209 protein-coding genes and 2 pseudogenes (1 of these 211 only partly in view) are annotated in these 227324 nt (G+C 70.8%); 98 read left to right on the top strand and 113 right to left on the bottom strand.

Annotated elements, in window-relative coordinates; all coding sequences use genetic code 11:
• Nucleotides 1–125 precede the first annotated feature (125 nt).
• Genes NW895_RS10915 through NW895_RS10895 form a run of 5 tightly spaced genes read left to right on the top strand, consistent with a single transcriptional unit; the run spans nt 126 to nt 6028 of the window.
• Nucleotides 126–1937, top strand: coding sequence for an ABC transporter substrate-binding protein (locus NW895_RS10915; RefSeq protein ID WP_289935209.1), 1812 nt, complete (start codon nt 126–128; stop codon nt 1935–1937).
• Nucleotides 1938–1975: 38 nt separating this feature from the next.
• Nucleotides 1976–3013, top strand: coding sequence for an ABC transporter permease (locus NW895_RS10910; protein WP_289935208.1), 1038 nt, complete (start codon nt 1976–1978; stop codon nt 3011–3013).
• Entirely contained in the window at nt 3010–3921 is a 912-nt protein-coding gene (locus NW895_RS10905) for an ABC transporter permease (protein WP_289935207.1), read from the top strand. The genes NW895_RS10910 and NW895_RS10905 overlap by 4 nt, the downstream gene beginning before the upstream one ends.
• A complete protein-coding gene (locus NW895_RS10900; RefSeq protein WP_289935206.1) occupies nt 3918–5042 on the top strand; it encodes an ABC transporter ATP-binding protein in 1125 nt (374 codons plus the stop codon). The genes NW895_RS10905 and NW895_RS10900 overlap by 4 nt, the downstream gene beginning before the upstream one ends.
• Nucleotides 5039–6028: an ABC transporter ATP-binding protein gene (locus NW895_RS10895; RefSeq protein ID WP_289935205.1), complete on the top strand. Its 990-nt coding sequence runs from the start codon at nt 5039–5041 to the stop codon at nt 6026–6028. The genes NW895_RS10900 and NW895_RS10895 overlap by 4 nt, the downstream gene beginning before the upstream one ends.
• 103 nt (nt 6029–6131) lie before the next feature.
• Here the strand turns inward: NW895_RS10895 and NW895_RS10890 are convergent, their stop codons facing one another.
• The 7 genes from NW895_RS10890 to NW895_RS10860 form a co-directional block, all read right to left on the bottom strand.
• Complete coding sequence (locus tag NW895_RS10890; RefSeq protein ID WP_289935204.1) at nt 6132–7280, bottom strand: dipeptide ABC transporter ATP-binding protein; 1149 nt, start codon at nt 7278–7280, stop codon at nt 6132–6134.
• The gene (locus NW895_RS10885) at nt 7273–8331 is read right to left on the bottom strand and encodes an ABC transporter ATP-binding protein (protein WP_289935203.1); all 1059 of its coding nucleotides are present in this window, start codon (nt 8329–8331) and stop codon (nt 7273–7275) included. The genes NW895_RS10890 and NW895_RS10885 overlap by 8 nt, the downstream gene beginning before the upstream one ends.
• 11 nt (nt 8332–8342) lie before the next feature.
• A complete protein-coding gene (locus tag NW895_RS10880; protein WP_289935202.1) occupies nt 8343–9275 on the bottom strand; it encodes an ABC transporter permease in 933 nt (310 codons plus the stop codon).
• Nucleotides 9268–10200 (bottom strand): ABC transporter permease, encoded by a 933-nt coding sequence (locus tag NW895_RS10875; RefSeq protein WP_289935201.1) that lies wholly within the window; start codon nt 10198–10200, stop codon nt 9268–9270. The genes NW895_RS10880 and NW895_RS10875 overlap by 8 nt, the downstream gene beginning before the upstream one ends.
• Nucleotides 10201–10350: 150 nt before the next feature.
• The gene (locus NW895_RS10870) at nt 10351–11973 is read right to left on the bottom strand and encodes an ABC transporter substrate-binding protein (protein WP_289935200.1); all 1623 of its coding nucleotides are present in this window, start codon (nt 11971–11973) and stop codon (nt 10351–10353) included.
• A 620-nt stretch (nt 11974–12593) separates the two neighbouring features.
• Nucleotides 12594–14510, bottom strand: a complete 1917-nt coding sequence (gene typA, locus NW895_RS10865) for a translational GTPase TypA (RefSeq protein WP_289935199.1) — start codon at nt 14508–14510, stop codon at nt 12594–12596.
• A 463-nt stretch (nt 14511–14973) separates the two neighbouring features.
• Nucleotides 14974–17181: an ABC transporter family substrate-binding protein gene (locus NW895_RS10860; RefSeq protein ID WP_289935198.1), complete on the bottom strand. Its 2208-nt coding sequence runs from the start codon at nt 17179–17181 to the stop codon at nt 14974–14976.
• 288 nt (nt 17182–17469) lie between these two features.
• Here NW895_RS10860 and NW895_RS10855 point away from each other — a divergent pair, with 288 nt between their 5' ends.
• From NW895_RS10855 to NW895_RS10840, 4 genes are read left to right on the top strand one after another with little or no spacing between them, the layout of a single operon-like run.
• The gene (locus tag NW895_RS10855) at nt 17470–17760 is read left to right on the top strand and encodes a hypothetical protein (RefSeq protein ID WP_289935197.1); all 291 of its coding nucleotides are present in this window, start codon (nt 17470–17472) and stop codon (nt 17758–17760) included.
• A gap of 46 nt (nt 17761–17806) precedes the next feature.
• Nucleotides 17807–18643 (top strand): hypothetical protein, encoded by an 837-nt coding sequence (locus NW895_RS10850; protein WP_289935196.1) that lies wholly within the window; start codon nt 17807–17809, stop codon nt 18641–18643.
• Nucleotides 18643–20583 (top strand): fumarate reductase/succinate dehydrogenase flavoprotein subunit, encoded by a 1941-nt coding sequence (locus NW895_RS10845; RefSeq protein WP_289935195.1) that lies wholly within the window; start codon nt 18643–18645, stop codon nt 20581–20583. The genes NW895_RS10850 and NW895_RS10845 overlap by 1 nt, the downstream gene beginning before the upstream one ends.
• Entirely contained in the window at nt 20580–21350 is a 771-nt protein-coding gene (locus NW895_RS10840; RefSeq protein ID WP_289935194.1) for a succinate dehydrogenase/fumarate reductase iron-sulfur subunit, read from the top strand. The genes NW895_RS10845 and NW895_RS10840 overlap by 4 nt, the downstream gene beginning before the upstream one ends.
• 4 nt (nt 21351–21354) lie before the next feature.
• Here NW895_RS10840 and NW895_RS10835 read toward each other — a convergent pair whose 3' ends face one another.
• The 3 genes from NW895_RS10835 to NW895_RS10825 all read right to left on the bottom strand — a co-directional run bounded on the left by NW895_RS10835 (nt 21355) and on the right by NW895_RS10825 (nt 23869).
• The gene (locus NW895_RS10835; protein WP_289935193.1) at nt 21355–21546 is read right to left on the bottom strand and encodes a hypothetical protein; all 192 of its coding nucleotides are present in this window, start codon (nt 21544–21546) and stop codon (nt 21355–21357) included.
• A 63-nt stretch (nt 21547–21609) separates the two neighbouring features.
• Nucleotides 21610–22515 carry a phosphotransferase gene (locus NW895_RS10830; protein ID WP_354670083.1) on the bottom strand — a complete coding sequence of 302 codons (906 nt, stop codon included), beginning with the start codon at nt 22513–22515 and terminating at the stop codon, nt 21610–21612.
• A gap of 193 nt (nt 22516–22708) precedes the next feature.
• The gene (locus NW895_RS10825) at nt 22709–23869 is read right to left on the bottom strand and encodes a hypothetical protein (RefSeq protein WP_289935192.1); all 1161 of its coding nucleotides are present in this window, start codon (nt 23867–23869) and stop codon (nt 22709–22711) included.
• Between the two features lie 87 nt (nt 23870–23956).
• Between NW895_RS10825 and NW895_RS10820 the strand changes: the two genes are divergently transcribed.
• On the top strand, nt 23957–25498 hold the full coding sequence (locus NW895_RS10820; protein WP_354670082.1) for a hypothetical protein: 1542 nt from the start codon (nt 23957–23959) through the stop codon (nt 25496–25498).
• 7 nt (nt 25499–25505) lie between these two features.
• Here the strand turns inward: NW895_RS10820 and NW895_RS10815 are convergent, their stop codons facing one another.
• The 8 genes and pseudogenes from NW895_RS10815 to NW895_RS10780 all read right to left on the bottom strand — a co-directional run bounded on the left by NW895_RS10815 (nt 25506) and on the right by NW895_RS10780 (nt 33791).
• Entirely contained in the window at nt 25506–28136 is a 2631-nt protein-coding gene (locus tag NW895_RS10815; RefSeq protein WP_289935191.1) for a SpoIIE family protein phosphatase, read from the bottom strand.
• A gap of 253 nt (nt 28137–28389) precedes the next feature.
• The gene (locus NW895_RS10810; protein WP_289935190.1) at nt 28390–28818 is read right to left on the bottom strand and encodes an ATP-binding protein; all 429 of its coding nucleotides are present in this window, start codon (nt 28816–28818) and stop codon (nt 28390–28392) included.
• 336 nt (nt 28819–29154) lie between these two features.
• Nucleotides 29155–29571 (bottom strand): (deoxy)nucleoside triphosphate pyrophosphohydrolase, encoded by a 417-nt coding sequence (locus tag NW895_RS10805; RefSeq protein WP_289935189.1) that lies wholly within the window; start codon nt 29569–29571, stop codon nt 29155–29157.
• 61 nt (nt 29572–29632) lie between these two features.
• Nucleotides 29633–29824, bottom strand: a complete 192-nt coding sequence (locus NW895_RS10800; protein WP_289935188.1) for an SPOR domain-containing protein — start codon at nt 29822–29824, stop codon at nt 29633–29635.
• A 425-nt stretch (nt 29825–30249) separates the two neighbouring features.
• On the bottom strand, nt 30250–31002 hold the full coding sequence (locus NW895_RS10795) for a GntR family transcriptional regulator (protein WP_289935187.1): 753 nt from the start codon (nt 31000–31002) through the stop codon (nt 30250–30252).
• Nucleotides 31003–31149: 147 nt separating this feature from the next.
• Nucleotides 31150–32313, bottom strand: coding sequence for a DUF4190 domain-containing protein (locus NW895_RS10790; protein ID WP_289935186.1), 1164 nt, complete (start codon nt 32311–32313; stop codon nt 31150–31152).
• Between the two features lie 183 nt (nt 32314–32496).
• A pseudogene (locus NW895_RS10785) lies at nt 32497–32607 on the bottom strand (proprotein convertase P-domain-containing protein); the annotation flags it as partial.
• A gap of 353 nt (nt 32608–32960) precedes the next feature.
• Nucleotides 32961–33791, bottom strand: a complete 831-nt coding sequence (locus NW895_RS10780; protein WP_289935185.1) for an oxidoreductase — start codon at nt 33789–33791, stop codon at nt 32961–32963.
• Between the two features lie 104 nt (nt 33792–33895).
• Here NW895_RS10780 and NW895_RS10775 point away from each other — a divergent pair, with 104 nt between their 5' ends.
• Entirely contained in the window at nt 33896–34816 is a 921-nt protein-coding gene (locus tag NW895_RS10775; RefSeq protein WP_289935184.1) for a LysR substrate-binding domain-containing protein, read from the top strand.
• A gap of 36 nt (nt 34817–34852) precedes the next feature.
• On the opposite strand, the gene NW895_RS10770 is transcribed toward NW895_RS10775, so the two are convergent.
• The 4 genes from NW895_RS10770 to NW895_RS10755 form a co-directional block, all read right to left on the bottom strand.
• Nucleotides 34853–35524, bottom strand: coding sequence for a ScbR family autoregulator-binding transcription factor (locus NW895_RS10770; protein ID WP_289935183.1), 672 nt, complete (start codon nt 35522–35524; stop codon nt 34853–34855).
• A gap of 171 nt (nt 35525–35695) precedes the next feature.
• The gene (locus NW895_RS10765; protein ID WP_289935182.1) at nt 35696–36466 is read right to left on the bottom strand and encodes a glucose 1-dehydrogenase; all 771 of its coding nucleotides are present in this window, start codon (nt 36464–36466) and stop codon (nt 35696–35698) included.
• Nucleotides 36456–37181 (bottom strand): HAD family phosphatase, encoded by a 726-nt coding sequence (locus NW895_RS10760; RefSeq protein ID WP_289935181.1) that lies wholly within the window; start codon nt 37179–37181, stop codon nt 36456–36458. Before NW895_RS10760 ends, NW895_RS10765 begins: the two co-directional genes overlap by 11 nt.
• Nucleotides 37182–37190: 9 nt before the next feature.
• Entirely contained in the window at nt 37191–38405 is a 1215-nt protein-coding gene (locus NW895_RS10755; RefSeq protein ID WP_354670081.1) for a cytochrome P450, read from the bottom strand.
• Nucleotides 38406–38620: 215 nt separating this feature from the next.
• Between NW895_RS10755 and NW895_RS10750 the strand changes: the two genes are divergently transcribed.
• On the top strand, nt 38621–39601 hold the full coding sequence (locus tag NW895_RS10750; protein ID WP_289935179.1) for a ScbA/BarX family gamma-butyrolactone biosynthesis protein: 981 nt from the start codon (nt 38621–38623) through the stop codon (nt 39599–39601).
• Between the two features lie 8 nt (nt 39602–39609).
• Here NW895_RS10750 and NW895_RS10745 read toward each other — a convergent pair whose 3' ends face one another.
• Together NW895_RS10745 and NW895_RS10740 are read right to left on the bottom strand one after the other, a co-directional pair.
• Nucleotides 39610–41010 carry an FAD-dependent oxidoreductase gene (locus NW895_RS10745; RefSeq protein ID WP_289935178.1) on the bottom strand — a complete coding sequence of 467 codons (1401 nt, stop codon included), beginning with the start codon at nt 41008–41010 and terminating at the stop codon, nt 39610–39612.
• Nucleotides 41011–41173: 163 nt separating this feature from the next.
• The gene (locus NW895_RS10740; protein ID WP_289935177.1) at nt 41174–42607 is read right to left on the bottom strand and encodes a glycoside hydrolase family 43 protein; all 1434 of its coding nucleotides are present in this window, start codon (nt 42605–42607) and stop codon (nt 41174–41176) included.
• 567 nt (nt 42608–43174) lie between these two features.
• On the opposite strand from NW895_RS10740, the pseudogene NW895_RS10735 reads away from it, so the two are divergent.
• Nucleotides 43175–43426: pseudogene (locus NW895_RS10735) on the top strand (RICIN domain-containing protein); the annotation flags it as partial.
• Between the two features lie 111 nt (nt 43427–43537).
• Here NW895_RS10735 and NW895_RS10730 read toward each other — a convergent pair.
• From NW895_RS10730 to ychF, 3 genes are all read right to left on the bottom strand, one after another.
• Complete coding sequence (locus NW895_RS10730) at nt 43538–48013, bottom strand: AAA family ATPase (RefSeq protein WP_289935176.1); 4476 nt, start codon at nt 48011–48013, stop codon at nt 43538–43540.
• Nucleotides 48014–48021: 8 nt separating this feature from the next.
• Complete coding sequence (locus tag NW895_RS10725; protein ID WP_289935175.1) at nt 48022–49416, bottom strand: hypothetical protein; 1395 nt, start codon at nt 49414–49416, stop codon at nt 48022–48024.
• A 285-nt stretch (nt 49417–49701) separates the two neighbouring features.
• Nucleotides 49702–50790: a redox-regulated ATPase YchF gene (gene ychF, locus NW895_RS10720; protein ID WP_289935174.1), complete on the bottom strand. Its 1089-nt coding sequence runs from the start codon at nt 50788–50790 to the stop codon at nt 49702–49704.
• A 166-nt stretch (nt 50791–50956) separates the two neighbouring features.
• On the opposite strand from ychF, the gene NW895_RS10715 reads away from it, so the two are divergent.
• Complete coding sequence (locus NW895_RS10715) at nt 50957–51586, top strand: DUF6542 domain-containing protein (protein ID WP_289935173.1); 630 nt, start codon at nt 50957–50959, stop codon at nt 51584–51586.
• 50 nt (nt 51587–51636) lie between these two features.
• On the opposite strand, the gene ppgK is transcribed toward NW895_RS10715, so the two are convergent.
• Nucleotides 51637–52386 (bottom strand): polyphosphate--glucose phosphotransferase, encoded by a 750-nt coding sequence (gene ppgK, locus NW895_RS10710; RefSeq protein WP_289935172.1) that lies wholly within the window; start codon nt 52384–52386, stop codon nt 51637–51639.
• Between the two features lie 29 nt (nt 52387–52415).
• The gene (locus tag NW895_RS10705) at nt 52416–53462 is read right to left on the bottom strand and encodes a 4-hydroxy-3-methylbut-2-enyl diphosphate reductase (RefSeq protein ID WP_289935171.1); all 1047 of its coding nucleotides are present in this window, start codon (nt 53460–53462) and stop codon (nt 52416–52418) included.
• A 131-nt stretch (nt 53463–53593) separates the two neighbouring features.
• Between NW895_RS10705 and xseA the strand changes: the two genes are divergently transcribed.
• The 3 genes from xseA to NW895_RS10690 all read left to right on the top strand — a co-directional run bounded on the left by xseA (nt 53594) and on the right by NW895_RS10690 (nt 55783).
• Nucleotides 53594–54802 (top strand): exodeoxyribonuclease VII large subunit, encoded by a 1209-nt coding sequence (gene xseA, locus NW895_RS10700; protein ID WP_289935170.1) that lies wholly within the window; start codon nt 53594–53596, stop codon nt 54800–54802.
• Nucleotides 54803–54811: 9 nt separating this feature from the next.
• On the top strand, nt 54812–55072 hold the full coding sequence (locus NW895_RS10695; RefSeq protein ID WP_289935169.1) for an exodeoxyribonuclease VII small subunit: 261 nt from the start codon (nt 54812–54814) through the stop codon (nt 55070–55072).
• 120 nt (nt 55073–55192) lie between these two features.
• Nucleotides 55193–55783: a malonic semialdehyde reductase gene (locus tag NW895_RS10690; RefSeq protein WP_289935168.1), complete on the top strand. Its 591-nt coding sequence runs from the start codon at nt 55193–55195 to the stop codon at nt 55781–55783.
• Nucleotides 55784–55846: 63 nt separating this feature from the next.
• On the opposite strand, the gene NW895_RS10685 is transcribed toward NW895_RS10690, so the two are convergent.
• The gene (locus tag NW895_RS10685; protein WP_289935167.1) at nt 55847–56371 is read right to left on the bottom strand and encodes a DUF4245 domain-containing protein; all 525 of its coding nucleotides are present in this window, start codon (nt 56369–56371) and stop codon (nt 55847–55849) included.
• 126 nt (nt 56372–56497) lie between these two features.
• On the opposite strand from NW895_RS10685, the gene glpX reads away from it, so the two are divergent.
• Nucleotides 56498–57532: a class II fructose-bisphosphatase gene (gene glpX / locus NW895_RS10680; protein ID WP_289935166.1), complete on the top strand. Its 1035-nt coding sequence runs from the start codon at nt 56498–56500 to the stop codon at nt 57530–57532.
• 144 nt (nt 57533–57676) lie between these two features.
• Here the strand turns inward: glpX and NW895_RS10675 are convergent, their stop codons facing one another.
• Together NW895_RS10675 and NW895_RS10670 are read right to left on the bottom strand one after the other, a co-directional pair.
• Nucleotides 57677–58054, bottom strand: coding sequence for a WhiB family transcriptional regulator (locus NW895_RS10675; protein ID WP_289935165.1), 378 nt, complete (start codon nt 58052–58054; stop codon nt 57677–57679).
• Nucleotides 58055–58217: 163 nt separating this feature from the next.
• Nucleotides 58218–58922 carry a DUF1707 domain-containing protein gene (locus NW895_RS10670; RefSeq protein ID WP_289935164.1) on the bottom strand — a complete coding sequence of 235 codons (705 nt, stop codon included), beginning with the start codon at nt 58920–58922 and terminating at the stop codon, nt 58218–58220.
• A gap of 209 nt (nt 58923–59131) precedes the next feature.
• On the opposite strand from NW895_RS10670, the gene NW895_RS10665 reads away from it, so the two are divergent.
• On the top strand, nt 59132–60820 hold the full coding sequence (locus tag NW895_RS10665) for a fumarate hydratase (protein WP_289935163.1): 1689 nt from the start codon (nt 59132–59134) through the stop codon (nt 60818–60820).
• Nucleotides 60821–60885: 65 nt separating this feature from the next.
• On the opposite strand, the gene NW895_RS10660 is transcribed toward NW895_RS10665, so the two are convergent.
• Nucleotides 60886–61266, bottom strand: a complete 381-nt coding sequence (locus NW895_RS10660) for a VOC family protein (protein ID WP_289935162.1) — start codon at nt 61264–61266, stop codon at nt 60886–60888.
• Between the two features lie 140 nt (nt 61267–61406).
• On the bottom strand, nt 61407–62438 hold the full coding sequence (locus tag NW895_RS10655; protein WP_289935161.1) for a LacI family DNA-binding transcriptional regulator: 1032 nt from the start codon (nt 62436–62438) through the stop codon (nt 61407–61409).
• A gap of 485 nt (nt 62439–62923) precedes the next feature.
• On the opposite strand from NW895_RS10655, the gene NW895_RS10650 reads away from it, so the two are divergent.
• The 14 genes from NW895_RS10650 to NW895_RS10585 all read left to right on the top strand — a co-directional run bounded on the left by NW895_RS10650 (nt 62924) and on the right by NW895_RS10585 (nt 80583).
• A complete protein-coding gene (locus tag NW895_RS10650) occupies nt 62924–64285 on the top strand; it encodes an extracellular solute-binding protein (protein WP_289935160.1) in 1362 nt (453 codons plus the stop codon).
• Nucleotides 64286–64384: 99 nt separating this feature from the next.
• A complete protein-coding gene (locus tag NW895_RS10645; protein WP_289935159.1) occupies nt 64385–65380 on the top strand; it encodes a sugar ABC transporter permease in 996 nt (331 codons plus the stop codon).
• The gene (locus tag NW895_RS10640; RefSeq protein ID WP_289935158.1) at nt 65377–66282 is read left to right on the top strand and encodes a carbohydrate ABC transporter permease; all 906 of its coding nucleotides are present in this window, start codon (nt 65377–65379) and stop codon (nt 66280–66282) included. The genes NW895_RS10645 and NW895_RS10640 overlap by 4 nt, the downstream gene beginning before the upstream one ends.
• Before the next feature lie 47 nt (nt 66283–66329).
• The gene (locus tag NW895_RS10635) at nt 66330–67850 is read left to right on the top strand and encodes an alpha-N-arabinofuranosidase (RefSeq protein ID WP_289935157.1); all 1521 of its coding nucleotides are present in this window, start codon (nt 66330–66332) and stop codon (nt 67848–67850) included.
• A gap of 102 nt (nt 67851–67952) precedes the next feature.
• Nucleotides 67953–69998 (top strand): RICIN domain-containing protein, encoded by a 2046-nt coding sequence (locus NW895_RS10630; protein WP_289935156.1) that lies wholly within the window; start codon nt 67953–67955, stop codon nt 69996–69998.
• Between the two features lie 155 nt (nt 69999–70153).
• Entirely contained in the window at nt 70154–71809 is a 1656-nt protein-coding gene (gene araB, locus NW895_RS10625) for a ribulokinase (protein WP_289935155.1), read from the top strand.
• A gap of 29 nt (nt 71810–71838) precedes the next feature.
• Nucleotides 71839–73356 (top strand): L-arabinose isomerase, encoded by a 1518-nt coding sequence (araA, locus tag NW895_RS10620; RefSeq protein ID WP_289935154.1) that lies wholly within the window; start codon nt 71839–71841, stop codon nt 73354–73356.
• A 14-nt stretch (nt 73357–73370) separates the two neighbouring features.
• Nucleotides 73371–74096 (top strand): L-ribulose-5-phosphate 4-epimerase AraD, encoded by a 726-nt coding sequence (araD, locus tag NW895_RS10615; protein ID WP_289935153.1) that lies wholly within the window; start codon nt 73371–73373, stop codon nt 74094–74096.
• The gene (locus tag NW895_RS10610; RefSeq protein ID WP_289935152.1) at nt 74093–74509 is read left to right on the top strand and encodes a signal peptidase I; all 417 of its coding nucleotides are present in this window, start codon (nt 74093–74095) and stop codon (nt 74507–74509) included. Before araD ends, NW895_RS10610 begins: the two co-directional genes overlap by 4 nt.
• 59 nt (nt 74510–74568) lie before the next feature.
• Nucleotides 74569–75957, top strand: a complete 1389-nt coding sequence (locus tag NW895_RS10605) for a class II fumarate hydratase (protein WP_289935151.1) — start codon at nt 74569–74571, stop codon at nt 75955–75957.
• Nucleotides 75958–76028: 71 nt separating this feature from the next.
• Entirely contained in the window at nt 76029–76724 is a 696-nt protein-coding gene (locus NW895_RS10600; RefSeq protein WP_289935150.1) for a DUF402 domain-containing protein, read from the top strand.
• Nucleotides 76725–77136: 412 nt separating this feature from the next.
• The gene (locus NW895_RS10595; protein ID WP_289935149.1) at nt 77137–79218 is read left to right on the top strand and encodes a SpoIIE family protein phosphatase; all 2082 of its coding nucleotides are present in this window, start codon (nt 77137–77139) and stop codon (nt 79216–79218) included.
• 231 nt (nt 79219–79449) lie between these two features.
• A complete protein-coding gene (locus tag NW895_RS10590) occupies nt 79450–79923 on the top strand; it encodes a hypothetical protein (RefSeq protein ID WP_289935148.1) in 474 nt (157 codons plus the stop codon).
• 159 nt (nt 79924–80082) lie between these two features.
• Nucleotides 80083–80583: a hypothetical protein gene (locus NW895_RS10585; protein WP_289935147.1), complete on the top strand. Its 501-nt coding sequence runs from the start codon at nt 80083–80085 to the stop codon at nt 80581–80583.
• Between the two features lie 69 nt (nt 80584–80652).
• On the opposite strand, the gene NW895_RS10580 is transcribed toward NW895_RS10585, so the two are convergent.
• From NW895_RS10580 to NW895_RS10570, 3 genes are all read right to left on the bottom strand, one after another.
• The gene (locus tag NW895_RS10580) at nt 80653–81216 is read right to left on the bottom strand and encodes a hypothetical protein (RefSeq protein WP_289935145.1); all 564 of its coding nucleotides are present in this window, start codon (nt 81214–81216) and stop codon (nt 80653–80655) included.
• Nucleotides 81217–81243: 27 nt separating this feature from the next.
• A complete protein-coding gene (locus NW895_RS10575) occupies nt 81244–81486 on the bottom strand; it encodes a hypothetical protein (RefSeq protein WP_289935144.1) in 243 nt (80 codons plus the stop codon).
• A gap of 194 nt (nt 81487–81680) precedes the next feature.
• Nucleotides 81681–84026 (bottom strand): transglycosylase domain-containing protein, encoded by a 2346-nt coding sequence (locus NW895_RS10570; RefSeq protein WP_289935513.1) that lies wholly within the window; start codon nt 84024–84026, stop codon nt 81681–81683.
• 271 nt (nt 84027–84297) lie between these two features.
• Between NW895_RS10570 and NW895_RS10565 the strand changes: the two genes are divergently transcribed.
• The 5 genes from NW895_RS10565 to NW895_RS10545 all read left to right on the top strand — a co-directional run bounded on the left by NW895_RS10565 (nt 84298) and on the right by NW895_RS10545 (nt 89129).
• On the top strand, nt 84298–85236 hold the full coding sequence (locus tag NW895_RS10565) for an SPFH domain-containing protein (protein ID WP_289935143.1): 939 nt from the start codon (nt 84298–84300) through the stop codon (nt 85234–85236).
• The gene (locus NW895_RS10560; RefSeq protein WP_289935142.1) at nt 85233–85481 is read left to right on the top strand and encodes a hypothetical protein; all 249 of its coding nucleotides are present in this window, start codon (nt 85233–85235) and stop codon (nt 85479–85481) included. The genes NW895_RS10565 and NW895_RS10560 overlap by 4 nt, the downstream gene beginning before the upstream one ends.
• 104 nt (nt 85482–85585) lie before the next feature.
• A complete protein-coding gene (locus NW895_RS10555) occupies nt 85586–86110 on the top strand; it encodes a PadR family transcriptional regulator (protein ID WP_289935141.1) in 525 nt (174 codons plus the stop codon).
• Complete coding sequence (locus tag NW895_RS10550; RefSeq protein ID WP_289935140.1) at nt 86107–86796, top strand: ABC transporter ATP-binding protein; 690 nt, start codon at nt 86107–86109, stop codon at nt 86794–86796. Before NW895_RS10555 ends, NW895_RS10550 begins: the two co-directional genes overlap by 4 nt.
• The gene (locus NW895_RS10545) at nt 86793–89129 is read left to right on the top strand and encodes an FtsX-like permease family protein (protein ID WP_289935139.1); all 2337 of its coding nucleotides are present in this window, start codon (nt 86793–86795) and stop codon (nt 89127–89129) included. Before NW895_RS10550 ends, NW895_RS10545 begins: the two co-directional genes overlap by 4 nt.
• Before the next feature lie 2 nt (nt 89130–89131).
• On the opposite strand, the gene NW895_RS10540 is transcribed toward NW895_RS10545, so the two are convergent.
• The gene (locus NW895_RS10540; RefSeq protein ID WP_289935138.1) at nt 89132–90073 is read right to left on the bottom strand and encodes a LysR substrate-binding domain-containing protein; all 942 of its coding nucleotides are present in this window, start codon (nt 90071–90073) and stop codon (nt 89132–89134) included.
• A gap of 150 nt (nt 90074–90223) precedes the next feature.
• On the opposite strand from NW895_RS10540, the gene NW895_RS10535 reads away from it, so the two are divergent.
• Together NW895_RS10535 and NW895_RS10530 are read left to right on the top strand one after the other, a co-directional pair.
• Nucleotides 90224–90778: a peroxiredoxin gene (locus NW895_RS10535; protein WP_289935137.1), complete on the top strand. Its 555-nt coding sequence runs from the start codon at nt 90224–90226 to the stop codon at nt 90776–90778.
• 6 nt (nt 90779–90784) lie between these two features.
• Nucleotides 90785–91318, top strand: coding sequence for an alkyl hydroperoxide reductase (locus NW895_RS10530; protein ID WP_289935136.1), 534 nt, complete (start codon nt 90785–90787; stop codon nt 91316–91318).
• A gap of 154 nt (nt 91319–91472) precedes the next feature.
• On the opposite strand, the gene NW895_RS10525 is transcribed toward NW895_RS10530, so the two are convergent.
• The 4 genes from NW895_RS10525 to NW895_RS10510 form a co-directional block, all read right to left on the bottom strand.
• Nucleotides 91473–92795, bottom strand: coding sequence for an AI-2E family transporter (locus tag NW895_RS10525; protein ID WP_289935135.1), 1323 nt, complete (start codon nt 92793–92795; stop codon nt 91473–91475).
• 148 nt (nt 92796–92943) lie between these two features.
• Nucleotides 92944–93645, bottom strand: a complete 702-nt coding sequence (locus tag NW895_RS10520) for a transglycosylase SLT domain-containing protein (protein WP_289935134.1) — start codon at nt 93643–93645, stop codon at nt 92944–92946.
• Nucleotides 93646–94047: 402 nt separating this feature from the next.
• Nucleotides 94048–95373 (bottom strand): PhoH family protein, encoded by a 1326-nt coding sequence (locus NW895_RS10515; RefSeq protein WP_289935133.1) that lies wholly within the window; start codon nt 95371–95373, stop codon nt 94048–94050.
• A gap of 350 nt (nt 95374–95723) precedes the next feature.
• Nucleotides 95724–96497 (bottom strand): isoprenyl transferase, encoded by a 774-nt coding sequence (locus NW895_RS10510; protein WP_289935132.1) that lies wholly within the window; start codon nt 96495–96497, stop codon nt 95724–95726.
• 720 nt (nt 96498–97217) lie between these two features.
• On the opposite strand from NW895_RS10510, the gene NW895_RS10505 reads away from it, so the two are divergent.
• Nucleotides 97218–98375, top strand: a complete 1158-nt coding sequence (locus NW895_RS10505; RefSeq protein ID WP_289935131.1) for a winged helix DNA-binding domain-containing protein — start codon at nt 97218–97220, stop codon at nt 98373–98375.
• A 3-nt stretch (nt 98376–98378) separates the two neighbouring features.
• Here NW895_RS10505 and NW895_RS10500 read toward each other — a convergent pair whose 3' ends face one another.
• The 6 genes from NW895_RS10500 to NW895_RS10475 form a co-directional block, all read right to left on the bottom strand.
• The gene (locus NW895_RS10500; protein ID WP_289935130.1) at nt 98379–99254 is read right to left on the bottom strand and encodes a class I SAM-dependent methyltransferase; all 876 of its coding nucleotides are present in this window, start codon (nt 99252–99254) and stop codon (nt 98379–98381) included.
• 95 nt (nt 99255–99349) lie between these two features.
• The gene (locus NW895_RS10495; protein ID WP_289935129.1) at nt 99350–100225 is read right to left on the bottom strand and encodes an LLM class flavin-dependent oxidoreductase; all 876 of its coding nucleotides are present in this window, start codon (nt 100223–100225) and stop codon (nt 99350–99352) included.
• Between the two features lie 41 nt (nt 100226–100266).
• Complete coding sequence (locus NW895_RS10490) at nt 100267–100842, bottom strand: dihydrofolate reductase family protein (RefSeq protein WP_289935128.1); 576 nt, start codon at nt 100840–100842, stop codon at nt 100267–100269.
• Between the two features lie 203 nt (nt 100843–101045).
• Nucleotides 101046–102038 (bottom strand): hypothetical protein, encoded by a 993-nt coding sequence (locus tag NW895_RS10485; RefSeq protein ID WP_289935127.1) that lies wholly within the window; start codon nt 102036–102038, stop codon nt 101046–101048.
• A 26-nt stretch (nt 102039–102064) separates the two neighbouring features.
• Complete coding sequence (locus NW895_RS10480; RefSeq protein WP_289935126.1) at nt 102065–102730, bottom strand: hypothetical protein; 666 nt, start codon at nt 102728–102730, stop codon at nt 102065–102067.
• Between the two features lie 234 nt (nt 102731–102964).
• A complete protein-coding gene (locus NW895_RS10475; protein WP_289935125.1) occupies nt 102965–103714 on the bottom strand; it encodes a prepilin peptidase in 750 nt (249 codons plus the stop codon).
• Nucleotides 103715–103842: 128 nt separating this feature from the next.
• Between NW895_RS10475 and NW895_RS10470 the strand changes: the two genes are divergently transcribed.
• Nucleotides 103843–104256 carry a DUF192 domain-containing protein gene (locus NW895_RS10470; RefSeq protein WP_289935124.1) on the top strand — a complete coding sequence of 138 codons (414 nt, stop codon included), beginning with the start codon at nt 103843–103845 and terminating at the stop codon, nt 104254–104256.
• A 346-nt stretch (nt 104257–104602) separates the two neighbouring features.
• Complete coding sequence (locus NW895_RS10465; protein ID WP_289935123.1) at nt 104603–104953, top strand: hypothetical protein; 351 nt, start codon at nt 104603–104605, stop codon at nt 104951–104953.
• Between the two features lie 42 nt (nt 104954–104995).
• Here NW895_RS10465 and NW895_RS10460 read toward each other — a convergent pair whose 3' ends face one another.
• From NW895_RS10460 to NW895_RS10390, 15 genes are all read right to left on the bottom strand, one after another.
• Complete coding sequence (locus tag NW895_RS10460; protein WP_289935122.1) at nt 104996–107398, bottom strand: hypothetical protein; 2403 nt, start codon at nt 107396–107398, stop codon at nt 104996–104998.
• 281 nt (nt 107399–107679) lie between these two features.
• The gene (locus NW895_RS10455) at nt 107680–108327 is read right to left on the bottom strand and encodes an OmpA family protein (protein ID WP_289935121.1); all 648 of its coding nucleotides are present in this window, start codon (nt 108325–108327) and stop codon (nt 107680–107682) included.
• An 8-nt stretch (nt 108328–108335) separates the two neighbouring features.
• A complete protein-coding gene (locus NW895_RS10450; RefSeq protein WP_289935120.1) occupies nt 108336–108917 on the bottom strand; it encodes a hypothetical protein in 582 nt (193 codons plus the stop codon).
• A gap of 34 nt (nt 108918–108951) precedes the next feature.
• Entirely contained in the window at nt 108952–109548 is a 597-nt protein-coding gene (locus tag NW895_RS10445) for a pilus assembly protein TadG-related protein (RefSeq protein WP_289935119.1), read from the bottom strand.
• Entirely contained in the window at nt 109548–109781 is a 234-nt protein-coding gene (locus tag NW895_RS10440; protein ID WP_289935118.1) for a hypothetical protein, read from the bottom strand. The genes NW895_RS10445 and NW895_RS10440 overlap by 1 nt, the downstream gene beginning before the upstream one ends.
• A 154-nt stretch (nt 109782–109935) precedes the next feature.
• Nucleotides 109936–110835: a response regulator transcription factor gene (locus NW895_RS10435; protein WP_289935117.1), complete on the bottom strand. Its 900-nt coding sequence runs from the start codon at nt 110833–110835 to the stop codon at nt 109936–109938.
• Nucleotides 110836–110867: 32 nt separating this feature from the next.
• Nucleotides 110868–112466, bottom strand: a complete 1599-nt coding sequence (locus tag NW895_RS10430) for a histidine kinase (protein WP_289935116.1) — start codon at nt 112464–112466, stop codon at nt 110868–110870.
• Nucleotides 112467–112476: 10 nt separating this feature from the next.
• Nucleotides 112477–113364: a DUF5936 domain-containing protein gene (locus tag NW895_RS10425; RefSeq protein ID WP_289935115.1), complete on the bottom strand. Its 888-nt coding sequence runs from the start codon at nt 113362–113364 to the stop codon at nt 112477–112479.
• Between the two features lie 22 nt (nt 113365–113386).
• Nucleotides 113387–114328: a type II secretion system F family protein gene (locus NW895_RS10420; RefSeq protein WP_289935114.1), complete on the bottom strand. Its 942-nt coding sequence runs from the start codon at nt 114326–114328 to the stop codon at nt 113387–113389.
• Nucleotides 114329–114342: 14 nt separating this feature from the next.
• Nucleotides 114343–115680: a CpaF family protein gene (locus NW895_RS10415; RefSeq protein ID WP_289935113.1), complete on the bottom strand. Its 1338-nt coding sequence runs from the start codon at nt 115678–115680 to the stop codon at nt 114343–114345.
• A gap of 25 nt (nt 115681–115705) precedes the next feature.
• Complete coding sequence (locus NW895_RS10410; protein ID WP_289935112.1) at nt 115706–116065, bottom strand: TadE/TadG family type IV pilus assembly protein; 360 nt, start codon at nt 116063–116065, stop codon at nt 115706–115708.
• 1 nt (nt 116066) lies between these two features.
• Nucleotides 116067–116459: a pilus assembly protein gene (locus tag NW895_RS10405; protein ID WP_289935111.1), complete on the bottom strand. Its 393-nt coding sequence runs from the start codon at nt 116457–116459 to the stop codon at nt 116067–116069.
• The gene (locus NW895_RS10400; protein WP_289935110.1) at nt 116456–117709 is read right to left on the bottom strand and encodes an AAA family ATPase; all 1254 of its coding nucleotides are present in this window, start codon (nt 117707–117709) and stop codon (nt 116456–116458) included. The genes NW895_RS10405 and NW895_RS10400 overlap by 4 nt, the downstream gene beginning before the upstream one ends.
• A gap of 9 nt (nt 117710–117718) precedes the next feature.
• Nucleotides 117719–118426, bottom strand: a complete 708-nt coding sequence (cpaB, locus tag NW895_RS10395) for a Flp pilus assembly protein CpaB (protein WP_289935109.1) — start codon at nt 118424–118426, stop codon at nt 117719–117721.
• A 124-nt stretch (nt 118427–118550) separates the two neighbouring features.
• Complete coding sequence (locus NW895_RS10390) at nt 118551–119417, bottom strand: hypothetical protein (protein WP_289935108.1); 867 nt, start codon at nt 119415–119417, stop codon at nt 118551–118553.
• A gap of 329 nt (nt 119418–119746) precedes the next feature.
• Here NW895_RS10390 and NW895_RS10385 point away from each other — a divergent pair, with 329 nt between their 5' ends.
• From NW895_RS10385 to NW895_RS10360, 6 genes are all read left to right on the top strand, one after another.
• On the top strand, nt 119747–121312 hold the full coding sequence (locus NW895_RS10385; protein ID WP_289935107.1) for a hypothetical protein: 1566 nt from the start codon (nt 119747–119749) through the stop codon (nt 121310–121312).
• Nucleotides 121312–121890, top strand: coding sequence for a hypothetical protein (locus NW895_RS10380; protein WP_289935106.1), 579 nt, complete (start codon nt 121312–121314; stop codon nt 121888–121890). Before NW895_RS10385 ends, NW895_RS10380 begins: the two co-directional genes overlap by 1 nt.
• A 2-nt stretch (nt 121891–121892) precedes the next feature.
• Nucleotides 121893–122324 carry a DUF3592 domain-containing protein gene (locus NW895_RS10375; RefSeq protein ID WP_289935105.1) on the top strand — a complete coding sequence of 144 codons (432 nt, stop codon included), beginning with the start codon at nt 121893–121895 and terminating at the stop codon, nt 122322–122324.
• Nucleotides 122324–122713, top strand: coding sequence for a hypothetical protein (locus NW895_RS10370; protein ID WP_289935104.1), 390 nt, complete (start codon nt 122324–122326; stop codon nt 122711–122713). Before NW895_RS10375 ends, NW895_RS10370 begins: the two co-directional genes overlap by 1 nt.
• Before the next feature lie 100 nt (nt 122714–122813).
• Nucleotides 122814–123323, top strand: coding sequence for a SigE family RNA polymerase sigma factor (locus NW895_RS10365; protein WP_289935103.1), 510 nt, complete (start codon nt 122814–122816; stop codon nt 123321–123323).
• Between the two features lie 45 nt (nt 123324–123368).
• Nucleotides 123369–124613, top strand: a complete 1245-nt coding sequence (locus NW895_RS10360) for a hypothetical protein (RefSeq protein ID WP_289935102.1) — start codon at nt 123369–123371, stop codon at nt 124611–124613.
• A 16-nt stretch (nt 124614–124629) separates the two neighbouring features.
• Here NW895_RS10360 and NW895_RS10355 read toward each other — a convergent pair whose 3' ends face one another.
• The 4 genes from NW895_RS10355 to NW895_RS10340 form a co-directional block, all read right to left on the bottom strand.
• The gene (locus tag NW895_RS10355) at nt 124630–125946 is read right to left on the bottom strand and encodes an Nramp family divalent metal transporter (RefSeq protein ID WP_289935101.1); all 1317 of its coding nucleotides are present in this window, start codon (nt 125944–125946) and stop codon (nt 124630–124632) included.
• A 123-nt stretch (nt 125947–126069) separates the two neighbouring features.
• Complete coding sequence (locus NW895_RS10350; RefSeq protein ID WP_289935100.1) at nt 126070–126552, bottom strand: ATP-binding protein; 483 nt, start codon at nt 126550–126552, stop codon at nt 126070–126072.
• 98 nt (nt 126553–126650) lie between these two features.
• A complete protein-coding gene (locus NW895_RS10345) occupies nt 126651–127547 on the bottom strand; it encodes an MEDS domain-containing protein (RefSeq protein ID WP_289935099.1) in 897 nt (298 codons plus the stop codon).
• A gap of 45 nt (nt 127548–127592) precedes the next feature.
• Complete coding sequence (locus tag NW895_RS10340) at nt 127593–130328, bottom strand: LuxR C-terminal-related transcriptional regulator (RefSeq protein ID WP_289935098.1); 2736 nt, start codon at nt 130326–130328, stop codon at nt 127593–127595.
• Between the two features lie 348 nt (nt 130329–130676).
• Between NW895_RS10340 and NW895_RS10335 the strand changes: the two genes are divergently transcribed.
• On the top strand, nt 130677–132032 hold the full coding sequence (locus tag NW895_RS10335; protein WP_289935097.1) for a M14 family metallopeptidase: 1356 nt from the start codon (nt 130677–130679) through the stop codon (nt 132030–132032).
• Here NW895_RS10335 and NW895_RS10330 read toward each other — a convergent pair.
• The 4 genes from NW895_RS10330 to NW895_RS10315 all read right to left on the bottom strand — a co-directional run bounded on the left by NW895_RS10330 (nt 132029) and on the right by NW895_RS10315 (nt 134881).
• Entirely contained in the window at nt 132029–132565 is a 537-nt protein-coding gene (locus tag NW895_RS10330; RefSeq protein WP_289935096.1) for a hypothetical protein, read from the bottom strand. The two genes, NW895_RS10335 and NW895_RS10330, sit on opposite strands and share 4 nt — an antisense overlap.
• Before the next feature lie 107 nt (nt 132566–132672).
• Complete coding sequence (locus tag NW895_RS10325) at nt 132673–133083, bottom strand: RidA family protein (protein WP_289935095.1); 411 nt, start codon at nt 133081–133083, stop codon at nt 132673–132675.
• Nucleotides 133080–133841 carry an IclR family transcriptional regulator gene (locus NW895_RS10320; RefSeq protein WP_289935094.1) on the bottom strand — a complete coding sequence of 254 codons (762 nt, stop codon included), beginning with the start codon at nt 133839–133841 and terminating at the stop codon, nt 133080–133082. The genes NW895_RS10325 and NW895_RS10320 overlap by 4 nt, the downstream gene beginning before the upstream one ends.
• A complete protein-coding gene (locus NW895_RS10315) occupies nt 133838–134881 on the bottom strand; it encodes a sugar kinase (RefSeq protein WP_289935093.1) in 1044 nt (347 codons plus the stop codon). The genes NW895_RS10320 and NW895_RS10315 overlap by 4 nt, the downstream gene beginning before the upstream one ends.
• Nucleotides 134882–135017: 136 nt before the next feature.
• Between NW895_RS10315 and NW895_RS10310 the strand changes: the two genes are divergently transcribed.
• Both NW895_RS10310 and NW895_RS10305 read left to right on the top strand, forming a co-directional pair.
• Nucleotides 135018–136298 (top strand): amino acid deaminase, encoded by a 1281-nt coding sequence (locus NW895_RS10310; RefSeq protein WP_289935092.1) that lies wholly within the window; start codon nt 135018–135020, stop codon nt 136296–136298.
• Between the two features lie 28 nt (nt 136299–136326).
• Nucleotides 136327–137937: a D-aminoacylase gene (locus tag NW895_RS10305; protein WP_289935091.1), complete on the top strand. Its 1611-nt coding sequence runs from the start codon at nt 136327–136329 to the stop codon at nt 137935–137937.
• Between the two features lie 19 nt (nt 137938–137956).
• Here NW895_RS10305 and NW895_RS10300 read toward each other — a convergent pair whose 3' ends face one another.
• The 3 genes from NW895_RS10300 to NW895_RS10290 form a co-directional block, all read right to left on the bottom strand.
• Complete coding sequence (locus NW895_RS10300; RefSeq protein ID WP_289935090.1) at nt 137957–138790, bottom strand: serine protease; 834 nt, start codon at nt 138788–138790, stop codon at nt 137957–137959.
• Between the two features lie 103 nt (nt 138791–138893).
• Nucleotides 138894–140666 carry a P-loop NTPase fold protein gene (locus NW895_RS10295; protein ID WP_289935089.1) on the bottom strand — a complete coding sequence of 591 codons (1773 nt, stop codon included), beginning with the start codon at nt 140664–140666 and terminating at the stop codon, nt 138894–138896.
• Between the two features lie 318 nt (nt 140667–140984).
• On the bottom strand, nt 140985–141668 hold the full coding sequence (locus NW895_RS10290; protein ID WP_289935088.1) for a hypothetical protein: 684 nt from the start codon (nt 141666–141668) through the stop codon (nt 140985–140987).
• Between the two features lie 125 nt (nt 141669–141793).
• On the opposite strand from NW895_RS10290, the gene NW895_RS10285 reads away from it, so the two are divergent.
• Nucleotides 141794–143005, top strand: a complete 1212-nt coding sequence (locus NW895_RS10285) for a pyridoxal phosphate-dependent aminotransferase (RefSeq protein ID WP_289935087.1) — start codon at nt 141794–141796, stop codon at nt 143003–143005.
• Between the two features lie 122 nt (nt 143006–143127).
• The gene (locus NW895_RS10280) at nt 143128–143556 is read left to right on the top strand and encodes a hypothetical protein (RefSeq protein ID WP_289935086.1); all 429 of its coding nucleotides are present in this window, start codon (nt 143128–143130) and stop codon (nt 143554–143556) included.
• Between the two features lie 141 nt (nt 143557–143697).
• Here the strand turns inward: NW895_RS10280 and NW895_RS10275 are convergent, their stop codons facing one another.
• Both NW895_RS10275 and NW895_RS10270 read right to left on the bottom strand, forming a co-directional pair.
• The gene (locus NW895_RS10275) at nt 143698–145428 is read right to left on the bottom strand and encodes an Ig-like domain repeat protein (protein WP_289935085.1); all 1731 of its coding nucleotides are present in this window, start codon (nt 145426–145428) and stop codon (nt 143698–143700) included.
• 225 nt (nt 145429–145653) lie between these two features.
• Entirely contained in the window at nt 145654–147477 is a 1824-nt protein-coding gene (locus NW895_RS10270; RefSeq protein ID WP_289935084.1) for a phosphoenolpyruvate carboxykinase (GTP), read from the bottom strand.
• 406 nt (nt 147478–147883) lie between these two features.
• Here NW895_RS10270 and NW895_RS10265 point away from each other — a divergent pair, with 406 nt between their 5' ends.
• The 4 genes from NW895_RS10265 to NW895_RS10250 all read left to right on the top strand — a co-directional run bounded on the left by NW895_RS10265 (nt 147884) and on the right by NW895_RS10250 (nt 151713).
• Nucleotides 147884–148597: a hemolysin III family protein gene (locus NW895_RS10265; RefSeq protein WP_289935083.1), complete on the top strand. Its 714-nt coding sequence runs from the start codon at nt 147884–147886 to the stop codon at nt 148595–148597.
• 147 nt (nt 148598–148744) lie between these two features.
• Nucleotides 148745–150319, top strand: a complete 1575-nt coding sequence (locus tag NW895_RS10260) for a DHA2 family efflux MFS transporter permease subunit (RefSeq protein WP_289935082.1) — start codon at nt 148745–148747, stop codon at nt 150317–150319.
• A gap of 5 nt (nt 150320–150324) precedes the next feature.
• Nucleotides 150325–150954: a TetR family transcriptional regulator gene (locus NW895_RS10255; protein ID WP_289935081.1), complete on the top strand. Its 630-nt coding sequence runs from the start codon at nt 150325–150327 to the stop codon at nt 150952–150954.
• Nucleotides 150955–150987: 33 nt separating this feature from the next.
• Nucleotides 150988–151713 carry a Mut7-C RNAse domain-containing protein gene (locus tag NW895_RS10250; RefSeq protein ID WP_289935080.1) on the top strand — a complete coding sequence of 242 codons (726 nt, stop codon included), beginning with the start codon at nt 150988–150990 and terminating at the stop codon, nt 151711–151713.
• A gap of 13 nt (nt 151714–151726) precedes the next feature.
• Here the strand turns inward: NW895_RS10250 and NW895_RS10245 are convergent, their stop codons facing one another.
• A complete protein-coding gene (locus NW895_RS10245) occupies nt 151727–153757 on the bottom strand; it encodes a thioredoxin domain-containing protein (protein ID WP_289935079.1) in 2031 nt (676 codons plus the stop codon).
• A gap of 160 nt (nt 153758–153917) precedes the next feature.
• On the opposite strand from NW895_RS10245, the gene NW895_RS10240 reads away from it, so the two are divergent.
• On the top strand, nt 153918–157121 hold the full coding sequence (locus tag NW895_RS10240) for a tetratricopeptide repeat protein (protein WP_289935078.1): 3204 nt from the start codon (nt 153918–153920) through the stop codon (nt 157119–157121).
• 273 nt (nt 157122–157394) lie between these two features.
• Here the strand turns inward: NW895_RS10240 and NW895_RS10235 are convergent, their stop codons facing one another.
• A complete protein-coding gene (locus NW895_RS10235; RefSeq protein WP_289935077.1) occupies nt 157395–157655 on the bottom strand; it encodes a hypothetical protein in 261 nt (86 codons plus the stop codon).
• Nucleotides 157648–158532, bottom strand: coding sequence for a mycothiol conjugate amidase Mca (mca, locus tag NW895_RS10230; protein ID WP_289935076.1), 885 nt, complete (start codon nt 158530–158532; stop codon nt 157648–157650). Before mca ends, NW895_RS10235 begins: the two co-directional genes overlap by 8 nt.
• A gap of 149 nt (nt 158533–158681) precedes the next feature.
• On the opposite strand from mca, the gene NW895_RS10225 reads away from it, so the two are divergent.
• Together NW895_RS10225 and greA are read left to right on the top strand one after the other, a co-directional pair.
• The gene (locus NW895_RS10225; RefSeq protein WP_289935075.1) at nt 158682–159080 is read left to right on the top strand and encodes a DUF4307 domain-containing protein; all 399 of its coding nucleotides are present in this window, start codon (nt 158682–158684) and stop codon (nt 159078–159080) included.
• A gap of 193 nt (nt 159081–159273) precedes the next feature.
• Nucleotides 159274–159771: a transcription elongation factor GreA gene (gene greA / locus NW895_RS10220; protein ID WP_289935074.1), complete on the top strand. Its 498-nt coding sequence runs from the start codon at nt 159274–159276 to the stop codon at nt 159769–159771.
• A gap of 77 nt (nt 159772–159848) precedes the next feature.
• Here the strand turns inward: greA and ilvA are convergent, their stop codons facing one another.
• Entirely contained in the window at nt 159849–161078 is a 1230-nt protein-coding gene (gene ilvA / locus NW895_RS10215; protein WP_289935073.1) for a threonine ammonia-lyase, read from the bottom strand.
• A 162-nt stretch (nt 161079–161240) separates the two neighbouring features.
• Between ilvA and NW895_RS10210 the strand changes: the two genes are divergently transcribed.
• The 3 genes from NW895_RS10210 (at nt 161241) to NW895_RS10200 (ending at nt 162620) form a co-directional block, all read left to right on the top strand.
• Nucleotides 161241–161747 (top strand): MarR family transcriptional regulator, encoded by a 507-nt coding sequence (locus NW895_RS10210; RefSeq protein ID WP_289935512.1) that lies wholly within the window; start codon nt 161241–161243, stop codon nt 161745–161747.
• An 83-nt stretch (nt 161748–161830) separates the two neighbouring features.
• Complete coding sequence (locus NW895_RS10205) at nt 161831–162334, top strand: sigma factor-like helix-turn-helix DNA-binding protein (RefSeq protein WP_289935072.1); 504 nt, start codon at nt 161831–161833, stop codon at nt 162332–162334.
• Nucleotides 162335–162371: 37 nt separating this feature from the next.
• The gene (locus NW895_RS10200) at nt 162372–162620 is read left to right on the top strand and encodes a hypothetical protein (RefSeq protein WP_289935071.1); all 249 of its coding nucleotides are present in this window, start codon (nt 162372–162374) and stop codon (nt 162618–162620) included.
• 83 nt (nt 162621–162703) lie between these two features.
• Here NW895_RS10200 and NW895_RS10195 read toward each other — a convergent pair whose 3' ends face one another.
• A complete protein-coding gene (locus NW895_RS10195; RefSeq protein WP_289935070.1) occupies nt 162704–163858 on the bottom strand; it encodes a cystathionine gamma-synthase in 1155 nt (384 codons plus the stop codon).
• A 141-nt stretch (nt 163859–163999) separates the two neighbouring features.
• Between NW895_RS10195 and NW895_RS10190 the strand changes: the two genes are divergently transcribed.
• The 6 genes from NW895_RS10190 (at nt 164000) to NW895_RS10165 (ending at nt 169687) form a co-directional block, all read left to right on the top strand.
• Nucleotides 164000–165118 carry a hypothetical protein gene (locus NW895_RS10190; RefSeq protein ID WP_289935069.1) on the top strand — a complete coding sequence of 373 codons (1119 nt, stop codon included), beginning with the start codon at nt 164000–164002 and terminating at the stop codon, nt 165116–165118.
• A 77-nt stretch (nt 165119–165195) separates the two neighbouring features.
• Nucleotides 165196–165864 carry a peptide-methionine (S)-S-oxide reductase MsrA gene (gene msrA, locus NW895_RS10185; RefSeq protein ID WP_289935068.1) on the top strand — a complete coding sequence of 223 codons (669 nt, stop codon included), beginning with the start codon at nt 165196–165198 and terminating at the stop codon, nt 165862–165864.
• 158 nt (nt 165865–166022) lie between these two features.
• The gene (locus NW895_RS10180; RefSeq protein ID WP_289935067.1) at nt 166023–167135 is read left to right on the top strand and encodes an AI-2E family transporter; all 1113 of its coding nucleotides are present in this window, start codon (nt 166023–166025) and stop codon (nt 167133–167135) included.
• Nucleotides 167136–167188: 53 nt separating this feature from the next.
• The gene (locus NW895_RS10175) at nt 167189–167863 is read left to right on the top strand and encodes a DUF4389 domain-containing protein (protein ID WP_289935066.1); all 675 of its coding nucleotides are present in this window, start codon (nt 167189–167191) and stop codon (nt 167861–167863) included.
• A 114-nt stretch (nt 167864–167977) separates the two neighbouring features.
• Nucleotides 167978–168649 carry a HEAT repeat domain-containing protein gene (locus NW895_RS10170; RefSeq protein ID WP_289935065.1) on the top strand — a complete coding sequence of 224 codons (672 nt, stop codon included), beginning with the start codon at nt 167978–167980 and terminating at the stop codon, nt 168647–168649.
• 3 nt (nt 168650–168652) lie between these two features.
• A complete protein-coding gene (locus tag NW895_RS10165) occupies nt 168653–169687 on the top strand; it encodes a MerR family transcriptional regulator (protein ID WP_289935064.1) in 1035 nt (344 codons plus the stop codon).
• On the opposite strand, the gene NW895_RS10160 is transcribed toward NW895_RS10165, so the two are convergent.
• On the bottom strand, nt 169673–169801 hold the full coding sequence (locus tag NW895_RS10160; protein WP_289935063.1) for a hypothetical protein: 129 nt from the start codon (nt 169799–169801) through the stop codon (nt 169673–169675). The two genes, NW895_RS10165 and NW895_RS10160, sit on opposite strands and share 15 nt — an antisense overlap.
• A gap of 171 nt (nt 169802–169972) precedes the next feature.
• On the opposite strand from NW895_RS10160, the gene NW895_RS10155 reads away from it, so the two are divergent.
• The gene (locus NW895_RS10155; RefSeq protein ID WP_289935062.1) at nt 169973–170743 is read left to right on the top strand and encodes an antibiotic biosynthesis monooxygenase; all 771 of its coding nucleotides are present in this window, start codon (nt 169973–169975) and stop codon (nt 170741–170743) included.
• A gap of 15 nt (nt 170744–170758) precedes the next feature.
• On the opposite strand, the gene NW895_RS10150 is transcribed toward NW895_RS10155, so the two are convergent.
• A complete protein-coding gene (locus tag NW895_RS10150) occupies nt 170759–171133 on the bottom strand; it encodes a VOC family protein (protein ID WP_289935061.1) in 375 nt (124 codons plus the stop codon).
• Complete coding sequence (locus NW895_RS10145) at nt 171130–171810, bottom strand: TetR/AcrR family transcriptional regulator (RefSeq protein ID WP_289935060.1); 681 nt, start codon at nt 171808–171810, stop codon at nt 171130–171132. Before NW895_RS10145 ends, NW895_RS10150 begins: the two co-directional genes overlap by 4 nt.
• A 90-nt stretch (nt 171811–171900) precedes the next feature.
• Here NW895_RS10145 and NW895_RS10140 point away from each other — a divergent pair, with 90 nt between their 5' ends.
• Nucleotides 171901–172173 carry a hypothetical protein gene (locus tag NW895_RS10140; RefSeq protein WP_289935059.1) on the top strand — a complete coding sequence of 91 codons (273 nt, stop codon included), beginning with the start codon at nt 171901–171903 and terminating at the stop codon, nt 172171–172173.
• Between the two features lie 16 nt (nt 172174–172189).
• On the opposite strand, the gene NW895_RS10135 is transcribed toward NW895_RS10140, so the two are convergent.
• Both NW895_RS10135 and NW895_RS10130 read right to left on the bottom strand, forming a co-directional pair.
• The gene (locus NW895_RS10135; RefSeq protein WP_289935511.1) at nt 172190–172573 is read right to left on the bottom strand and encodes a VOC family protein; all 384 of its coding nucleotides are present in this window, start codon (nt 172571–172573) and stop codon (nt 172190–172192) included.
• 82 nt (nt 172574–172655) lie between these two features.
• Complete coding sequence (locus NW895_RS10130) at nt 172656–173696, bottom strand: NAD(P)-dependent alcohol dehydrogenase (RefSeq protein WP_289935058.1); 1041 nt, start codon at nt 173694–173696, stop codon at nt 172656–172658.
• A gap of 189 nt (nt 173697–173885) precedes the next feature.
• On the opposite strand from NW895_RS10130, the gene NW895_RS10125 reads away from it, so the two are divergent.
• The gene (locus tag NW895_RS10125) at nt 173886–174803 is read left to right on the top strand and encodes a helix-turn-helix transcriptional regulator (protein ID WP_289935057.1); all 918 of its coding nucleotides are present in this window, start codon (nt 173886–173888) and stop codon (nt 174801–174803) included.
• Nucleotides 174804–174819: 16 nt separating this feature from the next.
• On the opposite strand, the gene NW895_RS10120 is transcribed toward NW895_RS10125, so the two are convergent.
• The 6 genes from NW895_RS10120 to NW895_RS10095 all read right to left on the bottom strand — a co-directional run bounded on the left by NW895_RS10120 (nt 174820) and on the right by NW895_RS10095 (nt 183232).
• The gene (locus NW895_RS10120; RefSeq protein ID WP_289935056.1) at nt 174820–175347 is read right to left on the bottom strand and encodes an SRPBCC family protein; all 528 of its coding nucleotides are present in this window, start codon (nt 175345–175347) and stop codon (nt 174820–174822) included.
• Nucleotides 175348–175540: 193 nt separating this feature from the next.
• Complete coding sequence (locus NW895_RS10115; RefSeq protein ID WP_289935055.1) at nt 175541–178852, bottom strand: S8 family peptidase; 3312 nt, start codon at nt 178850–178852, stop codon at nt 175541–175543.
• Between the two features lie 215 nt (nt 178853–179067).
• Entirely contained in the window at nt 179068–179763 is a 696-nt protein-coding gene (locus NW895_RS10110; protein ID WP_289935054.1) for an ABC transporter ATP-binding protein, read from the bottom strand.
• A gap of 41 nt (nt 179764–179804) precedes the next feature.
• Nucleotides 179805–181262, bottom strand: coding sequence for an ABC transporter permease (locus tag NW895_RS10105; protein WP_289935053.1), 1458 nt, complete (start codon nt 181260–181262; stop codon nt 179805–179807).
• A 125-nt stretch (nt 181263–181387) separates the two neighbouring features.
• Nucleotides 181388–182632 (bottom strand): Ig-like domain-containing protein, encoded by a 1245-nt coding sequence (locus NW895_RS10100; protein WP_289935052.1) that lies wholly within the window; start codon nt 182630–182632, stop codon nt 181388–181390.
• 246 nt (nt 182633–182878) lie between these two features.
• Nucleotides 182879–183232, bottom strand: coding sequence for a hypothetical protein (locus tag NW895_RS10095; protein WP_289935051.1), 354 nt, complete (start codon nt 183230–183232; stop codon nt 182879–182881).
• A gap of 109 nt (nt 183233–183341) precedes the next feature.
• Between NW895_RS10095 and NW895_RS10090 the strand changes: the two genes are divergently transcribed.
• Both NW895_RS10090 and NW895_RS10085 read left to right on the top strand, forming a co-directional pair.
• On the top strand, nt 183342–183656 hold the full coding sequence (locus tag NW895_RS10090) for an LPXTG cell wall anchor domain-containing protein (RefSeq protein ID WP_289935050.1): 315 nt from the start codon (nt 183342–183344) through the stop codon (nt 183654–183656).
• A 42-nt stretch (nt 183657–183698) separates the two neighbouring features.
• Complete coding sequence (locus NW895_RS10085; protein WP_289935049.1) at nt 183699–184493, top strand: hypothetical protein; 795 nt, start codon at nt 183699–183701, stop codon at nt 184491–184493.
• 138 nt (nt 184494–184631) lie between these two features.
• Here NW895_RS10085 and hutH read toward each other — a convergent pair whose 3' ends face one another.
• The 3 genes from hutH to NW895_RS10070 form a co-directional block, all read right to left on the bottom strand.
• Nucleotides 184632–186170 carry a histidine ammonia-lyase gene (gene hutH / locus NW895_RS10080; protein ID WP_289935510.1) on the bottom strand — a complete coding sequence of 513 codons (1539 nt, stop codon included), beginning with the start codon at nt 186168–186170 and terminating at the stop codon, nt 184632–184634.
• Between the two features lie 76 nt (nt 186171–186246).
• Nucleotides 186247–187398 carry a sensor domain-containing diguanylate cyclase gene (locus tag NW895_RS10075; RefSeq protein ID WP_289935048.1) on the bottom strand — a complete coding sequence of 384 codons (1152 nt, stop codon included), beginning with the start codon at nt 187396–187398 and terminating at the stop codon, nt 186247–186249.
• 166 nt (nt 187399–187564) lie between these two features.
• On the bottom strand, nt 187565–188365 hold the full coding sequence (locus NW895_RS10070; protein ID WP_289935047.1) for an enoyl-CoA hydratase-related protein: 801 nt from the start codon (nt 188363–188365) through the stop codon (nt 187565–187567).
• A 215-nt stretch (nt 188366–188580) separates the two neighbouring features.
• Here NW895_RS10070 and NW895_RS10065 point away from each other — a divergent pair, with 215 nt between their 5' ends.
• On the top strand, nt 188581–189198 hold the full coding sequence (locus NW895_RS10065) for a hypothetical protein (RefSeq protein WP_289935046.1): 618 nt from the start codon (nt 188581–188583) through the stop codon (nt 189196–189198).
• A gap of 158 nt (nt 189199–189356) precedes the next feature.
• Here the strand turns inward: NW895_RS10065 and NW895_RS10060 are convergent, their stop codons facing one another.
• Both NW895_RS10060 and NW895_RS10055 read right to left on the bottom strand, forming a co-directional pair.
• The gene (locus NW895_RS10060; protein WP_289935045.1) at nt 189357–190520 is read right to left on the bottom strand and encodes an adenylate/guanylate cyclase domain-containing protein; all 1164 of its coding nucleotides are present in this window, start codon (nt 190518–190520) and stop codon (nt 189357–189359) included.
• Nucleotides 190521–190647: 127 nt separating this feature from the next.
• On the bottom strand, nt 190648–191511 hold the full coding sequence (locus NW895_RS10055; protein WP_289935044.1) for a biotin--[acetyl-CoA-carboxylase] ligase: 864 nt from the start codon (nt 191509–191511) through the stop codon (nt 190648–190650).
• Nucleotides 191512–191621: 110 nt separating this feature from the next.
• Between NW895_RS10055 and NW895_RS10050 the strand changes: the two genes are divergently transcribed.
• From NW895_RS10050 to NW895_RS10030, 5 genes are all read left to right on the top strand, one after another.
• Nucleotides 191622–193226 (top strand): acyl-CoA carboxylase subunit beta, encoded by a 1605-nt coding sequence (locus tag NW895_RS10050; RefSeq protein WP_289935043.1) that lies wholly within the window; start codon nt 191622–191624, stop codon nt 193224–193226.
• 17 nt (nt 193227–193243) lie between these two features.
• A complete protein-coding gene (locus tag NW895_RS10045) occupies nt 193244–193453 on the top strand; it encodes an acyl-CoA carboxylase epsilon subunit (RefSeq protein WP_289935042.1) in 210 nt (69 codons plus the stop codon).
• Nucleotides 193454–193471: 18 nt separating this feature from the next.
• Complete coding sequence (locus NW895_RS10040; protein WP_289935041.1) at nt 193472–194038, top strand: hypothetical protein; 567 nt, start codon at nt 193472–193474, stop codon at nt 194036–194038.
• Between the two features lie 125 nt (nt 194039–194163).
• Entirely contained in the window at nt 194164–194292 is a 129-nt protein-coding gene (locus NW895_RS10035) for a hypothetical protein (RefSeq protein WP_289935040.1), read from the top strand.
• Between the two features lie 31 nt (nt 194293–194323).
• Nucleotides 194324–194944 carry a nucleoside triphosphate pyrophosphatase gene (locus NW895_RS10030; RefSeq protein ID WP_289935039.1) on the top strand — a complete coding sequence of 207 codons (621 nt, stop codon included), beginning with the start codon at nt 194324–194326 and terminating at the stop codon, nt 194942–194944.
• Here the strand turns inward: NW895_RS10030 and NW895_RS10025 are convergent.
• Nucleotides 194913–195371 (bottom strand): hypothetical protein, encoded by a 459-nt coding sequence (locus NW895_RS10025; RefSeq protein ID WP_289935038.1) that lies wholly within the window; start codon nt 195369–195371, stop codon nt 194913–194915. The genes NW895_RS10030 and NW895_RS10025 overlap by 32 nt on opposite strands.
• A 433-nt stretch (nt 195372–195804) precedes the next feature.
• On the opposite strand from NW895_RS10025, the gene NW895_RS10020 reads away from it, so the two are divergent.
• Nucleotides 195805–197577: a biotin carboxylase N-terminal domain-containing protein gene (locus NW895_RS10020; protein ID WP_289935037.1), complete on the top strand. Its 1773-nt coding sequence runs from the start codon at nt 195805–195807 to the stop codon at nt 197575–197577.
• A gap of 417 nt (nt 197578–197994) precedes the next feature.
• On the opposite strand, the gene NW895_RS10015 is transcribed toward NW895_RS10020, so the two are convergent.
• Both NW895_RS10015 and NW895_RS10010 read right to left on the bottom strand, forming a co-directional pair.
• On the bottom strand, nt 197995–198960 hold the full coding sequence (locus tag NW895_RS10015) for a DeoR/GlpR family DNA-binding transcription regulator (RefSeq protein WP_289935036.1): 966 nt from the start codon (nt 198958–198960) through the stop codon (nt 197995–197997).
• A 165-nt stretch (nt 198961–199125) separates the two neighbouring features.
• On the bottom strand, nt 199126–200574 hold the full coding sequence (locus tag NW895_RS10010; protein ID WP_289935035.1) for an NAD(P)H-quinone dehydrogenase: 1449 nt from the start codon (nt 200572–200574) through the stop codon (nt 199126–199128).
• 96 nt (nt 200575–200670) lie between these two features.
• On the opposite strand from NW895_RS10010, the gene NW895_RS10005 reads away from it, so the two are divergent.
• The 3 genes from NW895_RS10005 (at nt 200671) to NW895_RS09995 (ending at nt 204089) form a co-directional block, all read left to right on the top strand.
• Entirely contained in the window at nt 200671–201108 is a 438-nt protein-coding gene (locus NW895_RS10005) for a gamma-glutamylcyclotransferase (RefSeq protein ID WP_289935034.1), read from the top strand.
• Between the two features lie 101 nt (nt 201109–201209).
• Nucleotides 201210–202034 (top strand): purine-nucleoside phosphorylase, encoded by an 825-nt coding sequence (locus NW895_RS10000; RefSeq protein ID WP_289935033.1) that lies wholly within the window; start codon nt 201210–201212, stop codon nt 202032–202034.
• Nucleotides 202035–202457: 423 nt separating this feature from the next.
• Nucleotides 202458–204089 carry a phospho-sugar mutase gene (locus tag NW895_RS09995; protein ID WP_289935032.1) on the top strand — a complete coding sequence of 544 codons (1632 nt, stop codon included), beginning with the start codon at nt 202458–202460 and terminating at the stop codon, nt 204087–204089.
• A gap of 177 nt (nt 204090–204266) precedes the next feature.
• Here the strand turns inward: NW895_RS09995 and NW895_RS09990 are convergent, their stop codons facing one another.
• Nucleotides 204267–204971 (bottom strand): PH domain-containing protein, encoded by a 705-nt coding sequence (locus tag NW895_RS09990; protein ID WP_289935031.1) that lies wholly within the window; start codon nt 204969–204971, stop codon nt 204267–204269.
• Nucleotides 204972–205083: 112 nt separating this feature from the next.
• Here NW895_RS09990 and deoC point away from each other — a divergent pair, with 112 nt between their 5' ends.
• The 4 genes from deoC (at nt 205084) to NW895_RS09970 (ending at nt 209242) form a co-directional block, all read left to right on the top strand.
• Entirely contained in the window at nt 205084–206046 is a 963-nt protein-coding gene (gene deoC / locus NW895_RS09985; RefSeq protein ID WP_289935030.1) for a deoxyribose-phosphate aldolase, read from the top strand.
• A gap of 20 nt (nt 206047–206066) precedes the next feature.
• Complete coding sequence (locus NW895_RS09980) at nt 206067–207512, top strand: aldehyde dehydrogenase family protein (protein WP_289935509.1); 1446 nt, start codon at nt 206067–206069, stop codon at nt 207510–207512.
• Nucleotides 207505–208404: an aldehyde dehydrogenase family protein gene (locus NW895_RS09975; protein ID WP_289935029.1), complete on the top strand. Its 900-nt coding sequence runs from the start codon at nt 207505–207507 to the stop codon at nt 208402–208404. The genes NW895_RS09980 and NW895_RS09975 overlap by 8 nt, the downstream gene beginning before the upstream one ends.
• A 193-nt stretch (nt 208405–208597) precedes the next feature.
• A complete protein-coding gene (locus tag NW895_RS09970) occupies nt 208598–209242 on the top strand; it encodes a dihydrofolate reductase family protein (protein WP_289935028.1) in 645 nt (214 codons plus the stop codon).
• 112 nt (nt 209243–209354) lie between these two features.
• On the opposite strand, the gene NW895_RS09965 is transcribed toward NW895_RS09970, so the two are convergent.
• Complete coding sequence (locus tag NW895_RS09965) at nt 209355–209762, bottom strand: hypothetical protein (RefSeq protein ID WP_289935027.1); 408 nt, start codon at nt 209760–209762, stop codon at nt 209355–209357.
• Between the two features lie 58 nt (nt 209763–209820).
• Between NW895_RS09965 and NW895_RS09960 the strand changes: the two genes are divergently transcribed.
• Nucleotides 209821–210525 (top strand): uridine kinase, encoded by a 705-nt coding sequence (locus NW895_RS09960; protein ID WP_289935026.1) that lies wholly within the window; start codon nt 209821–209823, stop codon nt 210523–210525.
• Nucleotides 210526–210765: 240 nt separating this feature from the next.
• Here NW895_RS09960 and NW895_RS09955 read toward each other — a convergent pair whose 3' ends face one another.
• Nucleotides 210766–211545, bottom strand: coding sequence for a SigE family RNA polymerase sigma factor (locus NW895_RS09955; RefSeq protein ID WP_289935025.1), 780 nt, complete (start codon nt 211543–211545; stop codon nt 210766–210768).
• 256 nt (nt 211546–211801) lie between these two features.
• Between NW895_RS09955 and afsQ1 the strand changes: the two genes are divergently transcribed.
• The 5 genes from afsQ1 (at nt 211802) to NW895_RS09930 (ending at nt 216008) form a co-directional block, all read left to right on the top strand.
• Nucleotides 211802–212479 (top strand): two-component system response regulator AfsQ1, encoded by a 678-nt coding sequence (afsQ1, locus tag NW895_RS09950; protein ID WP_187827957.1) that lies wholly within the window; start codon nt 211802–211804, stop codon nt 212477–212479.
• Nucleotides 212476–214056 (top strand): HAMP domain-containing sensor histidine kinase, encoded by a 1581-nt coding sequence (locus NW895_RS09945; RefSeq protein ID WP_289935024.1) that lies wholly within the window; start codon nt 212476–212478, stop codon nt 214054–214056. The genes afsQ1 and NW895_RS09945 overlap by 4 nt, the downstream gene beginning before the upstream one ends.
• Complete coding sequence (locus NW895_RS09940; protein WP_289935023.1) at nt 214056–214703, top strand: hypothetical protein; 648 nt, start codon at nt 214056–214058, stop codon at nt 214701–214703. The genes NW895_RS09945 and NW895_RS09940 overlap by 1 nt, the downstream gene beginning before the upstream one ends.
• A 458-nt stretch (nt 214704–215161) precedes the next feature.
• Nucleotides 215162–215713, top strand: a complete 552-nt coding sequence (locus NW895_RS09935; protein WP_289935022.1) for a VanZ family protein — start codon at nt 215162–215164, stop codon at nt 215711–215713.
• A 94-nt stretch (nt 215714–215807) separates the two neighbouring features.
• Nucleotides 215808–216008, top strand: coding sequence for a PspC domain-containing protein (locus tag NW895_RS09930; RefSeq protein WP_289935021.1), 201 nt, complete (start codon nt 215808–215810; stop codon nt 216006–216008).
• A gap of 79 nt (nt 216009–216087) precedes the next feature.
• Here NW895_RS09930 and NW895_RS09925 read toward each other — a convergent pair whose 3' ends face one another.
• Together NW895_RS09925 and NW895_RS09920 are read right to left on the bottom strand one after the other, a co-directional pair.
• Nucleotides 216088–216366 (bottom strand): ATP-binding protein, encoded by a 279-nt coding sequence (locus NW895_RS09925; protein ID WP_289935020.1) that lies wholly within the window; start codon nt 216364–216366, stop codon nt 216088–216090.
• 176 nt (nt 216367–216542) lie between these two features.
• Nucleotides 216543–217661 carry an adenosine deaminase gene (locus tag NW895_RS09920; protein WP_289935019.1) on the bottom strand — a complete coding sequence of 373 codons (1119 nt, stop codon included), beginning with the start codon at nt 217659–217661 and terminating at the stop codon, nt 216543–216545.
• A gap of 124 nt (nt 217662–217785) precedes the next feature.
• Between NW895_RS09920 and NW895_RS09915 the strand changes: the two genes are divergently transcribed.
• A complete protein-coding gene (locus NW895_RS09915; protein WP_289935018.1) occupies nt 217786–218544 on the top strand; it encodes an alpha/beta hydrolase in 759 nt (252 codons plus the stop codon).
• 87 nt (nt 218545–218631) lie between these two features.
• Here the strand turns inward: NW895_RS09915 and NW895_RS09910 are convergent, their stop codons facing one another.
• Nucleotides 218632–219603: a LysR family transcriptional regulator gene (locus NW895_RS09910; protein WP_289935017.1), complete on the bottom strand. Its 972-nt coding sequence runs from the start codon at nt 219601–219603 to the stop codon at nt 218632–218634.
• Between the two features lie 63 nt (nt 219604–219666).
• Here NW895_RS09910 and NW895_RS09905 point away from each other — a divergent pair, with 63 nt between their 5' ends.
• A complete protein-coding gene (locus NW895_RS09905) occupies nt 219667–220938 on the top strand; it encodes an MFS transporter (RefSeq protein ID WP_289935016.1) in 1272 nt (423 codons plus the stop codon).
• A gap of 141 nt (nt 220939–221079) precedes the next feature.
• Nucleotides 221080–222093, top strand: coding sequence for a sigma-70 family RNA polymerase sigma factor (locus NW895_RS09900; RefSeq protein WP_289935015.1), 1014 nt, complete (start codon nt 221080–221082; stop codon nt 222091–222093).
• Here NW895_RS09900 and NW895_RS09895 read toward each other — a convergent pair.
• From NW895_RS09895 to NW895_RS09865, 7 genes are all read right to left on the bottom strand, one after another.
• Nucleotides 221977–222363 carry an STAS domain-containing protein gene (locus NW895_RS09895; protein WP_289935014.1) on the bottom strand — a complete coding sequence of 129 codons (387 nt, stop codon included), beginning with the start codon at nt 222361–222363 and terminating at the stop codon, nt 221977–221979. The two genes, NW895_RS09900 and NW895_RS09895, sit on opposite strands and share 117 nt — an antisense overlap.
• A gap of 22 nt (nt 222364–222385) precedes the next feature.
• Complete coding sequence (locus tag NW895_RS09890) at nt 222386–222970, bottom strand: Uma2 family endonuclease (protein ID WP_289935013.1); 585 nt, start codon at nt 222968–222970, stop codon at nt 222386–222388.
• Between the two features lie 96 nt (nt 222971–223066).
• Nucleotides 223067–224350, bottom strand: a complete 1284-nt coding sequence (locus NW895_RS09885; RefSeq protein ID WP_289935012.1) for a thymidine phosphorylase — start codon at nt 224348–224350, stop codon at nt 223067–223069.
• A gap of 78 nt (nt 224351–224428) precedes the next feature.
• Nucleotides 224429–224821 (bottom strand): cytidine deaminase, encoded by a 393-nt coding sequence (locus NW895_RS09880; protein WP_289935011.1) that lies wholly within the window; start codon nt 224819–224821, stop codon nt 224429–224431.
• A complete protein-coding gene (locus NW895_RS09875) occupies nt 224818–226080 on the bottom strand; it encodes an ABC transporter permease (RefSeq protein WP_289935010.1) in 1263 nt (420 codons plus the stop codon). The genes NW895_RS09880 and NW895_RS09875 overlap by 4 nt, the downstream gene beginning before the upstream one ends.
• Nucleotides 226077–227204 carry an ABC transporter permease gene (locus NW895_RS09870; protein WP_289935009.1) on the bottom strand — a complete coding sequence of 376 codons (1128 nt, stop codon included), beginning with the start codon at nt 227202–227204 and terminating at the stop codon, nt 226077–226079. The genes NW895_RS09875 and NW895_RS09870 overlap by 4 nt, the downstream gene beginning before the upstream one ends.
• Nucleotides 227201–227324, bottom strand: the 3' end of a protein-coding gene (locus NW895_RS09865) for an ABC transporter ATP-binding protein (RefSeq protein WP_289935508.1). 1502 nt of this gene lie beyond the right edge of the window; 124 of the gene's 1626 nt are visible here — the last part of the coding sequence; its start codon lies beyond the right edge, outside the window; the stop codon is at nt 227201–227203. Before NW895_RS09865 ends, NW895_RS09870 begins: the two co-directional genes overlap by 4 nt.

The raw sequence follows: 227324 nt of genomic DNA, 5'->3' as shown, positions 1-227324 counted from the left end.
GTTGACGCACGCTGAGCGGCGCTGATAAACACACTCTTCTACCGCTGAGGCGACACCCTGGCCGACCCCGATCGAGCAGCGCAACCAGCCGTTACTGTGCGAGCTATGACGCGAGGTCACGACCCATGAGCAGATCCCGGACACCCCGGCTCGCCGCCGCCGCTGGCGTCGCCGCCCTGACCCTCACCACCGGCCTGGCACCCCAGCAGGCCGCGGCGGAGGACGGCAGGAAGGTCCTCACCGTCGCGGTCGCGCAGAGCGTCGACTCGCTGAGCCCGTTCCTGGCGACCCGTCTGGTCAGCACCAGCATCAACCGGCTGATGTACGAGTACCTGACCGGCTACGACGTCAAGGACGCCCACTCGATCCCGGGCCTGGCCACCAAGTGGTCGCCGTCCGCCGACAAGCTCACCTGGACCTACACCATCCGCTCCGACGCCACCTGGTCGGACGGCCACAGGATCACCGCCGAGGACGCGGCCTGGACGTTCAACACGATGATGACGGACGAGAAGGCCGGCACCGCGAACGGCAGCTTCGTCACCAACTTCAGGAAGGTGACCGCCCCGAGCCCCACCCAGCTCGTCATCGAACTGGACAAACCGCAGGCCACGATGACCGCCCTCGACGTGCCGATCGTGCCGAAGCACGTCTGGGAGAAGGTCGGGGACTTCTCGACGTTCCACAACGACAAGAGCTTCCCCGTCGTCGGCAGCGGCCCCTTCGTCCTCACCGGCTACAAGCCCGACAGCTACGTACGGCTGGAGGCCAACAAGAAGTTCTGGCGCGGGGCGCCGAAGTTCGACGAGCTGGTCTTCCGGTACTACAAGGACCAGGACGCCGCGGTGGCCGCGCTGCGCAAGGGCGAGGTCTCCTTCGTCGCCGGATCGCCCTCCCTGACGCCCGCCCAGGCGGCCTCCCTCAAGGGTGAGGAGAACATCAAGGTCAACGACGCGCCCGGCCGCCGCTTCTACGCCCTCGCGACCAATCCGGGCGCCCGTGCGAGGGACGGCAGGCGCTTCGGTGACGGACACGAGTCCCTGCTCGACCAGCGGGTGCGGCAGGCGCTGTTCATGGCGGTCGACCGGAAAGCCCTCATCGACAAGGTGTTCCAGGGCCACGCGGTCGAGGGCGCCGGCTACATCCCGCCACGCTTCTCGTCGTACTACTGGGAACCCTCCCCGGACCAGGAGCTCGCCTACGACCCGGCACAGGCGGCCCGGCTCCTCGACCAGGCGGGCTACCAGAAGAACGGCGCGGGCAAACGGGTCGGCAAGGACGGCAGGCCGATCACGTACCGCGTCCTGTGCCACGCCACCGACCCCAACGACAAGGCGGTCGGCCAGTACCTCAAGGAGTGGTGGGGCGAGCTCGGCATAGGCGTGAGACTCGACTGCCTGGACAACGTCAGCGATCCCTGGCTGGCGGGCACCTACGACCTCGCCTTCGACGGCTGGTCCGTCAACCCCGACCCGGACTTCGTCCTGTCGATCCACACCTGCGCGGCCCTGCCCGCCACGCCCAAGGACACGGGCGCCACCGACAACTTCATCTGCGACAAGAAGTACGACGACCTGTACGCCCGCCAGCTCGCCGAGTACGACCCCGCCAAGCGGGCGAACCTCGTCAAGCAGATGGAGTCGCGGCTGTACGACCTGGGATACATGAACGTCATGGCGTACCCGAACGCCGTCGAGGCCTACCGCACCGACCGGATCGCCTCGATCGAGACCATGCCGAAGGACGCGGGCAACATCTACGGCCAGGACGGTTACTGGAGCTGGTGGTCGGCGGTCCCGGCGGCCTCCGACAGCTCCTCCGACGGGGCCGGGTCGGCGGGCGTCATCACCGGCGTCGTCGTCGGCGTGGTGATCCTCGCGGGCGCCGGCGGATTCCTGGCGATGCGGCGGCGGGCCACGGCCGAGGACCGCGAGTAGCCGATGGACAGACCGGTTCCGCACCCGGGCAGCCGCCCATGACCGCCGACGCGGCGCCCGCCCCGGCCGGCGAAGCCACCGGGCCGAAGGGGCGCACCTCCACCACGTATCTGCGGTACGGCGCCGGCAAGGTGGGCGGCGCCGCCGTCTCCCTGCTCGCCGTCCTCGTCACCGGCTTCTTCCTCTTCCGGCTGATCCCCGGCGACCCGGTGAAGACCATGACCGGCGGGCGGCCGGTGTCGGCGGAACAGCTGGCCGCCTACCGGCGGGAGTTCGGACTCGACCTGCCGCTGTGGGAGCAGTTCACCGACTACTGCCGCAAGGCCCTCACCGGCGACCTCGGCACCTCGTACCAGTTCCGGGCGCCGGTCACCGACAAGATCGTCGAGGCGCTGCCGAACACCCTGCTGCTCACCGGCACCGCTTTCGTCCTGTACACCGCCCTGGGCATCGTCCTCGGCACACGCTCCGCCTGGCGGCACGGCCGGCTCGGGGACCGGCTGAACACCGGTCTGGCGCTGACCCTGTACTCGGTGCCGTCGTTCTGGCTGGGCCTGCTGCTCATCATCGTGTTCTCGGTCGGGGTCGGTCCCGTTCCCGGGCTGTTCCCGACCGGCGGCATGGAGTCGGGCGGCGAGGAGGGCCTCGGTCACGTCCTCGACGTCGCCCACCATCTGATCCTGCCGGTGATCACACTGGTCGCCGTCGAGTACGGGCAGACGCTGCTGGTCACCCGTTCGGCGCTGCTGGACGAGATGGGCAGCGACTATCTGACGACCGCGCGCGCCAAGGGCCTCAGGGACGACCTGGTGCGCCGCCGGCACGCCGTGCCGAACGCGCTGCTGCCGACGGTGACGCTGATCTTCGTCAACCTCGGCCGGACGGTCGCGGGCGTGATCCTCGTGGAGACCGTCTTCTCGTGGCCGGGCCTCGGCGGCCTGTTCTACCAGGCCCTGAGCGTGCCCGACCTTCCCCTGGTGCAGGGTCTGTTCCTCTTCTTCGCCTCGGCGGTGATCGTCATGAACACGCTGGCCGACCTGGTCTATCCGCTGCTCGACCCGCGGGTGGGCCGATGACGACCGACCTGGCCCGGGTGACTCCGGGCCGGCTCGCCCGGCAGCGGCGCCGCCGGGCCGCCGTACGGTTCTGGCGGCAGTACCGCACCCACCGCGCCGGGCTGGTCGGCCTGGCCGCGCTCGCCCTGTTCGGGTTCGTCGCCCTGACCGCGCCGCTGACAGTCGGCTCCGAGGTGGCCGGCGTGACCGGGGCGCCGGGGAGCCCGATGGAGAGCCCGAGCGGGGAGTTCCCGCTGGGGACGGACCGGTTCGGGCGGGATCTGCTGGGGCTGGTGGTGTGGGGTTCGCGGGTGTCGCTGCTGGTGGGACTGCTCGCGGCGGTGCTGTCGGTGGCGATCGGGGCGGTGGTGGGAATCACCGCCGGGCACTTCAAGGGCGCGTACGCGACCGTGATGATGCGGGTCACCGACTGGTTCCTGGTGATGCCGACGCTGGTGCTGGCCATCGCGCTCGCGACCGTCCTGTCCCGCTCGCTCGGTACGGTCGTCCTGGCGATCGGCGTCACGTCGTGGCCGACGACGGCCCGGCTGGTGCGGGCGCAGACGCTGGCGGTGGAGTCCCGGCCGTACATCGAGCGCGCCAGGGCGCTGGGCGGGGGGCACTGGCACATCATGTCCCGGCATGTGCTGCCCAACGTGATGCCGCTGGTGCTGGCGCAGACGACGCTGATGGTCTCCTCCTCCATCCTGGCCGAGGCGACGCTGGCCTTCCTCGGGCTCGGCGACCCGACGGTGGTGTCCTGGGGCGGGCTGCTGCAGGACGCGCGGGAGGCGGGGGCGGTCAGCGCCGGCGACTGGTGGTACCTGGTGCCGCCGGGCATCGCCATCGCCGCAGTGGCGCTGGCGTTCACGCTGTGCGGGCGCGCGGTGGAATCGGTCCTCAACCCCAGGCTGGAGGTGGCGCGATGACGCTGCTTCAGGTGCGGAACCTCGACGTGACGTATCCGGGCGGGGCGGCCGCGGTGCGGGGCGTGGACCTGTCGCTGGCGGCCGGTCAGAAGCTCGGTGTCGCGGGCGAGTCGGGCTGCGGCAAGTCCACGCTGGCGCTCGCGCTGCTGCGGCTGCTGCCGGCCGGTACGCGGGTCGGCGGGGAGGTCCTGCTGGACGGGGAGGACGTGCTCACGATGCGGTGGGGGCGGGTGCGGGCGGTCCGCTGGGCGGGCGCCTCCATCGTCTTCCAGGGGGCGATGCACTCCCTGAACCCCGTGCACCGCGTCGGCGACCAGATCGCCGAGCCGATCCTGCTGCACCGCAAGGAGACGGCTGCGGGGGCGCGGCGCAGGACGGGCTCGCTGCTGGAGCAGGTGGGCCTGCCCGCGGCGCGGGCGTCGGCGTACCCGCACGAGCTGTCCGGCGGTCAGCGCCAGCGCGTCATGATCGCCATGGCGCTGGCCTGCGACCCCCGGCTGATCGTGGCCGACGAGCCGACCACCGCGCTCGACGTGATGATCCAGGCGCAGATCCTCCGGCTGATCGAGCAGCTGGTCACCGACCAGGACCTGGGCCTGATCATGATCAGCCACGATCTCGCGGTGCTCGCCGACACCTGCGACCGGCTCGCGGTGATGTACGCGGGCCGGGTCGTCGAGGAGGGCCCCGCCCGGGACGTCCACGAGGGCGCCCGGCACCCGTACGCCCAGGCCCTGTCGGCGGCGTTCCCCCGCATCGGCGACCGGGCCTCCCGGTTCGCCCCCCGCGGCCTGCCCGGCGACCCGCCCGACCCGTCCGCCCTGCCCTCCGGCTGCGCCTTCCATCCCCGGTGCCCGGTGGCACTGGAGGGGTGTGCCACGCAGGACCAGGTGCTGCGGGAGACGGGGGAAGGGCGCCGGGCGGCCTGCGTTCATGTGGCGGGCCTCCCGCCGGGGCTGGGTGCGGGGGCGGCACGCCCCGAGGGTGCGGTGGCGGGGGCCGCGGCTCCCGCAGACACCGCAGCGCAAGCCCCCGGCACCCCGGGCCTCGCCGCCGGGGGAACCGCCGGAGGGACGCCAGGTCCGGCCGGAGACGCCCGGGACGCGAGGAGGGCGCCATGACGACACCGCCGCCCCTGCTCAGCGCCCGCGAGCTGCGCGTGACCTTCCCCGGCCGCCACGGCGGCGCCTCCGCCCGGGCCGTGGACGGTGTCGACCTCGACATCCGGCCCGGCGAGATCGTGGCGCTGGTCGGCGAGTCGGGCTGCGGCAAGACGACGCTGGCGCGCTCGCTGCTCGGTCTGGTGCCGCCGACCGCGGGGCGCGTCAGCTTCGCCGGGCGACCGCTGGAGTACGGCTCGCGGGCGTTGAAGGCGTACCGCAAGCGGGCCCAGCTGGTGCTCCAGGACCCGAGCGGCTCGCTCAACCCACGGCACACCGTGTACGACGCGGTGGCCGAGGGGCTGCGTATCCACGGGTACAGCGGTGACGAACGGGAAGCGGTCGCGGAGGCCCTCGCCCGAGCGGGGCTCCGCCCGCCCGAACGTTTCTTCCTGCGCTACCCGCACGAACTGTCCGGCGGCCAGCGCCAGCGCGTGGTGATCGCGGGCGCGCTGGTCCTGGAGCCCGAGCTGCTCGTCGCCGACGAGCCGGTGGCCTCCCTCGACGCCTCGGTACGCGGCGAGATCCTGGCCCTGCTGCTGCGCCTGCGCACCGAACTGGGCCTGGCCGCGCTGGTGGTGACCCATGATCTGGGGCTGGCGTGGAACATCGCCGACCGCGTCGCGGTGATGTACCTGGGCCGGATCGTGGAGACGGGCGAGGTCGAGCAGGTGCTGACGGCACCCCGGCACCCGTACACCCAGGCCCTGCTGTCGGTCCTGCCGGACGCGCCGGGCGCCCCGGTCGTCCTCGCCGGCGAGCCCCCGGACCCCTCCCGCATCCCCTCCGGCTGCCGTTTCCGGCCCCGCTGCCAGATCCTGGCCGGCGGCGAGGCGGCACGCGCCGGCGTCGCGGACCACTGCCGCACTCAGGACCTGGAGGTCCTGAACGGCAGCGGCGAGGCCCAGGTGGCCTGCCACTGGGCGCGGGCGCGGGCCGGCGCCTGAGCCTCGCTCAGCGCCACCACCTGGTGCCCCCATCGTGCGCGGAAAAGGCCGGTTCCCGGCGCCTGGGCAAGGCGCCGGGAACCGGGTGGGGCGGCAGAGCGGATCAGGCCGCGTGGACGACGTCCTTCTCCTCGGCGAAGTGGCACGCCGACTCATGGGCAGCCGGGGAGTCGGCGCCCTGGAAGCGCTCGGGGATCGCCAGCAGCGGCACCTCCTCGGCGCACTTGTCCTGGGCCTTCCAGCAGCGGGTGCGGAAGCGGCAGCCCGAGGGCGGGTTGGCCGGGGACGGCACGTCGCCGGTGAGGATGATCCGCTCGCGGTGCTCACGGGCATCCGGGTCCGGCACGGGGACCGCCGACAGCAGCGCCTGGGTGTAGGGGTGCGTCGGGTGGTCGTAGATCTGCTCGTCCGTGCCGATCTCGGCGATCTTGCCGAGGTACATCACACCGACGCGGTCCGAGATGTGCCGGACGATCGACAGGTCGTGCGCGATGAAGATGTAGGAGAGGTTGAACTCGTCCTGCAGCTTCTCCATCAGGTTGATGACCTGCGCCTGGACGGACACGTCCAGCGCGGAGACCGGCTCGTCGCAGATGATGATCTCGGGGTTCAGGGCCAGACCTCGCGCGATGCCGATGCGCTGGCGCTGGCCGCCCGAGAACTGGTGCGGGTAGCGGTTGATGTACTCGGGGTTGAGGCCGACGACGTCCAGGAGTTCCTGGACGCGCTTGCGCCGGTCGCCCTTCGGGGCCGCCTCCGGGTGGATCTCGAAGGGCTCCCCGATGATGTCGCCCACCGTCATACGCGGGTTGAGCGAGGTGTAGGGGTCCTGGAAGACCATCTGGATGTTGCGGCGGACCGCCTTCAGCGCGCGGCCGGACAGCTTGGTGATGTCCTGGCCCTTGTAGAAGATCTCGCCGGCCGTCGCCCGCTCCAGGTTCATCAGGAGCTTGGCGACGGTGGACTTGCCGCAGCCCGACTCGCCCACGATGCCCAGCGTCTCGCCCTGGTACAGGTCGAAGGAGACGCCGTCGACGGCCTTGACCGCGCCGACCTGCTTCTTGAACAGGATGCCCTGGGTGAGCGGGAAGTGCTTGACCAGGTTGCGGACCTGGAGGATCGGCTCCCCGCGCTCGACGGGCGCCTCGATGGCGGCCACCGACTCCGACTCGGAGTGGGCGTCCACGACCTCCACCTCGGAGACGTTCGGCGTGGCGTCCTGAGGCTCGTCGTTCTTGCTGAGCTCAGCCATGGAGCGTCTCCTTCCAGAAGTGGCAGGCCGAGGCGCGGCCGACGAGCTCCGTGCCGTCCTGTTCGGTGACCGGGTGCAGCGGCGGCACATCCGTACGGCAGATGTCCTGGGCCTTCGGGCAGCGCGGGTTGAAGGCGCAACCGGCCGGGGTACGCAGCAGGTTGGGCGGCAGACCCTTGATCGCGTACAGCTCCTGGCCCTTCTGGTCCAGGCGCGGGATGGAGTCCAGCAGACCCTTGGTGTACGGGTGCGCCGGCCGCTTGTACAGCTCGTGGACCGGGGCGCGCTCCACGATCCGGCCCGCGTACATCACCGCGATCTTGTCCGCGACGTCGGCGACCACGCCGAGGTCGTGGGTGATCAGGATCAGGCCCATGTTGTACTCGCGCTGCAGCTCCGCGAGCAGGTCCATGACCTGGGCCTGGACCGTCACGTCGAGGGCCGTGGTGGGCTCGTCGGCGATGATCAGGTCCGGCTCCAGGGCCAGCGCCATGGCGATCATGATGCGCTGGCGCATACCGCCCGAGAACTGGTGCGGGTAGTCGCTGACGCGGGCCGTTGCGGCCGGGATCTTCACCCGGTCCATCAGCTCGATCGCCTTGGCCTTGGCGTCCTTCTTCGACAGGCCCTGGTGGACGCGGAACATCTCGCCGAGCTGGTAGCCGACGGTCAGCACCGGGTTGAGCGAGCTGAGCGCGTCCTGGAAGATCATCGCGATCCGGCGGCCGCGGATCTTGCGGCGCTCCTCGACGGACATCGTGAGCATGTCCTGGCCGCGGAAGAGGATCTCGCCCTGGGGGATCTTCGCCGGGGGCATGTCGAGGATGCCCATGATCGCCTGCGCGGTCACCGACTTGCCGGAGCCGGACTCGCCGAGCACGGCGAGCGTCTCTCCCGCGTTCACGCTGTAGTTGACGCCGTTGACCGCCTTGACGACGCCCTCGCGGGTGTGGAACTCGACGTGCAGGTCACGCACGTCGAGCAGCGGGGCACCGTCGTCCCCGTCGCCGCGGGGCGAGGGCACGGCAGTGGCTTCTTCGATGATGGTCACGTACGCCTCCCTCAGCGCATCTTCGGGTCGAGGGCGTTGCGGACGGCCTCACCGAGCATGATGAACGCCAGCACCGTGATGCTGAGCATGATCGACGGGTAGAGCATGATGTACTGCGCCACCCGGATCTGGTTGCCGCCGTCGGAGATGTCGTTGCCCCACGAGACGCCGTCCAGGCCGAGGCCGAGGAAGGACAGCGTGGCCTCGGCGGCGATGTACACACCGAGCGAGATGGTGGCGACGACGATCACAGGGGCGACCGCGTTGGGCAGCACATGGCGGAAGAGGATACGGCGGGTTCCGGCGCCGAGCGCCTTGGCCGCCTGTACGTAGTCCGCCTGTTTGATGGTGATGACCGAACCGCGCATCACACGGGCCGTCTGCGTCCAGCCGAGGAAGGCCAGGGCTCCGATGACCACGGGGATGGAGCGGTCGGTGAAGGAGTTCAGCATCACCATCGCGCCGAGCAGGAACGGGATACCGAAGAACATGTCCGTCACCCGCGACAGCACGGCGTCGAGCCAGCCGCCGAAGTAGCCGGCGAGCATGCCGACGAGGCCGCCGAACACGGTCACGACCAGGGCGGTTCCCGCGCCGACCAGCAACGAGGCCCGTGTGCCGTAGATGGCGCGGGCGTACACGCTGCGGCCCTGGGCGTCGTAGCCCAGCCAGTCCGCCGAGAAGACGTTGCCGTAGTTCGGGTGCTGCAGGTAGTGGTTCGCCAGGTCCTTGTCGTTCGGGTCGGCGTCGGTGAACAGCCCCGGCCAGGCCGCGATGATCAGCAGCAGGAGGATCAGCACGGCCGAGACGATGAAGATCCAGTTGCTGCGCAGGTCCAGCCACGCGTCGCCCCACAGGCTGCGGGTCTTCTCCGGCTTGGACTCCGGCACGTTCGTGGCGGCGGCGACGACCGCGTCGTCGGCGGTCTTGGTCAGCTCAGGCATAACGGATCCTCGGGTCCAGGACCGCGTAGAGCAGGTCGACGATCAGGCTGGTGAGGAGGTACACGAGGACGAGGATCGTGACCAGGCCGACGAGCGTGGTGCCTTCGCGGCGGACGATCGACTCGTAGATGGTGCCGCCCACGCCGTGGATGTTGAAGATGCCCTCGGTCACGATGGCGCCGCCCATCAGGGCGCCGATGTCGGTGCCGAGGAAGGTGACGACCGGGATGAGCGAGTTGCGCATCAGGTGCACGCCGACGATGCGGCGCCGGGGCAGGCCCTTGGCGATGGCCGTACGCATGTAGTCGGCACGCAGGTTCTCGGCGACGGAGGTACGGGTCAGCCGGGCCACATAGGCGAGCGAGGCGCAGGCCAGCACCGTGGCGGGCATGATCAGCTGACTGATGTTGGTGTCGTCGACCACCGACGGCTCCAGCCAGTCCAGCTGGAAGGCGAACACCGTCTGGAAGATGTAGCCGAGCACGAAGACCGGCACCGAGATGAGCAGCAGCGTCAGGAAGAGGACGGCTGTGTCGGTCGCCTTCCCCGCGCGCAGGCCCGCGACGACGCCGAGCAGGATGCCCAGGGTCGCCTCGATGGCGAACGCCAGGCCGGCCAGACGCAGCGTCACCGGGAAGGCGTCACCCAGGATGTCGGTGACCGGGCGTCCGCTGCCGATCTGCGTGCCGAAGTCGAGGTGCAGAACGATGTTCCGCATGTAGTCCCAGTACTGGACCAGGACGGGTTTGTCGAGGCCGTACTCGTGCCGCAGTGACCGCAGGACCGCCGGGCTCGCGGCCTTGTCACCGAACAGCCCCCGCACGGGATCGCCGGGCAGGGCGTAGACCATCAGGAAAATAAGCAGAGTCGTCCCGATGAAGACCGGGATCATCTGGAGCAGTCGTCGTGCGACGTAGCGCCCCATCGTGCCTCCATGTCAGTTCAGCGGCAGCCGACGGGCCCTTTCCGCGCGCACCGCGAAGGATGCGCGCGGAAAGGGCCCCCCGGTTGCTGCCGTCCCTCCGGGCGCGGCGCACGAGGCGGCGCCGCGCCCGGAATCGCGGGCTGTCAGCGGTTACTTCTTGACCTGAACGCCGGTCAGGATCGGGTCGCCGTCCTGGGCGTACTTGACGCCGGTGACCTTCTCCGAGTAGCCCGCGTTGACCTTGTAGTACCAGAGCGGAATGCTCGGCATGTACTTCGGCAGCTCCTTCTCGAGCTGCTGGTACAGCGACTGCGACTCCTCGATCGTCTTGGCGCCGTCGGCCTTCTTGATCAGGTCGTCGATCGTCTTGTTGGAGAAGCCGCTCTGGTTGCCGGACGAGTTCGTGCCGAACAGGTCGCGGAGGAAGTTGGCGTTGAACGGGTAGTCGAGCACCCAGCCGGAGCGGTACATCGACTTGACTTCCTGGTTGTCACGGGCGTTGAGGTCCGCCTGGAAGTCCGCCTTGCCGTCGCCGGTGCACGCCACGCCGGTCGCCTTGGTGATGGAGCCGCAGACCGCCTCGACCCACTCCTTGTGACCGCCGTCCACGTTGTACTGGATGGAGATCTTGTTGCCCGGAACGCCGCCGCCCTCCTTGATGAGCTGCTTGGCCTTGGCCGGGTCGTACTTGAAGATGTCGGTGCCCAGGTCCGGCTGGTAGCCGAGAACACCCTTGGCGACCCAGCCGGTGGCCGGCTCGCGGGTGCCCTGGAGGACGGTCTTGGTGATGGTGTCGCGGTCGATCGCCATCGACAGGCCCTGCAGGACCTTCGGGTCGATGTCCTTCCACTGCTTGGTGTAGAAGGCCGGGGCGATCGTCTGGATCGAGGAGTAGGCCTGGTCCACGGCGCGGTCGCCGAGGTCGGCCTTGTAGACCGGCAGGTCACGCGGGGCGATCTGCCGCATGACGTCCAGGTTGCCGGACTTCAGGTCCTGGTAGGCCGTCTCCAGCTTGGAGTAGTTCTTGAAGATCACTCCGCCGTTCTTGGCCTTGTTCGAGCCCTTGTAGTCGTCGTAGCGGGCGACCTCGATCTGCTTCTTGTGCTGCCAGCTGACGAACTTGTAGGGGCCGTTGCCGACCGGCTTCTCGCCCGCGGCCTTCGGGTCCTTGTAGAAGGACTCGGGCAGCGGCGAGAAGACCTCGTAGCCCAGCTTGTACACGAAGTACGGCAGCGGGCTGTTCAGCGTGATGGTGAAGGTGTTGTCGTCGACGACCTTCAGGCCGGACATCTCGGTGGCCTTCGGCTTGCCCTTCTCGGGGGCGACGTCGGAGTAGCCCTTGATGTCCGAGAACCAGAAGCTGTTGGTCTGCTTGTTGGCCGGGTTCGCGGCCCAGTTCCACGCCTTGACGTAGGACTCGGCGGTCACGGGGGTGCCGTCGTGGAACTTCCAGCCCGGCTTCAGCTTGACCGTGAAGGTCTTGTTGTCCTTCGAGTCCACCGACTGAGCGTTCATCATGACGATCTTGCCGCTGGAGTCGTAGTCGACGAGCCCGGTGAACAGGGCCCGGGTCACGATGCTGCCGTTGGACTCCATGGTGTTCGCCGGCTGCAGCGGGTTCTGCGGCTCGCCGACCTCGATCGAGAACTTGCCGTTCGGGTCGATCGCGGCCTTGCTGTCGTTCCCGCTGTCGCTTCCCCCACCACAGGCCGTCGCGCCCAGCGCCACAACCGCGGCTATTGCCACCCACTTGGCGCTCTTGGCACCGCGCATGGGTTCCTCCTCATGAGTCCAATGGTTCACCGCAAAGGGAGCACGCGACACAACACCGCACCGCCCGTCGCCGGTGCCGGAGTTGGTCAGGTGCCCCCGCGCTCGTGAGTGGGCGCCGCCGAAGCGCGTGACCCGTTCGTCCGAGCATCTACGCGCCTAACTATCTGCCATGGGCGGTGGCCGAACCACACCCCTGAGGTCTCGGTTCGATCACACCTCGTCCGTACTTCTTCCAAAATCCGGACAAACGGTTTGCCGAAAGATCCCTGCGAAACGGACTTGTTACACATCTATCGGTGGCGGGTGTCCGCATTCCGGACATCGACATGAGAAAACCGGTTGCACCGACGGGCCCGCTGTGCCGGGAGGACGCGTGCGCTCAACCGGGCTGCGCTCGGGGGCCGTTGACCGGTGGCCGACCAACGGTCGACGAACGGCAGGCCACGCCTGTGCCCACAGCAGACTAATAGGCACAGGACGGCTCGTACGGCTCTCCCTCAGGATTGAAGGGTTTTCCCTATACGTGTGCCGGCGTGCGCCGACTCGACGGAACGCGTTTCCGGGCCCACGGAAACCGGGCACCCCGCCTCGCGGAGTGCCCGGCATGTGGTGACGGCGCGTCAGCCGTGCTTGGCGCGGCTCGCGGCGCGGGCGCGCTCGCGGGCGTCCAGGTTCACCTTGCGGATGCGGACGGCCTCCGGGGTCACCTCGACGCACTCGTCGTCGCGGCAGAACTCCAGGGACTGCTCCAGCGACAGCTTGCGCGGCGGGACGATCGACTCGGTCACGTCGGCCGTGGACGACCGCATGTTGGTGAGCTTCTTCTCCTTGGTGATGTTGACGTCCATGTCGTCGGAGCGGGAGTTCTCGCCGACGATCATGCCCTCGTACACCTCGGTGCCGGGCTCGACGAACAGCACACCGCGCTCCTGGAGGTTCGTCATCGCGAAGGCGGTGACGGCACCGGCGCGGTCGGCGACCAGGGAGCCGTTGTTGCGGGTCTGCAGCGGGCCGAACCAGGGCTCGAAGCCCTCGTGGATGGAGTGGGCGATACCGGTGCCGCGGGTCTGCGTCAGGAACTCGGTGCGGAAGCCGATGAGGCCGCGCGAGGGCACCACGAACTCCATGCGCACCCAACCCGAGCCGTGGTTGGACATGTTGTCCATCCGGCCCTTGCGCACGCCCATGAGCTGGGTGACCGCGCCCATGTGCTCCTCGGGCACGTCGACCGTCATGCGCTCGACCGGCTCGTAGGTCTTGCCGTCCACCTCCCGGGTGACGACCTGCGGCTTGCCGACGGTCAGCTCGTAGCCCTCGCGGCGCATGGTCTCGACGAGGATGGCGAGCGCCAGCTCACCACGGCCCTGGACTTCCCAGGCGTCGGGACGGTCGGTGTCCAGCACCCGCAGGCTGACGTTACCGATCAGCTCGCGGTCCAGCCGGTCCTTCACCTGCCGGGCGGTGACCTTGCGGTCCTTGACGGCCGCCTTCGCGTCGGCGCCCTTGCCGGTGCCGCCACGGCCGACCAGCGGGGAGGTGTTGGTGCCGATGGTCATGGAGATCGCGGGCTCGTCGACCGTGATCAGCGGCAGCGGAACCGGGTTCTCGGTGTCCGCCAGAGTCTCACCGATCATGATGTCCGGAATACCGGCGACGGCGCAGATGTCGCCGGGGCCGGCCTTCTCGGCGGGCTTGCGGGTGAGGGCCTCGGTCATCATCAGCTCGCTGATCCGCACGTTCTGCACGGACCCGTCGCGCTTCATCCAGGCCACCGTCTGGCCCTTCTTCAGCTCGCCCTGGTGGACGCGGAGCAGCGCGATACGGCCGAGGAAGTTGTCGGCGTCCAGGTTCGTCACGTGCGCCTGGAGCGGGGCGCCCTCGTCGTAGGTCGGGGCGGGGATGTGCTCCAGGATGGTCGAGAAGAACGGTTCGAGGCTGGTGGAGTCGGAGGGGACGGTGCCGTCCTCGGGCTTGGTCAGGGAGGCGATCCCGTCACGGCCGCACGCGTAGACGATCGGGAACTCGATCTGCTCCTCGTCGGCGTCGAGGTCGAGGAACAGGTCGTACGTCTCGTTGACGACCTCGTCGATACGGGCGTCCGGCCGGTCCGTCTTGTTGATGCACAGGATGATCGGCAGCCGGGCCTGGAGCGCCTTGCGCAGCACGAACCGGGTCTGCGGCAGCGGGCCCTCGGAGGCGTCGACGAGCAGCACGACACCGTCGACCATCGACAGACCGCGCTCGACCTCGCCGCCGAAGTCGGCGTGGCCGGGGGTGTCGATGATGTTGATGGTGACCGGGTCGCCGCCGTCCTTGGGGTGGTACTTCACCGCCGTGTTCTTGGCGAGGATCGTGATGCCCTTCTCACGCTCCAGGTCGTTCGAGTCCATGACGCGGTCGTCGACGGAGTCGAGCTGGTGAGCGGCGAAGGCACCGGCCTGCTTGAGCATGCCGTCGACGATGGTGGTCTTGCCGTGGTCGACGTGGGCGACGATGGCGACGTTGCGGATGTCGTGACGCGTTGCAGTCACAGCCATATTGCGGCGTACTCCCGGAGTGGTGAGGACGGCCCTCGCGTACATCTGTGTTACGCGGGCCCTGCCGGGCTGAACATGCCACGGCCTCACCCCATGGTACGGGCCCGCTGCCGCTGGGCTTGTCCGGGATACGTCGGTGCAGGTCGGGCACGGTTTTCAGGTGCCGGAGGCGGTCTGTGGGGGCTGCCGACGGCATCACGGCGTCGCGCCGCGGCCGTGGGCGCGGCCCGGATCCGGCAGCGGCACGGCGCCGCGCCACGGGGGTGTGCCGGGCAAGCGGACAGCGAGGCGGGGCCCCCGCCTCACCCAGAACGCCGGTTCCCGACGCGCTGAGTCCGGGGGGCGGCCGGGCCGGGCGGTGTGGGTGGGGGGCGTCCGGGTTTGTCGGGTGTGTGGTCCGCCGGCGCCCCCGCCGTGATCGTGGGGGGCCGGGCGGGGGCGGTAGTGGGTCGGGGTGACCGGACTAGCGGCTCGCCGACGGGGCCGGCGCCGGCTTCACGCCTTTCTTGAGGAAGCCCATGTCCTCGTACACCGGCGTCTCGAAGCCGAAGGCGCCCACATTGGCCAGGTTCTTGCGCGCGGCGACCAGTTCCGGGCGCTGGTAGAGGGGGATGGAGCCGGCCGCCGCCCAGATGCGGGAGTCCGCCTTGCGGATCAGGCCGCGGGCCTCGTCCTCGTCCAGCGTCGCCAGGGCCTGGTCGAAGAGCTGGTCGACCTGGTCGGTGCCGACGCGGGTGTAGTTCTGCTCCACGTTCAGGGAACCGTCCGCCGCCGCGACCGGCTTGGCGTAGATCGGGCGGGCGTCGGTGGCGGGGAAGGCCGATGTGGGCCAGGAGTACAGGGCGAGGTCGTACTGGCCGGACGCAATGTGGTCCTTGAAGTAGGACTCGTCGGAAACCCTGGTGACGTTCGTGCGAATACCGACCCGCTCCAGCATCCGGGAGATGCGGTCGGCCACCGTGCGCAGCGGTTCCGAGCCAGGTCCGGAGGGGAGCACGAAGCGGAGCGTGAGCGCCTTGCCGTTCTTGGCGAGCGGCGCGGTGGCGCCCGCCGGGACCGCGGTGCCCTTGGGGGCGTAGGCACCGGGCACGGCGTCCTGCTCGTGCTTCTTCTGCTCACGGTCGGCGTCACGGCGCGCCTTGCCGTCGGCCTGCGTCTCCCCGTACCCCCCGTTCTCCCCGTTCTCCCCGTTCTCCCCGTCCCCCTTCTTCTCCTTCTTCTCCTTCTCTTTCTTGTCCCCCTGCTTCTGCTTGTCCCCCTCCCCCACGATGTACGTCCCGTCGTCCCCGCCCGGCGACGCCTTCTCACCCTTGGCCGCCTCGGCCCCCGCCGCCTTCTCGCCCTTCTTCCGCTTCTTGACCGGCCCGCCCGGTACCCACCCGGCGTCCGCGAGCAGGGCCTGCGCCTCCTTGGTGTCCTGACCGCCGAGCGCGCCGCTGTTGTCGGCGTACGCGGCCTGGCCGGAGAGCGCGAGGTGGCTGCCGACCGGCTTGGCGGGCAGGCCCAGCGGCTTCAGGACGGCGCCGGCCAGCTCCTCGCGGTCGAGGGTGCGGGCCACCGCCCGGCGGACGCGTTCGTCGGCGAGCGGTCCGCCGACGCCGTTGAGGGCGAGCTGGGTGTAGGCCGGCTCCAGCGACTTGCGGACCTCGAAACCGCGCAGGGCCTGCTGCTGGCGCGAGTACCGGGCGAGGGCCGCACGCTGCTCGCTGCGGGCCAGGGCCTCCTCGTCGACCGCCTTCTCGTCGGCGGGGGCGACATGCCGGCCGGGCCCCATCCGCGCGGGGCTGCCGGCCTGGCCGGCGGCGGTGATGCGCCGGGCGGTGGCCGGGTCGACCTCGGCCAGGTCGACCTTCCCGGCGGCCAGCGCGGCGGCCCGCTGCTCGCGCGGCACCGCGCGCAGCACGATGCGCGACAGCTTGGCCGGCTCACCCCACCAGTGCGGGCTGCGGGCGAGGACCACCTCGTCGGCCTTGCGGTCGACCTTCTGCACGGTGAAGGGACCGGAGGTGACCTTCAGTTTCCGCCGCGCCCCGTCGTTGAAGGAGTCCGGGGTGCCCATGACGTCCTTCGGGTACAGCGGCGAGAACAGCGACCGCCAGTCGGCGTAGGTCCGGCTGAAGGTGACCTTGACCTCCAGGTCGCCGGCACCGCGCTCGACCTTCTGGATGCGGTCGTATCCGGCGTTGCGGGCGGTCCAGTAGGCGGTGTCCTTCCCGGACAGGGCACGCCACTGGGCGGCGAAGTCGGCGGCGCCGATCTCCCGGCCGTCGCTCCAGACGGCCTCCTGGTTGAGCTTGTAGACGACGACCTGCTTGGGCTCGGTCTTGACGATCTTGGCCGATTCCAGATAGTCGGGGTTGCGCTCGGGGCGGCCGCTGTCGTTCAGCCGGAACAACGACGGCAGGACGGCCTGGGCGACGCGGGTGGTGGTCGCGTCGGCGTCCGACTGGAACGTGTTCAGGGTCTCCGGTACGGAATCCGCGGCCCAGCGCAGAGTGCCCCCGTCGGCCACCTTGGCCCGGGCGACGGGCGCGATGTCCTGCGCCGCGAGGGGCTTGCCGGCCGGGTCGTCGGAGCCGCAGGCGGCGAGCGTGGGCACCGCGAGCGCGCCCGCGGTGAGGAAGGCGACCGAGCGCATGACCGCGCGCAGTCCGACGCCGTCGTGGGACATCTCTGCTACCTCCGGGAAGCCGCGGGCGTTATGCTCACTTTTGGCGGTATTTGGCGCTCATCAGATGTATGCGGCCACTGAAGAGGAAAGGGTTCGGCAACAGAGAGCGACACGGCGACTGCGGGCGCGAAGCCCACTCGTGCGGCGCAACACACCCCCGGGATGCACCACACACCTCGGCCAATCGGTGCACATCCCTTCACAGCGTGTGCTGTGACGCGCAACACTCGCAGGCGCATGAACGTTGCCGCCTTGGGCCTCGACGACCCGCGGAAGTGAGGGCAAGTCATGTCCGTGCACGACGAACTGATGTCGGTCCAGCGCTGCCTCGACGACCTGTCCCGGTCTGTGAGCCGCCTGGAGAAGCAGATCGGCAGCGGGGGCCTGGAGATCCGCCGGGTCCGCACCGACGCCGACCACCTGCGCGAGAGCGTCGCGCTGCTGCGGGAGGCGGCCACGACCCCGGCCGCGCCCCAGCGCCCCGACCTCGTGACCATCCCCGACACGCCGTACGACCCCGCGCTGTGGACGGACTCGGACGACGAAGGCCTGGGCGCCCGCGACCGGCACGCCCCCTGAACCGACCCGAGCCCCACCGCGCCCCTGAACCGACCGGAGTCATGCATTGGCCACTGGTACGGAACCTCCAGCCACCGAACCCCATCCCCGCAGCGGCGGCGTACGCGCCCCGACGCGCGCCGCGATCGCCGCCCCGCACCTGCGGACCGACCGCTGGTGGCTGGCGCCGGCCGCCACCGCGGCCGGGCTGCTCGCCTTCATCGTGTACTCGACCTGGCGGGCCTTCGCCGACGCGGACTACTACGCGGCGCCCTACGTCTCGCCGTTCTACTCGCCCTGTCTGGCCGAGCGCTGCGAGCCCATGCACGCGGGCCCGAACTGGGAGATCTTCGGCAGCTGGTGGGGCATCTCCCCCGCGATCATCATCCTGATCTTCCCGCTCGGCTTCCGCCTGACCTGCTACTACTACCGCAAGGCCTACTACCGGGGCTTCTGGGCGTCCCCGCCGGCCTGCGCGGTGGCCGAGCCGCACCGGACGTACACCGGGGAGACCCGCTTCCCGCTGGTGCTGCAGAACATCCACCGGTACTTCTTCTACGCGGCGATCCTGGTCGCGGGCGTCCTGACGTACGACACCGTGCTCGCCTTCCGTGACGAGAACTACCAGTGGGGCCACATGGGCCTCGGCACGCTCGTGTTCCTGGTCAACATCGTGCTGATCTGGGCGTACACGCTGTCCTGCCACTCGTGCCGGCACATCGTCGGCGGCAAGCTCAAGCACTTCTCCAAGCATCCCGTGCGCTACCGGATGTGGCAGTGGGTCGGGAAGCTGAACGCCCGCCACATGCTGCTGGCCTGGGCGTCGTTGGTGAGCGTGGCGCTCGCCGACTTCTACGTCTATCTCGTCGCGTCCGGCGCCTTCGACGATCCGAGGTTGTTCTGATGTCCGTGGTCGACCGGCAGGAGTGGGACGTCGTCGTGGTGGGCGCCGGCGGTGCGGGCCTGCGCGCCGCCATCGAGGCACGCGAGCGGGGCGCCCGTACGGCAGTGATCTGCAAGTCGCTGTTCGGCAAGGCGCACACGGTGATGGCCGAGGGCGGCATCGCGGCGGCGATGGGCAATGTCAACGCCGGTGACAACTGGCAGGTGCACTTCCGCGACACCATGCGCGGCGGCAAGTTCCTCAACCAGTGGCGGATGGCCGAGCTGCACGCGCAGGAGGCGCCGGAGCGGGTGTGGGAGCTGGAGACCTGGGGCGCCCTGTTCGACCGGACCAAGGACGGCCGGATCTCGCAGCGCAACTTCGGCGGCCACGAGTACCCGCGCCTCGCCCACGTCGGCGACCGTACGGGCCTGGAGCTGATCCGCACCCTCCAGCAGAAGATCGTCGCCCTCCAGCAGGAGGACCACCGCGAGACGGGGGACTACGAGTCCCGGCTGAAGGTGTTCCAGGAGTGCACGGTCACCCGGGTACTCAAGGACGGGCCCCGGGTCTGCGGTGTCTTCGGCTACGAGCGCGAGTCCGGCCGTTTCTTCGTCCTCGAAGCCCCGGCGGTCGTGATCGCGACCGGCGGCATCGGCAAGTCCTTCAAGGTGACGTCGAACTCGTGGGAGTACACCGGCGACGGGCACGCGCTCGCGCTGCTGGCCGGGGCGCCCCTGCTGAACATGGAGTTCGTGCAGTTCCACCCGACGGGCATGGTCTGGCCGCCGTCGGTGAAGGGCATCCTGGTCACCGAGTCGGTGCGCGGCGACGGCGGGGTGCTGCGCAACTCCGAAGGCAAGCGGTTCATGTTCGACTACATCCCCGACGTCTTCAAGGAGAAGTACGCCGAGACGGAGGAGGAGGCCGACCGCTGGTACGACGACCCCGACACCAACCGGCGTCCGCCCGAACTGCTGCCCCGTGACGAGGTGGCGCGGGCGATCAACGCCGAGGTGAAGGAGGGGCGGGGGTCGCCCCACGGCGGCGTCTTCCTGGACGTGTCGACGCGTATGCCCGCCGAGGTCATCAAGCGCCGGCTGCCCTCGATGTACCACCAGTTCAAGGAGCTGGCCGACGTCGACATCACGGCGGAGCCGATGGAGGTCGGGCCCACCTGTCACTACGTGATGGGCGGGGTCGCCGTCGATTCCGACACGGCGGCGGCGCGCGGGGTGCCGGGGCTGTACGCGGCCGGTGAGGTGGCCGGCGGTATGCACGGTTCCAACCGGCTCGGCGGCAACTCCCTGTCCGACCTGCTGGTGTTCGGGCGCCGGGCGGGCTGGCACGCGGCCGAGTACACGGCGGGGCTGGCCGGGGCGCGGCCCCGGGTGGACGACGTCCAGGTCGACTCCGCCGCCGCCGAGGCGCTGCGGCCCTTCTCGGCCGAGGCGGAGGTCGGGGAACCGGCCGGGGGCCCGCCGGAGAACCCGTACACCCTGCACCAGGAACTCCAGCAGACGATGAACGACCTGGTCGGCATCATCCGTCGCGAGACGGAGATGAAGCAGGCCCTGGAGAAGCTGGCCGAGCTGCGGGTACGGGCCCGCCGGGCCGGCGTCGAGGGGCACCGGCAGTTCAACCCCGGCTGGCATCTCGCCCTGGACCTCAGGAACATGCTGCTGGTCAGCGAGTGTGTGGCACGGGCCGCGCTGGAGCGTACGGAGTCGCGCGGCGGGCACACCCGCGAGGACCATCCGTCGATGGACCGCAAGTGGCGCCGCGTCAATCTGCTGTGCGCGCTGACCGACCCGACGGGCGGACTCGCGGCGACCGACCCGGTGCGCGGCCAGATCACCCTGGAACGGCAGACCACCGAGCCCATCCGCCCCGACCTGCTCGCCCTGTTCGACAAGGAGGAGCTGGTCAAGTACCTCGCCGAAGAGGAGCTGTACGAGTGAGCAGCTATGAGGCCCGCTTCAAGGTGTGGCGGGGCGATGTGCAGGGCGGCGGTCTGGAGGACTTCAAGGTCGAGGTCAACGACGGTGAGGTCGTCCTCGACATCATCCACCGCCTCCAGGCCACCCAGGCCCCCGATCTCGCGGTGCGCTGGAACTGCAAGGCGGGCAAGTGCGGGTCGTGCTCGGCGGAGATCAACGGGCGGCCGCGGCTGATGTGCATGACGCGTATGTCGGTGTTCGAGCGGGACGAGACGATCACCGTGACGCCGCTGCGGGCGTTCCCGGTCATCCGGGACCTGGTCACGGACGTCGGTTTCAACTACGCCAAGGCCAGGGAGGTCCCGGCCTTCGTGCCGCCCGCGGGGCTCGGTCCCGGCGAGTACCGCATGATGCAGGAGGACGTGGACCGCCCGCAGGAGTTCCGCAAGTGCATCGAGTGCTTCCTGTGCCAGGACACCTGCCATGTGGTCCGCGACCACGAGGAGAACAAGACGGCCTTCGCGGGCCCGCGCTTCCTGATGCGGGTGGCGGAGCTGGACATGCACCCCCTGGACGCCGCCGAGGACACCGGACTGGACCGCAAACGCACCGCCCAGGACGAGCACGGCCTCGGCTACTGCAACATCACCAAGTGCTGCACGGAGGTCTGCCCCGAGGGCATCAAGATCACGGACAATGCGCTGATCCCGCTGAAGGAACGGGCCGTGGACCGCAAGTACGACCCGCTGGTGTGGCTGGGGTCGAAGATCCGGCGACGGTCTTCCTGAGGGCTCAGGAGGCGGTGCGGCCCGGACGCCGGGCCAGCACCTGCACGCACAGGCCCGCGAAGAACACGGCCATGCCGGCCGCCGCGATCGGCATGTGGCGGATGTCCGGGGCCTGCAGGGGGCCGGTGAACAGGAACGTCCCGATCCCGGCCTCGGCGACCAGCGTGCCGTAACCCCACAGCCGGGGCCGGAGCACCGCGCCCCGCCCCGGCCGTCAGCACCAGGACGGCCGGGACGAGCAGCGTGTCATGCATGCCGGTCATCGTCCCGCCAGCTCCAGCGCCCGCACCAGGTTCGATTCCGCGATCGCCCGCATACCCTCGGGATGCGGAAAGTCGCCGTCGAGCAGGCGCAGGGGGCCCGCGACCAGGCCGAGGTGCATGGACAGGCGGTACAGACGCATGCGGGCCTCGTCGAGGCCGGGGGCGTGCAGGGCGTCGTAGTGGCGGCCGAAGCGGAGCTGGAGGAAGACGTACTCCTGCTCCACGTCGAAGTACATCAGGCCCTCGATGTCGATCAGGGCCGGCCGGCCGTCGGACGTGAGCAGCACGTGGTCGGGACCGAGTTCGCCGTGGATGAGGGTATGGCGAGTGCGGGGGCGGACCTCGGCGGCCAAGGCGTGGATCGCCTGCTCGAACGCCTCCCGGCCGGCGGCGGCACGCGCATCCCGTACGGCGATCTCCTCGACGCAGCGCAGCGCCCCCTCCACGACCCGCTGCTCGCAGGAAGTGCCGTGGGAGGAACCGCCCTCGTCCACGAGGGCGACCTTGCCGAAGCGGGGGCCGGTGCGGGAGTGCAGGGTCTCCAGCAGCACCCGCATCCGCCCCATGGCCTCGGGCGCCGCCTGCGGATCGCGGATCAGCAGCTCCTCCAGGCTGTCGCCGGGAAGGTCCTCGACGACCGCCGCGTCCGCCGGCAGGTGGGTGTGTGAGGCGTCGGCGTACAGCAAACGGGGTGTGCGGACGCCGGCGGCGGCCAGGCGGTCGTGGGCCGCCGTGAACAGGTGGAGTCCGGTGCCGTGGGAGAAGGGGTCGCCGAGGTCGGAGGGCCCGGCGTCCCAGTAGTCCTCGTTCCGCCGACCAGACGTAGGCGACGGCGGTGGAGTCGTCGTCGAAGGTGAGCCGGTAGACGCCCTTCTTGGAGCCGCCGCGCAGGCGGGTGACACCGTTCAAGGTACGGTGCGGGCCGAGCGCGGCCCGGGCGAGCGGTGCCAGGTCCTCGCGGGTGAGGACCTTTCGGGTGACGGTCACGGCTCTCCTTTCGTGCGCGGCGGCTCGTTTCGTCCGGGGCGGCTCGCGAAACGGCGATCATCCCACCGGAGGCGGTGCCCGTCGCGCGGTTTTCCGTGAAAGGACCCCTCAGCGCACCCAGCCCTCCCGGTACGCCGTCCAGTCCGCCTCGGTGGCCGCGAAGTCGATGTACAGGGCGACGCCGAAGCGGGCGCGGTCCGCGTCCGTGCGGGACAGGCCGAGGCGGACGCCCCGGACGGCGGCGGGGACCGTCTCGGCATGGCTCCAGTGGCCGAACCGGTTCTCGTGGAAGAAGGGCAGCCCCATCAGCAGGTCGGTCGTGGGCGGGGTGACCTCCAGGGCGAGCGAGGTCTGCTGGGCGACGTAGCCGCCGTAGGTGCTCTCCAGCGGCTGCATCGTGTCGTACGACATCACCGCGATCTGGTCGACGCGGCGTGCGACCTGCCCGAAGAACTCCTGCGACCACCACTTCGGGTGGCCGGTGAGCGTGCCGAAGACGGAGTGGAGCGCCGGGAGCGGGTCGATCTGGTGGGCGGCCACCGACAGCGGGACGCCCCTCGCGCTGGTCTCGCGGTGCAGGGCGTCGAGCAGGGTGAGGTAGTTCCGGTCGCCGGAGTGCAGGGGCTCCAGGTCGAAGTGGACGCCGTCGTAACCGGCGTCCAGGATCTGGCGGGTGGAGCGCAGAACGGCGGCGCGGGTCTCGGGCCTCTCCAGCCGCATGCCGTCCGGGGTCTCGGTCGCGAGCACGTCACCCAGGTAGGCCTGGACGCGGACGCCGGGCAGCCGGCGGTGTACGGCGGCCATGAACCAGCGTGCCCTGGGATAGGCGGACTCGGGCAGGGTGCCGTCGTGTTCCAGCGGGCCCGAGTGGACGTACAGGTCGCGGATGCCGGTGTCCCGCAGGCGGCGGGCCAGGGCGGTGACGTCGGCGTCCTTCTTCCGGCCGTCGACCCAGGCGTGGCCCAGCCAGATCGCGTCGCGGTTCCTGGTGCGGGCGCCGTCCGCGAGGTCGCCCGTGTAGTTGACGCGGAGGGCTGCCTCCACCGCCAGGATGGGGACGAGCAGGGCGAGGATCAGGGCCAGGGTGGTACGGCGTAACCAGCGGGCCTTGGTGGTCCGCCTCGGGCCCTCGGGTCTCTCCGCCGCCGGCTGCTCCTGCTCCTGTTCTCGTTCCTGCCCGCGTTCCTGTTCCTGCCCTCGTTCCTGCGCAGGCGCCTCCGTCCCCTTGCTCTCACCCTTGTCCGCGTCCGTACGTTCTGCCCCGCCCATCCCTGTATTCCCCTCGATCGTCGCCCGGGCCCCACCACAGACCCACCCCGGTCGCGGAGCCGCGATCCTGCTCATACGCTCCGAAATGTGACGTCATCCATGGTCGTGCGCGTGGTGCACGCCGTGCTGGGCGCTGCGGTCGGGGTCCTGTGGCTGGTGTTGCCGGGGATGACGACGACTGCCGGTGATCCGGTTGCGATCACCGGGGACGGGCCGGTCGCGAGCGCCCCCGCACAGGACGAGGAGGACGACGAGTCGTCGGTCGCCGACCTGGTGCTGCCCCTGGTCGTCGCGGGTGTGGCGGTCGTGCTGGCGGGTTACGGCTACGCGCGCCGCACTCGGCGCGCCCGGACCCGTACCACTCCCGGTGGGCACCCCGTCCCACCTCCCCCGCCACCGTTCGCCGAGCTCGACGCGCGTGCCCGGGCGTCGCTGGTGGAGGCCGACGACTGCGTGCGTACGAGCCGTGAGGAACTCGGTTTCGCCGAGGCGCTGTTCGGCGCGGCGGCCGTGGCGCCCTTCGAACGGGCCGTGCGGGCCGCCGAGGCCGAGCTGTCGGCCGCCTTCCGGATGCGGCAGCGGTACGACGACGGTGTCCCGGAGGACGCCGCGGCCCGGCGGCGGGCGCTAGCGGAGATCACCGGGCGGTGCCGGGAGGCGGGGCGGCGGCTGGACGCGGAGGCCGCCGGGTTCGACCAGCTGCGCGGCCTGGAGCGGGGCGGCGGGGAGGCGCCGGCGGTCGCGGAGGCCCGGTTCCGGGAGCTGACCGACCGTACGGCGGACGCGGAGGGCCTGCTCGTGGAGCTCGGCGAGCGGTACCCGCCCGCCGCGACGGCCCCGGTCACCGGGTACGTCGCCCAGGCCAAGGGCCGCTTGGTCTTCGCCGCCGCCCGCCTCGACCGGACCCGCCGGTCGGCCGACGCGGGCGACGCCACCGGCGCCGCCCGGCAGCTGCGCGCCGCCGAGGGGGCCCTGTCCCAGGCCGCGGTGTTCGTCAGCGGGGTCGAGCGGCTCGCCACCGAGCTGTCGGCGGCCACGGAGATGGTGCCGGCCGCGCTCACCGGGGCGGAGGTGGAGGTCGCGGAGGCCCGGGGGTGGCTGGCGGGCGGGCCGACGGCGGCTTCGGCCGTGCCCGTGGGTGAGCTGCGGGCCCGGATCCTGCACGCGGACATCGTCCTGGCCTCGGTCCGGGAGGCGCTGACGGGCGGGCCGTACGACCCGCTCGGCGCGCTGCGCCGGATCGTACGGGCGGTCGTACCGGTCGGCGTCGGCCGGGCCGGTGTGCTGCCGGCCGCCGCGTCGCTGGTCGCCCGCAGTGCCGTCGGTGCGGCGGACGGGTTCGTCGCGACGCACCGGCGCGCGGTGGGCGCCGAGGCCCGTACCCGGCTGGCGGAGGCACAGCGGCTGCTCGCCGCCGAGCCGGCGGAACCGGCGGCCGCCGACGGCCTGGCCCGGCAGGCCCGTGACCTCGCCGAGCAGGACGTCCGCCTGTACGGCCATCCCGTCGCCGGGGCGGCCGAGGAGGCGAGCGGGGCCGTCCTCGGCGGGATCGTGCTGGGCGGGACCCCGGACGGCGGGCCACCGATGAGCTTCGGCGGTCCGGACACGCGGGGCCGGCGAACGGCGTGACCAGCCGTCAGAACAGGCTCAGCAAGGCCTGCGCCGGGTCCGTCAGGCCGGTCTCGCCGCCCGGCAGCGGGAGTTCGAACCACACCGTCTTGCCCCGGGGGGTACGACGCGATCCCCAGGCCGCGCTGAGCAGGCCGACGAGCTGGAGGCCCCGGCCGCCCTCGTCGGTGTCGCGGGCGCGGCGACGGCGTGGCTGCACGAGCCCCGCGTCCCAGACCTCGCAGACCAGCGTGCGGTCCAGCAGGAGGCGGAGCCTGATCTCGCCCTCGCCGTACCTCAGGGCGTTGGTGACCAGTTCGCTGACCAGCAGCTCGGTGGTGTCGACCAGGGGCTCCATGTCCCAGCTGAGCAGCTGGCCGCGCGCGTACTCGCGGGCCCGGCCCACACTGCGCGGTCCGCGCGGCAGGGTCCAGTCGCCGACGGACTCGGCGGGCAGGCCCTGGACACGTGCCATCAGCAACGCGATGTCGTCCTCGCCGTGGTGGGTGTCGAGGGTGTTGAGGACGTGGTCGCAGACGTCCTCCAAGGGCCGGGCCGGATCGGTGAGGGCGCCCACGAAGGCCTGGAGGCCGTCGTCCAGGGGGTGGTCGCGGCTTTCGACCAGTCCATCCGTGTAGAGCGCGAGCAGGGCGCCTTCGGGCAGTTCGACCTCCACTTCCTCGAAGGGCTCCCCGCCGACGCCGAGCGGCATGCCCGGCGGTACGTCGAGCATCAGCGCCGGCTCGCCCGGCTCGACCAGGACGGGCGGCAGGTGGCCCGCGTTGGCGAAGGTGCAGCGCCTGGTGACGGAGTCGTACACCGCGTAGATGCAGGTCGCGAGGTACACCTCCGACAGGTCGGCCTCGCGGGGGCGGCGGGCCGCCCGGGTCGCCTGCTGGACGCCTCCCGGCGCGCCGAGGCCACGGGCGATCTCGTCCAACTGGGAGAGCACCTCGGCCGGTTCGAGGTCGAGCAGCGCCAGCGTACGGACGGCGGTGCGGAGTTCGCCCATGGCGACGGCGGCGCGCAGGCCGCGGCCCATGACGTCGCCGACGACCAGCGCGGTGCGGTGGCCGGGGAGTTCGATGACGTCGAACCAGTCGCCGCCGACCTCGCTGGGGCGGCCGGTGGCCGCGTTGCCGGGCAGGTAGCGGCAGGCGATGTCGAGGCCGGAGGCCTCCGGGTCGCCGGGCGGGAGCAGGGACCGTTGCAGTATCAGGGCGCGTTCGTGCTCCCGGCGGTACAGGCGGGCGTTGTCGATACAGACGGCGGCACGCGCGGCCAGTTCCACGGCGAGGTCGCGGTCGCGCTCCCCGAACGGTTCGCTGCCCTTGGTCCGGGCGAACTGCACGAGGCCTACGACCGTGTCGTGGGCGACCATCGGGACGGCGAGCGTGACTTGCACGAGGCCGCCCTCCTCGCCGGGGACGGTCTGCGGGCGGGCGGTGCGCAGGGCGTCCGCGCAGGGCGAGGTGAAGGGGTAGTGATGGACGGCGCCGACCTCGACGGGCGCGCCGGTGCCGCTGAAGGGCGCGTCGGAGACGGCGCTGGCGAAGGCGACGCGGCGCAACTCGGCGCTGCCGTCGGCGAGGCCGGGCGGCGTCTCGTCGCCGACCAGCAGGCCCTGGTAGAGGTCGACGGTGGCGAGGTCGCAGAAGCCGGGGACGACGACGTCGAGGAGTTCGCGGGCGGTGGTCTCCAGGTCGAGGGAATTGCCTATCCGGGCGCCCGCCTCGTTCAGCAGGGCGAGATTGCGCCGTGCCGCGGCGGCCTCGCGGGCTGCGGCACGGCGGGCGGTGATGTCGGTGCCCAGCCAGGCGATGCCGATGGGGCGGCCGGAACCGCTGTTCACCCGGTAGAGGTTGACGGACCAGTGACGTCGCTCGTCGGAGCCCGGCACGAAGCCCGTGATGTGCATGTCCGTGATGGAGTTGCCGGTCTCCAGGACCCGGCGCAGGGTCGCGGCGACCCGCTCGGCCTCCGGGCGCGGCAGATAGTCGTGGACGCCCCGGCCGCGGTGGTCGTCGGGCGTGCCGCCGAAGACGGAGGCGAACCGGTGGTTGGCGCGGCGCACCCTGAGGTCGGGGTCGATCAGCAGGAAACCGAACGGAGACTGACCGAATATGGCCTGAGAGGCGGCGAGGTCGGTCTCGATGCTGCGCAGGGTGCGGACGTCGACGACGATACAGACGGCGGCCTTCTCGCCGTCCTCCGTCCGCGTCGGCATGACGTAGACCTCGGCGAGCCCCTCCTGTCCGCGTTCCCCCTCGGCGGTGTCCGGCATCCGGAAGGGCACCACTCCGGTCCACTCCCGGCCGTCGAGGATTTCGGCCATCTTCCGCTGGCCCTGCTCGCGCAGGTCCGGGTCGATGAAGGCCTCGATGGGGTCCATGCCGACGGCCCGTTCGGCGGGAATGCCGAAGAGGTGTTCGGCGCGCAGGCTCCACTGGTCGACGAGCCCGTCGGGGCCGATGGAGAAGGACGCGACCTTGATGTAGTCGTAGATGGAGCCGGGTGGGCTGCTCTGCCAGATGGCGTCCGAAGGCGACATGTCGCCAGAACCGATGTCCGCCGCGAGTCCGCCCGCGGCATCAGCCCTCGCGCCGTCCGCCTCGGCTTCGGCCTCGGACTCCGTGGCCCTCGCTGGTATCTCGCTCACGCGAACCGTCCCCTCCAGCTCACCGCGTTCGGCACCGGTCACCGAAGGCGGCTGCCCGCAGTATCCAGCACTACGGCGCCGCTCGACACGGTGTTCACGATCACAGCACGGCCCCGATGCTTTTTGGACCGGACCGCGACAACACTTCCAGTCTTCTAACCAGGGGACACGGCATCGAACCACTTACTTCTACAACCGCCGCCGGCCTGAACCGGACGGTCGACACAGCGAGGGCGGACGTACAGCGGCAGGTTCACCCCGGCAACGCGAGTTCGAACCACACCGTCTTGCCCTCTTCCCCCGGGCGCGTACCCCAGCGGCGGCAGGAGGAGGCCAGCAGTTGCAGGCCGCGGCCGCTCTCGTCCTCGGGGTGGGCGACGCGCTCGCGGGGCGGGTCCGGGAGCGGGTCGGAGACCTCCACGAGCAGGACGCCGTTCAGTCCGGAAGGGCGCACCAGGCGGACGCCTATGGGGCCCGTGGCATGCCGCAGGGCGTTGGTGACCAGTTCGCTGACCAGGAGGGCCGCGAGGTCACCGAGGCTGTCGAGCTCCCAGCGGCGCAGCTGACCGCGGACCACCGAGCGGGCGGTCCGTACGGCTCCGGGGTCCGCGGGGAAGGTCCACTCGGCCCAGTCGCCTTCGGTGTCGATCACGCCGATCACTTCCCAGGCCAGCGAGCCCACCCATGTCCGGTTTCATGGGGTTAATGGGCCCATACCCGATATGCAGGGCCTGGTACCGCGAAGGACAGCGCACTGTGTCACAAACAGCGCCCACAGCACTCACGCCGGGCGCGCACCTCTTCAGTACACCCCCAGGAAACGCCCGCCGCGCAATCCCCCGGCCCAGCAAGGCAGCTCTGTGAAACCGCCTCACCGACGACCAGCCGCACCCGCAGGGCATCCTGGCCGAGAATCAGACGCCGCCGGGAAGCCCTCGCACCGTCGTGGAACGCTCGCGCGGACCGCGCGGCGGGCCCGCGCCGACCTGCCGCCGCACGGCCGCCTCGCCCTTGCCTGCTACGCCTGGTGGCCCTCGAATCCGAGATGGGCGAGTGTCCGGCGGACCGCCGGGACGTCCTGGTCGAGCCAGTTGACGCGCCAGATCTCGTCGGCGGTCAGCCAGCGCAGCTCGTCGTGGTCCTCAAGGGGCTTGGGGGCGGGGGACCCGGGGAGCAGGCGGGCGGTCCACACATGCAGGACGTACGGCGGCTTCAGGGGCCACTCCCCCGGAACGCGCTCACCGGACTCCACCTCGACGCCGAGCTCCTCGCGCAGCTCGCGCACCAGGGCAGCGTCGGGCGCCTCACCCGTCTCCACCTTGCCGCCGGGCAGCTCCCAGCGTCCGGCCAGCTCGGCCGGGGCGCTGCGGCGCGCGGCGAGCAGGCGCCCACCGTCGAACAGGGCGGCTCCCACCACCACGATCGGTTCCGTCATGCGCCGGAGCCTACGGGAGACCCGACGGCCGACCGGCGCGGGAGCGACTCGCTCGCCCCCGTCAGTCCTCCGTGGCGATCCCGTTCTGCCCGATCCTCTCGACCCAGTACAGCTGCTTGTGTCCGCGGTGGTCGAGGCTGTCCGCGATCTTCTGGGCCTCGGCCCGGGTCGCATACCGGCCCACGCGATAGCGATTGCCGTTGTCGTCCTGCCGAATGACGAGCCAGGGAAGAGTCACCGTGCTGTCGTTCATCGCGCCCCTCCACTTCCCGCCCGCGGCCTGTGCCGCGCCCCGCCCGCTAAGGAAACCGCGTTCCGCATATGCCCGAGCCTACGCCTAACCTTTACGCAGCGAATACGGCTTTTCACAAAGAGGTACGCAACCGGCCAGAACGCAGGGGGCGCACGATGCCGAACGCGCCACCCGAGCACGCCGACGCATCCGGTCAGCGGCATACCGGGCGCAGCCGGGACGACCTGCGAAAACGGCCTGATTCAAACGGAGTTGGGCGGGGTGGCGGCGGGGTGAATCCAGGGCGCGCCCTCCGGGGAGGGGCGCGAGCGGCGTGCGAGTGGTGTGCGCTACATCACTGAGTGAGTCCCCGCATACTCCACGGACTGTTTAACGGACCACTTCAAGGGCGACTTCGCGGACAAGGTCGCGGACAACTTCACCGCCTACCTCACGGGCAGGTGGTAGGCCACCCGGTAACGGTCGGCCGGGATGACCACGTCGGCCGTCTCGACCGGACGGCCGGAGGCGTAGAAGGTGCGCTGGATGACCAGGACGACATGACCGGGGACACCGCCGAGGAGGAGCAGCTCCTCCGCGAGGCCGGGGCGGGCGCCCACCTCCTCGGTGACGTTGTCGACGACGACGTCGATGGCCGCCATGCGCTCGACGACCCCCATGCCGCCGAGCGGGCCCTCCTCGGGCAGCATCACGGGCGTGCGGCCGGTGACGGCGAGGGGCTCCCAGGAGGTGGAGAGCATCATCGGCTCACCGCCTTCCCGGAAGAGGTATTTGGTGCACATCACCCGGTCGCCCGGCTGGATGCAGAGCCGCTCGGCAACGGCGCAGCTCGCCTCGGCCTGCTCGCTACTGGACTCCCAGGTGCCGCGCGCACCGGCGTCGGCCTGCTCCTGACGGAAGGGCGTGGCCCCGCCGCCCGGCCGGTATCCGGAGCGGGCGATACTCCGGGGCACGGGCCGCTCGCGCACGTACGTCCCCGAGCCGGAGCGGCCCTCGACCAGCCCCTCGGCCATCAGCACCTTGCGGGCCTCCAGGGCCACCGTGTCGGAGACGCCGTACTCCTCGCGGATTCTGGCCTGCGAGGGAAGGCGGGTGTGCGGTGGCAGCAGACCGTCGACGATCTTCTGGCGGAGATCACCCGCGACGCGCAGGTACGCCGGCTGCTCACCGAAAGTCACTGGCCGCTCCCATCAGGTTGTACAGACAGCAACAGCGTCGCAACCGTGGGTTGTGCCACGCAAGTAAAGGCCAGAGAATCACTCGATGTGATGACAACTGCGGGGGGAGGGCTTTACCCAGGCACTTTCTCCCCGCTATAGCCGCCGTCACACCTCTGCGTCGGTGCCCCCTCCGTCACCGCTGTCCTCTTCCTCGTAGGACGGCGGTGTCGTGGCCAGCCCCAGAGCCTTGCGCGCGGTGACCGACTTGTGCGGGTCGATGAGGTCGGAGCCCTTGTCGTAGTGCTCGTAGAAGGTGTCGACGTCGGTGGCGTCGGACGCGTCCGCCCATTCCCCCTCGGCGGCGTTCAGGTCGTCGACGAGGTCCGCGAGCGGTTTCCCGGCATCGGCGGGCCAGGTGTGCCCGTCCAGCATCCCGGCCTGCTCGGCGAGGGCGGACGCCACCCGCCCGGCCCACGCCTTGTGGCCCGGCAGGTCGTCCTCGACGTACGTCTCCTCGGGCGCCGAGTCCAGGGCCGTGTCGAGGACGCGGGCCGCCTTCAGGTATGCCACCTGGTCGGCGTCGAGCGTCGTCTCGTCGTTGCGCAGCGAGCCGGTCAGCGTGCCCTTCGCGTCGCTGTTGCCGAAGACGCAGGTGATCTCGCGGTCGCCGAGGCGCCAGCTCTGCCGGGTCGGCGTCAGGTAGTAGACGTCCACGTCCTCGGGCACGGCCCAGGTGTCCATCGCGTACGTGTGCTGGAGCGCGTAGCACTTGTCGTCGGCGATCCGCGTGACCTTCTCGTCGCCGGGGTAGGACCCGCCCGGCACCTTGACGGCGGCGAACACCTCACCGTCGTGCTCGCCCTTGCACGGCACCTCGTCGACGTCGTAGGTGAAGCCCTCCAGGGAGCCACCGGGCGCGTCGAAGCACTCGCCCTTGGCGAGCGAGTAGGCGGTGCCCTCGCCCTTCGAGGCTTCCTTGAGGCCGTCCCAGAAGGCTCCCACAGCGCCCGTGGAGAGCGACACCACCCACAGGGCCAGCCCGATCGACGACAGCACGGCCCCGGCGACGGCCAGCCCCTTGCCCCGCTCGCCCTTCCTCCTGATCTGCCCCAGCGCGATCAGGCCCAGCACGAGCCCCACGGCCGGCAGGAAACACAGCAGGCCGAGCACCAGCGCGGCGATGGCGATGCCGTTGACGGGCGCCGGGCGGCCGTACGGACCGGGGGCCTGTCCCCACGCCGGGTAGGGCGGCGGGGCGTAGGGGCCCTGAGGGTACGGCCCTTGGGCGTCCTGCGGCTGGTGGGGCCCGGGCGGCGGAGGTATGGACACGGGTACCGTGCTCCTGGTTCAGGCGGCGTGAAGAAGCGGTGAAGCGGACGTACGACTGGGCGCATCGTAAGCGCGGGGGCGAGCGGGGGCGATGGGGGTCCCCCTGCACGGCTCGTCCTCGCGGCGGACCGGGGCACCGGCCCCGAGCCCTTCCTCGAGGACGACTCCTGCACTGACGCAGGCCTAGAACTGCAACGCCCAACTGTCGATCCTGCCGGTGTCGAACGACGCGTTGTCGCTCACCCGCAGCGTCCAGGTGCCGTACGCCACCTCCGAGGAGGCGTTCACGGAGTGGGGTTCCCGGCCAGGTACAGCGCGGCCGCTCCGGCGACGTGCGGGGTCGCCATGTGCCGAAGCTCGTGACCGCCTTCGGCCACCACGGACGAGGCGGGCCCTGCCCGGCATGACGGCGAGCGGCCGACCACCTGCTCCGGGGGGTGGGCGGCATGTCCGGCGCGCTGCACGGTTCCTGAAGGTCGGTCAGCCGTGGATGATCGTCGTCACCGACGCGGACCTCCGGCGCGCCTTCCCGCCCGCATGCGGGTCCTGCGGCCCGCCGCGAAGTCCAGCAGCGTCTGTTCCAGCCGGTGCAGGCAGTGCGGGGTGCCGCGCGTACGGTCGATGACCAAAGAGCCCCCGCCGTGGCCTCACGCGTCGAAGGCCGTCGCCCGCGCCGCCTTCTCCCAGGCATCGATGTCCTCCCGGACCTGGTCGAGGTGGCCCAGGACCGCGCCGACGCCGTCGTCGCCGAGCGGCAGGCGCAGCGGGGTGCGCTCCGCCTCCAGCGCGGCCAGGATGAGCGCCGCCGCCTTGGCGGGGTCCCCGGGCTGGGAGCCGTCCCCGCCGGAGACGAACCCGCGGGTCTCGCTCACCTTGGCGTAGACACCGCTGTCCGCGCTCTCGCCGGCCCGGTCGGTCTTGAACAGGCCGGTGCGGAAGGCGCCCGGCTCGACGATCAGCACCTTGATGCCGAACTCCCGCACCTCGTCCGCGAGCGCCTCCGACATGCCCTCCAGCGCGAACTTCGTGCCGCTGTACGCCGAGAAGCCCGCGACCGACATCTGCCCGCCCATGCTGCTCATCTGAACGATCGCGCCGGAGCGCCGCTCCCGCATGTGCGGCAGTACGGCCCGCACGAGGGCGGCGGGGCCGAAGACGTGCACGTCGAACAGGGCGCGCAGCTCCTCTTCGGTGGTCTCCTCGAAGGCGCCGACGTGGGTGCGGCCCGCGTTGTTGACCAGGACATCGATCCGCCCGTGCCGGGCCACGACGTCCCGTACGGCGGCCTCGGCGGCACCCGTGTCGGCGACGTCCAGGCGCAGCGCCTCCACCTGATCGGGGTGGGCGGACACCAGGTCGTCCAGCGCCTCGGGGCGCCGCACCGCGCCGATCACCACGTCACCGGCGGCGAGGGCCGCCTCGGCGATCGCCCGACCGAAGCCGCTGCTCGCGCCCGTCACCAGCCACACCTTGTTCATGACCGCTCCTCGTCCGTCCAGGGGCACCGGCCGTCCGGCCGCCCCGGTACGGACAAGCCTGCCGAGAGGTCCGGATGACAGTCCAAGACCTGAGGTGATAACCAATGGTCATGACGGTGGACGTCCATGTACGGGACCTGCGCTACTTCGTGGCGGTGGCGGAGGAACTGCACTTCACGCGCGCGGCCGAGCGGCTGTACGTATCCCAGCCCGCACTGAGCAAACAGATCCGGGCGCTGGAGCGGCAGTTGGGCGTCGAACTGTTCCGGCGCCGACCGCGGGGCGTGGAGCTCACCGACGCGGGCACGGCACTGCTGCCGCACGCCCGGCGCGTGCTGGACGACTGGGCGCAGGGGGCGGCCGCGGTGGAGTCGGTCCGGGCGGCGCGGCACGGCACGCTCGTGGTCGGCATGAGCACCAGTCCCGGCCGCGGGGGCCTGCTGCCGGCGATCCGCTCCCGCTTCACCGCCGCGCACCCTCAGGCGACGGTCCGGCTGCGACAGGTCAGCTGGGAGGACCCGACCGGGGGCCTCGCGGACGGCGAGGTGGACGTCGCCTTCGTGTGGCTGCCGCTGCCCGACCCGGAGCGCTACCGGTGGACGGTGGTCGCCGAGGAGCCCCGCCTGGTCGCCCTCCCGGACGAACACCCGCTCACCGCACGGCCCGAGGTCGACTTCACGGACCTGGCCGACGAGCCGTTCCTCGCCCTGCCGCCGAGCGCGGGCGTGCTGCGCGACTTCTGGCTCGCCCTCGACGAACGCGGCGGCCGGCCGCCGCGCATCGGGGCGGAGGTCGCCGGTACGGAGGAGACGTACGAGGCTCTCGTCGCGGGTCTGGGGCTCTGCCTCGTGGCCGCGGGCAACGCTCCGCTGATCACCCTCGGCGGCGTGACCACCCGTCCCGTGCGCGGCCTCGCCCCCAGCCGCTACGCCCTGGCCTGGCGCCGCGAGGACGGAGAGCGGCCGCTGGTCCGGGCGTACGCGGAGGCCTGCCGGCGTGTGACCGACGGGGCGCGGCCGACCTGAAACGGTCCTGAGCAAACCGCATAAGCGGTTTTGAAATCAGCTCTCCACCCCGGCCGCAGCTGCCGCCTCCACCGACATCGCCCGCGCCTCCTCGATGACCCGCCTGCCCCGGTCGGGAGCGGTGTCGAGCTGTACCAGCACCGCGGGGGAGGCGATGGCCGGGAGGATGTGACTGAAGAGGGACGCTATGCGCTGTTCGAGGTCGGCCCAGTTGGACGCGGCCTGTGAGATGAACTGGATGCCGATCCAGGAACCGAGCACGACCTGCGCGGTCTCCTCCGGGACGACGTGCGGGAGGATCTCGCCGCGCTCCTTGGCCTCGGTGAGGTAGTTCGCCGTGACCTCCGACCAGGCGGGCCAGGCGCTGCCGAACTCGTCGTTGCCCTGGAGGTCGGCGGAGAGGCGGACCCCGGCGAGGAGCAGCGGCTCGTGGGGGAGCCGCGCGGCGAGCGTCATGCCCGCGTCCACCCACTCCTGGAGCTTGAGGTCCCGGGACACGTGGTACTCGGAGCCTGTCTGGGCTTCGAGCACCCCCTGGGCCAGCGCGGCCTTCGAGTCGAAGTGGAAGTACAGGGCGCCCTTGGTCACCTTGGCGCGGCTCAGGATCTCGGCGATCGTCGCGGCCGCGTATCCGCGCTCGGCGAAGACGGCGGCGGCGGCCTCCACAACGGCGCGGCGGGTCCGGATCGCCCGCTCCTGCTGAGGCATGGGACCCTCCCAGAGTAGAAAAGAAAACCGAATAGGACGTACTTTAGCGCACAGCGGTTCTTCCCCTTCGGCTCGTGGTCGGCACCTTCCCCTCGCGGTCGGCATCATCTGCACGTGGTGGACTCCGTCTTCACACTGTCCTCGGCGGGGTGCCCCGGGATTCCCCGCGTCTCACCAGGCCGTCCGGCCGCCGTCCACCGCGAGGGTCGTGCCGGTGACGAACGAGGCGTGGTCGCTGCACAGCCAGGCCGCCGCCTGAGCGACTTCCTCCGGATCGGCGGCACGGCCTTGCGGGGCCGACCGCAGGGCGTGCTGCTCGGCCTCGGGGTGCAGGGTGAACCACTGGTCGACCATCTCGGAGCGCGTCAGCCCCGGGGCGAGGGCGTTGACCCGGATCCCGTGCCCGGCGTACTCGACCGCGGCGGCCTTGGTCAGGCCGATGACGGCGTGTTTGGCCGCGATGTACGGGGCGGCGACCGACGTGGCGACCAGCCCGCCGACACTGCTGGTGTTGACGATGGAGCCTCCGCCGCCTGCCAGCATGGCCGCGATCTCGTGGCGCAGACAGTTCCACACCCCGGTCGCGTTGACGTCCATGACCCGCCGGTAGTCCGCGTCGTCGGTGAGGTGCAGGGGCTTCTTGTCGATGCCGACACCCGCGTTGTTGAAGGCCGCGTCCAGCCGGCCGTACTCGGCGACGGTGAACTCGACCACGGCCCGGACGTCGGCCGGGTCCGAGACGTCGGCGGTGACGAAGGCGGCCGTCGCCCCCTTGTCCCGCAGTTCCCCGGCGAGTTCGCGCAGGCGGTCCTCACGGCGGGCGGCGAGGACCACGGTGGCGCCCTGCCGGGTGAAGACGCGTGCGGCCGCGGCGCCGATGCCGCTACTGGCGCCCGTGATGAGGGCGACCTTGCCGCTCAGCATGGCCGTCTCACTGCTCATGGGCCGCTCCTGCCGGTCTGGCCGTGTCCCATACGGCACCGGCGGCCGCCTCGTGGTCGAGGGTGCGCAGCAGTTCCTCGTCGATCTCGCTCAGCCTGCGGACCAGGTGTCGCACGCCCGTCCGTTCCATCAGGCGTCGCTGATAGGCGGATTCGGCGCTGGGGTGGCCGATGAACGGCACTCCGAGAGAGCGGGCGGTCTCCGCCACGCGGGCCACGTCGTCGATGAAGAGCACCTGGTCGTAGGCGAGCGCGAAGACGTCATGGACGATCTCGTGGACACCTGGGCGGAAGCTGTCCGTGCAGATGTAGCCGGGGTCGTCGAAGAGCGGGGCGAACTCGCCGAGGTGACGGTCGAAGTGGGAGCGGTCCAGGCCGCCGTAGCAGACCACTTGCAGCCCCAGGCCGCGCAGCAGTCGCAGCAGGTCACCGGCACCGTCGAGGACGCGGACCGGGTGACGCGCCAGATGTTCCTCCCGCTGGGCGAGGTACGCGGCCACCAACTCCCGGGGCCCGAGGGGCGAGTTCGTGGCTTTCGCGAAGACCGAGGCGGCGGCGAGCTGGGGCTGGGAGAACAGCTCGTACTCGACGTCCTCGGTGTAGTCGCCGCCGTGGGCGGTCACCATGGCGCGGATGACCGGGCTGAAAGTGTCGTTGAGCAGGACACCGTCGATGTTGACGGCGGCGAGACGCAGGTGCTGCAGGGTGGTGGTCACGGTCCCCCCTCAGGACGCCGGCGTGAGGATCACCGGGAGTTCGCGGTGACCGCTGGAGATGAACGACTCGACCGGGCGCAGCCGCTGCGGTGGCACGGCCAGGGCGAGGTCGGGGAAGCGGGCGAAGAGCGCCGGGAGCGCGGTGGCCGCCTCGGCCATCGCCAGGGGGCGTCCGAGGCAGTGATGGACACCGTGGCCGAAGGCGAGGTGCTCACGGCTGGTGGGCCGGGTGGCGTCGAAGCGGTCCGCGTCCGGCCCGTACCGCTCGGGGTCGCGGCCCGTCGCCGCGATGGACAGCAGGATCGGCTCTCCCCGGGCTATCCGCACTCCGTCGATGTCGATGTCCTCGACGGCGAAGCGCAACGGGATGGTGGCGACCGGCGCCTGGGAGCGCAGCGTCTCGTGGACGACGGCCTCCCAGCCGACGGCGCCCTCCCGCGCCAGGTCCAGTTGTCCGGGCTCGGTCAGCAGCACGGTGACCGCGTGGTCGAGGAGATTCACGGTCGTCTCGTGACCGGCGCCGACGATGAGCAGCAGGGTGTCGACGAGTTCCTTCTCGGTGAGTCCGGATCCGGCCTCGTCCCGTACGGCGATCAGGTCGCTGGTCATGTCGGAGCCGGGGCGGGCCCGTTTCTCCGCCACGAGGTCGCTGAGCAGGGTGTACAGCTCGGCCTGGTTCGCCTGGGCCTCCTCCGCCGTGGTCGTCGTGGTGAACATGACGTCCGTGACGTGGTGCAGGTCGTGGCGGGCGGACTCGGTGAGCCCGAGCATCTCGGAGATCACCCTCAGGGGCAGCGGATAGGCGAACTCGCGGCGCAGGTCGACGACCTGACCGGCCGGGGTACGGGCCAGCCGGTCGAGCAGATCGCGGGTGATCTCCTCGATCCTCGGCTGGAGCGCGGCCGTGCGCCGAGCGGTGAAGGCGGGTGCGACGAGCCGGCGCAGCCGCGCGTGTTCCTCACCGTGGGCGGTGAGCATGTTGCGTACGGAGACCCACATGGCCATGGGCCAGGAGTCGTCGACCTCGCCCGACATCCAGGCGGGCCAGTGGCGGTACGCGTCCTTGGAGACGCGCGGGTCCAGCATCAACTGCTTGGCCGTGGCGTGCCGGGTGACGGCCCAGGCCGTGACCCCGCCGGGCAGCAGCACCCGGGTGGCCGCGCCGCGAGCGCGTAAGCACGCGGCTTCCGCGTGGATGTCCCTCCCGTACGGATCCAGTGCCACGGGGTCGGTGGAAGGCAATGTCGGTGACTGAGACGGGCGCATGCATCCCCCTGTGTCATCGGCGCCCGGCGTACCGGACCCCGCGTCCATTTATCGCCTTTTTTCGCCTAACGGCTCCAACTTTAGCGTGCACAGCAGCTGGAAAAAAACCGGAGGGTCTGTATCTTACAGGTGCGCGCCTTCACCTGTCCTTCACTCGATCAGTGGAGATGTCGATGGTTCTGGACCCGTTCCGCACCACCGCGCCTGCTGCGCCACTCCCCCGGCTGACGACGACCGTCCCCAAGGAGTACGTCCACCGGGCGAGCGTGGCAGAGGTCTTCCTCACCGGCGCCGCCCGGCAGAGCGACACCCGTTTCGAGCTCACCGCCCAATGGCCCCGCGCGCACACCTTCTTCCAGAGTGCCGACGGCAGGGACCACGACCCGCTACTGGCCGCCGAAACACTCCGGCAGGCCGGACTCCTCCTCGCCCACAGCGAACTGGGGGTGCCGCTCGGTCACCAGTTCGTCATGTGGGACCTGACGTTCAGGGCCCACCTCCCGCAGCTGCGCATCGGTTCCGGCCCGACGGACGTCGAACTGACCGCCGTGTGCCCCGAGGTGATCCGCCGGGGCCGTACGACCAGCGGATTCCGGATGGAGTTGACCATCCGGCGCGACGGCGCGGCCGTCGCCGTGGGCGGGGGCCGTTTCACCTGCGTGAGCCCGGCCGTGTACCGCAAGCTGCGCGGCCCGCGGCTGGAGCGCCCGTCCGGCGTTCAGCCCCGCACCGTGCGCGACGTGCTGCCGCCGTCCGCGGTGGGACGGGCGAGGCAGGCCGACGTGGTCCTGGCCCCCACGTCCCTGCCGAACACCTGGCTGCTCGCGCCCGATACGGACCACCCGGTCCTGTTCGAGCACGGTGGCGACCACGTTCCCGGGATGGTGCTGCTGGAAGCGGCCCGCCAGGCGGCCTGCCGCTTCGTCACCCCCGGGACCGTGCGGCCGTCGGCCATGTCCTCCGTCTTCCACCGGTACGCGGAGCTCGACCAGCCGTGCTGGATCGAGGCCAAGCTCGCCCCCTCCCTCGCACCGGACCTCGTCACCGTGGAGGTGACCGGCCGTCAGAACGGAGAGGAGGTCTTCTCCTCCACCGTGTCCGGCCCGCTCTCCTCCGCGCTCCCCCTCCAGCGGGCGGCACTGGAGTACGCCTAGGGGCCCGCTCAGGAAACGGCGGCCCTCCGCTCCGCCTCGGTCAAGGGGGGATGCTGCAGGTGCGGCTTCTTCGGGCCGAGCAGCATCGGGACGAGCATGTCGGGCGCGAAGAGGCGGGTCGCCGGTTTCTCCAGGCTCATCACGTCCAGCAGAGCGCGCAGCGCCCGGGGGTTGCGCGCTCCGGTGGCGACGGCCCGGTCGACGAACCGGGAGAGGAGCCGCTCCCTCCGGGTGGGCGGCGTCTCACTGGCGCCGGGGTAGAACGCGTCCTGCCCGACGGCCAGGTCCCACGCCGCGCCGACCGGGCGGGCCGCGGCACGCTGGAGACGCCCGGCGGTCCCCGGCGCGCCGAGGCCGGTGGAGCGCAGCACGTCGCGCACGGCGAGGGCGCTCTGGGCCGCGACGGTGATGCCGTGGCCGTAGACGGGGTTGAACCCGGCGACGGCGTCGCCCAGGACCACGAAGCCCTCGGGCCGGCGCGGCAGCTTCTCGAAGTAGCGGCGCTGGTTGCCGGTGCTGCGGGTGGTGACGACCTCGCCGAGCGGTTCGGCGTCCTTGATCAGCTCGCCGATGACGGGAGCGTCGAGGCCGAGCGGGAAGTCCACGAAGGCGTCGGGGTCGACGGGGGGCTCGCCGCCGCGTGTGCCGGCGAGGGTGACGATCCAGCGGCCCTCCTCGATGGGCAGGATGATGGCACCCCGGCCCGGGGGCCTGGCCGGGTTGGCCTGCACGCTGACGACCGGGAAGTCGATTCCGGCCGCCCTGCCGGGGGCCCGGAAGACACGGGTGGAGTACACGACGCCGGCGTTCACCTGGCGCTCGCCGACCTTGGGCAGCCCGAGGTCCGTCAGCCAGCGGGGAGCACGGGAACCGCGGCCCGAGGCGTCGACGACGAAGTCGGCGGTCAGGGTCGCCTCCTCGTCACCCGTGCGGACCCGGACGCCGGTGACGCGGGCGGCGGTGCCCTCCAGCCCCACGGCGGTGGTGTTCTGGCGGAGCGTGATCCGTTCGCCGGCCAGGACCCGTTTGCGGATCACGGAGTCGAGCAGGTCGCGGGAGCACACCAGGTTGCGGTGGGGCATCGCCGTGAAGCGCCGGAACCAGATCTCGTTGGGGGCCCGGGCGACCATGTCGCCCGTGACGTGGACGAGTCGGGCGCCGGCGGCGACGATCTCCCCGACCAGGCCGGGCAGCAACTGCTCGGCGGCCCGGACGCCGCCGCTCCACACCATGTGCGCGTGGCGGGCCTGCGGCACCCCTCGGCGGGCTTCCGGCCCGGCGGGCAGGATGTCACGTTCGACGACCGTGACATCGGCGAACTCGGTGAGCGCGGCCGCGGCGAACAGGCCGGTGACACTGCCGCCGATGACGAGGACGGTGGGCCGGCGGGCGGAGGTTCGGTCAGGCATGCGGAGGCCGCCTCGTGGGTCGACGACTGTGGTGGGCCTCGCAGCCTACGGGCACCTGTATGGCCTTCAACGATCACTTCTCGGCCAAAACCCGCCTCTCCGACCCCGGTCCCGTGCGTTCGGCTCATGCCGTGAGGGCACCGGCACCCCTGTGCGGGCGGGGTCAGCCCGTCACGCGGAAGGTGGCGTCGCTGCGCCCCGTAGCGGTGGTGATCGGGTCGAGCCGCAGTTGGTAGGCGTAGTGCCGGATGTAGCGGTCCGGGTAGGTGTACGACTGGAACGACGACCATGTGGAGTCGGCGAGCCCGGCGACCTGACGGAAGGTCGCGTCCTGGGCGAACTGGCTGGTTCCGTCGTTGCGGGCGAGCTGGAAGTCGAAGTCGGCGTGCCGCAGGAAGTACCCGGGGAAGTTCACCGACTCGAAGGAGACGGTGCCGGAGCCCGCCAGGCCGGGCCTCAGCCGGAACTGGGCGTCCTGGGCGGGGCTGACGTTCGGGTCGATGCGCACGTCGAAGTTGGTGTGCCGCACGTACCGGTCCTGGTAGTTGTACGACTGGAGGCGGTTGATCGCGGTGTTGGGCCAGCGTGCCAGCACGCGGCTCTCCTCGGCTGCCGTCAGGTTCAGGATCCAGCCGTGGCGCTTCTTCGTGCCGCCCATGTCGTAGCTTCCCGACGCCTGCTTCCGGTAGGCGCCGGGACGGGACGGGTCGGTCGTCAGGACCGGCATGTAGCCGCCGCCGGTGGCGTACTGGTCGAGGTAGAGGGCCCACTCGTTGCGGCCGTTGAACTTCATCCACATCGGGCCTTCGACCTGTGAGCCGGTGAGGCCGATGCCGGACAGATTGCCGAGCTCGGTCCACGTACCCAGGATCGAGTTGCTGCCTTCGAGCGTGATCTGGCCGTCGCCGGAGGCCCGCACGTAGCGGTAGTTGCCGACGCCGGACGGCGTCTCGATGATCTGGGTGTCGATGATGCCCTGGGTGCCGGGGCGGTCGATGTAGAGCCGCGGGGTGGTGATCGTGCGGAAGTCCGTGGTGCGGGCGTAGTAGATGCGGTGCTTCAGTACGCCGTTCAGCGTCGCGTTCGTCGCCCAGTACAGGACGTAGTCGTTGGTCTCCGGGTCCCAGATCGCCTCGGGCGCCCACGCGTTGCGCCCGTCGGGGATCGCGCCGGCGACGTTGAGCAGCCAGGGCTGGGACCAGGTGACCAGGTCCGTGGACTCCCACACCACGAGGTTGCGGCTGCCGTTGTTCTGGGCGTCGTCCCACGACTGTCCGCAGCCGATGCACAGGTCGGTCGCGATGATCCAGTACTTGTCACCGCCGGGAGATCTGACCAGTGCGGGGTCGCGCACCCCGCGGGTTCCGACCGTGGAGCGCAGGACCATGCCTCCGCCGTTGAGGTCGTTCCAGTGCAGACCGTCCGTACTGTGCGAGAGGTACATCTGCTGACCGGTCGCCCCCTCCCCGATGAAGTGCACCATCAGGTAGCCGGGGTCGGCGGCAGCGGCCCGCTGAGGTGTGGTCAGGGCTTGGGTCGTGAAGAGCAGGCCGACCGCGACCACTGTCGCCACCAGCCGGGAGAGCAGCACGGACATGTGGGTTTCCTGTCTTTCTTCGGGCGCCTCATGCGGACGGGAGTGCGGTGACGGCGGCTGTGCCGCAGGTGCGCTGGTGACGTGCCGCTGTGTAGGGCGGCCCCACTTGTTCGACATTTGGAACGACGTCCGGAAATTCGGCCAGACGCTATAGGGGTGGTAAGAGGGTGTCAAGACGGCCGGCAGGGCTGCTTCAGCGAGAGCCTTGCGGACCCCGTTCGGCGCCGAACCTCCGGTCGTCGCCAGCCGTCAGGACCGCTACAGCGGCTACCTCGGTGCGGCGGCCACGCCGACCCGGCTCTCCGACGCCGACGTCGCAAGGACGCCGGCGTCCAGGGCACCAACCTGCACGCCGAGCACGCCGGCGTCAGCGTCAACGGCGGCAGCCCCACCCGCGTCGACTTCGCCAGCACCCTGCACCGGAACCAGTTCGAGGACTACACCGTCCCCGTCACCCTCGCCAAGGGCACCAACACCGTCAAGTTCACCGCCTCACAGCTCTACAACTGGGACGGCACCACCATCGGCGTCGTCTACTCCGGCGGCGGCACCGACATCGGCCAGCCCATGCGCTCCAGCTCCGCGCCCCACCTCGACACGGTCTCCTTCGCACCCGCGAGCCTGCACATCGGCGCCGCGGCCGGCTTCTCCTCCACGGCCGTCGCCCAGCACAGCGGGCTCTGCCTCGAAGACCCCGGCCGGTCCACCGCCAACGGCACCCAGTACCGGCAGAACACCTGCACAAGCGGCCAGGAGCAGATCTTCGACTTCCACCCCGTCACCGGCACGACCGACACCTACACCGTCGTCAACCACTTCAGCGGCAAGTGCCGACCGGCAAGGACTGACCCGCCGACCGTCCCTCTCTTCCCGCCGAACAGCCGGTCCGGGCCGGTGCCTCCCCGCTGCCGGCCCTCCGGACGGCCCCGGTCACCGCCACAGAGGGACCCGGCGCAGCAGGCCGCGCAGCGGCTGTGTCGCCCGCCATCGGCCCGCATGGGTCGCGGCGTCGACCACTCCCCCGTCGCGTACCGCCTGCTCGGTGAGACCGCGTGAAGCCGGCAGGTCCCACTCCGGGCTCAGGACGACCACACCCTGGATGGTGCCGACCGCGAGATGCGCGCCCACCGTTGTGAGAGCCGTCACCGCGATGTTCAGCGGGATGGTCAGCTGCCTTCTGACGTCGGTGGGATCCCAGACGTGAACAAGTCCGTCCGCATCACCCGCCACCAGGTAGGTCCGCCGGCCCGGGACGCGTACCGTCGTCAGAGCGGTGACGCCGGGCACGCCTCTGACGGTCACGAGGGTCCCGGTGACCGCGTTCCAGACCCGGACCTGTCCGCGGGACGTAGCGGCGGCAAGCCACGATTCCCCGTCGGGACCGGTCAAGGTGGTCAGTGCTCGCACGGTGCCGATCTCCGTGGTCTTCGGTCCGATCGGCGTACGGGAGGCGAGGTCCCAGAGCCGTACGGTGCCGTCCGCGCCGCCGGAGACCAGGGTGACGGTGCCGTGCGGGCCGGGCGTGCCCAGGTCGGCCAGTGCGGTCACCCGGTCCGTGTGGCCCTGCATGGGCGGGCCCATGGGCTCTCCCGTGGCTGTGTCCCACACTCGGATCAGCCCGCGCTCGCCGCCGCTGACGAGCAGCGCCGTCCCGTCCGGCGCGGTCAGCATGTGCAGCGAGTGCACGACGCTGGCGTAGTTGTTGGCCATCGTCGCCGTGGGCCGGGGCTCGAACGGATTCCACGTCCAGATGGCGCCGTCGCCCGTCGTGGCGAAGACCTTTGTCTCGCCGCCGGCATCGGCCGTCACGATGGACCGAACGTCGTAGACGGGCTTGATGCGCAGGACGTCGTCGAAGGTGGAGTCCAGCTTGACCGGTGCCTTCTCGGCCTCGTGTGTGAGGGAGGGGCAGGCCGGAGCACCGTCCGTCCCTCGCCAGATACGGATGGTGCCGCCCTTCTGCCCCGAGGCCAGGTACGGCGAGCCGTCGGGAGAGGGGAAGACGTGCACCGCACGCACGTCTCCGGCGTCGTCGAAGTACGAGGTGTCACTGCGTGCGGCAGGGTCCCAGACCCGGATGTGACCGTCCGAGCCGCTGGTGGCCAGGAGCGGGCGGCCGCCCGGGCCTGTGAAAAGGACCAGTTCCCGGACGCCGACGGGATGGGCGATCGGCTCGCCCGTCGGTGATCCTGTGAGGAGGTCCCAGACACGTACGCGGTCGTCGTGGCCACCGGCCGTCACGAGTGGGCGGCCTCCGGCAGGTGCGTGGATCGCCGTCGGCGAGGTGGTGACGGGAAGGATGACTCTCTCCCCCCTGACCAGTCCCTCCCCCTCGGCATACACCTGGAAGGGCCCGCTGCTCGCCGCGGGGTCGACCTTCAGGCCCCGGGGCGCCGCGGTCTCGCAGTCCCATCCGCCCAGGCCGGAGCGGTCGGGGACGGAGGTCACGACCGTGGTGCGGCCTTCGGGATCGATGAGGGCCCATATGCGGGTGGCCTCCACACGCCCCCATCCGGTCAAGGTTCCCTCGGGCCGGCCCACGGCGCGGCCGCCGTGCACATCCCAGAGCCGGATGCGGCTCATGTCTTCGCACGTGGCCAGCAGAGGCCGGGATTCGCTGCCGAGGACCCACGTCCATGCCCGCACGGGATAGGGGAGGGTGGATATGCGACGGCCGTCCGGAACGCTCCACACGCTCAGGACGTTCTCCTGCAAGCAGGCGACGAGCTCCCGCTCCGCGTTCGGGTCCGCGAACCCCTCCGTGCGCCACGCGGACGGCCCGACGGCGAAGGCACGGCCCGCGGGCTCGCCGGTCACCGCGTCGAGAACGTGCGCCTGACCGTCGGAGTCCGTGCTCACGAACAGCGGCCTGCCGCCGAGGCCGGCGAAAACCGCGCTGGTTCTCCAGCCCTCGACCGCCAGAGCAGGGGCGAGGGGCAGGCCGGTCTCGGTGTCCCACACCCGGAGATGTCTGGAGCCCACGCCGGCCAGCAACGGCTGTCCGTTGGGCCCAGTGGCGGCCGTGAGCCTGCTGACGTCCATACCGTCCGTCATGGGCAGGTGGAGAGGCTGCTGCCGCAGCCGCGCCCAACTGATCGACCAGGTGGAATGGGGATCGGCCGCGGAGTCCCGGTCCGACGGTGAGGGTACGGTCAGGCCCGCGTGGCGGACGGTCGCCAACTGCCCGATGCCCTGCCGGTCTTCTGGATCCGCCGTGGCCAGGAGGTGGTGCGAGGCCACGAACCCGGCCACGGCAGGGGGGAGGTCGAAGCGGCCGAAGGCCGCGCGCATGACGCCGGTCACCACGGAGGTGGCGTCGAGCCGGCTCAGCACCTGGGGAGAGCGGGCCAGCCGCTGCCAGGCCGCTTCGCCGCCGTAGGCGGTGTGCGCCGCCAGATAGTGGGTGATGTACGGGTTGAGCTCGGGTGAGTCCGTGTCCTGCGCAGCCTGGTCGATCAGGGTGGCCGTGATCTCCCGGTGTCTGCGGTCCTGTTCCGGGGCCTGCGTGAAGTGCTCGGCGAAGGTGCGATGGGAGAGCCGGTACACGCTCTGCCCGGACTCCGTGTCCAACGTGAGGTAGGCGGAAGCAGCCTCGGTCAGGGCCGCGATGTCCTCGTCCACGACAACGGCTCCGGCCAGGGCACCGGCCACCCGGGCCCAGACGCCGTTGCGCAGTGGCAGTCCGTGCCCCTGTGCCAAGGCCAGTGCTTCGAGCAGGGGCCCGTTCACCGGGTTGAGGCGCGTCAGCCGGTCCACCGCTCGGGCGAAGAGCTGCCGGTGGTCGGCGCGCGTCAGGGTGCCCAGGTCGTCGAGCAGGGCGGGGGTCTGCACGATCTCGTGGGCGGCCAGCCGGGCGTGGAGGAACTCGCGGTCGAGGCCGCCGAGCACCCTCGCGGCCTCGTCCACACGGTCCGGGGTGGTGCGCAGTGTCCCCTTGGCGCAGGCGGTGCTGAGCCGGTTGCGCAGGTATCTGACCATGGCCTCGCGGTCCTTGCCCACCGTCAGCACGGACGTGCCCGGGCCGACGCCGAGCGCGTCGAGGAGGTCCTGGTCATCGGGCACAGGGAGGTCGGGGCCTTCGTGCGTCGAGCGCCGGGTGCCGACCACCACGCGGACGCGGGGCAGACCAGCGAGCCGTCGCAGGATCTGATCGGCGATCACGAGCGGGGAGTGCGCCTCGTCGAGGGCGTCGACGAGGAGGGTGAGCGGGCGGCGCCGTCGGATCAGCTGCGCGACGAGCCGATCGCACTGGGCGCTGATCGGCAGACCCGCGGGCGGCGTCTCAAGTGACGCCGCCTGACAGACCCGTGCCACCACGTCGTGCGTCGTGACACCGGTGAGATGCAGGACCGCTGTGAAGGGGTTCTTGAGCCTGGGCGATCCCGGCGGCAGCGGCTTGAGGTGTCCGGCGCGCTGCAGTGCGCGGGACACCTGGGGACGCGTGTGCATCAGAACGTGTCCCAACAGCGCCGATTTCCCGGATCCTGCGGCCCCGGTGACGACGAGCATGCCCTCGCGGGCGGTGGCCAGCCAGTCCAGGATCCGGTCGCGCTCCTCTTCGCGGCCTTCGAAGTACCAGGCCTGTTCACCCAGTTCGGCGCCGCTGGCCTTGTGCGCGAAGTGCCGTCGTTCGTCGGGAGACAGCGTGCTGAGGACGGCTTCGGCCTCGGCGAGCAGGTCGAGTGAGGTGGTCAGGGAGGTGGCGAGCGCCGGCTCCCTGCGCTGCAGCAACGCCCTTCCGGTCACGGTGTGCGGGATCACCGGGCAACCGTGGAGGTTGCGGTTCAGTTCGTCACCCAGCGCCCTGAGGTCGATGGAGTCCGCGGCGCCGAAGGTGATGCGCAGCACGGTGGAGAGTGCCGTGCGGAACGTTCCGAGGTTGGCGGTTCCGTCCTCGGACGTCGACACCAGGAGGAAGTTGCGCGGGCCCTGGGGATCGGAGAGCGCCTGCGCCGACATCAGTTCCACGAAGCGGGCGGACTTGCACGCGTCGATCACGACGATCGACCAGGCCCGGCCCCGCACGTTGCCCTGCCGTGCGGCGAGCCGCTGCACCATGCGCTGCGGTGTCATGCCGTCGTCGAGAGGGTGCGGACTGGCGGCGTGCGCCAGCCACGCGCTGTGGCCGTCACTCTCACCGTGCCCCGCCCAGTAGAAGAAGCTGTTGCACGGAGCGGCCGGATGGCTCCACTCACGCAACCGCGCTTCCACCGCATCGGCACCTCGCGCGAGGTCGTCCGTGTCCCACGGAACCACCTCCGCCCCGAACGGCGCCAGAAGCTCGGCGATGGCGCGGGCCTCCGACTCGGTATCGAGGGATTTGTGGTGGTGATAGCGCCCGATGGCGACCGGGAAGAACTCCAGTGGCAGCGCCGAGGAATCATGCGTGAAGCCGTCCGCGCACATGATGGTCGTCAGTCGTCCTCGTCACTCTCAAGGGCCATGATCAATTGAGTGATCGGTGCGTTCGCCCCCGCATTGACCCTGACCCGGTAGAGGCCGGGCTCCGGAAGAGTGACCCACGCGCCGATCTCGTCGTCCCGCCATTGCAGCCGTGGGGTCATGAGCCGACGGTCCGTCTCGGCCTCGTGCACGGAGCAGGCGATTCCCGCGGGGTTGTCCACCCCGGTCAGACGCAGCCACCACGCGGCGTCGGGTGCCACACAGTCCGGCACATCGAGTCCCACCTCGCTGTCGCCCATGGGAGGGCCCAGCTCGGGTTCGTACTCGGTGATGACGGCGCGGACATAGCGCAGCGCCACGCTGTTCCTGGCCAGTGCGCCGTGCTGCAGCGGCACATAGGCGACGGACCGGGCATGGCCCTCGCTCCGATGAGCCGCATCGCGGTATACCGTTCCGTCCCCGCCGCGGTCTTTGCGAATGGGTATTCCGTGCCGGTCCCTGGCGAGTTGGCGATCCGTGTTCAGCTCGAACGCATGGAACTGCGGTCGGACAACGCCGTCACATATGGACATGCTCTGCACGGTCGGCTGGGCAACACCCACGACAGCGCGATGAGCCGGAAGCGCATGGCCCGACGACATGCGCGCGTCCCGGAACGCCTGCGCCTGCTCCGCCAGTTCGCGGTCGCCGCCGATCGCCTCGACAGTGCCGGGGTCAAGGCGTTCGACGTCGAGCCCGTTCTCGACGCACCGATAGCCCGGCAGCAGATCATGGACGCCCGGCAGCGTTGCCGACAGCGCCTGCATACGGCTCTTCGGCAATACCGGCAGAGGCTCCCCCCGGTTTCCGTTGAGGATGACCGCGGCCTTCACCGAACCGAGAAACGGTGTTCCGAGCGTCACCACGGCGCGGGTGTCCGGTTCCAGATCGGGCGCGTGGGCCAGGGCGGCCTGGGTGACGAGGCCGCCCATGGAGTGCGCGATGAACACCAGTCGGGCCGGGCGATCGTCGTAGTCGGAGCGCGAGCGAGGATGGCCACGCCAGCCCATCAGATGACGTCGCGCGGCCGCAGCGAGCAGTGCCCCGTTCACCGCCACGGACAGCCGCCAGTCGTAGGCGAACTCAAGAACGGCCGCGGAGTCGGCCGTGACGGCGTGAACCGCCTCGACGAGATCGCCGTACGGCTCCAGACCCTTCAGGCAAGGGGCCCACGCCGGAACGGACAGCAGGCCCGTCGCACGGATCCGGCCGAGGCGCCCCTGCCGTTCGTCGTCGGACAAATGGAGCGCCGCCATACCGTCCCGACGGCACCACGCTTTGCGCAGCAGTCCCGCACTCAGCCCCCAGACGCTTCGACCGGAGACCGAGTCCAGCAGATTGCTCCCCATGATCCCCGGAACGATCACCACAGCATCATGGCTGATGTCTCTGGCCGCCCCCGGCCTGGCACTCCACCGTGCCGCAGCAGCGCCTTGTGAACCGTCGGTCACCCCGAGTGTCATAGCCCATCACAGTAGTGCCTCGCACCACCGATACGGGTCTCGAAGGCCGCCCATGAGCGCCTGAAGTGTGGATCGTGCACGTCGGGCATCGCTCCGGCACGGGATCGGTGAAGGGGCCGGGCCCCCATGGGCCCGGCCCCATCTGACCTGCATGTTTTCCAGATCAGCGATCGCGTGCTGCGTCACCCGCTACACATTGAAGCGGAACTCCACCACATCCCCGTCCTGCATCACGTAGTCCTTGCCCTCCATCCGCGCCTTGCCCTTGGCGCGGGCCTCGGCGACCGAGCCGGTCTCGACGAGGTCGTCGAAGGAGATGACCTCCGCCTTGATGAAGCCCTTCTGGAAGTCGGTGTGGATGACACCGGCGGCCTCGGGGGCGGTGGCGCCCTTCTTGATCGTCCAGGCGCGGGACTCCTTGGGGCCCGCGGTCAGGTACGTCTGCAGGCCGAGGGTGTCGAAGCCGACGCGGGCGAGGGTGGCGAGGCCGGGCTCGTGCTGGCCGACGGACTCCAGGAGTTCGAGGGCCTCCTCGTCGGAGAGCTCGGCGAGGTCCGCCTCCAGCTTGGCGTTGAGGAAGATCGCCTCGGCGGGGGCGACCAGGGCGCGCTGCTCGTTCTTGAAGTCCTCGTCGACCAGTTCGTCCTCGTCGACGTTGAAGACGTACAGGAACGGCTTGGTGGTGAGCAGGTGCAGGTCGTGCAGGAGCTCGTTGCGCTCGCTGCCCTGGACGATGCCGTGGGCGAAGAGGGTGTCGCCCTTCTCCAGGATCTCCTTGGCCTCCTCGACCGCCTTGACCTTCGGCGCCACGTCCTTCTTGATCCGCGACTCCTTCTGCAGGCGCGGCAGGACCTTCTCGATGGTCTGCAGGTCGGCGAGGATCAGCTCGGTGTTGATCGTCTCGATGTCGTCCTTGGGCGAGACCTTGCCGTCGACATGGACGACGTTCTCGTCCTTGAAGGCGCGGATGACCTGGCAGATCGCGTCGGACTCACGGATGTTCGCGAGGAACTTGTTGCCGAGGCCCTCGCCCTCGCTGGCGCCGCGCACGATGCCGGCGATGTCGACGAAGTCGACGGTGGCCGGGAGGATCCGCTCCGACTTGAAGATCTCGGCCAGCTTGCCCAGCCGCGCGTCGGGCACGCCCACGACGCCGACGTTGGGCTCGATGGTGGCGAACGGGTAGTTGGCCGCCAGCACGTCGTTCTTGGTCAGGGCGTTGAACAGGGTCGACTTGCCGACATTCGGCAGACCGACGATTCCGATCGTGAGCGACACGTTGCGACTTCCCGTACGTGAGGATGCGGAGGGGCCCGGCAGGGGCCGATCCACCAGTCTACGGGGTGCCCGGAACCGCCCCGGCGAGGTGTCAAGCTCGGCCAAGCTCTGCGCAACGGCGTGTCTGAGGGGCGATTCGGCACATAAACCGACCTAAGTTGGTCCAGTGGAGCAACACAGGACGCGACCCCCGCAGTACGGACCGCGACGCGGCAGGCCGCCGCTGCCCCCGCAAGCGGTGCGAGGATCCGGCGGCGGTGCGCCGAAGCGGGGTGCCGGTGGCGCCCCGACGGCACGGCCTCTCGCCGCCCGGCCGCAGGGTGCGGCGGCCCGGGGTGGTGTACGGCGCCGTCCTGTCGCGGTACGGCAGTCCGCGCCTCCCGCCGTGCAGGCCGTGGCGCGGATGCCCAACCCGCGGCTGACCGGGCTGGGCAGTGGGCTGTTCTGCGCGGCGGTGATGTGCGTGGTCGGGTTTCTCGACGCGGTGCTGTTCGGGGGCTCGCTGCCGGTGTACGGCGTGCTGTTCCTGCCGGTGTGCGTGCTGACTTCGCTCTGGGTGCGCAGGGGCGATCTGCTGACCGCGCCGGTCGTCGTGCCGATCGCCTTCGCCGTGGGGCTTCTGCCCGTCGCCGAGAGCGGGGGCGGGGTCGGCGGCCGGTTGATGGGCCTCCTCACCGCCCTGGCCACCCAGGCGGGGTGGCTGTACGGCGGCACCCTGGTCGCCGGCTCGATCGTGATCGCCCGCAGGATCCACCTGATCAGGGCCCGGGCCACCCGCAACCGCCGACCGGGGTGACCATCCGGCCACCCACGCCGAAGGCCCCTTCCCCCCTACCCCAACTCTTCCTACTCCGTCTCAGCCGCCCGCATGGCCGCCCCCACGATCCCCGCGTTGTTCTGCAGCTGTGCCGGGACTATCTCCGCCTTGACGCCCTTGATGTGGTGCAGGAACTTGTGGGACTTGCGGCTGACGCCGCCGCCGATGATGAACAGTTCGGGCGAGAACAGCATCTCGACGTGGGCGAGGTACTTCTGGACGCGGTGGGTCGCCCAGTGCTCCCAGGACAGGTCGTGATCCTCCCGGGCCTTGCTGGAGGCGCGCTTCTCCGCGTCGTGGCCGTCCAGCTCCAGGTGGCCCAGCTCGGTGTTGGGGACGAGGACACCGTCCACGAAGACGGCACTGCCGATGCCCGTGCCGAAGGTGAGGACGACGACCGTGCCGCGGCGGCCGCGCCCGGCGCCGAAGTGCATCTCGGCGACGCCCGCCGCGTCCGCGTCGTTGACCACCGTCACCGGGAGGCCGCCCAGACGCTCGCCGAACAACGCGCGCGCGTCCCTGTCGATCCAGCTCTTGTCGACGTTGGCCGCCGTACGGATCGTGGCCCCGCCGGTGACCACGCCCGGGAACGTCAGCCCGACCGGCCCCGTCCAGCCGAAGTGCTCGACGACCTGCCGCACGCCGTCGGCCACCCCGTCGGGCGTGGCCGGATGCGGGGTGAGCACCTTGTGGCGCTCCTGAGCCAGGTCGCCCCTGTCCAGGTCCACAGGGGCGCCCTTGATTCCCGAACCACCGATGTCCACGCCGAAGATCTGCATGGCCCTACGTTACGACGTACGACTGACAGTCACTGCCCGTCCGTCGCGGAACCGGAACCGGAAACGGAACCTGCACCGGATCCGCCCCGTTCCGCCACGAGCGCCGCCGCCTCGTCGCGCAGGTCACGGCGCAGCTCCTTGGGCAGCGAGAAGGTGATGGACTCCTCGGCGGCCTTCACGATCTCGACGTCCTCGAAGCCGCGCTGGGAGAGCCACTCCAGCACCTGCTCGACGAGCACCTCGGGAACGGACGCGCCGGAGGTGACGCCGACCGTCGACACGCCCTGAAGCCAGGCCTCGTCGATCTCGTCGGCGAAGTCCACGAGGTACGCTTCGCGCGCGCCCGCGAGCTTGGCGACCTCGACGAGCCGCTTGGAGTTGGAGGAGTTGCGGGAGCCGACGACGATCACCAGGTCGGACTCGGCGCCCATCTGCTTCACCGCGAGCTGACGGTTCTGCGTGGCGTAGCAGATGTCGTCGCTGGGCGGGGAGATCAGCTGCGGGAACTTCTCCTTCAGGGCGTCGACGGTCTCCATGGTCTCGTCGACGGAGAGGGTGGTCTGCGACAGCCAGACGACCTTGGACGGGTCGCGGACCTCGACCTTGGCGACGTCCCCGGGGCCGTCGACGAGCTGGATGTGGTCGGGTGCCTCGCCGGAGGTGCCGATGACCTCCTCGTGCCCCTCGTGCCCGATCAGGAGGATGTCGTAGTCCTCCTTGGCGAAGCGGACGGCTTCCTTGTGGACCTTGGTGACCAGGGGGCAGGTGGCGTCGATGGTGGCGAGCCGGCCGCGCTCGGCCTCCTCGTGGACGACGGGGGCCACGCCGTGCGCGGAGAACATGACGATGTTCCCCGGGGGGACCTCCTCCGTCCGTTCGACGAAGACGGCGCCCTTCTTCTCCAGCGTCTGGACGACGTACTTGTTGTGGACGATCTCGTGCCGGACATAGATCGGGGCCCCGTACTGCTCCAGGGCCTTCTCGACGGCGATCACGGCGCGGTCCACACCCGCGCAGTAGCCCCGGGGGGCGGCGAGCAGGACACGGCGGCCAGGCGAAGCAGTCATGGCAACCATCGTAAGGGTGCGTTCGGCGGGTCGAAGATCGCGTGCCCGTCGCTCCGGCGGGGCGACGGCGGTCCGGCGGCGACGCCGGGTGCCGCTCGGACCGGGCGGCATTGTCACCGGTGGCCGTTACGCTCGGGCGCATGGCTGTGAACACGTCTCCCGAAGCCCCCCTGCCCGTCGGTGAGGTGTCGCGGCTCATCGGGGGGTGGATCGACCGGCTCGGCGCGGTGTGGGTCGAGGGGCAGATCACGCAGCTGTCGCGGCGGCCGGGCGCCGGGGTCGTGTTCCTGACGCTGCGGGATCCGTCGTACGACATCTCCGTGAGCGTCACCTGTTATCGGCAGGTCTTCGACGCCGTCGCCGATGTGGTGAGTGAGGGCGCGCGGGTCGTCGTCCTCGCCAAGCCGGAGTGGTACGCCCCGCGCGGACAGCTGTCGCTGCGGGCCGCCGAGATACGGCCCGTGGGGGTCGGGGAACTGCTCGCCCGCCTGGAGCAGCTGAAGAAGGCCCTGACCAGGGAAGGCTTGTTCGCGCCCGAGCGGAAGAAGCCGCTGCCCTTCCTGCCGCAGCTGATCGGGCTGGTCTGCGGCCGAGCCTCCGCCGCCGAGCGGGACGTGCTGGAGAACGCCCGGCACCGCTGGCCCGCCGTCCGCTTCGAGGTGCGCAACGTCGCGGTACAGGGCGTGCACGCCGTGCCGCAGGTGGTGCAGGCGGTGAAGGACCTCGACGCGATCGACGACGTGGACGTGATCATCGTTGCCCGTGGGGGCGGAAGCGTGGAGGATCTGCTGCCCTTCTCCGACGAGCAGCTCGTACGCGCGGTGGCCTCCTGCCGCACCCCCGTCGTGTCCGCCATCGGGCACGAGCCGGACAACCCGCTCCTGGACTACGTGGCCGACCTGCGCGCCTCCACCCCGACCGACGCGGCCAAGAAGGTCGTCCCGGACGTCGGCGAGGAGTACGAGCGCGTACGGCAGCTGCGCGACCGCGCGCGGCGGTGCATGAACGCGTTCATCGAGCGGGAGGAGCGTGGGCTCGCGCACGCCCTGGCGCGGCCCTCGATAGAGGATCCGCACCGGATGATCGACGAGCGGGCGGAGCAGGTGACGTCCCTGCTCGATCGGGGGCGGCGTTCCCTGAGGCATCAGCTCGACCGCGCCGACTCCGAGCTGACCCATACGCACGCGCGCGTGGTGGCCCTTTCCCCCGCGGCGACCCTGCAGCGGGGGTATGCCGTGCTGCAGCGGTCCGACGGGCACGCCGTCCGCGCCCCCGGCGAGGTGACGGCCGGGGAGGCGCTGCGCGCGCGGGTCGCCGAGGGTGAGTTCTCCGTACGAGTCGACACATAGGGTGGGTGGATGACCAGCGAGGTGGAGCAGACGGCGGCCGCGGCCGAGGCGCTCGGGTACGAGCAGGCGCGCGACGAGCTGATCGAGGTCGTCCGGCGGCTGGAGGCGGGCGGCACGACCTTGGAGGAGTCCCTCGCGCTGTGGGAGCGGGGCGAGGAGCTGGCCAAGGTCTGCCGGCGCTGGCTTGAGGGCGCCCGGGCCCGGCTGGACGCGGCGCTGGCCGAGGAGGCCGAGGCAGAGGGAGCGTCGGGAGCCGGGGGCGAGGAGTAGCGCCCTTCGGCGTCCGTGGGTGTGTGAAGAGGATCACCACACCCCAAGTTTGGTTGAACGTTGAACTTCACTCGCGTACGGTCGGTCCTGTCAGCCGATACGTCCCGAGAAGGTGCACGCATGTCTCTCGTTCTTGACCCCGCCGCCCAGGACCTGCTGTTCCGCGAGGCCCGTACCGCGAACAGCTTCACCGACGAGCCGGTGACCGACGAGCAGGTGCAGGCGATCTACGACCTGGTCAAGTACGGTCCGACCGCCTTCAACCAGACCCCGCTGCGCATCACACTGGTCCGCTCCCCCGAGGCCCGTGAGCGCCTGGTGAAGCACATGGCCGAGGGCAACCAGGCCAAGACCGCCGCCGCCCCGCTGGTCGCGATCCTGTCCGCGGACAACGAGTTCCACGAGGAGCTGCCGCATCTGTTCCCGGCCTTCCCTCAGGCCAAGGACCTCTTCTTCGCCGAGCGCCCGGCCCGCGAGGCCGCCGCCGGGATGAACGCCGCCCTCCAGGCCGCGTACTTCATCGTCGGCGTGCGCGCCGCGGGCCTCGCCGCCGGCCCGATGACCGGCTTCGACTTCGAGGGCGTCCGCAAGGAGTTCCTGGACGACGACCACACCCCGCTGATGGTGGTCAACATCGGCAAGCCGGGCCCGGACGCCTGGTACCCGCGCTCCCCGCGCCTGGAGTTCGACCAGGTCGTCACCACCGTCTGATCCGGTACGCGCACGAGGAAGGCCCCCGGCACATCGCCGGGGGCCTTCCTCCTGTACGGCGGCTCACGCCATCTTCAGCGCCGCCGCCATCTTCGTCAGCTGCGCGAAGGACGCCGTGCCCGTCACGACCGTCGTCGAGCCCTTCGTGCCCTGCAGCACCAGGGCGTCGTACCGGCCGCCCTCGTACCGCCGCCAGGTCCGGCCGTCGATCTCCTCGGTGACCTCGGTCCGCCGGGCGCCCTGGCTCGCCTCCTCTATGAACGTGGACGGCTTCTGCGTGGACTGCTCGACCGCCACGTACTCGCCGTCGGGGCTGTGGTAGCCCAGGTGCCAGGCGTCGGACTCCTCGCCCTGGAAGCGGACGGACGTCGCCTTCCAGGCGCTGGGCAGGCCCTCGGGCGCGGCCACCGGGTAGGAGGCGGCACGGCGCGCGGTGAGCAGCTCGACCCGGTAGTCGACCCGCTTGAGGTCGGGCGCGCGGTCGTCGTGCGGGATGAACAGCCACATCACTCCCGCCGCGAGCATGATGACCCCCAGGGAGAGGATCATGTCCCGGGCCGTCTTCTGCATGCCTTTCGTACCTGCCACGCCCCCTATCGTCGCAGGTCCTCGGCGCGCTCATCCGTTGGGTCCCCTGCTCATTTTGTCTGCCTAACGATAGAGTCGGAGGCAACACCCTCATCCGGCCGTCGTCGTACAGAAAGGTGCGCACCGATGACCGAGCATCATCACTTGCCGTCCGAGCTCGACGTCCCGTCCGAGGCTCCGGACCGCAACCTCGCCATGGAACTCGTCCGGGTGACCGAAGCCGCCGCGATGGCCGCGGGTCGCTGGGTCGGGCGCGGCGACAAGAACGGCGCCGACGGTGCCGCGGTGCGCGCCATGCGGACCCTCGTCTCCACCGTCTCGATGAACGGCGTCGTCGTCATCGGAGAGGGTGAGAAGGACGAGGCCCCGATGCTCTTCAACGGGGAACGGGTCGGTGACGGGACGGGGCCCGAGTGCGACATCGCCGTCGACCCGATCGACGGCACCACGCTGACCGCCAAGGGCATGCCCAACGCGATCGCGGTGCTGGCCGCCGCCGAGCGCGGCTCCATGTTCGACCCGTCGGCCGTCTTCTACATGGACAAGCTGGTCACCGGGCCGGAGGCCGCCGACTTCGTCGACATCGACGCGCCGGTGGCCGTGAACATCCGCCGGATCGCCAAGGCCAAGCGGGCCACGCCGGAGGACGTCACCGTCGTCATCCTCGACCGGCCGCGGCACGAGGGCCTCATCAAGGAGGTCCGTGAGGCCGGCGCGCGCATCAAGCTGATCTCCGACGGCGATGTCGCCGGCTCGATCTACGCGCTGCGCGAGGGCACCGGCGTCGACCTGCTGCTCGGCATCGGCGGCACCCCCGAGGGCATCATCTCGGCCTGCGCCGTGAAGTGTCTGGGCGGCACCATCCAGGGCAAGCTGTGGCCCAAGGACGACGAGGAGCGGCAGCGGGCGATCGACGCCGGGCACGATCTGGACCGTGTGCTGACCACCGACGACCTGGTCTCCGGCGACAACGTCTTCTTCACCGCGACCGGCATCACCGACGGCGAGCTGCTGCGGGGGGTTCGCTATCGCTCCGACTCCGCCACGACGTCGTCCATCGTCATGCGGTCCCGGTCCGGGACGGTGCGGCGGATCGACTCCGAACACCGGCTGAGCAAGCTGCGGGCGTACAGCGCGATCGACTTCGACCGGGCGAAGTAGCGCCCGGGCGGGGGCTGCGGAGCACCGGCGGCTGCGGGTCGGTCGTGGTTGCTCGCGCAGTTCCCCGCGCCCCCTGCGTCGGCGCGGCTCACGGCGCGACAGTGGCGCCCCCGGTGCGGCGGGGGCGCCACTGTCGCGTGCGCACTAACCGGCCGCTGCTATACGGCCCGCCGCCCGGGCCGCCTTCTTCAGCTCCAGCTCGCGGCGGCGCCGCCGGGCCAGGACGACACGGCGTTCGGCGGCGGTGAGGCCGCCCCAGACGCCGTACGGCTCGGGCTGCAGCAGCGCGTGCTCGCGGCACTCGACCATGACCGGGCAGCGCGCACAGACGCGTTTGGCCGCCTCCTCGCGGGACAGCCGGGCAGCGGTGGGCTCTTTGGAGGGGGCGAAGAACAGGCCGGCCTCATCGCGCCGGCACACCGCCTCGGTGTGCCACGGGGCGTCTTGGTCCCTGTCTCGCGCTGGCACCCGCTGGGCCGGAACGGCAGCTACCTGCAGGGACGAATGCGGCGGTTGCAGCACGGTCTACTCCTGACGACGGCTTCGCGAGCGAGAGACGATGCAGCAAGGCTTACCCGCTGTGCGTGCGCCTATGCACTCAGTCCCGGACCACCCGGTCTGCGGGTGAGCATCACCGTTCCGCCGAGGTGACGAGCGCCTGCCGACGTGGTCGAATTCGCAACCGTCAAAGATCCAACTGTTTGCGCAAACCCCTGTCGACCTTGCGCTGCACGCGATCGACCTTGTACTGCACACGATCGAGAATGTCCGCGACGAGCTTGCCCCGCTTGGGCCGCGCCTCGACGCTGCCCAGCACGGCCCAGCCGTCCACGTAGACCACGGGGGCCTGGGGTTCGCCCGAGTCGAGGGTGCGCACCTCGAAGCTGCCGAGCACACCGCCGCCCATGCCGTGCAGCGACACGTTCTCCGGGACGCGGATGTCCACGCTGCCGAAGACGGAGACCGTCTTGATCACGACCTGCTGGTACTCGAAGAGTGCCTCGCTGAGGTCTATCTCGACACTGCCGAAGATCGCGTACGCGTGGATTCGGCGTCCCGCGCGCCAACGGCCCTTGCGGACGGCGCTGCTGAAGACCGCCACCACGTTGTCGTCGGGGTCGGCCGGAAGCGCGCCGGTGGCGGGGCGGTGGGGGGCGGAGGCGGCGGCACGTCCCTGGTGCGCGGCGGGCAGGTCGCGTATGAACACGTCCAGTTCGCCGACCGTCTTGGCGCTCAGCACCCCCTCGACCCGCTCGGCGTGCTCGTCGGCGGTCAGGCGGCCCTCGGCGAGGGCCTCGCGCAGGATGTCGGCGACGCGGTCGCGGTCGGCATCGGAGGCGCGGAGCTCGGAGGCGGCGGGTGCGGGCGCGGTCTGCTTCGGAAGGTCCACGGCAGCAGCGTACCGAAACGCGATAGATCGCGACTACCCCTCGTGGCGCGCTGTGGAAAAGGTCTGCCCACGGAACCCCCATGCCTGTGGAAAACCCGGGCCGGGCGACTGAGCCTTACCTCACGCGCTCGCTGCCGGAGGCAGGTTCTACGCTTATGGACGCCCGCCAACGGAGGCGGCAGCCGTCTGTCGAGTGAGGAATGGGCGACATGCCGAGTAGTTCCCCCCCACCCAACCCAGCATTCGCGTACACCGATCTGCTCCCCATGGGAGAGGACACCACCCCGTACCGGCTGGTGACCTCCGAGGGTGTCTCCACCTTCGAGGCCGACGGGCGGACCTTCCTCAAGGTGGAGCCGGAGGCGCTGCGCAAGCTGGCCGAGGAGGCCATCCACGACATCCAGCACTACCTGCGCCCCGCGCATCTGGCGCAGCTGCGGCGGATCATCGACGACCCCGAGGCGTCGAGCAACGACAAGTTCGTGGCGCTGGACCTGCTGAAGAACGCGAACATCGCGGCGGCGGGTGTCCTGCCCATGTGCCAGGACACGGGCACGGCGATCGTCATGGGCAAGCGCGGGCAGAACGTGCTCACCCAGGGCGGCGACGAGGAAGCCCTGTCCCGCGGCATCTACGACGCCTACACCAAGCTCAACCTGCGCTACTCGCAGATGGCTCCGCTCACCATGTGGGAGGAGAAGAACACCGGCTCCAATCTCCCCGCCCAGATCGAGCTGTACGCGACCGACGGCGGCGCCTACAAGTTCCTCTTCATGGCCAAGGGTGGCGGCTCGGCCAACAAGTCGTTCCTGTACCAGGAGACGAAGGCGGTACTGAACGAGGCCTCCATGATGAAGTTCCTGGAGGAGAAGATCCGTTCGCTCGGTACGGCCGCCTGCCCGCCGTACCACCTGGCCATCGTCGTCGGCGGGACCAGCGCCGAGTACGCGCTGAAGACGGCGAAGTACGCCTCCGCGCACTACCTGGACGAGATCCCCGCCGAGGGCTCGCCGCTGGGGCACGGTTTCCGCGACAAGGAGCTGGAGGAGAAGGTCTTCGAGCTGACGCAGAAGATCGGGATCGGGGCGCAGTTCGGTGGCAAGTACTTCTGCCACGACGTGCGGGTGGTCCGCCTGCCGCGGCACGGCGCGTCCTGCCCGGTCGCGATCGCGGTGTCCTGCTCGGCCGACCGTCAGGCCGTCGCGAAGATCACCGCGGAGGGCGTCTTCCTGGAGCAGCTGGAGACGGACCCGGCGCGGTTCCTGCCGGACACCACGGACGAGCACCTGTCGGACGACGACGTGGTGAAGATCGACCTCAACCAGCCGATGGACGCGATCCTGGCCGAGCTCACCAAGTACCCGGTGAAGACCCGGCTTTCGCTCAGCGGCCCGCTGGTCGTGGCGCGGGACATCGCGCACGCCAAGATCAAGGAGCGGCTGGACGCGGGCGAGGAGATGCCGCAGTACCTGAAGGACCACCCGGTGTACTACGCCGGTCCAGCGAAGACGCCGGAGGGTTACGCCTCCGGTTCCTTCGGCCCGACGACGGCCGGCCGCATGGACTCCTACGTCGAGCAGTTCCAGGCGGCGGGCGGCTCCAAGGTGATGCTGGCCAAGGGCAACCGCAGCAAGCAGGTGACGGACGCGTGCGCGTCCCACGGCGGCTTCTACCTGGGCTCCATCGGAGGCCCGGCGGCCCGCCTCGCCCAGGACTGCATCAAGAAGGTCGAGGTCGTCGAGTACGAGGAGCTCGGCATGGAGGCCGTCTGGAAGATCGAGGTCGAGGACTTCCCGGCGTTCATCGTCGTCGACGACAAGGGCAACGACTTCTTCCAGGACCCGGCCCCCCAGCCGACGTTCACCAGCATCCCGGTGCGGGGGCCCGGCCTCGCCTGACGCCATCTCAGCACCCCGCACAGAGCCCCCGGCACGCCGCCGGGGGCCTGTCGCGTCGGGCGGCCTCACGGCCAGGTGCGGGCGAGGGCCTTGAAGGTGTCCGGGTCGCTGTGGACGGGAATGACGCACACGGGGTGGCCGCCGGGTGCGCGGAGCACGTGGCAGTCGAGCCACTGCGCTGTCTTCACGGCGCCCAGAGCGAGCAGGCGCTCGGTCTCGGCCTGGACGTCGTCGGTTTCGATGTCGATGTGGAAGCGCGGCGCGTCGTCCACGGCCTGCACCGCGGCGACGATCCCGGGCAACGCCTCATGCAGCACGGTGAACTGCGGTTCCGAGGGCACCTGCCGGGCGGGGGCGCCGAGCGCGGCCGACCAGAAGGCAATCGCATCGGCGGTTTCGGCTTCGGGCGTATCGATCAGAACGGCATAAACGCGGCTTCGGTGCATGACTACGCGAGACCTCGAATTGTCGTGGACGGCAGGTGAGTTCCCGGCATGCCGATGGGCGGGCTGCTCGCCTCCGGAGGGGCTCACTGCTGGACAGCGTCAGGCCGTGTGAACGTGCTGCGGGCGGAAGCCAGGGTGGATCACGACGGATGGGGGCGTGTGACGGTGCTGGCGCGGACGATGAGTCGGTGGGGGGCGCGGATTTCCAGGCCGGGGACGGGTGTGGTGCTGCCGATGCGGGTCAGCAGGCGCTCGACGGCCGTTTCGGCGATCATCTTCTTGTCCGGTGAGATGGTGGTGACGGGCGGATTGGAGTAGCGGCCGTCCTCGATGTCGTCGTAGCCGACGACGGCGACGTCTTCGGGGACGCGCAGGCCGCGGAGGGCCAGCGTGTGCAGGGCGCCCAGGGCCACCAGGTCGCTGTAGCAGAACACCGCGTCGGGCGGTTCCTCCAGGTCGAGCAGGTGGGCCATGGCGGTGGCGCCGTCGGAACGGTTGAAGCGCGGGGTGGAGATGATGAGCTCCTCCCGGACGGGCACGCCGGCGCGCTCGTGGGCCAGGCGGTAGCCGCGGGTGCGCAGTTGGGCCGCCTCGCCGGTGCGGTAGGGCTGGTCGCCGATCGCGGCGACGCGGCGCCGGCCGAGGCCGAGCAGGTGCTCGGTGGCCTCCATGGAGGCGGTGACGTCGTCGATGCCGACGTGGTCGAAGCTGCCGTCGCTGACCCGCTCGCCGAGGATGACGAGCGGCAGGCTCGCATCCCGCTCGGACAGGTCGGACTGGGCCAGGCCCAGGGGGCTGAAGATGACGCCGTCGAACAGCAGGGACTGGGAACCGCGGGTGAGGAACCGCCGCTCGTGCTCCGCGTCGCCGTCGGTCTGATCGATCAGGACGTTGTAGCCCCGCACCCGGGCGACGCGGATGATGCCCTGCAGCAGCTCGGCGAAGTACGGCGTGTCCAGGTACGGCACGACCACCGCGATCTGGCCCGAGCGCCCGGCGGCGAGGTTGCGGGCCAGCACGTTGGGCCGGTAGCCGAGCTCGTCCACGGCCCGCTGCACCCGCTCGCGGGTCGCCTCGGACACGGGCGCGTAGCCGTTGACCACGTTGGACACGGTCCGCGCGGAGACGCCGGCGAGCGCCGCGACCTCGCGGAGCGTGACGCCCTTAGACATATGCCACCTTCATCCCGGATGTCGGTTTCAGCGCTGAAAGTTTCCTCGGAGTTACCTCTTGCAGCGTGGCAAGTTCTCGGTTAACACTTTTGCAGCGCTGCAGAGCGTAGCAGAGAGCCCCGGAAGTACTCACGGGGCCAACCAGTAGGAGCCGCAGTGGGAACAGCAACCTCTCACGGGCCGGGATCCGCACCCGTCCTGATGGGGCATCACTCTTTACTCGGCGTTCTCTGAGCGCGCCCGCGCGCTGATCCCACAACTGCCTCTCCTTCTTCACCGACGTCACGCACGCCCACCCTCCCGCGTCCGGCGACGTCCGCCCGCCAGGATCCGTCGGCGGGCTGCCCACCCGAGCCGGCGTACCCGTGTCCCTCGGCCCGCCGACGCCGTACCTCCGTGTGCCCGGCGCCCCTTGGCACACCTCGCTGTACCTCCCCGTGCCTCCGTCCTCCTGCCCCTCAGGCACCCTCATCCAGGAGATCGTCATGTCCTCCAGCAGAAAGTCCAAGCTCCGTTCCGTCCGCAGAACCGCCGTCGCGGCGACCTCGGCCGCACTCGCCGGCGTGCTCCTCGCGGCCTGCGGCGGCGGAAGCGGCGGCGGCAGCGGCAGCAGTGCCGCGAGCAGCGGCCCGGTGCACATCAAGGTGTGGGCCTGGTACCCGCAGTTCAAGCAGGTCGTTGACCAGTTCAACAAGACGCACAAGGACGTCCAGGTCGACTGGGTGCAGGCGGGCGTGGGCCAGGACGAGTACACCAAGCTGAAGACCGCGCTGAAGGCCGGCCAGGGCGCCCCGGACGTCGTCATGCTGGAGTTCCAGGAGCTGCCCACCATCCAGCTCTCCAAGGGTCTGCTCGACATGGGCAAGTACGGCGCGAACGCCGACAAGGGCAACTACGTGGACTGGGCCTGGAAGCAGGTCTCCGACGGTGACCACGTCTACGCCATCCCGGTCGACGGCGGCCCGATGGCGATGATGTACCGGGCCGACCTGTTCAAGAAGTACAAGCTGAAGGTGCCGACGACCTGGGCGGAGTTCAAGGAGGAGGCGGCCAAGCTGCGCAAGGCCGACCCGAAGGCGTACCTGACCGACTTCGGCAGCGACCAGACCGCCGCCGGCTGGCGCCAGGGCCTGACGTGGCAGGCCGGGTCCCGCCCTTACACCTACGCGGCGAGCAAGCTGCCGAACCTCGGGGTCAAGCTCAACGACGACAACGCCAAGAAGGTGTACGAGTACTGGGGCGACCTGGTCAAGAACAAGCTGGTCGACACCCAGTCGTACGCCACCACGGACTTCTACAACGGCCTCAGCAGCGGCAAGTACGCCACCTACATCGCGGCCGGCTGGGGTCCGGGCTACCTCTCCAGCGTCGCCAAGAAGACCGCGGGCAAGTGGCGCGTTGCCCCGCTGCCGCAGTGGACAGCGGGCGGCAACGCCCAGGGGGACTGGGGCGGTTCCACCTTCGCGGTCACCAGCCAGACCAAGCACCCGAAGGAGGCCACCGAGGTCGCCCGGGAGCTGTTCGGCACCTCGGAGGCCGCGTGGAAGATCGGCATCGACCAGGCCTACCTGTTCCCGCTGTCCAACCCGATCCTCAACGGGTCGTACTTCAAGGACAAGAAGTACGACTTCTTCGGCGGGCAGCAGATCAACAAGGTGTTCGTGCCCGCCGCGAACGGCATCGGCGCCTTCGACTGGAGCCCGTTCCAGGACTTCTCCTACAACACCGAGACCAGTGAGGTGGGCAAGGCCCTCCAGGGCCAGACCCCGTGGTCGTCCGTCGCGGACAACGTCCAGCAGCAGGTGACCTCCTACGCGACCAAGCAGGGATTCAAGGTCAGCCAGTAACCGGCCCGAGTCCCCGACTCCCCCCTGCCCCCGCCGGCGGCGCGCGAGCGCCGTACGCCCGCCGCCGGCGGGGGCCCGCCAGACGCGCAAGGAGATGTGATGAGCCTGCTCCGACAGCAGGGACCCGCGGCGGCCGTACCCCTGAACCAACCCGTCACCAAGGCCGGCGGCACCCACGCCGCCGGCCGGAAGGCGGGCCGGCGCAGCGGAAAGCTGTCCGGCCGCACCCGGCACAAGGCCATGGGCCTCCTGCTGGTCACCCCGTTCGGCCTGCTCTTCGCGGCCTTCCTGGTGGCCCCGCTGGCCTACGCCTTCTGGCTGAGCCTGAGGACCTCCACCCTGGTGGGCGGTGACCACTTCAGCTGGTTCGCCAACTACCAGCAGACCTTCACCGACCCGCACTTCCTGTCCGGTGTGCGCCGCGTGGTGCTCTTCGGCGTGGTGCAGATCCCCGTCATGCTGGGGCTCGCCCTGCTCGGGGCGCTGATCATCGACGAGGTCACCAGCCGCCTCGCCAAGGTGTTCCGGATGACGCTGTTCATGCCGTACGCCGTGCCCGCGGTGATCGGCGCGCTGATGTGGGGCTTCCTGTACAGCCCCACCTTCGGCCCGGTGAACTCCCTGAGCAACGCGCTCGGCCTGGGGACGGTCGACCTGCTGGGGCACGGCCTGATGCTGTCCTCGCTCGGCAACATCGTGACCTGGCAGTGGACCGGCTACAACATGATCGTCCTGTACGCCGCCCTCCAGGGCCTGCCCCGCGAGGTGTACGAGGCGGCCAAGCTGGACGGCGCCGGGCAGCTCCAGACGGCCCTGCGCATCAAGGTCCCGATGATCTCCTCGGCGATCGTCCTCACCCTGATGTTCACCATCATCGGCACCCTGCAGTTCTTCACCGAGCCGCGCGTGCTGGAGCCGACCGCCTCCTCGGTGATCACCCCGGACTACACGCCCAACCTGTACGCCTACAACCTCGCCTTCCAGTACTCGGAGTTCAACTACTCCGCCGCCATCTCCTTCTCGCTCGGAGCGGTGGTCTTCATCGGCTCCTACCTCTTCCTGTTCGCCACGCGTAAAAGGAGCGGACTGAAGTGACCACCGCCGCTGCCCCCGTTCCCACCGTCGCCGCCGCCCGGGCGCCCCGCCGTACGTCCTCCGCCCGAGGACGCGTCACCGTCAACGCGGTGATGGTGGCGATGATCCTGTACTTCCTGCTGCCGTTCTGGTGGCTGGCCGTCGCGGCCACGAAGAACAACGACGCGCTGTTCTCCACCGCCGCCCTCTGGTTCCACTCGCCGGCCTCCTTTCTCGACAACCTCCAGCAGCTGTTCACGTACGACGACGGCGAGTACCTGCGCTGGATGGGCAACACCGCGATCTACGCCGGCGTCAGCGGTGTCGGTGCCACCACGGTCGCGACCTTCGCCGGGTACGCCTTCGCCAAGTACCGCTTCCCCGGCCGGAACCTGCTCTTCTCCAGCCTGCTCGGCGCCATCATGGTCCCGGCGACCGCGCTGGCCATCCCCACCTACCTGCTGCTGAGCAAGGTGGCGCTGACCAACACCATGTGGGCGGTCATCCTGCCCTCGCTGCTCAACCCGTTCGGCGTCTACCTGGTGCGGGTGTACGTGCAGGAGTCCCTGCCGGACGAACTGCTGGAGGCCGCCCGCGTGGACGGCGCCGGCGAGATGCGGGTGCTGTTCAACGTGGCGCTGCCGACGCTGAAGCCCGCGCTGGTGACCGTGCTGCTGTTCTCCATGGTCGGCACCTGGAACAACTTCTTCCTGCCGCTGGTGATGCTGAACAACGACAAGCTGTTCCCGCTCACCGTCGGCCTGCAGTCCTGGTACCAGGGAGCGCTGATCCAGTCCGGCGCCAACGCGCTGTTCACCCTCGTCATCGCGGGTTCTCTCGTGGCGATCCTCCCGCTGATCGTCGCCTTCCTGCTCCTGCAGCGGTACTGGCGCGGCGGTCTGACCGTCGGAAGCCTCAAGTAGCCCTGCTTTCCTCTTCTTCTTCTCGCGCACCTCCCGGAGCGACCTTCATGCTGCACGCCTCCCTGACCGTCGACCCCGCCTTCCGCGTCGCCGACGTGAGTCCCCGTACCTTCGGCTCGTTCGTCGAGCACATGGGCCGCTGCGTCTATACCGGCATCTACGAGCCCGGCCACCCGCTGGCCGACGAGGACGGCCTGCGCCGGGACGTCCTGGACCTGGTGCGCGAGCTGGGCGTGACCACCGTGCGCTACCCGGGCGGCAACTTCGTCTCCGGCTTCCGCTGGGAGGACAGCGTCGGCCCGGTCGCCGACCGCCCCACCCGCCTGGACCTCGCCTGGCACAGCACCGAGACCAACGCCTTCGGCCTGCACGAGTTCCACCGCTGGGCCCAGAAGGCCGGCGTCGAGCCGATGATGGCCGTCAACCTCGGAACCCGGGGGGTACAGGAGGCCCTGGACCTGCTCGAGTACTGCAACCACCCGGGCGGCACCGCCTGGTCCGACCAGCGGATCAGGAACGGCGCCCCCGACCCCTTCGGCATCCGCATGTGGTGCCTGGGCAACGAGATGGACGGCCCCTGGCAGACCGGCCACAAGACGGCCCGGGAGTACGGCCGCATCGCCGCCGAGACCGGCCGGGCCATGCGCATGGTCGACCCCGGACTGGAACTGATCGCCTGCGGCAGCTCCAGCTCCTCGATGCCGACCTTCGGCTCCTGGGAGGCCACCGTCCTGGAAGAGGCCTACGAGCAGGTCGACTACATCTCCTGCCACGCCTACTACGAGGAGCTCGACGGCGACCTCGGCAGCTTCCTGGCCTCCGGCGTCGACATGGACCACTTCGTGGAGTCCGTGGTCTCCACCGCCGACCACGTCCGAGCCAAGCTGCGGCAGAAGAAGCGGATCAACCTCTCCTTCGACGAGTGGAACGTCTGGTACCTGTCCCGCTTCGAGTCCCAGGACAAGCCCACCGACTGGGCCGTGGCCCCCCGGGTCATCGAGGACGAGTACAACGTCGCCGACGCCGTCGTGGTCGGCGGGCTGCTGATCAGCCTGCTGCGGCACAGCGACCGCGTCACCGCGGCCTGCCTCGCCCAGTTGGTCAACGTCATCGCGCCCATCCGCAGCGAGCCCGGCGGCCCGAGCTGGCGGCAGACCACCTTCCACCCCTTCGCCCAGGCGGCCCGCCACGCCCGCGGCACCGTCCTGCGGACCGAACCGGTCGCGCCGGTGTACGAGACAAAGCGGTACGGCGAGGTCCCCGTCGTCGACGCCGTCGCCACGCACCTCGCCGGCGCCGACGGGGCCGACGAGCTCACCGTCTTCGCCGTCAACCGGCATCAGAGCGAGAACGTCGAACTCGCCCTCGACCTGCGGGCGTTCCCCGGCTACGTCCCCGTGGAGCACTCGGTGCTGAGCGACCCCGACCTCCGCGCCACCAACACCCAGGACGACCCCGACCGCGTGCGCCCGAACGAGGCCGGCACCGGTTCCGTCACCGACGGACGGCTCACCGCGAGCCTGCCGCCCGTCTCCTGGAACGTCATCCGGCTGCGCCGCGCCGGCTGACACACCCCTCGGACACCCGCCGCTCCCCACCCCCTTGTTTCTCCCCCCGGAGCGGCGGGCCCCGCACCACCCCCTCTTCCCGGACATTCCTTGGGAGCCGCCATGTCCACCACCAGGGAAGGCGCCAGACACCGCGCCGTACCCCGACCCCAGGCGATCACGCTGCTGCTGGCCCTGCTCGCAGCCGCCGTCGCCCTCGTCCTGCCCGCCTCCGGCCAGGCGCACGCGATCTCGCGCGCGACCCAGACGATGTACACCTCACCGTCGACCGCCCCGTCGCCCGGCGCGCTCTACCCGCGCGGCCTGCGCCTGCAGTACAGCGGATCGTCCAACGGCACCATGCTCGCCACGTTCGAGCAGTACAGCTCCGGCACCCCCGTCTTCCCGATCTACCGCAGCACCGACAACGGCAACAGCTGGACGCAGATCTCCAGCATCTCCGACACCCACAACGGCTTCGGCATGCGCTACCAGCCGCAGCTGTACGAACTGCCCACGCAGATCGGCAACTTCCCGGCCGGCACGATCCTCGCCGCGGGCAACTCCATCCCGAACGACCTGTCCTCGACCGAGCTGGACCTGTACGCCAGCACCGACCACGGCATGACCTGGTCGTTCGTCAGCAGCATCGCCCAGGGCGGCAGGGCCGACGTCACCAACGGCGAGACCCCGGTGTGGGAGCCGTTCCTGATGGTGTCCGGCTCCAAGCTGATCGTGTACTACTCCGACCAGCGTGACCCCAACCACGCCCAGAAGATCGTCCACCAGACCACCACCGACGGCATCACCTGGTCCTCGGTCGTGGACGACGTTGCCATGCCGACCTACACCGACCGCCCCGGCATGCCGGTCGTCGCGCAACTGCCCAACGGCAACTACGTGATGACGTACGAGTACGGGGGCGCACCCGAAGGCAACTTCGCGGTCTACTACAAGATCTCCTCCAACCCCGAGGCGTTCGGCTCCGTCACCGGCACCGTCCTGAGGTCCACCGACGGGTACGTGCCCACCAGCGCGCCGTTCATCACCTGGCTTCCCACCGGCGGTCCCAACGGCACCCTGGTGGTCAGCGGCCAGAGCACCACCGACCTCTTCCTGAACACGCAGAACGGCGCGGCGGGCGCCTGGACGCGCATCGCCTCCACCGTCCCCCGCGGCTACAGCCGCGGCATGGTCCCCCTCGCCGACGGCCACAGCCTGGAGATCTTCAGCGCGGGCGTGGTCAGCAACACCGTCAAGAACCCGGTCACCTACGGCACCATCGACCTGGGCGGCGGCATCTCCGACGGTGCCACCTACACCATGTCCAACGCCAACAGCCACCTGATGCTGACCATCGTCGGCGGCACCACCACCAACGGCACCTTCGCCACCCAGCAGAACGCCGACAACGCCACCGACCAGCAGTGGAAGTTCGTCCAGCAGCCGTCGGGCTACTTCAAGATCTTCAACGTGGCCAGCGGCAAGCTCCTGGGCGTGCAGAACGCCTCCACCGCCAACGGCGCCAAGGTCCTGCAGTGGGACGACAACGGCACCCTCGACCACGAGTGGGCCGTCGCCCCGAACCCGGCGGGCGGCTTCACCGCCACCAACCGCAACAGCGGTAAGTACCTGGAGATCCCCAGCGCCTCCACCACCGTCGGCACCGCCGCGGGACAGTGGGACAACACCGGCTGCGCCTGCCAGCGCTGGAACCTCACCCAGACCGCCCTGCCGAACCTGGCCACCGGCCAGTACCGCCTGATCAACAAGAACAGCGGCAAGTTCCTGGAGATCCCCGGCGCGTCCACCACGGTGGGCAAGCAGGCCGGCCAGTGGGTGAACACCGCCAACAACTGCCAGCTGTGGACCTTCACGGCGCAGAGCGGCGGGGCGTGGACCGTGAAGAACGTCAACAGCGGTCTGTTCCTCGACAACAACGGTTCGACCTCGGCCGGCGCGGCCGTCGTCCAGAACTCGTCGTCCACCGCGAACGGCCAGAAGTGGACGCTCACGGACGCCGGCAACGGCTACTTCAAGCTCGTCAACGTCGGCAGCGGCCTGGTGGCGGACGTCGCCTCGGCCTCCACCGCCAACGGCGCGCTGATCGTCCAGTCGGCGGACAACGGAGCCGACGACGAACTCTGGCAGATCGCCCGGGTCAACTGACCCGTTCCTTGGAGACCGGGGCCCGGATCTCGGCCGGGCCCTGGTCAGTTCTCGCCATCTGACTTGAAGTTTGCCAGCCGAAAACCCGAACATCGCTCGATATTTCGAACAGTGGGGGTAAATATGCGCGTGTATGTGAAAGAGGAGGTGCCGCTGTGAATCCAGAAGCCTGTGTTGTCGGCGTCGACTATGGAACCCTGTCCGGCCGTGCCGTCGTCGTCCGCGTCCGAGACGGCGCGGAGCTCGCGTCGGCGGAGCACGCTTACTCCCACGCCGTCCTGGACCGCACCCTGCCCGATGGCACCGGGCTGCCCCCCGACTGGGCCCTGCAGGTCCCCTCGGACTACATCGATGTCCTGCGCACCGCCGTACCCGAGGCCCTCGCCCGCGCCGGAGTGGAGCCCGGGCAGGTGATCGGTATCGGTACCGACTTCACCGCGTGCACGGTCCTGCCGACGCTCGCCGATGGCACCCCGCTGTGCGAGCTGCCCGAGTACAACGCCCGTCCGCACGCCTACGTCAAGCTGTGGCGTCACCACGCCGCCCAGGGCCAGGCCGACCGGATCAACGCGCTGGCCGCCGAACGCAAGGAGCCGTGGCTGGAGCGGTACGGCGGGAAGATCTCCTCGGAGTGGGAGTTCGCCAAGGCGCTCCAGGTCCTGGAGGAGGATCCGGAGATCTACCAGCGCACCGAGCGGTGGGTGGAGGCGGCGGACTGGATCGTGTGGCGGCTGTGCGGGAGGTACGTCCGCAACGCCTGCACGGCCGGTTACAAGGGCCAGTACCAGGACGGGGTCTACCCCTCCCGGGCCTACCTGGAAGCGCTCAACCCGGGCTTCGCCGACTTCGTGACGGAGAAGCTGGACCAGCCGATCGGCCGGCTCGGCGACGCGGCCGGAGTGCTGACCGCTGAGGCGGCCGCCTGGACGGGGCTGCCGGAGGGCATCGCGGTGTGCGTCGGCAATGTCGACGCCCACGTCACCGCCCCCGCCGCGGCTGCCGTGGAGCCGGGGCAGATGGTGGCCATCATGGGCACCTCGACCTGCCATGTGATGAGTTCCGACCAGCAGGGCGTGGTGCCGGGCATGTGCGGTGTCGTCGACGGCGGCATCCTGCCCGGGCTGTGGGGATACGAGGCCGGGCAGAGCGGTGTGGGTGACATCTTCGCCTGGTTCGTGCGCACCGGTTTCCCCGCGGAGTACGCCGAGCGGGCCGCGGCCGCAGGCCAGAACGCGCACGAGTACCTCACCGCTCTGGCGGCGGGACAGAAGGTGGGCGAGCACGGTCTGATCGCGCTGGACTGGCACAGCGGCAACCGCTCGGTGCTGGTCGACCACGACCTGAGCGGCGTGGTCGTCGGCCAGACCCTGTCGACCCGTCCGGAGGACATCTACCGGGCCCTGCTGGAGGCCACCGCCTTCGGCACCCGCACCATCATCGACGCCTTCGAGGACGCCGCCGTGCCGGTGAAGGAGCTGATCATCGCGGGCGGTCTGACGAAGAACGCGCTGCTCATGCAGATCTACGCCGATGTCACCCGCCGCCCGCTCGGCGTCATCGGCTCCACCCAAGGCCCGGCGCTGGGCGCGGCCATGCACGCGGCCGTCGCCGCGGGGGCGTTCCCCGACATCCGGGCGGCCGCGCAGGCCATGGGCAAGGCCGAGCGCGGGGTGTACCTGCCCGACCCGGAGCGGGCGGCGGCTTATGAGCGCCTGTACGCCGAGTACCGGGTGCTGCACGACTACTTCGGCCGCGGCACCAACGACGTCATGCACCGCCTGCGCCGCATCCGCGCCGAGGCCCTGGCCTGAACCCTCCCGTCTTGTGAAAGGACCCCATCATGACGACTGCCACGAACCTGTACGAGGGCCAGGAGATCTGGTTCCTGACCGGCAGCCAGCACCTGTACGGCGAGGAGACCCTGGCCCAGGTCGCCCATCAGTCCCGCCAGATCGCCGAACGCCTCGACGCGGCCGGCGAGATGCCCCTGAAGATCGTGTGGAAGCCGGTCCTGACCGACGCGGAGTCGATCCGCCGGCTGTGCCTGGAGGCCACCGCCTCCGACGTATGTGTCGGCGTGATCGTGTGGATGCACACCTTCTCCCCGGCCAAGATGTGGATCGCCGGACTGAGCGCGCTGGACCGGCCGGTGCTGCACCTGCACACCCAGTACAACCTGTCGCTGCCCTGGTCGAGCATCGACATGCACTTCATGAACCTCAACCAGGCCGCCCACGGGGACCGCGAGTTCGCCCACATCGAGGCCCGCGTCGGCGTCAGCCGCAAGATCGTCGCCGGACACGCCACCGACCCCAGGGTCGTCGGCCGCATCGCCGCCTGGACCCGGGCCGCGGCCGGGCGCCACGCCGCCCGCACCCTGCGCCTGGCCCGCTTCGGCGACAACATGCGCGAAGTCGCCGTCACCGAGGGCGACAAGGTCGAGGCACAGCTGCGGTTCGGGTACTCCGTGAACACCTACGGCGTCAACGACCTCGTCGCCGTCGTCGACGCCATCGAGGACAAGGCGGTGGCCGAACTCGCCGCCGAGTACGTCGAGGCCTACCACGTGGTGCCCTCCCTGCGCCCCGGCGGCATCCGCCACGACTCCCTGCTGTATGCCGCGCGCCTTGAACTGGGCCTGCGCGCCTTCCTCACCGAGGGCGGCTTCACCGCCTTCACCACCAACTTCGAGGACCTGGGCGGCCTGCGCCAACTGCCCGGCATAGCCGTCCAGCGGCTGATGGCCGACGGCTACGGATTCGGCGGCGAAGGCGACTGGAAGACCTCCGCACTGCTGCGCACCATGAAGGTCATGGGCGCCGGACGCCCCGGCGGCACCTCGTTCATGGAGGACTACACCTACCACCTCGGCCCCGGCGCCCCGCGCATCCTCGGCGCCCACATGCTGGAGGTCTGCCCCTCCATCGCCGCCGACCGCCCCAGCTGCGAGATCCACGCCCTGTCCATCGGCAACCGCGAAGACCCCGTCCGCCTCGTCTTCGATGCCGCCGAGGGACCCGCCGTCGTCGTCGGCCTGGCCGACCTCGGCGACCGCTTCCGCCTCACCGCCAACGCCGTGGACGTCGTCGCCCCCAGCCAGCCCCTGCCCCAGCTTCCCGTCGCCAGAGCCGTGTGGAAGCCCCGCCCCTCACTGGCCGAATCGGCCGAGGCCTGGCTCCTGGCGGGCGCGCCCCACCACACCGTGCTCAGCTCGGCCGTGGACGTCGAAACCCTGACCGACTTCGCCTCCATGACGGGAGTGGAGCTGTTGATGATCGACGAGAACACCACCCCCGATCAGCTCGCCAAGGAAATCCGCTGGAACGCGGCGTACCACCGCCTGGCCCAGGCTCTGTGAGAAGGGAACCGACGATGACCACAGATGTCCGGCAGGGCCTGCGCCAGGAGGTCCTGGACGCCAACCTGGCCATCCCTCAGGTCGGCCTCGCCACTCTGACCTGGGGCAACGTCAGCGGAGTCGACCGCGAGGCCGGGGTGTTCGTCATCAAACCCTCCGGCGTCCCCTATGAGGACCTCACCATCGACCACCTGGTGACCGTACGCCTGTCCGACGGCGAGGTCGTCGACGGCCGCCTGCGACCCTCCACCGACACCGAGACCCATCGCTGCCTGTACCTGGCCTTCCCCTCCATCGGCGGCGTCACCCACACCCACTCCACCCACGCCGTCGCCTTCGCGCAGGCGTACCGGGACATCCCCGTCCTCGGCACCACCCACGCCGACACCTTCAACGGCCCCGTCCCCGTCACCCGCGTCCTCACCCCGGAGGAATGCGCCAAGGACTACGAGTACAACACTGGTCGCGTCATCGTGGACCTGCTCGACGCCGACGACCAACGCGCGGTCGAGGTCCCCGCCGCCCTCGTCGCCGGCCACGGCCCCTTCACCTGGGGTGCCACCGCCCGCAAGTCCCTGGAGCACGCGATCATCTGCGAGGCCGTCGCCGACATCGCCCTGCACACCATGTCCCTGAACCCGGCAGCTCCTCCGCCGCCGCACCTGCTGAACCGGCACTACACCCGCAAACACGGCCCCGACGCCTACTACGGCAACCCCGGCCTGGCAGCCGCCCCATGACCCACCAGCCCACGACGGACAGTCCTCACCCCGGCGTGTACGTCGGGAAGGCGGACCACGACGCGGCACTGGACCACGGATGGCTGCTCGGGCACTTCAAGGACGCGGACGACCCGCGCCACACCGAAGCGGTGGAGGTCAAATGGGGTGTCCATCCCCGGGGCGACACACGTGCGCAGTGGGTGACGGGCGAGGTCCGGACGGCACTCCTGGTACTCGTCAGCGGCCGGTTCCGCCTGGACTTCCCGGGCAGCAGTGTCGTCCTGCGGGAGCGCGGCGACTACATCCTGTGGGGCCCCGGAGTCGATCACTCGTGGTACGCCGAGGAGGACTCCACCGTGCTCACGGTGCGGTGGCCGTCCGTGCCCGGTTACGCCGCCCGGCCGCAGGCGGAGGAGCGGCGGCCGCGGTGAGAACACCCGGGCGGCGCAGGATGCGGAACATCGCCGCCCGTCCGATCGCTATAGCCGGTATGAGCGACGAATACCGCATCGAACACGACTCCATGGGTGAGGTACGCGTCCCGGCGGACGCCAAGTGGAGGGCCCAGACCCAGCGGGCCGTGGAGAACTTCCCCGTCTCGGGACAGCGCATCGAGCGGGCCCACATCGAGGCCCTCGCCCGCATCAAGGGCGCCGCGGCGAAGGTGAACGCCCGGCTGGGAGTGCTCGACAAGGACATCGCGGTGGCGATCCAGGAGGCGGCCGACGAGGTGGCCCTGGGCAAGTGGGACGAGCACTTCCCGGTCGACGTGTTCCAGACGGGGTCCGGCACCTCGTCCAACATGAACACCAACGAGGTCCTCGCCACCCTCGCCAGTGAGCGGCTCGGCCGGGACGTCCACCCCAACGACCATGTGAACGCGTCCCAGTCCTCCAACGACGTCTTCCCGTCCTCCATCCACATCGCCGCCACGGCCGCCGTCACCCGGGACCTGATCCCGGCCCTGGACCACCTCGCCGGCGCCCTGGAGCGCAAGGCCGAGGAGTTCGCGGACGTCGTGAAGTCGGGGCGGACGCACCTGATGGACGCCACGCCCGTCACCCTGGGGCAGGAGTTCGGCGGCTACGCCGCCCAGATCCGCCACGGCATCGAACGCCTGAACTCTTCCCTCCCCCGGCTCGCCGAACTCCCCCTCGGCGGCACGGCCGTGGGGACCGGCATCAACACCCCGCCCGGCTTCTCCGCCGCGGTCATCGACGAGGTCGCCCGTGCCACGGGGCTGCCGCTCACCGAGGCGCGCAACCACTTCGAGGCGCAGGGCGCCCGGGACGGCATCGTGGAGACCAGCGGACAGCTGCGGACCATCGCCGTCGGGCTGACAAAGATCGCCAACGATCTGCGGTGGATGTCCTCCGGTCCCCGCACCGGGCTCGCCGAGATCACCCTCCCCGACCTCCAGCCGGGGTCCTCGATCATGCCGGGGAAGGTGAATCCGGTCATCCCGGAGGCCGTGCTCATGGTGGCCGCGCAGGTCGTCGGCAACGACGCCACCGTCGCCACCGCCGGGGCCGCCGGCAACTTCGAGCTCAACGTGATGCTGCCGGTCATCGCCAAGAACGTGCTGGAGTCCATCCGGCTGCTGAGCAACGTCTCCCGGCTCCTCGCCGACCGCACCGTCGACGGAATCGTCGCGAACCGGGAACGAGCGCGTGAATACGCCGAGTCCTCGCCTTCCGTGGTGACTCCGCTCAACAAGTACATCGGCTACGAAGAGGCCGCGAAGGTCGCCAAGAAGGCGCTGGCCGAGCGGAAGACGATCCGTCAGGTCGTAGAGGAGAGCGGCTACGTCGACCGGGGGGACCTCACCGCCGAGCAGCTCGACGAGGCGCTGGATGTCCTGCGGATGACACGCCCGTAACCGATCACGCCCCAGCGTGAACCGTGACGCGCACCGCAGCGTCGTATGCCCATGACACCTAATATCTGTGCATGGCAGACGGTGATGTGGTGAGTACGGAAGTGGAAGCGGGCGGGACGACGAGCTTCTGGGCGCCCGGGACACAGATCCTGTGGCGGTACCGGGTCAACGGTGGCGAACGCTTCCACATCGCGCGTCCCGTCACCGTCGTACGCGACGACGCCGAGCTGCTCGCCGTATGGATGGCGCCGGGCACCGAGTGTGTGAAGCCGGTCCTCGCCGACGGCACGCCCGTGCACCTGGAGCCGCTCGCGACGCGCTACACCAAGCCGCGGACGGTGCAGCGCGACCGCTGGTTCGGTACGGGCGTGCTGAAGCTGGCGCGTCCCGGAGAGCCCTGGTCGGTGTGGCTGTTCTGGGAGCCGGGCTGGCGGTTCAAGAACTGGTACGTGAACCTTGAGGAGCCGCTCGCCCGCTGGGACGGCGGGGTCGACTCCGAAGACCACTTCCTGGACATCTCGGTCCAGCCCGACCGGAGTTGGCACTGGCGGGACGAGGACGAGTTCGCGCAGGCCCAGCGGGACGGACTGATGGACACCCAACTGGCCGAAAAGGTACGGAATGCCGGGCGGGCCGTCGAGGAAGTGATCCGAGCCTGGGGTCCGCCGTTCTCGGATGGCTGGCAGCACTGGCGCCCGGATCCGTCCTGGGCGGTACCGTCACTTCCGGAGGACTGGGACCGCACGCCCGCGCATGTGTCCTCATGAGACCCTTGCTGCGCCCCCGGGCAAGAAACGTAGGATCGTCCTCCGCAAGGGCGCGTAGCGGCAACTACCGGAGCGCGCGCTGAGCTTGACCGAACGTCACCGAGGGGCGGCTGGACGTGATCGAGGGGTACGAGGGCAGGATCGGTACGGGGCGCAGACGGCCCGCCGATGGCACAGGAACAGCCTCTGACCACGCGGGAATTCCGTTCCTGGGGCAGGTATTGCGGGTATCGGGTTCTCTGCGGGACGAACTGCACGCGCGGCGCACGGCCCTGTCCTCACCTTCCCGTCGTCCGCCCGCAGGGCGAGCCTCGCGGTGTCTGGTGCGTGCAGCCGCAGAGCGAGAAGGTGGCTGGGGGTCCCCCCTGCGGAGCAGGCGGGAATTTGAGGACAGGGCCGTGGCCCCGGACGGATGGATTCGACACGCGTGACGGAGCACCCGACCTCCTTCGAGCGCCCCCAGGCGGGCGTCGACCCCGCGGATCCCCGCGGGGCGCTCCTGCATACCCCGGTGCCCCAGCGCACCACCGGCACCACGGCCTTACCAGCACAGGCGCGCACCGGCGAGACACCGCCGGACACGACGGCGCCGGGTCAGGGGCCCATCGGTGCCACCGAGCACTCCCAGCCGGGCGCCGAGCAGGCCCCCGAGTCCGACATGCACCGTCCGCGGCCCGCTTCCGAGAGCATTCCGGTCCAGCCGGGTGCCGAGCAGGACGGGGCCGAGGCGCCGGAAGGCCAGGAGCGGCGCAGCGGCCAGGGTCTGCCGCCGGGCAGGCCGACGCCGATGCGGCGGGACGGGGACCGGCTGCGGTTCGTGGGTGCCGCGACGCGGCGGATCGCCCGGGGCATGGACCTGGACGAGATCGTGATGGGGCTGTGCCGGGCCACTGTGCCCACCTTCTCCGACGCGATCCTCGTCTACCTGCGCGAGCCCCTGCCGGTCGGCGACGAGCGGCCGACCGGACCGCTGGTGCTGCGGTTGCGCCGCACCGACCGGATACCGGCGGAACGCGACACCGAGGGCGGGTTCATGCCCGCGCTCCAGCCGGAGCCGAACGAGCTGGACGCGGTCGGCAGCGAGCTGTGCGAGGTACGGCCCGGCAGTGCGCTCGCCGAGGTGCTGCGCGGGGTGCGCCCGGTCTTCACGGACGCGCCCGCCGCCCGTGCCGCCCTGCCCGAGCTGCTGGGCGACGGCGGTGAGTTCGCCGTTCCTCCGGGGCAGCGCGCCATCCTGGCGCCGTTGCGCGGCCGGCGCCGGGTGATCGGTGCGGCGCTGTTCCTGCGCCGACCGGAACGTATCGCCTTCGAGGCCGACGACCTGCTGGTGGCCGCCCAGCTGGCCACGCACAGCGCCCTCGGCATCGACAAGGCCGTGCTGTACGGCCGTGAGGCGTACATCGCCGACGAGCTGCAGCGCACCATGCTGCCGGAGACCCTGCCGCGCCCGACGGGCGTCCGCCTGGCCGCCCGCTACCTGCCGGCCGCCGAGACCGCGCGCGTCGGCGGCGACTGGTACGACGCCATCCCGCTGCCCGGCAGCCGGGTCGCCCTCGTCGTGGGCGACGTCATGGGCCACTCCATGACCTCCGCCGCGATCATGGGCCAGCTGCGCACCACCGCGCAGACCCTCGCCGGGCTCGACCTGCCGCCCCAGGAGGTCCTGCACCACCTCGACGAACAGGCCCAGCGGCTCGGCATCGACCGCATGGCAACCTGCCTGTACGCGGTGTACGACCCGGTCTCGCACCGCATCACCATCGCCAACGCCGGCCATCCGCCGCCCGTCCTGCTGCACCTGGGCGGCCGGGCCGAGGTGCTGCGCGTCCCGGCGGGCGCGCCCATCGGGGTCGGCGGCGTCGACTTCGAGGCCGTGGAGCTGGACGCCCCGGCCGGGGCCACGCTCCTGCTGTACACGGACGGTCTGGTCGAGTCCCGCCTCAGGGACGTGTGGACCGGCATAGAGCAGCTGCGCGAGAAGCTCGCCGCGACCGCGCAGCTGACCGGACCCGACCATCCGCCGCCGCTGGAGGCGCTGTGCGACGAGGTGCTGGACATGCTCGGCCCCGGCGACCGGGACGACGACATCGCGCTGCTCGCCGCCCGCTTCGACGGCATCGCGCCGAGCGACGTGGCGTACTGGTTCCTGGAGCCGGAGGACGCCGCCCCCGGCCGGGCGCGGCGCCTGGCCCGCCGTGCCCTGGCCCGCTGGGGCCTGGAGGAGCTCACCGACTCCGTGGAACTGCTGGTCAGTGAGGTCGTCACCAACGCCGTCCGCTACGCCTCCCGCCCGGTCACGCTCCGCCTGCTGCGCACCGACGTGCTGCGCTGCGAGGTCGGCGACGACGTGCCGCAGCTGCCGCGGCTGCGGCAGGCGAGGGCCACGGACGAGGGCGGACGCGGGCTGTATCTGGTCAACAGGCTGGCCAGGCGGTGGGGCGCGACCCGGCTCAGTACGGGCAAGGTCGTCTGGTTCGAACTGAACCGCGGCTGACCCGCCACAGCGACGGCGGAGCGCACCCGGCCGAACCCACGGCCGGGTGCGCTCCGCGCTGGGCACCCGGGTGACAGGGGATGATCCGAACGACAGGGCCGGTCCCGCCTGTTCGGGTGGCATTTGCGGTCGGCCGGGGCAAGGCGCGTTGCGTGGCGGGGTTCCGGCGCCTGGAATGACTCGCCGGTGCTCCTGAGGTCCGAGCACCCCCAGCCACACCCGGGAGGATGCATGCCCTTTTCCACTGTCCGCCGCGCCGTGACCGCCGGCGTCCTGACCACCGCTTTGACGTTCGCCCTGTCGGCGCAGGCCTCGGCAGACGTCGGCGACGAGGACATCGTGCGGGTGAGGTTCACGGGTGTCACCAAGTACGACGCGCGCCCCAAGCACGTCACCAAGGGCGCCAGCTGGGTCAGCTACCTGCATCTGTACACGCCCGACAACAAGTTCGTCGGCGACGCCGGCTCGCGGTGCAGCGCCGTCACGGTCACCACCAACCGGGTGACCACCCAGTGCACGCGGGTGCTGCGCATGAAGGAGGGCGAGATCCACCTTCACGACATGATCGGCCGCGAGGGCAAGGAGACCATCACGGCCAAGACCGCCATCGTGGGCGGCACGGGCATCTACAACGACGCCGAGGGCGAGGGATACATCACCCTGAAGGGCGACCACGTCTACTTCGACCTCCACGTCGATGACTGAGCGGTACGCCTCGCCCGAGGGCCGGCCGGCCGCTGCGCTGCCCGAGTGGTGCGCGCGATCCGGCCACGCGGGGCGCGTCGCCCTGCGGGAACGAACTGCCTGGAATGACTCGCCCCTGCTCCGGAAGGCCTGGAGCACTCTGTACGGCCTGGAGGTCCCGTGATCAAGTCGGTTGTCCGTGGCATCGTCGTCACCGCCCTCACCACCACGATCGCCCTGCTCCCGGCAACGGCACAGGCCGAGGAGTCGGACGAGGACAACGACATCGAGAGGATCGAGCTCACCGGCGTCAACTGGTTCGACACGACGCCGGTGGACATCCGGACCGGCGACAGCTGGGTGACCCGTACGGACCTGTACGCCGAGAAGAAGACGCGGAAGCCGAACGGACGGCGGCTGCAGTACGCCGGTGACGGTCAGGCGGAGTGCAGCGCGGTCCAGGTCCAGGGCAACCAGGTGACGGCGCTGTGCACCCGCGTCCTGAGCCTGCCCAAGGGGACGCTGACGCTCAGCGACATGATCAGATACAGCCCGCGGGAGCCCTTGACGGCCAAGACCGCCATCACCGGCGGCACCGGCCACTACCGCTCCGCCTACGGTGACGGCTACATCACCCTGGACGGCCGGTACAGCCACTGGAAGCTCAACGTCGACGAGTGAGGCGCGGTCGGCCCTGCCGGTGCGGAGGACGCCGTTCGCGTCCGCCGCGCCGGCGCCGTTTCTGAGCTCTCAGTCGTTGATGCCGGAGGTCTTCTCGATGAGGCGCGTGAAGACGATGAGGGCCCCCATGGCGGGGAGGAGGCTGGCCATCGTCCACATGATGAAGAATCCCGCTGCCGCTCCGAAGGTCATGCGGATGGGTGTCGGGGCATCGTCGGACATCCCGGCCACGATCAGCAGGAAAATGGTGGACAGAACCCCCATGGCGACAATGGTGAAGAACGGCCACAGGTAATTGGTGATGGGCAGGATGCCCGCTCTCCTGGCTTTGCGCAGGAAATTGTTGTCGCAGGCGCGCGTGATCATCGCGAGGATGCCGAACACGGCTCCGATGATGACACCCACCATGGAGACGGCGACGCCCAGCACCTCGTCCATCGGCAGGTCGTCGTCATGGCCGAGCCAGGCTCCCCCCGCCCCGCCCAGGATCGCCCCCAGCGGCTCCCCCCACCACCCGCTCCGCAGGCTCACGTGCACCAGCCCGGTGAACTCCTTGAAGTACTTGTCCCCCAAGGTGCGTCCGCTGGGTTCCTCCGGATACGAGCCGAAGCCTGTCCGCTTTTCCGCACCCATCAGGGCCCACCCACTGCCGACCGGTCCTCACGGCTTGGGCACGATGCCGGAAGCGTTGTTCCTGCGCTTCTCCGCTTCTATTTCCGATCCGTACGTGCTCATCTCCCGTATGGCGTCGTACAGCGAGGCGCAGCGCTCGTCGGCAGTTTCCGCCTCTGACTCCTCTTCCGGAATGTCAGTGGCCTGGCCGATGGGCGTGAGCGTGATCCTCGGGTCGAAGTCACGTGTGCCGGCCGTGTGCTCACCGAGTTCTCGAAGAGAGCGGTCCATTGCTCGTGCCACCTTTCATGCGCGTGCCGGACGGCGCACCCGGAATGGGCGGAAACATGCGCTCCACGATAAGCCGGTGCGGTTGACCGGGCCCGTCATGGCGACATTCGGGTGAACAACAGATGAACGCCGGGTGCCCGGCATGCCGCCGGGCACCCGCTGTGCTACTGACTCTCGTGCCGCTGACCCTGGTGCTACTGGTCCTCGCCCGGTTGGACGGGATCCCGGGGGATGCCGTCGCTCGGCGGTTTCGTCGTCGGCGTCTGGGTCGGCGTCTGCGTGGGTGTCTGGGACGGCGTCTGGGACGGCGTCTGGGACGGCGTCTCGGACGGCGTCGGCGCCTGAGACGTCGGCTCCTCGGTGGTCGGCTCCTCCGTGGGCGTCTCGGTCGGCCGCTGGGTGGTCGGCGTCGGCGCCGGGGTCGGCTTGACGGCCGCGCCCTGCGTGGTGTCCAGGTCGAACTCGCTGACCTCGTTCATCACGCCGAAGGTGTACGCCGCCCAGATCTCCGCCGGGAAACCGCCGCCGTTGACGCGGTCCTCGCCGGCCGCGCCGTACAGCGCGACCTGGGCGCCGGTCTTGGCGTCCTGGCCGAACAGGCCCACCGAGGTGACCAGCCGGGGCGTGTAGCCGGTGAACCACGCCGACTTGTTGTTGTCGGACGTACCCGTCTTGCCCGCGACCTGCTGACCGTCGCGCTGGGGGTTGTTGCGCACGGACTCCTGGGCCGTACCGTCGTCGACCACACCGGTCAGCACCGACGTCACCGTGTCGGCGGCCTCCCGGCTGATGACCTGGTCACCGATCGGGTCGGGCATCTTGACCACGCGGTTCTTCTGCTCCGCCGACTTGACGATGCTCGGGGTGACCTTCTTGCCGTGGTTGTCGAGGGTGGCGTACACCCCGGCCATCTCCAGCGGGCTCGCGCCCATGGTGCCGAGGGTCTGGGCGGGCACCGCCTTCAGCCCGTCGGTGTCCATGCCGAGCTCGCCGGCCGTCTTGAGGACGTTGTCCATGCCGACGTCCACACCCATCTGGGCGAAGACGGAGTTGACGGACTTGTTCATCGCCTGCTGCACGGTGATGTCGCCGTAGTTGCGGTCGTCCTCGTTCTCCGGGGCGAAGCCGACCTTGTTGCCGTCGCGGTCGACGACGGGCCGCTTGCTGGTGCCGTCGTAGACCGTGTTCGCGGTGATCGGCGTGCCGTCCGCCGTGGTGGCCTCGTCCTCCAGGGCGGCGGCGAGGATCACCGGCTTGAACGTCGAGGCCGGCTGGTAGTCGGTGCGGGTGGCGTTGCTGACGTAGTGCTTGAAGTAGTCCTCGCCGCCGTACAGGGCGACGACCTTCCCCGTCCTGGGGTCGACGGAGACCGCGCCGGCCTGCACGTTCTTGTCGACCTTGCGCTTCTTCGGGTCCAGCTTGCTGGTCAGCTGGGACTTGACGGCCTTCTCCAGCTGCGCCTGCTTCTTCCGGTCGATGTTGAGCGTGATGGTCCAGCCGTTGTTCTCGACCTCGGCCTCCGCCTGGGACTTGGTGATGCCCTCCTGCTCCATCAGCTGCGCTTCGATCTGCTGGTTGGCGAGCTGGACCAGGTAGCCCTTCTGGCCCGCGAGGCCCGCGGTGCCGCGTGGCGCCTTCGGCTTCGGGAACTCCATGGCGTCGCGCTTGGCCTTGTCCAGCCAGCCCTCCTCGACCATGTTGTTCAGGACGTAGTTCCAGCGCTGCTCCACCAGCCGCTTGCCGTTTTTGGAAGCGACCGCCCAGTCGTACTGGCTCGGTGCCTGCAGCAGCGCGGCGAGGTAGGCGCCCTGCTGGACCGTCAGGTCCTCGGCGTCGACGCGGTAGTAGGCCTGCGCCGCCGCCTGGATGCCGTAGGCGCCGCGGCCGTAGTAGCTGGTGTTGATGTAGCCCGCGAGGATGTCGTCCTTCGACATCTGGCGGTCCACCTTCAGCGAGATGACCAGTTCCCTCAGCTTGCGCGTGACGGTCTGTTCCTGGCTGAGGTAGTAGTTCTTGACGTACTGCTGGGTGATCGTCGAGCCGCCCTGCGTGCCCCTGCCCATCATGGTGTTGAACAGGCCGCGGGCCGTGCCCTTCAGATCGACGCCGGCGTCCTTGTAGAAGGTCTTGTTCTCCGCCGCGACGAAGGTGCGCTGGACTTCCTTGGGCACCTTGTCCAGGCCCACGATCTCGCGGTTGACCTTGCCGGAGCGGGCCAGGACCTTGCCGTCGCTGAACTTGTAGATGTTGCTCTGGCGCTGCGCGGCGGCGTTGCCCTCGGGCACGGGCACGACCAGGTACAGCACGACGAACCCGCCGATGCTGAGCAGGCACAGGCCGAAGAACGTGCCGAGGAGCTTCTTCCAGGTGAACAGCCGGCGTATGCGGCTCTTGCCGCCGCTCCCCGCTCCCCCTCTGCCCGCTCTGCGGGCCGCCGCCCGGCCGCCCTCGACGCCGGCCGACGGCGTCCCGGACGAGCGCCGGGGCGCCGCGCGGTGGCCACCGCGCTGTCGCGCTCGTCTCTCTTCCGCTCGTCCCATGGGTCCGATCTGCTCCGCTTCGCTCATGTGTGATCTGGAGTCACACAGGTTCGCCGCTCAGGTCAGCTCAGAAAGCTAACACCGAGAGATAGGACATAGGGCCGTCGATCCCGTCTTTTACGGACGTGACAATCAGCACCCGTCCCAAAGGAACCGACCAGCGGGAGGGCCGCAGGGTTGCCATGCGGGGATAAAGTGATATCACTTAGTTAGTGTCGTGCTAGACGGGGTCACACAGGAGTGACTCCGCGCGAGAACGGGGGGATCACCCATGTCCACACAGGAATCCCAGGTCACCGCCGATGCGCCCGAGATGCCGACGCCGCGTGTACGGGAGTTTCCGGCACACAGCATCGGTGGCGGGCTCGCACTGCTGCTCGGACTGGTCGGACTGCTCGTCGGCGCCGTGACGGTCATCACCGGTGCGACGGCCGTCACGGCGACCGGCCTCAAGGCCTCGCTGATCGTCGCCGGCATCCTGATCGACTTCGCCTCGACCCTGGCCATGTGCGGACTGAACATGGTGGCGCCGGGCGAGGCGCGGGTCGTCCAGCTCTTCGGGCGGTACCGGGGGACGATCCGGGAGGACGGACTGCGCTGGGTGAACCCCTTCACCCAGCGCACCAAGATCTCGACGCGGGTACGCAACCACGAGACGGCCGTGCTGAAGGTCAACGACGCCTACGGCAACCCCATCGAGCTGGCCGCCGTCGTGGTGTGGAAGGTCGAGGACACCGCGCAGGCCACCTTCGAGGTGGACGACTACATAGAGTTCGTCTCCACCCAGACCGAGGCGGCCGTGCGGCACATCGCCATCGAGTACCCCTACGACGCCCATGAGGAGGACGGCCTCTCGCTGCGCGGCAACGCCGAGGAGATCACCGAGAAGCTGGCCCTCGAACTGCACGCACGCGTGGAGGCGGCCGGCGTGCAGATCATCGAGTCGCGGTTCACGCATCTCGCGTACGCTCCCGAGATCGCCTCGGCGATGCTCCAGCGGCAGCAGGCCGGGGCGGTCGTCGCGGCGCGGCGGCAGATCGTGGACGGAGCGGTGGGGATGGTCGAAGCGGCGATCGCCCGGATCACCGAGCGGGACATCGTGGAGCTGGACTCCGAGCGGAAGGCGGCGATGGTGTCGAACCTGATGGTGGTGCTGTGCGGGGATCGCGCCGCACAGCCGGTCCTCAACACCGGGTCGCTCTACCAGTGACGGCCCCTTCCGAAGGCTCCACCCCGGGGCGGCGGCCGCAGCAGCGCAAGCAGGTGCTGCTGCGGCTGGACCCGCTGGTGTACGAGGCGCTGGCCCGCTGGGCGGGCGACGAGCTCCGCTCGGCCAACGCGCAGATCGAGTTCCTGCTGCGCAGGGCACTGGCGGAGGCAGGGCGCCTGCCCCGCGAGGCCGGGCCCATCGCGCGGCGCGGACGTCCACCCGGCACACCGCCCGAGTCTCAGTAGCAGAACCGTGACAATCGGCGCCCACCTGCGCCGCCGTCCTCCACGCCACGCGCTGCACACTCCGCGTATACACACGGCGTATACACGATGTGTAGAGTGCCGTCATGTCCATTGGTCACACCCTTCTAGGGCTCCTGGAGTCCGGGCCCCGCCACGGCTACGACCTCAAGCGGGCCTTCGACGAGAAGTTCGGTCACGACCGGCCGCTGCACTACGGCCAGGTCTACTCGACGATGTCCCGCCTGCTGAAGCACGGGCTCGTCGAGGTCGACGGGATCGAGGCGGGCGGTGGCCCGGAGCGGAAGCGGTACGCCATCACCGAGGCCGGGATCACCGACGTGGAGCGGTGGCTCGCGACGCCGGAGAAGCCCGAGCCGTACCTCCAGTCCACGCTGTACACCAAGGTCGTCCTCGCGCTGCTCACCCACCGCGACGCGGCCGACATCCTCGACACCCAGCGCTCCGAGCACCTGCGCAGCATGCGCATCCTCACCGACCGCAAGCGCAAGGGCGACCTCGCCGACCAGCTCATCTGCGACCACGCCCTGTTCCACCTGGAGGCCGACCTGCGCTGGCTGGAGCTGACCGCCGCGCGTCTCGACAAGCTCCGTGCGGCGGTGACCGCATGACGTTTCCCGCTGGTTCGCTGCTGGCCGCCGAGGGCCTGCGCAAGGCGTACGGGCCGACCCTCGCGCTCGACGGCGCCGAGTTCTCCATCCACCCCGGCGAGGTCGTCGCCGTGATGGGCCCCTCCGGGTCCGGCAAGTCGACGCTGCTGCACTGCCTCGCCGGGATCGTGACGCCCGACTCCGGGACGATCACGTACAACGGGCGGGAGCTGTCCGCCATGAGCGACACCCAGCGCAGTCAGCTGCGCCGCTCGGAGTTCGGGTTCGTGTTCCAGTTCGGGCAGCTCGTACCGGAGTTGACCTGTGTGGAGAACGTGGCGCTTCCGCTGCGGCTGAACGGCACCTCCCGCAAGAAGGCCGAACGGACCGCGCTGGCGTGGATGGAGCGGCTGGAGGTCGACGACCTGAGGAAGAAGCGGCCGGGCGAGGTGTCCGGCGGTCAGGGACAGCGGGTCGCCGTCGCCCGTGCGCTGGTCACGGGTCCGCGCGTGCTGTTCGCCGACGAGCCGACCGGCGCGCTCGACTCGCTCAACGGCGAGCGCGTGATGGAGCTGCTCACGGATGCCGCCCGGTCCACCAACGCCGCCGTCGTACTCGTCACGCACGAGGCGCGGGTGGCCGCGTACTCCGACCGCGAGATCGTCGTACGGGACGGGAAGTCCCGGGACATGGAGCGCGTCATATGAGGACGCGCCAGTGGGCCGGGGATCTGGCCATGGGGGTCCGCTTCGCCTTCACCGGCGGGCGTGAGGGATGGGTCCGCGCCCTGCTGACGGCTGTCGGCGTGGGGCTCGGGGTGGCGCTGCTGCTGCTCACCACCGCGATACCGAACGCGTTGGACGAGCGGCACCGACGCGAGGAGGCGCGCAGCGACCACACCTGGAGCCAGCAGAAGATACCGAAGGCCGACGACACCCTGATCGTGCTGGACGCGGACACCACGTTCCACGACAAGGACGTCCGCGGGCGGGTGCTGGAACCCGAGGGCGCGCGGGCTCCGCTGCCGCCGGGGGTCCCGGCGTTCCCGGCGGCGGGCGAGATGGTCGTCTCCCCCGCGCTGAAGGAGTTGCTCGACTCCGCGGACGGCAGGCTGCTGCGCGAGAGGCTGCACCACCGGATCGCCGGCACCATCGGCGAGCAGGGACTCATCGGCTCGCAGGAACTCGCCTACTACGCGGGCGGCAAGGGGCTCGCGAAGCAGCTGGAGCACACCAGCGGGGCCCGGATCGACAGCTTCGGGAACGACGACCTGGGCAGCTCCGACCGCTGGGACCCGGTCCTGCTCCTGCTCGTCCTGGTCGTGTTCGTGGTGCTGCTGATGCCGGTCGCCGTGTTCATCGCCACGGCCGTGCGGTTCGGCGGCGAGCGGCGCGACCGGCGGCTCGCGGCGCTCCGGCTGATCGGCTCCGACAGCCGCATGACACGGCGGATCGCGGCCGGCGAGGCGCTCGCCGGTTCCCTGCTCGGCCTGGTCTTCGGTGTCGGCTTCTTCCTGATCGGCCGTGAGGTCGCCGCCTCCTTCGAGGTGTTCCGCGTCAGCGTGTTCCCGAGCTATCTCAACCCCGCGCCCGCGCTCGCCGCGCTCGTCGCGGTCGCGGTCCCGGCGGCCGCCGTCCTGGTGACTCTCCTGGCGCTGCGCGGCGTGGTCATCGAACCGCTCGGCGTGGTCCGGACGGCCAAGCCCACGCGGCGCCGGCTGTGGTGGCGGCTGCTGCTGCCGCTGGCCGGGCTCGCGATGCTCTACCCGATGGTCGGGCAGGGCCGCGACGACGGGGAGTTCAACCAGTACCTGGTCGTCGGGGGTGTCATGCTCCTGCTCGTCGGGGTCACGGCGCTGCTGCCGTGGATCGTCGAGATGGTCGTCGCCCGGCTCGGCTCGGGCGGGGTGGCCTGGCAACTCGCGGTACGGCGGCTGCAGTTGAGCAGCGGCACGGCCGCCCGCATGGTCAATGGCATCGCGGTGGCGGTGGCCGGGGCGATCGCACTGCAGATGCTGTTCGCCGGGCTGGACGACTTCTACACCAAGGCGTCGAAGCACGACGTCTCGAGGGCCCAGATGCAGGTGCACGTGCCGCAGGACGCCGACCCCGCCGCCGCGGCCGAGAGGTTCCGCGACACCAAGGGCGTGTCCAAGGTCATCGCGCTCACCCAGGCCTACCTCGGCGACCGGCGCGGCCAGGCGGAGTCCATCGCCCAGCTCACCGTCGGCGACTGCGCCACCCTGCGTGAGGTGGCCACACTGCCGTCCTGCCGCGACGGCGACGTCTTCGCCCTGCGCGGCGGGGACTACGACACCGAGACCGTCGGGATGGCCAAGCCCGGCAAGACGCTGTGGGCCGACGGAGCGGACGTGGGCCGGCCCGACGATCCGCAGATCTCCTGGACCGTGCCGCAGAACCTCCGGCAGGCCCAGTCCCGCGAGGACCCCACCGGCACCAAGCGCAGCGGCTTCCTGCTCACCAGCGGTGCGCTGCCCGCCAAGCTCCGCACGTACGCTTCCGGAGAGATCTACCTGAGCCTCGACCGCTCCGTGCCGGACGCGCAGGAGTACGTACGCAACACGGCCGCGCGGATCGACCCGATGTCCGCCCCCCTGACCTGGGCGGCCGTCGAGCGGGTGGACCGCTACGAGTCGATCCGCACCGGCCTGTTCGTCGGCGCCGCCTGTGTCCTGACCCTGATCGGCACGAGCCTGTTGGTCTCCCAGCTGGAACAGCTGCGTGAGCGCCGCAAGCTCCTGTCCTCGCTGGTCGCCTTCGGCACCCCCCGCCGCACGCTGAGCCTGTCGGTGCTGTGGCAGACGGCGATCCCCATCGGCCTGGGCCTGCTGCTGGCGTCCACGGTAGGCGTGACCCTGGGCGCTGTCCTGCTGCGGATGACGGACACGTCGGTCCGGGTCGACTGGACGAGCGTGCTGTCGATGACCGGCGTCGGCGCCGCGGTCGTCCTCGCGGTGACGCTGCTCAGCCTGCCGCCGCTGCTGCGCATGATGCGCCCGGACGGCCTGCGGACGGAGTGACCTCAGGCATCCACGATCTGCACCGGCAGGTCGCGCAGTGCCTCCCGCAGCGCGGCCGCGAGCTCCTCGTACTCCTCCGAGCGCGCGGCCCCCGTCCGCATGGCGAAGGCGATACGGCGGGCCGGGGCGGGGTCGGCGAAGTAGCCGGTGAGGAGCCGGCTGCTGCGGGTCGTCTCCACCTTGACGGCGGTACGCGGCAGCAGCGTGCAGCCGAGGCCGCCGGCGACGAGCTGGACGAGGGTGGCGAGCCCGGCGGCGGTCGTGGTGACCGGGGCGTCCTCGCGTCCCGCCTCCCGGCAGATGTCGAGGGCCTGGTCACGCAGGCAGTGCCCCTCGTCCAGCAGCAGCAGGTTGAGCTCCTTCAGGGCCTCGCGGGGAATGCCCTCCCGTCCGCCGAGCCAGTGGTCGAGCGGGGTGACGAGCACGAAGTCCTCGTCGAAGAGGGGGAGTTCGGTGATGCCGGGCACCCCGAGGGGGACGGCGAGCAGCAGCAGGTCGAGGCGCCCGTGGGCGAGCCCTTCCAGGAGCGAGGCGGTCTGCTCCTCGTGGACCTGGAGGTCGAGGTGGGGGTAGCGGTCGTGGACGAGGTTGAGCACGGTCGGCAGCAGGTACGGCGCCACGGTCGGGATGACGCCGAGGCGCAGCACACCGGTGAACGGCGCCCGTACCGCCTCCGCCTCCTCCATCAGCGCTCCCACCTCCCGCAGTACCGCCTTCGCCCGTACGGCGAGACGCTCGCCGGCGGGTGAGAGCAGCACCTTGCGGGTCGTACGCTCCAGGAGGGTGACACCGAGGGTCTCCTCCAGCGCGGACACGGCGCCGGAGAGCGCCGGTTGGCTCATGCCGATCGCGGCGGCGGCGTCGCGGAAGTGCAGATGCTCGGCGACGGCGGCGAAGGCGCGCAGCTGGGACAGGCTCGGTTGCTTCTTCTTGCTCAGGGTCATGCTTCACCCACGGTCACTGATAACTACCTCCGATCAGCTCGACCGAGTGTAGCTATTTCCGTAATCAATGTTCTCTGTGCCAACATCAACTACGACCAACCCATGGGAAACACCTACAAAATGGGTGTTTCTTCGCTGCAAGGAGAGCTAGTGCTCACTGTCGGTGACAAGTTCCCCGAGTTCGAACTGACCGCCTGCGTCTCGCTGGAGAAGGGCAAGGAGTTCGAGAAGATCAACCACAAGACCTACGAGGGTAAGTGGAAGGTGATCTTCGCCTGGCCCAAGGACTTCACCTTCGTGTGCCCGACCGAGATCGCGGCCTTCGGCAAGCTGAACGACGAGTTCGCCGACCGCGACGCCCAGGTCCTCGGCTTCTCCGGCGACTCCGAGTTCGTCCACCACGCCTGGCGCAAGGACCACGACGACCTGCGTGACCTGCCGTTCCCGATGATGGCCGACTCCAAGCACGAGCTGATGCGCGAGCTGGGCATCGAGGACGAGGAGGGCTTCGCCAAGCGTGCGGTCTTCATCGTGGACCAGAACAACGAGATCCAGTTCTCGATGGTGACCGCGGGCTCGGTCGGCCGTAACCCGAAGGAGGTCCTGCGGGTCCTCGACGCGCTCCAGACGGACGAGCTGTGCCCCTGCAACTGGTCGAAGGGCGACGAGACCCTCGACCCGGTCAAGCTGCTCGCCGGAGAGTGATCTGACATGTCGCTCGACTCCCTGAAGTCCGCCATACCGGACTACGCCAAGGACCTGAAGCTCAACCTGGGCTCGGTCATCGGCAACTCCGAACTGCCGGCGCAGCAGCTGTGGGGCACGGTGCTGGCGACCGCGATCGCCTCGCGCTCCCCGATCGTGCTGCGCGAGCTGGAGCCGGAGGCGAAGGCGAACCTGTCGCCGGAGGCGTACACGGCGGCCAAGGCCGCCGCCGCGGTGATGGCGATGAACAACGTCTTCTACCGCACGCGCCACCTCCTCTCGGACCACGAGTACGGCAACCTGCGCGCGGGCCTGCGGATGAACGTCATCGGCAACCCGGGCGTCGACAAGGTCGACTTCGAGCTGTGGTCCTTCGCGGTGTCCGCCATCAACGGCTGCGGTATGTGCCTCGACTCGCACGAGCAGGTGCTCCGCAAGGCGGGCCTGGACCGCGAGACGATCCAGGAGGCCTTCAAGATCGCCGCCGTCGTCCAGGCGGTGGGCGCGACGCTGGACGCCGAGGCGGTCCTCGCCGAGTAGCCCTCCGGGCCGCGCACCGGGCCCCGTTCACCTCAGTGGTGGGCGGGGCCCCGTCGTTTTTCGCCCCCGCCGGGGGGCTCCGCTCCCAGCGGGGTCCGGGGCAGCGCCCCGGGACGGGACGGGTGGGGGCGGCGGGGGCGAAAACGCCGGCCCGCTACGACGACGGCGGCGGGGCGTCCGCCGCGGGCTGTCCTTCCGTCACCGGTGACGCGACCGCGGACGTGTCGCGCGGCTTCGGCGCACGCCGTATCGCCGCATCCCGCGAGTACGCCCGCAGATACCCCGCCACAGAGTTCGTCACCGCCACCAACGGCACGGCGACCACCGCCCCGCCGATCCCCGCCACCATGCCCCCGGCACTCACCGACAGCACCACCGCCAGCGGATGCACACGAACCGCGCGCCCCAGGATGAACGGCTGCAGGATGTGGCCCTCGATCTGCTGCACCGCCAGCACCACCGCCAGCGTCATGACGGCCGTGAAGACGCCCTGGGTCACCAGCGCCACCAGAACCGCCAGCGCGCCGGACACCACCGCTCCCACCAGCGGGATGAACGCGAAGAGGAAGATGAAGACGGCCAGAGGCACCGCCATCGGCACATCGAGGAAGTAGATGCCCAGGCCGATGAAGATGGCGTCGATCAGGGCCACGACCACCGTCCCGCGCACGTACGCCGTCAGCGTCCGCCACGCCCGCGGCCCGGCCCCGGCCACCCCCGGACGCGCCGCCGACGGCACCAGCTTCAGCGTCCACTCCCAGATGCTCTTGCCGTCGTAGAGCAGAAAGAGCGTCGAGAAGATCGTCAGGAGGATGCCGGTCAGGGCCTCCACCACGACCGTCACGCCCTCCAGCCCCGCCGACGTGATCTGGTCGGTGTTCGCACCGACCGCCTCCCGCAGGTTCGTGGCGATCTCGTTGATCTGCTTGTCCGTGACGTGGAAGGGGCTGTTCAGCAGCCAGTTCCGCAACTCGTCGATGCCGTCCTGGATCTGGCTCGACAGGTCGTCGATGTTCTCCATGACCTGCCAGGTCACGAACCAGCCGATCAGCCCCATGATGACGAAGCCGAGGATCGCCGTCAGCGCCGTGGCCGGCCCGCGCGGCACGCCGTACCGCCGCAGCCACGCCACGGCCGGCTGCAGCAACGCCGTGATGAGCAGCGCCGCCACGAAGGCCAGCACCACGAGTTGTACGGCACTGATGACCTTCATCAGCACCCAGAGCGTGCCCGCCAGCACCAGCAGCCGCCATCCGGCCTCGGCGGCGACCCGCACCCCCCACGGCACCGCCTGCGCGGGATCCGGGCGTGGCACGACCGAGGGCGGGTAGTCAGGGGGCGGCGGGACGTGGTCCGGCGGGTCGGCCGACTCGTCGGCGCTCTCCCGTTCCGCCTCGGCGCGGCGCTCGCTCCACCGCTCGCTCATCTCGGTGAGCCCGGCACCGAGCCGGCCCAGCCACCCTGGCACTTGCGACATGATCCGTCCTTTTCCCCCGGCCGCCCCCACCACTCCCCCTGGAGTCGTTCCGTCCGACCGTACAGGTAGGGCACAGGGCGAAAGCCCCCCACCACGGGACGGCGAGGGGCTGCGCGGAGTTGAACGACGGCTTGCGGCCGTGGCCGGCTCAGTACCAGTTGTTGGCCTGCCAGAACGACCACGCCTCACAGGGGCTGCCGTAGCGCTCGTTCATGTAGTTGAGGCCCCACTTGATCTGGGTGGCCGGGTTGGTCCGCCAGTCGGCACCGGCGGAGGCCATCTTGGAGCCGGGCAGTGCCTGGAACATGCCGTAGGCACCGGAGGAGGGGTTCACGGCCTGGTAGTTCCAGTCGGACTCGTGGTCCACGATGTTGCTGAAGCACTGGAACTGCCCGCTCGGCACCATCTGGGCCGCCATCGCCTGGATCGCGGAGATGCTGTACGACTTGAGAACGGGGAAGTCGGACGCGCTCCGGGAGGCCTTCTCCTTGGCCTCGGCGCGCTCCTTCGCGGCCTGAGCCGCCTTCTCGGCGGCCTCCTTCTTCGCGATGGCGGTCTCGGCGGCAGCCTTGCGGGCCGCCTCCTCGGCGTCCTTCTTGGCGCTCGCGTCGGCAGCGATGGCCTGTGCGTCGGCCTGCTGCGTCAGGGACGCGGTCTGCACCTGGGCCTGCTGCCCCGCGGGTATGTCCGCCAGCAGCGTGGTGCCTGCTGCCGTCGCTTCGGCGTCGTTGGTCTGCGCGGTGCTGCCCGAGGCAACGCCGACGACGCTTCCGACAGCGGTGACCGCCGTGGCCGAGGCCACTGCGAATCCCCGGACCGAAATCCGGCTCACACGGTTTCCTTCCAGCATCGCCCGCTTCGGTGACCCTGGCGGACGCAATCGTGCCCCTGGCACTGGTCCCCCCAACTACGGGGTCACGGGAGACACGGGCCCGGTGGGCAGCTCCCGTCCTGGGAGCGCCGCTTGGTGCTCGGGCGGCATACGACGTCGCTATGCAGTTGATGGTGTTGCTCATGCGGCTCTGCACCGCTGGCGGTACAGGTGTGTCGTATGCGGGGCCTGACAGGAGTGAGACTCTGCCGTAATCCGACGCCGCAAGGCAATTCCGAGTTGCGTGTGAAAGCTCACATCTCGTTTGAGTCGGGGGATTCCCCGAATGCGTTACACACGAAAGCGCCGCCCGGCTAGGCTCTACGCCTTTCCCGGGCGGCGCCAACTGCCGCGTAACCGACCCTTATTGGGCCTGGCTTCTCAGATCTGCCCGTCTTCGAGCATTTCGGTCACAAGCGCAGCGATCTGGGACCTCTCGGACCGCGTCAGGGTGACGTGCGCGAAGAGCGGATGCCCCTTCAGCTTCTCGACGACGGCGACGACACCGTCGTACCGGCCGACTCTGAGGTTGTCCCGCTGCGCCACGTCGTGGGTCAGAACCACCCGCGAATTGGCGCCGATCCGGGACAGAACGGTCAGAAGAACGTTTCGCTCAAGGGACTGGGCCTCGTCCACGATGACGAACGCGTCATGGAGGGAGCGGCCGCGGATGTGCGTGAGCGGGAGGACCTCCAGCATCCCGCGCGCGGTGACCTCCTCGATGACCTCACGGCTGGTGACCGCCGACAGCGTGTCGAAGACCGCCTGCGCCCAGGGGCTCATCTTCTCGGCCTCGCTGCCGGGCAGATAGCCGAGCTCCTGCCCGCCCACCGCGTACAGCGGACGGAAGACCATGATCTTCTCGTGCTGACGGCGCTCCAGCACCGCCTCCAGACCCGCGCACAGCGCCAGCGCCGACTTGCCGGTGCCGGCCCGGCCGCCCATCGACACGATCCCGACGTCCGGGTCGAGCAGCAGATCCAGCGCGATGCGCTGCTCGGCGCTGCGCCCCTTGATGCCGAACGCCTCGCGGTCCCCGCGCACCAGACGGACGTTGCCCTCCGGCGAGACACGGCCCAGCGCCTTGCCGCGCTCCGACTGGATCGTCAGACCCGTGTGCACCGGCAGGTCGGCGGCCTCGGGAACGTAGACGTGCCCCTCCTCGAAAAGGATGTCCACCTGCTCGCCCGGCAGGGTCAGTTCGGACATTCCGGTCCAGCCGGAGGCGTCCGTGATGGCGAGCTCGGCGCGGTACTCCTCGGCGAGCAGGCCGACCGAGGACGCCTTGATCCTGAGGGGCAGGTCCTTCGACACGACGGTGACGTCGAATCCCTCGGCCTGCAGGTTGCGGGCGACCGCGAGGATGCGGGAGTCGTTGTCCCCCAGGCGGTAGCCGGTGGGCAGCACGCTGGGGTCCGAGTGGTTGAGCTCGACACGCACGGTTCCGCCGAGGTCCCCGATCGGGATGGGGGTATCGAGACGGCCGTGCCGGATCCGGCAGTCGTCGAGCAGGCGCAGGGCCTGCCGGGCGAAGTAGCCGAGTTCGGGATGGTGCCGCTTGGCCTCCAGCTCCGTGACCACGACGATGGGGAGCACGACCTCGTGCTCGTCGAAGCGGCTCAGGGCGTTCGGGTCGGCCAGCAGGACGCTGGTGTCGAGAACGTAGGTGCGCCGGTCTGGCTTGTGGCGCTTTGTGCTGGTCACCACGGAAGGACGTACCCCCTCGGATGAGGTCGGGGAGCGACGGAGTGGAATGCCGGGTGGGGCTGGGCGGGAGGAATCCCGACCGGTCGCCGGCCGCGATGCACGGGCCGGGAACCGGCCCTCCGCTGCTTCTTCCGTGCCGTGACCGCACGGTCGGGCTGGTGCAAAGGGCCTCCCGGGCGGACGGCCCCGTGCCGTCCGCTGAGATCCGACACCCGTGGTTCGGGCATCGACCTGTCTGGCTTATGCCCTCGAACACGCGCTGCCATGCCACGGCATATGACGGCGTGCCGGTGAACTCCTGGTTACGCCCGTCCTGAACTGGGAACTCGGCCGGGTCGCCCGGACTCGGGTCAGCCGCCGTAACGCCGGTGGCGGGCGGCGTAGTCACGCAGCGCGCGCAGGAAGTCGACCTTCCGGAAGGCCGGCCAGAAGACCTCGCAGAAGTAGTACTCCGAGTGGGCGGTCTGCCACAGCATGAACCCGGACAGCCGCTGCTCACCGCTGGTACGGATGACGAGGTCCGGGTCGGGCTGGGCACCGGTGTAGAGGTGGCGCCCGATCATGTCGATGTCGACGGCCTCGGCGAGCTCGTCCATCGACGTGCCCTTCTCGTGGGCGTCGAGCAGCATGGAGCGCACCGCGTCGGCGATCTCCTGACGGCCGCCGTAACCGATGGCGACGTTGACGAGTATCCCGTCGACGTGCGCGGTGGTCTCCTCGGCCTCCTTGAGGGTGCGCTGCATCTGCGCCGGCAGCAGGTCGAGCGTGCCGACGTGGTGCACGCGCCAGCGGCCGTCGGAGGCGAGGGTGCGGACGACGTCCTCGATGATCCCGAGCAGCGGGACCAGCTCCTCCTGGGGCCGGTCGAAGTTGTCCGTCGACAGCAGCCACAGGGTGACGACCTCGACGTCGGTCTCACTGCACCAGCCGAGGAACTCCTCGATCTTCTCGGCACCGGCCCGGTGTCCGTGGACGGTGCTGGAACCGGCGGCCTTCGCCCAGCGCCGGTTGCCGTCCATGATGACGCCGATGTGCTTGGGCACCTGAGCGTGGTCCAGGTGGCCTTCCACCCGGCGTGCGTACAGCCTGACCAGCAGGCTGCGCAGCTTGTCGCGCAGGTTCACGAGATTGTCAGCCCCTCCGTACGTGACGGTCCCCGTCGGCGAAGCGTACCCCTGCGAGGCTCGGCCGCGCCTTTCGGGGTGCGGTGGGCGGGGTGGTGGGGGTGCGGTGGGCGGGGTGGTGCGGCCGTCGGTGCGGGGCCCGTGACCGCCTCTGAACAGGTACTCCGCGGGCAGAAAAAACGGGCCGGTCCGTGGGGGGGAGACGGACCGGCCCGAGGGGGGGCTTCCACCATAACCCTTCGTGAGGGTTGCTGCGTGCATCGGCGTGCCACAACTACTCTCCGGAACCGGCCGACGACGCCCCGCTGGCCGCGGAAGCCCCCGTTCACAGCGGCCGCACGGCCGGAACGCAGCGGATTTCCCGGACTATGACAGGACATGTGGAGGCATCCCTCCCACGGGTGACCTCGGCGACGAACGCCCGCTTGACCCGTACGGCACCTTCGCGACCGCAGCGACACCGTCCCCGTGACGCGTCGTCAAAGGGGGGACATGGCACCGCGCAGCCCCCTCCTCTGCGCGGTACCGACCGCGCAGCTTTGCTCACGCGAATTACCTTGGTCTGAACTTACTCCAGATGCAGGACAGATGCGAGCCGACCGCGATAACGATGTGGAAACCGTGTGAGGATGCGGCGACGATCCACCGCCCCCACGGCGGGCCCTCACCCGAGCGACCACTAGGCCAGGATCTGACCTCATTCCGACCTACCGTCACCCCATGACGACGACGGTGAGAGTCGCCTGGGCCGCTGCGAGCGCCCGGCGAATCGAACGGCAGTTCCTGGCCAGGTCCGCGGAGACCGGTACGCCGGCCGCCGAAGTGGTCGGCAGCATGCTCGGCGCGCACGCGCAGGTGCTGTCCGCGGCCGAGCTGTCGATCGGGCTGCGGACCGCGGAGGCCACCCGGACGGACGTACGGGCCGCCCTCTGGGACGACCGCTCACTGGTGAAGACGCACGGTCCCCGCGGAACCGTCCACCTCCTCCCCTCCCACGAGCTGCCCCTGTGGTGCGCGGCCCTGACCGCGGTCCCCACCGGCCCGAGTCCCTTCCCGCCCGGCGCCCGCCTCACCGAGGACCAGGCCGACCGCGTGGTGACGGCCATCGCCGACGCCCTCGACGGCCGATTCCTCACCGTCGGCGAACTGGGCGAGGAGGTCGTCGCCCGCACCGGCCCCTGGGCAGGTGACCTGGTGATGCCGGCCTTCCAGGACATGTGGCCGCGCTGGCGGCAGGTGCTGCACCGCGCCGGCCAGTCGGGCGCGCTGTGCTTCGCCCCGAACCGCGGCCGCAAGGTGACGTACACCCGCCCGCCACGCTTCACCCCGGTGCCGCCGGAGGAGGCGCTGCGCAGCCTCGTGCGGCGTTACCTCCGCGCGTACGGTCCGGCGACGTCCGCCCACTTCGCCAAGTGGCTCGCGGCCCCGGCCGGCTGGGCGGCGGGCCTGTTCGCCGAACTGGCCGGGGCGGGCGAGATCGAGGAGGCCGACTTCGAGGGCGCACCGGCGTGGCTGGCGGCGGGCGACACGGCGTTCCCGGACGGGCCCTTACGCGGGGTGCGGCTGCTGCCGTACTTCGACGCGTACGTCATCGCCGCCCAGCCGCGCGAGCTGCTGTTCCCCGGCGAGGCGTACCGGCGGGCGCTGGCCGGGGGCCAGGCGGGCAACTACCCGGTGCTGCTGGTCGACGGAGTGGTGGCGGGGGTCTGGCACCAGCGGCGCCGTGGACGGCGTACGACGGTCACGGTGGAGCCGCTCGGGCACCTGACGGCGCGGCAGCTGCGGGAGCTGGGCGAGCAGGTGGAGCGGGTGGGCGAGGTGCTGGAAGCGGCGGCGGAGTTGGTCGTGGGGAAGGTGACGGCGGGCCCGCACGCCTGACCGTCACCCTCGCGGTTTGCGTGCCTCGAAGAGGTGGCGGGTGCTGTGGGCGACGAAGGGCCCGTCGGACCGGAGCCTCGCGTGCAGGGCGCGCAGCTGCGGCTCGTACGCGTCGACCGTGAAGCCGGGCACGATCCAGACCACCTTGCGCAGGAAGTGGACGACGGCCCCGATGTCGTGGAACTCCATGCGCAGCCGCTCCGCCCGCAGATCGACGACCTCCAGCCCGGCCGCCTCGGCGTCGGCGCGCTCCCGGTCGGGATGCCGGGCGCTGCGCGCCTCCTCCGGCTGGGGCCCGAGAAAGTGCTCGGTGAGCTCGACGACACTGGCGGGCCCGACATGCTGGGCGAAGTACGTGCCGCCGGGCTCCAGCACGCGCGCGATCTCCGCCCACTGCGGCCGCACCGGGTGCCGGCTCACGACGAGGTCGAAGGCCCCGTCCGCGAAGGGCAACGGCGCGTCCTCGGGCGCGGCGACGACCACCACACCGCGGGGGCGGAGCAGCGCGGTGGCCTTGGCGACGTTCGGCGGCCATCCCTCGGTGGCGACGGTGAGGCGGGGGTGCGCAGGGGTGGCACCGGGGCCTTGGGCGGCGCCGGCGTGACGGGCGGCGCCGAGCGCGAAGTCCAGCACCTCCCCTCCCCCGGTCTGCACATCGAGCACGGCCGCGGCACCGGCCAACCGCCCGGCCATCGCCCGCGCGTACCCCCAGGAGGGCCGCGCTTCGGTGGCCCGCCCCTCGAACCAGGAGAAGTCCCAGCCCTCGGTGGAGGCGGAGGCACCTTCGGCGACGAGGTCTTCGAAGGAGCGGGGGATTCCGGGAGAGCCGGCGGAGCTGGGGGCTCCGGGCGACCGGAGGGAGGGGGGCTGACCGTCCATGGGGTGATGATCGCAGGGGGAGTTCAGGCGGCGCCGCTGATTTTCGGTGCGCGCACTCCGCGGCGCGGAGCGCGCCCCGAGCCGAAGGCCGCCGTCTACGGCACCAACGGCCGCACTTCCTCCGCCACGAACCGCACGAACCCCTCCGGGTCGGGTTCGTCTCCCGTCGGCTGGAGGATCACGGTGTCGGCCCCGGCGTCGGCCAGCCGCTGGACGGCCTTGGCGACGGCGCCCGCGTCCCCGGCCACCCCGAGCTCCGGCACCGTGTCGAGCCCTTCGGCCACCAACTCGTCCCGTAGCCGTCCACCGGCGCCGGCCCCGGTGGCGGTGAGGAGATAGACGACCACCTTGTGCGGCTCCGTCCGCCCCGCCGACTCCCGCCCCTCGTCGATGAGCCGACGGGCACGCCGTACGCCGTCGGGTGGAGTGGCCGCGGTGAGGATGGTGCCGTCCGCGGCCTCACCGGAGAGCCGCAGGGTACGGGGCCCGGTGGCCCCGGCGAACACCTCCACGCCACCACCCTGCGGCGGCCAGTCGAGGCCGACGTCGTCGAGCTTGACGTACCGCCCCTCGGTGGTGACCCGCTCGCCGCGCAACAGGGCGCGCAAGGCAAGGAGATGCTCGCGCAGCAACGTCACCGGCGACTCGACCCGCGCCCCGACCTGCCCCATCCAGTCCTGCACTCCGTGCCCGACGCCGAGGATCGCGCGCGAGGGGAACATCCGGTGGAGCGTGGCGGCCTCCATGGCCGTGACGGCGACATTGCGCAACGGCACGGGCAGCAGCCCGACCCCGACGCGCACCCGCTCGGTCCAGGCGAGCGCGGCGGCGGCCGTCGAGATCCCGCCCTCCAGAAAACAGTCCTCCCACAGCCACAGCTCCTCAAGCCCCGCCTCGTCCGCGAGGCGGGAGACGGCCCGCAGCCGCTCGGGCGGAAGTTGGGGACGGAACACAGCGCCGAGTCCGGTCATGACGACCTTCCTACCCGGGCCGGCAGCCCCGGACAACATCTTTACGAGCCGGGGGCGTCGGCACGCTCGTACCGCAGCAGTACGACGCCGTTGCCGAAGGCGCGCGACTCGACGAGCCGGAGCGAGGCCGACGTGTCGAGCTCGGGGAACAGACGCTTGCCGCGGCCGAGGAGGACGGGGTGGACGTAGACCCGGAACTCGTCGACCAGTCCCTGCCGCAGGAAGGCCGCAGCGAGCCCGGCCCCACCGAGCCCGACATCACCCCCGGCCCGCTCCTTCAGCTCCCTGACGTCCTCGGGCACGACGTCCCTGACGATCCGCGTGTTCCACCCGGCCCGCTCGATCGTCCGCGAGTACACGACCTTCGGAATGTCCCGCCAGATCCCCGCGAACTCGGCCGTGGGCCCGGTGACGGCGGGGTCGGCGTCGGCGGTCGGCCAGTAGCCGGCCATGAGCTCATACGTCACCCGGCCGCTGAGGAGAGCGCCCATCTGTCCGATGGTGTCGTTGAAGTGCTGGTGCAGTTCATCGTCCACGCGGTGCCAGCTGATGTCCTGGTGGGGGCCTTCGATGTAGCCGTCGAGGGAGACCGACATCATCAGGACGACGTTGCTCATCGGGCACCTCGCCGACGCTTGTCCGGGCAGTGACCACCCAAGGTACTCACTCGGTTCGGAGAGACACTCCACACGCGATCGACGCCTGAGTTCGAGTCGACCGGCCGACGGTCAGCCGCTGCGCCAGTTCCGTTCGTGAAGCGACGCCGAAATGCCCGCCCCCTGCGCGGGAGCGGGCATCCGGTGACAGACCCTCAGGTCGGTCAGCGGTTGACGGCCTGGATCTCCTGTACGACGACGTCCTGATCCGCGCCGAACGTGCCGTCGGGCAGGTCGCCACCCGCTCCGCCGCTACCCGCCCACTGGATCTTCCAGGTGACCGTGGCCTTGAGCGGATACGAGCCGTGACCCGAGGAGCGCAGGTACTTCACGCCACATGGTGGCGTCTCGTTCGCCTTGCCCTTGGCGTAGGGCTCGCCGATGCGACCGTTGTTGATCTCGCACACCCCAGATGCGGGGTAGGTCACGGCGTCCGCGGTTCCCGGGTCGATCTTGAGGGATACCGGCTCTGCCGTCGCGGTCGCCTCTACACCAAGCACCGGTACGGAGGCGGTGACGGAGACCGGCTTGAACTCGGCGGCGTCCAGCCAGGCCCAGGTCGGCAGGTTGACCTTGGTGGTGTTCTCCGGAGCCAGGGTCACCTTGGTGCTGGGGACTCGGATCTGCGCGTACGCGAGTTCGGCGAGGACCTCGGGGGTCACGGCGTTCTCGATATCAGCGGGCGGTGCGTCACCCTCGTCCACCCAAAAGATGGGCTTGTCGCAGTCCAGCGCCCCCGGATCCCCCTCGCGACCCGGCGTGACGTAGAAGTCCCACCAGTAGCCCTCGCCGGCCTTCTCCTTGTTGAAGTCCTTGTAGGGGTGACCGTTCACGTAATGGTCGCGCTGCTTGGCATCCCACTCATAGCCCGTCGAACCGGCCTCCCAAATGGGCTCCAGGTAGGCCTTGAGCTCATCCGGGGTGTACTTCGGCGCGTAGTAGCAGGCGGGCGGGGCCCACGTCGTGGTGGACGTCACCGGGCCCACGGATTGGCCGGAGCCGTTCTTTGATTGGTCATAGACGACAGCTCCGGCCGTCACCGACACGTTCTGCCCCTTGCGGTCCGCCGAGACGTTGGTGTCGCTCTCACGTGTGCCGTCGGGCGTGACCTTGGCCCAAGCATTCGACGCGCCCAGAGCCGATAGGCTGACGGCCACTGCGAGGGTGCCAAACACTCTCCGTTTCACTTGAGGCACTGCTTCGCTCCCGCAGTCGAAACGATGCGCGTGGTCTGCCAGACCCCGTCACTGTTCTTTTCCAGTTTCGTGTTGTAGAGGATGAAGTCCTCGTCCGAAGGACTGGTGACCTTCGCCTTGTTCGTCTTGAGATCCTTGGCGTAGCCCTTGCTCTCGTCGGCACAGAACACGACAGAGGCGGCTTTGTCGCCGTCAAGTGTCACGGTCCGGTTGTAGTACTGGATCGTGCCCGTGATGCCGAGGTTGGCCTTCTTGAACTTCTCCACCCAGGTGACGGCGGCTTCCAGCGCCCTGCCGCTGTTGTAGAAGTTCAGCGCTTCTTCCTTGGGATCCGTCCCCGCGATCGCCGCGTTGACGGCACGCATACGATCCGCGCTGTCGGCGAGTACGGCGTCCTTGACGGGGTCACCTGTCTTGGCGCCCTCGAACGTCATGGTCAGATCTGACGGCAGTTTGATCTCCGGACGACCAGCAGCCGACGAGGCCGACCCGCTCGGGCCGGCGGACGCCGGCGCCTTGCTCCCCGTGTCGGCTCCCGCGATCTTGTCGTTGTCCTTGTCCTTGGAGCTGTCATCGCTCCCGCACGCGGACAGCGTCAGGGCCGCAGCGGCGGTCAGCGTGAGCGCTGCGAGCAGGGTGGGGCGGCGGTTCACTGTCGGCTCCTGGTGAGGCGAGGCTTCTCTTGAGCGAAGCAACGCTATCCAGGAGGGGGTGGTGGCACCAGGGTGAAGCTTTTCAGCGCACGGGGTGTATGAGACCAAATCGGTTGTTGCTAGACCCACTTGGGCCATAACGGTTGCGTAACGCGGGAGTCGGCTCACCGGGCGATGCGCGGGTGGCTCGTTTCTCTCACAAAGCAGCAAAGCCGACGGGTCGCTGAGTGACCGTCATGCCGTCACCGCACCCACCACCATCCCCGTGAACGCCCCGCCCACCATGAACGGGCCCAGTGGAATCGCCGCCCTTCGGTCCGCGCGCCGCAGGGCGACGAGAGTGAGGCCGTACAGCGTGCCGTAGAGGAGGCCCGACAAGGCTCCGGTCAGGAGGGTTGGCCAGCCGTACCAGCCGAGGGGGAGGCCGAGGGCCAGGGCCAGTTTGACGTCGCCGAAGCCCATGCCGTCGGGGTTGATGAGGAACAGCAGGAGATACGCGGCGCCCATGGTCAGGGCACCCAGGAGGCTCGTCGGCCAGGAGCCCGCCGCTGTGGGGGACAGTGCCGCCAGGCCCAGGAGGGCTGCGAGGGCGAACGCGAGGGGGAGGGTCAGGACGTCGGGGAGGCGGTGGACGCGGTGGTCGATCAGGGAGAGGAGGACCGCTACGGGGGTTGCCAGGAGCCACACCACTGTTTCCGGGTGGGGGCCCGTTGCCGCCGCCAGGGTCGTGCAGACCAGGGTCGTTGCCGCGGTGACGGCGAGGGTGCTGGGGCCGTACGGGCCGCATGGCCCCGCCGGCGCGCCGGCCCGGCACTGCGCCCGGCCCAGCCAGCCGCCGAACACGCCGGTGATCGGGTGGGCGGCGGGGCAGCGGTCGTTCCAGGGCTTGCCGGAGTCGACGGCGAGGCGGTGGGCGGCGCGGGGCAGGAGAAGGCCTGTGCCGGTGCCCCACAGGGCGGCCGCGACTGTCAGGAGGAGGCGCACTCCGGGAACGTAGTGCCGACGGCACCCGTCCGGCATGGGTCCCTGGGCCCATGTAGGGCCTACTCCCCTGCCGATACGTTCGGTTCGGACGGCAGGGCACACGGCACTGAGCGGGAGGTGGCCTCGGTATGGGGCGGCGCTGGCGGGACGGGCGAGGCAGGCTTGTCGTGCGGGGAGGCAAGGCGAGCGAGGCAGCGTTCAGTGTTCCGCTGGAGATCGCCACCTCCTACCGCGCCCGTACCCGGGGGCTGCTGGGGCGGGACTCGGTCGACGGGGCGATCCTGCTGTCCCCTGCCAACAGCGTGCACACCTTCCGTATGCGGATGCCGATCGACGTCGCGTACCTCGACCGGGATCTCACCGTCGTCGCCGTGCGCACCATGAAGCCGGGGCGGCTCGGGCTGCCCCGGCTCCGGTCCCGGCATGTGCTGGAGGCGGAGGCCGGGGTGATGGAGGGGTGGGGGGTGCGGGCCGGAGTGCGGGTGGAGGTGCGTGTGGAGGAGGACGCGGAGGGCGGGGCGGCCAGTCGTCCGGCTCCGTGACGGTGCGGTCGATCACCACCGCGGTGGTGATCGACCTTTCGCCGGTTTCCGTTCCGGATAGAGTCACAGTATGAGTACCGACTTGCACGGGTGGCTGGAGTGCCGGGCCTGGTCCGGACACTACGGTGCTGAGCATGTGGCATGGGAACCCTTCGCCGAACTTCGGCATCTGCGCGACGCGCACGATTATGCGTCCTGGTCAGTGCTCTTCGACGTCCGGAGTGTGGAACCGGTCAAGTCGCTGTTCTCTGACCGTGGTCTTCCCTTCGATGTATCCGACCATGTACGCAAGGAATCGGACGATTTCGATGGCCACAGCCATTCATGGTTCTCCTGGCAGGAACTGGTGACCGTCGACTGGGACGCCCCGTGCACCGATGGCCCCTCCCCGCACTGGGTCGGCCGCTGGACCCGCGACAGCGCAGGCGCTCTGGTGCGGCGCGAGGTGACCGTCCTTCCGGGAGAGGTGTACGGGGCGGCCGAGACCGCGTTCGGGGAAGGCAACATCGCTCCGTCCCGGTGGCCTGCCGACGGTGAACTCCCCCTCGGCGACGACATCTACCGGCCCGTCGTACCCACCTACGGCGACCTGGTTCCGGCCCATGGCCCCTGGCAACCCGTGTGGGACGTGATGCGCACCCTGTCCGGACTTCACGGGGGTGAGAACGTCCGCATCGTCGTCTGGTTCGGTGGCTGAACCGGGGCGTCCGGCCGTGCGCCTCGCCCCGGCTCGTCTGCGTCACTCCAGACCGAGGTACTGCAACGCCCCCTTGGGATCGTCGTTCAACCGCTGCCAGTCGATTTCCTCGCCTCGGCTGTACTTCGCTTCCAGCGCCCGCTGCATGTCACCCAGTTGTTTCGCTGTGAAGCTCGCGTCACCGATGCGTGCGTCGATTCCCTTGCCGTTCATGAGCTGTGCGGGAGAGACCTTCTGCCCCTTGATGGGCCGGAAAATCTCCGTCCACTTGTCACTTTTCTCGATCTCGACCCGGGCGGTTCTGCTCGGATCGGCTTTCTTCCACTCGGAGAGCGTGTTGACCTTTCCGACGAATTCCGGCTGCCGCGTCGGGTTCACGGTGTTCTTCACCTCGACGAGGTTGATCTTCCCGTCCTTGCCCTTGTAGAGGACATCTGCGTCCGGGACCGTCGACACGTCCACCGTCTCGCCTGGCGCGACCTCGACCTGCGGCCGGCTGTGTTCCGAGCCGACGGCGGTGTGCACGGTGGTGCCGGGGGCCGCGTCCTCCGATGCGCGTCGTACGCCGCGCACCTCGGCGAGCATTTCCTCGAGCCTGCTGGCGGTACGCGCGTTCGTCACCTCGGAGCCGAGTTTGCTCGCGCCCACGCGGTCGACGTTGTCACGTCGTGCGAGGTCGGCGAGTTCATCCAGCGCGTCCGCCGCCTGCTGCTTGCCGATCTCCTTCTTGCCAGGGTTGTCCTTGGCGTTCTTTACGAAGTCGTCGATGTTGCGCTCGTCGATGCTCAGCTTGCCCTGCCTGATGGCCGCCTTCGCCGCCTCAGCCCGGGCCTGGAGCGTCTGCTGCTCCGCCTCGTCGGCCTGCTTGCGGGCCTCCTCGGCCTGCTGCTTGGCCTCCCCGTCGCAGCCGTCCTCGGCGAGGATGACGTAGGGGGAGTCGGCGCGGCCGGCGGCCAGGACCGTGGTGCCGGTGCCTGGGCCGCCGAGGCCCGGGCTGTCGCCGTACGGAAGCCTGCCGGCCGGGGCCGCGATCGTGCAGCCGGACTCGCGGGCCTTCCGCTCGGCCTCGTCGGCCGCCTCGTCGGCTTCCTTCGCCGCCTTCTCGGCCGCCTCTACGTCACCCGCCTTGGCCGCCTTCCGGGCGTCCTCCGCCGCCTTGCCCGCCTTCTCCGCCAGCTTGCCCAGCTTGCTGAGCTTGCCGAGGACACCGAGCTTTCCGGCGACCTTGCCGATGTCGTAGTAGGGGATGAGCATCGAGCCGATGTTCCAGACGACGGCGGTGACTGCGCGGGTCTTCTCCCCCTTGTTCCACTGGTCGGCGGCCTCCTCGCCGATGAACGTGTCGAACAGGACCGTGCCGCCGGTGTTCAGCGAGGCACCGCCCCAGTCCCAGATGGCGCCGACATAGTCACCCTTGGACCACTTGTCGGCAGCGCCCTGGGAGTCCTGCAGCCACTGGTCGCCGAGTTGCTTGCCGTAATCGGCGATGCCGCCCAAGGTGTCGAGCGGGTGACGGACCAGGTCGTACATGCCCGTGAGGTCGCCCCAGACGCCGTCGACGAACAGGCCCTCGCCGACCTGCTTGAGCTGGTTGCCCGCGCAGCCGAAGAAGGCGCCGAAGCCGGAGAAGCAGCCGTCGTCCTCGTCGTCCTGCTCCCCGGCGTTCTGGGTGTTCCCCCCGGCGTTGGTGGTGGTGTCGCCGTTGCCGGTGGTGTTGTCGCTGCCTGTCGTGCCGGTGGTGGTGCCGGCGGTTCCGTCGCTGTCGGCGCCGCCGTCGGGGGTTGTGCCGTCAGTACCGTTCGTGCCGCCGGTGCCGGTTTCGCCCGTACCGCCCTGGCCGTTGCCGCCTGCACGGGTGTCACCGCCCTCGGCGGGAGCCGGGCACCCCGCGCCCGCGACCTTGCAGACCGCCGACTGGACGCCGCCATAGATCTGGGTGCCGAGGCCGCTGACGAGGAGCGCGGTGACGAGGGCGACGACGATGGCGACGAGACCGGCGTACTCGACCGCCGTCTGCCCCTCGTCCCGACGCCAGCGGATCATGCGGGCCAGGGAGAAGGCACGGCGTTCGACGCGCTCCAGTTCGGGGAGCTCGTACCACTGCCGGCTCTCCTTGCGGAGCAGGAAGAGCAGTGCGAGGACGGGCAGGAGAAGCTGGATGCCGCCGCGGGCCGACCCGGCGACGAGGTTGGCGAGGGCACCGAGGATCAGCCAGGCCTGTACGGCGATCAGACCGCCCCAGATCCGGGTCCCGCCCTCCCAGCTCCGCCGGGCCAGCCACCAGCCGAAGGTGCCGGGGGCGGCCCCGTAGGCGACCAGGGCCAGTACGCCGCCGTCGACGGCGTCGTAGGACGCCGCGGTGAGCAGCAGGCCGAGGCCGCCGAGGACGGTGAACGCGAAGAGGGTGTGGACCAGGACGAGCGCGTGGGAGAGGGCCTCGGGCATGTCCCTGCGCCCGCCCGGACCTGACGGCCGGCCAGCGCCGAATGCCGGTATTCCCCCTGATCCGCCTGTTCCGCCCACTCCGCTTGCTCCCCCGATCGCGGCCATGTCTACTCCCCCTCAACTCCCCGTACAGGGCGGCGCGTCCACGACACGGCCGAGAGTAGGGAGGGGCCGACGATGCGACATGGGCCCGAGGGCCCAAATCGACGCCCAAAGGGAGGTGGGTCCGCCGGGGGGCGGCTGCGGGGCAGCGGGAACGCTCGCAGCCCCGACGGTCGCGGTCAGTTGTCCGAGCGCGGGAAGGACACCTCCACCCGGCGGTTCTTCTTGCGGCCGGCCTCCGTCGAGTTGTCGGCGATGGGGTACTGCTCGCCGTACCCGCGTACCTCGTACGTGACGTTGGCGTCGTTGAGCTCCTGGTCCAGGACCTCCTGTACGGCGTTGGCGCGCTGCTTGGACAGGACGTCGCCGTGGGCGGAGGAGCCGAGGTTGTCGGTGAAGCCGAAGACGCGGATCTTCGTGGCGTTCTGCGCCTTGATCTCCTCGGCGATCCCTTGGATGCGGGCCTTCGCCGCGGAGCTGAGTTTGGCGCTGTCCTTGCCGAACAGCACCTCTGCCTGGAGCGCGAACTTCACGTCCGAGTTGGTGTCCTCGCGGCGTTCGTCGCCGCTTTGGTCCTCCACGACGGACTTGATGTCGAGGACTTTGGGTTCGGCGAGGGTGCCGCCCTCGGGGAGCTTGAGGTCGGGGTCGTTCGGGTCGACCTCTACCGGGGCGGAGGGGGAGGCCTCGGTGCCTGGGGGGACGCTGGGGCCGTCGGCCGCGCGGGCGGTCACGGCGCCGTAGACGTTCGTGGCGACCATGACCGTGGCGGCGGTGACGACCAGGGCGAGGCGTGGGGTCGCCTTGCGGGTGTGGGTACGGGTCATGGCCGGCCTCACCCGGAGATCTTGATCGTGCCGCTGGAGAAGGTGGGGACCTGCAGGCCGACTTCGGTCGTGCCCGCCGGCGGTGCAGGGAACTGCATGAACACCGGGAGGGTCTGGCCTGCTTCCAGGTTCCCGAGGCCGACGGTGGTCAGCGGCCGTCCGTCCGTGTCACGCAACACGTAGTAGCGCTTCTTCCCCTTGGAATCCACAAGTGTGGCGCCCCCCAGCGAGGGGCCGTGCTTGATGACCTCGGTCTCGTCGCCGCTCGTCTGGGGCGGAACCACCACCGACTTGGCGCCGTCGTTCTTCACCATCCCATTGACGGTGACGAATCCGCCTGAGTCCCTCTCAGCAGAGGTGATCTGGAGGAGCAGTCCGTCCGTGCCCTTCAGTTCGGCCAGAGGTGTCTCCGACTGCCCCTCCTGAGCGCTCGGCTTGGATCCACCGTCCTTGGAGGCCGACGCCGAGGGACTCGACTTCTCGTCGTCTCCGCCTCCGCCACCGCAGCCGGCCACCCCGAGGGCCAGACTGGCTGCCACGGTCAACGCGACCATGCCCCTGCGGGCCTTCGCAGTGAACCGAATGCTCATCACTCTGCTTCCTTCATCACTCGTCGTTCGCTTGTCAGTCGGCCAGATGGACGTCGAAGAGGTCCGCGGGTTTCGGCAGATCGGTGAGATCGTCCGGGTTCAGGTCCCAGTCCCTGTCCTTGCAGGAGAGCCGTGGCAGTACGTCGTCGCCCGCATCCTCGGCGGGGAGCTTGAACGCGCAGCGGGGTTCGATCACGGCGGTGGCGGACGCGTTCGCCTTCCGTTCCTCGGTGCCGGGCACGACGGAGTTTCCGACCGGCTTGTTGGTCTCGACCTCGACCGTGAACCCGAGGAGCCCCTCAGGTGCGCAGCTGATGACTCGCGCGTCGTTCTGCGCGGCAAGCTGGTGTGCGCGCCAGCACGACGGGCCGATCCCCGTCACGTTGCCGTCGAAGATGTCCTGCCACTTCGTCGGGTCGAGTACGTTCTTCACCCACTCGCCCGCGATTTGGTCCCTGGTGTCCTGGGCAGCCGCGAGTGCCGCCGCGTCGGCAGCGGTCTGGGCGCCGTTCCTGTTCGCCGCGGCCTGGCCGACCGCAAAGTACGCGAACGCGAGGAAGAGCAGGCCCCCCACCACCGTGATGTAGATGGGGAAGGCCTGCCCTGCGTCGCCGTTCGGGCGAGGTCGCATCAAGGAGCGACCTTGGCGATCTGCGCCTGGATCTTGCCGAGGATCGTCTGCCCGAGGCTGGTACCGGTGATCGCCAGCACGATCGCCACCACCACCGCGATGATGCCCAGGTACTCGACCGCGGTCTGCCCCTTGTCGCCGGCGCGGCGCTGCATGGCCTCCACCGTGGTGTTCTTCCAGCCGTTCACGCGGACCTTGGTCGCAACGGCGGTCTTCAGCATCAGGTCGCTCATGGTGTTCCCCTCCGGGTGTCGCTTTACCGGTGCCGCTTTCGACACCGGAAACGTACGGCGGAACACACCGTCCACCAGAGGGCCCCAGGGCCCAATCCCGGGCCCAATCGCGGGCCCAGACCAACATCCTGCTCCCCCCTGCCGTCACGCCAGGTCACCCCAGTCCCCGGTGTGAGTCCGGTGCTGTGCCCAGCCATTTGGCGGCGGCTTCGGAGCGGCTGGTGCTGTGGAGCTTGGCGAAGATGCGGTTGATGTGGTTCTTGACCGTCTTCTCGCTGATGAAGCAGGTGGCGGCGATCTGCTGGTTGGTCATGCCGGACGCGATGAGGTCCATGATCTCCGCCTCCCTCGTGCTCAGCTGGAACCGCGACCTGTCGGGAGCGGCCGGGTGGCCACTCGTCCATCCAGACGACGACTGTGCCACATCCGGTTGCAGTTGCGAAAGGTTTTCTGAAGAAATCGGCTCTGGCAAGGGAGTTGAGGGATTGCTTCCGTATGCAGTCGCATCCGCCCGCCCCAGTCCCTCCGGCAGCGGGTACGCGGCCGATCCCCCCGCGCCCTGACGAAGCTGGGCCAGCAGAGCCCCCGCCGCCGTCGGGGTGAAGTGAGCCCGGCCCTGTCTGATGTCCCGTACGGCCGAGACGAGCTGGTCCGCGGTGAACTCGCCGTGGACCAGGTAGCCGCCCGCTCCCCGGCGCAGGGCCTCCTGGACGATCTCCGACTCCCTGCTGTAGGTCAGCATCACGACCGGGGCGATCTGCACGAGGTACGGCAGGGCCGAGATGCCGTCGACGCCCGGCATGCGGACGTCCAGGAGGACCACGTCGGGGCGGTGATGGTGGGCGGCCTCGTAGGCCTGGCGGCCGTCGGCGGCCTCCGCGACCACCGTGATGTCCTCGCGGCCGGAGAGAAGGGCGGTGAGGCCGGCCCGGACGACCGGGTTGTCGTCCGCCACGACGACCCGCAGGGGCGCGGGCGGTGGGACGTTCTCGAAGGGGTTCGGTAGCGGTGGCGGCTGCGGGGGACCGGCGTGGGGTGTCGTGTGGTCCGGCATCGGGCGGCCTCCTCTCGTGGTGTGGGGGATGGTCATGCGTGGGCCTGCGGTGTCGTCAGCGCGGCCAGCGGGAGTTCCAGGCGGACCTCCGTGCCCTTGGGGTGGCCGCCGCGGCCGATGCGGATGCGGGCGCCCACCGAGGCGGCGCGCTCGACCATGCCGACCAGGCCGAAGTGGCCTGCCCTGCGGAGTTGTTCGAGGGTGGTGCCTGGGGGAAGGCCGCGGCCGTCGTCGTAGACGCTGATGCGGAGGAGGCCGCCGTGGACTCCCGCGCTGATGTCGACGCGGGTGGGTGCCGCGTGGCGGTGGGCGTTCTCCATCGCTTCCGAGGCGATGGTGAGGAGCTGGCGGGCCACGGCGGGTGGGACGGGGGGCACGGCGTGCTCGCCCGTGGGGCGGTACGTGGCCGGGAGCCCTGTGCGAGTGCTGAAGTCCCGGGTGCGGGCGGCGAGTTCCACGAGGACGTCCGTGGCGTGGTCCGGGTCCGATTCCCGGCGGAGGTCCGCGAGGAGTTCGCGGGACTCGGCGGCGGCTCGGCGGGCCGAGCGGGCCACCAGTTCCGCTTGCTGCCGGACGAGGGCCGGGTCCATTCGTTCGGCGCCCGCGGTGCCGGCCAGGCCGTCTGCTGCCAGGGCCACGCCGTGCAGGGTCTTCGCCACCGAGTCGTGCATCTCACGGGCCAGGCGGGCCCGTTCGGCACTGACCGCCTCCGTGACGGCGAGACGGGCCTGGACGGTGGTCAGGGCCTGGGTGGCCGTGCCGAAGCGGAGCATGAGGTTGCGGAGGCTGGAGCCGACCGCCCCTGCGATGACGCACAGGCCCGGGAGCAGGAGCGACTCCGCGAGGCTCGGCTGCCGGTCCTCGAAGGTGGCGTGGACGAGGAGCAGGATCAGGGCTTGGAGGGATGCGAAGCATGCGGCTCCTCGCCAGCCGTAGACGATGCCGGCGAGGAGGGGGGTGCAGACGCTGACGTAGGCGAGGGTGGTGTCCGGGCCTGCGGCGATGAGGAGGAGGGCGCCGAAGAGGGTGTCGACGGCCAGAAGGGAGGGGTGGCGCAGGAGGAGGGGGCCGAAGCGTTCCCAGTCTCTGAAGAGGACGTACGAGCCCATGAAGGTGACGACGACCGCGGCGCCGACCAGGCGGGTGGCGACACCGGGGGTGGCGTTGAGGAGGGCGGCGGGGGCGGACAGGGCGATCATGGCCAGGCGGAAGCCGAATACCTGTCGGCACATTGCCTGGAGGGCGTTGATCTGGATCGCGATGGCGGGTGCGGGTTCGTCGGCGTGCACCCGGGCTTCGGCCGGGTTCCGGTTCCCACCGGCACCACCTGTGCGGCTTTCGTGGGCGGGTGCGGGCGGACCTTGCGGGGCGCCTTCGCCGTCGGCGGCTGTCCGCTCGTTCGCAGGTGTCGCAGGCGGCATCATCGGCCCCGCCTGCCGCGGCACCCCCGGCAACGCCCCCTCCACCGGCTCCCACCCCGGCGGCAGCGCAGGCGTCACCGACGTCACCGGGATGTCCGGGGCGCCCGTGCGTACGTGGGCCGGGAGGACCGTTCCGGCCGGCGGTGTGGTGATCTCCGGTGTCTTCGGGCGGCGGCGCAGCAGTCCCGTGCGTTCCCCGGTCATCGGCATGTCCCCGTCCCTACTTGCCCGTGATGGAGCCGAAGTCGGTGCCCGAGCCGAGGATCAGGCCGGTGCCGAGGAGGATCATCGTGGCCGGGACCATGAAGGTCGTGATCATCATGGTGGCCTTGGGGACCGCGCGGGCGGCCTTGCGGCGGGCGTTCTGCGCGTCCGTACGGCGCATGTCCTTCGCCAGCGCGACCAGCGTGTCGACGATCGGCGCGCCCAGTTCCTCGCCCTGCTGCAATGCCGTGACGAACATGGCCACCTGCTCGGAGTCGTTCCTCCGCCGCAGCTCGGCGAAGGCCTGGCGGCGGCTCATGCCGAGGTCCATCTGACGAAGGGTGATGCGCAGTTCGTCCGCCCAGGGTCCCTCGTACTTGGACGCCACCCGGTCCAGGGCCTGCCGGAAGCCCAGGCCCGCGCTCACCACGACCGCGAGCACGTCCAGGAAGTCCGGGAGGGTCCGCTCGATCACGTCCTTGCGGATGCGGATCGCCGACCAGATGCCGACCTCGGTCCAGAACGCCCCGAAGGCGAACAGGAGCAGGGCCACGACGAGCTGGCCGCGCATGAGGAAGACCAGGCCGCCGAGGCCGCCCAGGAAGCCGTACACCGCCCTGCGGGCCGCGTAGCGGTCGATGGTCAGGCCGCCCGGGTTTCCCGCCAGGTCGATCTTGCGGCGGTACTTGGCCACCTGCTTGGGGCCCATCAGGCGCAGTACGGCGGGGGCGTACCGCATGCCGAGGCGGTCGATGAGGGAGTCGACCGCGCCGGTGCGGGTCGCGCCGACCTCCAGTGCCAGCGCCAGATCGCCGGGCAGCTTGGCCTCCGCCCGGTACATGCGGATGCCGGCGAAGACGCCCCAGACGCTGAGGCCCATGGCCAGTGCGAGCAGAAGTCCCATCAGTTGTCCTCCCCCGTGCTTCTCAGACGTCGATGCGCGACAGGCGGCGGATGAGGATGAAGCCGACGGCGTACAGGGAGAAGGCGATGATGACCGCTGCCTGGCCGAACGGGGAGCCCGTCATGCGGTCCAGGGCGCCGTCCTTCACGCCGTTCATCAGGAACAGCGACCCCACCCCCAACACCGGCACCGCATACGACGTCATGCTCACCTGGGACAACTGCGTACGGACCTCACGCCGGGTCTCCTTGCGCTCCTCCAGCGTCTCCGTCAGATTGCGCAGGGCGCCGACCACCTGGCCGCCCGCCCGGTTGGACAGCACCAGCGTGGTCACCAGGACGACCAGCTCACGTGACGGCAGCCGGTCCGCCAGTTCGCCCAGCGCGTCGTCCAGCGACGCGCCGACCGCCAGCTGGGCGGACACCTTGCCGAGTTCCTCGCCCGCCGGGGCCTCCAGCTCCTCCGCCGCCATGCCGATCGCCGTACGCAGCGCGAGCCCCGCCTGTGTGGCGTTGGCCAGGATGCGGGACAGTTCGGGGAGTTGGTTGATGAACTTCTCGATGCGTTTCTGTCGTTGCCAGTTGAGGAACTGCACCGCCACCCATATCCCCAGCAGCCCGGCGAGCGGGCCGAAGAAGGGTGCCAGGGCGGCCTGGCCGATCATCCACAGGCCCACGACCGTGGCGAGCATGTAGACGAAGAACTCGCCGGGCGTGATGTCCAGGCCCGTCGCCGCCAGGCGCAGTTCCAGCTTCTTGCCGAGCTGCGTACGGCGCAAGCGGCGATCCAGGTTGCGGAAGCGGCGCCGGCGGCCGACCGGGATCTGGCCGGTCTGCGACAACCGGTCGACGAGCGCCGCCCGCTGTGCCTTGCCCTGGGCGTAGGAGTGCAGCCCCGCAACGGCCAGGACGCAGGTCAGCAGGGTGATGCCGGTGGTGAGCGTGATCAGGGTCTGGAGATCCATGGGGACGGTACCTACTACCTGGCTTCTCGGGTGGCTAGCTGGTCGGTGGACTGGGCGACTCCGTAGGCCTGCGGGATGGGCTGGCCGGCCATGTAGAGGCGGTCGGCGGTGCGGCGCGGGAGCGGGTAGTACTCGAAGGCGCCGTGGATACGGCCGTCCGACGCCATGGGCTGTGCGTGGAAGCGGGCGACCGTGGCCAGGCGGTACGGTTCGCCGCCGTGGCTGTCCAGCAGGGCGATCTCGGTGATGCGGCGGGCGCCGTCGGCGAAGCGGGTCAGCTGGACGATGACGTCGACGGCGCTGTTGATCTGGTCGTGGAGCGCGACGAAGGGGATCTCCACGTCCGACATGGAGGCGAGGGTCTGCAGGCGCATCAGCGCGTCCTCCGCGCTGTTGGCGTGGACCGTGGCGAGCGAGCCGTCGTGGCCCGTCGACATCGCCTGGAGCATGTCGAGGGACTCGCCGCCGCGGACCTCACCGACGACGATGCGGTCGGGGCGCATGCGGAGGGAGTTGCGGACGAGGTCGCGGATGGTGACCTGGCCCTTGCCCTCCACGTTCGGCGGGCGGGACTCCAGGCGGATCACGTGGGGCTGCTGGAGCTGGAGTTCCGCCGAGTCCTCGATGGTGATGATGCGTTCGCCCTCGGGGATCAGGCCGGAGAGGGCGTTCAGCAGGGTCGTCTTTCCGGTGCCGGTCGCGCCCGAGACGATGATGTTGAACTTCGCCTGCACCAGGCCCGCGAGCAGGTACAGCATGTGCTCGTCGAGGGAGCCGAGGCCGATCAGCTCCTGGAGCGTGAAGGACCGCGGGAAGCGGCGGATGGTGAGGGTGGCGCCGGTCAGGGACAGCGGCGGGATGATGACGTTGACGCGCTCACCGGAGGGGAGGCGGGCGTCGACCATGGGGTTCGACTCGTCGACGCGGCGGTTGACGGTCGAGACGATGCGTTCGATCGTCTGCATGAGCTGGTCGTTGGAGGCGAAGCGCAGCGGGAGTTGCTCGACCCGGCCGCCTCGCTCCACGAAGATCGCGTCCGGGCCGTTCACCATGATTTCGGTGATGGACGCGTCTTCCAGGAGCGGTTCCAGGATGCCCAGGCCCAGTGCCTCGTCGACGACCCTGCGGATCAGCTGGGAGCGCTCGACCGTCGACAGCACCGGGCCCTCGCGGCTGATGATGTGCCCGAGCACCCGCTCCAGCCGGGCCCTGCGCTCGGCCGCGGCCAGTGAGCTCATCTCCGCGAGGTCGATCTCCTCCAGGAGCTTGGCCCGGTAGGAGGAGACCAGGTGGCCGTCCTCGCCCCGGCTGCCGTTCTCCTCGGGGGAGTGGATGCGTGCCCGCAGGCTCATGTCCGGTGCCTCCTTGCTCCGCGGTTCAGTGGTCGACCGGCATGGTGGCGGTCTTGCGGGCCGTGCCGAAGTCGTCCTTGCCGGGGATGATCGACGGGATGGTGACCTCGGCGGTGACCGTGACCTCGTCGCCCCCGTACGCCGACGAACAGGTGGTCCCGTCGGCCAGCCAGTCGCTGATCGCGGCCCTGCAGTCCCCCTGGTAGTCCTCGTCGAGTGACGCGCTGCGCGCCCCGGTCCGGGCCGCCGTCCCCGCCTGCTGCGCCGTGTAGGCGATCAGCCCGAGCTGCACGGCCGCCATCGCGACGAGCAGCAGGATCGGGATGAACCCGAGGTATTCGAGGGCGACCTGCCCGCGGTCGCGGTGCCTTCGGTCGTACGCCATCTCAGTCCGCCTCTTCCTCTACGGCCCCGGTGTGTGACGTCACGTCGAACGGGAAGTTGATGGTGCCCGGGAAGAGGACGGGGACCCGCAGCGTCACGTCGGCCGTCACATAGCCCGCCGACGAGGGGCAGCTGACCGTCGCACCGCTGCGCCACGCGTCCGACAGCTTGTCCTTGCCCGCCTGCTCGCACACGGCCTGCCGTTCCCCCCGATGGGCCGCCGTCCCCTGGCGCACAGCCTCGTCCGCGGCATTCCCCGCGAGGATGAACGTGTATCCCACCAGCACGATCTGCCACAGCACCACCAGCGTGACGATGATGGTCGGTGTCATGCCGAGGAACTCGATGGTGACCTGACCCCGGTCCCCCTTGTGCGCCACGACCCGCGTTCTCATCCCCCACCCTCCTTACGGCGACGGAAGCTCACCGACCCCCGGTCCCCCCGGAACCTGCTCGCCTTCTGGGCGCCCTCGGGGACCTTCACCAGCCCCAGTTCGCCGGCGAGGCCCCACAGGGCCTGTTTCACCGCGCTCTTGCTGTCCAGCTCGTGGATGCGGCCCGCGTCCACGGCTCCCTGCAGTTCCTTGAAGCCCGCGGGGACGGCGGTGGCCGCGACCGCCGTGCCGGTGATCTTCTGGATGAGCGGGGGCTGGATCTCGGTGGCCCGGGTGTGGCGGTTGACGACCACGGTGGTCTCCTCCGCCTTGCGGATCTGCAGCCGGTCCCACATCCGTACCGTTCGCTTGGCGCCCCGGACCGCGACCACGTCCGGGGTGGTGACCAGCAGAGCCCTGTCGGCCATCTCCACGGCTGCGGCGCCCGCTCCGCTCAGCTGGGCGCCGCAGTCGATGACGACGACCTCGTAGCGGGAGCGCAGCGCGCTGACGATCTGGCGGGCGGCGCGGTCGGTGACGTCCTCGCCGCGTTCGCCCTCGCCGGGGGCGAGCAGCAGTGCGACGCCGGTGTCGTGGCGGAAGACCGCGTCGGCGAGGACCCGCGGGGAGATGTCCGTGATGGCCGCCAGGTCCACCACCGACCGCCGGAACTGGACGTCCAGGAACGAGGCGATGTCCCCCGTCTGGAGGTCCATGTCGACCAGCGCCGTGCTCCGGCCCGACGCCTGGGCCGCCAGCGCCAGCTGGATCGCCGTCAGGGTGGCCCCCACGCCGCCCTTCGCGCCGCTGACCGTGACGACCGAGCCGCCGACGCCGGTGAACACATCGCCGCCGGAGCCCAGGTGACGCCGTACGCCCACCGACCACTGGGCGACCGCCTGGACGCGGCTGGCCAGTTCCTCGTAGCTCAGGGGCAGGGCCACCAGGCCACGCGCGCCGTAGTCCATGGCGGCCTGGAAGAGGCCGGGGCTCGCGTCCGAGGTGACGAGGATGACGCCGACGGCCGGGAACCGCAGGGCGACTTCGCGGATCAGCTCCAGTGCCGGGACCGGGCCGATCCGTTCGTGCACCACCACGACCTCGGGCAGCTCGTCGACCGACTCGGCGGCCAGCCGCGCGAGGGTGTCGATGAGCTGGGTCGAGTCGACGACCGGGGCCACCGGATCGGCGTCCGGGAGCTGGCTGAGCAGTGTCGTGATGGACCGGACCGCGTCCGCGTCGCCGACTGCCGGGAGGATCCTCGTGGGCATGCGGGCCTCTCACCTGTCCTTCGCGAGTTCGTACGTCCGGTCCTTGTCCGGCACGGTGGTGTCGCTGCCGGGCGCGACCAGGGCGAGCCGGACCCGCTGGGCGAACGACTCGGCGTAGGTGATGCGCTGGGCGTCGAGGGCGGACAGCGCGAAGGTGATCGGGACGGCGTCGGTGGGCTGCTGGTTCCGGTTGTTCTCGTCGGGGTTCAGGGCGGTGATCTTGCCGACGTCCAGGACCTTGGCGTTTGTTACGATGATCTTGGACTGATCGGGATCACCCTCCCGCTGTCCCTCGAAGGTGGCGTACACGTTGACCGTGGCTCCCGGCGTGATCTTGCCGGCCACACCGGTCGCCGCATCGATCATGATGGCGACCTCCTGCTGCCCGGGCTGCAGAGCCGGCTGATTCACGATCATGTCGCTCTGCAGCAGGGAGCCCGCCTTGAGAGTCGTCACGGCGATCTTGCCCTGGATCTGCGAGAGGTCCGTGACCGCGTTCTGCGACAGCCAGCGCTTGGGCATCCGGATCTTCTCGAACTGGCCCGTGGAGAGGGTCGTGTAGGGCGGTACATCGGATTTCAGCCGGTACGCCGTCACCTCCGGGCCGACCTTGGACTTCACGTCACTGATGACGGACAGGACGCCGGTGAACGCGCCGAGGGCGCAGACGACCGACACGAGCAGGAGAATCACGCCGCGGCGCTGACGGGAGTTCATGAACCGTACAACCTCATCGGGGATATCGGTCGAGCGGAAGTGAAAGGGTGTGAGCGGTGGTCCGGGCGGCCGGGGTTCGCGTCCCTGGGACGCGGTTCCCGTCGCGCGCCCTGTGGTTCAGGACTCACCCGACGCGCGTTTGGTTCTCGGGACGGTTGTCGCGCGGACTGTCGTGGACGGGTGGGGTGGCGGAGCAGAACACGCACCGGTCGCCGATGACGTCGATGCCGCACCAGTGGCAGGTGCTCTGCCGCACCGACGTCACCAGCTGGTAGAGGACCGACAGGTCGGGCAGATAGGTGCAGAACTCGATCAGCTTGCCGGTCCCCCACCAGCGGGAGGACTCGGCGGGCAGCGGCGTCTCGCGCAACCCGAGCACGTTCCAGGACGGGGCCAGGGTGCCGGTGACCCAGTCGGACTGGAGCTGGCCCTTGGCGACCAGCATCCAGGTGCCGAACTCCGGTCCGGACAGCGTGGCACCGGGGGCGATCTTCACCAGCTGCGGCTCGGGGTGGGCGAGCACGCCGAACTGACTGCCCGGCACCCAGGACTTGGCGTGCGCTTTCAGCCCCACGGGGACGTGGTCGAGGCGGGCGACGGAGTTGAGCAGCGCGCCGGCGTGTATGTAGTGGGTGAGGAGCCGGCCGGCCGAGGCGAGCACCCCGGGGCTGAGGTCGCAGGAGGCGAGCTGCCTCAACTGGCGGGCCAGGACGGCGAGTCCGAGCGGCGGCAGATCAGGTCGGAACAGGGCGATCCGGTCGCTCTCCAGGAGGGACCGGACAGTGTGCAGCCGCCGCTCCACGCCGGCGGAGACGGCCCCCGAGCACACCACGATCACATGCCCGTGCTGGTCGACGAGCGCCTGCATGTCCGCCAGCGCCTGTTCCAGCGGCCGTCGATCCACGTCCTGCAGCACGACAGCGGGCAGGGTCCGTTCGTCCTGCGGTGGCAGCGCCAGGTCGGCGCTTGTCACGGCAATGGCAGTTGGCACGCGCAGCTCCCCGTTTCCCCATGCCACTCGGCTCGCCGGACTTCCTCCGGCGCGCCGCGATGACTTCACTGCGTGACTACCTCAGCACTGTATCCACGCCTCTGTGACCGGAGAACAGCCTTTCTGTAGCTGGGGAGCAACTGTCATTGCACAAGATGCGCCAAAACGGGGCAGGTTGAGCATCCTGACGGTCCCGTTCGAGGGACCCGGGCGGGCCCAAGGTTGCCAGTGGGCCTCCGTTTGGGCCCTCGGGCCCACGCCTCCCGCGCCGTGCCGCACCTAACCTCACGGTCCGAACAGAGGTACTGCAGGGCGAGGAGGGGTGCCGCATGGCTCGCGGGGGAGGCGGCATACGGCCGTACGGGCGGACGTACAGATACGACGACCGGGGCGCGACCGGCACCGAGTACCTCGGCATGGTCGTGGTCAGCGTCGCCGTCGTCCTCGGCATCTCGGCCACCGGCGTCGGGCAGATGATCTACGACAGGATCGCCGCCCAGGTCTGCAAGGTGGCCGGCGGCGGTGACTGCGGGCCGGGGAAGGGCGAGGCGGGCAAGCCGCTCACCGACGCCGACTTCGAACCGGCTCTGTGTCAGGTCTCCCAGGTCACCGACAAGGCGGGCGCCAAGGCGAAGATCTTCTTCTGGGAGATCGGCAGGGAGTACGGCTTCCAGGAGCAGCGCCTGAGGGCGAACACGGACGTCAACCACGACGGCAAGGTCGACGACAAGGACGAGCTGGTCTACCTGACGTTCACCGACGCGGCGTCCGTAGGCGCCAAGAAGGACTTCAAACCCGGAATGAAGGTGGGCAGGTTAGGCACCGACAAGGTCGAACTCGGGCTCGGTATCAAGGTCACCAACGGAGACACCTGGGTCTTCGAGAGCCCGGAGGAGGCCCAGCGGTTCCGGGACGACGTGGAGAAGCTGCAGATGTACGAGATGCGGCGCACGATGCCCGGCGGCGCGGAGGCCAGCCTCGGTGACAGCATCCTCTACCTCTTCGGGACAGGTCCGCTGAAGGACGAGGAGGACACCCAGAACCGCATCAAGGAGCACCTCGGCGACAACCGGAAGATCACCTACGGCAAGGTGGGCCTGGAGGCCTCGGTCTCCGCCGGTATCAGGATCGCGCCGGACGACGAGAAGAAGCTGAGCGCACAGCTGGGCGGCACCTTCAAGTACTCCCCCGAGGTCACCTGGACCGACAACGCCTACAAGAACACCAAGTCGTACACGTACTCCTCGTCCATCGAGTACGGCAGCAAGGTGGGCTACGAGGCGGGCGCGGTCAGCGGCGAGTACAGCGCGAACACCACCCGGACCGGCACCATCACCGTCACCTACGACAAGAAGACGGGCAAGCTGGTCCGCATCGACATGACCCGCACGGTCGAGGAGGGCGGCCAGAAGGACGGCGCCAAGGTCGGCAAGGACAACGGCAAGGAGAAGAAGGAAGAGAAGCGGGGCGGCAGCGCCGGGCAGAAGGGCACCGACAGCTCCACCGGCATCGAGATCGTCACCAACACCCTCACCTTCGACCCCGGACCGGCGGGCGACAAGGACCGGGCGATCGCCGAGCAGTGGCTGGACAGCAACAACGAGCAGGGGGTCACGCCGTTCCAGTACATGTTCAGCGACAACGCCCCGACCGCGCGCCCGGGCGCCGAGGACCCCTTCGGCCAGTTGATGTTCGACAAGGGGAAGTCCAGCAGGATGACCTACACGGGTGAGGTGAACGCGGCCGAGTACGGCTTCGAGCTGAATGTCGGGCTCAGTCTGGGCATGACGGTCAGCACGGAGAAGAAGTCGGAGACGCTGACCGACGCCCGGTTCCTGGGCGCACCCCGCGGGAACAGCCGCTCCTATCTTCCCTACAGCTACTGTGCGAACTGATGAGACGGGAGCTCAAGCCGATGAAGACCCGCCGTGCGTGCCTGGCCGCCGCCCTGCTGACCGCCGTGGCCCTCGCAGGCTGCCAGGACTCCGACGCCGGAGCGGCCGCCGTGCCCGACGGCTGGGGAACGCTGAAGACGAAGGGCGTCGACGTCTCGTATCCGAGCGGGTACCGGGAGCAGAGCGACGGCGAACGCAGTAAGTACAACGCGGCCGCGGCGGAGCGTACGGAGAACGGGAAGACGGTGTCGGTCATCACCGTGCAACTGGGCTTCACCCAGGCGGACTCCGCCGAGCAGGCCGCCATCGCCGCCGAGGCCGGCATCCAGATGGGCGCGGACGTCAAGGGCCAGAAGGATGTGGAGCTGGCCGGCACGGAGGAGGCCAGGCGGATCGACTTCACCTTCGAGTCGACCGGGGAGGACGGCGGTCCGCCCGAGGGCACTCCGATCGAGGGTGTCATCCTGACCGGCCTGGACTCCTCCGACACCACGTTCGCCATCCGTGTCGACGCGGCCCGGGGCGAGTTGTCGGACACGGACCTGGAGAAGATCGTCAAGTCGGTGGAGGTGCACTAGCCGTGGAGGTGCCCGGCGCCGGTTACGTCGTTCTGACGCTGCTCGTGGCGCTGTTCGGCGCGGTGTCGCTGAAGTACGCGCGCCGTCTGGTCACGGTGGCGCGCGTGCTGCGGCGGGGCGTGCGGACGGGCGGTGAGTGCGTGCGGGTGGAGACCGAGCCGTACAACCGCTCCGACGCCACCCGTCATTTCTTCGTCTTCCACACGGCCGACGGCACGCGGGTCGAGTTCGAGGACCTCGCGAGCTGGTCGACGACGGAGGGCACCCCGGTCACCGTCACCTATGACCCCCGCGATCCGAAGGGGACGGCGACGGTGGCGGGCCGGGGGACCTGGCCCCCCGTCCTGCAGTCCCTGGCGCTGACGGCGGGCTGCGGCATGGCGGCGCTGGGTTTCGCGACCCTGCTCTGGTTCGAGATCTTCGGAGGCGGTTGATGGCTCTCATCCGGTCCTGGGCCGTGGGCATCGTCGTACTCGTCGTCAGCGAGTACCTCCAGATGACGCTGGTGTACGGGCCGTTGGTCGGTCCGGCGGGCGTCGGCTCCTTCGGTGCGGCGGTGGCCCTCGTCCATCTGCCGAACCTGCTCTGTGTCGTGCTCGCCACCTGGGCCGCGGCGCGGGTGCATCCGGAGCCGGGGCGGCAGGTGCCGGTACGGCACCTGGCGGCGGCCTGCGCGGTGCCGGCGGCGGCACAGCTGCTCACGGTGTCGCTGCGCTGGGATGTGATGAGCGCGACGGGTGCGGCCTTGTGGATGTCGACGGGCGTGCTGCTGGCGGGATGCGCGGTGGGGCTGTTGCTGGACAGACTGGTGTGGACCTCCTGACACACCTCGACGCCCGGCGCGTGAAACATTTCCCGGGGCCCACCGCATCAATGAGGTGAGGACGGTGCGGACCGGGCACGGGTGCAGGGGGAGCGAGCCGATGAGACACGACCGCGCGGACGAGTACGCTCAGTTCGCGGCAGCGCGTGCGGGTCACCTGTACCGGTCCGCCTGTCTGCTCACGGCCGGGGACACGCATCTCGCCGAGGATCTCGTCCAGGAGACCCTCGGGCGGCTGTACGTCCGCTGGTCGCGGGTGTCCCGGGTCGGCAATCCCGCCGGGTACGCGCAGACCGTCCTCACCCGGGCGTTCCTCGCCCACCAGCGGCGGCGCAGCAGTGCCGAGCGCTCGACGGACGTGTTCCCCGACCTGCCGGGCACGGCCGACGGTGACGCGTCGCTCCGGCTCACCCTGCTCGATGCGCTGTCCCGGCTGCCCGCCAAGGACCGGGCCGTGGTCGTCCTGCGGTACTGGGAGGACCGCTCCATCGAGGAGACGGCCGACGCGATGAACGCCAGCTCGGCGGCGGTGCGGACGCGGTGCGTCCGTGCGCTGGCCCGGCTGCGGGAGCTGCTGGGCGAGGACCTCGCCGAGTACGCCCGCCCCTGACATCCCCTTCGCTCTTCTCCGACCTCGCGGAAACGGTGGTGTGCCATGCCCGTCGACCAGCACAGCGATCCCTTCGAGGACCGGCTCGCCGCCGCCCTGCGCGACACCGGCGGCGCCTTCGACACCGACCGGGCCGCGCTCGCCGCGGCCGGCCGGGCCCGCGGGCGGCGCCTCAGGCTGCGGCGCCGGGCCGCCGTGGTGGGCGGCGCGGCCGGGCTGGCGCTGGTGGGCGTGGGCGGTGCGGTGCTGGTGCCGGACGGCGACGAGGCGAAGGGGCCCCGGCCGGTGGCGGCCGGGCCGACGGCCGGCCGCACCGCCCCCGGTGCCTACTCCGCCGACCGGCTGATCGGCATGCTCAAGGAGCAGCTCCCCGAGGGCAGGGTCAGCGGGGAGCACGGGCGCGCCACCGACGCGGCCTTCGGGCCGTACGCCCACCTCGTGTACGACGACGGCAAGGGTCCGGGGGCGATCTCCGTCAGCCTGAACCGGGTGGAGCCGGGCAGCGAGCAGGCCCGGCAGGCGACCCGGTGCCCCGACAAGGCGTTCACGCCGTACGACAGCTGCGTCACCAGCACGCTGTCCGACGGGTCGAAACTCATGCTTCTCCAGGGGTACGAGTATCCGGACCGCCGGGCCGACACCAAGTGGTGGAACGCCGCACTTGTCACGCCCGCCGGGCAGCAGGTCAGCGTGAGCGAGTGGAACTCCGCCGCGGAGAAGGACGAGCCCGTCAGCAGGCCGGAGCCGCCTTTGTCGGCAGCGGAGTTGAAGAAGCTGGTGACGGCGCCTGAGTGGCGGGCCGCCGTCGACGCGATCCCCGAGGATCCGCGCAGCCGGAAGGACGTGGAGGAGCCGAGTGCCACACCGGCCGTCCCCGACGGCTCGCAGATCGCCCGGACCCTCGCCGACCTGGTCCCCGGGCGTGCCGAGGTGGTCGCGAAGGGCGGCGAGGAGGGCGGGTTCGGTTATGTGGTCGTCGACGACGGCAAGGGCGCGAGCCTCGTCCAGATCAATGTGCAGCCCGGCATGTCGGACGTCGCCGGTGAGCTGTTCGGCTCCGACGCCGAGACCCTCCAGGACGGCACCAGGGTGAGGGAGCGGCAGGGCCCCGGCGAGAAGGGTGGCGGCGGGGTCGTCATGTGGACCGTCGACACCCTGCGGACGGACGGTTTCCGCGTGGTGGTCAGCGCCTTCAACTCCGGCGCCCAGAACCGCGACGCCACCCGTGCGAAGCCCGCCCTGACCATGGACGAGCTTCGCCGGATCGCCCTCAGCCCGAACTGGCGGTAGCCCTGGTGGGCGACCGCTAGAAGAACTCCGCCCACGGCTGGTCCCAGACCTGCTTCACGCACAGGACCAGGAACAGCAGCCCGGCGACGGCGAGCATCCCGTTGCTCAGCGGGCCGTTGCGCCACTCGGCCGGGGTGCGTGCGGAGTTCAGGAGCCAGATCAGGGTCAGGGCCAGGAAGGGCATGAAGGCCGCGCCCAGCACGCCGTAGATGATGACCAGGCGGAAGGGCTGTCCCTGGAAGAGCAGGACGATGGGCGGGAAGGTCAGCCAGAGCAGGTACGCGCGGAAGGGCCAGGACCGTTCTCGCGCGCCCGAGGCGACCTCCTCGCCCTTCGCCCCGCCCTGTGTGCGGTACCGCGCCACGAAGTCCGCGAACATCAGGCTCACACCGTGCCAGACGCCGATCAGGGAGGTGAAGGAGGTGGCGAAGAAGCCGATCAGGAAGAACTTCGCCGTCGCCGTGCCGTACTCCTCCTCCAGGATGTCGCCGAGCTGGACGAGGCCCTTGTCACCGCTCGCGAGGGCGACGTTCGCGGAGTGCAGCAGCTCCGCGCCGACGAAGAGCATGGCCACCACGAAGATGCCCGTGGTCGCGTAGGCGACGCGGTTGTCCAGGCGCATGACCTTCATCCAGCCGGTGTCGGTCCAGCCCTTGGCGTTGACCCAGTAGCCGTACGCGGCCAGCGTGATCGTGCCGCCGACGCCGCCGATCAGGCCGAGGGTGTTGAGGACGGAGTCCTTCTCGTCGGGCAGGACCGGGAGGAGGCCGGCGAAGGCGTCGGGCAGGTTCGGGGTGACACGGATCGCCAGATAGACCGTCACCACGAACATGACGCCCACCAGGACCGTCATGGCCTTCTCGAAGACCGCGTACTTGTTGAACCACACGAAGACCAGGCCGACCAGGCCGCAGGCCACGCCCCACCACTTGAGGTCCATGACGTCCGGGAACAGCGCCTGCAGCGGCAGCGCGCTCGACGACATCGCCGCCGCGCCGTAGACGAAGCCCCAGATCACGGCGTAGACGACGAAGAAGTACGTGGTCCAGCGGCCGAGGCTGGCCCAGCCGTCGAAGAGGGTGCGGCCGGTGGACAGGTGCCAGCGGCCCGCGGCCTCGGCGAGGGAGATCTTCACCAGGCAGCCGACGATCGCGGCCCACAGCAGGGTGTAGCCGAAGTTGCTGCCCGCGATGAGCGTGGCGACCAGGTCGCCGGCGCCCACACCGGTCGCGGCGACGACGATGCCGGGTCCGATGTGCTTCCAACTGGCCTTGCGGAGCGCCGGGTCGTGCGTCGCCTCGGTGCTCTGGGTGTTTCCCGTGGTGTCCGCCATGATGGTCAAGAAAGCTCAAAGCCGCCCGGGGGACAAGAGGGCCTGCACGGATCTTCACCCGAAGCGCCCAGCGCCGGCTCCAGGGGCCGGGTGCGCCGCCGGAGCCGCCCGACCGGCGGAGCGTTACGGCTGCCGCTGTCCGCAGCCGTCCGACCCGCAGGTGCCGAGCTCGAACCAGACGGTCTTGCCCAGCGCGTCCTGGTGGCAGCCCCAGCGCTGGGCGAGCGCGTCCACCAGGAACATCCCTCGGCCGCTCTCCGAGGCCCCCGCGTCGAGCACCTGCGGCACGCGGCGGCCCGCGTCGGCGACCTCGCAGCGCAGGACGCCGTGCGCGGCGGACAGGGTGAGCCTGAAGCGGCTCGCTGCGTGCAGCAGGGCGTTGGTGGCGAGTTCGCTGACGAGGAGTTCGGTCACCTCGGCCACGTCGCCCCGCTCGGCGAGCCCCCATCCCTCCAGCTGCCTGCGGACCTCGGCGCGTGCCTCGCGGACGGCGGAGGGACGGGGGTCGTACTCGGCGCTCAGATGGCCCGCCCCCAGCGGTGGCTGGGGGAACGGACCGTACCTATCGTCGGGGTCCGGGGGCGCTCCCCCGGAGAGTCGCAGCATGGTTCCAGGGTGGCCGCCGGGGACCGTTCCCCGCAGGGGGAGGACTACCCGTTCCCCTACCTGCTTCTCCCCGCTTCGGGGTATCCCCGCGTACGCGGCTACGCGTACTGCAGGCGTACGGTCGCTCCCCTGTCGTCGTCCCGTACATCGACGTACGCGCACACCTGCCGCGCGTACCACAGGCCCTGGCCGGGCTCCGGGTCGGTCACGGGCGGTGGGACGAAGCCGGCGAGCGGGTCGTCGACGCGGCGGGCGGCGCACAGCTCGGCGACGCAGGCCGGGGGGTCGCCCCACAGGAGGGCGGGACGGGTGAGGGGGCCGAGGTGGGCCGCGGTCTCGGTGACGGCCGTGGCGAACAGCTCCGCGTCGGCGGCCGGGAGACCGCGGCCGACGGCCCAGGCCTGGACGGCGTCGACGGTGGGCTCGGCGAGCCGCGCCGCGTCGGGCGGGGGCGGGGGCAGCGGTACGGAGTCCAGTTCGGCAGTGAGCACGACCGGGTCCACGTAGACGCCGGTGTCCGGGTGGGCGCGGCGGGCCGCCTCGACGACGGCGGTACCGGCGGTGCGGGTGTCGTAGGCGCACAGGACGGTCGTCGCCATCGGGGCGAAGAGGAGGTTGGCGAGGGCCTCGTAGCGGATCCACTCGGTGGTCTCGCGTACGGAGCGCCCTGCGCGGCCGTTCCAGACGGGCTCCATGAGGAGGTGGACACGGCCGCCGGGTCCGCTGTGTGCGGCGAGGTGACCGGCGGCCTGCGCGACGGCGTTGGCGGCGGAGCCGGTGTACCAGTCGGTGTGCGGGATGCAGGTGATCCGCTGGGCGTCGCCGCCGAGGGTGTCGCGCAGGAGGTCCAGCTTGTCGGGGGCGGCGATGGCCACGGGCGGGGGTTCTTCGGGCGCCGCGAGCCCCTCGGTGAGGAAGGGCAGGGCGGTGGCGAGGAAGGCGTCGTCGGTACCGAAGACGGCGATGCGGTGATCGAACGGGCCTTGGGTGCTCATGTGGTCCCCCTGGGATGGTGGATGGTGCTCTGTCGGAGGGGTGGTTCAGCGTTGTGCCGTCACCCAGGCGGCGATCTGGCTGCGGCTGCTGAAGCCGAGCTTGCTGAGGATGCGTTCCACATGGCCTTCGGCGGTACGGCGGGCGATGACCAGGCGGTCGGCGATCTGCTGGTTGGCGAGGCCCTCGGCGACGAGCCGGGCGACCTCGGTCTCGCGGCGGGTGAGGCGGACGCCGGCCGGGTCGCTCAACCGGTCGGTCCCGGTGGACCGTTCCGCACGGTGCCGTTCCTGCTGCGGCTGCTCCTGCAGCGCGTATCCGACGATCTCCGCGAGGCCGAGGCCACCGCCCCGGGCGTACGCCCGCTCGTAGTCGCGGCGCCCGACGGCCGCGCGGATCCGTGCCTCGCTGTCGCGGCGGGCGGAGTTGAGGGCCGTCGAGCCCCAGCGGTTCCTGTCGATGTCGGTCCAGACGCGGTCGGCGCCGCCCAGCAGGACGGCCGCGCGTTCGTGGGCGTCGCACCGGGTGGCGATCAGCGCCAGCAGGTCGAGGGTGAGCGCGATGCCGGTGACGTCGTGGACGGCCAGCTTCAGGCGCACGGACTCGCGGGCGTGCCGTTCGGCCGACGGCCAGTCCTGCTGCACCGTGCGGGCGAGGGCGAGCATGCGCAGGACGTACGACCGCACCCACTCCTCGCCGTGTTCCTCGCACAGCCGCAGGGCCCGCTCGCAGACCTCGACGGCACGGTCGGCCTCACCCAGGAAGCCCAGGGCGCAGGCGAGTTCGACCTGGTCGAGGCCGACGATGCTGAGGTGCTGGCCCGGGACGGGGCCGCGGGCCACGCTCGCCTCGAAGTGGTCCAGCGCGCCCGGCAGGTCGTCGCGGAACAGCCGGATGACGCCGACGACGTACTCGGCGTGGGCCTCCTCGGCCGCGTCGCCCAGAGTGCGGGCCAGCGCGCGGGCCTCCTCGGCGAGGCGGTGGCCACGGGAGAGGTCCTGCGTGACGGCGGCGAGCAGACCGGCCACCCACAGGCCGCGGGCCCGCTCCCGGGTCGGTTCGGGGCCGGCGTCGAGAGCCCGGTCGATCCAGTAGCGGCCCTCGCGGGGTGCTCCGCAGGCGTGCCAGTAGAACCAGAGGGTGCCCGCCAGTCGCAGCCCGGCGAGCGCTTCGTCCGGGGTGCTGAGGCTGTGGTCGAGGACGGCCCGCAGGTTGTCCTGGTCGGCTCGCAGCCGCGCCACGGTCTCCGGCTGGCCCGGCCCGAACCACGTCCGCTCACAGTCCGCGGCGCGCCGCAGCATCCAGTTCCCGAGCCGTCTCCGGGCGGCGGCCTCCTCCCCCGGCAGCCGCCTCAGCCTGTCGAGCCCGTACTGCCGCAGCGTGTCGAGCAGCCGGTACCGAACCCCGCCGGGCCCCGGCTCCCGGCACAGCACGGACTTGTCGACGAGCCCGGCGACGGCTTCGAGGACGTCGGGACGCAGGATGCGGGGGGCACGCCGAGCGCCGACGGCTCCGCCGGGGGATGCGTCGCGGGTGCGGGTGTCGGATGCATCGTCAGGGGGTGCGCTGCGGGGCAGGGCATCGGCGGCCGGATCACCGACGCGCGCGCTGCCGGGCCGGGCATCGGCGGCCGGACCGCCGACGTGGGCGGTACCGGGCCGGGCATCGGCTGGCACACCGCCGGTCCCTGCCCCGGCGCCCAAGCCCTCCGCCCGCTCGCCCAAGGCCCCCGGCCCGGTGCCCAAGCCCTCCGCCCGCTCATCCAAGGCCCCCGGCCCGGTGCCCAAGCCGTCCGCCCGCGCCTCCGAGGCCCGTAACCCGTCCGCACCCCCCTCCCCAGGCGTCGCGCCGTCGGTCGAGGGACCCGGTGCGGCGTCCTCCTCGTCCGCGCACACCGCCTCCGCCGTCTCCAGGTCGAAGCTGCCCGCCGTCACCGACAGCCGGGCCCACACCAGTTGCTCCCGTTCGGTGCACAGGTCGTGGCTCCAGTCGACGGCGGCGCGCAGGGTCTGGTGGCGTGGCAGGACGGCGGGGCTGCCGGCGGACAGCAGGCGGTAGCGGTCGTCCAGGCGTTCCAGGAGCTGTTCGATGCCGAGGACGCGCATGCGGACGGCGGCCAGCTCGATGGCGAGGGGGAGGCCGTCGAGGCGGTGGCAGAGGCGGGCGACCGCGGCTCGGTTGTCCGGGGTCAGGCGGAAGCCGGGTACGACGGCCGCGGCCCGGTCGGCGAAGAGGGTGAGGGCCGGGTAGCCCTCGGCGGCGGAGAGGTCGCCGTCCGGGTCGGGGACCGGCAGGGGCCGTACCTCCAGGAGGTGTTCCTCGGTGAGGCCGAGTCGGTGCCGGCTGGTGGCGAGGAGGCGGACACCCGTCGTGCCGCGCAGCAACGCCGCGGCCAGCTCCGCACACGCGCCCAGCACGTGCTCGCAGTTGTCGACGACGAGCAGCAGCCGCCGGCGGCGTACCTGTTCCACCAGCGCGTCCAGCGGAGGCTGCGCGCTGTGGTCGTGCAGCCCGAGCGCGTCGCCGGCGGCGAGCGGGACGAGCGCCGGGTCGTGCAGGCCGGAGAGGTGCACGAAACGCACCCCGTCCGGGAAGGCGCGTGCGACGCGGGCCGCGATGCGTGCGGCGAGCCGCGTCTTGCCGACGCCGCCGGGCCCGGTCAGCGTCACCAGGCGCGCCCGGGCCAACAGCTCACGGCCCTCGGTCAGTTCCCCGCGCCGGTCGACGAAGCTGGTCGTCTCGACCGGCAGCTGAAGGTCCCGTCGTGGCGCTGATCCGCCCATGATCAGCCAGTCCTCTGGGGGGTGTGGTCCGGGGAGCCGGAGCTCCGGCTCCCCTTGCGCGGACCTTCACTCTCCCCGCAGCCCCGGCATTGATGCACACGCCGGTCACACCGCCGGGTGCACTTCGCTGCGGACAGCACCGCGCGACACGGACACGCGTACACTGCCCGGCCGATTTCCGACCGCCCCGCCACTCACCCCTTGGCGCACTCTTGACCGGGTCATGCCATAACCAGAACGATGAGCGCCACGCCCGCACCGGCAGCACGTCGCACGGAAGAACCACCCCCCAGCTCCCCTCCCCCACCTCCGGAGATCCCGGAATTCCTGGAGAAACTAGGAGACTTCATGCGACTTCGCATACGCGGCTCTGGCGCCCGCGGCGGCAGACGGACCGCCGCCCTGGCAGCCCTCCTCGCCCTCGCCCTCGCTGCGCCCCTCTCCGCGACGGCTGCCGACGCCAGCGCCGACAGCGCCCACAAGGCGGCCCCCTCCGCCGAGGACATCCGGCAGTACGAGGTCCACATGCACTCGGACGCCAAGTCCCGTACGGCACTTCAGCGGTCCGGTGTGACGGTGGACGAGGCCGACGACCACACCGTCGTCGTGTCCGGCCGCGCCGACCAGATCAAGAAGCTGCGCCAGCAGGGGTACGACGTCACGCCGATGGGCACGGCCCCGGACCGCTCCGGCGGGGAGGGCGACGTACGGCTCTACGACTTCCCCTCGGCCGACTCGCGGTACCACAACTACGCCGAGATGAACACGGAGATCAACCAGCGGCTCGCCGCCTACCCGAACATCATGAGCAAGCGGGTGATCGGCAAGTCGTACCAGGGCCGGGACATCGTCGCCATCAAGATCAGCGACAATGTGGCGAGCGACGAGAACGAGCCGGAGGTTCTCCTCACCCACCACCAGCACGCCCGTGAGCACCTGACGGTGGAGATGGCGCTGTACCTGCTCCGCGAGCTCGGCGCGGGGTACGGGAGCGACTCCCGGATCACCAACATGGTGAACAACCGGGAGATCTGGATCCTCCCCGACCTCAACCCGGACGGCGGCGAGTACGACATCGCGTCCGGCTCGTACCGCTCGTGGCGCAAGAACCGCCAGCCCAACTCCGGTTCCTCATACGTCGGTACGGATCTGAACCGCAACTGGAACCACCGTTGGGGCTGCTGCGGCGGCTCCTCGGGCTCGACGTCCTCCGAGACCTACCGGGGCGCCTCGGCCGAATCCGCGCCCGAGGTCAAGGTGGTCGCCGACTTCGTGCGCAGCCGGGTCGTCGGCGGGGTGCAGCAGATCAAGGCCGGCATCGACTTCCACACGTACAGCGAGCTGGTGCTGTGGCCGTTCGGCTACACCTACTCGGACACGACGACCGGGATGACGGCCGACGACTACAACGCCTTCAAGACCGTCGGGCAGAAGATGGCCGCCAGCAACGGGTACACGCCGGAGCAGTCCAGCGACCTGTACATCACGGACGGGTCGATCGACGACTGGCTGTGGGGCAACCAGAAGATCTTCGGCTACACCTTCGAGATGTACCCGTCGTCCAGTGCGGGTGGCGGGTTCTACCCGCCCGACGAGGTCATCGAGCGGGAGACTTCACGGAACCGGGACGCCGTGCTGCAGTTGCTGGAGAACGCGGACTGCATGTACAGGTCCATCGGCAAGGAGGCCCAGTACTGCGGCTAGGCCTGCTCGGCCTCCTCGAAATACGCGTCGAGGACCGCGTCCAGCTGTGACTCCCACTCCTTGAAGCGGCTCCTGGCCGTCGCCTCGATCTCGATCGGGTACCAGCGGCGGTCAGGAGTGTGCACGGTCACCGTGAACCGTTTGCCGAAGCGGCCCGTCTCCGTCTCGATCGCTCCGATCTCGTCCCAGCGGAACTCGCACTCCTCCTCGTCCAGGCGGAGTCGTACGCCCTTGCCGTCGGCGACGATCCTGGCGCGACGGTCGGAAGCCTCGAAGACGGGCCCGTCGGAGACCTCCTCCTCGGCCTCCGCGTCGTCGTCGGCCTCCTCGGAGACCTCCGGCTCCCCGTCGACGGCCTCCTCGGCCTCCTCCGGAACCGCGTCCTTGTTGACCTCCTCCTCCGCGACCGCCTTCTCCGGCCTGGCGTCGTCCTCCGGCTCGCCGGACGCGGGTGAGGTGAGCCCGGGGATGAAAGCCGGGTCGAATCCGGCACCTTCCAGGGGCTGGCTGCTCGAACCTATGCGCTGCTCCACAGCGGAGCAGTATGGTCGAGAATCCTGTGCCGGGCACAGTCAGGCCCGACTTCGTTATCAGACACCTACACGAACACGGTCGACCACGGCCATGCGATGAGGGAGGGTCAGCCCAGGACGGCCAGCGCGTCGATCTCGACGAGGAGACCCGCGGGCAGGCCGACGTACACCGTCGTACGCGCGGCGGGCGGCTGGGTGAGGCCCTGCTCCTCGAAGTAGGAGTTGTAGATCTCGTTCATCTCGGCGAAGTGGTCCACGTCGGTGAGGTAGACGCGGATCATCATCACGTCGTCCCAGGAGGCGCCGCCCTCCTCGAGGATCGCCTTGACGTTGGCGAGGGTCTGGAGGGTCTGCTCGCGCAGGGTGGGGCCGGCGGGCGTGGGCGGCTTGCCCTCCTCGGCGGGGAGGAAACCCACCTGACCGGCGACCTGGAGGATGTTGCCCTTGCGCACGCCGTGCGAGAACTTCGCCGGCGGGGTGGTGTGGGTCGTGGGGGTGAGCGCGATCTTCTCGGTCATACGGGTCCCTTCACTGGTGTTCTGCCGGAGTACTCGCCGCTGATCGCGTCCGCCGTACGGCGCACCAGCGGGAGCAGGGTGAGGAGTTCGTCGGCGGTGACGACGACGTTCGGCGCGGAGACCGACATCGCGGCGACCACCCGGCCGTCGGCGCCGCGGATGGGCGCGGCGACACAGTTGACGGACTCCTCGTGGCCGCCGAGGTCGGCGGCCCAGCCCTGTTCGCGCACCTTCTCCAGCTCCCGCAGGAACGCGCCGGCGTCGGGTGTCGAACGGGCCGTGTACAGGGGGTAGTCGAGCTTCTCCGCGAGGGCACGGCGCTCGGGTTCGGGGAGGTCGGCCAGGAGGAGTTTGGCGACGGCGGCGACCGTGATGGCGACCGGCTTCCCGATCCGGGAGTACATCCGCACCGGGTAACGGCTCTCCACCTTGTCGATGTAGAGGACCTCGTCCTCCTCGTGGACGGCGAGGTGCACGGTGTGTCCGCAGCTCTCGTTCAGGCGTACGAGGTGGGGGTGGGCGATCTCGCGGACGTCGAGGTTCTCCATCGCCTCCTGGGCGAGGGCGATCAGGCGGGCGCCGAGGCGGTAGCGCTGGTCGGACTGGCGGTAGACGTAGCCGTGCTCGTGCAGGGTGCGCAGGAGGCGCAGGGCCGTGGACTTGTGCACGCCGAGGCGGTCGGCGACCTGGCCGAGGCCGGCGGGCCCCTCGGCGAGCAGCGGCAGGATGCTGAGCGCGCGGTCGACGGTCTGGCTCATGGCGTGCGTGCCTCCCTCTCGGCCCGGTCCACGGTGTCTGTCCACCCAGGGCCGAGTCGCAGTCTCCCCCACGTTTCGTCGTCGAGAGCGGCCAGGCGGTCGGTGTGGTGCGGGGCCGCGGGCGCGGCGAGGTCGCCGGGGACGGTGAGGGCCGCGGCGGCCATCAGGTGACCGTGGCGGAGGCGCTCGCGGACGGGGCGCCCGCGCAGGGTGGCGGAGAGGAACCCGGCGGCGAAGGCGTCACCGGCACCGACGGCGGCCACGACGTCGACGTGCGGGGCGGGGACGAAGGTGACGTCTCCCTTGTCGAACACGGTGGCCCCGCGTGCGCCCTGCTTGACGACCAGGACCTCGGGACCGGGAAACGCGGCCCTGATGGCGTCGGCTCCGTCCAGCGCCCACACCTGGTGCGCCTCGTCCTCCCCCACGAACAGGATGTCCGCCCCTCGTGCCAGCTCCCGCAGCACCCGCGCACCGTCGTTCCGTTTCCACAGCCCGGGCCGGTGGTTGACGTCGAAGGAGACGAGCGGCCGGCCCGGGTGGGGGCCGGTCAGTTCGCGCAGGAGGCCCGCGCACCCCTCGGACAGCGCCGCGGTGATCCCCGTCAGGTGCAGCACACGTCCCGAGCGCACCGCCTCCGCGTCCACGTTCTGCACCGACATCGCCGAGGCCGCGGAACCGGCCCGGTAGTACGCCACCTCGTGCGCCTCGGTCGCCCGGTCCCCCGCCGTGCGGAAGTACACGCCGGTCGGTCGCGCCGGGTCCCGCCGTACGGCCGAGACGTCGACGCCGTACGCACCGATCGTCTCGACCAGGTGGTCGCCGAACCCGTCGGCGCCCACTCTGCTGATCCACCGCACCGAGTGCCCGGCCGCCGCCAGCGCGCACGCCACGTTCGACTCCGCGCCGCCGATGGCGCGGTCGAAGCTGGGGACGTCGGCCAGGCGGCCGGGGCGGGAGGGCAGGAAGGTGACCATGGACTCGCCGAGCGTGACGACGTCCACGACATCGGAGGCGTCGCGGGGGCCGGTGGTGGTCACGATGGTCGTAGCTCCTCGTCGGCTGGACGGGACGCGGCTTTCGTTGACCCCGCGTGGCCGAGATGTTAGACAGCGGTGAGCGATATACGCAATGAGCATTGCACATAGCGCAATGTGCCTGATCAGGGAGGCCCGCATGGCCAGGGACGCCAGGGAAGTGCTCGCTCGCCTCGCGGAGGACCGCGTCGACCACCGCTTCAAGGGCCTCCCCCCGGACGCCGACGGCCTGACGGTCGGGGAGCTGGCCGCCCAGCGCCGCAACCTCTTCACCGGCGGTTTCGCCACCCCCGTCCTGGCCCTCTCCGCCGAGCGCCTGGAGCACAACCTGAGGCTCATGGAGGCGTACGCGGCCCGCCACGGCCTCGCCTTCGCCCCGCACGGCAAGACCTCCATGGCCCCGCAGCTCTTCCACCGCCAGATCGAGCACGGCGCCTGGGGCATCACGCTCGCCGTGCCGCACCAGGTGCGGGTCGCGCGGGCCTTCGGAGTCCGGCGCGTCTTCCTCGCCAACGAGCTGGTCGACGCGGCGGCCCTGCGCTGGATCTCCGCCGAGCTCGACGCCGACCCGGACTTCCGTCTCGTCTGTTACGCGGACTCCGTGCGCGGGGTGGAGCTGATGGACACGGCGCTCAAGGGGGCCTCCCGCCCGCTGGACGTCGTCGTCGAGCTCGCCGCCGGCGAGGGGGCCCGTACCGGGGCCCGTACGGAGGCCGGGTGCGCGGCCGTCGCCGACGCCGTGGCGGCCGCGGAGACCCTGCGGCTGGTGGGGGTCGCCGGGTACGAGGGCGAGGTGCCGCAGGCGGACCCGGGGCGGGTGCGGGCGTGGCTGCGGCGGCTGGTCTCGCTGGCCGTGGAGTTCGACAAGGCCGGGCGCTTCGCCGCGGCGGACGAGATCGTCGTCAGCGCGGGCGGCAGCGCCTGGTTCGACACGGTGGCCGAGGTGTTCGCCGAGGTCCCCGAACTCTCCCTCCCCGTCCTGAAGTTGCTGCGCTCCGGCGCGTACGTCTCGCACGACGACGGCCACTACCGCAAGTTGACGCCCTTCAACCGCGTCCCCGAGGAGGGCGCCCTGGAGCCCGCGTTCCGCCTCTGGACCCAGGTCGTCTCCCGCCCCTCGCCCGGGCAGGCCTTCGTCAACGCGGGCAAGCGGGACGCGGCGTACGACCTCCACCTCCCCTTCGCCCAGGTGGTACGCCCCCAAGGCGGCGGCCCGGAGCGTCCCGCCACCGGCATCTCGGTGACCGCCCTGTCCGACCAGCACGCCTGGCTGCGGACGGCCCCCGAGGCCGAGCTGGAGGTCGGTGACTGGCTCGGCCTGGGCCTGTCCCATCCGTGCACGTCCTTCGACAAGTGGCCGCTGATCCCGGTCGCGGAGGCGGACGGCACGGTCGTCGACTACATCCGTACGTTCTTCTAGGTCAGACAGACCCCAGGAGGTACCGGCCATGGAAGACCTCGTCATCCGGGACGCGGACGTCGTCGACGGCTCCGGCGACCCCTCCTACCGCGCCGACGTGGTGGTGAACGGCGGCCGGATCGTCTCGATCGTCAAGGAGGCGGCGGCCGCGGGCTGCCAGCGGCCCAGAGCGATGCGGGAGCTGGACGCCGAGGGGCTCGTCCTCTGCCCCGGCTTCGTCGACATGCACGCCCACAGCGACCTCGCCCTGCTGCGCGACCCCGACCACAGCGCCAAGGCCGCGCAGGGCGTGACCCTGGAGGTCGTCGGCCAGGACGGGCTGTCGTACGCGCCGGTCGACGACCGCACCCTGGACGAGGTGCGCCGGGCGATCGCCGGCTGGAACGGGTACGGCGACGACATCGACATCGACTGGCGGTCGGTGGGCGGGTACCTGGACCGGCTGGACCGCGGGATCGCCGTGAACGCGGCCTACCTGGTCCCCCAGGGCACCGTCCGCGCCCTCGCCGTCGGCTGGGAGGACCGGGCCGCCACACCCGCGGAGCTGGACCGGATGCGGCAACTGGTCGCGGAGGGGCTGGAGCAGGGCGCGGTCGGCATGTCCTCCGGGCTGACCTACACGCCCGGCATGTACGCCGGGGGCGCCGAACTCACCGAGCTGTGCCGGGTCGTGGCGCGCTACGGGGGCTACTACTGCCCGCACCACCGCTCGTACGGGGCCGGGGCCCTGGAGGCGTACGCGGAGATGGTCGCCCTGACCCGGGAGGCGGGCTGCCCCCTCCACCTCGCCCACGCCACCCTGAACTTCGGCGTGAACGAGGGCCGGGCGCCTCAGCTGCTGTCCCTGCTGGACGAGGCGCTGGCCGCCGGGGCCGACATCAGCCTCGACACATACCCCTACACCCCCGGCTCGACCACCCTCGCGGCGCTGCTGCCCGGCTGGGCGGGCGAGGGCGGCCCCGAGGCGGTTCTGAAGCGGCTGGCGGACGAGGAGACGGCCGAGCGGATCCGGCACCATCTGGAGGTACTCGGCTCCGACGGCTGCCACGGCGTGCCCGTCGAGTGGGACACGATCGAGATCTCCGGCGTGACCGACCCGTCCCTGGCGGAGTACGTGGGCCGTACGGTTGAGGAGTCGGCGCGGCTGCGGGGCGAGGAACCCTGGGTGACCGCCCGCCGGCTGCTGCTGGCGGACCGGCTGGGGCCGACGATCCTGCAGCACGTCGGCCACGAGGAGAACGTCCGCGCGATCATGCGCCACCGCGTGCACACCGGTGGCTCGGACGGCATCCTCCAGGGCGCCAAGCCGCACCCGCGCGCGTACGGCACGTTCCCGCACTACCTCGGCCGGTACGTACGGGAACTGGGGGTGCTGTCGCTGGAGGAGTGCGTCGCCCACCTCACCTCGCGCCCGGCGGCCCGGCTGCGTCTGCCGGACCGGGGGCTGGTCCGGGAGGGATACCGGGCCGACCTGGTGCTGTTCGACCCGGCCACGGTCGCGGCGGGCTCGACCTTCGCCGAGCCGCGCACGCTGCCGACGGGCATCCCGTACGTCCTCGTCGACGGGCGGTTCGTCATCGAGGACGGACGGCGGACGGACGTGCTGGCGGGGCGGGCGGTGCGCAGGACTCCGCAGTGACCGCCGGCCCCTTCGGCCCTTACGGCTTGGGCAGGGTGCAGCCGCTGCGGCTGAGGTCGAGCTTGTTGTCGAGGCCGAAGCAGGCCGGTATCTGGTAGGTCTGCTGGCCGTAGTTGATGCCCTCGCGGACGGTCACGTTGCCGTTCGCGTCGACCTCGCAGGGGTTGTTGTCGGTGCAGCGCTCGCCGTCCTCGTTGCCGGTGTTGTTGACGGCGACGACCTTGCCGGTGGCGTTGTCGATGACGGGCGAGCCCGAGGTGCCACCGATGGTCTGGCAGGCGGAGGTGTAGCGGACCGAGTCCTTCCAGGTCCAGGCGCCTTCCTTCAGACGGTAGGCGAAGCCGTCGATGTTGCAGGAGTACGTCCGCTTCCAGTAGCCGGAGACGACCGTGATGGCGGTGCCGGCGGCCGGGCGGGTGTCGTTGAGCGTCAGCGCGTTGATGCCGTACGAGCTCTTGATCTGCGCGTAGGTGGTGGTGAGCTGGTACAGCGCGACGTCCGTGTCGGTCATCGTCGCGTACGCGATCTTGTTGGCCCGCAGGGTGCCGAGGCGCGCGCCGGAGGAGCTGAGCAGGCCGAAGCTGCGGCTGGAGGCCTGGTTGACGACGACCTCGCCGGGGTCCGGGAACCCTGTCTCCAGGCAGTGGCCGTTGGACATCACCAGCGCCGGGTCGTTCTCCTCCGAGCTGGGGAAGCGGATCACCGAGCCCGAGCAGTTGCTGAGCGAGACGGTGCCGGCGAAGGTGACGGCCTGCACGGCGGGCGCGGGCGCCGTGCCGGCGGCAACCGCTGGTGCCGTGCCCGTCCCGGCGATCGCCAGGGCGCCGAGCACGGCGAGGAGCGGCTTGTTCATGTGGGGGTCCCCTCTGCAGACGTGAGCGACCGGAGATCTTCCGGCCGCCCGTTTTTGTCATGCGCATTCTCAACGCAAGGGGGTGGGGGGACAAGGAGTCGATTCAGGACCGGTGTTGGCGGATTTCCTCGTATGCCGCGTCGATGTGCTGGAAGAGCGTCGAGCCGGAGGTCGCGATCCGCGCACCCAGTTCCCGGCTGCGACGTTCGCGGGCGGGGGTCACCCGGCCGGTGAAGAAGACCGCCGGTCCGTCGAAGCGCCCCCGCTGCCGCCAGCGTGCGAGATCGGTGAAGCCGGCGTCCCGGTCGGACCCGCGCGCGATGTCGGAGAGCAGCAGATCGACGGTCTGGGTGCGCAGCGTCTCCTCCGCGCTCCGCCCGTCCTCGGCCAGCACGACGTCGGCGCCGCGACGCCGGAGGTGCTCGATGTAGGTCCGGTTCCCGTCCGGTTTGTCGTCGACCCAGAGGACGCGGAGGCCCTCGTAGGTGTCACGCTCTTCGGCGGGTGTGTCGTCGCCCCCGTCCGGCGCCTCGTCGCCGTCGCGGAAGGGGACGACCGAGGCCACGCCGCCCTCCTGTAACCGCTTCACCAGCTCGTCCACCTGCGGCAGGCGCATCCACTCCTCGACGAGGTTGACGAAGTTCTGGTCGCGGGCGAGGGCGGGATAGGAGGTGGGCAGCTCCTCCTCCAGCCGGGCCAGCACGGCCGCCCAGCCGTCCGGGCGCGCCATGTCCGGCTCCGCGAGCCCGTGGCCCGTCACGCTGTTCACCGTGCTCTGCCATGACTCGGGATCCGGCCGCACCGCCTCGCTCAGCACCCGCCGGGCCACCCGGTACTCACGGAACTCCCGTGCCGCGTGCGCGTAGGTGCCGTCGCCGGTGACCAGGAGCCGGTAGAAGTCGCCGTACAGGTACTGGAGCAGCAGCGTCCTGATCACCGCTTCCGGCCTGAAGCTCGCCCACACCGGGTTGAGCGAGCACTCCAGCCCGAAGCCGTTGATGAGCCGCTTGATCCTGCGCGGGTTGCGGGCCGAGCGGTCGGCGATGAGCTTCACCAGGTCGTCGTCGATCAGTGCGCGCAGCCCGGAGCGCTCCGAGCAGTGCCGTACGTACGCCTCGACCTCGTCACTGCCCGGCACCGGCAGCCGGTAGCTGGTCTGGAAGATCTTCTCCATGAACGCCGACCCGGCCGGTCCCAGGTCCCGCAACAGCCCCGACGGGCCGAGGGCCGAGCGGTCGCAGCCGATGACGAAGGCGAGTCCGGGCACGTCCAGGTAGACCTTCACCGCCTCGCACACCGCGAGGACGGTCTCCTCCGAGCAGCGGTCGAGGTCGTCGATGAAGACGACGAGAAGCCGCCGTGGCTCGTACGGCGCCGATTCCGCCCACTCGGTCGCGAGGTCCCGCAGAGCGTCGCGCATGGCGTTGCGGGACCTCGGGTCGACGGACAGGGTCTGCCAGAAGCGGTCGACCAGCCCCGCCACCCCGAACGGGGCCAGCGCCACGCCCAGCGTCGCGCCGATCGCCGCGATCAGGGTCCGCCGCTCGGACAGACGGTGCAGCGCGCGCCGCAGCACGCGCCGGTCGAAGCTCATCAGCACGGACTTGATGAGCCCCTCCAGCGCGTCACCCCCCGTGGAGGTCCAGGCGTTGTACCAGACGGTCTCGACATCCCGCCGCCTCCGCAGCTCCGCGTCGACCAGCCGCATCAGGCTGCTCTTGCCCGTCCCCCAGCCCGCGTCGACGGAGAGCGTGAAGGGGGTGGCCGTCCGGGAGTCGTGCAGCAGCTTCGCGATCTCGCGGGCGGCCCGGCCGGTGCCCAGCAGATCGGCCTCCGGCGTGTCCACCGGTTCATCGTTGAGCAGCGAGAAGTCCATGCCCCGCGTTCCCCTCCGTCCCCGTTCGGTCGCCACAACCTACCGGGATCCAGGGCCCACAGCCGCTGGCCCGCGGCTACTTGGGCCCCTTCGTCCCACCCGGCCCGTGCCCGGGCTTGCCGTCGGAATTGCCCGGGGCAGCCGCGAGGGCGGACGTGGTGCCGGCAGCGGACGGCCCCGACGAGGAACGCTCGGCACCACTGTCCGCCCCGGCCCGGCTCGGGGGACACGGACGCCACACCCGACGGCCCCTCTCCCGGGCGCCGCGGCGCAGGAGGGGCCGACCGGGATCCAGGGCCCGCAACCGCTGGCCCGCGGCTACTTGGGCCCCTTCGTCCCACCCGGCCCGTGCCCGGGCTTGCCGTCGGAATTGCCCGGGGCCGAGGTCGCCGTGGGGGCGGGGGCGGACGTGGTGCCGGCGGAGGACGGGCCGGAAGAGGGGCGTTCGGCGCCAGCGTCCGATCCGGCGCGGCTCGGGGACACGGACGGGGACACGGACGCCGCGCCCGACGGATCACCGCCGACGGCCCCCGGCCCGGGCGCCGCGGCGGAGGAGGGGCCGGTGGAGGACTTCGCGTCCGCCGGGCTCCGGCCGTCGGTGGGCGCCGCGGAGTCCGGGGCCGTCGGACTCGTACGGTTCCCCTTGTCCTGCGACCCTCCCGAGGAACCGGACGAGAAACCGACGGCCAGGGCGGCCGCCGACACGGCACCCAGCGCCCCCACGGCGACCGCGACACGGCGCGAGCGCCAGGGACCGGGCGTGCGCCGGGCACGCCGGTGCGCCCCGGGCCGGCCACCGGCCGCCACCGGGGGCAGCTCACGGGTCTCGTCGTACGCGTTCTCCCAGCCATGGGCCGCCGCCGGATCGGCGTACTCCTCGTACGGCGGGGGTGAGGCAGGCGTCGGGTGGTACACGTTCGGCGGATCCTGGGGCTCGCCGTCCTGCCGATGCGCCCCCTGGAGGCCGTACGACCCGTTTTCGTACTGAGGTGGGCTGGACATGACGGCGCATTGTAGAGAGCGGAGGGGTCGATGGGACAGGGCAAGGCGATAACTACCCAAACCACCCGTCTCACGTGGCGGAAAACACGACCCACGGGGCGTTACCGGGCCGTAAGCTCCCTGACATGCAGGTGATCCAGTCGACCAAGCTCGCCAACGTCTGTTACGAGATCCGGGGCCCGGTGCTCGAGGAGGCGATGCGGCTTGAGGCGGCCGGGCATCGGATCCTCAAGCTGAACACCGGCAACCCGGCGGCGTTCGGCTTCGAGTGCCCTCCCGAGATCCTGGAGGATGTCCTCCGCAACGTCTCGACGGCGCATGGCTACGGCGACGCGAAGGGCCTGCTGGCCGCGCGCCGGGCGGTCGTCATGCACAACCAGACCCTCGGCATCGAGACGGACGTCGAGCACGTCTTCATCGGCAACGGCGTCTCCGAGCTGATCGCGATGGCGATGCAGGGCCTGCTGGACGACGGGGACGAGGTCCTCGTGCCCGCGCCCGACTACCCCCTGTGGACGGCGGCGGTCTCGCTCTCCGGCGGTACGGCCGTGCACTACCGGTGCGACGAGCAGTCCGACTGGATGCCGGACCTCGCGGACGTGGAGCGCAAGGTCACCGACCGCACCAAGGCGCTCGTCATCATCAACCCCAACAACCCGACGGGGGCCGTGTACGACGAGGCGGTGATCAAGGGCCTGACCGACATCGCCCGCCGCCACAACCTGCTGGTCTGCTCCGACGAGATCTACGACAAGATCCTCTACGACGGTGCCACGCACACGCCGACCGCGGCGGTCGCGCCGGACCTGCTGACGCTCACCTTCAACGGCATGTCCAAGGCCTACCGGGCGGCGGGATACCGGGTGGGCTGGCTGTCCATCTCCGGGCCGCGCGCGCACGCCGACTCCTACATCGAGGGTCTGACGATCCTGGCGAACATGCGGCTGTGCGCGAACATGCCGGGCCAGCACGGGGTGGTGGCCGCGCTGACCGGGCGGCAGTCCATCAACGACCTGGTACTGCCGGGCGGGCGGCTGCGGGAGCAGCGGGACGTCGCCTACGAGCTGCTGACCCAGATCCCGGGTGTGACGTGCGTGAAGCCGAAGGGGGCGCTGTACCTGTTCCCGCGTCTCGACCCCAAGGTCTTCAAGATCAGGGACGACCGCCGGATGGTCCTGGACCTGCTGCGGCGGGAGAAGATCATGGTCGTGCAGGGCACCGGCTTCAACTGGCCCGAGCCGGACCACTTCCGGGTGGTGACCCTGCCCACGGTCGGTGACCTGCGGGACGCGGTGGGGCGGATCGCGAACTTCCTGGACGGCTACAGCCAGCCGTGAGCAGGGAAAAGCGTGGAGTTGCTCACGCTACGTGCATGACACCGTCCGATTTTGTGAAGAGCTCAACTTTAGACGCAATCTAAGCTAGGATGGCTTCCTGTAAGCACACAGGAGGCCATCTCATGTACGAGCCGATCCGCACCAAGTCGGTCCACAGCACGATGGCCGGCACCACCTCCGACTTCCCCCACCGGTCACGTGAGGAAGAGCTGGACATCCAGCTCGCGGGCCATCTCGCCGCACTGCTCGCCGTCACGGACGAGCTGCGCGCGCTGGCGCCGTCCGCCGACCTGGACGCCGCGGCAGAACGGCTCGCCGAGCAGGTGTCGCGGCTGCGGGGAGGACGTACGCCGACTCGTGCGTCGGTGACCGCCGGCCAGGCCGAACCGCGACTGACGGCCCTGCACCGCAGGGCGCACGCGCTGGCGGGCCGCGCACTGGTCGTGGCCGCCTCCCGCGCCGACACGGCGGCCGCGATCCTGGCCGCCGAGCAGATGGACGCGCATGACGCCGCGCTGGCCGGGCCGCGCGAGTTGAGCGCCGCCGGCTGATCCCCAGCGGGATCCCCTGAACGGCCCCGGTCCGCGTGCACCCGCAGCGACGCGCGGACCGGGCGCCATGTACCGCGTCGGCCCCATCAGACGGAGAGAAGGGGGCGCCGGCGCACCCCCTCCCCCTTCGTTCGTTCAGGGTCAGCGTCTGACGTACACCGTTGCCGATGCCGTCGATGCCTCGTGCAGGTCGTCGCCCGGCCAGCTGACCGTGTAGGTCACGTCGCGCCGGACGCGCGGGATGTCGTTGATGGTGAACGTGCCGTCCGCGGCAACGGTCACCGACGACAGCGTGCCGGTGCCGAGGCTGTCGGTCCGCTGCACCTTGAGCACCGCCCGGTCCGGCAGTGCCTTGCCCTGTGCGGTGAACGTGCCGGTGATCTCGACGCCCGTGCTCATCGACGCCTCCTCGGGAGCGGTGAGCGCGATCGCGGTGGGCGCCTTGCCGACGGACACCGTGGTGGTGACGTCCTCGGCGGGGCGGTGGGTCAGGTCGCCGAGGAAGGACACCCGGTAGGTGGCCTCGCCGACCAGGTCGGGCTCGTCGAGGACCGTGAACGTGCCGTCGCCCTTGACGGTCGCGGTGCCCAGGTCGTGGGTGCCGTTCGCGTCGGTGCGGGTCGCCTTGACCTTGAGGGGCTCGGCCGGCGCCGGGCCGTCCTGCTCCAGCTTTCCGCGTACGGCCAGCGGTTCGCCCGCGACGGCCTGGGCGGGGCTGTGGGTGAGACCGCCGGTGAAGCGGGCGTCGTACTGGACGGCCGGGGGCTGGACGACGTGCAGCCAGAACTGGTTGCCGGCCGCGTTGGCGGTCACCGCGAACAGCCGGGAGCCGTCCGCCGACCACTCCATGCCGCGCGGCACGACCCGGTCGCCGTCGAGGCTGCCCTCGAAGACGAACTCCAGCGGAGCCGTGGAGTCGCCCGGGTCGGCGGGCTGCACCAGCAGGTCGGGGGTCGATCCGGTGGCGGCGGCTCCGCGCGCGATGTACTTGCCGTCGCCGCTGAAGGCGACCGCGCTGGCACTGGCGCCGGACGGGAGCGCCGGGTAGCCGGTCGCCGCGTCCGACAGGTCACCGGTGTTGAGCAGCCGGGTGCCGTGGGCGGCGTCGGCGACGGCGACCCTGGCTCCGTCCGCGGAGAACGCCACGTCCTTGAAGTCCAGGGCTCCCTTGCCCTCGCCGTCGGAGAAGCGGCGCGCCGCCTCGCGCACCGGGGAGTCACCGCTGGTGTCGAACACCGTGAGGAAGGGGTCGGGCGCGCTCGCGTTGAGCGGCTGCCCCATGGCCATGCGGTTGCCGGGACCGGCCTCCAGCTGGAGCCTGCCGGTGTCGTTCCACCCGGTGCGGGTGTGGGTGCCGTTGATGAACGCGTCCAGGTTGGTGCGGGCCGTGGCGCACTGACCGGGGTAGTCCGTGTACGAGGTGGTGAAGTACAACTGGCCGCCGGAGAAGGCGAGATCACGGCCGCACTGGTCGGTGTTGGCGGAGCGGACAGCCGTACGGGTGAGTGTCGCGGTGTCGTAGGTGGTGACCTGGTACCGCTCGCCCACGTGGAGCTGGGTGCCGTCGGAGCTGACCGCCAGCCCGGAGACGTGGTTCGTCGTGCTGATCGTCCCCACGCGCTCACCGCCGAAGGTGTACACGGCGACGAGGCCCGAGGTGTACTGCGAGCCGGTGTTGCTGTCGGCGACGTAGACCCGCTCACGCACGGAGTCCACCGCGAGCGCCGAGAACGAGCTGATCGGCAGCTTGGCCACGGCGTCGGACGCCGCCGCGTACGCCGCGGGTGCGGCGGCGACGGTCAGACCGCCTCCGGCGAGTGCGGCGGCGAGCAGCGTGGCCGCGAGACGTCTGGACCGGTATGCAGTATTCAACTGTCCCCCCACAGGCTGTTTCGAGCGCCCCACCGGGAAAAGTGAGGCACATGTAAAGAGCATGAAACAGCTGTGAAGATCCGGCGGGCAAGGGGCATGACGGGAACCCCGCACGCCGTTGTGCGGGGTTCCTGTCCCTACGGGTGCTTCCACCGCGGCCGGCCGTGACGATGTTGCTGGTCAGGGCACGATCGGAGCCGGCCGCGGCGTCTTGGGCGGGCCGGTTCAGCCCAGGCGCTCCACCAGGGCGCGGTACTCGTCCCACAGCTCCTTGGGCGTGTGGTCACCGAAGGTGTTGAGGTGCTCGGGGACCAGGGCGGCCTCCTCGCGCCACACCTCCTTGTCGACGGTGAGCAGGAAGTCCAGGTCGGAGTCGGCCAGTTCGAGGCCGTTCGTGTCGAGGGCCTCCTTGGTCGGCAGGATGCCGATCGGGGTCTCGACGCCCTCCGCCTTGCCGTCGAGGCGCTCGACGATCCACTTCAGCACGCGGCTGTTCTCGCCGAAGCCGGGCCAGACGAACTTGCCCTCGTCGTTCTTGCGGAACCAGTTGACGTAGTAGATCTTCGGCAGCTTGGACTGGTCCTTGTCCTTGGCGACCTCGATCCAGTGCGCCATGTAGTCGCCCATGTTGTAGCCGCAGAACGGCAGCATCGCGAACGGGTCGCGGCGCAGCTCGCCGACCTTGCCCTCGGCGGCGGCGGTCTTCTCGGAGGCCACGTTGGCGCCGAGGAAGACGCCGTGGTTCCAGTCGAAGGACTCCGTCACCAGCGGTACGGCGGTGGCGCGGCGGCCGCCGAAGAGGATCGCCGAGATCGGCACGCCCTTGGGGTCCTCCCACTCGGGCGCGATGATCGGGCACTGGGCGGCGGGCACGGTGAAGCGGGCGTTGGGGTGCGCGGCCGGGGTGTCCGACTCGGGCGTCCAGTCGTTGCCCTTCCAGTCGGTGAGGTGGGCGGGCGGCTCCTCGGTCATGCCCTCCCACCAGATGTCGTTGTCGTCCGTCAGCGCCACGTTGGTGAAGACGGCGTTGCCCCACAGCGTCTTCATCGCGTTGGCGTTGGTGTGCTCACCGGTGCCGGGCGCGACGCCGAAGAAGCCGGCCTCGGGGTTGATGGCGTACAGGCGGCCGTCCTCGCCGAAGCGCATCCAGGCGATGTCGTCGCCGATCGTCTCCACGGTCCACCCGGGGATGGTCGGCTCCAGCATGGCGAGGTTGGTCTTGCCGCAGGCGCTCGGGAAGGCGGCGGCGACGTACTTGGCCTCGCCGCGCGGCGGGGTCAGCTTGAGGATCAGCATGTGCTCGGCCAGCCAGCCCTCGTCGCGGGCCATCACCGAGGCGATGCGCAGGGCGTAGCACTTCTTGCCGAGGAGGGCGTTGCCGCCGTAGCCGGAGCCGTACGACCAGATCTCGCGGGCCTCCGGGAAGTGGGAGATGTACTTGGTCTGGTTGCAGGGCCAGGGAACGTCCTCCTGGCCGGGCTCCAGCGGGGCGCCGAGGGAGTGGACGGCCTTGACGAAGAAGCCCTGGTCGCCGAGCTCGTCCAGGACGGCCTGGCCCATGCGGGTCATGGTGCGCATGGAGACGGCGACGTACGCCGAGTCGGTGATCTCGACGCCGATCGCGGACAGCGGCGAGCCGAGCGGGCCCATGCAGAACGGCACGACGTACATGGTCCGGCCGCGCATCGAGCCGCGGAACAGGCCCTTCTCCCCCTGGAAGATGTCCCGCATCTCGGCGGGGTCCTTCCAGTGGTTGGTCGGACCCGCGTCCTCCTCCTTCTCGGAGCAGATGAAGGTCCGGTCCTCGACGCGGGCGACGTCGGTGGGGTCGGAGGCCGCGTAGTAGGAGTGGGGGCGCTTGATCGGGTCGAGTTTCCGGAAGGTGCCCTTCTCGACGAGCTCCTCGCACAGTCGCTCGTACTCGGCCTCGGATCCGTCACACCAGACCACGTTGTCCGGCTGCGTCAGTTCGGCGATCTCGTTCACCCACGAGATCAGTCCCTGGTGCTTGGTGGGGATGACGGGGGGAGCCGCGATGTCGCGCGCCACGATTGCTCCTAAATGAGGGATTTTTGTGTTTGGAGGCCCCGTGGGGGCTGCGACCCGGATGCTTCACGGAGAAACCACGGCGCTCATCCGGTGCCGACCGCACTCATTTGATCATCCGATGTGAGTGCGCATCTGTCCAGAGGGCCGCACACCTGAGCGGAGTGAGGATCGCCACGTGCCATCGTGTTTCTCTTCGTGTCTTTGCGTACACGTTGGGTTCACCTGACACTTCTTTTACCTCGCGAATGGAGGACCCGCCTGGCGGAAGCGGGCGAGAAGGAGGCGGGAAGCGGGCGGGGGAGGGGGGTGCGCAACCGAGTACCCCCGTGAGACGATGACCACTCTTGCGTCGATCGGCTGGTCGTACTGACCCGTAACTTACGGTCCCGTAGGTACGATTTCCCGCATGACTGCGCCTGCCTCCGACGCGCCCCGGGACACGCCGGCCGCCGACCGCGGTCCCACCGCGCTTCACCTGCCGCATCCGGTCAAGCCCAAGCTCCGTGGCTGGCTTCACCTTGGCATGTTCCCGACTGTGCTGGTCGCCGGCCTGGTGCTCACCGCCCTCGCCAGTTCGACGAGAGGGCGCATCGCCTGCGGTATCTACGCCCTGACGGCCTGCCTGCTGTTCGGCGTGAGCGCGCTGTACCACCGGGGTGACTGGAGCCCGCGCATGGACCGCATCCTGCGCCGGCTCGACCACGCGAACATCTTCCTGATCATCGCGGGTACGTACACGCCGCTGACCCTGCTGCTCCTGCCGGGCGCCAAGGGCCAGTGGCTGCTGTGGGGGATCTGGGGCGCGGCGGCCGCAGGCATCGTCTTCCGTGTCTTCTGGGTCGGCGCCCCGCGCTGGCTCTACACCCCCTGCTACATCGCCATGGGCTGGGCCGCCGTCTTCTACCTCCCCGACTTCATGCGGACCGGCGGCATAGCCGTGCTGGTCCTGGTGATCGTGGGCGGTGTGCTCTACAGCGCGGGCGGGGTGGTCTACGGGATCAAGCGGCCCAACCCGTCACCGCGCTGGTTCGGCTTCCACGAGGTGTTCCACTCCCTCACGCTGGCCGCCTTCATCGCGCACTACGTCGGGATCTCCCTGGTGGCGTACCAGCACGCGTAGCCCCGCTCGCTCTCCCCGCAGAGGCCACGGCTGAAGAAGCCGTGGCCTTTTTGCGCGCCCGGACGGGGCGCGGGTGCCCGGATCGGCCACCACATGCCCGGTTCGGGCGATTGACACCACCTCTCTTTTGAGAGTTACTCTCATATTATGGTTACTGTCACGCAAGTGGAAGCAGCGCGGCGCGATCCCCGCCGCTGGTGGGCCCTCGGCGCCCTGGTCGCGAGCATGCTGGTGCTCGGCTTCGACATGACGATCCTCAACGTGGCGCTGCCGACGATGGCCGAACAGCTCGGCGCCACCACCGGCGAGCAGCAGTGGATGGCGGACGCGTACGTCGTCGTCTTCGCGGCGCTGATGCTCCCGGCGGGGCTGGTCGGCGACCGGTTCGGGCGGCGGCTGATGCTGATCACCGGACTCGGGATCTTCCTCGTGGGTTCCGTGGTCGGTGCCCTGGCGGCCGACGTGGACGCGGTCGTCGCGGCCCGTGCGGTGATGGGCGTCGGCGGGGCGCTCGTCACCCCGCTCTCGCTGTCGGTGCTGCCCTCGCTCTTCGGGCCCGACGAGCGTTCCAGGGCGGTCGGTGTCATCGCCGCCGCCTCGGCGCTCGGCATGCCGCTCGGCCCGATCATCGGCGGCTGGCTGCTGGACCACTTCTGGTGGGGCTCGGTCTTCCTCGTCAACGTGCCGATGGCCGCGATCGGCGTCGTCGCCTGTGTGCTCCTGCTGCCCGAGACCCGCGACCCCGCCTCCCCCCGGGTCGACGCCGTCTCGACCGTGCTCACGGCGGCCGGGCTCGGCGCGCTGATCTACGCCATCATCGAGGCACCGAACCACGGCTGGGGCGACCCGCTGATCCTGGGCGTGCTCGGCGGCGGCCTGGTACTGATCGCCGCGCTGGTACTGCGCGAACGGCGGGCGGAACGTCCCATGCTCGACATGGCGCTGCTCGCCCAGCGCGGCTTCCTGGTGAACGCGCTCGCGGCGACCCTGGTGATGTTCGTCCTGGCCGGCCTGCTGTTCGTGCTGCCGCCGTATCTCCAGGCCGTCCTCGGTCACGACGCCTTCGGCACCGGCCTCAGGCTGCTGCCGATGATGGGCGGACTGATGCTCGCCGCCAAGGCCGCGCAGCCGATCGTCGCCCGCTTCGGTGCGCGGGCCGTGGTGAGCACGGGCCTGGTGGTGCTGGCTCTCGCCGCGTTCCTCGGCAGCCGTACGACGGTCGGCTCCGGCTATGGCTTCACCGCGCTGTGGCTGTCGGTCGCCTCAGTGGGCTTCGGCTTCTCGGTCGTCCCGGCGATGGACGGTGCCCTCGCCGCCCTCCCCCGCGACCGCGCCGGCAGCGGCTCCGGGCTGCTGATGACGCTGCGCCAGGTCGGCGGCGCGATCGGCATCGCCCTGCTGGGCAGCCTGCTCGCGGAAGCCTTCCGCGACCGGCTCGACGTGGCCCGGCTGCCCGGCCCGGCGGCGGACCTCGCCGGGGAGTCGGTGGTCGCGGCCCACATGGTCGCCGAGCAGGCGGGCGTGGCCCGGTTGATCATGTCCGCGGACAGCGCGTACGTCCACGGCATGGACGTCGTCCTGCTCGTCTCCGGGGTGGTGTCGCTGGCCGCCGCGCTGCTGGCGGGGGCGTTCCTGCCGGGCAGGCCGGCCGAGGGCTCCGCCGCGGTCCCCGGCTCCCGCTCCCCGGACATGGTCGCCGTGCGGGCCGATGCCCGACAATGACCTTCATGACCCCCGCACGCACCTCTCCCCCCACCGGCCGTCCCCCGCTGGGACTTCGTGAGCGGAAGAAGATCAAGACCCGGGCGGCGATCCGCGAAGCGACGTACGCGCTGATCGACGAGCAGGGATACGACGCCACGACGATCGAGCAGATCGCCGACCGCGCCGAGGTGTCGCCGTCCACGGTCTTCCGCTACTTCCCGACGAAGGAGGACATCGTGCTCACGGACGAGTACGACGCCGTCCTGCTGGAGGAGCTGCGCGCCCGGCCCGCGGACGAGCCGTGGACGGACTCGGTGCGGTACGTGATGCGGAAGGCCATCGGCATCGGAGCCGCCGAGGAGCCCGAGGTCACGCGGCTGCGGTCGCGGCTGATGGCCGAGGTGCCCGCGGTGCGCGGCCGGATGATGGAGAGCATGTCGGAGACCGGTCGCATGCTCGGCCGGGCCGTCGCCGAACGCACCGGGCTGGCACCGGAGAGCCTGGAGGTGCGGGTCTTCACCATGTCCCTGATCGGCGGACTGATGGAAGCCTCCCTGTACTGGGCGGAGAACGGCCACCGGGAGGACCTCCAGGACCTCGTCGACCGTGCGCTGAACGTCATGGAGTACGGCCTCGCCCCGGACAACAGCTGAGGCCACGGCCCTCCCCCATGTCATCCTGACCGGGTGAACGGTCCCGAGATCCACGTCGAGTTCGCCCCCGAACTGCATCTGTTCGTCCCGCAGGCACGGCGGACGGGCGCCACCCGGGTCAGCACCGACGGCGTCTCCACGCTCGGCCACGTCGTCGAGTCCCTCGGTGTCCCGCTGACCGAGGTCGGTGCGCTGGTGGTGGACGGCCGCGAGGTGCCTCCCGCGCATGTGCCGGCCGCGGACGAGACCGTGCGGGTGAGGGCGGTCGAGCGGCCCCAGAAGGTGCCGGGTGCTCCGCTGCGTTTCCTTCTCGACGTGCACCTCGGCACGCTGGCCCGCCGCCTGAGGCTGCTCGGGGTGGACACCGCGTACGAGTCGACGGACATCGGCGACCCGGCGCTCGCCGCACGGTCGGCGGCCGAGAAGCGGGTCATGCTCAGCCGCGACCGGGGCCTGCTGCGCCGCCGCGAGCTGTGGGCGGGCGCCTACGTCTACAGCACCCGCCCCGACGACCAACTCCGCGACGTCCTGGACCGCTTCGCACCCGAGCTGCGCCCCTGGACGCGCTGCACCGCCTGCAACGGCCTGCTGAGGGAGGCCACCAAGGCGGAGGTGGCGGACCAGCTGAAGCACGGCACACAGCGGTCGTACGACGTGTTCGCCCAGTGCACCGCCTGCGGCCGCGCGTACTGGAAGGGCGCACACCACGACAAGCTGGTGGCGATCGTGGAGCGCGCCCTGACGGAGTTCCCTTCCTGAGGCTCCCCGGGCCTCACCCGCCCAGCTTCGCCCTGAGTCCCGCCTCGTCCGTCACCGGCATGTCGCACACGAACCGGCGGCAGACGTACGCCGCAGGGCGGTCGTCGATCAGGGTGCGGTCGGTGAGCAGGGGGAACTCGTCGCTGTCCACGGTGCCGTAGGCGACCACGGCTCCGGGCGCGGGGGCGAGGAGTGCCGTGCGGTGCAGGGCCTTCGCCGTCGGGTCGTCCGGCGCCGGGCCCACGACGGCCACCTCGCGCGGGCCGTCGAGGAGGGCCTCGGCCACGGCGAGCCCCCAGCCGATGAAGCGCGGGACGCGCGGGCCCAGCGCCTTCACGACGCCCAGCGCCCGCTCGGCGGCGGTGCGGTGCGGCTCGGACCCGGTGTGGGCGGCATAGCCGAGCAGGGCCCCCGCGGCGGCGGTCCAGCCGGACGGGGTCGCGTTGTCGGTGGGGTCCTGGGGACGGCGGATCAGCTGCTCGGCGTCGGCGGCGGTGTCGTAGAGGGCACCGGAGTCGTCGGCGAAGCGGGTGAGGACGTGGTCGAGCAGGAGCCCGGCGAAGTCCAGCCAGACGCCCTCACCGGTGACGGACGCCAGCGCGAGGAAGCCCTCGGCGACATCGGCGTAGTCCTCCAGCACCCCGGCGTTGGCCCCGGCCTGCCCGTCCTTGCTGGTGCGGGAGAGACGGCCCTGGTCGTCCAGGTGCAGCCGGACGAGGAGGTCGGCGGCGGCGACGGCCGCGTCGACGAGGTCCGGGCGGTCGAAGTAGGCGCCGGTCTCGGCGAGCGCGGCGATCGCGAGGCCGTTCCAGGCGGCGACCACCTTGTCGTCGCGGCCGGGGGCGGGCCGCTGGGACCGCCGCTCCAGGAGGCGCTCCCTGATGGACGCGACCTTCTCGGCGTCGAACAGGCCGTCCTGCTGCGGGAGCTGGAGGACGGACGAGCCGTGCTCGAAGGTGCCCTCCTCGGTGACACCGAAGTGCCGGGCGGCGAGTGGGGCGTCCTCGGGGCCGAGGGCTTCCGTCAGCTGCTCGGGCGTCCACACGTAGTACGCGCCCTCGACGTGCTTCCCGGTGCCGTCGTCGCTGTCGGCGTCGAGGGCGGAGGCGAATCCGCCCTGCTCCGTGCCGAGTTCCCGCACCATGAAGTCGGCGGTCTCCAGGGCGACCCGGCGGGCGAGCTCGGACCCGGTGGACCGCCACAGGTGGGCGTAGACACGGCACAGCAGGGCGTTGTCGTACAGCATCTTCTCGAAGTGCGGCACGACCCAGTCGCGGTCCACGGAGTAGCGGGCGAAACCACCGCCGAGCTGGTCGTAGATGCCGCCGCGGGCCATGCGTTCGCAGGTGTCCTGCGCCATCTGCAGCGCGCCCTCGGCGCCGGTGCGGGCATGGTGCCGCAGCAGGAACTCCAGCACCATCGACGGCGGGAACTTCGGCGCCCGGCCGAAACCGCCGCGCTGCTGGTCGTACTCGCGGGTCAGCCCGAGCAGCGCCTGCGCCAGCTCCTCCTCCCCCGGCACCTCGGTGCCGCCGAAGGAGATCTCCCGCCCGGCCAGGTCCCGCACGATCTTCCCGGCGACCTCGGTGACCTCCTCCCGCCGGTCGGCCCAGGCCGCGCGCACGCCCTCCAGCACCTGGCGGAAGGACGGCATGCCGTGCCGGGGCGCGGGCGGGAAGTACGTGCCGAAGTAGAAGGGCTCGGCGTCCGGCGTCAGGAACACGGTCATGGGCCAGCCGCCCTGCCCGGTCGCCGCCTGCACGGCCTCCATGTACACGGCGTCCACGTCGGGACGCTCCTCGCGGTCGACCTTGACGCTGACGTAGTGCGCGTTGAGGTAGTCGGCGGTCTCCCGGTCCTCGAAGGACTCGTGTGCCATCACGTGACACCAGTGGCAACTTGAGTAACCGACGCTCAGCAGCACGGGCACATTCCGCTTCCGCGCCTCCTCGAAGGCCTCGGCCGACCAGGGCCACCAGTCGACGGGGTTGTCGGCGTGCTGAAAGAGGTACGGGGACGTCTCGTGCGCCAGTCGGTTCGGCATGGTGTCCATCCTGCCCCAGTACCCGAACGGACGCCGGACAGCACACAGCCGCGTGGTGCTCCGGCCCTCTCCCCATGGTCTCTCCTCCGCAGCACACTTGACCGGCGCGGGACCGGGGAAGGACACCGGGAAAGCTGTGACCGCCGGAGGGGGACATGACATGCGGGACAGTCATCGGGCGGATGCCGAGCGGCTGCTGGTGCGGGCCGTGGAGGAAGAGGTACGGCGCTCGGGCGGGCGCGTGGACGGCAAGGTCCTGCTGTCGCGGGCGCGCGGCGCGCTGGACGCGATGGCGGGCACGGCCGCCGAGGAGTACGAGGCCTACACCCGCGCCCTCGACGAGGCGCAGGCCGGGCAGCTCACCTTCGGCCAGCGCTACGCCCGGGAGGGCGCCGGAACGCCCCTGCTGGTGGCGGCCGTCGCGGCGGTCGCGACCGCCGTCGCCGACCTCGCGCTCGGCACCGGCACCGGGACGGCGCTGACCGCGGGCGTCGCGGTGGGGGCCGTGGCCGCCGCGGCGACGGTCGTGAAGGTCGTGGGCTCGCATCTGCCGGCCGCGCACCACCGCGCGGGCGCGGCGAGCCAGCCGGGCGGCCCCGAGCAGCTGCGGCTGCAGTGGCTGACCGCGCTGGAGGTGCGCGGGATCCGGCCCTTCCTGGACCAGCAGCGGGTGCTGAGCGCGTCCACCGGCCCGAAGAAGACGGGACCGAAGCTGCGCGGCGCCGACAAGAGCGCGGCGGCGCGTGGCCGGACCGTACTGGAGCAGTCGTTCGCCCAGCTCCCGGAACCGGCGGGTCCGTTCGCGGGCCGGCGGCAGGAGATGGCGCGGATCCGGCAGTGGGTGCAGGCCGCCCGCGCGAGTACGGAGACACAGCCGACGGTCGTGGTCCTGCACGGGGCGCCCGGCAGCGGCCGTACGACCCTCGCGGTGCGCGCCGCCCACGACCTGAAGGACCACTTCCGCGGCGCGTGCGTCGTCGACCTGCGCGGCGACAGCCCCGAGGAGCCGCCGCTGCCCACCCGCGACGCCCTCCTCCACCTGCTGAACCGTCTCGGCGCCCCCCGCGAGCAACTCCTCTTCCGCGAGCGCTCCTCCCCCGACCAGCAGGTCAGACGGCTGAGCGAGCTGTACCACCAGCATCTGACGGGCCTGCCGGTCACGGTCGTCCTCGACGGGGCCTCGGACCCGGAGCAGGTCCGCACGCTCGTCCCCGAGCGCTCGGACAGCCTGGTCCTGGTCACGGCCCGGACCCCCCTCGACCTGGGGGCGGACCTGCCGGCCCGGGTGCACCACCTCCCGGTCGAGCCGCTGGACGCGGCGGGCGCGGAGGAGCTGCTGGGCGCCGCCGCGCAGGACTCCTCGGGCCCGTACGACGCCGAGTCCGCCGACCGGATCAGGCAGTTGTGCGGCGGTCTGCCGCTGGCGCTGCGCGTGGCGGGGTCGTCCCTGGGCCCGCGTTCCCCGCGCGCACTGGCCACGGACCTGGGCGCCTACGGGCCGGTCGAGCCGGTCGAGCGAGCCCTCTGGCTCCGCTACACCGACCAGCCGGAGACGGTACGGCGCCTGCTGCGCCGTCTGGCGCTGGCGGGCCGTGCCTCCCTCGGAGCGGCAGCGGCGGCCGCGCTCCTGGCCACGGACGAGCCGGAGGCCACCCGTCACCTGCTGGCCCTGTCCAGAGCGGGGCTGATCGACCACGTCCGCGGCAGCCGTTACCGCCTCCACGACGTGGTCCGCGCCTTCGCCCAGGCCCGCCTGCACGACGAGGAGGAACCGCAGGAGCGCGCGGCCGCGCAGGAACGGCTCATCGTGAACTACGCCGACCTGGCCGACTCGGTGCTGCGCCTGGTCGACGGCAACATGTCGACCCGCTCGGACCGCTTCAGCCCGCACGGCTTCACCTCCCCCGACGAGGCGCTGCGCTGGCTGGACGACGAGTCGAGCTCCATCACGGCGGCACTGCGCCACGCCGAGGGCGTCGACCAGGCCGCCGTCCTGAACCTGCTCGGCGCCCTGTGCGACTACTGCCTGCTGCGCGGCGACCTCTACCGCCTGGGCGAGATCAGCGAGCTGGCGCAGGCCGTCGACGAGGGCCTGCTGATCCGCTCGGTGCAGTGGCGCACGGGCATCGCGGCCCGGCAGCTGGGCGAGCTGGACAAGGCCCGTACGACTCTGACGTCGGTCGTCGACCTCTACCGGGAGGCCCAGCACGACGCGGGCGCCGCCCGGGCCCTGTGCTCGCTCGGCATCACGCTGCACCACCAGGGCAACCTCACCGAGGCGGCGGCGAAGCTGAGGGAGGCGCTGGACCTGCAGGCCGCTCCCGAGCTGGCGACGGACCGGGCGTGGACGCTGCACGCCCTGGCGGCGGTGCAGCGGGACCGGGCCCACCTGGCCGAGGCGTTCGACCTGCTCACCGAGTCCCTCGTCCTGCACCGCGCGGGCGAGTCCGTCCACGGCCAGGCCTGGGCCCACTTCCAGCTCGGCCAGCTGGGCCTGCGCATGGGCGACGTCCCCCGCGCGGAGACCGAGCTGCGTACGGCCCTCGACCTGTACGGCCGCACCCAGGACGCCCGCGGCGAGGCCTGGGCCCTGACCCAGCTGGCCCGGGCCCGCCTGGTCGCGGGTGACGCTTCCCCCGCCGCCGAGGAACTGCGCCGGGCGGCGGCCCGGCACCGCGACAACGAGGACGCGCGCGGCGAGGCCTGGACGATCTACTACCTGGGCCAGGCCCTGGAGGAGACCGGCGACCTGGACCAGGCGGTGCGCGTGCTGGAACGGTCTCGCACGATGTTCTCCCGCATGCGCGACGTCTACGGCCTGGCCTGCGCACGCCACCATTCGGCCCGCGCGACACGTGACCAGCGCGCGGCGCAGACCGGCTCGTTGCGCAACTCCGGCTTCGCACGGCAGCTGCTCGTCGACGCGCGTGCCGACTTCCAGCGCATCGGCGTGGCGCACGGAGAGGCCTGGACCTGCCTGGAGCTCGCGGTGGTGGACGCGGGCAACGCCCGTACCCAACAGGCGCTGGCGCTGTGCGACGAGGCGGGGGGCCTGTTCGCGTCGTACGGCGACCGGCGGGGCGAGGACTGGGCCCGCTTCCTGCGCTGCACGCTGCTGCCGTACGCGGCTCCCGGGGGCGTGGAGGTGGGAACGGCGGTGGCACAGGAGGAGCTGGCCCAACTGGGCCGGGCGAGGCATGCGTTGCGGGACGAGAAGCTGGACGACTGCGTGGAGGCGTACCGGTTGCTGCTGGAGCGGGGGGTGACCCTGGAGGCCGGGTGGCAGGCGTGGCGCCTGGGGATGGTGCCGAACCGGCATGCCCGGGAGGTGATGGGGGTGGCGGTCCCGGCGGCACAGCGGTGACGACACGCGTTCCGCGATCCGGGCATGTGACCGGGTCACCGCGCACCGTGATGGCGCCGAGGCCACGCGGGGCGGCCCGAGGAGCCCGTCACGCTGGGCCGGAGCACGCCGGAGCCGCCGGAGCGGCCGTTCACCGTGGACTCGATGCGGGCCGTCGCAGATGGCGGCGCCGCGCGACGCCCACTCCGACCCTCTGGGCCCGGAGACGGCGCAGCTGCCGCTGTCCCTCGCCGACCACGGCCGGTGAGGGACGGGCAGACCGGCGCCGCGCTGTCAGCCCTGCTGCGGCTCGACCCGGCCGGAGGCCTTGGTGTCGCCCTTGCCGGAGCCGCCGGCGTCGTCCTGCGGCGTCTCCTCGAAGTCGACCTTGCCCATGTGCCGGTTCATGGACTTCATCAGGCCCCACACCGCCAGTGCCATCACCGCGAAGACGATGAAACCGAGGACGCCGGGGGTGACCTTGTCCTCGTCGACCTCGGCGAGGGTGACGAGGTGTGTCATTGCCAGGCTTGCGCTTGCGCTCATGTCAGGCATTGTCGCGGATGCCCGCGAAGAGGTCGTCCTCGGGGAGGGAGGTGTCCACGAGGGACTTGGCGAGCTCGTACTCCTCCGTGGGCCAGACCTCCTTCTGGATCTCCATCGGCACCCGGAACCAGCCGCCGTCGGGATCGATCTGCGTGGCGTGCGCGATCAGCGCCTTGTCACGGATCTCGAAGAAGTCGGCGCACGGGATGTGCGTGGTGAGCGTGCGCTCCGCCTTGAGGCCGAACTCGGCCCAGCGCTTGAGCCACTCCCCGTACGGCGACTCCAGGCCGCGGTCCAGCAGCGCCTGGTGCAGCGCCTCGGTGCGGGGGCGGTTGAAGCCCTGGTTGTAGTAGAGCTTCAGCGGCTGGTACGCCGGGCCGAACTCCTCCTCCGGGTACTTCTCGGTGTCCGCCGCGCCCTCGAACGCCACCATCGAGATCTTGTGGGTCATGATGTGGTCGGGGTGCGGGTAGCCGCCGTTCTCGTCGTACGTCGTGATCACCTGCGGGCGGAACGAGCGGATCTTCTTCACCAGCTCGCCGGCCGCCTTGTCGACGTCCTCCAGGGCGAAGCAGCCCTCGGGGAGCGGCGGCAGCGGGTCGCCCTCGGGCAGGCCCGAGTCGACGAAGCCCAGCCACTCCTGCTTGACGCCGAGGATCTCGCGGGCCTCGTCCATCTCCTTCTTGCGTACCTCGTGGATGTGCTCCTCGATGTACTTGTCGCCCTGCAGCTTCGGATTGAGGATGGAACCGCGCTCCCCGCCCGTGCAGGTCACGACCAGCACGTCCACCCCCTCGGACACGTACTTCGCCATGGTGGCCGCGCCCTTGCTCGACTCGTCGTCGGGGTGGGCGTGGACGGCCATCAGTCGCAGCTGGTCAGTCAAGACTCAATCCTCAAGTGAGTAGGCGCCCCTGTGTCGGTCGGCGCAATCGGCGCCTTCTATAGTGACCGAATCGGGGGGCGAATAATTCCGGAGCCGGACTCCGGGGTCCCTTTCGGGACATCCGTTCGGCCCCTGCCGAGAGGACGATCATGAGCACGGTGAGCACGCGGACGCCCGAGGGCCGTTACGGCCGCTCCTCGGACGAGCGCGCGGACCGCACCCTCAAGGTCGTCGGCGCCGTGCTCGCGGTGGCGCTGCTCGGAGTGATCGGCTACTTCGGGTACCACCACGTCGGCCAGAACAAGATCAGCGGCGAGGTGATCAGCTTCGACACCTCGAAGAACGCGGTGAAGATCCACCTGGACATCCGCAAGGACGCCGGCGTCAGCGGTTACTGCACCCTGCGCTCCCAGGCGGAGGACGGCTCCGAGGTCGGCCGGGCCGACTTCCGCTTCGGCGGGGACGCCACGCACATCGACAAGGTCGTCACGCTCCGTACGAAGGCCCCGGGCACCACGGGGGAGCTGCTCGGCTGCCACGCCGACTGAGTCCCAGGGCCCGGTGCCGCACCGGTGTCGCCCGCAATACGTAGCCCCTCACCTGCGCTGACGTGATTCTGGTGGCTTATGTCCTCCCCCTTCCGCCACTGAATTGTTAGGCTCGTGGTTTCGCCCATCCGTGAAGGAACATGCTTCTGGGTAGGGCGATGCTTTGTATTCCCAGTACCTACGAGGAGCACCTGTGACCCAGACCAGCGAGAACGTCACCTGGCTGACCCAGGAGGCGTACAACAAGCTCAAGGCTGAGCTTGAGTACCTTACTGGTCCCGCGCGTGCGGAGATCTCCGCGAAGATCGCGGCCGCGCGCGAGGAGGGCGACCTGCGTGAGAACGGCGGGTACCACGCGGCCAAGGAGGAGCAGGGCAAGCAGGAGCTCCGTGTGCGCCAGCTGACCCAGCTCCTGGAGAACGCCAAGGTCGGTGAGCCGCCGGCCGCGAACGGTGCGGTGGCGCCCGGCATGGTCGTGACCATCGCCTTCGACGGTGACGAGGACGACACGCTGACCTTCCTGCTCGCCTCCCGCGAGTACGCGAGCGCGGAGATCGAGACCTACTCCCCGCAGTCCCCGCTGGGCACCGGCGTCATCGGCCACAAGGTCGGCGAGGACGCGGAGTACGAGCTGCCGAACGGCAAGAAGGCCTCGGTGAAGATCCTGAAGGCCGAGCCGTACGACGGCTGATCCGCCTGCCGTCTGTCTGACCGGCCCCCGGCTCGGCGTGCACCGCCGGACGCCGGGGGCCTCGTCATACGGTCGCCTCAGTCCATGATCGTGTAGCCCGCGTCCCGCAGGGCCTGGCCGACCTCGGCGCAGTGCGCCGGGCCCTTCGTCTCCAGGTGCAGCTCGACCTCCGCCTCCGCGAGCCCGAGCCGTGGATCGGTTCGGACGTGGCTCACGTCGAGGACGTTGGCGTCGACCACCGACAACACCCCGAGAAGCGTCGCGAGCGCGCCCGGCCGGTCCGTCAGCCGCAGCCGGACAGCCAGGTAGCGGCCCTGCGCGGCCATGCCGTGCCGCAGCACGCGCTGCATCAGCACCGGGTCGACATTGCCGCCGGACAGCACCGCGACGACCGGGCCCTCGAAAGCCCCGGGCTCGCTCAGCAGCGCCGCGACCGGGCTCGCCCCGGCCGGTTCGACCACCAGCTTGGCGCGCTCCAGGCACAACAGCAGCGCGGTGGACAGCTCGTCCTCGGTGACCGTGCGGACCTCGTCCACCAGAGTGCCGACGATCCCGAACGGAACGTCGCCGGGCCGGCCGACCTTGATGCCGTCGGCCATCGTCGCCGGATTCTCGATCGCGACGGGCATCCCGGCCGCCAGCGAGGGCGGATACGCCGCCGCGCCCTGCGCCTGCACGCCCACGATCCGCACTTCGGGCCGCAGCGCCTTCACCGCGACCGCGATCCCGGCCGCCAGCCCTCCCCCGCCGATACCGACCACGACGGTGCGCACCTCGGGGCACTGCTCCAGGATCTCCAGGCCGACCGTGCCCTGACCCGCGATGATGTCGGGATGGTCGAAGGGGTGGATGAACACCGCGCCCGTCTCGGCCGCGTACTCCTGCGCGGCGGCCAGCGTCTCGTCGACCACCTGGCCGTGCAGGCGCACCTCCGCGCCGTAGTCCCGGGTGGCGCTGATCTTCGGCAGCGGGGCGCCCTTCGGCATGAACACCGTGGAGTGGACGCCGAGCAGCGAGGACGCGAGGGCGACCCCCTGCGCGTGGTTGCCGGCGCTCGCGGCGACCACGCCGGCGGCCCGCTCCTCGGGCAGCAGCCCGGCGATACGGACGTACGCGCCGCGCAGCTTGAACGAGCCGGTCCGCTGGAGGTTCTCGCACTTCAGGTGCACCGGCGCGCCGATCAGCTGGGACAGATGCCTGCTGCCCTCCATCGCCGTCACCCGCGCCACGCCCGACAGCATCTTCTGGGCGCCACGCACGTCGTCGAGGGTGACGGGCCGCAAGGAGTCAGCCGTGCTGTAGCTCATGACTCAAGCATCGCAGTTCACAGGCGGGAACGACCGCGGTGACCAACCTCCGAGACCGGATTGCGCAGCCCTGGTACGACCTGCCTCCCAGCCGCGTACCCTGTCCCCCAACCATGCAGCCCTCCACGAAGTGAGCCCCCGGCCATGCCCACTACACCTGAAATGTCGATGGACATGACGACCGTCGGTGACACCGGTCTTCTCGACACGCTGCAGCACGAGGTGGCGGTGTTCGCACGCCGTGCCGAACAGACCCGGCTCGGCGGGGTCGGGCAGGTGCGCAACTCCATGGACCGCGCCGCTTATCTGCTGCTCAACCGCCTCGACAAAGAGGGCCCGATGGGCGTCAAGGCGCTCGCCGCGAGCATGGGGATCGACTCGTCGACGGTCACCCGTCAGGTGGCGCCGCTCGTCGACACCGGGCTCGTCAAGCGCACCTCGCACCCCGAGGACGGGCGGGCGGTGGTGCTCCAGCTGTCCCCGCGCGGCCTGTCGCGGCTGGAGGAGGTGCGCTCCTCCCGGCGTCAGTTGATGGCCGAGCTGACACAGGACTGGGCCCCGGAAGAGCGCGAGGCGTTCTGCAGCCTCCTCACGCGCTTCAACAGCGCCCTGTCCGCCCGTATGACGGCCCAGGGCGTACCGGGCCCGGAGGCGCAGCCGGCCTCCTGACCCTTGACCTCCGGGGCACCTCCGGCCTCATATGAGACCGGGTCCCAGTCGTACACGGTTTCGGCCCCGAGGGGGGAGGCACGGTGCGACGACGTCAGGCGTTCCAGAGCGCCCGCCGCGCCCGGGAGTTCCAGGCGTTCGTCGCCGGCGCGGCGGGGCGGCTGCTGCATGCCGCCACGCTGCTCACGGCCGAGGCGCCGGAGGACAACCCGCGCGCGCGGCGGCTGCTGACGCTGGCCCTCGCCCACACGTACGCGTGCTGGGACCGGCTGCGCGGCGAGGACCCGTACGACCGCGCCCGCCAGTATCTGGCCGGCCGCTTCGCGCGCGAGTCCTGGCACCGGTACGGCGGCTTCGGCCGGGCCCGCCCCCACCCGGCGAGCCCGCTGGCCCGGCTCAGCCCGCAGGAACGCCTGATCCTGGTCCTCAGGCTGTACGAGGGCGTCGCCGAGGAGCAGGCGGCCGCGCTGCTGGGCCTGCCGAAGGAACGCGTCCGGGCGATCTGCGACCGGGCGACATCGACTCTGCTGCATCCGCCGCGCGGGCCGGCACCGGCGGTGGCGGGGGCCGAGGTGGCGGCGTCGTGAGGCCGGCGACGCACCGAGCCGGCGGTGGGAGGCGGGCATGAACGAGCGTCAGCGGCAGGCGAGCGTCCGGCGGATCCTGGAGGAGGGGGCGGCGCGGGTGCCGCCCGAGCTGTACGCGGACGCCGTGCGCCGGGGCGGCCGCATGCTGCGGCGCAGGACCCTCGCCCGCCGCCTGATGTGGCTGCTGCTGTTCGCCGCGACCGTCGCGTTCGTGGTGTGGGCGGTGACGGCCCGGCCCTGGGTGGAGACGCCCTCGGAGACGACTCCACCGCTGACGGGCTGGTAGACCGGGGCCGCGGGCCAGGCCGTGTCCGCACAGTCCCGCCTGCCCCGCCCTCCGGGCGGACGACGGGACTGTGCGGACACGACCTAGCCGAGCGCCTGCTGCAGGTCCTCCAGGAGGTCGTCGACGTTCTCGATGCCCACGGAGAGGCGCACCAGGTCGGCGGGCACCTCCAGGGCGGAGCCGGCCGCGGAGGCGTGCGTCATGCGTCCGGGGTGCTCGATCAGCGACTCGACGCCGCCCAGGGACTCGCCGAGGGTGAACACCTTGGCGCGGTCGCAGACCTCGACGGCGGCCTCCTCGCCGCCCTCGACCTGGAAGGACACCATGCCGCCGAACGCCTTCATCTGCTTGGCGGCGACCTCGTGACCGGGGTGGTCGGGCAGCCCGGGGTACAGGACACGCGTCACGCGCGGGTGCCGGGTCAGCATGTCGGCGATCTTGGTGGCGTTCTCGCTGTGCCGGTCCATGCGCACCGCGAGGGTCTTGGTGCCGCGCAGCACCAGCCAGGAGTCGAAGGGCCCGGCGACCGCGCCCATCGCGTTCTGGTGGAACGCGAGCTCCTCGCCCAGGTCCTGGTCGTTGACGACCAGCGCGCCGCCGACGACGTCGGAGTGGCCGCCCATGTACTTGGTCAGGGAGTGCACGACGACGTCCGCGCCGAGCGCGAGCGGCTGCTGCAGATACGGCGTGGCGAAGGTGTTGTCGACGACGAGCCGGGCGCCGGCGTCCCGGGCGATCTGAGCGGCGGCGGCGATGTCGGTGATGCCGAGGAGCGGGTTGGAGGGGGTCTCCACCCACACTGCCTTGGTCTTCGGGGTGATGGCGGCCCGCAGTGCGGCGGGATCACTGCTGTCGGCCACCGACCACTCCACACCCCACCGGGCGACGACCTTGGCGAAGAGGCGGAACGTGCCGCCGTACGCGTCGTTGGGGATCACCACGTGGTCGCCGGGGCTGAGCAGCGTACGCAACAGGCAGTCCTCGGCCGCCAGTCCGGACGCGAACGCGAGGCCGCGGCGGCCGCCCTCCAGGGCGGCGAGGTTCTCCTCCAGGGCGGTGCGGGTCGGGTTGGCGCTGCGGCTGTACTCGTAGCCGCCGCGCAGGCCGCCGACGCCGTCCTGCTTGTAGGTCGAGACCTGGTAGATCGGCGGGACGACCGCGCCCGTGAGGGGGTCGGCGGTGTTGCCCGCGTGGATCGCGAGGGTCTCGAAATGCTGACTGATGTGCCTGTCGCTCATGGGCACCGAGGGTAGTGCGCCCGCGGGGTCGGCGGCGGCTCATGACGGACGAGCTGGGCGTTCTCACGAACACCGAGGAGTTTTCCACAGGTCCGCCGACCAGGTTGGCCAATTGTCGGCGCGGTCTGGTTCGCTTGTGACATGGAGATTCTCTGGGTCCTGATGGCGCTGGTCATGCTCGGCTTCGTGCTGCTTCCCTTCCTGCGGCGCAGGCGCGGCATGATCGAGCAGGTTCCGCCGGGTCACCCGGACGCCGCGGACCCGGCGAACTACGGCTTCGCGCCCACGGAGGAGCTGGACGTCCGCATGCCCGGTCCCGACCAGGACCTGCTGGACGTGCTGGACCTGGTGCAGCGCACACAGGACTACAAGGCCGCCGCTCAGCTTCTCGCGGGCACGGAGGCGGAGGGCGAGCTGCGCTGGCAGCGTGTGCAGGCCTTCGCGGGCGCCGCCTCGCTGGAGCTGCAGCAGCGGCCCGGCGGGGTGAGCGAGACGCCGGGCGGGCAGTGGCTGCGGGTGTGGCGGACCGAGGCGCCCAAGGACGCGGGCGGCGCGGCGGTGCACGCCGAGTTCCTGGTGCAGCAGGCGTGGCGTACGTCGACGCCCGGCACGGACGAGTTCCGGATCATCATGGAGGAGGCGAAGGCGGCGTGCGGCGACGCGGCGCTGCTCGCCCCCGGCGACCCGATCCCGTACATCATCGAGCTCTCCGTGGCCCGCGGCCTCGCCTACCCGCGCGAGGACTTCGAGCAACTGTGGCTGAAGATCCTGGACCGCGCCCCGCACCACATGGGGGCGCATCTGGCCGCCCTGCACTTCTGGTGCGAGAAGTGGCACGGCTCGCGTGAGCTGGCGTACTCCTTCGCGGAGGCCGCGGCGGCCCGCGCCCCCCGGGGTTCGCTGCTGGCCGCGATGCCGCTCTTCGCGGTCTTCGAGCACCTGCCCGAGGTGAACCTGGTCAGCGGCTTCTACCAGAGCGAGGTCGTCTCGAAGGCCATCCACGGCGCGCTGCACGCGGTCCACTCGGCCCGCCCCGACGACCCGATCCTCGCACACGTCCGCCACCTCCTGGTCTTCTTCCTGGTCCGCGCCGAGCGCTGGGCGGAGGCCATGCACCAGCTGATACACGTCGACGGCCATGTCGGCGCCCTGCCCTGGACCCTGTCCCCGGACCCGGCCGCGGAGTTCGCGGTCTACCGGGCCCTGGCGGTCGCGGGCTACGAGGCCAACGGCGGCAGCCCGGCGACGCTGCCGCACTGAGGACGGGAGCGGGGCCGGCCGGAATTCCCGCGGGGCCTCGCACGTTGACGTGAGCGTCGCCCCGATTGGAGACCCGCATGTTCCTGCACAGCCGTACGCCCCAGCTGCCGGCCCCCGAGCAAGCTCTGCGCGGCCGCCCGGAACCGGCGTTCACGGTCCCCGACCGCCACACCGTCCTCGGCAACCCGCTCCTCGGCCCCTACCCCGAGGGCCTGGAGGTAGCCGACTTCGGCCTGGGCTGTTTCTGGGGCGCCGAGCGCAAGTTCTGGCAGCTCCCGGCCGGGGTCTGGACGACCCTGGTCGGCTACCAGGGCGGCTACACCGAGAACCCCACGTACGAAGAGGTCTGCTCGGGCCTGACCGGCCACACGGAGGTGGTCCGCGTGGTCCACGACCCCTCACTCGTCTCCTACGACACCCTCCTGAAGACCTTCTGGGAGTCCCATGACCCCACGCAGGGCTTCCGCCAGGGCAATGACGTCGGCACGCAGTACCGCTCCGCGATCTACACCCACTCCCCCGCCCAGGCAGCCGCCGCCGAGGCCTCCCGCGAGGCCTACCAGAAGGTCCTGACGTCCTCCGGGTACGGCACGATCACCACGGAGATCCTGCCGGCGGAGGGGCGGGCGTTCTACCCGGCGGAGGGGTACCACCAGCAGTACCTGGACAAGAATCCGGCGGGGTACTGCGGGATCGGGGGGACCGGGGTGTCCTGCCCGGTCGGCGTCGCCAAGGCGGAAGGCTGAGCCTTCCTCACGGGGCAACGGCTCCCGCTGCGCGGGCATGCGTGCGGCGCGGGCGCGGCCGCGCCGTGGAGGCGGAACTGGATGACCAGCGCTGCCGCTTCGGAGAGCATCGTGGGACGGCGATTCCGATGGGAGCGGGGTACCAATAGGGTGCCTCCGTGACTGCCACCCTGAGTTCCACGAGAGCCCGCGCCGCGCTCCGCACGTCGGCGCGGGTCTCCGCGGAGTTGCTGCTGATATTCGTGCTGCTCGCCGTCGCCCTGTGGGCTCTGGGCCGGATGTGGTCGGTCGTGTGGCCGCTCGTGATCGGCCTGCTGCTGACGACACTGACCTGGCCCCCGGCTCGTTTCCTGCGTCGCCACGGCTGGAGGCCCGCCCTCGCCGCGTCGGTCGTGACCGTGCTGTTCCTCCTGGTCGCCGTGGGCGTCGTGGCGCTGATCGCGGTGCCGGTGGCGTCGCAGTCCGGTGAGCTGACCGACGGCGTGGTCGAAGGCATCCAGAAGCTGCGCGAGTGGGCTGCCGGGCCGCCGTTGAACATCGGGGACGCCCAGATCAACAAGGCCTTCGACACCGCGGTCGCCCGCGCTCAGGACGGCCTCGGCAGCATGGTCGGTGCGGTGGTCACGGGAGTGAGCACCGTGGTGAACGGCCTGGTCACCGCCGTTCTGGCGCTCTTCCTGATGTTCTTCTTCCTCAAGGACGGCCCGCGGTTCCTGCCGTGGCTCGCCCGGCAGCTGCCGGGTCGGCTCGCCACCGATGTCCCCGCCGTGGCGGCGCGCAGCTGGGACACCCTGGGTGCGTTCGTGCGTTCCCAGGCGGCCGTCGGTCTGCTCGACGCCGTCCTGATCGGTCTGGGCCTGTGGATTCTGGGGGTGCCGCTGGTGCTCCCGCTGGCGGTGCTGACCTTCGTCTCCGCGTTCGTGCCGATCATCGGCGCGCTGTTCGCCGGTTTCGTCGCGGTGCTCATCGCGCTGGTGTCCAACGGCCTGACGGACGCACTGATCGTGCTGGCCATCATCGTCGTGGTGCAGCAGTTGGAGGGCAACGTGTTCCAGCCCATGATCCAGAGCCGTGGGCTCGGCCTCCACGCGGCGGTGGTCCTGCTGGCGGTGACGTTGGGCGGCAGTCTGGCCGGCATCGTGGGCAGTCTGCTCGCCGTACCGGTCGCCGCGCTGATCGCGGTGGTCTGGAACTATGTGCGCGAGCAGCTCAGCGAGCCGTCGCGGGAACCGGGGACCGACGAGCCGGACACCGCCGCCGTCCCGTCGTAGCCGCGGGCTCAGTCCGAGTCGCGGCCTTCCACCTGGCGTGCAAGCCTGCCGTCATGGAACCGGTACGTCTTGAGGCGTCCCTCGATCCTCGGCTGTCGAGATGGCTGTGGCTGGTGAAGTGGCTCCTCGCCATCCCGCACTACATCGTGTTGTGCTTCTTGTGGATCGCGTTCTTCTTCGTGACGATCGTCGCGTTCTTCGCCATCCTGTTCACCGGCCGGTACCCCCGGTCGCTCTTCGACTTCAACGTCGGCGTCATGCGCTGGAACTGGCGTGTCAGCTATTACGCCCACACCGCGCTCGGCACCGACCGGTACCCGCCGTTCACCCTCGCGGACGCGCCCGACTACCCGGCCCACTTCGACGTCGCCTACCCCGAGCGTCTCTCCCGCGGACTGGTCCTGGTGAAGTGGTGGCTGCTGGCGATCCCGCAGTACATCGTCGTCGGGATCTTCACCGGTGGCTGGGGTTGGGGAGGAAGAGGAGACGGCTGGTACGGCACCGGCCTGATCCCCTTCCTCTCCCTGGTCGCCGTGGTCATCCTGGCGTTCACCGCCCGCTACCCGGTGCACCTCTTCGGCTTCCTGCTCGGCCTCGCCCGCTGGGTCGCACGGGTGGGTGCCTATGCCGCACTGATGACCGATCGGTACCCGCCGTTCCGTCTCGACATGGGCGGACACGACGCCCCACCGCTGACGAAGACAACGGCGAGCGGTTCCGGAGGCTAGGCCCTGTCGTTTGGATCATCCCGGCGTCGCGGGGCCTGGACCGCGCCTTCGGCTTCCGGTGTTTGACCTTGACACAGTGGCAGGGTCTTCACTGCCTGCCGAGGAGGTGGTCCGATGACGATCACTGGGCAGGACACTGATGTGGTGCGAGCACTCCGGGGGCTGGAGGACGGCCGCTCGTCCGTGCGACTGCGGGCTGCTCTGGCGGTGGGCACGAGGCCTGACCCGCGCTTCGTCGACAGGCTCATCGAGCGCTGCGCGATCGAGCCCGAGTTCTTCGTCCGGGACATGCTGACCTGGGCGCTCACCCGCCATCCGGTGTCGACGACGCTTCCCGCGCTGCTCCGTGAACTCCGTTCGGAGCGTGCGCAGGCACGGAGCCAGGCGCTGCACACGCTGTCCAAGATCGGGGACCGGCAGGCGTGGCCGGCGATCACACGGACGCTCCTGTCCGACGCCGACGACGAGGTCGCGCGGAGCGCCTGGCGGACCGCGGTCGTGCTCGTGCCGGAAGGCGAGGAGTCCGCGTTGGCCACGGTGCTGGCGACGCAGCTGGGGCGCGGTGGGCGGGAGACGCAGCTGAGTCTCAGCCGGGCGCTGGTCGCGCTGGGTGAGGTGGTCGTACCGGCCCTGCTTGCCGCGACGACGGCCCCTGACCCGCGCATCCGCACGCACGCGCTCGCCACCCAACGGCTGCTGCGCGACCCGGACGCCGGATTCGAGTTCGCGATCGAGGAGGCGAAGCGCATCGTGGTTCTCGGCGGGGCCGGCCAGGAGGGACGATAGGGCGTGTTGATCGGCGAGGTGGCGCGACGATCCGGAGTCAGTGCCCGCATGCTCCGGCATTACGAGTCGCTCGGTCTGGTGCGGCCGTCGGGTCGTACCGGCTCCGGCTATCGGGAGTACTCCGGGGAGGACATCCAGCGGATCTTCCATATCGAGAGCCTGCGGTCGCTGGGGCTGTCGCTGCGTGAGATCGGACGCGCGCTCGACGATCCCGGCTTCACGCCCTCGGCGCTCGTCGGCGACCTCATCCGTCAGACGCGCGAACGCATCGCGGCGCAGACCGAGCTGCTCACGCGGCTGCGCCGGATCGATGCCGCTGACCCCGCCGGCTGGGAGGACGTCCTCCAGGTCGTCGCGCTGCTCCAGGCGCTGGAGTCGAAGAGCGCCGCCGCGCGTCAGCGCGCGGCCCTTTCCTCGGCCGACGGGATTCCGGTGCCGGTGGAGGCCCTGGTCGAGGCGGCACTGAGCGAGACGGAGCCGAACGTCGCCGGGGCCCTTCGATGGGCGTTGGCACGATCGGGCGACCGCGGCCCGGCACTGCTGGCGGAGGGCCTCGGCTCACCGGTGGCCGCGGTGCGGGAACGTGCCGTTCGGTCCCTCGTCGAGATGCCCGGTGGTGAGGCCACCGCGCATCTGCGGGACGCCCTCGCGCACCCCGACGTCGTGGTCCGTGGGTACGCGGCTCTGGCGCTCGGGACACAGGGTGTGGCCGATGCGGTCCCGACGCTCATCGACATGATCGTGGAAGGACGGAACGACACCGATGCAGCCGATGCGCTGAGCGTGCTGGCGAGCGATACCGCGACGGCGGATCAGATCGCGAGCGGGCTCGTCGACCACCTCGCCCACGACACCACGGAAGCGCCCGCACGCGGGCGGCTGACCCAGGCGCTGGCGGGCATCCCGGGGACGAGGGCGTCCCGTGCCCTTGTGGAGCTGTCACGGGACGCGGACCGGGCCGTTGCGCTGACTGCGACGTACCTTCTTCGGCTACGCGACGTGAGAGCCGGCTGTGCGCGCGTGTCAGGGCAGGTGTGACAGCAGTAGCTCGGTGAGGCGTTCGGGTGTGCGCAGCGGCAGGTAGTGGTCGGCGTCCGGAATCGTCTCGCCGCAGGCTCCGGGGATGTCGGTGACAAGTCGTTCGGCGATCACCGCGATCTCCGGGAGTCGGTCGTCGCGCCGCGATCATTTCAGAGCGTTGTGAGCGCCGCGCTCCGGCTCAAGAGCAGCTACGGCAACGGTGATGGCGGGAACCATTGAGCCGTCAGCGGACGGGCCGCCGGAGGTGCAGCTTCCGTCGGTCCTTCGTGCTTGTGTGAACCCATGACCGCCCACACCGTGGAATACATCCGCTACCGCATTCCCGAGCAGCAGTCGGCGGAGTTCCTGGCCGCCTACACCCGCGCCGCAGCCCAGCTGGCGGCGGCACCGCAGTGCGTCGACTACGAGCTGGCGCGGTGCGAAGAGGACTTCGAGCACTTCGTCCTGCGCATCACATGGACGTCGACCGAGGACCACCTGGAGGGTTTCCGCAGATCAGAGCTGTTCCCCGCGTTTCTGGCGGAGATCCGCCCGTACATCGGGAACATCGAGGAGATGCGCCACTACAAGCCGACGTCGGTGCGGGGCACGGGCGCCGCCGTCCCCACGCTCTACGCCTGGGCGGGCGGCGCGGAGGCCTTCGCCCGCCTGACGTCCGTCTTCTACGACAAGGTCCTCAAGGACGACGTCCTCGCCCCGGTCTTCGAGGGCCTGGCCCCCGAGCACGCCGAGCACGTGGCGCTGTGGCTCGGCGAGGTCTTCGGCGGCCCGCCCGCCTACTCCGAGACCCAGGGCGGCCACGGCCACATGGTCGCCAAACACCTCGGCCGGAACATCACCGAGCACCAGCGCCGCCGCTGGGTGAACCTGATCCAGGACGCCGCGGACGAGGCCGGCCTGCCGACCGATGCCGAGTTCCGTTCGGCGTTCCTGGCGTACGTGGAGTGGGGCACACGGCTCGCGGTCCACTTCTCGGCTCCGGACGCCACACCCCCGGCGGAGCAGCCCGTACCGAAGTGGACGTGGGGGGCGGCGCCGCCCTACCAGGGCTGAAGCCGGTCCGGCCGGCTACCTGGGTGACATCACCTCGTACAGGTTGCCCGCCGCGTCGGTGAAGTACAGCCCCCGGGCACACAGGGGGTGGTCCACGCGGCCGTTGCCCGGCGCGGACGGGTCGTTGCCGTAGGGGACGCCCAGGGTGTGCAGGCGGCCCAGGATCGCGTCGAAGGTCTCCGGGTCGACATCGAAGGCGAGGTGATGCCCCTCGGGCGCGTCCACCGCCATGAAGTCCAGTGTCAGCTGCTCATTGACCCGCACGGGCGCGAAGTGGCCGCCGTGGCCGTCCGGCGGCAGCTGCTGAAGCCCCATGACCGTGGCGAAGAAGCGGGCGGCGGCCGTGTGGTCGACGGCGGGCACGATGGTGTGGTTGAGGGTGACGGTCATGCGACGCTCCTGGGTCCGTCGGGGCCTTGCGGCCGGCTGTGCGACTGGCTGTGCGGCTGCTTGAGGACGCCGTGCAGTAGTACGTCGGCGAGGTCGGCCGGGGTCGGGCCGTCTCCGCCGAGGGCCCCGCCGCGCATCTGGGCGAAGAGGGTGCCGATGAAGATCGCGGCCACCTTCTCCAGCGGCAGCCGCAGCGCGTCCCGGTCGGGTTCGAGCAGCTCGGCGACGGCCTCGCGCAGGGCACGGGCGGAGGCCTCGCGGTCGTCCTGCGCGGGCTGCTCGCCGCCCGGGCGCCCGCGCCGCCGCCCCGACGCGTACAGCGCGCCGACCACGGCACCGATCCGCTCCAGGTGGGCGCGCATCGCCTCGGCAGCCTCGGTCAGCCGCTCCGGCAGTGGCAACTCCAGGTCGATGGAGCCGAGTTCCCGCAGTACGTGGCCGGGGCTGAGGGCCTCCGCCACGCACGCGTCCAGCAGTTCGTCCTTGTCCGCGAACACCCGGAAGATCGTCGCCTCCCCGATCCCGGCGGCCCGGGCGATCCGCGCGGTGGTGACGGCGGCCCCGTGTTCGGCGACGAGCGGCAGAGCAGCGGCGACGATCATCGCCCGCCGTTGCTCGGGGCTCATGCCGGGGGCGCGGCGGCGGGGGGCGGGTTCGCTCGGTGGCGGCTCGCTCATGAGGGAACCGTACGGAGTGAGTACTCACTCCGTCAAGCGCAGGACGAACCCGACGCCCTCCACCCCGGCTCCCGTTGGCGGCGCAGGGTCATGACGGGTCTGGCCGTGGCGGCCTCCCTCGCCACCGTCGTCTCCCTGGGCGTCACGCTCTTCGAGAACCGCGAGAACAGCGAGAACCGCGAGAACAGCGAGAACAGCGAGAACAAGGGGAAGGGCACGCCCGAGGGGAAGATGGGGAGCGGACCGACTTCGAGCATCGCGGTCGGCGCCAGTGACAGCATCGGCCGGTGCGAGTCCGTCCAGGGCCGGCTGACCGGCCCCGTCCCCGAGGACAAGGAGGTCGTGGCCGAGCCGTTCTCCTGAGCGGCGGACGGCTCTTTCAGCCTCCGCTGCCGTACGGCCTGGTCAGGATCTCCAGCCGGTGGCCGTTCGGGTCGTCGAAGTACGCGCCCCGGCCGCCGTCGTTGTGGTTGATCTCGCCCGCGCGACGGTGGTACGGGTCCGCCCAGTAGGACAGGCCGGCCTCCCGGACACGGGCGAAGATCACATCGAAGTCGTCCTCCGAGACCAGGAACGCGTAGTGCTGGGGCGTGATCTCGCCGTCCGTCTCCATGTAGTCGAGGGTCACACCGTTGGGGACCTCGACCGGGATGAACGGGCCGTACGGCGGGCTGACTTCCAGGCCGAGGATGTCGGCGAGGAAGCGAGCCGAGGCCTGCTTGTCGTGCGCGGCGACGATGGTGTGGTTCAGCTGGACGGTCATCATGCACACCTCCCGTCCTTACCACCATAAAGCTGACACACCGTACGGCCCTTGTTCCCGATCAGCGATCAGCGATCAGCGATCAGATCGTCGCCGTGTCGATCACGAACCGGTACCGCACATCACTGCCCAGCACCCGCTCGTACGCCTCGTTGATCTCGTCGGCGCGGATCAGCTCGATCTCCGCACCGAGGCCGTGCTCGGCACAGAAGTCCAGCATCTCCTGGGTCTCCGCGATGCCGCCGATCATGGAACCGGCGAGGGTCTTGCCGCCGCCGATGACCGAGAAGAGGTTGAGGGAGACCGGCTCCTCGGGAGCGCCCACGTTCACCAGTGCTCCCTCCGTCTTCAGCAGCGTCAGGTAGGCGTTGAAGTCCAGCGGGGCCGACACCGTGGACACGATCAGGTCGAACGTGCCGGCCAGCTCCTCGAAGGTCTTCGGGTCGCTGGTGGCGTAGTAGTGGTCGGCGCCCAGCTTCAGGCCGTCGTCCTTCTTGCGCAGGGACTGCGACAGCACGGTCACCTCGGCGCCGAGCGCGTGCGCGATCTTCACGCCCATGTGGCCGAGGCCGCCCAGGCCGACGATCGCGACCTTCTTGCCGGGGCCGGCGTTCCAGCGCTTCAGCGGGGAGTACAGGGTGATGCCGGCGCACAGCAGCGGCGCGGCGACGTCGAGGGACAGGCCGTCGGGGATGCGGACGACGTAGTTCTCGTCGACGACGACCTTCTGCGAGTAGCCGCCGTAGGTGGGCTCGCCGTCCTTGCCGATGCCGTTGTACGTCGGGACGTTGCCCTTGACGCAGTACTGCTCCCGACCGGCCTTGCAGTTCTCGCACTCGCGGCAGGAGTCGACCATGCAGCCGACGCCCACGCGGTCGCCGGCCTTGAACTTCGTCACACCGGAGCCGACCTCGGAGACGACACCGGCGATCTCGTGGCCGGGGACCATCGGGAAGATCGCCTCGCCCCAGCCCTCGCGGGCCTGGTGGATGTCGGAGTGACAGATGCCGGCGAACTTGATGTCGATCAGGACGTCGAACTCGCCGACCTCGCGGCGCTCGATGGTGGTCCGCTCCAGCGGAGCCTTGGCGGCGGGTGCGGCGTACGCGGCGACAGTGGTCATGCCGGGGTTCTCTCCTAGCGGTTTCCGTGCCCGGCTGCCTTCTGGTCCAGCTGATCTTTCCGACCGGGCACGACGTCCAGCGTGCCGGTCGGGCGAGCGTTCACCCAGACCACGGTTTTGCGTACGTTCGCCGGTCCTACCACTGGCGGGGTCAGGCTCGTGTGCGTACGACCATGAATACTGGGATGCATGGACGTACAGCCCGATTCCGCACAGGAGGCCGGCGGGGGCCTGGACCGGCGTGCCGAGCTCAGTGAATTCCTGCGCACCCGGCGTGCCCGGCTGAAGCCGGAGGACGTGGGGCTGCCGGTCTTCGGGCGGCACCGCAGGGTGCCGGGACTGCGCCGGGAGGAGCTGGCGCAGCTGGCCGGGGTGTCCGTGGCGTACTACACGCGGCTGGAGCAGGGCAACGGCCGGAACGTCTCCGCGGAGGTCCTCGACTCGATCGCCCGAGCCCTGCGGCTGACCGACGCCGAGCACGCGCACCTGACGCACCTCGCGAAGCCGAAGCAGCACAAGAGGAAGCGGGCGGCACGGGCGCAGCAGGTGCGCGGCGCCCTGCTGCAGCTGCTGGACACCCTGGACGGCATCCCCGCGTACGTCGTGGGCCGGCGCTCGGACATCCTCGCCTGGAACCGCATGGCAGCGGCCGTCTTCGGCGACTGGGCGGAACTGCCGGCTCAGGAGCGGAACTGGGCCCGGCTGGTGTTCCTGAAGCCGGAGTACCGCGACCTGTTCGTGGAATGGGACCAGAAGGCCTCCGACATGGTCAGCTACCTCCGCATGGACGCCGGCTGCCATCCGGACGACCCGCAGCTGTCCGCGCTGGTGGGCGAGCTGTCGGTGAAGAGTGAGGAGTTCCGGCGGCTCTGGGCCACGCACGACGTCAAGGAGAAGAGCTACGGCGTCAAGCGCCTGCGGCATCCCCTGGTGGGCGAGCTGACGCTGTCCTTCGAGACGTTCCGGCTGGTGGACGACGAGGAGCAGTGCCTGATCACGTTCCACGCGGAGCCGGGGTCGGCGTCGGCGGACGCGTTGCGGCTGCTGGCCAGCTGGGGGACGGACGCGGCACGGGCGGGAGCGGCCGGGGCGTCGCCGTCGGTCTGACCCCGGCCGCACACGCTCAGGCCGGGGCCACCTGGGCCTCCGCCTCCGCCTTCACCCCTGCCAGTGTCGCCTCGATGCCGCCGCGCAGCTGCGCCAGTCGGCCGTCGATGATCTCCTCCTCCCGCTCCGGATTCTGCGCGACGAACTCTTGCAGCGGGCCGCGGGCGGTGCCGATCCGCATGCCGTGCCGCAGGCGGGTGGCGGACCCGTCCGCGACCGGTTCCAGCGTGTACGTCCAGATGGCCAGCGCCTCGCCGTCCGACCGGTCGCGCTCCTGGACGACCTCCCACCGGAAGGTGCGCGGCTCCACCATCTCGACTATGCGGCTGACGGATCGCCATTCCCCCAGCCGGTCATTGCTGTTGCGGCCGACGAAGCAGGCGCCGACGGCCGGCCCCTCGGCTCCGTCGAGCCACTGCACCTCCTGCAGTTCCGGGCTGTACCGGGCCGAGGTGGAGATGTCGGAGACCAGTCTCCACACCCGCTCCGGCTCAGCGGCAACCTCGATCTCGCACTCCACCCGGGGACCATCGGCAAGACGCATCGCTTCGTCCTTCACAACAAGGCTTTTCTCTAAGGGAAGTCGGCTGTTAACGCTGAAGATCAGCGGCGGCCGGCAGGGGCACCGCATCGGGGTCACCGTCCCCGGCAACCGTGCGCTGCCGACGCGTCGACACACACGCGACCCGCCAGAAGAGGTGCTTCTGGCGGGTCGCTTTACCTACTTGCTCGGCGGCTTACTTGCCGTAGTACGCGTTGTAGATCGAGATCGTCGACTTGTTGCCCTTCTTGTCGGCGATCTTGGCGTGGAAGGAGATGGCCTTCCCCTTGGCCGGGTTCTTGACGGTGATCTTGCCGTTCTTGACGTCGACCTTCTTCCAGGTCTGGCCGTAGTCGTACGACACGTACACCGACAGCGACTTCAGGTTGCTGCCCTTGGCCGCGCCCTCGACGGTGACCGGGATGCTGACCTTCTTGCCGGCCTCGACCTTGCTGTCCAGACCCGTGGTCGCGTTGAAGCGGACCGTGGAAGCGGGCAGCTGCTTCATGTCGGAGGTCTTCTTGGAGCGGAACGTCCAGCTCGCGTCGACGCGGGTGGAGGCCGCCGCGACCTTGACACTGCGCTTGACCGACGTCGTCAGCTTGTACTCGGCGTCACCGGCCGGGACCTTGAACTCGCCCTCACCGAACAGCGGGTCCTTGTTGGAGCCGACCTTGGTGCCGTTGCGGTACAGGGTCGTGTTGACGGACGTGAAGTCCGAGGAACCCGGGTGGCGCTTGCCGTCGGCGAACAGCGGGACGATGCCGAAGATGCTGTTGCCGTCACGGTAGAGGCCGTAATTGGCGTCGAGGGCCGGGCCGAAGACCGCCGTGTTGAAGGTCTCCTTGTACGTCTTGCCGGCCTTGTACGTCTTCTCGCCGAGGGCGTAGCCCGCGTCGATGACCGGGAAGCCGTCCGCGTCGACACCGGCGTACTGCTCGAAGCTGACCTCCCACTTCACGCCGTTCGCGGTGGACAGGTGCAGCGTCCGGGTGCCGGGCAGGGGCTGCTGCACGCCGATGGAGGAGCCGCCGCTGCTGCCGGGCAGCCAGCCGATCGCGCCGATCGAGCCCTTCTTGCCGCTCGCCGCCGCGCCCATGCCGACCTTCAGCGTGGCCAGTTCGTTCGCCTTGTAGTGCTTGGTGTAACCCGTGGCGAGCTGCTTGACCTCGCCGCCGACCGTGGTGCTGTACTGCTCGTCGTCACCCTTGGTCCAGTGGGTGTCCCACTGCTGGGTGAGCGAACCGTCGGTGATCTGCGGGCCGAGGTGCGCGGTGCGGAAGTTGTCGTAGCTCTCCAGCAGATAGCCGAAGCCGAAGCCGGAGTCGGCCGTCGTCACGTCGTACATCGGCGCCGCGAACTCCGGCTTGGCGGCCGCGTCCGGCACGGTGATGTCCACCGGCTTCGCCTTGCGCGCGTCCACCGTGACCGTGGTGTTCTTGGTGACGTTCAGCTTGGGCTGGGCGATCCAGTCGGCGCCCTTCCACACCTCGGGGTCGTTGCCGACGTAGACCGAGGAGTCGAGGACGTAACCGCCCTTGGGCACACGGACGGTGACGGTGCCGTCGGCGTCGTACGGGGAGTAGAACCGGTCCGCGCCCAGACCGGAGACGGCGGCCAGGAGCGCGCTGTAGTTGCTCGCCGGCTTGCCGTCGCGGTCGATGAACTTCAGCGTGAGGTCGTACGACTCGACCTCGCGCTGCACCGCGGCGGCCGTGCGGACGGTCTGCCCGTCGCCGGTCGCGGTGACGTACGCCGAGTAGGCGCCGTCGACCGTGCCGCCCAGCTTGGTGTTGACGGTGACGTCGACGGAGGCCTTGCCGCCCGCCGGGACCGTGACCTTGGTCGCGCCGAGCTTGAAGAAGCCCGCCGGAGCCGCCTGGCCCTTGGGGTTGGTGGCGGTCGAGGACAGCGTGAGCGTGACGTCCTTCGTACCGAGGTTGCGGTACGTCAGCTGCTTGGTGACCGGCTTGTCGTCGGTGTGCGGCCACTGCTGGACACCGAAGCTCACCGACACCGGGTCGGCGATCACGGTCTGCTTGATGGCCTTGTCGACCTGGATGCGGCCCGAGCCCTGCTGGAACGGGTTGTACTTGCCGCCCTTGGTGGAGCCGGTGAGGGCGCCCTTCAGCTCGGTGTACTTCCACTCCGGGTGCTGCTGCTTCAGGATCGCCGCAGCGCCCGCGACATGCGGGGTCGCCATCGACGTACCCGAGATGGTCATGTAGCCGGCGGGCTTCTCGCCGACCTCCTGGGCGATGGCGTTGCCCTTCGCCGAGGCGGCCGTGATGTCCACGCCCGGCGCGGTCACGTCCGGCTTGAGGGCGCCGTCGAGACCGGGGCCACGGCTGGAGAAGTCGGCCAGCTTGTCCTTGTCGTCGACCGCGCCGACGGTGAGGGCGGCAGCCGCGCTGCCCGGGGAGCCGACGGTCTCGTCGCCGAGCTCGCCCTCGTTGCCGGCGGCGATGGCGAACAGGACGCCCTTCTCCGCGGAGAGCCGGTTCACCGTGGCTTCCATCGGGTCGACCTCGGGGGTGTCCCCGCCGCCCAGGCTCATGTTGATGACGTCGGCGCCCTGCTCGGCCGCCCACTCCATGCCGGCGATGATCTCGGAGTCGCTGCCGAAGCCGTCGTCGCTCAGCACCTTGCCGCTGAGCACCTTCGCGCCGGGCGCGACACCCTTGTACTTACCGCCCGACTTCGCACCCGTACCCGCCGCGATGGACGCGACGTGCGTGCCGTGGCCGACCTTGTCGGTGGCGTCGGGGGAGGTGGAGAAGTTCTTGGCGGCGACCACCTGGCCCTTCAGGTCCGGGTGGGTACCGTCGACGCCCGTGTCCAGGACGGCGATCTTCACGCCCTTGCCGTCGAAGCCGGCCGACCACGCCTTGGGGGCGCCGATCTGCGGGACGGACTTGTCGAGGCTGGCCTTGCGGACGCCGTCGAGCCACACGTGCGCGATGCCGGCGGCCGTCTTGTCGCCGTTGGTGACCGCGTCCCACAGCTCGGGCGCGTCCTCGTGCGGGGTCTGCACGGCGTCGGCGTTGAGGGTCTTCAGGGTCTCCTGGAGCGTGCCCGCGTCGCGGACGTCGGCCTTGGTGGCCTTGGCGGCACCCTTGTAGCCGACGATGACCTTCAGGCCCTTCTTCTGGGCCTTGCGGGTCGCGGTCTTGTTGAGCTCGGTGACATCGAACAGCCGCTGGTCGAGCTTGCCGGTGGCGACCAGGCGGGCGGCGTCGGCCGGGATCACCAGCGTGTGGCCGTCGGCCTTGCGGACCTGGACGGGTACGTGCTCGCGTCCCTTCGCCGGCTCCAGGCCGACGACACGGCCCTTGGCGTCGAGAACGACACGGTCACCCGTGATCAGCGTGACACGCTGCTTGGACGCGAGCGAGGCCTTCGCGGAGTCGGCGGCCTGCTCCCCCTTGGCCGCCGCCGGGCTGGTCATTCCCGCCGCGAGAGCCACGGCCGCAGCCGCGGCGACCGTGGCCGCGCACGCCCTTTTCACTTGTCTGCGCAAAATTCCCCCTAGCGGAAGATCCGGGCAAATTCCCCGTTCACCCGGCCGGGGGTGATCTCGCACAACCGTGCACCCCCCGGAATAGGCAGTATGCCGGGGGGTGATCAGCGACCTCAACAGATGAGAGGAAGGTAAGAAATCTGTCGTCCTACTGTCGGCCGACTGTTACATTGCCGCGCGAACTCCGTTACGAGTTCGCCGGGTCAGGGCGCGCCGTGGACGGTCGTGTTCTCCTGGACGGCGATCCTGCCCTGACGGATCGTCGCCACCCGCGGGGCCTTCTTAGCGAGCGCCGAGTCGTGGGTGACCATGACGAAGGTCAACCCCAGCTCTTTCCACATCCGTTCGAGCACGTCCATGATCTCGTCGCGCATCGACTCGTCCAGGTTTCCGGTGGGTTCGTCGGCGAGCAGCACCTTCGGCTGCTTCACCAGCGCGCGGGCGATGGCGACGCGCTGCTGCTGGCCGCCCGACATCTCGCCCGGCAGATGCCCGAGCCGCTCGCCGAGCCCGACCGACGTCAGTGCCTCGGCGGCCCGCTCGCGCCGCTCCCTGCCCTTCACGCCGAGCGGCACCAGGGCGGTCTCGACGTTCTCCTGCGCGGTGAGCGTCGGGATCAGGTTGAAGGACTGGAAGACGAAGCCGATGTTCTCGCTGCGCACCTTGGTGAGCCGCGCCTCGGACAGCTCGGCCAGGTCGGTGCCGTCGAGGACGACCTCACCGGCGGTCGGCCGGTCGAGCCCGCCGAGCATCTGCAGCAGCGTGGACTTGCCGCCGCCGGTGGGGCCCTGGATGACGAGCCGGTCGCCGTCCGGGATGGTCAGGTCGACGCCGTCGAGAGCGTCGACGGTCTCCTTGCCGCGGGTGTAGCGCTTGGTGACGCTTCTGAGTTCGTACATGGGCCAGCTCCTGGGAGACGAAAGGGGGATGGGCGGCGGCGCTACTCGACGCGGCGCAGGGCGTCGGCCGGCCGCAGTCGTGACGCCCGCCAGCCGCCGAACGCGCCGGCGATCAGTCCACCGGCCACGGCGAGGGCGACTGCGAGGGCGATGGTGGTGAGGCCGACCGGCGCGGTGAGTGCCACGTCGAGGGTCTTCGCCGCCTGCCGGCCGGGGCCGCCGAAGCCACCGCCCGCGAAGCCGCCGCCGGGGCCGCTCGCACCACCGCCCCCGCCACCGAGCTGCGCCTGCAGGGTCGGGCTGACCGCCGTGACGGCGTAGGCCCCCGCCAGGCCGAGCGCGATGCCGAGGGCGCCGCCGACCAGGCCGTTGACCACGGCCTCGCCGACCACCTGCCGGGTCACCCGGCCCGAGGGCCAGCCCAGCGCCTTGAGCGTGCCGAACTCGCGCACCCGGCGGGAGACGGCCGAGGAGGTGAGCAGTCCGGCGACCAGGAACGCGGCCACGAGCACCACGATCGACAGCCACTTGCCGACGCTGGTGGCGAGCGAGGAGGCGGTGGACAGGGAGCCGGAGACGGTGTCCGCGAGGTCGGCGGAGGTGGTCACCGTCGTCCCCGGCAGGTTCTTCTGGATCGCGGACTTGACGCTGTCGATCTTCTGGGAGTCGGTCGCCTTGACGTAGATCGTGGTGACCTTGTTCTTGGCGTCGGCGAGCGTCTGTGCCTGCTTCAGCGGGACGTAGAGGTTGGCGGCCGCGTCCCCGCTGTCGGCGGTGGCGATGCCGATCACCGTGAACTTGGTGCCCTTGACGGTGACGGTGGAGCCGGTCTTGAGCTTCTTCTCCTTGGCGTACGCGGAGTCGGCGACGGCGACCTCGGCGTTCGTCTCCGTCGGCTTGAAGGTACGGCCGCTGGTGATCTTCGAGGAGGTCAGCGGGCCGAGGGCGGGCTTGGTGACGTCGGTGCCGTAGACCGAGTAGTTGTTGACGGCGAAGTCGGCGCCGCCGCCCTCGACGCGGCCCTGCGGTGAGGGCTGGGCACCCGGCCCGCCCTGGCTCCCGCCGTTGCCGTTCTGCTGGAACTGACCGCGGGTGAACTGACCGTCCACCTTGATGACTTGCAGGCTCAGTCCGCCCACCGCGTCCGAGACGCCGCTCTGGGCCGCGACCTTGCCCACCGTCGAGCTCGACAGCGTCTGGAAGCCCTGCACCATGACGCGGTCGCTGCTCTGCTCCTCGTCGGAGTCGTTGTCCTGCGCGTCGAAGCGGAAGCGCGGCCGCTCGGAACTGTTCGACGTCGGCGCGGCGGCCTTGGTGACCGTCATGTCGGTGCCCAGCCCGTACAGCGACTGGAGGACCTTGTCCTGTGCCTTCCCCATGCCGGAGGACACGGAGTTGACCACGATGACCAGCGCGATGCCCAGCGCGAGGCCGGAGGCGACGACGAGGGCCGCCTTTCTGCGGCGGCGCAGCTCGCGCCTCAGGTAGGTGAAGAACATGGCCGCAAGCTAGGGACGGACCGTGATGAAGGAATAAGGCCGAAATAAAAGAAGGATGAGAACGCGAAAAAGCGCCCGCCATCCTTACGGACAGCGGGCGCCTTTTCTCAAGTGCCGGCTCGGCGTCAGGCCTGAGAACCGGCCTTCCATTCGGCCCAGCTCATGTTCCAGCCGTTGAGGCCGTTGTCCGGCGAGACCGTCTTGTCGCCGGTGTTCTGGACGACGACCACGTCACCGATGAGCGAGTTGTTGTAGAACCACGCGCCCGGCGTGTTCGGGTCGTTGGCGCCCTTCTTGTCCTGCAGGCCGACGCAGCCGTGGCTGGTGTTGACGTTGCCGAAGACGGACGGGGCACCCCAGTAGTTGCCGTGGATGAAGGTGCCGGAGCTGGTCAGGCGCATGGCGTGCGGCACGTCCTTGATGTCGTACTCGCCCTTGCCGTCGTCGTCGGTGAAGCCGACCGTCGCGCCGTTCATCCGGGTCTCCTTGAACTTCTCGGAGATCACCATCTGGCCTTCGTACGTCTTGTTGTCGGGCGAACCGGCGGAGATCGGGATGGTCTTGACCACCTTGCCGTCCTGCGTGACCTTCATCTGCTTGGTCTTCGCGTCGACGTAGGTGACCTGGTTGCGGCCGATCTTGAAGGTGACCGTCTTCTGCTGGACGCCGTAGACGCCCTCGGCGCCCTCGACCCCGTCGAGCGCCAGCTTCAGGGTGACGGTCGAGCCCTCCTTCCAGTACTCCTCCGGGCGGCAGTCCATGCGGTTGGCGTTGAACCAGTGGCAGGCGACCTCCTGACCACTGGTGGTGCTGACCGTGATGCCCTTCTGGACGGCGGCCTTGTTGGTGATCGCCTTGTCGAAGTTGATCGACACGGGCATGCCGACGCCGACGGTGGTGCCGTCGTCCGGGGTGAAGGTGCCGATGAAGCTGTTGGCCGGGGAGACCGTGGTGAAGGAGGCGTTCTCGTGGGCCTCGCGGCCTTCGGAGTCCTTCGCGGTCGCGGTCAGCTTGTAGGTGGTGGCGCGCTCCAGCTGGACGCTGGGCTTCCAGCTCTTCTTGTCAGCGGATATCTCGCCGCTCACCGCGGTTCCGTCGGAGGTCTTCATCGTGACCTCCGTCAGGGTGCCCTTGGTCACGGTCACGGCGGCGGAGTTGTTGATGGAGGCGTTGTCCGAGCCGTCCTTGGGCGTGATCTTGATCTGGGCCTCGGACGTCTTCTTGGCCGCCGCCTCGTCGACGTTGGCCTGCGAGTTGCCGTCGCCCTTGCCGGAGGTGTCGTCACCGCCGGAACAGCCCGAGAGCACCAGCACACCGCCGAGCAGCGCGGACGCGGCCGCGAGGCCCTTGCGCCGCCTACTGTTCGTCATCACACGCTTCTCCATCGTTGCCGATTCCCGAAAGACCCCGAGAGTCCCCCGTCGAGGACCTGCAGAGCCCCCGCCAAGAACTTCCAACGCTACGACCGGTTCGTCCCGTTCCACATTCCTTGCACGTGTGGGGCACACCACGTCCGCCGACCGAGGCGGGTGGTGCGAGTTCGGTCAGTGCGCCCCCTGAGACGACGAAACCCCGGTCGGCGGTTGCCGCCCGGGGCCACGATTTCCCCGAGGGCGTCAGCCGGCCGCCTCTTCTTCGTCATCCTCGTCGACATCATCCTCGTCAAGGCCCCAGTCCGGCGAATCCGCGTCGTAGTCGATCTGCTCGCTGCTCCAGGAGGCCTGCTGGAGTTCGACCCCCGGCACCCCGCTGACCAGGTCGAAAGGGTCCACGAGGTAGGCGAGGGCCTCAGCGGTGTCTTCCGTCACAGCGCTCTCGGCGTGTACCCGCTCCGCGGCGGGTACACGGGGGTCGGCCGCCTCGTCCGCGATGCGCCGCAGCGCGGCTCCGGTCACCGCCTGCTCGTCCCCCACTTCGAGGATGAGTTCCACGCGAAGGCGTACAAACCGTGATGTCTCTGGAGTGCTCATGCCCGGAGAGTACGGCCAGATGCGCCCGTGACTTTCCTGTGACCCGCACCTTTCACTAACATCGCCCCACACGGCCAATTAGCCAGCGCCACAAGGGGTTCGATATTCCGTGTCCTCCGCCCGCCGTCCGTTGCTGACCGCCACCGCCGCAGCCACCCTGCTGTGCGCTCTGTGGTTCGTCCCGTCCGCGAACGCGACCGCGGACGGCCCGGCGAGAACAGCGCCCTCGGCGAACCCGTCGCCGCAGGTCATGACGCAGGCCAGGGTCGCGTCGGCGCAGGCGGCCGCATCCGGGAGCGAGACCCGGCTCGCCGACACCGGCAGCTTCGACACCACCCCGTACGTCCTCGGCGGCACCGTTTTCCTCACGCTGGGTGCCGGATTCGTGGCCTATTCGATTCGCCGGGAACGTCTCGGTTTTTAACTCCACTTGACGTTTGTTTGGTGCGCGCTTCATAGTCCGCCCATGAACAGATCATCGGGCGCGCGCATAGGCGCCACGACAGTCGTGGGCGCCTTGTCGCTCGCCCTCATCACGGGGTGCGGCGGGGAGTCGGACGAAGCCAAGGGATCCGACGGGTCCTCCTCGCCCACCCAGGCCGCGAAAGTACTCGGCGCGGCCGAGCTGAAGAAGCTGATCATCGCCCAGGGCGATGTCGACGGGTACACGGTCAAGGCCGTCCCCAGCACGTACCCGGCCTCCAAGAGCGCCATCAAGGGCGACGAGCAGTGCAAGCCGCTCGTCTACGTCTTCAGCGGACTCGCGCCGGGCGACGCGGTGGCGGAGACCAACACGATGGCCTCCGAGGAGAAGAAGCCCACCGACGCCGCCTCCAAGTCCCTCGGGGACCTCAGCGAGGACGAGATCGAGGACGCGCTCAACGAGTCGATGAGCGCGGCCGTCACGGTCGTCTCGCTCTCCTCGTACGAGGGTGACGGCGCCGAGAAGACGATGAAGACCGTCTCCGACGCGATCGAGGGCTGCTCGGGCGGCTTCACCGCCGGGTCGGGCGACGACGAGCAGAAGTTCACCAAGGTCACCGCCGAGAAGGCCCAGGGGACCGGCGACGAGTCGGTGGCGTTCGCCGCGAGCGGCGAGATGGAGGGCACGGGCGGCCAGTCCGCCGTGCACGCCCAGGTGGTACGGCACGGGAACACCGTCGCGACGTACTACACGATGAACCTCGGCGCGATGATGACCGGCAAGGACTACACCGTCCCGGCCCCGGTGATCGACGCCCAGGCCGCCAAGCTCAAGTGATCCTCCGGGGCCCTGCCGCGCGGCAGGGCCCCGCGTCTTTCACCGCGAGCGGCCCGGTGACCGCCTCCACCGCCGCAAGCAGCCGCCCGCACCACGGGCACCCGGGCCCCGCCACACAGCAACACACCCTGCCAACGGCTACCGCAGCGGCCCGGTGACCGCCTCCACCGCCGCGAGCAGCCGCCCGTCACGCACGAACGCCTCCGCCGCGGCGAGGTCGGGCGCCAGGAACCGGTCCGGGCCCGGGCCTTCGACCCCGGCCGCCCGTACGGCCTCGATGACCGCCTGCGTCGCGGGCGCGGGGGTCAGGCCCTCGCGCAGCTGGACGGCGCGGGTGGCGGCGTACAGCTCGACGGCGATCACGCGTGTCAGATCGTCGACGGCCGTGCGCAGCTTGCGCGCCGCCGACCAGCCCATCGACACGTGGTCCTCCTGCATCGCGGAGGACGGGATCGAGTCCGCGGACGCCGGTACGGCCAGCCGCTTCAGCTCGCTCACCAGCGCGGCCTGCGTGTACTGGGCGATCATCAGCCCCGAGTCGACTCCCGCGTCGTCGGCCAGGAAGGGCGGCAGGCCGTGGCTGCGGTTCTTGTCGAGCAGCCGGTCGGTGCGGCGCTCGGCGATGGAGCCGAGGTCGGCGACGGCGACGGCGAGGAAGTCCAGGACGTACGCCACCGGGGCGCCGTGGAAGTTGCCGTTGGACTCCACCCGCCCGTCGGGGAGGACCACGGGGTTGTCGACCGCCGACGCCAGCTCGCGCTCGGCGACCAGCCGGGCGTGGGCCATGGTGTCCCGGCCGGCGCCCGCCACCTGGGGGGCGCAGCGCACCGAGTAGGCGTCCTGGACGCGGGGCGCGTCGTCCTGGTGGTGGCCGGTGAGGCCCGAGCCCTTGAGGACGGCGAGCATGTTGGCGGCGCTGGCGGCCTGCCCCGGGTGGGGGCGGATGGCGTGCAGCTCGGGGGCGAGGACCTTGTCGGTGCCGAGGAGGGCTTCGAGGCTGAGGGCGGCCGTGACGTCGGCGGACTTGTAGAGGGTGTCCAGGTCGGCCAGGGCCATGATCAGCATGCCGAGCATGCCGTCGGTGCCGTTGAGGAGGGCGAGGCCCTCCTTCTCGCGCAGTTCGACGGGCCGGATGCCGTGCGCGGCGAGGAGTTCGGCGGCGGGGCGGATCGTTCCGTCCGGGCCCTCCGCCTCCCCCTCCCCCATGAGGGTGAGGGCGCAGTGGGACAGCGGGGCGAGGTCGCCGGAACAGCCGAGGGAGCCGAACTCGTGCACGACCGGGGTGATGCCGGCGTTGAGGACGGCGGCCATGGTCCGCGCGACCTCGGGCCGGACGCCGGTGTGCCCGGAGCAGACGGTCTTCAGCCGCAGGAACATCAGCGCGCGCACCACCTCACGCTCGACCCGCGGCCCCATCCCGGCGGCGTGCGAGCGGACGATGTTGCGCTGCAGCTGGGTGCGCAGGTCCTGGCTGATGTGCCGGGTGGCCAGGGCGCCGAAGCCGGTGGAGACGCCGTAGACGGGGTCGGGCTTGGCCGCCAGCGCGTCCACGATCTCGCGGGCCGCGGCGAGGGCCGCGACCGCCTCCTCGGAGAGCTCGACCCGGGCGCCGCCGCGCGCCACGGCGAGGACGTCGGACGCGGTGACCCCGGAGGTCCCCACCACCACAGTGTGCATATCCATATTCAGGAGCGTACGCAGTGAATTCGATGATGTCACCACTGGGGGGTGGGTTCACCCCTTACCGGCCGGCTCACGGGGGCGAATGGCGTCCCCGGAACCGGCGGCGCTCGCCGTTCGCCCTCCGGGACGGTTCGTCCGCGAGCCGTACGACCGGGTCGTCGGGCCCCGCGCGGCCGGCGACGACCGGCCTGGTCGCCCGGTCCGCCTTGGCGCGGTACTGGGCGGCGTCCGCGAGCCGGAACAGCCGGCGGGCGTCCTCGACCGGACCGATGGGGTCCGCGGTGGACGCGACGCCGCAGGCCACCCCGTCGCCGAGCTCCAACTCGGCGGCCCGGCGGCAGAGTTCGCCGGCCGCCCCGACCACCTCGTCGGCGCTCGGCCCGACCGCGAGCAGGCAGAACTCGTCGCCGCCGAGACGGGCCACCAGCGCGCCCGGCACCATCGCCCCGCACAGCGACAGCACGGACCCGAAACGCTCCAGGAGCCGGTCGCCGACGGCGTGCCCGTGGGTGTCGTTGACCCGCTTGAGCCCGTTGAGGTCGCAGACGACGAGGCTGACGGCGACACCGTCCCTGCGGTGCCGCTCGACGGCCTCCTCCAGGCGTACGTCGACGGCGCGGCGGTTGGCGAGACCGGTGAGCGGATCGGTGTACGCCAGCCGCCGGGCCTCCTCCAGCCGCTCGGTCTGGGCGATGCCGGCGGCGACCACGGAGGCCAGGACGGTGGCGAAGTCGGCGTCGGCCCGCCCGAAGACGGGGGCGCCGACCGGACGGGCGACATACAGCTCCCCCCAGGCGCGGCCGTGCAGTACGAGGGGCGCGACCACGCAGCACCCCCGGCCACGGCGGCGCAGGGCGGCGACCCGCTGGTGGACGTAGCCGGGGCGGCCCGCCGCGGGCCCCTCCGCGGTCTCGACCCAGGCGCCGGGCTCGCCGCCGCCGGCCCACTGCTCGTGCAGGAACTCGGTGATCTCGGCGAACTGGTGGACGGGGTAGGACTCGTCGTCGGGGAACTCCTCCTCGCCGGGGACGCGGTCCCCCACGTTCACCAGGACCCGCAGCCGGCCGAGCTCGCGCTCCCACACCGACAGCGCGGCGAAGCTGCCGCCGAGCGCGCGGCACGCGCCCGTCGCCGCCGCGCGCCACGCCTCGCGCGAGCCGTGCGCGGCGGCCATACCCTGCGCCAGCGCGACGACCGCGGCGAGCCGTGTGTCCTCACCCATCACTCCAGGCTAGGGATGTTCGGAGCGAACCGGGACATTGGCTGCGGCTGAGTGGGGGTGCGCGCCCCGGGGGCTACGCCGCCGGGTCCCACCGGCCTGAACGGCCTCGTCCTCGGTCTCCCAGCGAGGCACCCCCTCGCACCGGGCTCTCAGGCCACCGCCCCCGTCACTCCCCCGGCCACTCGGGCTTCCGCTTCTCGTTGAACGCCGCCACCCCCTCCGCCCGGTCCCCCGAGAACGCCACCGTGCGCCATGCCGCGTCCTCGACCTCCAGCCCGGCTCGCAGGTCCAGCCCGTGTCCGAGGCGCAGCGCACGCTTGGCGGCGCGCACGCCGACGGGGGAATTGGCGGCGATGCGGGAGGCGAGGGCGAGGGCCTCCTCGCGGTCCCGGCCCTCGTCCACGAGGTGGTCGACGAGCCCCAGCTCCCGCGCCTCCACGGCCTCCACCCGCCGCGCGGTGAAGATCAGCTCGGCCGCCCGCGCCGCCCCCACCCGCCGCGGCAGCAGCTGTGTGCCGCCCCCGCCCGGGATCACACCCACCGACACCTCGGGCAACCCCACCACGGCCGTACGGTCGGCCACGATCACGTCGCAGGACAGCGCCAGCTCGAACCCGCCCCCCAGCGCGAACCCGTGCACCGCGGCGATCGTCGGCATCGGCAGCTCCAGCACCCCGGTGTACGCCCCGCGCGACACCGGCCGCTGCCGCAGCAGTTCCGCGTCCGTCAGGGAGTTCCGCTCCTTCAGGTCGGCCCCGACGCAGAACGCCCGCTCATGGGTCGAGGTCACCACCACCACCCGTACGCCTCTGTCCTCGGCCAGCGCCGCGCACGCCCCGGCGATGGACCGGGCCATCCCGCTCGACACGGCGTTCATGGCCTTGGGCCGGTCGAGGACCAGCTCCGCGACATGCCCCTCCCCGGGCCGCCGCACCAGGACGAACTCCCCGAACCGCTCCTCGCTCATGACACCCTCCCCGTTAACGCGGGTTAACAACAGTCGTCCCGATCATCGCAGCCCGGCCGGGGCGAGGAAAGGGCGCACGCGGGGTTCCCGTTCCACCCCCCGCTTACCCGTTCGAGTGACATCCCTGCGACTCCCGCCCCCACCGACCGGGGAGCGCATAGCGTGCGCTCCGCCACGGCGTATCGGGGGCGCGTGCGCATCGGAAGGGGATCGTGATGACGACGACGGACACGTGGGCGCAGCCGCAGCGGGAGGCCGGGAGCCACGTCGACGGCACCGGAGCCGGCCGCTTCCGCCCCCGCGTCCGGGGCCGTCACCGCAAGCCCCGCACCCGCAGGGCGCTGCTCGCCGCCGGCGGCCTCGTCCTGGCCGCGGGCGCCCTGAGCCTCGTACGCCTGGTGCCCGACACGGACGTCCACGACGTCGGCGCCACCGAGGCCGAACCCCGCCCGGACCTGGACACCGGCGGAGCGGACCCGGCGACCGGAACCGCCGCCACCCTCGCCGCCGCCGTCCCCGCGGTGAGCCCGTCCTCGACCTCCGCGCTGGGCGACCTGACCGCGGCTCCGGACCGGACCCCGGCCGCCTCCAGGTCCGCACCCACCGCCCCACGGACACCCCCTGCCGCGAAGAGCACGGACGCGCCGAACGCCCCCGCGCCCGCCACCACCGCACCCCGACCACCCCGCCCGACGCACGGCGCCCCACGTCCCGAGCCCACCCCGGCATCGAGCCGGACCACACCGGCCGTCCCGGCCCCGAAGCCGGACAAGTCCGCCCTGTGCGTGCCGGTCATCGGCCTGTGCGTGGACCCACCGGCCGAGCGCGGCTGACGCGGCAGGGCCTGTCGCGGATGTCGTTCGAGGGTGGGGGAGCGCGCTCCCGGCGTGCCAGGTGCAGGCCCTCGTACTGGGCGTCCTGGGCTTGTGCCCGGCGCGGCGAGAGCACGTGGCCGGGCATCGCGGGGCAGGCGGGACTCTCGCAGCAGTCCCTACGCCACTCCGCCCCGGCGCGTGAGCAGCCACGGCTCGACCACGCCGAGGCCGCGCACCGGCCGCTGCCACATCGGCTGGAGCGCAAAACGGTACGTCGGCGGCTCCTTGCCCTCCTTCTCCGCCGCGGCCGCCTCTTCGGCCGCCTCCGCCTCGGAGGCCGGGGCGTCCTGCGTGCGGATCAGCTCCTCCGCGAAGGCGCTGTCGACGAGAACGGCGTCCTTCGGCGCTATCGAGGTGAGCCGGGAGGCCAGGTTCACGGTCGTACCGAAGACATCACCCATCCGGGTGGTCACCGTGCCGAACGCCATGCCGACGCGCAGCTCCGGCATCGTCTCGTCGTGCGCCATCGTCTCTATCAGGCGCAGGGCGATCTCGGCGGCCGTGCCCGCGTCGTCGGCGGCGTACAGCACCTCGTCGCCGAGCGTCTTGATCAGCCGTCCGCCGTTCGCGGCCACCAGGTCGGCGGCCGTGGTCTCGAAGGCCTCGACGAGCTCACCGAGTTCCTCCTCCTCCATGCGACGGGTCAGCCGGGTGAATCCGACCAGGTCCGCGAAGCCGACCGCGAGGCGCCGGTCGACCATCTCCTCGTCGTCGGCGGCCTGCACGACCCGCCCGGCCGAGGCGGCGAGCTGGCGCCGCCAGACATAGACGAGGAACTCCTCCAGTTCGGGCAGCAGCAGCTCGACGATGGGGTACGTCACCTCGGTGCGGGTCATGCCCGGCTCGGGAGGTTCGGTCAGGCCCTCCAGGAAGGAGTCGATCTGCCACTCGGCCAGACGGGCGGTGGTCTGCCCGGTGGACCGCGCCACCTGCACGGCCATGGCCTCGCTCAGCAGGCCCGACTCGACCAGACCGGCGAGCCGCCGCAGGGCGAGCACGTCGGCCTCGGTCAGCGCCTTGGCCTGGCCGACGTCGGCGAAGCCCATGGCCCGCCAGAAGCGGGTGGCCAGGTCCATGGTGACGCCGGCGCTTCGGGCCGCCTGAAAGGGGGTGTACCGCCGCTCCGCGCCCAGGATGAGGTGTTCGAGGCGCAGGGCGAGCGGGTTGTCCTCGCCGGCGTCGGCGGGCTGGGGGTCCCCCTGCTCGGGCGAAGCCGAGAGCGAGGGAGGATCCACGCCGCCGTCCGCGTCCGCGCCGGAGCCCGTGTCGTCGACGGTCACGCCTGCTGCCCTTCCGATCTGCTGCGGTCAGGTATCGACCGGCCTCAACTCTACGGCAGGTGTGGCCCGGCTCACTCCCGAGCGGCGGCACCCCGCCTACGTGGGCGGGAGACACCCGCCCCGCCCGTCAGGCCGGGCGCACGTGCACGATGTCCCCCGCCCCCACCGGCTCCTGTACCCCCTCGTCCGTCGCCAGCACGAGCCGTCCGTCCCCGTCCACCGCCACGGCCTCCCCGACGACCGACCGCTCCCCCGGCAGCTCGGCCCGCACCGTCCGCCCGAGCGTCGCGCACCCGGCCGCGTAGGTCTCCTGCAGCCCGCTGACCGCCGGATCACCGCCGGCGGCACGCCACCGGCCGTACCAGTCCTCCAGCGAGCGCAGTACGGCCCGCAGCAGCGGATCCCGGTCCGTGGTCACCGCCCCGGCCAGCGCCAGCGACCCGGCCTGTGGCACCGGCAGCTCCTGCTCCCGCAGAGTGACGTTGATACCGACGCCGACGACCACGCCGTCGTCCCCGGCCCGCTCCGCCAGGATGCCGCCGGCCTTGCGCTCCTCGCCCCCGACGGTCACGAGGAGGTCGTTGGGCCACTTGAGTGCCGTGTCGACGCCCGCCGCCCGCGACAGTCCCGTCGCCACCGCGACCCCGGTGAGCAGCGGCAGCCAGCCCCAGCGGGCCACCGGCACCTCGGCCGGGTTCAGCAGGACGGAGAAGAACAGGCCCGAGCGGGCCGGTGCCGTCCATTGGCGGTCCAGGCGGCCCCGCCCGGAGGTCTGCTCCTCGGCGACGAGGACGGCGCCCTCGGCCGCCCTGCCCTGAGCGGCCCGGGCGACGAGGTCGGAGTTGGTGGAGCCGGTGCGCTGGACCAGGTCCACCTCCGACCACAGCCCGCCGTCCCGTACCAGCCCGCGCCGCAGGGCGGCAGCATTGAGGGGAGGGCGGTCCAGATCGGACCAACGGCTGCTGTCGTCTGATGCATCTCGCGGCGTCATGCAAGCCACCCTAGGTGTGGTAAACGCCGCACTGCCGACCGGTGGGCACCCCACTACGCTACGGATGAGTAACCGTCCCCCCTTTTGAGCAGGCAGGGAGCCGCATCCCGATGTCCGAGCCGGAAGAGCGTCAAGAGATCGACATCCATACGACCGCGGGCAAGCTCGCGGATCTCCAGCGCCGCATCGAGGAAGCGACGCACGCCGGCTCCGAACGCGCTGTGGAAAAGCAGCACGCCAAGGGCAAGCTGACCGCCCGTGAGCGCATCGATCTGCTGCTGGACGAGGGTTCCTTCGTCGAGCTGGACGAGTTCGCGCGGCACCGCTCCACCAACTTCGGTCTGGAGAAGAACCGCCCGTACGGCGACGGGGTCGTCACCGGATACGGAACCGTCGACGGCCGCCCGGTCGCCGTGTTCTCGCAGGACTTCACCGTCTTCGGCGGGGCCCTCGGCGAGGTCTACGGGCAGAAGATCGTCAAGGTCATGGACTTCGCGCTGAAGACCGGCTGCCCGGTCATCGGCATCAACGACTCCGGCGGCGCCCGCATCCAGGAGGGCGTGGCCTCCCTGGGCGCGTACGGCGAGATCTTCCGCCGCAACACCCACGCGAGCGGTGTCATCCCGCAGATCTCGCTGATCGTGGGCCCCTGCGCGGGCGGCGCGGTCTACTCCCCCGCGATCACCGACTTCACCGTCATGGTCGACCAGACCTCGCACATGTTCATCACCGGCCCGGACGTCATCAAGACGGTCACCGGCGAGGACGTCGGCTTCGAGGAGCTGGGCGGCGCCCGCACGCACAACTCGACCTCGGGTGTGGCCCACCACATGGCCGGGGACGAGAAGGACGCCATCGAGTACATCAAGCAGTTGCTGTCGTACCTGCCGTCCAACAACCTCAGCGAGGCCCCGGCCTTCCCGGAGGAGGCGGACCTCGCCGTCACCGACGAGGACCGCGAGCTGGACACGATCGTCCCGGACAGCGCGAACCAGCCGTACGACATGCACACGGTGATCGAGCACGTCCTGGACGACGCCGAGTTCTTCGAGACCCAGCCGCTGTACTCGCCGAACATCCTCACCGGGTTCGGGCGCGTCGCGGGCCACCCGGTCGGCATCGTCGCCAACCAGCCGACACAGCTCGCCGGCTGCCTCGACATCAAGGCCAGCGAGAAGGCGGCCCGCTTCGTGCGGACCTGCGACGCCTTCAACGTCCCGGTCATCACCTTCGTGGACGTCCCCGGCTTCCTGCCGGGCGTCGACCAGGAGCACGACGGCATCATCCGCCGCGGCGCCAAGCTGATCTACGCCTACGCGGAAGCCACGGTTCCGCTGATCACGGTCATCACCCGCAAGGCCTTCGGCGGCGCCTACGACGTCATGGGCTCCAAGCACCTGGGAGCCGACCTCAACCTCGCCTGGCCGACCGCCCAGATCGCCGTCATGGGCGCCCAGGGCGCGGTCAACATCCTGCACCGCCGCACCCTCGCGCAGGCCGAGGCCGCCGGGGAGGACCTGGAGGCGGTCCGGGCCCGGCTGATGCAGGAGTACGAGGACGCGCTCCTCAACCCCTACGTGGCGGCCGAGCGCGGCTACGTCGACGCCGTGATCATGCCGTCCGACACCCGCCGGCACGTCGTACGCGGCCTGCGTCAGCTGCGCACCAAGCGGGAATCCCTGCCTCCGAAGAAGCACGGCAACATCCCCCTCTAGACCTGCTGGGAGCCGATATGACGATCAAGGTCGTACGGGGCAACCCGACACCGGAGGAGCTGGCCGCCGCCCTGGCGGTGGTCCGGGCGCGCGCCGCGGCGGTGGCCACCACGCCGCCCGGCGCGCCCGGCCCCCGCGACTCCTGGTCCGACCCGTCCCGCATCGCCGCCCACCGCCTGCCCCAGCCGGGGCCGACGGCGTGGTCGCGCACGTTCTGGCCGGGCTAGGGCGCAGGGGGGCGGGGCGTGACGACGCAGGTGTTTCCGGTGGGCGGCTGGAAGAGGCGCATCCTGGCGATTCCCCGCCCGCCCGGGAAACCGGCGCTGTTGACATTGCGGTCGCGGGGCCCCATCACCGCCTACAGCGCGACACCCTGGGTCGACACGCCGCAGGAGCGGTGGTCGGATGCCGCCCTTTTCCACACGTGGGGGCGTTCATGGCATCCGTTCGTGCTGCCCGGCCGGTACACGCACCTTGAGGTGCACAAGGCCGGGCAGAACGGCGTGGCCCGCTGGCAACTCGACCGGATGCTCCCCGAGGACGTGCCGCCCCTGCCGGCCGCCGTCGTCGGCCACGGCACCCAGCTCTTCGTATGGGAGGGCGGACCGCTGGAGATGCGGTACGAGTGCGCCGACCGTGGGAGCGGCTTGCGGTTCGGGCACCATGCGTTCGAGAGCGGTGAACCGCTGGACGTGGAGGTGACGGGTGCCTCGCGGGGGACCGTCCGCATCGGTGGGCCCGGCTACCTGTGGATGCATTCCGTACCTGCGGGCACCTGGACGCTCAAGGCTCACCCGCTGCGACGGCCTTGAATCGAGGCAACGAAAGCCGGACAGCCGTTGCCCTGGATGTGGCCGGGCCCGGTACGGCGCGGGTCGGAGAAGTTGAGTACGCGTACTCAGGCGCCGGCCCGCCCCGCCGCCGGACCATGGAGGGCATGCTGTGGTCCGACCCCGAGAACGAGCCGCCGAAGGAACTGCGCGAGATGCAGGGCATGTTGCGGCGGCTGGGTGTTCTCATGGCGCTGGCCATGGTGCTGGCGATGATTGTGATCGGGGTGAGGTGAACCCTCACCGAGGCGCCGATACGCTGATCGCATGACAGATCAGCCGCGCCGCCGACTCGTCCTCGCCTCCCAGTCCCCCGCCCGGCTGGGACTGCTCCGCCAGGCCGGACTCGCCCCCGAGGTGATCGTGAGCGGTGTCGACGAGGAGGCCGTCACCGCCCCCACTCCCGCCGAGCTCGCGCTCGCCCTCGCCGAGGCGAAGGCCTCCGTCGTGGCCGCGAAGCCCGAGGTCAAGGGCGCGATCGTGATCGGCTGCGACTCGGTGCTCGATCTGGACGGCCAGGCCCTCGGCAAGCCCGCCGACGCCGAGGAGGCCACCGCCCGCTGGAAGGCGATGCGCGGCCGGACCGGCACGCTCCAGACCGGACACTGCGTGTACGACACCCTCAGCGGCCGCTATGCCTCCGCCACCGCCTCCACCGTGGTCCGCTTCGGCGAGCCCACCGACGAGGAGATCGCCGCCTACGTCGCCTCCGGCGAGCCCCTCCACGTCGCCGGCGCCTTCACGCTCGACGGCCGCTCGGCCCCGTTCATCGACGGCATCGACGGCGATCACGGCAACGTCATCGGCATCAGCCTGCCGCTGGTGCGGCGGCTGCTCGCCGAACTGGGCGTCCGGATCACCCAGTTGTGGGCGCCGGCGGAGAGGTGACCGGGGAGCCGTCGTCCCCGCCGCCCTCGGGCGCGGGGCCGGCGGGCTCCGCCGGACGGTCGTATGTCATCAGCAGCAGCACGATCAGCCCGAGCACCAGCACCATGTACAGGAACGCGGACGGGCCCACCAGTCCCCAGCTGAAGGCGCCGAGCAGCCCGTGCACCACGGCCGCGCTGATCAGCAGGACGCGGCCGAGGCCGGCGGGCGCGCGGTTGCGCAGGGCGACCAGCAGCGCGACCAGGCCGCACAGCGCGAAGTAGAGGCCGAAGACCACACCGCCGATCTTCGAGGACGTCGCCATCATGTGCGGGTCGAGGCCGGCCAGCGACATGTCCTGCCGGTCGACCACGACGCCCAGGAACCAGTTCAGCGCCGCGATGCCGAGCGCCTCGGCGAAGAGCACGACTGCGAGGACTGACGCCACCGGTCTGCGCACCACCGGTCCCACCCACTTCCGTCCACTGCCCGTACGGGCGAGCTCCGTACGGGGGAGCTCCGTACGGGGGAGTTCCGTACGGGGAGCCGTTACCCCCAGTACGTTCGAGACATCGCGAACGCTACTAACCGGTAAACCCGGGGACAAGGGTTCAGCGACGGGCAAAGAACCATTGGGCCATTCGTAGGGACTCGACAAAGAAACCAAGTGGCCCGCAGCACGTGATGACAGAGACCTTGACCACAGGAGACGGCTAGGGTTGCCGGGAGGAGTCCTGCGTAGTGCGGTGCGACAAGGGATTTCGCGGGTCGAGCGAGCCTCGAATCACGCTCCGTGTGGGCAAGCTCACCATTGAGGACGGGTCGAAGTGGCGTGTCGGCAGTCCCTAAACTCGGCTTGTTTCAAGGAGGGAGCCTCAATCGTGCGCAAGGTGCTCATCGCCAACCGTGGCGAAATCGCTGTCCGCGTTGCCCGGGCCTGCCGGGACGCCGGGATCGCGAGCGTGGCCGTCTACGCCGACCCGGATCGGGACGCTCTGCATGTCCGCGCCGCGGATGAGGCGTTCGCCCTGGGTGGTGACACCCCCGGCACCAGTTATCTGGACATCGAGAAGGTCCTGAAGGCCGCGCGCGAGTCCGGCGCGGACGCGATCCACCCCGGCTACGGCTTCCTCTCCGAGAACGCGGAGTTCGCGCAGGCGGTGCTGGACGCGGGCCTGATCTGGATCGGCCCGCCCCCGCAGGCCATCCGCGACCTGGGCGACAAGGTCGCCGCCCGCCATATCGCCCAGCGCGCCGGCGCTCCCCTCGTGGCGGGTACGCCCGATCCGGTGAGCGGCGCGGAGGAGGTCGTGGCCTTCGCCGAGGAGCACGGTCTGCCGATCGCCATCAAGGCGGCCTTCGGCGGCGGCGGACGCGGCCTCAAGGTCGCCCGCACCCTCGACGAGGTTCCCGAGCTGTACGACTCCGCGGTGCGTGAGGCCGTGGCCGCCTTCGGGCGCGGCGAGTGCTTCGTCGAGCGCTACCTGGACAGGCCCCGGCACGTGGAGACCCAGTGCCTGGCGGACCAGCACGGCAACGTGGTCGTCGTGTCGACGCGTGACTGCTCCCTCCAGCGGCGGCACCAGAAGCTGGTGGAGGAGGCCCCCGCGCCGTTCCTGACGGAGGAGCAGGTCGCCGAGCTGTACCGCGCCTCGAAGGCGATCCTGAAGGAGGCCGGCTACGTCGGCGCCGGCACCGTGGAGTTCCTGGTCGGCAACGACGGCACGATCTCCTTCCTGGAGGTGAACACCCGCCTCCAGGTGGAGCACCCGGTCACCGAGGAGGTCGCCGGCATCGACCTCGTCCGGGAGATGTTCCGCATCGCCGACGGTGAGGAACTCGGCTACGACGACCCGGCGCTGCGCGGCCACTCCTTCGAGTTCCGCATCAACGGCGAGGACCCGGGCCGTAACTTCCTCCCGGCGCCCGGCACGGTCACCCGGTTCGACCCGCCGTCCGGCCCCGGCGTGCGTCTGGACGCGGGCGTGGAGTCCGGCTCGGTCATCGGCCCGGCCTGGGACTCCCTGCTGGCCAAGCTGATCGTCACCGGCCGCACCCGCAAGGAGGCCCTGCAGCGGGCCGCCCGCGCACTGGAGGAGTTCCAGGTCGAGGGCATGGCCACGGCGATCCCGTTCCACCGCGCGGTGGTGAGGGACCCCGCCTTCGCCCCCGAAGTCCACGACCAGGACGGTCCGTTCACGGTCCACACCCGCTGGATCGAGACCGAGTTCGTCAACGAGATCAAGCCCTTCGCCGCACCCGCCGACGCCGAGGCGGAGGAGGAGCCGGGCCGCGAGACGGTCGTCGTCGAGGTCGGCGGCAAGCGCCTGGAGGTCTCCCTGCCGACCTCGCTGGGCATGTCCCTGGCCCGTACGGGCCTCGCGGCTGGCGCCAAGCCCAAGCGCCGGGCGGCGAAGAAGTCCGGCCCGGTGGCTTCCGGTGACACCCTCGCCTCCCCGATGCAGGGCACGATCGTCAAGATCGCCGTCGAGGAGGGCCAGGAGGTCAAGGAGGGCGATCTGATCGTCGTCCTGGAGGCGATGAAGATGGAGCAGCCCCTCAACGCGCACAAGTCCGGCACCATCAAGGGCCTGAGCGCCGAGATCGGCGCGTCCGTCACGTCGGGCGCCGCGATCTGCGAGATCAAGGACTGACGCGAGCGCATACGGCGAAGCGCCCGGCGGACCGAGCAGTCGGTACCGCCGGGCGCTTCGTTTCCCGTCCCCCGGGACGGTGACCCGGGCAGCCCGGATCCAGCACCCGGCCGGTGCCGATGGGGACCGCGCGCAACGTCCGTCACCCCTCGGCCCGCACCGTTGACCTGAGTGGGTGTCTGATGCCCGTCACTCTTGCGGACGACGCCCTCGCTGTCGCCGGAGGTGGCCGACACGCCCGGCAGCGCGCTGTCCGGCTCACGGCCGACACCGCGGCCGGCCGGCCGCCGGCGCGGCGAGAGCACACGGCACCGTGCGCGCGGCCCGCGGCCGGCCGCGTTCGGGCGACCTCGGACACGACGTCGTCCGCAGGCACGCAGTCACGGCACCAGCCCGGTCGGTTCCGGCCCGTCGCTCTCAGCGCCGCCGCAGATCCGCCACCCGCGCCCGTTCCGGGCCGGAGGCCTGCTCGCCCAGGGCCGCGGCCGTCCGTAACCCTCCCCCCGCGCCGGGGACCTGGCGGCGTGGGCCGGGGAGCGGCAGGTCCCGGCGCTGCTGGCGGGCCGGGGGACCGTCACCCCCCGAGGCCGCCGATCCGCCCGGAGCGCCGGCCACGGCGATCTGTACGCCCTGGTCGGCGAGGGCCTGGAGCTCGGTGGCCGCGCGGTCGTCGTGGGCGGGCGGCTCGTCCGTCACGAGGCGGGTGATGAGATCCGTCGGCACGGTCTGGAACATCGTGTCCGTGCCGAGCTTGGTGTGGTCGGCGAGGACGACGACCTCGGCGGCGGCCTGCACCAGGGCCCGGTCGACGGAGGCGGACAGCATGTTGGACGTGGACAGCCCGCGCTCCGCGGTCAGCCCGCTCCCGGAGAGGAAGGCCCGGGACACCCGCAGCCCCTGGAGGGACTGCTCGGCACCGCTGCCGACCAGGGCGTAGTTGGACCCGCGCAGGGTGCCGCCGGTCATCACGACCTCCACCCGGTTGGCGTGGGCCAGCGCCTGGGCCACCAGCAGGGAGTTGGTGACGACGGTCAGCCCCGGCACCCGGGCGAGCCGACGCGCCAGCTCCTGGGTGGTGGTCCCCGCCCCGACCACGATGGCCTCGCCCTCTTCGACGAGGCCCGCGGCGAGGTCGGCGATGGCCGTCTTCTCGGCGGTCGCGAGATGTGACTTCTGCGGAAAGCCGGACTCCCGCGTGAACCCGCCCGGCAGTACCGCACCGCCGTGCCGGCGGTCGAGGAGTCCTTCTGCCTCCAGCGCGCGCACGTCCCGCCGTACGGTCACTTCGGAGGTCTGGACGACGCGGGCGAGCTCACGGAGCGACACGGCTCCGTTCGCTCGCACCATTTCGAGGATCAATTGGCGACGTTCTGCAGCGAACACGAAACTGACAGTAACCCCAACGACCGTCTGGTTTCAGCAGTTTGCGCCGAATAACAGAAGTTGTTCGCAAGGTAGGGCAGCAAGTGGTATAGAGCCCCACTTCGGTCGACTATGCCGCCCGCATGGTCGGCGACTCCCCGTGACCAGCGGGGAGTCGCTCTGCCGTCAGCCCTCGCCCGTCTCCTTGCGGGTGTGCAACTGCCGCGCGACCTCGGCGATCGAGCCCGAAAGGGAGGGGTACACGGTGAACGCGTTCGCGATCTGTTCGACCGTCAGATTGTTGTCGACGGCGATCGAGATGGGATGAATCAGTTCGGAGGCACGCGGCGCCACGACGACCCCGCCCACGACTATGCCGGTGCCCGGGCGGCAGAAGATCTTCACGAAGCCGTCCCGGATGCCCTGCATCTTGGCGCGCGGGTTGCGCAGCAGCGGCAGCTTGACGACCCGGGCGTCGATCTTGCCGGCGTCGACGTCGGCCTGGGTGTAGCCGACGGTGGCGATCTCGGGATCGGTGAACACGTTCGACGACACGGTCTTCAGGTTCAGCGGCGCGACGGCATCGCCCAGGAAGTGGTACATGGCGATACGTCCCTGCATGGCGGCCACCGACGCGAGGGCGAACACCCCGGTCACGTCACCGGCGGCGTACACGCCCGGGGCGGTCGTCCGCGACACCTTGTCGGTCCAGATGTGCCCGGACTCCTTCAGCTTGACCCCGGCCTCCTCAAGGCCCATGCCCTCGGTGTTCGGGATGGCGCCGACGGCCATCAGGCAGTGCGACCCGGTGATGACCCGACCGTCGGCCAGCGTCACCTCCACCCGGTCCCCGGCCCGCTTCGCGGACTGCGCCCGCGACCGCGCCATGACGTTCATGCCACGGCGCCGGAAGACCTCCTCCAGCACGGCCGCGGCATCCGGGTCCTCGCCCGGCAGCACGCGGTCCCGCGACGACACGAGCGTCACCTTCGACCCCAGGGCCTGGTAGGCACCGGCGAACTCGGCGCCGGTCACACCCGAACCGACCACGATGAGCTCATCGGGCAGCTCGGTCAGGTCGTACACCTGGGTCCAGTTCAGGATCCGCTCACCGTCGGGCCGGGCATCGGGCAGCTCACGCGGATGCCCACCGGTCGCGATGAGAACGGCGTCCGCGGTGAGCGTCTCCTCGCTCCCGTCCGCGGCCCGCACCACGACCTTCCGCGACCCGTCGAGCGCCTGCATGCCCTCAAGCCGCCCCCGGCCCCGCAGGACACGCGCACCCGCACGCGTGACGGCGGCGGTGATGTCGTGCGACTGGGCGAGAGCGAGCCGCTTCACACGGCGGTTGACCTTCCCCAGGTCCACCCCCACCACCCGGGCGGCCTGCTCCATCGGCGGGGTGTCGTCGGCGACGATGATCCCCAGCTCTTCGTACGACGAATCGAAGGTGGTCATCACCTCGGCCGTAGCGATCAGGGTCTTCGACGGCACACAGTCGGTCAGCACCGACGCCCCGCCCAGACCGTCGCAATCGACGACGGTCACCTCCGCACCGAGTTGCGCGGCCACCAGCGCCGCTTCGTATCCGCCGGGTCCGCCACCGATGATCACGATCCGAGTCACGTACTCCATTGTCCCGCACGCCCCGACGCGAGGCCGCCTCGGGGGCCGGGCCGTGGCCCCGCCGTTACCCGAGTGACGCCCGGACACCTGCCGTACCCTCTCCCCATGTCGCTCTACGCCGCGTACGCCGGCAACCTCGACGCGCGGCTGATGACCCGCCGCGCCCCGCACTCGCCGCTGCGCGCCACCGGCTGGCTGAACGGGTGGCGGCTGACCTTCGGAGGCGAGGACCTGGGCTGGGAGGGCGCGCTCCCGACGATCGTGGAGGACCCGGTCTCCCAGGTGTTCGTGGCCCTGTACGACATCGCCCCGATGGACGAGGACTCGCTGGACCGTTGGGTGGGTGTCGGCCTCGACGTCTACCGCCGGATGCGGGTCCGCGTGCACACCCTGGACGGCGAGGAGCAGGCCTGGGCCTACGTCCTCAACGCCTACGAGGGCGGCCTGCCCTCCGCCCGTTACCTGGGCGAGATCGCCGACGCCGCGGAGTCGGCCGGGGCGCCGCACGACTATGTGATGGAACTGCGCAAGCGCCCCTGCTGACGGCCCCGCACGCCTCTCGCCGGAAACAACAAGACAACGATCGCCATCCCGTCGACTCCTTCATCTACGCGCGTAGGCCGAGACCGGCTACTCTCATCCGCGTGAACGCATCTCTTCTTCCGGACGACATCCAGGGCGACCCCTACGCCGCCGCCGACGCCGCCGCCGCGCGTCTGCGCGAGCTCACGGGTGCCGAGACCCACGACGTCGCCCTGGTGATGGGCTCCGGCTGGGCACCGGCCGTGGACGCCCTCGGCGCCCCCGAGGCCGAGCTCCAGGTCACCGAGCTGCCCGGGTTCCCCCAGCCGGCGGTCGCGGGCCACGGCGGCAAGATCCGCTCGTACCGCATCGGTGACAAGCGCGCGCTCGTCTTCCTCGGCCGTACGCACTACTACGAGGGCCACGGGGTGGCCGCCGTCGCCCACGGCGTCCGTACGGCCGTCGCCGCCGGCAGCAAGACCGTCGTCCTGACCAACGGCTGCGGCGGCCTGCGCGAGGGCATGCGCCCCGGCCAGCCGGTCCTGATCAGCGACCACATCAACCTGACCGCCACGTCCCCGATCGTCGGCGCGAACTTCGTCGACCTGACGGACCTCTACTCCCCCCGGCTGCGCGCCCTGTGCAAGGAGATCGACCCCACCCTGGAGGAGGGCGTCTACGCACAGTTCCCCGGCCCGCACTACGAGACGCCGGCCGAGATCCGTATGGCCCGCGTCATCGGGGCGGACCTGGTGGGCATGTCGACGGTCCTGGAGGCGATCGCCGCGCGCGAGGCGGGGGCCGAGGTGCTGGGCATCTCCCTCGTCACCAACCTCGCCGCCGGCATGACGGGCGAGCCCCTCAACCACGAGGAGGTCCTCCAGGCGGGCCGCGACTCCGCCACGCGGATGGGCTCGCTGCTGGCGCAGGTCCTGGGCCGGCTGTAGGCAAGCCGGGGGCCGGTGGCGTGGCCCGGCATCGGGTGCGTGTCCGGCGGCGAGCACCGCTGCTCGCCGCCAAGCGAGCACGACGGGACCGCCCGCACCCCCACCCACGCGCATCCCCACCCACGGTGAGAAGGCCGCGTCGGGGGGTGTCCGCCCGCAGCGGCCGGCGTCCGTCACCGGCGCATCCGCAGGCGACAGAGCCGCCGGACCGAGGACGGCCCCCCGGCGTGGCCCCGACCCACCCCCACCCGCGGCGCAACGCGCACCCCCACCCACCCGCACAGGCCGCCGCAGGCATCCGGCATCCGGCATCCGGCATCCGGCATCCGGCATCCGGCATCCGGCATCCGGCATCCGCAGACACCCCACCCCACACGGGGTACCTGACGCACGGACGAACGAACAACGAGAGGCTGACCCGACGTGCACGACGACCTCATCGCCCGGGCCAAGGCGTGGCTGGCCGAGGACCCCGACACGGAAACCCGTGACGAACTCGCCAAGCTCATCGACGCCGAGGACCACGCCGAGCTCACCGCACGCTTCAGCGGCACCCTCCAGTTCGGCACCGCGGGCCTCCGCGGCGAACTCGGCGCCGGCCCCATGCGCATGAACCGCTCCGTCGTCATCCGCGCCGCCGCCGGCCTCGCCGCGTACCTGAAGAAGCAGAACCACACCGACGGCCTGGTCGTCATCGGCTACGACGCCCGCCACAAGTCCGCCGACTTCGCCCGCGACACCGCCGCCGTCATGACGGGCGCCGGCCTCCGTGCGGCCGTCCTCCCCCGCCCCCTCCCCACCCCTGTGCTCGCCTTCGCCATCAGGCACCTCGGCGCGGTCGCCGGCGTGGAGGTCACCGCCAGCCACAACCCGCCCCGCGACAACGGCTACAAGGTCTACCTGGGCGACGGCTCCCAGATCGTCCCGCCCGCCGACACCGGCATCGCCGCCGAGATCGACGCGATCACCACCCTCACCACCGTCCCCCGCCCCACCACCGGCTGGGAAACCCTCGACGACAGCGTCCTCGACGCCTACCTGGCCCGCACCGACGCCGTCCTCTCCCCCACCTCCCCCCGCACCGCCCGCACCGTCTACACGGCGATGCACGGCGTCGGCAAGGACGTCCTCCTCGCCGCCTTCGCCCGCGCCGGCTTCCCGGCACCCGCCCTCGTCACCGAGCAGGCCGACCCCGACCCGGACTTCCCCACCGTCGCCTTCCCCAACCCGGAAGAGCCCGGCGCGATGGACCTCGCCTTCGCGAAGGCGCGCGAGACCGGCCCCGACCTGGTCATCGCCAACGACCCGGACGCCGACCGCTGCGCCGTGGCCGTGCAGGACACCAGTGGCTGGCGCATGCTCCGCGGCGACGAGGTGGGCGCCCTCCTCGCCGCGCACCTCGTCACCCGCGGCGTCCGGGGAACCTTCGCGGAGTCGATCGTCTCCTCCTCCCTCCTCGGCCGCATCGCCGAGAAGGCGAACCTCCCCCACGCCGAAACCCTCACCGGCTTCAAGTGGATCGCCCGTGCGGAGGGCCTGCGCTACGGCTACGAGGAGGCCCTCGGTTACTGCGTCGACCCCGACGGCGTTCGCGACAAGGACGGCATCACAGCAGCCCTCCTCATCACCGAACTCGCCTCCGAGCTCAAGGAGCAGAACCGCACTCTCCTCGACCTCCTCGACGACCTCGCCGTGGAGCACGGACTGCACGCCACCGACCAGCTCTCGGTCCGCGTCCAGGACCTGTCGGTCATCGCGAACGCCATGCGCCGCCTGCGGGAGCGGCCCCCGACCCACCTCGCGGGCCTGCCCATCACCCGCTCGGAGGATCTCACCCGGGGCACCGACAGCCTCCCGCCCACCGACGGCCTGCGCTACACCCTCGACGGCGCCCGCGTGATCGTCCGCCCCAGCGGCACGGAGCCGAAGCTGAAGTGCTACCTGGAGGTGGTCGTCCCGGTCACCACCCACGCCGACCTGCCCGCGGCCCGCGCACGGGCGACCGAGCTGCTGGAAGCACTCAAGCGGGACCTGTCGACAGCGGCCGGCATCTGAACACCGGGCCGCACGGGCCCGGCGCTACGGCGCCTCACCGACCCGTGCGGCCCCCGCCGTCGCCAGCAAACCGCACCGCAAAGGCCGCCGCCGACACGCCACAGCACCGCAGCCGGGGCATCGAACCTGCGCGGCCACCGACCACCACGACCATGCCGACCACGCCGGCGAACGAGCTCAGCCCACGGTCAGCAGAATCACCAACAGCACCAACCCCGCCACCGCCGGCCCCACGACCTCGTACGCCCACCGCACGCTCACCTCGCCCTGCGCGGCCTCCGCCGTCCCCCGCGCCTCCAGGAGCTGACGCAGGTCGTCCATGATCTGGTCGGTCTCCGCCCGCACCGGCCCGTCCGTCACGGAACCCCGGCGCGCTGCTCCGCCGCCCAGCCCCAGCCCTCCGGCCCGGCTGCCCGGCCCGCCCGCGCCGGCTCCGCCCGAAACCCCCTCCGCCGCCGCCCGCGCCTCCCGCCGCGCCGCCTTCTTACGGGCGCGCAAAGAGACGGGAATGGCCCACAGCTGGTACTTCTTGCCGGACTGGGCGAGGACCTCGTTCGAGTAGCCGGAGCGCAGCGCGGCGATCTGCCCCCAGGGCAGCACGATGACGCGGAAGGGATTGCGGACGCGCAGCCGGTCGTCGCCCGCGAAGACGGCGGGCCGCAGGGTGAAGGCGACGACCAGCGGCACGACGAGGAGCAGCGTGGCGAGCGCCAGCCACGGCGTGCGCCCCCGGCCGGAGATCACCGCGTCGATGCCGAGCCAGCCGATGATGGCGAGCAGCAGGACACCGCCGGCGATGCCCGCGGACGAGCGGTGGACCCGGTCCTCGGACTCGGGCTCCGGCGGCTGCGGCGCTGGTGACTGATGCTCCGGGGTCGTCATGCTGCCGATTGTGCCCGACGCCCCCGGCGCCCCTCTCCGCGGCGTCCCCCGTTGCAGCCGACCACGGGGGCTGTACAGCAGCTACGCGCGTAGATATGCTCGGCTGGTGACCATGCCCAGCACTGCACCCACCGCAGCTCACGGACTCACGGATGTCACCGCGTCCGACAGCACGCTGCGCCGCTTCCTCCACGGGCTGCCCGGCGTCGACGCGGTCGGCCTGGAAGCGCGCGCCGCTTCCCTCGGCACCCGTTCCATCAAGACGACCGCGAAGGCGTACGCGATCGACCTCGCCATCTCGATGGTCGATCTGACGACGCTGGAAGGCGCGGACACCCCGGGCAAGGTCCGGGCGCTCGGCGCGAAGGCGGTCCACCCCGACCCGACCGACCGCACCACCCCCGCCACGGCCGCGGTCTGCGTCTACCCCGACATGGTGGCCGCCGCCAAGGAGGCCGTCGCCGGTTCCCCGGTGAAGGTCGCCTCGGTCGCCACCGCCTTCCCGGCGGGCCGCGCCCCGATCGCCGTCAAGCTGGCCGACGTCCGCGAGGCCGTGGCCGCGGGCGCCGACGAGATCGACATGGTCATCGACCGCGGGGCGTTCCTCGCCGGCCGGTACCTGAAGGTGTACGACGAGATCACCGCCGTGAAGGAGGCCTGCGGGACGAGCGCCCGGCTGAAGGTCATCTTCGAGACCGGCGAGCTGTCGACGTACGACAACATCCGCCGCGCCAGCTGGCTCGGCATGCTGGCCGGGGCGGACTTCATCAAGACGTCCACCGGCAAGGTCGCCGTCAACGCGACGCCCGCGAACACCCTCCTCATGCTGGAGGCCGTACGCGACTTCCGCGCCCAGACCGGCGTCCAGGTCGGCGTGAAGCCCGCCGGCGGCATCCGCACCAGCAAGGACGCCGTCAAGTTCCTCGTCCTGGTCAACGAGACCGTCGGCGAGGACTGGCTGGACAACCACTGGTTCCGCTTCGGTGCCTCCTCGCTCCTGAACGACCTGCTGATGCAGCGCCAGAAGCTGGCCACCGGCCGCTACTCCGGCCCCGACTACGTGACGGTGGACTGATCACCATGACCACGGAAAACATGGACAAGCGGTCATCCGCTTTCGAGTACGCCCCGGCCCCCGAGTCCCGCTCGGTCGTCGACATCGCGCCCTCGTACGGCCTGTTCATCGACGGCGAGTTCACGGACGCGGCCGAGGGCAAGGTCTTCAAGTCGATCAGCCCGTCCACCGAGGAGGTCCTCTCCGAGGTCGCCCAGGCCGGCGAGGCGGACGTCGACCGCGCGGTGAAGGCCGCCCGCAAGGCGTTCGAGAAGTGGTCGGCGCTGCCCGGCTCGGAGCGCGCCAAGTACCTGTTCCGCATCGCCCGCGTCATCCAGGAACGCAGCCGGGAACTCGCGGTCCTCGAAACCCTGGACAACGGCAAGCCCATCAAGGAGACGAGGGACGCGGACCTCCCCCTGGTCGCGGCGCACTTCTTCTACTACGCGGGCTGGGCCGACAAGCTCGACCACGCCGGCTTCGGCCCGAACCCGCAGCCGCTGGGCGTCGCGGGCCAGGTCATCCCCTGGAACTTCCCCCTGCTGATGCTGGCGTGGAAGATCGCCCCGGCGCTGGCGACCGGCAACACGGTCGTCCTGAAGCCCGCCGAGACGACCCCGCTGTCCGCGCTCTTCTTCGCGGACATCTGCCGCCAGGCGGGCCTGCCCAAGGGCGTCGTCAACATCCTGCCGGGCTACGGCGACACGGGCGCCGCGCTCGTCGCCCACCCGGACGTCGACAAGGTCGCCTTCACGGGCTCCACCGCCGTCGGCAAGGAGATCGCCCGCACGGTCGCCGGCACCCGCAAGAAGCTCACCCTGGAACTGGGCGGCAAGGGCGCCAACATCGTCTTCGACGACGCACCCGTGGACCAGGCCGTCGAGGGCATCGTGACCGGCATCTTCTTCAACCAGGGCCAGGTCTGCTGCGCCGGCTCCCGCCTGCTGGTCCAGGAGTCGATCCACGACGAGCTGCTGGACTCCCTCAAGCGCAGGCTCTCCACCCTCCGCCTCGGGGACCCCCTCGACAAGAACACCGACATCGGCGCGATCAACTCGGCCGAGCAGCTGGCCCGGATCACCGCGCTCGCCGACCGGGGCGAGGCGGAGGGCGCCGAGCGCTGGTCCCCGGCCTGCGAACTCCCCACCTCGGGCTACTGGTTCGCCCCGACGCTGTTCACCAACGTCACCCAGGCGCACACCATCGCCCGGGACGAGATCTTCGGCCCGGTGCTGTCCGTCCTCACCTTCCGCACGCCGGAGGAGGCCGTCGCCAAGGCCAACAACACCCCGTACGGCCTGTCCGCCGGCATCTGGACGGAGAAGGGCTCCCGGATCCTGGCCGTGGCGAACAAGCTCCGCGCGGGCGTCGTCTGGTCCAACACGTTCAACAAGTTCGACCCGACCTCGCCGTTCGGCGGCTACAAGGAGTCGGGCTTCGGCCGCGAGGGCGGCCGCCACGGCCTGGAGGCGTACCTCGATGTCTGACGCGACCCGACTCTCCGTCCTCAAGACCTACAAGCTGTACGTCGGGGGCAAGTTCCCCCGTTCCGAGAGCGGCCGGGTGTACGAAGTGAAGGACTCCAAGGGCAACTGGCTGGCGAACGCGCCGCAGGCGAGCCGCAAGGACGCCCGTGACGCCGTCGTAGCCGCCCGCAAGGCGTTCGGCGCCTGGTCCGGCGCGACGGCGTACAACCGCGGCCAGATCCTCTACCGCATCGCGGAGATGCTGGAGGGCCGCCGGGACCAGTTCGTCCGCGAAGTGGCCGACGCCGAAGGCCTGTCGAAGTCCAGGTCCGCCGCGGTCGTAGACGCCACGATCGACCGCTGGGTCTGGTACGCGGGCTGGACCGACAAGATCGCACAGGTGGTCGGGGGCGGGAACCCGGTGGCGGGCCCGTTCTTCAACCTGTCCTCCCCGGAGCCGACGGGCGTGGTCGCGGTCGTCGCGCCCCAGGAGTCGTCCTTCCTGGGCCTGGTCTCCGTCGTCGCCCCGGTCATCGCCACCGGCAACACGGCGGTCGTGATCGCGAGCGAGCGGTCCCCGCTCCCGGCGCTGTCCCTGGGCGAGGTGCTGGCGACCTCCGACCTGCCCGGCGGGGTCGTCAACGTGCTCTCCGGCCGTACGGCGGAGATCGCGGCGCCCCTCGCCGCCCATCAGGACGTCAACGCCATCGACCTGGCCGGCGCCGACGACGTCCTGGCGAAGGAACTGGAGATCGCGGCGGCGGACAACCTCAAGCGTGTTCTTCGTCCACAGCCTGTGGATGACGCGGGCTGGTTCGCGAAGCCGGGCATCGAGCGCCTGACGGCGTTCCTGGAGACGAAGACGGTCTGGCACCCGACGGGCTCACTGGGCGCGTCCGGCTCCTCGTACTGAGCGCCGTCCCGGGACCGGAGAGCCGCGCCCTCGCCCCACCCGGGGAGGGCGCGGCTCTCCGTCTGTCCGTGTCCGCCATGGCAGCACCGCCAGAAAAGTCGTGAGCCGTTGTCGATCCGGTCGCTTCCCGTTCGACGTCATGATGTGCGGCGCCTCGCCGCACGATGACGCGACAGGACCTGACGAGGAACACATGGACCAGCTGCTGAGAGTCATGAACTTTAACGTCTCGAGCGACGGCATCGGTGCCGGTGAGCACCAGAGTCTCGAGCGGCCGTTCGGCCACGACCGTCCCGAGAGGCTGTTCGCCTGGGCCGGCGCCACGGCGAGCTGGCCCATGCGCACGGACCCCGGGGGGAGCCGGGGCCTCGACGACTACTTCACGCGGGACTTCGCACGCAACATCGGTGCCGAGATCATGGGCCGCAACAAGTTCGGGCCCCAGCGCGGGCCCTGGCAGGACCACGAGTGGCGCGGCTGGTGGGGGGAGGAGCCCCCGTTCCGCACGCCGGTGTTCGTCATGACGCACCACAAGCGTCCGTCGTTCACGCTCTCCGACACCACCTTCCACTTCGTCGACGGCGCCCCGGCCACGGTCCTCGAACGGGCACGGGAAGCGGCGCAGGGCCAGGACGTCCGGCTCGGCGGCGGGGTCACCACCATCCGGCAGTTCCTGGATGCCGACCTCGTCGACACCATGCATGTGGCGGTCTCGCCGGTGAAGCTCGGGTCCGGACTACGCCTCTGGGAGTCCCCCGACGAGCTGCTCGACCGGTTCCACCTGGAGGTCGTGCCCAGCCCGAGCGGCGTGACGCACCACCTGTTCTGGCGAAGGTGACGCGAGGACCCGCTCGCCTTCAGGATGCGTACGTCTTCGCGGCGCTCGCGCTGCTCGACGGGCAGCTGCCGCGCACATCGACGCCGGCGGTGGTGTCACGCGGCCTTGCGCACTAGCGCGACACTCCGCCCGGCAGCCGCACCGCCGGCCCGACCGCCGGCATGTCGCCGACCGACTCGGCCTGGGCGACCGGACGCGTCAGCCCCTGTGAGTTCACCGGCTTGAAGTCGGCGACCTGGGTGTTGACGCCGTTGTCGAGCGGGTCGGAGCCGGTACCGGCCAGCGGGTTGGGCTGCAGTTCCGCGGCCGGCCCCGTGACGTGGCCGACCGTGCCGGCCGTCGACCGGAGGCCGACCTGCGGGTCGATCTTGCCGAGTGCGGTGTCGACGGCTCGCACGGCCCGCGTCTCGGTGCCCGCGGAAGCCGTCGCCGCGCCCGCCCCCAGGGCCATTCCGGCGGTCGCGAGGGCGACCAGCGCACGCTGGGCGGTCGGGCTGGGGAGAGACACACGTCGGGCCATCCTGCTGCCACCTTTTCTCACGCAGAGCAATCGGAACAGCACGAAGGGTAGTTGAGGTGTGATGCGCGCATCAAAGCCGACCCGCTGGGTCGTACGACACCCGATCGATGCCTCACACTGGTGTCCCGTGAGTTCCCAACCGCCCATACCCGCGCGAGTCGTGCTGCTCTGCGGCCCTTCCGGCTCCGGCAAGTCCCTTCTCGCCGCCCGCTCCGGTCTCCCGGTGCTGCGGCTCGACGACTTCTACAAGGAGGGCGACGACCCGACGCTGCCCCTGGTCACCGGGAGCTCCGACATCGACTGGGACCACCCGGACTCGTGGGACGCGGACACGGCCGTCGCCGCGATCACGGAGCTGTGCCGCACGGGTCGTACGAACGTGCCCGTGTACGACATCGGGCTCAGCGCCCGCACCGGCGAGGACACGGTCGACATCGGTCGCACACCGCTGTTCATCGCGGAGGGCGTCTTCGCCGCGGAGATCGTGACGCGCTGCCGGGAGCTGGGCGTGCTGGCCGACGCGCTGTGCCTGAGCCGCGGCCCGGTGAAGACCTTCCGCCGGCGCTTCCTGCGGGATGTGCGGGAGGGCCGCAAATCGGTGCCGTTCCTGCTGCGCCGCGGCTGGCGCCTGATGCGCGCGGAGCGCTCCATCGTGGCCCGCCAGACGGCACTGGGCGCGTACGCCTGCGACCGGGACGAGGCGATGGGCCGGCTGGCAGCCGCGGCGGCGGGGCGTTGCGCGCGGCCCGGGGCCGCGGTCTGACGGACGTACGCGGGGAAGACGGACCTAAGGGGTCAGGCGTTACGCGCGAAAAAGCGGGACTGGACGGACCCCCCGGCCCTCCAGCCCCGCTCCCCCGTGGTGCTCCCCCGTGTCCCCCACTTCCCCCGTGGTGGTGCTTCCCCCGTGTTCCCCCCGGGACCCGGATGCCGGGTCTCTGTAATGAAGAGACCCGTCCCTCCCCGGTGATACACCCGGGGCCCCGATTTTTTTCCCCCAGCCTCAGGCGACCAACTCGCCGAAGGCGTCCTCCTCGTCACGGCCGAAGCTGAGGACCTCGTCCTCGCGCAGCCGGCGGAGCGACCGCCAGATGCTGGACTTGACCGTGCCGACACTGATGTCGAGGATCTCCGCGATCTCCGGGTCCGTGCGGCCCTCGTAGTAGCGCAGGACCAGCATGGTGCGCTGGAGCTCGGGCAGCCGGGCCAGCGCCTGCCACAGGACCGCGCGCAGCTCGGTGCCGCGCATCGCGTCCGTGTCGCCGGGCGTCTCCGGCAGTTCCTCGGTCGGGTACTCGTTGAGCTTGCGGCGCCGCCAGGCGCTGATGTGCAGGTTGGTCATGGTGCGGCGGAGGTATCCGCCGACCGCGGCCTTGTCGCTGATCCTGTCCCACGCCCGGTACGTCGAGAAGAGGGCGCTCTGGAGCAGGTCCTCGGCCTCGAAGCGGTCGCCGGTCAGGTGGTAGGCGGTGGCGTACAGGGAGGCGCGGCGCTCCTGCACGTAGGCGGTGAACTCCGCCTCCGTCAGGGAACGGCGCTCCCCCGAGGCCTCCCCGTACGCTGCTCCCCCGTGCGCTTCCCCCGTGTGCGCGTCGACCACCGAGATGTAGGCGGTGTGCTGACGCCCGATGCCGCGAGCGCACCCCCGCCCTCCCGCACGCTCGAATCCGTTGGCGCGGGAGGGGCCCCCATCGGCACCCGACTTCTCGGAACCCCGGTGTGCGTTCACGTCATGCAGACGCGTGACCACTGCGCTGGTGCTGGTGCCGTGCAGCGTGTTCATCTCGCGCCCCCCGTCGTGGACTTCCGGTGTTCGGTCTTGCTGAGGTGTTGCCGTCCTGCCTGTGCCGAAAAGATTGCCGGGGCGACTTCATGGCCGTGTCCGCCGACTGTCACAGACCTGTCACAGGGGCCGTTCCCCAGCCGTGCGCTCAGGGTTCGCACAGTCCGGTCACAGAGAGCGGCGCTACGGGCGCGTAGCCGTACCGGAGCTGTGCGGGAGTCGAAACCCCGCCCCACCATGGGCCAGAATGAGCCCCGTGCCTTCCCTGTTGCTGATCGAGGACGACGACGCCATCCGCACGGCCCTGGAGCTCTCCCTGACGCGCCAGGGACACCGGGTGGCCACCGCGGCGAGCGGTGAGGACGGTCTGAAGCTGCTGCGTGAGCAGCGGCCGGACCTGATCGTGCTGGACGTGATGCTGCCCGGCATCGACGGGTTCGAGGTGTGCCGGCGCATCCGGCGCACCGACCAGCTGCCGATCATCCTGCTGACCGCGCGCAGTGACGACATCGACGTCGTCGTCGGTCTGGAGTCCGGCGCCGACGACTATGTCGTCAAGCCGGTGCAGGGTCGGGTGCTGGACGCCCGGATCCGGGCCGTACTGCGGCGCGGGGAGCGCGAGTCCAGCGACTCGGCGACGTTCGGCAGCCTCGTCATCGACCGCTCGGCGATGACCGTCACCAAGAACGGCCAGGACCTGCAGCTCACGCCGACCGAGCTGAGGCTGCTGCTGGAGCTGAGCCGGCGGCCGGGTCAGGCGCTGTCGCGGCAGCAGCTGCTGCGGCTGGTGTGGGAGCACGACTACCTCGGTGACTCGCGGCTCGTGGACGCCTGTGTGCAACGGCTGCGCGCCAAGGTCGAGGACGTGCCGTCGTCCCCGACGCTGATCCGTACCGTGCGGGGTGTCGGCTACCGGCTGGACCCGCCTCAGTGACACACGAACACCAAGGGGGGGTCCGCGGCTGGTCCGCGGCGCGCAAGGGAGCATGGTCGCGGCTGCGGTTCACGAGCCTCAGGCTCAGGCTGGTCGTCGTCTTCGGTCTGGTGGCGCTGACGGCCGCCGTGTCCGCGTCCGCGATCGCGTACTGGCTCAACCGGGAGGCCGTGCTCACCCGCACCCAGGACGCCGTCCTGCGGGACTTCCAGCAGGAGATGCAGAACCGGGCGGGTGCGCTGCCCGAGCAGCCCACGCAGGACGAACTGCAGCGGACCGCCGGTCAGATGGCCAACAGCAGCCAGCGTTTCAGCGTGCTGCTCGTCGCCCAGGACGCCGGCGGCAAGACGGTGTACGGCAGTTCCGGGGGACTCGGCGGTTTCTCGCTGCAGGACGTGCCGGTGTCGCTGCGCGAGGCGGTGACCAAGAAGCAGAAGGTCACTGACACCAACAAGCACCCGTACCACCTGTACTGGCAGCGGATAGTCGACGGCGACACGCCGTATCTGGTCGCCGGGACGAAGGTGATCGGCGGGGGTCCGACCGGGTACATGCTGAAGTCGCTGGAGCCGGAGGCCAAGGACCTCAACTCGCTGGCCTGGTCGCTCGGCATCGCGACGGGCCTCGCGCTGATCGGCTCGGCGCTGCTCGCGCAGGCCGCCGCGACGACCGTACTGAAGCCGGTGCACCGGCTCGGGGTCGCCGCGCGGCGGCTCGGCGAGGGCAAGCTGGACACCCGGCTGCGGGTGTCGGGCACCGACGAACTGGCCGATCTGTCACGGACGTTCAACAGCGCGGCGGAGGCGCTGGAGAAGCGGGTGGAGGACATGGCCGGGCGGGAGGCGGCCTCCCGGCGCTTCGTGGCGGACATGAGCCATGAGCTGCGGACGCCGCTGACCGCCATCACCGCCGTGACGGAGGTGCTGGAGGAGGAGCTGGAGGCCGAGACCGGCAGCATGGACCCGATGATCGAGCCAGCCGTACGGCTCGTGGTCAGCGAGACCCGGCGGCTGAACGACCTGGTCGAGAACCTGATGGAGGTCACCCGCTTCGACGCGGGCACCGCCCGGCTGGTCCTGGACGACGTCGACATCGCCGACCAGATCACCGCCTGCATCGACGCCCGTGCGTGGCTGGACGCGGTCGAGCTGGACGCCGAGCGCGGCATCCACGCGCAACTGGATCCGCGCCGCCTGGACGTGATCCTGGCCAACCTCATCGGCAACGCGCTCAAGCACGGCGGTTCGCCGGTGCGGGTGTCGGTGCGGGAAGCGGACGACTCGGTGGTGATCCAGGTACGGGACCACGGCCCCGGTATCCCCGAGGACGTCCTGCCGCACGTCTTCGACCGCTTCTACAAGGCAAGCGCTTCCCGGCCGCGCTCCGAGGGCAGCGGGCTCGGCCTGTCCATCGCCCTGGAGAACGCGCACATCCACGGCGGCGAGATCACGGCCGCGAACTCCCCGGAGGGCGGCGCGGTCTTCACGCTGCGCCTGCCACGGGACGCGTCGGCGCTGATGGAGCAGGAGGCCGGGGGCGACGGGAGCAAGGGCGAGGACGGGAAGGGGGACGCCTGATGACCGTACGTCGTGGAAACGTACGCCGGCGGAGCGTGCGCCCGGGGAGGCTGTGCCGTCTGCTCGCGCTGCCCGCGCTCGCCTCCGTGCTCGCCGGGTGCGGGATACGGCCGACCGAGGTGCCGACGGACTTCGGGCCGGCGCCGTCCCGGGTGCGGTGCTCGCTCACCGAGCCGGACGTGTCGGCGCAGGCCTCGCGCGGGATGCCGGTGCAGGTGTTCCTGCTGTGCGGCTCGTCGCTGGTGACCGTCGACCGGACCGTGCGGGTCCCGGACGGGGCGCCGGACTCGCAGCGGCGCGTCCTGGTGGCGCAGGGGCTGCTGGACCAGCTCGCGGAGGCGCCGTCGGCGGCCGAGAAGGAGGCCGGGTACACCACGGGCGTGCGCGCGGGCCTGGCCGTCAGCGGCCCGCGCTCCGGCGACCCGGAGGACACTCTGCGGCTCAGTTCCGCGCCCGGTGGCCTCACCTCGTACGCCCTCGCCCAGATCGTCTGCACGTTCTCCGACTCGGCCGCGGCCGAGGGCGACGGCTCGGTGATCCTGGGCGGACCGGGCGACGACCGGCCGCGCCGCTACGAGTGCACGGACGACGTCCGCTCCCGCCCGCGCGACAGGAAGCCGCCGTCGAGCGAGGTCGCGGACGGCTGACGCGCGGCTGGGCCGCGGCCCACCAACGGACGGCGGCGAGTGGTGCGGGTCATCGACCAGGCGGCCCGCGGACGAACAGACGGCCGTGGCGACTGCGCCGCATGCGGGGGCTGCGGCGGCGGCCGGTATCCCGAGCAGCGGCCGGTGCCGGGTGGGCCGTCCCTCTGCCGTGCAGCGCGTGCGCCCGACGCAGCAGCACAGGCCCTACGGCCGGGCCCCGGTGACGCGGCCAATGCCGGGCGAGCCACCCCTCGGCCGAGCAGCGCCCGCCGACAGGTCACGCGGCACAGGCGCCCGACGCGGCAGCACAAGGCCCTACGGCCGGGCCGCGGCCAGCGGCCTGCCGGGCCCGGCGGCGGAGGCGAAAGGGCTGGAGAACGGCCGTGTGGCGCATGCCTCACCCCGGTGCCCGGTGGTATCGCGGAACCGATCCCGCCGGAGGGGGCGTCTAGGGGGTCGTGCAGCGTCAAGGCTCCATCGGCGGCAGCGCCGTGATCCGCATCCGTGTGACAGGGGGTGTCCTCCTCGTCGCACACCTCGCGTTCGTCGCCTGGCTCACGCTGCGACCGCTGGACGTCCCCTGGGTGATGCCGGCCAACCTGCACCCCTTCGCCGGTATCCGCGCCGACCTGGCGCTGGGCTGGGCCGAGGCGGCCCGCCGGATCGGCGAGGGGCTGGCCCTGCTGGCGCCGCTGGGTGTGCTGCTGCCGATGGCGAGCGGCAGGCTGACGGTCTCGCCGCTCGCGTCCCTGTTCCGTACCGTCGCCGCCGGAGCCCTGATGTCGCTGGGCATCGAGCTGCTGCAGACCGGGGTGCCCGGCCAGGTCGTGGACGTCGACTCGCTGCTGCTGAACACCGTGGGCGTGGCCCTCGCGCATCTCGCCGTCGTCCCCGCGGGCCGCGCCTGGCTCCGCCGCAGGTCCGAGCGCCGGCAGCGCACGGCCGTCCCTCAGGAGGGCCTGTCTCAGGGTCGGACCCCGACGATTCCCAGGGTCGGGATCGCCCCGTAGAGCGACGCTTTGCCCCCTTCGTCTTGCGTAGCGTGGACGTCAGATGAGGCGACCGCCCAGGAAGCCTTTGACCGACGCTCACGAAGGAGCCGCCATGTCCCGCCTCGCCCGCCCCACCCACGGCCGCATGATCGGCGGAGTGTGCGCCGCGCTGGCACGGCGCTTCGGCACGTCCGCGACGACGATGCGTGTGATCTTCCTGCTCTCCTGCCTGCTGCCGGGCCCGCAGTTCCTGCTCTACATCGCGCTGTGGATCCTGTTCCCCTCGGAGGGCAAGGCACGCGAAGCCTGGTGAGGCGTCCGCACGCACCAACGCCGATGGGGCGCACCCCGTGTCCGGAGGGTGCGCCCCATCGGCGCGTCAGGCGCGCGGCTCAGGCGAGCGGCAGCCCCACCGGCGTCTTCACCGGCAGCCCGCCGAGCAGTCCACCGCCGGGCTTCGGCGGGTTCTTGAGGAGCGACTGCCGCAGCGCCTCGCCCGAGCTCGGAGTCTCCCCGGCGACGGCATCCGCCGGAACCGCCTTGGTGACGGTGCCGAGCGTCTTGGCGGCGTCCGGAACGGCCGGAGCCGCGTTGGCGGCACCCGCGCCGGTGGCGGCGAAGGCGGCACCGAGGGCGGCGACACCGAGGGTCTTGGCAACAGACTGCTTCATGAAATTGCGTCCTCGAAAAATTGATGACGGGAAGAGCGGTTCACGACCGTAAACACGCGACACCGTCCGCCGCAAACACCGAAATGCGGACGGATTGTGAACGCATGCGCGCCCGCATGCGCTCGCCCGCCCCCGAGTCAGCCATCCTCAGCCGCATACCCGCTGGTAGAGGCGATTTACCGGAACAGCCATTCGGATTTCAGTTCCGCATATCCCGGCTTGATCACGTCATTGATCATGGCGAGTCGTTCATCGAAAGGAATGAATGCTGATTTCATCGCATTGACGGAGAACCACTGCATGTCGTCGAGCGTGTAACCGAATGCCTCGACAAGGTGCTCGAATTCCCGGCTCATGCTGGTGTGGGACATGAGGCGGTTGTCCGTGTTCACCGTTGCGCGGAAGTGCAGCCGGCGCAGCAGCCCGATGGGGTGCTCGGCGTACGAGGACGCCGCCCCGGTCTGGAGGTTGGAACTGGGGCACAGCTCCAGCGGGATCCGCTTGTCGCGGACGTACGAGGCGAGCCGCCCGAGCTTCACCGAGCCGTCCGGGTGCACCTGGATGTCGTCGATGATGCGCACCCCGTGCCCGAGCCGGTCGGCGCCGCACCACTGCAGTGCCTGCCAGATGGACGGCAGCCCGAAGGCCTCCCCGGCGTGGATGGTGAAGTGGTTGTTCTCGCGCTTGAGGTACTCGAAGGCGTCGAGGTGCCGGGTGGGCGGGTAGCCCGCCTCGGCGCCCGCGATGTCGAAGCCGACGACGCCCAGGTCCCGGTAGCGGTTGGCGAGTTCGGCGATCTCCAGGGCGCGGGCGGCGTGCCGCATGGCGGTGAGCAGGGCGCCGACGCGGATGCGGTGGCCGTTCTCCCTCGCTCGCCGCTCGCCCTCCCGGAAGCCCTCGTTGACGGCCTCCACGACCTGCTCAAGGGTCAGCCCCTGTTCAAGGTGCTGCTCGGGGGCGTAGCGCACCTCGGCGTAGACGACCCCGTCCTCGGCGAGGTCCTCGGCGCACTCCGCGGCGACCCGGACGAGGGCCTCACGCGTCTGCATGACGCCGACGGTGTGGGAGAAGGTCTCCAGGTACCGCTCCAGGGACCCGGAGTCGGCGGCCTCCCGGAACCAGACGGCGAGCTTCTCGGGGTCGGTGTCGGGGAGGTGGGAGTAGCCCGTCTCGCGGGCGAGGTCCACGATCGTGCCGGGGCGCAGCCCGCCGTCGAGGTGGTCGTGCAGCAGAACCTTGGGCGCCCGGCGGATCTGCTCCGGCGTCGGGCTTTTCGCGGTGCTCTGGCTCGTCATCTCCGCACTCTAACTCCTACGCGCGTAGATCATCACTTTCCGGATCCTGTACATGTCCCGTCGATACGTAACGGTGACCGCGTGGACGGGTGGCGTACACCCTGACTTCTGACACTGTTCTGTCATGGCACAGCATGCGACGCCGGATCGCACGGCCCGGCTGGGGCGGGCACTGGGTCCGGAGCCGACGGCGGTGAGCGGGGTGGTGCTGCTGCTCCCCGGCGGCGACGAGGTCTCCAGCCGCAGACCGTCTCCCCTGTTGGCGACCGCCTCCGTACGGGCCTTGGGCCGCCGTCTGGCACGCGCGGGACGGGAGGAGGGCCTGGCCACCCACGTCGTGCACTACCGCTACCGCGGCTGGAACGGCAGTGCGGCGCATCTGGCGCACGACGCGTCCTGGGCCGCCGACGAGGCCGTACGGCTCTACGGAGACGTCCCCGTCTGCCTCGCCGGGATCGGCATGGGCGGGCGGGCGGCGCTGCACGCGGGCGGACACGAGGCCGTCAACTCCGTGCTGGCGCTCGCCCCCTGGCTGCCGGAGGAGGACATGGCCGCGCCACCCGAACCGGTGAAGCAGCTCGCCGGGCGGCGGGTGATGATCGTGCACGGCACGCATGACGCGGTCTCCGACCCCGAGCTGTCGTTCCGGCTGGCGGCCCGGGCGAAGAAGGCGAACCGGGATGTGTGCCGGTTCGAAGTGCACACCGATGGGCACGGGTTGCATCAGTACCGGGATGAAGTCCTCGCGTTGGCCGAGGACTTCGTCATGGGGGCGCTGTTCGGGTGCGCGTTCTCGCGGCCTGTGCAGGACGCGTTCGCGGCTCCGCCGCCTTTGGGGCTGCGGATGCCGTTGGCTGCGGGGTTCAGCCCTTCGAGGCGGTAGCCGCCGTGGGACGTGCGGTGGTCCGCGGTCTGCGGGTCGTTCGTGGCTGGTCGCGCAGTTCCCCGCGCCCCTGGGTGGGCTGTTCCCTCAGGTTGGCAGCAAATTGCCCCTTCTCGACAGCAGGAACCTCTTGAACGCGGCCACCGGTGGCGTGTCCGGGCGGCCCTCCAGCCAGGCCACGCCGATTTCCCGGGCCGCTCGGGGAGCGGTGACCGTCAGTTCCACGACTCCTGGGCGGGGGACGGTGGGCGGGGGCAGGAGGGCGACGCCGAGGCCTGCCGCCACCAGGCCCCTCAGCGTCTCCGCCTCCTCCCCCTCGAAGGCGACGCGCGGCTTGAAGCCGGCCTCCTGGCACAGGTCGTCCGTGATACGGCGGAGGCCGTAGCCGGGTTCCAGGGTGACGAAGGTTTCGTCGGCGGCCTCGGCGAGGCGGATGCGGCGGCGGGCGGCGAGGTGGTGGTCGGCGGGGACGACGAGGCGGAGCTTCTGCTCGTCGAGGCGGCGGGCGACGAGGTCGGGGGCGTCCGGAACCGGGGAGGTCAGGCACAGGTCCAGCTCCCCCGCGCGGAGCCGTTCGATCATCGCCTCGCCGTAGTTCTGGACGAGGCTGAACCGGACGCGCGGATGGTCGGCGCGGAAGGCCTGGAGCAGCCCGGGCACCGTCTCGGCCCCCATGGTGTGCAGAAAACCGAAGGCGACCTTGCCAGTGGCCGGGTCGGCGTCGGCGCGTACCTCCTCGGCGGCGCGCTCCATCTCGGCGAGGGCGCGTTCGACGGAGGCGAGGAAGGTGCGGCCGGCCGGGGTCAGGGACACCGTACGGCCGTGACGGGCGAACAGGTCGACGCCCAGGTCCTGTTCGAGGCGGACCATGGCGCGGGACAGGGTGGACTGCGGGACCTGCATCTCCTGGGCGGCGCGTGTGACGTGTTCGGTGCGGGCGACGCCGGCGAAGTACGCGAGGCGGGGCGCGAGCACCTTCGCCATGTCTGCCGTATCAGCCCTGTCTCCTGTGTCACTGGACGGTGACAGGCGCGCCTGTGACCTCTGCTGATGCTTCATGGGAACGATTATGGCGATTCCATGCATTGGACGGATCAGTGGGGGCGTGCGTAAGTTCGAAGCATGTCTCCCGCCAGTACCGGGGCGTCCACCACCATGGGCGCCGCACCGTCCGCAACGTCCCTCTCCGACTCCCGGATGACTCCGGGCGGGCCCGGCTACCGCCGGATGAGCTTCGCCCTGTTCCTCGCGGGCGTCGCGACCTTCGCCCTCCTGTACTCCACGCAGGCGCTGCTGCCGCTCATCTCCGGCGACCTCGGGGTGACGGCGAGCGACGCGAGCTGGACGGTGGCCGCGGCGACGGGTGGGCTGGCGCTGTTCGTCCTTCCCATGAGCGCCCTGTCCGAGCGCTTCGGGCGGCGTACGGTCATGACGGCGTCGCTGGCGATCGCGGTGACGGTCGGGCTGCTGGTCCCCTTCGCGCCCTCGCTGACGGCGCTGGTGGCGCTGCGGGCCGTCCAGGGGGCGGCGCTGGCCGGGCTGCCGGCGTCGGCGACGGCGTACCTCGCGGAGGAGGTCACCCCCAAGGCGCTGGTCACCGCCATCGGGCTGTTCGTCGCGGGCAACAGCGTCGGCGGGATGAGCGGCCGCGTGATCACCGGCTGGGTCGCGCAGGAGTGGGGCTGGCGGATCGCCGTCGGCACGATCGGCGCGATCGCGGTGGCGTGCGCGGTGGCCTTCCGGCTCCTGCTGCCCGCCCCCCGGCACTTCCGGCCGGGGTCCCTGCGTCCGCGCGTCCTGGCCCGTACGGTCCGCGACCACCTGGCCGACCCGCTGCTGTGCCGCCTGTACGCGATCGGCGCCCTGTTCATGACGGTGTTCGGCGGCGTCTACACGGTGATCGGCTACCGCCTGACCGAGGCCCCCTTCGGGCTCCCCCAGGGCATCATCGGGTCGGTCTTCCTGGTCTACCTCGTCGGCACGGTGTCGGCGTCGACGGCCGGCCGGCTGGTCGGACGCCTGGGCCGCCGGGGCGCGCTGTACGCGGCGGGCGGCACGACGGCGACGGGCCTGCTGCTGTCCCTGGCCGGGTCCCTGCCGCTGGTCCTGCTGGGCCTGGTCCTGATCACGGCGGGCTTCTTCGCGGGTCACGCGGTGGCGTCGTCCGCGGTCAGCAAGACGGCCACCCACGGCCGCGCCCAGGCCTCCGCCCTGTACCAGTCCGCGTACTACATCGGCTCCAGCACCGGCAGCACGGTGGGCGCGGTGGCCTTCCACTCCGGGGGCTGGGCCGGGACCGTGGGGGTCGGTCTGCTGGCGGTGCTGGGCGTCGTGACGATCACGGTGTTCGGGTCGGTGGCGGCGCGCGGGCGCAAGGGGCCGGCGACGGCGTAGGCAGTCGTGGGCAGCCGTCCTGACACCTCCACCGACCAGCGGCTTTCCTCACCCGAGGGGCCGTTGTCAGTGGGCTGCGGTAGCTTCCGAAGTGCGGGCGCGAAGACGCGCTCGGCGGGACAGCGCAGGGGTGGGTGGACGATGACCAACGGCACGGCGACGACGGATCTCGACGTCGCACTGGAAAAGCACCGAGTCGAGCTGACCGGCTACTGCTACCGCATGCTCGGCTCCTCCTTCGAGGCCGAGGACGCCGTCCAGGACACCCTCGTCCGGGCCTGGCGGAGCTACGACAAGTTCGAGGGCCGCTCCAGCCTCCGCTCCTGGCTGTACCGCATCGCGACGAACGTCTGCCTGGACATGCTGACCGCAGGCAGCAAGCGCGCCCGCCCCGTGGACCTCACGGACTCGACCCCGCTCGCCCGGGCGGCCCTCTCCCCCCGCCCGGACAGCACGTGGCTGGAGCCGATGCCCGACGCCCGCGTCCTGCCGACGACCGACGACCCTGCTCAGGCCGCCGTCGCCAAGGAGTCGGTGCGGCTCGCCTTCATGGCCGCCCTGCAGCAGCTCCCGCCCAAGCAGCGGGCGGTGCTGATCCTGCGCGAGGTGCTGGCCTGGAAGGCGAGCGAGGTCGCCGATCTCCTCGGCACCACCGTCGCGTCGGTCAACAGCGCCCTGCAGCGTGCCCGCGCGACCCTCGCCGAGCAGCAGGACAAGGGCGCCGACGCGGCCGTGTCGGATCCCCTGGACGAGCAGCAGCAGAAGCTCCTGGAGCGTTATGTCGCGGCCTTCGAGGGCTACGACATGACGGCCCTGACGGCCCTGCTGCACGAGGACGCGGTCATGACGATGCCGCCGTTCGACCTGTGGCTGACGGGCCACCAGGACATCACCGGCTTCATGACGACCCTCGGCGCCGCCTGCGCGGGCTCCCGCCTGCTGCCCGTCCAGGTGAACGGCCTGCCGGGCTTCGCCCAGTACAAGCCGGACCCGGAGGCGGGCGGCTTCACACCCTGGTCGATCCAGGTCCTGGAGATATCAGACGGCCGGCTCACCGGGTTCCACTTCTTCCTCGACACCCAGCGGTGGTTCCCGCTGTTCGGGCTGCCCCTCCATCTCGAAGCGGAGACCGACAAGGTCGAGGAGGGCGTGTAGGGCCGGGTCGGGGTCGCGCAGCCGTATCCGGCCTCCGGCTCGCCGGGCGGTGAGCTCCAGCCGCGCCAGCAGATCGACCACGCCCAGGCCCGGCGGCCCGAGCCCGCCGACGTCACATACGACGACTCCGGCGCCGGTGCCTTCCAGCAGCGCGCGCACGTCGTCGCACAGCACCGGCACCATGTCCCGGGTGACGGGGCCGGCGAGCGCGAGTACGGCGGGTGTTTTGGCGTCCACGGTCTGTAGACCGGCGGGGCGGTCGTAAGTCATCGGCGCGGACGCCGTGGGGCGGTCAGGCGGCCGGGAACTCGCTGGTGTCGATGACGAGGTCGAAGGGGGCGGGCAGCTTGAGCGACTCGCCGAACTCGGCGGTGCTGAGGGGGCGGTAGACGTCGCCCTTCGGTTCTCCGTAGAGGGTGGCGGTGGGGCCTTCGGGAGCCCAGCGGTCGACGAGCAGGTAGAGCGGGATGCCCGCGGTGGCGTATGCGGCGGGCTTGCTGATGCGGTCGTGCCGGGCGTTGGACTTGGAGGTCACCTCGACGACGAGCTCGGCCAGGGCGGCCGGGATGTGGGACTCCGCCTCCGGGCGTTCCTGCACCGGGGCCACCACCAGGTCCGGGATGAGCATGCCCAGTCGTGACGGCACGGCGATCGCCAGTGTCTGGAAGATCTCCCAGTTGTCGGGGATCACGGAGTAGAGGCGACGCTGGATGCGGGCCGCGATCACGTTGTGGCGGTACGCGCGAGCGGGTGACACGGTGATGATCCCCTCGATGATCTCCACCTTGCTGCCCTCAGGCCACTCCATCTCCTCCCAGAACCGGACGAGGTCGTCCCAGCTCTGCTCGGGGTCCTGGCTGACGGTGAGTGCGCTCATGGCGGTTCTCCTATCGGTGCGTCACCGATCCCAGCATGCCGAACGGGACCGGCGGCGGTCCGCCGATCCCGTTCACCCGAAAGAAAAAACCCCAGGTCAGGCGATACGTTCCAGCACGACGGGGGACGCAGTGAACTCAGCCCCGGGCGCCGCGATGTCGTACGAGCCCTCGACCGCCTGCAGCGCGTATGCGAAGCGTTCCGGGGTGTCCGTGTGGAGGGTCAGCAGGGGCTGGCCCGCGGTCACCGTGTCGCCGGGCTTGGCGTGCATCTCGACGCCCGCCGCGGCCTGCACCGGGTCCTCCTTGCGGGCGCGGCCCGCGCCCAGGCGCCAGGCGGCGACACCGATGCCGTAGGCGTCGAGACGGGTCAGGACGCCGGAGGACGGGGCCTTGACGACGTGCTGCTCCCGCGAGGTCGGCAGCGGGGCGTCGGGGTCGCCGCCCTGGGCCTTGATCATGCGGCGCCAGACGTCCATCGCGGAGCCGTCGGCCAGGGCCCTGGCCGGGTCGGCGCCGGCCACGCCGGCCGCGTCCAGCATCTCCCGCGCGAGCGCCAGGGTCAGTTCCACGACGTCCGACGGGCCTCCGCCCGCCAGCACCTCGACCGACTCCCGGACCTCCAGAGCGTTGCCCGCCGTCAGACCCAGCGGGGTCGACATGTCCGTGAGCAGGGCGACCGTCTTCACGCCGTGGTCCGTGCCCAGGCCCACCATCGTGGAGGCGAGCTCCCGCGCGTCCTCGATGGTCTTCATGAACGCGCCGCTGCCCACCTTCACGTCCAGAACCAGGGAGCCCGTGCCCTCCGCGATCTTCTTCGACATGATCGAGGAGGCGATCAGCGGGATCGCCTCGACCGTGCCGGTCACGTCCCGCAGGGCGTACAGCTTCTTGTCGGCCGGGGCCAGGCCGTCGCCGGCCGCGCAGATCACCGCGCCGACGCCGTCCAGTACGGACAGCATCTCCTCGTTCGACAGCAGCGCCCGCCAGCCGGGGATCGACTCCAGCTTGTCCAGGGTGCCGCCGGTGTGGCCGAGGCCGCGGCCCGACAGCTGGGGGACGGCGGCGCCGCAGGCCGCCACCAGGGGCGCCAGCGGGAGGGTGATCTTGTCTCCGACGCCGCCCGTGGAGTGCTTGTCGGCGGTCGGGCGGGACAGCGACGAGAAGTCCATGCGCTCGCCGGAGGCGATCATCGCGGCCGTCCAGCGGGCGATCTCGCCGCGGTTCATGCCGTTGAGCAGGATGGCCATCGCGAGGGCCGACATCTGCTCGTCGGCCACCTCCCCGCGGGTGTACGCGTCGATGACCCAGTCGATCTGCTCGTCGCTGAGTTCACCGCGGTCCCGCTTGGTGCGGATGACGGAGATGGCGTCCATGGCCATGGAGTTCCTTCCGAAGGTGCCAGAAGTCGCGCGGCCCCTCCGAGCAGGTCAGCAACTCAGAGGGGCCGTACGGGAGTGTCACTTGGTGAGATGGTCCGGGCCGAAGGCCTGCGGGAGCATCTCGGACAGCGTGCGGATCCCCGCCGGGGTGTCCAGGAGCATGTCCGGGCCGCCGAACTCGTACAGCAGCTGGCGGCAGCGGCCGCACGGGACGAGGACCTCGCCGTCGCCCTGTACGCACACGAAGTGCGTCAGCCGGCCGCCGCCGGTCAGCTGCAGCTGCGAGACCAGTCCGCACTCGGCGCACAGGCCGATGCCGTAGCTGGCGTTCTCGACGTTGCAGCCGGTCACCGTCCGGCCGTCGTCGACCAGGGCGGCGGCGCCGACCGGGTAGCCCGAGTACGGGGCGTACGCCCGGGACATGGCGTCCCGGGCCGCGGCGTGCAGCGCGTCCCAGTCGACGCCGGTCACTTGCCCTGCCCCTTCCGGTACGGCAGGCCGTCCGCCTTCGGCATCCGCAGGTGCTGCGCGGACAGCGAGAGGACCAGCAGGGTGACGACGTACGGGGCCGCCGTCACGACCTGGCGCGGGACCTCGTCCGTGGTGGCGTACCAGAGGAACATCAGGGCCGAGACCACGGCGGTGATCATCGCGGGGACGTACTTCTTCTTCCACGCCAGGTACACCACCCCGGCCACCAGCAGGATCGCCAGCAGCAGGATCAGCGCGTGGACGTTGGTGGTGCCGCCGCGCAGGTTGAGGCTGTCGGTGTAGCCGAACAGGCCGGCGCCGAGGGCGAGCCCGCCCGGCATCCAGTTGCCGAAGATCATCGCGGCGAGACCGATGTAGCCGCGGCCGGCGGTCTGGCCGTCGAGGTACACGTTCGACGCCACGATCGAGAGGAAGGCGCCGCCGAGGCCGGCGAAGCCGCCGCTGATGATCACGGCGAGGTACTTGTACTTGTAGACGTTGACGCCGAGGGACTCGGCCGCCACCGGGTTCTCACCGCAGGAGCGCAGCCGCAGGCCGAAGGCGGTGCGCCAGAGCACCCACCACGTGAACGGCACGAGGGCGACGGCGACGACGGTGAGCGGGGACAGGTCGGTGACCAGGCCGCCGATCAGGCCGGCGATGTCGGAGACCAGGAACCAGTGCTTCTGGTTGAGGGTGTCCAGGGCGCTCGACAGGCCCGGGATGTCGAAGGTGCCCAGCGAGTCGATCGGCGGGGACTGCTTGGAGGAGCCCTGCGGGGCGTTCTCGAAGGTGAACTTCGACAGGTAGCGGGTGCTGCCGAGGGCCAGGATGTTCAGCGCCACACCGGAGATGATGTGGTTGACGTTGAAGGTGACGGTGGCGATGGCGTGCAGTACGGCGCCGAGCGCGCCGCCGATAATGCCGAAGACGACACCGGTCCACGGACCCCACTGGTAGCCGGCCCAGGCACCGAACCAGGTGCCGAGGATCATCATGCCTTCGAGGCCGATGTTGACGACGCCCGCGCGTTCGGCCCACAGACCGCCGAGACCGGCGAGGCCGATCGGCACGGCCAGGCGCAGCGCGGTGGACATCTGGCCGGTGGAGGTGATGCCGTCGGCGCCGCTGATCAGGCGGACGACCGAGGTGAGGACCAGCACACCGGCGATGATCAGCAGGAGTACCGGGAGCGAGATACGGCGGCGGCCCTTGCCGGGCTGCTTCGCCTGCGGCTTGGCGATGGTCGCGGTGCTCATCGGGCCGCCACCTCCTTGGGCGCGTTGTTGTTGGCGGCCTCCGCGGCGAGCTCCGCGCCGACCTGCTTCTGCTGGCGGCGCAGACCCCACTGCCGTACGGCCTCGTACGAGATGACGACCGCGAAGACGATCAGGCCCTGCATGATCGTGGCGATCTCCTTCTCGTACGCCACCGGGGTCGCGTAGTCGAGGGCCGGGGACGCCTTGTCGAGGAAGGCCCACAGCAGCGCGGCCAGGGCGATGCCGCCGGGGTTGTTGCGGCCGAGCAGGGCGATGCTGATGGCGGTGAAGCCGAGCCCGGCCGGGAAGCTCAGGCTGTAGGTGTGCACGTCGCCGAGCAGCATCGGCAGGCCGGAGATGCCGGCGACGGCGCCGGAGATCAGCATCGCGGTGACCACCATGCGCTTGGCGTCGACGCCGGAGGCCGCGGCGGCGGTCTCGGAGGCGCCGGTGGCGCGCAGGTCGAAGCCGAAGCGGGTGCGGTTGAGGACGACCCAGTAGCCGATGCCGAGGGCAACGGCGAGGAAGACCAGGCCGTAGATCTCGCCGACGTCCGTGCCCAGGTTGATGCCGGGCACCCAGCCGGACTTCTTCATCTCGCCGGTGGTGGCGTTGTCGCCGACCAGCACGCCGAAGTTGTCGGTGAGGGTGAGGTAGCCGATGACGCTCGTGGCGATCGCGTTGAGCATGATCGTCGCGACGACCTCGCTGACGCCCCGCTTGACCTTCAGCACGCCCGCGATACCGGCCCAGAAGGCGCCGGTGAGGGCGCCGACCAGCAGCAGCAGCGGGACCTGCAGGAAGGACGGCAGAGCGACGTGCGCGCCGACCACCGCGGTCATCATGGCGCCGAGGCGGTACTGGCCGTCGACGCCGATGTTGAACAGGTTCATACGGAAGCCGAGGGCGACCGCGAGGGCGGCGATGTAGTACAGCGACGCCTGGTTGATGATCAGGACCTGGACGTCGGAGAAGCCGACCTGTTCGAGCATCAGCCCGTACGGCTCGATCGGGTTCTTGCCGGAGGCGATCAGCACGACCGAGGTCAGCAGGATCGCCGAGACCAGCGCGATGACCGGTCCGGCCACCGCCAGGAGCAGCCGGTCCTTGTCGAACTTCTTCATCGGGTCTCGTCCTTCCCGGACTCCTCGGACTCCTCGTGGCGCTCCAGATGACCGGCGGCGGCACCCGTCATGGCCGAGCCGAGTTCCTCCGGCGTGATGGTGGCGGGGTCGGCGTCGGCG

Source organism: Streptomyces sp. S.PNR 29, assembly GCF_030386795.1.
In the GTDB taxonomy this organism is placed as follows: Bacteria; Actinomycetota; Actinomycetes; order Streptomycetales; family Streptomycetaceae; genus Streptomyces.
The sequence above is the reverse complement of the archived record's forward strand: the minus strand, read 5'-3'. Positions and strand labels throughout refer to the sequence as shown.

What these genes read in the sequence shown, in the direction of transcription:
- NW895_RS10915 (WP_289935209.1), top strand. Translation starts at nt 126, where the DNA reads ATGAGCAGATCCCGGACACCCCGGCTCGCCGCCGCCGCTGGCGTCGCC.
- NW895_RS10910 (WP_289935208.1), top strand. Translation starts at nt 1,976, where the DNA reads ATGACCGCCGACGCGGCGCCCGCCCCGGCCGGCGAAGCCACCGGGCCG.
- NW895_RS10905 (WP_289935207.1), top strand. Translation starts at nt 3,010, where the DNA reads ATGACGACCGACCTGGCCCGGGTGACTCCGGGCCGGCTCGCCCGGCAG.
- NW895_RS10900 (WP_289935206.1), top strand. Translation starts at nt 3,918, where the DNA reads ATGACGCTGCTTCAGGTGCGGAACCTCGACGTGACGTATCCGGGCGGG.
- NW895_RS10895 (WP_289935205.1), top strand. Translation starts at nt 5,039, where the DNA reads ATGACGACACCGCCGCCCCTGCTCAGCGCCCGCGAGCTGCGCGTGACC.
- NW895_RS10890 (WP_289935204.1), bottom strand. Translation starts at nt 7,280, where the DNA reads ATGGCTGAGCTCAGCAAGAACGACGAGCCTCAGGACGCCACGCCGAAC.
- NW895_RS10880 (WP_289935202.1), bottom strand. Translation starts at nt 9,275, where the DNA reads ATGCCTGAGCTGACCAAGACCGCCGACGACGCGGTCGTCGCCGCCGCC.
- NW895_RS10875 (WP_289935201.1), bottom strand. Translation starts at nt 10,200, where the DNA reads ATGGGGCGCTACGTCGCACGACGACTGCTCCAGATGATCCCGGTCTTC.
- NW895_RS10870 (WP_289935200.1), bottom strand. Translation starts at nt 11,973, where the DNA reads ATGCGCGGTGCCAAGAGCGCCAAGTGGGTGGCAATAGCCGCGGTTGTG.
- typA (WP_289935199.1), bottom strand. Translation starts at nt 14,510, where the DNA reads ATGGCTGTGACTGCAACGCGTCACGACATCCGCAACGTCGCCATCGTC.
- NW895_RS10860 (WP_289935198.1), bottom strand. Translation starts at nt 17,181, where the DNA reads ATGTCCCACGACGGCGTCGGACTGCGCGCGGTCATGCGCTCGGTCGCC.
- NW895_RS10855 (WP_289935197.1), top strand. Translation starts at nt 17,470, where the DNA reads ATGTCCGTGCACGACGAACTGATGTCGGTCCAGCGCTGCCTCGACGAC.
- NW895_RS10845 (WP_289935195.1), top strand. Translation starts at nt 18,643, where the DNA reads ATGTCCGTGGTCGACCGGCAGGAGTGGGACGTCGTCGTGGTGGGCGCC.
- NW895_RS10825 (WP_289935192.1), bottom strand. Translation starts at nt 23,869, where the DNA reads ATGGGCGGGGCAGAACGTACGGACGCGGACAAGGGTGAGAGCAAGGGG.
- NW895_RS10805 (WP_289935189.1), bottom strand. Translation starts at nt 29,571, where the DNA reads ATGACGGAACCGATCGTGGTGGTGGGAGCCGCCCTGTTCGACGGTGGG.
- NW895_RS10800 (WP_289935188.1), bottom strand. Translation starts at nt 29,824, where the DNA reads ATGAACGACAGCACGGTGACTCTTCCCTGGCTCGTCATTCGGCAGGAC.
- NW895_RS10780 (WP_289935185.1), bottom strand. Translation starts at nt 33,791, where the DNA reads ATGAACAAGGTGTGGCTGGTGACGGGCGCGAGCAGCGGCTTCGGTCGG.
- NW895_RS10775 (WP_289935184.1), top strand. Translation starts at nt 33,896, where the DNA reads ATGGTCATGACGGTGGACGTCCATGTACGGGACCTGCGCTACTTCGTG.
- NW895_RS10770 (WP_289935183.1), bottom strand. Translation starts at nt 35,524, where the DNA reads ATGCCTCAGCAGGAGCGGGCGATCCGGACCCGCCGCGCCGTTGTGGAG.
- NW895_RS10765 (WP_289935182.1), bottom strand. Translation starts at nt 36,466, where the DNA reads ATGAGCAGTGAGACGGCCATGCTGAGCGGCAAGGTCGCCCTCATCACG.
- NW895_RS10750 (WP_289935179.1), top strand. Translation starts at nt 38,621, where the DNA reads ATGGTTCTGGACCCGTTCCGCACCACCGCGCCTGCTGCGCCACTCCCC.
- NW895_RS10745 (WP_289935178.1), bottom strand. Translation starts at nt 41,010, where the DNA reads ATGCCTGACCGAACCTCCGCCCGCCGGCCCACCGTCCTCGTCATCGGC.
- NW895_RS10740 (WP_289935177.1), bottom strand. Translation starts at nt 42,607, where the DNA reads ATGTCCGTGCTGCTCTCCCGGCTGGTGGCGACAGTGGTCGCGGTCGGC.
- NW895_RS10730 (WP_289935176.1), bottom strand. Translation starts at nt 48,013, where the DNA reads ATGTGCGCGGACGGCTTCACGCATGATTCCTCGGCGCTGCCACTGGAG.
- ppgK (WP_289935172.1), bottom strand. Translation starts at nt 52,386, where the DNA reads ATGCAGATCTTCGGCGTGGACATCGGTGGTTCGGGAATCAAGGGCGCC.
- NW895_RS10705 (WP_289935171.1), bottom strand. Translation starts at nt 53,462, where the DNA reads ATGGTTGCCATGACTGCTTCGCCTGGCCGCCGTGTCCTGCTCGCCGCC.
- xseA (WP_289935170.1), top strand. Translation starts at nt 53,594, where the DNA reads ATGGCTGTGAACACGTCTCCCGAAGCCCCCCTGCCCGTCGGTGAGGTG.
- NW895_RS10695 (WP_289935169.1), top strand. Translation starts at nt 54,812, where the DNA reads ATGACCAGCGAGGTGGAGCAGACGGCGGCCGCGGCCGAGGCGCTCGGG.
- NW895_RS10690 (WP_289935168.1), top strand. Translation starts at nt 55,193, where the DNA reads ATGTCTCTCGTTCTTGACCCCGCCGCCCAGGACCTGCTGTTCCGCGAG.
- glpX (WP_289935166.1), top strand. Translation starts at nt 56,498, where the DNA reads ATGACCGAGCATCATCACTTGCCGTCCGAGCTCGACGTCCCGTCCGAG.
- NW895_RS10665 (WP_289935163.1), top strand. Translation starts at nt 59,132, where the DNA reads ATGCCGAGTAGTTCCCCCCCACCCAACCCAGCATTCGCGTACACCGAT.
- NW895_RS10660 (WP_289935162.1), bottom strand. Translation starts at nt 61,266, where the DNA reads ATGCACCGAAGCCGCGTTTATGCCGTTCTGATCGATACGCCCGAAGCC.
- NW895_RS10655 (WP_289935161.1), bottom strand. Translation starts at nt 62,438, where the DNA reads ATGTCTAAGGGCGTCACGCTCCGCGAGGTCGCGGCGCTCGCCGGCGTC.
- NW895_RS10650 (WP_289935160.1), top strand. Translation starts at nt 62,924, where the DNA reads ATGTCCTCCAGCAGAAAGTCCAAGCTCCGTTCCGTCCGCAGAACCGCC.
- NW895_RS10645 (WP_289935159.1), top strand. Translation starts at nt 64,385, where the DNA reads ATGAGCCTGCTCCGACAGCAGGGACCCGCGGCGGCCGTACCCCTGAAC.
- NW895_RS10635 (WP_289935157.1), top strand. Translation starts at nt 66,330, where the DNA reads ATGCTGCACGCCTCCCTGACCGTCGACCCCGCCTTCCGCGTCGCCGAC.
- NW895_RS10630 (WP_289935156.1), top strand. Translation starts at nt 67,953, where the DNA reads ATGTCCACCACCAGGGAAGGCGCCAGACACCGCGCCGTACCCCGACCC.
- araA (WP_289935154.1), top strand. Translation starts at nt 71,839, where the DNA reads ATGACGACTGCCACGAACCTGTACGAGGGCCAGGAGATCTGGTTCCTG.
- araD (WP_289935153.1), top strand. Translation starts at nt 73,371, where the DNA reads ATGACCACAGATGTCCGGCAGGGCCTGCGCCAGGAGGTCCTGGACGCC.
- NW895_RS10610 (WP_289935152.1), top strand. Translation starts at nt 74,093, where the DNA reads ATGACCCACCAGCCCACGACGGACAGTCCTCACCCCGGCGTGTACGTC.
- NW895_RS10605 (WP_289935151.1), top strand. Translation starts at nt 74,569, where the DNA reads ATGAGCGACGAATACCGCATCGAACACGACTCCATGGGTGAGGTACGC.
- NW895_RS10600 (WP_289935150.1), top strand. Translation starts at nt 76,029, where the DNA reads ATGGCAGACGGTGATGTGGTGAGTACGGAAGTGGAAGCGGGCGGGACG.
- NW895_RS10595 (WP_289935149.1), top strand. Translation starts at nt 77,137, where the DNA reads ATGGATTCGACACGCGTGACGGAGCACCCGACCTCCTTCGAGCGCCCC.
- NW895_RS10590 (WP_289935148.1), top strand. Translation starts at nt 79,450, where the DNA reads ATGCCCTTTTCCACTGTCCGCCGCGCCGTGACCGCCGGCGTCCTGACC.
- NW895_RS10580 (WP_289935145.1), bottom strand. Translation starts at nt 81,216, where the DNA reads ATGGGTGCGGAAAAGCGGACAGGCTTCGGCTCGTATCCGGAGGAACCC.
- NW895_RS10575 (WP_289935144.1), bottom strand. Translation starts at nt 81,486, where the DNA reads ATGGACCGCTCTCTTCGAGAACTCGGTGAGCACACGGCCGGCACACGT.
- NW895_RS10570 (WP_289935513.1), bottom strand. Translation starts at nt 84,026, where the DNA reads ATGGGACGAGCGGAAGAGAGACGAGCGCGACAGCGCGGTGGCCACCGC.
- NW895_RS10565 (WP_289935143.1), top strand. Translation starts at nt 84,298, where the DNA reads ATGTCCACACAGGAATCCCAGGTCACCGCCGATGCGCCCGAGATGCCG.
- NW895_RS10555 (WP_289935141.1), top strand. Translation starts at nt 85,586, where the DNA reads ATGTCCATTGGTCACACCCTTCTAGGGCTCCTGGAGTCCGGGCCCCGC.
- NW895_RS10550 (WP_289935140.1), top strand. Translation starts at nt 86,107, where the DNA reads ATGACGTTTCCCGCTGGTTCGCTGCTGGCCGCCGAGGGCCTGCGCAAG.
- NW895_RS10545 (WP_289935139.1), top strand. Translation starts at nt 86,793, where the DNA reads ATGAGGACGCGCCAGTGGGCCGGGGATCTGGCCATGGGGGTCCGCTTC.
- NW895_RS10540 (WP_289935138.1), bottom strand. Translation starts at nt 90,073, where the DNA reads ATGACCCTGAGCAAGAAGAAGCAACCGAGCCTGTCCCAGCTGCGCGCC.
- NW895_RS10530 (WP_289935136.1), top strand. Translation starts at nt 90,785, where the DNA reads ATGTCGCTCGACTCCCTGAAGTCCGCCATACCGGACTACGCCAAGGAC.
- NW895_RS10525 (WP_289935135.1), bottom strand. Translation starts at nt 92,795, where the DNA reads ATGTCGCAAGTGCCAGGGTGGCTGGGCCGGCTCGGTGCCGGGCTCACC.
- NW895_RS10520 (WP_289935134.1), bottom strand. Translation starts at nt 93,645, where the DNA reads ATGCTGGAAGGAAACCGTGTGAGCCGGATTTCGGTCCGGGGATTCGCA.
- NW895_RS10505 (WP_289935131.1), top strand. Translation starts at nt 97,218, where the DNA reads ATGACGACGACGGTGAGAGTCGCCTGGGCCGCTGCGAGCGCCCGGCGA.
- NW895_RS10500 (WP_289935130.1), bottom strand. Translation starts at nt 99,254, where the DNA reads ATGGACGGTCAGCCCCCCTCCCTCCGGTCGCCCGGAGCCCCCAGCTCC.
- NW895_RS10495 (WP_289935129.1), bottom strand. Translation starts at nt 100,225, where the DNA reads ATGACCGGACTCGGCGCTGTGTTCCGTCCCCAACTTCCGCCCGAGCGG.
- NW895_RS10490 (WP_289935128.1), bottom strand. Translation starts at nt 100,842, where the DNA reads ATGAGCAACGTCGTCCTGATGATGTCGGTCTCCCTCGACGGCTACATC.
- NW895_RS10470 (WP_289935124.1), top strand. Translation starts at nt 103,843, where the DNA reads ATGGGGCGGCGCTGGCGGGACGGGCGAGGCAGGCTTGTCGTGCGGGGA.
- NW895_RS10460 (WP_289935122.1), bottom strand. Translation starts at nt 107,398, where the DNA reads ATGCCCGAGGCCCTCTCCCACGCGCTCGTCCTGGTCCACACCCTCTTC.
- NW895_RS10455 (WP_289935121.1), bottom strand. Translation starts at nt 108,327, where the DNA reads ATGACCCGTACCCACACCCGCAAGGCGACCCCACGCCTCGCCCTGGTC.
- NW895_RS10450 (WP_289935120.1), bottom strand. Translation starts at nt 108,917, where the DNA reads ATGAGCATTCGGTTCACTGCGAAGGCCCGCAGGGGCATGGTCGCGTTG.
- NW895_RS10445 (WP_289935119.1), bottom strand. Translation starts at nt 109,548, where the DNA reads ATGCGACCTCGCCCGAACGGCGACGCAGGGCAGGCCTTCCCCATCTAC.
- NW895_RS10440 (WP_289935118.1), bottom strand. Translation starts at nt 109,781, where the DNA reads ATGAGCGACCTGATGCTGAAGACCGCCGTTGCGACCAAGGTCCGCGTG.
- NW895_RS10435 (WP_289935117.1), bottom strand. Translation starts at nt 110,835, where the DNA reads ATGCCGGACCACACGACACCCCACGCCGGTCCCCCGCAGCCGCCACCG.
- NW895_RS10430 (WP_289935116.1), bottom strand. Translation starts at nt 112,466, where the DNA reads ATGCCGATGACCGGGGAACGCACGGGACTGCTGCGCCGCCGCCCGAAG.
- NW895_RS10425 (WP_289935115.1), bottom strand. Translation starts at nt 113,364, where the DNA reads ATGGGACTTCTGCTCGCACTGGCCATGGGCCTCAGCGTCTGGGGCGTC.
- NW895_RS10420 (WP_289935114.1), bottom strand. Translation starts at nt 114,328, where the DNA reads ATGGATCTCCAGACCCTGATCACGCTCACCACCGGCATCACCCTGCTG.
- NW895_RS10415 (WP_289935113.1), bottom strand. Translation starts at nt 115,680, where the DNA reads ATGAGCCTGCGGGCACGCATCCACTCCCCCGAGGAGAACGGCAGCCGG.
- NW895_RS10410 (WP_289935112.1), bottom strand. Translation starts at nt 116,065, where the DNA reads ATGGCGTACGACCGAAGGCACCGCGACCGCGGGCAGGTCGCCCTCGAA.
- NW895_RS10405 (WP_289935111.1), bottom strand. Translation starts at nt 116,459, where the DNA reads ATGAGAACGCGGGTCGTGGCGCACAAGGGGGACCGGGGTCAGGTCACC.
- NW895_RS10400 (WP_289935110.1), bottom strand. Translation starts at nt 117,709, where the DNA reads ATGCCCACGAGGATCCTCCCGGCAGTCGGCGACGCGGACGCGGTCCGG.
- cpaB (WP_289935109.1), bottom strand. Translation starts at nt 118,426, where the DNA reads ATGAACTCCCGTCAGCGCCGCGGCGTGATTCTCCTGCTCGTGTCGGTC.
- NW895_RS10385 (WP_289935107.1), top strand. Translation starts at nt 119,747, where the DNA reads ATGGCTCGCGGGGGAGGCGGCATACGGCCGTACGGGCGGACGTACAGA.
- NW895_RS10380 (WP_289935106.1), top strand. Translation starts at nt 121,312, where the DNA reads ATGAGACGGGAGCTCAAGCCGATGAAGACCCGCCGTGCGTGCCTGGCC.
- NW895_RS10370 (WP_289935104.1), top strand. Translation starts at nt 122,324, where the DNA reads ATGGCTCTCATCCGGTCCTGGGCCGTGGGCATCGTCGTACTCGTCGTC.
- NW895_RS10365 (WP_289935103.1), top strand. Translation starts at nt 122,814, where the DNA reads ATGAGACACGACCGCGCGGACGAGTACGCTCAGTTCGCGGCAGCGCGT.
- NW895_RS10360 (WP_289935102.1), top strand. Translation starts at nt 123,369, where the DNA reads ATGCCCGTCGACCAGCACAGCGATCCCTTCGAGGACCGGCTCGCCGCC.
- NW895_RS10355 (WP_289935101.1), bottom strand. Translation starts at nt 125,946, where the DNA reads ATGGCGGACACCACGGGAAACACCCAGAGCACCGAGGCGACGCACGAC.
- NW895_RS10350 (WP_289935100.1), bottom strand. Translation starts at nt 126,552, where the DNA reads ATGCTGCGACTCTCCGGGGGAGCGCCCCCGGACCCCGACGATAGGTAC.
- NW895_RS10345 (WP_289935099.1), bottom strand. Translation starts at nt 127,547, where the DNA reads ATGAGCACCCAAGGCCCGTTCGATCACCGCATCGCCGTCTTCGGTACC.
- NW895_RS10340 (WP_289935098.1), bottom strand. Translation starts at nt 130,328, where the DNA reads ATGGGCGGATCAGCGCCACGACGGGACCTTCAGCTGCCGGTCGAGACG.
- NW895_RS10335 (WP_289935097.1), top strand. Translation starts at nt 130,677, where the DNA reads ATGCGACTTCGCATACGCGGCTCTGGCGCCCGCGGCGGCAGACGGACC.
- NW895_RS10325 (WP_289935095.1), bottom strand. Translation starts at nt 133,083, where the DNA reads ATGACCGAGAAGATCGCGCTCACCCCCACGACCCACACCACCCCGCCG.
- NW895_RS10320 (WP_289935094.1), bottom strand. Translation starts at nt 133,841, where the DNA reads ATGAGCCAGACCGTCGACCGCGCGCTCAGCATCCTGCCGCTGCTCGCC.
- NW895_RS10310 (WP_289935092.1), top strand. Translation starts at nt 135,018, where the DNA reads ATGGCCAGGGACGCCAGGGAAGTGCTCGCTCGCCTCGCGGAGGACCGC.
- NW895_RS10305 (WP_289935091.1), top strand. Translation starts at nt 136,327, where the DNA reads ATGGAAGACCTCGTCATCCGGGACGCGGACGTCGTCGACGGCTCCGGC.
- NW895_RS10300 (WP_289935090.1), bottom strand. Translation starts at nt 138,790, where the DNA reads ATGAACAAGCCGCTCCTCGCCGTGCTCGGCGCCCTGGCGATCGCCGGG.
- NW895_RS10295 (WP_289935089.1), bottom strand. Translation starts at nt 140,666, where the DNA reads ATGGACTTCTCGCTGCTCAACGATGAACCGGTGGACACGCCGGAGGCC.
- NW895_RS10290 (WP_289935088.1), bottom strand. Translation starts at nt 141,668, where the DNA reads ATGTCCAGCCCACCTCAGTACGAAAACGGGTCGTACGGCCTCCAGGGG.
- NW895_RS10285 (WP_289935087.1), top strand. Translation starts at nt 141,794, where the DNA reads ATGCAGGTGATCCAGTCGACCAAGCTCGCCAACGTCTGTTACGAGATC.
- NW895_RS10280 (WP_289935086.1), top strand. Translation starts at nt 143,128, where the DNA reads ATGTACGAGCCGATCCGCACCAAGTCGGTCCACAGCACGATGGCCGGC.
- NW895_RS10265 (WP_289935083.1), top strand. Translation starts at nt 147,884, where the DNA reads ATGACTGCGCCTGCCTCCGACGCGCCCCGGGACACGCCGGCCGCCGAC.
- NW895_RS10260 (WP_289935082.1), top strand. Translation starts at nt 148,745, where the DNA reads ATGGTTACTGTCACGCAAGTGGAAGCAGCGCGGCGCGATCCCCGCCGC.
- NW895_RS10255 (WP_289935081.1), top strand. Translation starts at nt 150,325, where the DNA reads ATGACCCCCGCACGCACCTCTCCCCCCACCGGCCGTCCCCCGCTGGGA.
- NW895_RS10245 (WP_289935079.1), bottom strand. Translation starts at nt 153,757, where the DNA reads ATGCCGAACCGACTGGCGCACGAGACGTCCCCGTACCTCTTTCAGCAC.
- NW895_RS10240 (WP_289935078.1), top strand. Translation starts at nt 153,918, where the DNA reads ATGCGGGACAGTCATCGGGCGGATGCCGAGCGGCTGCTGGTGCGGGCC.
- NW895_RS10235 (WP_289935077.1), bottom strand. Translation starts at nt 157,655, where the DNA reads ATGCCTGACATGAGCGCAAGCGCAAGCCTGGCAATGACACACCTCGTC.
- NW895_RS10225 (WP_289935075.1), top strand. Translation starts at nt 158,682, where the DNA reads ATGAGCACGGTGAGCACGCGGACGCCCGAGGGCCGTTACGGCCGCTCC.
- ilvA (WP_289935073.1), bottom strand. Translation starts at nt 161,078, where the DNA reads ATGAGCTACAGCACGGCTGACTCCTTGCGGCCCGTCACCCTCGACGAC.
- NW895_RS10210 (WP_289935512.1), top strand. Translation starts at nt 161,241, where the DNA reads ATGTCGATGGACATGACGACCGTCGGTGACACCGGTCTTCTCGACACG.
- NW895_RS10200 (WP_289935071.1), top strand. Translation starts at nt 162,372, where the DNA reads ATGAACGAGCGTCAGCGGCAGGCGAGCGTCCGGCGGATCCTGGAGGAG.
- NW895_RS10195 (WP_289935070.1), bottom strand. Translation starts at nt 163,858, where the DNA reads ATGAGCGACAGGCACATCAGTCAGCATTTCGAGACCCTCGCGATCCAC.
- NW895_RS10190 (WP_289935069.1), top strand. Translation starts at nt 164,000, where the DNA reads ATGGAGATTCTCTGGGTCCTGATGGCGCTGGTCATGCTCGGCTTCGTG.
- msrA (WP_289935068.1), top strand. Translation starts at nt 165,196, where the DNA reads ATGTTCCTGCACAGCCGTACGCCCCAGCTGCCGGCCCCCGAGCAAGCT.
- NW895_RS10175 (WP_289935066.1), top strand. Translation starts at nt 167,189, where the DNA reads ATGGAACCGGTACGTCTTGAGGCGTCCCTCGATCCTCGGCTGTCGAGA.
- NW895_RS10170 (WP_289935065.1), top strand. Translation starts at nt 167,978, where the DNA reads ATGACGATCACTGGGCAGGACACTGATGTGGTGCGAGCACTCCGGGGG.
- NW895_RS10155 (WP_289935062.1), top strand. Translation starts at nt 169,973, where the DNA reads ATGACCGCCCACACCGTGGAATACATCCGCTACCGCATTCCCGAGCAG.
- NW895_RS10150 (WP_289935061.1), bottom strand. Translation starts at nt 171,133, where the DNA reads ATGACCGTCACCCTCAACCACACCATCGTGCCCGCCGTCGACCACACG.
- NW895_RS10145 (WP_289935060.1), bottom strand. Translation starts at nt 171,810, where the DNA reads ATGAGCGAGCCGCCACCGAGCGAACCCGCCCCCCGCCGCCGCGCCCCC.
- NW895_RS10140 (WP_289935059.1), top strand. Translation starts at nt 171,901, where the DNA reads ATGACGGGTCTGGCCGTGGCGGCCTCCCTCGCCACCGTCGTCTCCCTG.
- NW895_RS10135 (WP_289935511.1), bottom strand. Translation starts at nt 172,573, where the DNA reads ATGACCGTCCAGCTGAACCACACCATCGTCGCCGCGCACGACAAGCAG.
- NW895_RS10130 (WP_289935058.1), bottom strand. Translation starts at nt 173,696, where the DNA reads ATGACCACTGTCGCCGCGTACGCCGCACCCGCCGCCAAGGCTCCGCTG.
- NW895_RS10125 (WP_289935057.1), top strand. Translation starts at nt 173,886, where the DNA reads ATGGACGTACAGCCCGATTCCGCACAGGAGGCCGGCGGGGGCCTGGAC.
- NW895_RS10120 (WP_289935056.1), bottom strand. Translation starts at nt 175,347, where the DNA reads ATGCGTCTTGCCGATGGTCCCCGGGTGGAGTGCGAGATCGAGGTTGCC.
- NW895_RS10110 (WP_289935054.1), bottom strand. Translation starts at nt 179,763, where the DNA reads ATGTACGAACTCAGAAGCGTCACCAAGCGCTACACCCGCGGCAAGGAG.
- NW895_RS10105 (WP_289935053.1), bottom strand. Translation starts at nt 181,262, where the DNA reads ATGTTCTTCACCTACCTGAGGCGCGAGCTGCGCCGCCGCAGAAAGGCG.
- NW895_RS10100 (WP_289935052.1), bottom strand. Translation starts at nt 182,632, where the DNA reads ATGACGAACAGTAGGCGGCGCAAGGGCCTCGCGGCCGCGTCCGCGCTG.
- NW895_RS10095 (WP_289935051.1), bottom strand. Translation starts at nt 183,232, where the DNA reads ATGAGCACTCCAGAGACATCACGGTTTGTACGCCTTCGCGTGGAACTC.
- NW895_RS10085 (WP_289935049.1), top strand. Translation starts at nt 183,699, where the DNA reads ATGAACAGATCATCGGGCGCGCGCATAGGCGCCACGACAGTCGTGGGC.
- hutH (WP_289935510.1), bottom strand. Translation starts at nt 186,170, where the DNA reads ATGCACACTGTGGTGGTGGGGACCTCCGGGGTCACCGCGTCCGACGTC.
- NW895_RS10075 (WP_289935048.1), bottom strand. Translation starts at nt 187,398, where the DNA reads ATGGGTGAGGACACACGGCTCGCCGCGGTCGTCGCGCTGGCGCAGGGT.
- NW895_RS10070 (WP_289935047.1), bottom strand. Translation starts at nt 188,365, where the DNA reads ATGAGCGAGGAGCGGTTCGGGGAGTTCGTCCTGGTGCGGCGGCCCGGG.
- NW895_RS10065 (WP_289935046.1), top strand. Translation starts at nt 188,581, where the DNA reads ATGACGACGACGGACACGTGGGCGCAGCCGCAGCGGGAGGCCGGGAGC.
- NW895_RS10055 (WP_289935044.1), bottom strand. Translation starts at nt 191,511, where the DNA reads ATGACGCCGCGAGATGCATCAGACGACAGCAGCCGTTGGTCCGATCTG.
- NW895_RS10050 (WP_289935043.1), top strand. Translation starts at nt 191,622, where the DNA reads ATGTCCGAGCCGGAAGAGCGTCAAGAGATCGACATCCATACGACCGCG.
- NW895_RS10045 (WP_289935042.1), top strand. Translation starts at nt 193,244, where the DNA reads ATGACGATCAAGGTCGTACGGGGCAACCCGACACCGGAGGAGCTGGCC.
- NW895_RS10035 (WP_289935040.1), top strand. Translation starts at nt 194,164, where the DNA reads ATGCTGTGGTCCGACCCCGAGAACGAGCCGCCGAAGGAACTGCGCGAG.
- NW895_RS10030 (WP_289935039.1), top strand. Translation starts at nt 194,324, where the DNA reads ATGACAGATCAGCCGCGCCGCCGACTCGTCCTCGCCTCCCAGTCCCCC.
- NW895_RS10010 (WP_289935035.1), bottom strand. Translation starts at nt 200,574, where the DNA reads ATGGAGTACGTGACTCGGATCGTGATCATCGGTGGCGGACCCGGCGGA.
- NW895_RS10005 (WP_289935034.1), top strand. Translation starts at nt 200,671, where the DNA reads ATGTCGCTCTACGCCGCGTACGCCGGCAACCTCGACGCGCGGCTGATG.
- NW895_RS09990 (WP_289935031.1), bottom strand. Translation starts at nt 204,971, where the DNA reads ATGACGACCCCGGAGCATCAGTCACCAGCGCCGCAGCCGCCGGAGCCC.
- deoC (WP_289935030.1), top strand. Translation starts at nt 205,084, where the DNA reads ATGCCCAGCACTGCACCCACCGCAGCTCACGGACTCACGGATGTCACC.
- NW895_RS09980 (WP_289935509.1), top strand. Translation starts at nt 206,067, where the DNA reads ATGGACAAGCGGTCATCCGCTTTCGAGTACGCCCCGGCCCCCGAGTCC.
- NW895_RS09975 (WP_289935029.1), top strand. Translation starts at nt 207,505, where the DNA reads ATGTCTGACGCGACCCGACTCTCCGTCCTCAAGACCTACAAGCTGTAC.
- NW895_RS09970 (WP_289935028.1), top strand. Translation starts at nt 208,598, where the DNA reads ATGGACCAGCTGCTGAGAGTCATGAACTTTAACGTCTCGAGCGACGGC.
- NW895_RS09965 (WP_289935027.1), bottom strand. Translation starts at nt 209,762, where the DNA reads ATGGCCCGACGTGTGTCTCTCCCCAGCCCGACCGCCCAGCGTGCGCTG.
- NW895_RS09955 (WP_289935025.1), bottom strand. Translation starts at nt 211,545, where the DNA reads ATGAACACGCTGCACGGCACCAGCACCAGCGCAGTGGTCACGCGTCTG.
- NW895_RS09940 (WP_289935023.1), top strand. Translation starts at nt 214,056, where the DNA reads ATGACCGTACGTCGTGGAAACGTACGCCGGCGGAGCGTGCGCCCGGGG.
- NW895_RS09930 (WP_289935021.1), top strand. Translation starts at nt 215,808, where the DNA reads ATGTCCCGCCTCGCCCGCCCCACCCACGGCCGCATGATCGGCGGAGTG.
- NW895_RS09925 (WP_289935020.1), bottom strand. Translation starts at nt 216,366, where the DNA reads ATGAAGCAGTCTGTTGCCAAGACCCTCGGTGTCGCCGCCCTCGGTGCC.
- NW895_RS09920 (WP_289935019.1), bottom strand. Translation starts at nt 217,661, where the DNA reads ATGACGAGCCAGAGCACCGCGAAAAGCCCGACGCCGGAGCAGATCCGC.
- NW895_RS09915 (WP_289935018.1), top strand. Translation starts at nt 217,786, where the DNA reads ATGGCACAGCATGCGACGCCGGATCGCACGGCCCGGCTGGGGCGGGCA.
- NW895_RS09910 (WP_289935017.1), bottom strand. Translation starts at nt 219,603, where the DNA reads ATGAAGCATCAGCAGAGGTCACAGGCGCGCCTGTCACCGTCCAGTGAC.
- NW895_RS09905 (WP_289935016.1), top strand. Translation starts at nt 219,667, where the DNA reads ATGTCTCCCGCCAGTACCGGGGCGTCCACCACCATGGGCGCCGCACCG.
- NW895_RS09900 (WP_289935015.1), top strand. Translation starts at nt 221,080, where the DNA reads ATGACCAACGGCACGGCGACGACGGATCTCGACGTCGCACTGGAAAAG.
- NW895_RS09895 (WP_289935014.1), bottom strand. Translation starts at nt 222,363, where the DNA reads ATGACTTACGACCGCCCCGCCGGTCTACAGACCGTGGACGCCAAAACA.
- NW895_RS09890 (WP_289935013.1), bottom strand. Translation starts at nt 222,970, where the DNA reads ATGAGCGCACTCACCGTCAGCCAGGACCCCGAGCAGAGCTGGGACGAC.
- NW895_RS09885 (WP_289935012.1), bottom strand. Translation starts at nt 224,350, where the DNA reads ATGGCCATGGACGCCATCTCCGTCATCCGCACCAAGCGGGACCGCGGT.
- NW895_RS09875 (WP_289935010.1), bottom strand. Translation starts at nt 226,080, where the DNA reads ATGAGCACCGCGACCATCGCCAAGCCGCAGGCGAAGCAGCCCGGCAAG.
- NW895_RS09870 (WP_289935009.1), bottom strand. Translation starts at nt 227,204, where the DNA reads ATGAAGAAGTTCGACAAGGACCGGCTGCTCCTGGCGGTGGCCGGACCG.